This is a genomic window from Colwellia sp. 75C3 (assembly GCF_002836255.1).
Taxonomy (GTDB): domain Bacteria; phylum Pseudomonadota; class Gammaproteobacteria; order Enterobacterales; family Alteromonadaceae; genus Colwellia.
Window position 1 is genome coordinate 1 of the sequence record NZ_PJAU01000057.1, and the last position, 179932, is coordinate 179932.

Here is a 179932-nt window from a genome sequence, read left to right on the forward strand (position 1 = left end):
TTCGAGTCCCGTCCACTCCGCCAATTTTGTTAAAATCATCATAATTGATGCGGGTTTGTAAGTCCTGCTAAAATTTACAGCAGAAAAAGGTCATAATTATTAATTTATTTGTGACTGGTAAGCAAAGATCGCGGAGTGGTAGTTCAGTTGGTTAGAATACCGGCCTGTCACGCCGGGGGTCGCGGGTTCGAGTCCCGTCCACTCCGCCAACTTTGTATAATTTGTACTGATAATCGTTATTAGCACAAAGGTTTGAATATCCTCATTAAATACTTATCAAAATATAGTTTAAATATATCAATTTAATATTTCTGTAAACTGCCATGTCACACGCTATTGCCAATTACTATTTTTCACAGTTCCTTTCCTGTAGCATTTAAAACTCATTGATAAAATACTCTAAATATCCATTAACATCATTGCTTTCAATCTCAATAGCCCGTGCTTTCCGAATCAATACTTTGCCTTTAAGCCTGCTATTCTTGCGAAGTGTTCAATTAATTAATGTAGTTGCTATTAAACCTTAATGAGCATTGCTGACTGGCTATTTAAGTCCTTTTAATTTATTGCGAAATGTTCAAATACTTAAATCTCTTGCGTAATCGACCGTCTTGCCTTGTTTTATTTTTCCTATGCACAACAAGACTACCAATTTAATGAAACGGATATCACATATCACCTTCATATTATATTTTAAACTTGGTAATAGCCGACTATTTTTATAATAAATTTTTAATAGATTCAACTATTTGAATAAAATAATAAAAAACAACTTGTAATAGTGGTACGACCAGTGGTTTAATCTAGTTATATAATTATAAATAGAACACTAAAGTTGTCGGAGAAGCGTAATGCTAAGTTATAAAGCACCAGTAGCAGACATTAAATTTTTGATTGAAGATGTATTCAATTATTATGACCATTATAAAAAGTATGAAGAATTTGAAGAAGCTAGCCCTGATTTAGTAGACGCAATCCTTCAAGAGTGTGCAAAGTTTAGTGAAAATGTATTATTGCCTTTGTACCAAAGTGGCGATAAAGAAGGATGTCAGTTTGATAATGGCAAAGTAATCACTCCTAAAGGCTTTAAAGAAGCTTATCAGCAATATGTTGATGGTGGTTGGTCTTCATTACCGCACCCTATAGAACATGGCGGCCAAGGTTTACCGCCTTCATTAGGTCTGGTGCAATCAGAAATGACAGGTACTGCTAACTGGTCCTGGGCAATGTATCCAGGTCTTAGTCATGGTGCAATGAATACTATCAATACTCATGGTAACGATAAGCAAAAAGAGCTGTACTTAACCCGTTTAATTCAAGGTACTTGGACAGGTACTATGTGTTTAACTGAGCCGCAATGTGGAACAGATTTGGGGCAAGTGACTACCAAAGCAGAGCCAAATGGCGATGGTACCTACAATATTACCGGTACGAAGATATTTATATCTGCGGGTGAGCATGATTTAACAGATAATATTATCCATATTGTATTAGCAAGACTACCCGATGCGCCAAAAGGTACTCGTGGTATTTCATTATTTATCGTACCCAAAGTAAAATCTGATCAAGAAGGCACGTTAGGTGATACAAACCGTGTTACCTGTGGATCAATAGAAGATAAAATGGGTATTAAAGCTTCTGCGACAGCGGTACTTAACTTTGATAATGCCGTCGGTGAGCTTATAGGCCCGGAAAATAAAGGTTTAGAATGTATGTTCACCTTTATGAATACCGCACGAATAGGTACTGCATTACAAGGGGTGTGTTCATCTGAGTTGGCGTTTCAAAACTCATTGATTTATGCGAAGGAGCGTTTATCTATGCGTTCTTTAACAGGTAAAAAACATCCTGAAAAAGTTGCTGACCCAATTATTGTTCATCCTGATGTACGTAAAATGCTGATGACACAGAAAGCCATTTCAGAAGGCGGCAGGGCAATGATTTATTATACCGCCAAAATTCTTGATGATATATCAATGGCAAAATCAGAAGCGGAGCGTAAAGCAGCAGATGACCGTTTAGGTTTTATAACACCGATATTAAAAGCTTTTCTAACTGAGCTTGGCTCAGAAAGTGCTAATCATGGTTTACAAATATTTGGTGGTCATGGTTACATAAAAGAGTGGGGCATGGAGCAAATAGTGCGTGATGCACGAATCGCAACACTTTATGAAGGTACTACGGGTATACAAGCGCTCGATTTATTAGGTCGAAAGATATTAATGACCCGTGGTAAGTCATTAAATAATTTCTCAAAAGAAGTACTTAGTTTTTGTAAAAATAATAGCTTAATTTCAAGTAATCCACATAAACGTCAAATGAACAGATTCATTTGGCCGTTAAGTAAGTCTATTGCTAACTGGCAACAGTATTCTGTTCGTTTAGGACTTAAAGCTAAGTCGGATAGAGACGTTGTTGGCTCAGCATCAGTAGATTTCCTAATGTATTCAGGTTATGTCGTTATGGCGTATTTCTGGGCGCAAATGGCACAATCTGCGTATGAGAAGTTAGCGGGCGATGTTGAGAATCGTGACTTCTATCGTGCGAAGATTAAAACGGCAGAGTTTTATTTTGAACGTATGTTGCCACGAACAAAATCATTAGCAAAAACTATGATGGCTGATCCAAAGACCTTAATGCAGCTAGATCAAGAGTTAATGTCTTTTCTGTAAAATTTAATGAAAAGTACTAGGCTTTACTCATAAAAATGCACGGTCTTGACCGTGCATTTTTGTTTTAATAAGTACAATTGTTATAAGAGAGAGGGTACTGTTTTTTGTGGTATGGTCTATTTATTTTAGTGACATGATCCAAGCAATAATTCTACGCGTTGTTTGTGAAATTAACTCGTTATCTATATTTACTTGTTTTGCCAGCTGACTATATTGAAGTTGAGAGAAAACGGTATATAATATTTTGGCATCAAGCTCAGGATTAACTTTGTTGAAGAAGCGACATAGCTGCTCGTAAGGTACAAGCTGCGCTAACTCATGCTCTTGTACAAGTAAACGCAACTCAGGCGTTACTTGAATCTCGGTCAACATCAATTGTTCTACAGCAAGTGAGATAGCCTGATGTTTGATATTATCAACTAAGTGTTCAGAGGTCATATCACTCAATTGTTGACACAAAACTTCTTTCACAACCGTTTTTCTTAACTCTTTTTTTTCTATTTTAGTAATAGCGGTAAATGTTGCCTCTAAAATAGTATCTGCACGAGATAAAATACGATCGGAATTCAACCTAAAGGCTTGATGGATGAGCTCTTGGATGTCTTTAAAGTAATAAGTAGTTAATGAAAGTTGTAATTGTGCATGACTAGCAATAGCACGGTGTGTGGTACCTTTTATTCCATTAAGTGCCAAAATTTCAATTGCAGCAACTAGAATTTTTTCGCGTGTTTTTTCTCCTTTAGAACGACGTTTAATAGGCATTTTTTTATGCTGTTCAGTTAGTTCTGGAGTTATGATATCTTTTACGGGCATCTTTAGCTCTGTTATTGTTTTAGCAGTCCATTTACTTTATTTTAACATTGTTTTGAGCTATTGATAATATTAAAAGACATTTAATATAGACTTATTACAAATGTAACGAAATTGTAATAAGTCTATTGCTGTTTAGAGTATTAAATTGAAGGGCTAGTTGCCGTTAATTCTTCACTATCAAAATCATCAACGGCTATCACCCATTGACGTCCAAGCTCAGTAGTCGTTAATAATTCTGCTTCCGCTTTTGAAATGATGGTATTGCTAAGACCGATCTCCGCTATTTCATTTAGTGGATAAAAGGGTAATTTTTTATCCAATGCTCGACAGATTTTTTCATGAATTGCTTCACAATGGATTATATCTTCAAGTATTTGTTCTAAACGGCCAAAAATATTACAACCATCTCGGGTTAAGTATTGTCCTTGGCCTAAGCGAGTACGCGAGGCGCAAGGCGTTTGTAATAATAGTGCTACTTTATGCGAAAGTTCGTCACTTGGCTTATTTAACCAGGTACCGAGAGGAAAAATAATAACGCGTAAAATCTTCGATATTATTTTGTTGGGAAAGTTACTAATCAGTTCATCAATGGCATGTTGGATGTCATACAGACAGTCTTCAACAGCATATTGAACAAAAGGCAGATCCGCCGTTTTTCTTCTTTCATCGTTATAACGCTTTAATGTGGCGCTAGCTAAATACAAGTTACTTAGAATATCACCAAGTCGGGCTGAGATACGTTCTTTTCTTTTTAGATCGGCCCCCAATGACAACATAGCAATATCTGAAAGCATAGCTAAGTTTGCGCTATAGCGTGTGAGTAATTGATAATATCGGCGCGTCTCATCTTCATATGGACTGCTTAATAAGCGAGACCCGGTTAAAGAGCACCATAAACTACGGCCTATATTGCTAATACTAAAACCGATATGACCAAAAAGTGCATGGTCAAAATCATTGAGCGCTTGTTCATTATCACTGTTATTTGCTGCTTCGAGCTCGGCTAATACGTATGGATGACAACGAATGGCGCCTTGACCATAAATAATCATACTTCGGGTAAGGATATTGGCACCTTCAACGGTTACTGCTATAGGTGCCCCTTGATAACCTCGCGCTAGATAATTGTTCGGTCCCATGCAAATACCTTTACCGCCATGGATATCCATGGCATCTATCATGGACGATCGCATTTTTTCTGTTAGGTGGTATTTGGCGATGGCAGAAATAACTGAGGGTTTTTCACCCAAATCGATCGCACCGGTTGACATCGTTGTAACTGCATCCATTAAGTAAGCATTTGCGCCTATACGCGCCAATGGCTCTTCAATACCTTCCATTTTACCTATTGGCATTTTAAATTGGCGTCTTATACGGCTATATGCACCAGTCGCTAGGGCGGCTGCTTTGACTCCTCCTGCGCTGTTTGATGGCAAGGTTATTGCTCTACCAACAGAAAGGCATTCAACTAACATACGCCATCCCTGACCTGCCATATTGGAGCCGCCAATAATAAAATCTAACGGTACAAAAACTGCATCACCTTGGGTTGGACCATTTTGAAAAGGAATATTGAGCGGGAAATGCCTTCTTCCAATAGTTATGCCAGATAAATTTGTTGGGATAAGCGCACAAGTAATACCTAAGTCTTGTTGTTCTGAAAGAAGTTGGTCGGGATCTTGTAATTTAAAGGCTAATCCTAAAACGGTAGCAATAGGCGCCAGGGTGATATAGCGTTTATCCCAAGTAAGTTTCATACCTAAAACATCTTTGCCTTCAAATTGACCATGACAAATAATACCGTAGTCAGGAATAGAACCGGCATCAGAGCCTGCCTCTGGGCTCGTAAGGGCAAAGCAAGGGATCTCTTCACCTGAAGCTAAGCGTGGTAAATAATGGTCTTGTTGAGCTTTAGTACCATATTCTTGCAGTAATTCTCCTGGTCCTAAAGAGTTAGGAACTCCAACGGTACTGGCAAGAACAGAGCTCACGCCTGTCAACTTTTGTAAAACACGAGATTGGGCATAAGCGGAGAACTCCAATCCACCATATTGTTTTTTAATGATGAGGGCAAAAAATTTATTTTCTTTTATGAACTGCCAGATTTCTGGAGGAAGATCAGCAATTTCATGGGTAATATGCCAATCATTTACCATGGAACAGACTTGCTCAACAGGACCATCTAAAAACTCTTGCTCTTGAGTGCTCAAACGAGGGCGAGGGTAATTGTGAAGTTTTTTCCAGTCAGGATCACCACGAAATAAATCAGCATCGAACCATGTGGTACCCGCATCAATTGCTTCTTGTTCTGTCGACGACATCTGTGGCATTATTTTTTTAAACAGTGCTAATAACGGCATGCTAATAAACTGTCGGCGAATAGTATCTATATTCAACGGCAGGGCTATGACGGCAAAAAGCAGCCAAGAAACGATACCTATGATGTTAAATAACGAGCCAAATGCCATCAGCGCGGCAAAGGTTAGGCTATAACTTGATAATGATGCTCTTGTATAGCTCATAAACCAAGTTAACGATATTGCAGCAAATAGCCAAAGAATAATATCCACAGGATTCCCTTTTAGTGTTGTTTTTTTGTAAAGCTAATAAAGAAAAAGTATTTGAATTTAAAATAATTTTTAGTAAATGATATACTCTATTTATAGAATAAATTGTTGATTTAGCCAAGCTCATTTTACTTTAAAGTGCTTGGATGTTTAAAGAGGTTAAAAAATGTGTGAATTGTTAGCGATGAGTGCCAATGTCCCAACGGATATCTGCTTTAGTTTTAGTGGCTTAATGCAACGTGGCGGTAATACTGGACCACACAGTGATGGTTGGGGCGTAACTTTTTATGAAGGTAAGGGGTGTCGTAGCTTTAAAGACCCTATGCCTAGTGCTCACTCACCAATTGCGGAGCTTGTTACTAAGTACCCAATGAAAAGTGAAGCGGTTGTTTGTCATATTCGTCAAGCAAATTCGGGTGAAGTTTGTCTTGAAAATACCCATCCATTTGTTAGACAAATGTGGGGAAGAAACTGGACCTATGCTCATAATGGTCAATTAAAAGACTTTAACAGTGAGCTACCGATTGAATTTCATTTGCCTATTGGAACAACCGATAGTGAACATGCTTTTTGCTGGATACTTGATCAGTTGCATATTGAGTTTGGTGCTAAGCAAGTTGAGGCCAAGCTATTGTTTGGCTTTATAGCCTCACTCGCCGTTAAATTAGATGACCTAGGTGTTGCCAATATTATCATCACAGATGGTGAATACTTGTTCGCCTATTGCTCTAATAATTTACATTGGCTTACGCGTAGAGCCCCTTTTGGACAAGCAAGTCTTATTGATGCTGAGATGGCAGTCGACTTTCAAAAAGAAACCACCAGTAATGATGTGGTTACCGTGATTGCGACAAAGCCGCTGACGGATAATGAGACCTGGCATAAAATGACGGCCGGACAATGGCAGTTATTTTGCCTAGGAGAACTTGTTGCAGGTGATCTGGCTCATATATAAAATATAATGCTTAATTAACATCATAAAAGCTCCAAGCGATAAAGCGACTAATTTTTTGCCCTTGAGCCATATTAATGACTTTCACTTGTTTTGCGTTAGATTTCTTTAAGCTGAGTTTTAGCTTGGACAAATGATCTTTTTTTGATACTAAGCAGGTAAACCAAAGTACTTGCTTATGATACACCTTACTTTCTTTTATCATCTTTCCAATAAAGGCCAATTCCCCACCGGGGCACCAAAGTTCCGCTTTTTGACCGCCAAAGTTAAGTGTCTTTTCCTGACTTTTAGCTAGAGGGCTCGCTTTATTCAAATTTCTTATTTTTCGTGTAGTGCCTTGAGCTGCTTCAGCCAAAGAGCCATGAAAGGGGGGATTACATAGTGTTAAATGGTAAAACTCACCTTCAGCAATTACACCATTAAATATATGGTTACTATCAGGCTGTAGACGGCATTTGATGTTTTTGTTTAATAATTTGTCAGCTGATATGATCTGATTGGCAACTTTTATTGAGACAGGATCAACATCTGAGGCAACAAAATGCCAACCATATACTTTTTGCCCCAAAATAGGATAAATACAACTTGCCCCAGTACCTACATCTAATACTTTAACCGGCGTATTATTCGGTATTAATACTTTTGGTGTTGTTGCCAATAAATCATGAAGGTGGTGGATATAGTCAACTCTGCCAGGAATAGCTGGGCATAGGTAACCTTCAGGTATGTCCCAAAAAGCAACATGATATTCGCTTTTTAATAAGGAAAAGTTAAGCGATTTCACTGCTAATGGGTTAGAGAAATCTATAGTATCTTGATTATTATATTTATTTTTTATAATAAAACGTGACAATTCTGGCTGAGCTTTAACCAAAGCCGTAAAATTATAACCCTGTTTGTGACGATTGTTTTTATGCAAAGTAGGACCGTTGTAATAATAGGATGATTTGAATAGAAGGTTGTTTAGTTACTACTTGGCTTTAAGCCAATTTTAAAATTACCATTACTGGTAAATTGAACTGCTTGTTGGCGTTTCTTACCTAATAAAATAGGACCATCGTCCATAAATAAAAAGTTTTTCCAACACTTTTGGAATGTTAGCCAGTTTGTTTCTATTACATTATCGCGTGAACTGCAATAGTAAACCACGGTATTTTGATCCCAATCTAGATGGCTTTCAATTAATTCAGGTAATGCTTCCTCGCTGCTATCCCAAAGACCTTCCCACTTTCCTTGCTCTGACCAGTTATTGTTATCTGACGGCCAATCGCCTTTTTTGAAAAAATCAGGGTGGTCTACTTGACGTGAAATAAAAGTGTCCCAGACTATATTTGCTCGTTCAACACTCATGGGTTTTATTTTGGCTATGTCTTTATCTGCAATGGGTAAACTTTTATGCTTAAAAATCCAAGCATTCTTTAAACTTTCTAACGGAAGGTAATTCATTCATATTGCTCAAAAAGGGAAACACGTTAATTATACCCAGCAATAGCCAAATAAAAAAGCGCTACATAAGCTAATAGCTAGTTAGGTGTCAGTATAAGAGTGAAAAGTGCGTTGATAGCTTTGCGGCTAACTTATTTATTAATATTAATCAGTGATATCTATAACGTTTTTATTCGCAATTCTATAAGCATCAAATGCGGCAATACCCCAAATAAATAGAAACAAATAGCCAATCGTAGCAAAGTTGGGATTATCTAGTGCTCCCTGATCAATTAATGCTTGGCGTATTGCTGCTACTTCGATAGGGATTTCACCTTTGATGATGCTATCAATCACTTGTTGAGTTTTTTCATGTATTTCTTTAATAAACCCTAATAGGAGATAAGCCGAACTAGCAATGAATGCTATGGCTATAAGATATTTTTTTAACACTAAATGGCCAACGCCAGGGAATACTAGTAATGATAATAAGGTAACTTTTATTGTTTGTTTCATGTTTGTATCGCAGATAAGACTATCGAAGTAGGCGCATCTTATCCTGATAAGACAACTTAGGCTAATAGATATATAACCTCAAACCATTCAATAGGCGCTTTCACAGTGATTGAGAAATTTCAATGCAAGCAACAACGGTGGGTTTTAAGGGGAGGATTTTAGTTGCAAGGATCCTTTAAAGATCCTTTGAGGGATAGTAATCAAACGATTGTTTAACTTGTAATATAATGTATACTCGATTCTTATAGAGTTGTTAATATTAGACTTTTAAATTACTGCAATAAACTCAACAGCTTGCAATAATAATTAAAGTCATGATTACAGGGCGCCTTAGCACGATAATGAATGGGATTTGGTTTAATAATATAGATGTTAAATCAAAGTAACATTAAATTAACGCTTGTGTAATTTATGGTCAAATGGTATTTTCTAAGAAAATAAGAATAAAATAAAATAAAAAAAATAAATAAAGGAGCGGTTATGCCACAAGCAGCAATTCGCGAGTATGATGAGGAAGATGAACATTTGCATACAGCAGAAGTTGATCAACAAGAAATATCAGAAGCGCAATCTGAAGACGCAATAGCAAGTGTCGATTCTCCAACCGCTGAAAACGATCAAGAAGAACCCTATTATCATTATACAGTGGATACTAAGGATCCGGATCCTTGGTTGGTTTTGCATAAAACCAAAATAATTTTGTTAGTTCTCCTCGCTGTTGTTGGTGTGGCAGGCAGTGTCTTTTATAATGACCAAAAATTAAATGAAGAAACGAATGCTATAATTGCGGCCCCGCAATTGAATGACTTTTACTATGTTGATTTTCGTGTAATTAAAGAAAACCTTCGTCCAGCTGAAAAGTTTCGTATGGCGAAAGTTCAAGATATTACTGGTGATGTAGTTACCATTAATTTTAGTAGCTATTTTTATCTACAAGAGCATGAATTAAATGAAGCTATTCGTTATGCACAACTAAGGTATGAAAAGTTTTTCCAAGAAAAACGTCACAACTATACGATTACTGAATTACAAACCATGGTTGATTCTGGTGCTATTGTATTAGCGCGACGACCTGAAGGTAATATGCTTGATGGCAATGTTGTTGTTCCAGACTCTCATTTTGAATCAAGTTCTATATTTATCCCAGGTAAAAAAGAAAACTTTGCTGGCTTAGAGTATTTAAAGTTTACTCAAGATGGTGATAAAGCAGAATCAGCGTTAGAGAAATTTGAAGAATCGGCTGATTTAGGTTTTGCACCAGGACAAGTAAACCTAGCTCAAATGTACCTTAACGGTAATGCAGTTGAAAAAGATTTACATGAATCACTTGTTTGGCTTAAAGAAGCAGCGTTACAAGCTTATGAGCCAGCAATACTAAAATATGCGATTGTTTGTCAACAAGTTGAAAGCTGTATGGTTACAGACTTTTATCAAGAACTTGTTAATACAGGGGTAAATATTGAATTTACCAAACAAGCAGATGTCATGGCAACAACAAAAGCTTTTGCTAAAACATTAGCTGATGCGGCAGAATCTAAAAAGAAAAATTAAAAAAGTAGTGTGAAAAATGATTAAGGCTTAAAATTTATTTTAAGCCTTTTTTATGTCCGAAGAATAAAGATTAACCGCAATTCAGCTTAATAAAATTGGTAGATAAGATATTATACCAATTCCGTTAAATTATTGACCACTTGTACTGGCTAAAATTCTCCATGACGGCGTTGCTTTCAATCCCAATAGCCAGCTATTGGTCAATCAAGCGCCTTGCCCTGAAATATTTTCACTTCGTACAACAAGATCAGAAACTTATCGGAATTGGTATTACTTACCCTTTAAAGAACACCCGTTCAGGCAAAGAGACATTTCTATTTGTTGCTAAGCAGCAAATAGAACAAGGCTGCTTTAATCACTATAGCCAAACCTGAATGGTCTACAGCCTTGAAAAAGATATACGGTTTGGTTACGGTTAATACACAAACACTTTAATTTTCAGCGGGTAAAGAAGCACAATTTAGTAATGAATACAGAAGAGGATTACAGCGTAGCTACTTTTCAAAAACTCGCCTGAAAGGCGGAAGAGAGTCCAGTAATTGCTTGCCATAACGTTTAGTCACTACACGTTTATCTAACAAAGTAATCACACCTTCGTCCATTTCATTTCGCAATAATCGACCACAAGCTTGTACCAACTTTTTTGATGTATCTGGAACGGACAAGGTCATAAATGGATTGCCACCTTTTGCTGTGACATATTCTGCTTGTGCTTGTTCCACCGGAGAGGTAGGCACTGAAAATGGCAGTTTGGTTATGATTAAGTTGTTGAGATAGGCTCCAGGTAAATCTAACCCCTCGGAGAAGCTCTGTGTACCAAAAATAATACTCACTTTATTATCATCACAGCGTTTTTTATGTTGTTCAATAATTTTTTGGCGCGACAATTCGCCTTGAACCATAATTTCAATATTGCTGTTATCTCTTAATGCCTCGGCAACTTTATTCATTTGCCAATAGGAAGAGAACAGCACTAAGCTAGCACTGCCTTGTGCCAGATAACGCGGTAATTTAGTTATCACTTCATCAGTAAATGCTGGAGCACTGGCTTCATTATCCATATTTGCTATGACTAATTGTGCATTGTTTTGATAATCAAAAGGGGAATCTACTTGTTGATATTGACTACCATCATTATTTTTTAAACCGACTTGAAAACGAAAGTGATCAAAAGAGTTTAATGCACGTAAAGTTGCTGAGCACAATACCGCTCCTTCACATTGACTCCAAAGCATATTTTCTAAGGTAAAGCCCACTTCAATAGGCGAGGCGCTTAATAAGTAATCCAAACGTTTACTGGTTACTCTCTCTAACCAACGTGCCATTGGTGCACCTTTATCGCTATCGGTTTTGGCATACATAAACCAAAGAGACTGTAAATTCTCCAATCGCTGGATCATAAAACCAGCTTCCGCCAGTAATGGTTCAGCTAAATACATCTGAGTATCGCCATCTTTTACCGCTTCAATAAGTCCGCTATAGAGCTTAGTTAAATTGGTTAATGATTTTTTACTGAGGCTTTGTAGATCTTCAGCCCAGTTTTTTAATGTTGGTGGAATAACGCCATTTTCAAATCGATATACTTGAGAATCACTTTGAGATTTTTTCGCAAAAGTTGACCCTTGAGTAGATTCTTCTTCGAGAAAATAAACATTGGCATTCGCTTCAACAAACTTGAGGACTTTCTGCATTTCTAATAATAAATCTTGGCAATCATCGCCCAACTTTAATGCTGGAGAAATAGCATTTCGAGACTTAATCAATTTAGCCATTTTATCGCCCGTCTCTCTGAGCTTAGTGAGCCAATCAATTGAGCCTTTTAAGGTGATACTTGCACTAGAAAAGTCACGTGCTACCTTGGGTAGATGGTGTGCCTCGTCAATAATATAAATGGTATCCTCAGGTGAGGAGAGTATTCTTCCGCCGCCTAGCTCCAGATCCGCCAATAACAAGCTGTGGTTGATCACTAATACATGGGCTTGGTCCATCGTTTCACGCGCTTTGTGAAACGGGCAATGAGTATGTTCAGATAAGTTTTTTAAACAGCTATGTTTATCACTTTGTACTTGTTGCCAAATATGATGAGGTAAATGCGTTTCCCATGAGTCTATATCGCCTAACCAACTACCATCAAGTAAGGCTTTATGCATGGAATTTAAGGTACGTACATCTTTAGCATCAGGCTTTTCAGCAAAAGTAAAACCAACTTGTGCCGGTTCACTACCAGAGCCTGTTGTTACCGCTTGTGTTAATTTTTGACGACATACATAACGTTGTCGACCTTTGACTAAAGTGAAGTCAAAATTTAATCCAGCGTATTTTTTTAAAAAAGGTAAGTCTTTATCAACTAATTGCTCTTGCAACGCGACGGTGGCCGTTGAAATACACACCTTTTTATCACGAGAAAGAGCAAGAGGGATGGCCCCTAAACAATAGGCAAGTGATTTTCCTGTACCGGTTCCAGCTTCGATAGTAATTATTTTTCTATCTTTGTCGTATTCACCCGCTAAAGTTTTAGCTATTTCGGCAATCAATAGGGTTTGTTGTTTACGGGGATTAAAATGTGTTAAGTTCTCGCCGATGGCTTTATATGCTTGGCGAATAGCTTGCTTTAACTTATCTGATAACATTGTTACTAGTTTCCAAAAAACAGGAGATCGGTTACACTGCTGTATATATTAACAGGATTAAACGTGTTGCACGAAAAATTTAACGATAAAATGACAAATTTTAAGACAACTGATATTAATCGTGGTTTTTTACTGACACGACAAGTACAAGACACCGCGAAGGGCTTGCAAATAACGTTATGGTTAAAAAGTAATTCAGGTCCAACTAAGTTGCAAATAAATAATGAGTTGGCTGTTTTTTTTGTCGAACATCATCATTTGGCTGCCGCGCAACGTATACTGATTGACCAACGAATTCCCCTTGAAAAATCACAACAGTTATCCTTAAAGACTTTTACTCAGCAAAAAGTTGCTGCACTTTATTTTTCTTCGATGCGAAGTTTTTACCGTGCGAGAGATGCCTTAAAAGCTCAACAAATAAAGTGTTACGAAGATGATATTCGTGCAGACGACCGATTTCTTATGGAGCGTCATATCACCGCTGATGTTGCCTATGTGGGGCAGTCTATTGATAGCTTTAGAAGTAATCAGATTACTGAACACGATAAAGCCATTCAGGGCTATCAATTAGTCACGCAAGCTCAATGTAAACGCACTGAAAAACAAGATGATATCAGCTTAACAATGCTATCCATTGATATAGAGTGCTCGATGCAAGGAGAGCTCTACTCGATAGGCTTATATGCTAATAATACTAACTCTTTAGGGATTAAAGAAAACTTTCAACGAGTGCTGATGATTGGCGAGCCGCAATTAAATAGTGAAACTTATATTCAATGGCAAGTTGATGAAAGACAGTTATTGTTACAGTTTATTAATGAAGTAAACTTATTTGATGCGGACATTTTTATTGGCTGGAATGTTATTAATTTTGACTTTTCGTTATTACAACAACGCTGTGATTTATATGGAATTAAGTTTGCTATCGGTCGCGACGGCAGTAAACCTTATTGGCGAACTAATGCCAATAACAGTGATCAACATTTTATTGAAATAGCTGGGCGTGTGGTGCTTGATGGTATCGATTTACTGAAAACTGCGACCTATAACTTTACCAGTTTCTCACTCGATAATGTTGCGCACACTCTACTTGGACGGGGTAAAAAAGTCGTTGATGTTGAAAATAGAATGCAAGAGATAATAGATAACTTTAACCATGATAAGTCGGCTTTGGCGGCATATAATCTTGAAGATTGTCGCTTGGTTTGGCTAATTTTTGAAAAAACGCAATTACTCGCTTTTGCCCAATTAAGATCACAACTGACCGGGCTTGCCATCGATAGAGTCGGGGGCTCAGTTGCTGCATTTACTAATCTTTATTTACCTAAATTGCATCGCAGTGGTTATATAGCACCGAATATGGGTGATGGTGTCTCGGGGTTGGTCTCTCCTGGCGGTTATGTCATGGATTCTATACCAGGCTTATATGACAATGTATTGGTGTTAGATTTTAAATCGTTATATCCCAGTTTGATTCGTACCTTCAAAATTGATCCTATGGGTTTAATTGAAGGTTTAGCACAAGTCAGTGTTCATAATTCAGTTGCAGAGAACCCAGCTGATGAAAGCGCGGCTCATCAAGAAGAAGATATTCGTGATCTAGTTATCAGTGGTTTTGATGGTGCCTATTTCTCGAGAACTAAGCACTTTTTACCCGATATTATTGAGTCTCTTTGGTCTGAGCGTGATAAAGCAAAAGAACAAAAAAATGCCGCTTTGTCACAAGCGATAAAAATCATAATGAATAGTTTTTATGGTGTTCTGGGCTCAACGGGTTGCCGTTTTTTTGATCCCCGGTTATCGGGCTCTATTACCAAGCGAAGTCATGAGATTTTAAAGAAAACCAGTGTTTGGATTGAAAAGCTAGGCCATCAAGTTATCTACGGTGATACCGACTCAATTTTTGTTTCCATTGGTTCAGATAAATCAAAGCAACAGGCAAGTCAGTTAGGTATTGAACTACAAAACTTTATTAACGATAAATGGCAACTTACCTTACAGCAAGATTTTAAAATCAGCAGTCAATTAGACATCGAATATGAAACACATTTTACTAAATTTCTAATGCCAAAAATACGCGGTCTTAATCACATCAAAGATCAAAAGGCTATTGGTACCAAAAAGCGCTATGCAGGATTGTCTAATGGCGTGATTATCTTTAAGGGTTTGGAAACTGTTCGAAGTGATTGGACCGATTTAAGTAAAGACTTCCAGCAAGAGTTATATAGATTAGTTTTTAATGATGAGCCTATCGAGGCGTACATTAAAAAGATAGTGGATGAACTAAAGCAAGGAGCGCATGACGATAAATTAATCTATCAGAAAAAAATACGACGTAAGCTAAGTGATTACGTTAATACTCCACCCCATATTAAAGCCGCATTGATTGCCAATACCAAGCTAGAGGCCCAAGGTCTAAAACAAAAATATAAGCATAGAAGTACTATTCGATATGTCATTACTTTGGATGGTGTACAACCTTTAGAATTTAAGAATAGTAAACTTGATTATGACTTTTATGTAGAGAAACAACTTAAACCGATAGCTGATGATATCTTACCCTTTATCGGTAAAGATTTTGAGTCTATTACGGGTGCTCAAATGGGACTTTTTTAATGACGTTAACATCGCAGCTATCGATATAATTATTCGGTATATGTATTTACAATTTTTTGTTAACTAACTCTAGCCAGTTAAGTCTATTCAGGTTATAAATACGGTATATAAGTTTTAGATGGCTAGATAGCTGAAATAAAAGCTAATGTCCCTAGTTCAAAATCCCTTTGATGGAGGTCAATATGAAACAAGATACCAAGATAGTAAATGCTGGTCGTAGTGCTAAATGGACCAATGGCGTGGTTAATCCACCAGTGACACGTGCATCGACAGTAGTTTTTAATACCGTTGCTGAAATGAATAATGCTGTTGCTAATCGACATAACCAAACGATGGTCTATGGTCGACGTGGTACTAATACGTCGTTTGCTTTTAGTGATGCAATGACTGAGTTAGAAGGTGGCGCAGGTTGTGCTTTATATCCATCAGGTACAGCAGCGATCACTAATGCTATTTTAGCCTTTGTTAAGCAGGGCGACCATATCTTAATGGTTGATAGTGCTTATGAACCTACCCGTGATTACTGCGATAAAATATTAACTAAAATGGGTGTTAGCACAACCTACTACGATCCTATGCTTGGTGCTGATATTGAAGCCTTGATTCAAGATAATACCTGTCTTATTTTCTTAGAATCACCAGGTTCTATTACTATGGAAGTACAAGACGTACCTGCTATTAGTGCCGTTGCTCATAAACATGATTGTATTGTGATGCTTGATAATACTTGGGGGGCTGGTATTAACTTCAAACCATTCGATTATGGCGTTGATGTGAGTGTACAAGCGGCAACAAAATATATTGTTGGTCATTCAGATGTCATGCTAGGTACGGCAACAGCGGTAGAGAAATATTGGCCGCAACTTCGTGATTACAGTTATTTGATGGGGCAGTGTACTTCGCCGGATGATTTATATTTAGCGCTTCGCGGAATTCGCACCCTTGGGGTTAGATTAAAACAGCATCAACAAAGTGCAATGAAAGTCGCTAATTGGTTACAAACTCGACCTGAAGTGGCTAAAATTTTACATCCAGCTTTTGATTCATGTCCGGGACATGAGTTTTTCAAACGTGATTTTGAAGGCTCTAACGGCTTATTCTCATTTGTCCTTAATTGCGGTAACAAAGTGGCACTAACAGCGTTTCTAGATGGCTTGCACCATTTTAAAATGGGTTATTCTTGGGGCGGTTTTGAAAGTTTAATCTTAGGTATCACTAATGTTAATGCTATTCGTAGTGCGACAACCTTTGATTGTGAGTTTCCGTTAATTCGCCTTCATATAGGCTTAGAAGATGTTGACGACTTGCTTGAAGATTTATCGAAAGGTTTTGACCGTTTTAATGAAGTGCTCTCCAACGCATAAATCTACTTCCGTATTTTAAACTAACTAAGCGCGACACTGTCGCGCTTAGTTAGATATTGCATATATTGTGTTATTTAACACGATACTTTCCTACCAATACCAATACCAATACCAATACCAATATATTACCCTTAGTCGCTATTAAATATCGGTTGAAGCCAGTTTTACCACATAAAACAAACAATCATTTATAGCAGTACTCTTATTAGTGGTCGCTTTAAATAGACGTAAATTATGTCGGCAAACTAACTGGTTATCCCTTGCATAGAAGTATTCATCAAGTACGTCTTTACCACTCTTATCTATAAGCTGTAAGTTATCAAGACCATTGCCATCAATCCAACCTAACATTTCATCTTGGTGGGCACTGCCAAAATTAAAACACTCTATATTGTCTTTTAAGGTGACGCCACTATAGCCCTCATCATGCTGAGCGTAAGACAGTTTAGTTTGATGCTTTAATTGCAACCTAAGGGGACGATAAATGACTTCTACTTGTTTTTCTTGTTCTATATAACCAATACTTTCACATTTGGCCACTTGTGAAATCCCTGAAAATGCAATTTCATGGGCTTGTTCATCTTGGCATCCACCACATTCAATGGTGATAAATGGACAATTGAAATTTTGCTCCATAATTGATCCAATATTTAAATCAGACAATATTAGCGTCTGGCAAAATAACGAGGCAAGCGAGAGAACTTCTGTTGTTACCATTGAGCTGACTGAAAATGTAGGACCTGAGCTTGATGAGTTATGAAGGTCGATCACCATTTCAGGGTTAACTTCCCTGATTGCTTGTTCAACTAATGATGCTCGTTGACAATAACCTCTTTGCCCATCACGACATTCAAAAGAGCAATCCTTACCAAAACAACGATTAATGTCCATGCCACCATTAACAAAACGTCTGCTAAATAATGGTTTAGCTGTGGCTGCTTCTACCGAACAGATGATAAACCGTAAATTCGTGGTAGGCTTATCTTGAGGTAACACTTCTGTTAAGTAGCGATGCATAGCTATTAAACCAGAAGGTTCGTTACCGTGCAGTAGTGTAGTAAACACTCTATATTTATCTGGATCAGTACCTGATACATCAATAACGGTTGGTCCTGTCATAGATAAAAGAAATTGTTCGTAATCCGCATGTAAATCTTGCCATGTAGGATCTTTTAAAAAATTAATTTCGCTAAAATCTATATCCATAGTGCTGCCTAAGTTGTGTTCTGTTGATGTATAAATCCTTTTAAAAGACAAGGATGTCACACTTGCAACAACTAGCATGTTGATTAAGGTCAATAAAAAGTAGTAAAGGGGTGATTTATATTTTTATGGCGGTAAACTACTAATATATTCAAACCGATTCCCGTTAACTATATAGAGATACCGCTATGAGTGAAGAAACTATTTTTTCTAAAATTATCCGTCAAGAAATTCCTACACCATTATTATATCAAGATGAATTAGTTACCGCCTTTCGAGATATTTCCCCACGTGTTGATAGTCATATATTAATTGTTCCCAATAAGCACATTGCCACTATTAATGATGTCACCAGTGATGATGAATTAACGCTAGGGCGTATGATCACGGTTGCTAAAAGACTGGCTAAAGAAGAGGGCATTGATGAGAATGGCTACCGCTTAATTATTAATTGTAATAGTGATGGCGGACAAGAGGTGTACCATATTCATATGCACTTATTAGGTGGCCAACCATTAGGCTCAATGTTGTCGTTGTAGAAAAATAATCCGTTAATTAACACCGTAAGTATGCGATGAGTCGCTAGATTGCTACGGTCAAAGACAATGAAATCATCTAATTATTAGCGCATACTTATTTATAGCATCCATTAAATGGTTATTTTTGTGAATTGGAAAGAATTACTAGAAAATAGAAATCGTTTGTTTTGGCTTGCCCATACAGTGGGCTGGTTTGGCTTTGCTTTTGTGCATTATCTTGGCTCATTGCAACATGACTTACGTGATATCTTCGTTATAATCATTTTTCTTAATGCTTACGCTGGTTGGTTGTTTACAGTACCGCTGCGTTACATTTATCGTAAAGCGTGGAATTTTCCGCCAATTAAGATTGCTTTAGTCGTTATTCTTTCCTCTTATTTTACCGGTGTGTTGTGGCAAATAGTTAAAAACATAAATCACTGGGAAATCTATAAGCATGGCTATGAGCCAAAGTTTTGGTATATGTATACCCAAAATACCTTAGGCTCTTTTTATATAATTTTAAGTTGGAGTGGCCTCTACTTTGGTAGTAAATATTATCAAATGTTACAGGTAGCGAAACAAAATGTCTTAAAAGCTAACGCAGTTGCTCATCAAGCACAGCTAAAAATGTTGCGTTATCAACTAAACCCACATTTTTTGTTTAATACCCTTAATGCCATTTCAACGCTTATTTTGATAGAAGAAAATAAAACGGCAAACTCTATGGTCACTAAGCTAAGTGAATTCTTACGTTATTCACTTGATAAAGATCCTATGAAAAAAGTCACCTTGGAATCTGAAATACAAGCATTGCAGCTTTACCTTGCTATCGAGAAAGTACGCTTTGAAGATAGGTTACACCTTGAGTTTCAAATAAATGATAATTGTCAGCAAGCTTTAGTACCAAGCATGATTTTACAGCCACTAGCAGAAAATTCGATCAAACATGCTATCGCTGTACAAGAGCAGGGCGGTAGAATTACTATTTCAGTTAATCGCTTCGCGGATGATTTATTGATAGAAGTTGCAGATAACGGGCCCGGTGCAGATATAGTTAATGGAAACTTACACCGAGAGAGTGGTGTTGGTTTAGTAAATACGCGTGAACGCTTACAGGCATTGTATAATGAAAAATTTTCGTTAGTTGTTTCCCATAATCAACCCTCAGGTGTTAAAGTAAATATTCGTATGCCATTTCAACTAAGCTAATATAGTCAAATAATTTAGCTTTATATGAATACACCGCCACCGTTTGTGTGAAACCATTACTTAGGAATTTTTTATGTCGCTATCAACTATTATCGTTGATGATGAACCGCTGGCTCGTAAAGGTTTAGCAATACGTTTAAAAGCGTTTGATAATATAAACGTTATTGAGCAGTGCTGTAACGGCAGAGAGGCATTAGAAGCGGTACGCGCTTACCAAGTCGACCTTATGTTTCTTGATATTCAAATGCCAGGCCTTAATGGCTTTCAGGTATTAGAAAGTATTATCGATCAAGGCCTAGCTATGCCTGTTGTTGTCTTTGTGACTGCATTTGATCAATACGCTTTAAAAGCGTTTGAAGTACATGCGCTAGATTATTTATTAAAGCCGGCAGATGAAGAACGCTTATCGCAAACAATTGATAAAATAAAACATTACTTTAAAAGTAATGCCGATAGCGCTCATAAATCAAAACTCGTGCGTTTAGTGAGTGATGTTACGGGTAATGACTATCAACAAATTTTGTCAGAATTGGACAATGATCAAGAGTTAACGTTATCCAGCTATTCTGATGTATTGGCAATTAAGGATGCGGGAGAAGTTAATCGTGTACCGGTAAAAGATATTCTTTGGATTGATGCGGCGGGTGATTATATGTGTGTTCATACCTTGTCAGATAAACAAAATGGTATTAATGAAAATACTTACATCTTACGAAAAACCATGAAAGAACTTGAGGTTTGTTTAGACCCGAAACAATTTATTCGTAACCATAGATCAACGATAGTGAATAAAGATGTTATTGATAAGTTTTGTAGTCAAGTAAACGGTGAGTACTTTTTAGTCTTGAAAAATGGTAAAGAATTAAAAGTAAGTCGTAGTTATAAAGACAAAGTAAAACAGGCAGTTAACAGTTAACTTTCTTTAATAGTAGCTTTATAAGTTGAAACTACCTTCAACTAACAAATCAAAAAAACACAAAAAAGGCCATATGTCGATAACATATGGCCTTTTTTAGCACTAACTCTGGTTTTTTTACTAAGGTATTACTAATAAGTACTTCAAAGAGTTAGTTATCTACTAAATAATACGTAGATTACTTAAGGTGCTTTTTAGTAACCGTTAACACTTTCAATGTATTTGAAGCGCCAACAGTTTCCATCATATCACCATGGGTTAAAATCAGTTTATCACCAACAACTAAATCAATTTGACCACTGACTACTTTTAACATTTCATCAGATAAGTTGTCATTGTTTACGTGAGTTGAATCAAATTCAATTGGGTAAACACCACGATATATTGCTGTTTTATTTAATGTTTTTGGATGGCGTGATAACGAGAATATAGGTAAGCCTGAAGTAATGCGTGACATTAACTTACTTGTTTGACCTGATTCAGTTAAAGAGATTATCGCTTTAACACCTTCTAAATGGTTTGCCGCGTACATAGCTGAAAGTGCAATTGTTTCTGATACTTCACTAAAAGTCAGCTCAATTCTGTGGTTTGAAATGTTAACTGAACGATGTTGCTCAGCACCAACACAAACATTAGCCATTGCAGTAACTGTTTCAACAGGATATTTACCTGCAGCAGTTTCCGCTGATAACATCACAGCATCAGTACCATCTAATACGGCATTTGCTACATCCATAACTTCAGCACGCGTTGGCATAGGCTGCTCAATCATGGTTTCCATCATCTGCGTTGCAGTGATAACAACACGATTTAACTGGCGAGAGCGAGTTATAATATGCTTTTGTTTACCAACTAATGCTGCATCACCAATTTCAACACCTAAATCACCACGGGCTACCATAACAACATCTGAGGCTAAGATAATACCATCAAGAATCTTGTCATCATTAACCGCTTCAGCACGTTCAATTTTAGAAACTAAACGAGCATCACAGCCAGCTTCTTGTGCGAGTAAACGTGCTTCACGCATGTCAGCTGCATCACGAGGAAATGAAACAGCTAAGAAATCAACATCAATCTTTGCCGCTAATTTGATGTCTTCTTTATCTTTAGCTGTTAAGGCTGGAGCAGTTAAACCACCGCCTTGACGATTAATACCTTTGTTATTTGATAGCGGGCCGCCAACAGTAACTATGGTAAATACTGAATTTTCAGAAGTAGATAATACCTTTAATTGTACACGACCATCATCGAGTAATAATATGTCGTCAGTATTAACGTCTTGTACTAATTTTTTATAATCAATACCTACTTTTTCTTGACAGCCTTGGCCTTTCTCTAGTGTCGCATCTAATTCAAACTTATCGCCAATGGCTAATTTAATTGGGCCATCTTTGAACGTAGAAATACGGATTTTAGGACCTTGTAAATCACCTAATATACCAACATAGACACCAAGCTCTTTTGCTATTGCTCTGACATTGTTAGCTCTATCAATATGATCTTGTGGAATACCGTGAGAAAAGTTCAGTCTAACTACGTTTACACCAGCAGCTAATACATTTTTTAAAATCTCTCTATCGTCAGTTGCAGGACCTAAGGTAGCAACAATTTTCGTTCTTCTAGGCATTGGAATCCTCTTACGTTTTTAATAACGTTCTAAATTATGTTTTAAATTAGTGTATGGTTTGTATCAATAATTTACGATTAGTCTTTTCTCTCGAAGCGCGAACTTCTTAAACTATCTTTTACTTTTTTCAGGTTGTCTCTAAATTTACTACCACGACGTAAAGTAAATCCTGTCGCTAAAACATCAATTAAAGCTAACTGAGCGATACGTGACGACATTGGCATATAAAGGTCAGTGTCTTCACTCACATCAACGCTAAGTACGATGTTACATTCTTTGGCAAGTGGTGTACCTGTGGTCGTAATACCAATTACTGTGGCATCGTTTTCTTTAGCTAAACTTGCCACTTCAACAAGTGACTTAGTACGACCGGTATGCGAGATAACAACAACGACATCACCTTGGCGACTATTTATAGCACTCATACGTTGCATTAATATGTCATCAAAATAAACAACTGGCACATTGAAGCGGAAAAATTTGTTTTGTGCATCATGAGCAACAATGGCAGAAGCGCCTAGACCAAAAAATGAGATTTTATTGGCTTGTGTTAACAAATCTACAGAGCGATTGATATCATTTGCATCTAAACTTTTACGTGCTAATTCAAGACTAGCCATTGTTGATTCAAATATTTTGGAGGTATATTCATCAGCGGTATCATTTTCATCAACATGACGATTAACGTAGGGCGTACCGTTAGCTAAACTTTGCGCAAGATGCAATTTAAAATCAGGGTAACCTTTAGTATCTAAGCGACGACAAAAACGGTTAACGGTTGGTTCACTAATATTGGCTTGTTTGGCGAGTGCAGCAATACTTGAGTGAATAACAGTACCAGGTGACGCTAATATAACTTCAGCTACTTTTCGTTCTGATTTACTGAGCATGTCTAGTTCGTTAGTGATCTTTTCTAATATATTCATTATGGTCTGATCCTAGATCTTCTTTATATAACGTCTCAATAATAGAGTTTTGAACGTTATTTCAATGATAGCGTGCAACAAATAATAGGCTATTTCGTCTATACTGTAATTTATTTTCTGCCTAAGGAACAGAAATAATGAAATTTTATTTCATAATTTAGAATGAATATAAGAAAATAGCAGTGTCTTTTGATAATGTTTACTATTTAAACAAGGCTGTAGTTCTTACCCCTCCTGATAATATGCCTTTAATCACAGCTATAATGTTCTTTGAAGCATAATAACAGGGTGAAGGTTATTTTATGTAGTAAAATTACAAAAAGTTCTTTACTGTCGACTAAACAAGCGCTAAATTAGGTGTATATGTAGTTTAGTTACAACTAATTATTTTACTCTAGCGCATTAGATTTGATGCTTGAGTAAAGATATAAGCAAAATTAAAGCAATAAAATTTTATATAAGAGAAATTCTATGAGTAATTTAGATTGTCAATCAGCGAGTGAAATCGTTATCTTTGGAGCTTTAGGTGACTTATCACGCCGCAAGCTGCTACCAGCATTATATCAACTAGAAGTGTGTGGTTTAATCAATAAAGATAGCCGTATTGTTGGTGCTGCAAGACAAGAGCATAGTCTTGAAGAATTCAGAAGTGTGGTTTTAGAAAACTTAAATAATTTTGTTAAAGAGACAATAGATGAAGAAGTGCTTGCGCGTTTTATTAATCGATTGGTTTATCAACAGCTAGAATTTAAAGAGAACAGCTCATTCAATAAACTAGCTGAAACGCTAGCCAGTGGTAATAGTACCCGTGTTTATTACTTTTCAACGCCTCCGGCTATATATGGTGATATTTGTAAGGGGTTAGCTCACGCTAACTTAATTACTGATGCTGACCGTGTTGTTATGGAAAAGCCAATAGGGCACTCACTTGAGTCTTCAATTGAAATCAATAATCAAGTGTCTGAATATTTCAAAGAAAATCAAACTTACCGTATAGATCACTATTTAGGTAAAGAAACAGTATTAAACCTATTGGTATTACGTTTCGCCAACTCACTCTTTACCAATAACTGGGACCGTAACAGCATCGACCATGTACAAATTACTGTAGCCGAAAGTGTTGGTATTGAAGGTCGCTGGGGCTTTTATGATGAAGCCGGACAAATGCGTGATATGGTTCAAAATCACTTGTTACAAATACTATCTCTTTTGGCGATGGAGCCACCGGCAGATTTAAGTGCGGAAAGTGTTCGTGCTGAAAAACTTAAAGTCGTTAAAGCATTAAGAGCGATAAATCGAGATAACATTAAAGATAAAGCGGTTCGTGGCCAATACAGTGATGGTTTCTTAGAAGGCGCGCCGGTACCTGGCTATTTAAATGAAGAAGGTGCCAACGCTAATAGTAATACTGAAACATTTGTCGCGATAAAAGCAGAAATAGATAACTGGCGTTGGAAAGGCGTGCCATTTTACCTTCGTACAGGTAAGCGTATGCCGAAGAAACACAGTGAAATTGTCGTACATTTCAAGCAACAACCACACAATATTTTTAAAGACAGTTACAGCGATTTACCCGCTAATAAATTAACCATACGTTTGCAACCTGATGAAGGGGTTGAATTACAAATGATGAATAAAATACCAGGTATAGCATCACAAATGCGTATTCAAGAAAACAAGTTAGATTTAAGTTTTTCTGATACGTATAACGATGAACGTGTTGTTGATGCCTATGAACGCTTGATGTTAGAAGTATTGAATGGCAATCAATCATTATTTGTTAGTCGTGATGAGGTTGAAGCCGCTTGGACTTGGGCGGACAGCATTATTGAAGCGTGGAAAACAACGAATGAGAAGCCGAAGCCATACGCAGCAGGCTCGTGGGGACCAGTATCTTCTATATCTTTAATAGCGCGTGATGATCGCCAGTGGGTAGAATAATTATGCATAAAATAACAGAATTTCCAGCACGTAGCGATTTAGATACTGAACTAGCAAGCACCGTAAGTACCATTTTAGCTAAAGCGATTAAAGAGACCGGTAAAGCAAGCATTGCTGTATCAGGTGGCTCTACGCCGAAAGGTTTTTTTAGCGTGTTATCACAAAGCGATATTGACTGGTCAAAGGTGACTATTACCTTAGCAGATGAACGCTGGGTTCCAATCGATAGCGACGCCAGCAATACTCGTTTAGTACATGAAAACTTACTGCAAAATAAAGCAGAGAAAGCTAAGTTTTTTCACCTTAAACAAGGTGATGAGTTAACAGATGAAACACTAGCTGATTTAAACGTGGCAGCAAATAAAACGTTGTTACCATTAGATGTTTTGATTTTAGGCATGGGTGAAGACGGCCACACGGCTTCATTATTCCCCTGTAGCGACGAAATCAAAGCTGGTCTTGATGAGGCTAATGATGCTGTTCTATTGAAAGTTCAACCTAAAACGGCGCCGCATCAGCGCATAAGCTTTACTTTTGCTAGTTTAATCACCAGCAAAAACACTTTCCTTCACTCATGCGGAGAAGGAAAGAAGACGGTATTAACACAAGCGTTAAATGGTGATGATCCGTTTGAAATGCCTATAAGGGCATTTTTACAACACCCTAGCTTAAACACTCAAATTTTTTGGGCACCATAACTTACTTGGAAAAATAAGTTTAAGTTGATACCCGTTCCACTTGAAGATGCAGGATTCAGCTGGAATTATAAACGCCTTTAGGCAAGGCATTGATTGAAGAGAATAGTTATTCTATTGTCGAAATCAATAACGCAGCATAAAGCGTTTATAAACCAGCCCTTTGGGGAAAACTGAGCAAAACATACTCGTCGTTACATTTGTTTTTAAGGGAATAACCATTAACAAAAAAACGTGCCTTGATTATGATTTGCTCAGGTTTCCTGAAACGAGCATCTTCAGGTGGATCGGGTATATATATAAATTAAAAGTATATAAGTTGAGAGATTAAATGAAACAGCAAATAGTAGATATTACCGACAGAATCATCAAACGTAGTGCTAAAACACGTGCTGAATATTTAGCCAAAATTGATGCCGCCAAATCAGACACAGTACATCGTGCCGGCTTATCATGTGGTAACTTAGCACATGGCTTTGCAGCTTGTGGTAAAGAAGATAAAGCCTCGTTACGCGGTATACAACACTCAGATATCGCTATTGTTACCTCTTACAACGATATGCTTAGTGCACATCAACCGTATCAAACGTATCCTGATATTATCAAAGCTGCTGTTAAAGACGCCGGTGGTGTTGCACAAGTTGCTGCTGGTGTTCCTGCTATGTGTGATGGTGTGACTCAAGGTCAACCGGGCATGGATTTAAGCCTGATGAGCCGTGATGTCATCGCTATGTCAACAGCTGTTGGCCTATCTCATAACATGTTTGATGGCGCATTAATGTTAGGTATCTGTGACAAAATCGTACCGGGATTGCTGATCGCGAGTATGACATTTGGTCACTTACCAACCGTATTTATTCCTGCAGGTCCAATGCCTTCAGGTCTGCCAAATAAAGAAAAAGCACGAGTACGTCAGCAGCATGCTAAAGGTGAAGTTGATGAAGAAGCCTTACTTGAAGCCGAATCTGCGTCATATCACTCTGCAGGTACCTGTACTTTCTTCGGTACAGCAAACTCTAACCAGTTAGTGGTTGAAGTGATGGGCTTACATTTACCTGGCGCTTCCTTTATTGCACCTAATACACAACTTCGTGAAGAATTAACAAAAGCTGCTGCTCGTCAAGCAACTCGATTAACACAGCAATCTGGCAGTTACATGCCGATTGGTAAAATGGTTGATGAACGCTCAGTGGTAAACGCTATTGTTGCGTTACTGGCAACAGGTGGTTCAACTAACCTAACCATGCATATTATTGCTTTTGCTAAAGCGGCTGGCATTATTATTAACTTCCAAGATTTTAATGACCTTTCTGAAGAGGTTCCATTATTAACACGCATATACCCTAATGGGCATGCAGACATTAACCAATTCCAAGAAGCAGGTGGTATGGCGTTATTGTTCCGTGAGCTTATCGAAGGTGGACTAGTGTATGAAGATGTGGAAACTATTTGTGGACGCGGTTTAACTCGATACACTAAAAAACCAGTATTAGAGAACGGTGAACTAAAGTGGGTTGATTGCGTTGAAAAGTCACTCGATGATGCAATTATCGCTACGGTAGCTAAGCCATTCAGTGCTCATGGCGGTTTACGTGTGATGAAGGGTAATTTGGGCGTTTCTGTTATTAAAACGTCGTCACTTCGAGAAGGTAGCTTTGTCATTAAAGCACCTGCTGTTGTATTTGAAGATCAACATGAATTACAAACTGCATTTGATGCTGGCGAGCTAGAAAAAGATTTTGTTGCTGTCGTTCGCTTCCAAGGTCCTAAAGCGCGTGGCATGCCTGAATTACATAAATTAACGCCATTGTTAGGCGTACTGCAAGACAAAGGTTTCAAAGTTGCTCTTGTTACTGACGGACGTATGTCTGGCGCTTCAGGTAAGGTACCTGCAGCCATTCATTTATGCCCGGAAGCACTTGATGGTGGTTTGATTGCTAAGGTACAGACAGGCGATATGATTAACCTTGATGGTGAAACGGGCGAATTAACATTACTCGTAGATGAACAAGCTTTAGCAAATCGCGAAACTGCACTATTTCAAGTTAATGGCCATCATGAAGGTATGGGCCGTGAGTTATTTGGTTTTATGCGTCGCAACTTGAGTTCAGCTGAAACAGGTGCGTGTTCGTTATTCGACTCTTAATCACAAATCACAAATAAGGAGTCACACATTGACTCCTTATTATAATTAATAATATAAAGAATTCAGTGCCTATTTTACCTTTGGGTGAAGTACCACCAAGAAAATAAAGAGGAATTATGACCGTATCAAAAAATTGGCAAATCATGCCAAAGGACATTTTCAACATGGGACCTATTGTTCCTGTACTAGTAATTAATAACGTTGCAGATGCGTTACCCATTGCTGAGGCCCTGTTAACTGCGGGCGTTAAAGTATTAGAAGTAACCTTACGTACGCCGGCCGCACTTGATGTTATCAGTGCTATCGCAAGAGAGTTACCAGAAGCGATAATTGGCTCAGGTACAGTAACTAATCGTCAGCAGTTACAACAGTCTTATGATGCAGGCGCTAAATTTGCTATTAGCCCAGGTTTAACAAAAGACTTATTACAAGCGGGTAATGAAGGTAATATAGCGTTAATTCCTGGTATATCCTCTATTTCAGAGCTTATGGATGGCGCTGATTATGGTTATGATCATTTGAAGTTTTTTCCTGCTGAAGCATCAGGCGGCGTTAATGCTATTAAATCCATTGGTGGCCCTTTCCCTGACATTCGTTTTTGTCCTACTGGCGGCATAAACTTAAATAATGTGCGTGATTATTTAGCCTTACCTAATGTGGTTTGTTGTGGCGGCTCATGGTTAGTATCAAGTGAAATCGTAGAGAATAACAATTGGTCTGAAATCACTCGGCTAGCCAACCAAGTATTAGCGCATGTAAAATAGAGCACTCTCGTTACTTTTTGAATAGTAACGGGTCTAAACATAAAAAAGCCAGTCATTGTTAATAATGACTGGCTTTTTTTATGCTGCTTTATCAACTAATCATTGCGAAAGCAGTAACGTTTTTATTGGTTGTTTTGTGCCATTTTCAAACGTTGAGCCATTGATAATGGCTCTTCTTTACCTTTTTTGACTTCAACCTTCTTAACTTCTTCTTTGACTTCAACTTTTTCTACTTTACTGTCGCCTTTAAATACAGACTTCATCATGTTTTTCATGCCATTGAAGCTGTCTTTAGTTGAATGATTTGCTTCAACAGCGTCGTATAAAGGCGATTGTGATGCTGTTTTTTCTGCATCTTTAGTTTGCGCTTTTGCAGCTTCTTTTTTCTCCACAGCAGCTTCTTCAGCTTTTGTTTCAGCAGAGTCAGCACGGCTATGAGGAGTAGCTAATTTTTCTTGAGCAAGTTTGGCTCTGCTTACTTGAGCACTGTCTTGTAACATTGCTATGCTTTGGTTACAAGAAGGCATGAATATATCGTTAGAGCTCATTCTACGGTCAAAGTCTTCGACAACTTCAGTCATTTCTGATTCAGCGATATTAACAGCATCTTGAACTTGAGATAGTTTACGTCTTAGACTGTTGTATTTTTTCTCAATATTATCGATAGCACCTTTCACATCATCATTTAAGTTCTGAGTGAGATCTTTATACTCTTCAATTTGTTTATCAAACTTGTTAAGAGAAGATTGACTGTGATTAATGCTATCGTCAATTGATGTCAATTTTGACTCTAAGCGTTGTTTTTTAGCTAAGAATTTGTCAGATATTTCTTTTGGAATTAAAGGCGCCTGTACTGTCGGCGGAAGTACATCGACAAATTCACTAATACAATTGACAGGCTTCCACTGGGTAAAGGAAGGGTGCCAACCATAAACATTTGGGTTACTAGCTAAATATTCTTTCGCTGCGTCTAAGTCTAATGGGGCAGTTACTTCACCATTATTTGAAAAAAACCATTTTTTCATCGTAAATACTCTTATCTGTTAACGTTAGTTTTATAATTAATTTGATGTACTACAAAATTGGTATATAACCAATGAGTAGTATTAATAATCAGTTTTAATTACGTTAGCTAGGTTTTTCTGTAGAGAGGCATACTGCTCTTCAATTTGCTTGACCACTATTCTAACTTGCTCTGTTAAGTCACGAGCAGTTTTTCCATAATTATCAAGGTCAGTATCAATTTCATACAAAGAATCAGACGTGATTTTAATCGTTTTATCAATACGGTCTAATGTTGTTATTAATTCTTTCTCTTCCCCAATTAAGTCATCAATAAGACCACTTGGGATCTCTATTGGAGCGGGAGGAGGGGTAATTGACGTTACAAATTCATCAATACAACTAACCGGAACCCAATGAGTATAAGAAGGATGCCAAGCATATAAGTCGGGATTTTTTGAAATAAATTCATTTGACTCTTTTAAGCCTAAAGGACCAGTTACTTCACCATTGTTAGAAAAAAACCATTTTTTCATAATAATTATTACTCTCTTTAATATTCGTTACCTTATTATTGAATTAGGTAACAATAACGACCTATCTAATTTATTAATAACGGGTCTTCTACTATTCACCATTTAACGTTAGCTTAAGCCAACAGTCAAGCTATTTTGTTAAGGCTAAGTTATAGCCTGATATAACATTTTCTTCGGCTTATCCTAACGTACATGTAAATGGTATGTTATATGAATGTACTACGATAACGTTATAATTAATATACTTTTATTATCTTATATTCAGGTATAAGTACATAACTGAGTTACAAATGGCAGTGGTCATTTAATTTGCTAAAATTTAGACAAAAAAAAGCCAGTTATAATATTTATAACTGGCTTTTACATTTATAGAACGCGTTGGTCTATGGCTTAGTAGCCACTGCGCTACTACGGCTTGCTACATCAGCAAGAATAGCCGTCTTACCTGATGACTGATGAACGTGTCGTTCACTATCAGCCATAAAGTTTGTTGGGATATCTTTAATTGCAGTGATTGTTTCCGTTTTTGTCATTGGAGCCGTTGCATGACCAGAAAGACTATTTGCTTTCTTAATTTGTCTTGCTAACTTCTTATCCTTTGGTGCTGTTTTCTTAGCAGGAGCAGATTTCTTGACTTTTTTAACTGGAACATCAACGTTAACAACTTCTTCTTTTTGTTCTAACGGTAACTCTTGTTGAACTTCTGTCACATGGTTAGTTACCACTGGAGCAGCTTCAACTGGAGCAGTTACCACTGGAGCAGCTTCAACTGGAGCAGTTACCACTGGAGCAGTTACCACTGGAGCAGTTACCACTGGAGCAGCTTCAACTGGAGCAGCTTCAACTGGAGCAGCTTCAACTGGAGCAGCTTCAACTGGAGCAGTTACCACTGGGGCAGTTACCACTGGGGCAGTTACCACTGGAGCAGCTTCAACTGGAGCAGTTACCACTGGAGCAGTTACCACTGGAGCAGTTACCACTGGGGCAGTTACCACTGGAGCAGCTTCAACTGGAGCAGTTACCACTGGAGCAGTTACCACTGGAGCAGTTACCACTGGAGCAGTTACCACTGGAGCAGTTACCACTGGAGCAGTTACCACTGGAGCAGCTTCAACTGAAGCGGTTACTACTGGTGCAGTAGCTGGATAACGAGCTTCTACTGATTCATCGATAGTTGCCTCTTCACCAGTTAATGCTTGCTCTTGTTGTGAGCCTTCAGCAGTATTGTTATTACGACGACGTCTTTGACCATTTGCTCTTAGGTGTCTAGGAGAACGTCTATTACGTGGTTTATCATCATTTTGAGCTACGCCTTCTACAACAGGGGTATTAACTTGTTCATTATCAGTAGTGTTAACTGCTGTTAATGCTTCTGTTGTTTCAATCGCTTTATTTGTTGGTTCTATACGTATCTTCTTACGATTAGTCCTACGTTGGCGACGCTCACCGGTTTTTACTTCTTTAACAACATCGTCTTTATCTATGTTGTCATTTTTACGTGGTTGTCTTTTCGGTTTATTTACCTCTTCATCACGAGCTGGACGAGCATTTCTTGGTTCAGTCGGTTTCTGAGTAGGACGACTAGTAGAATCTTCGCTGTTACGCTCGGTACGGTCGTTACGATTAGCACCACGATTATTACGTCGTTTAGCTTGCTGATTTCTTTGTCTGTCTTGAGGACGTCTAGGCTTTTGACTAGTACTTGTCTCTTTCTTTTCTTCAACAACAACTTCTTCTGCTACAAATAGACTCTTCAACCAAGAAAAGAAGCCAGCAGGTTTAGTTTGCTTTGATACCGCAGGAACAGCGGCTTTCACAACTTTCTCAGTAGGTATAGGAGCAGATGTCGGTGCAGACATGCCTTGAATCAATGGTTCATCAGGTTTTGACGTCACTTTATCAAATTTCGGCATTTTAGCTTCTTCAAGTTCAGCTTGTTTTACCGGTAATTCATAACTTGCTTCGACAACAGTTTCATCAGTCTTAACGCGTAACACTTCGTATTGCGGCGTATCCATATGTGGATTAGGAATGATTAACACTCTAACATTATGATGTTTTTCAACATGCATAACTGAACGGCGTTTTTCATTTAACAAGTAAGTCGCAACAGGCACTGGAACTTGTGCTTGTACGTGTAAGGTATTATCTTTTATCGCTTCTTCTTCCATTAAACGCAAGATAGATAAAGCTAATGACTCAACACCACGGACATGACCAGTACCACTACAACGCGGACATACACCTTGGCTTGTTTCACCAATAGAAGGACGTAAACGTTGACGAGACATTTCTAACAAACCAAATCGAGATATTTTACCTAGTTGAATACGTGCTCTATCTTGGTGAACTGAATCACGCATTCTGTTTTCTACTTCACGTTGATGACGAACGGGTGTCATATCGATGAAATCAATGACAACTAAGCCACCTAAATCACGTAAGCGTAGTTGACGCGCAATTTCTTCTGCTGCTTCTAAGTTAGTATTAAATGCTGTTTCTTCAATGTCACTACCTTTAGTTGCACGGGCAGAGTTAACATCAATAGAAGTCATTGCTTCAGTTGGGTCAATAACAATTGAACCGCCAGAAGGTAGACGGACTTCACGTTGAAACGCTGTTTCTATTTGCGTTTCAATTTGATAGTGCGTAAATAAAGGTACGTCACTGGTATAAAGTTTAATCTTACTTAAGAAGTCAGGACGCACAACTTCAATGTGTTTTTTAACACTTTCAAAGGTTTTAGGGCGATCAATTAATACTTCACCAATATCACGACGTAAATAGTCACGAATAGCGCGTAAAATTAGGTTTGTTTCTTGATGAATTAGGAAAGGAGCAGGGCGACTTTTTCCTGCGTCACTGATTGCTTGCCAGTGATGTAAAAGAACACTGAGGTCCCATTTTAATTCGTCGTAATCTTTACCAACACCAGCGGTTCTTACAATTAAGCCCATACCTTTAGGTAAATCTAGTTTACTTAACGATGATTTTAATTCAGTACGTTCATCACCTTCGATGCGACGTGAAATACCACCAGCACGCGGGTTGTTTGGCATTAATACTAAGTAACTACCGGCTAAACTTATAAAGGTAGTAAGGGCAGCGCCTTTTTGACCACGTTCTTCTTTATCTATCTGAACGATAACTTCTTGGCCTTCGTGTAATACTTCCTTAATGTTAGGTCGGCCTTGGAATGTATAGCCTTTAGGGAAGTATTCACGTGCGATTTCTTTCATTGGTAAGAAACCGTGACGATCAGCACCGTAATCAACAAATGCAGCTTCTAAAGAAGGCTCTATACGGGTGATTTTTGCTTTGTAAATATTAGATTTTTTTTGTTCATGACCAGGACTTTCAATATCTAAATCGTAAAGTTTTTGACCATCTACTAGTGCTACGCGCAATTCTTCTGATTGGGTAGCGTTAATTAACATACGTTTCATAGTTTGTCGGACTCATTTAAGTCACAACACACCATTTGCTTAGGACACAAAGCAATCTGTTTTTCTGGTAACAGCATATTGTCAACCTCACGGTTGTCACGGTTAACCTGTCATAGAACCAAGTTAAGCTATTATAAATTCTGATTGTTTTTTATATCATCGCCCTTTATTTAAGTGGCAATGCTAATTTATTTCTTCATGTGCTCAGCTTGTGTGCTGTGCAAAATACCAGTGCATTCTCGCTCAGGTATTATTTTTTATAATAATTGCTTTATGGTGCTGGGCTAATAACATTTCAACATCAAAATGATAAAACTGTTTATGCTTTTTTGACAATCTACAACGGATAATTCATCAAGACTGATGAATTATTGTGTCAATTAATACAATAGGCCGTACTATCAATATGTCGTCTTCTACATTTTTAACGCTACATAGGGGCAGTTAATAAAATAAAATTCGCATAAAAATGTGGCCGCAGTTTGCCTCTTACGTCTCTCTTTAAAGCTTCTAGGGTTAAATTTGTTACGTCGACTAGCCTTGTATGAATCTTTAATATGGCTGCTTAATGCTTCTCAATGCATTGTTGTTTAATGCACTGTTGCGTTAAATATCAACTAATAACCCTTATATTATCCCATTATCTTTGTTGTTTAGCCAACAATAAAGGGAGTTAATTGCATTATTAGCTAAAAAAAGTGTGTTAAACTACCGCCATGAAAGAAATTAAGACCAAAAAAGCCAAACACGTGCCTAAAATTAAATTAAAGACAAAACATCATTCAGTTGTAAAAAAGATCCAGCACAAAAAAGTTACACCTGAAAAACCCATTCAAGAAAAGGTCGCTGTTGAGCCTGAAAAGCCAAAAGTGCGCTTTATTACTATAGATAGTGAGGACGCTGGCCAACGAATCGACAATTTTTTATTAAGAACACTAAAAGGTGTGCCTAAAAGTCATCTATATCGTTTATTGCGTAAAGGCGAGATAAGGGTTAATAAAAAACGTATTAAACCAGTCTATAAATTATTGTTAAATGATGAGGTTCGTATTGCACCCATCAGAGTGTCAGAAGAGAAAGATGCGGTTTCTACGGGATTAAATGTTGTCGCCAACTTAGAAAAGCAAATACTTTTTGAAGATGATCGGTTAATTGTTATCAACAAACCATCGGGTATGGCTGTACATGGCGGAAGCGGGTTAAGCTTTGGCTTAATTGAAGCACTTCGTGCGTTAAGACCCGATGCGAGAATGTTAGAACTCGTTCATCGGTTAGATAGAGATACGTCAGGTTGTTTACTGGTTGCCAAAAAACGCTCTACTTTACGACATCTACATGAACAGTTTCGTGAAAAAAATGTACAAAAATTCTATCACGCTTTAGTTAAAGGTCATTGGCCGACTAAACTAACCCGTGTTACTGAAGCGCTGAAGAAAAACGACTTGAAATCAGGTGAACGCGTTGTCGTTGTTGATAATATAGACGGCAAAGAGTCTGAAACACGCTTTAGAGTATTAGAACGCTATCGTGGTGCTACGTTAGTAAGGGCTTTTCCTGTAACGGGCAGAACACATCAAATACGCGTACATTGTCAAACAAGTGGTCACTCTATTGCTATGGATGCAAAATATGGTCATGAAGAGTTTGATGAACAGATGAAGAGTAAAGGCTTAAAAAGATTGTTCTTACATGCCGCTAGTATTGAGTTTACGCATCCAAGTACAGAAGAACGCTTAAAAATTGAAGCGCCGATGGAGGCTAGCTTAGAGAAATTATTAACTAAGTTGGTTAAAGAATAGTTTAAGTGACTGAGTACAAATTAGTTATTTTCGATTGGGATGGTACTTTGATGGACTCAATTGCGCGTATTGTTTCATCAATGCAAGCAGCCGCTCATCATTGTCAATTAACTATACCGACAGACAATAGCGTAAAAGATACTATCGGCTTAAGTTTACCCAAGGTACTTGATGTTTTATTCCCTGGGGCTTCTCAAACTGATATAGCCGCTTTGCTTGAGCAGTACAAATTTCAATATGTCGAAGGGAATAGTACACCGGCCCCTTTATTTGAACATGCGCTGTTGTTATTAAAAGCACTTATCGATAACGATAAGCTGTTAGCTGTAGCAACGGGTAAAGGGCGAGAAGGTTTACAACGTGTATTTTCTGCGAGTCAAACTGAACATTTCTTTCATGCATCACGCTGTGCAGATGAGGCTCGGTCTAAGCCTGATCCTCAAATGCTATTAAGCTTGTTAGAAGAATTAAACATTACACCAGAACAAGCCGTTATGATTGGTGATACTAGCTATGATATGCAAATGGCACAAGCTGCGGGTATAGATAGGATAGGTGTTACCCTAGGCGTGCATGATAGAGCTATATTAAACAACTTCCAGCCAATAGCTATTGTTGACTCCCTTGCTGAGTTGCAACAATTACTATTGCCTTTAATAACGCACAGATGATTATGTAGCGTGCTTTAATATAACGATACTCTTGAAGTAAGTAGCATAAAAAAATGTGCTACTTACCTTTTTTATTTTCTTAAATCGCAACTTATACCAATTGCACTAATTAAGTGATCATTTTCAAATGGCCTAAATATCCAATAACGTCGTTGCTTTCAATCCCAATAGCCAGCTATTGCTCAATCAAGCGCCTTGCTCTTGAATTATTATTCTCATTGAATTCTGTAACCTTAATTAATCCAAATGGTATTATCAATCAGTCACTTTATTTTGCTCAGCTAATACATCGATACCCTGTTGCTTTAATAATTCCACCAGCTTAATTAACGGTAACCCGATTAATGTATTGGGATCATCACCTTCAAGTTTGCTAAACAAGCAAATACCTAAACCTTCACTTTTAAAACTACCGGCACAATTATAAGGTTGCTCTGCATGTAGATAATTTTTTATTTCTACTTGACTGAGTTCATTGAAATGAACGGTAAAGGGCTCAACTAAAGCGATTGCGTTATCATTCTCACTGTCATAAACGCATAGACCTGTATAGAAAATAATGCTTTTACCACTAAATTTACTTAACTGAACAACAGCATTGTCAAAGTTATGAGGTTTACCTAATATTTCCCCTTCACATACGGCTACTTGATCTGAGCCTATAATCAAAGCTCTTGGGTATTGTGAGACAACCGCTTTGGCCTTTTCTATAGCAAGGCGTTCAACTAACGCTTGAGGTGTTTCATCCTGGTGTGCTGTCTCATCGATATCTGGCTTTGCACATTGAAAAGGCAGCTGGAGTTTTTCTAAAATAGTTTTACGAAATGGAGAAGTAGAGCCGAGTACTAAGGTTTTCATATTTACCCTCTTAATATAGATTCTTTTAAAGTAGTCCGTTTGCTATAATACCATTGGTATAAAGAAGTGAGCACTTTCTTATACTTAATGGTATTAGCTAGCTATAGTGAACAAGATTGTTTATTTAAATAGCGGTTGTTGTCAAAATAAACAATTATTATACAATAATTGTGAATATTGAGGCTATCTTGAACTTTTAAACAAAATAGTGCAATTTTCTTTTGACACTTGCCTGTAGGGACTATAATATGCGCGCCTTATGCAGAATCTTAAACTTCCAGTAACAATAAATCCATCCCGTAGCTCACAACGCAGACTTGTGTGCGAAGGTGTGTTTAAATTGTCTGATATGACTAGACTGCTTGGTGAATGCGAAAGCAGAAGCGAGCATGTTAAAGTTAGTGTTAAGTTTGATGTTGATGAACGTGGTTTGACAGTAATGTCAGGTACGAGCTCAACATTAGTTGCATTAACTTGTCAGCGGTGTAACGAAAATTTTGACCAGGAACTTAAAGTAGATTTTACTTTCAGTCCTGCCAAGAATGAGGAAGCCGCTGAGAAAATCCCGTCATATTATGACGTAGTAGAATTAGATGAAAATGGCGAAGTAAACTTACGTGAATTAGTGGAAGAAGAGTTTATGCTCGCTATCCCATTAATTCCACGGCATGAAGTTCAAGACTGTCCAGCGGATGCTGATTCAGTTTGGGGTGAATTACCAGAAGAGCTTGAGAAGCCAAATCCATTTGATTTATTAAAACAATTCAAATAGTTAATAAGCATAAAGCCTTTTAACTTATAACCTGTTCAGGAGTAACTCATGGCAGTACAAAAAAGTAAAAAATCTCGTTCAAGACGTGGCATGCGCCGTTCACATGATGCATTAGCAATCGAAAACTTATCAGTAGATCCAGTATCAGGTGAAACGCATCGTCGTCACCATATCACTGCTGATGGTTTTTACAAAGGCGTTAAAGTAATCGCTAGATAGCGATTACATTTTAGGCTTACTTTAGTTTGAGCTTAAATAGTGATCTAACCATAGCGTTAGATGTTATGGGGGGCGACCAAGGCCCCTTTATAACAATTTCTTCAGCAATAATGGCAATTAATCAACAGCCTAACTTGCACCTTATTCTTTGTGGTGATGAACCCATCATTACAGAAAACCTTGCCCATTTTAATATTTCCAAAGAAAATTTAGCTACTCATAAGCAGTTAAGTATTTTCCCGACCTCTCAAATTGTTTTAATGTCGGATAAGCCCATTGTTGCCCTGCGAACCAAAAAAGACTCATCAATGCGTAAAGCGCTTGATCTGGTTCATGAAGGAAAAGCACAAGCTTGTGTAAGCGCAGGCAATACCGGCGCATTATTTTCGATGGCACATTTTGTGTTAAAAAGTATTCCGGGGGTAGAGCGCCCAGCACTTATCTCATCCTTACCCACTCATGATAAAGACAAACATGTTTTTATGCTTGATCTAGGCGCTAATGTTTTTTGTGACTCCCATGTTCTATACCAATTCGGTGTAATGGGCTCAATAATGGCTGAGCAAGTAGATTGCATCAGTAAACCACGCGTTGCTTTACTTAATATGGGTGAAGAAGCTATTAAAGGCAGCGATCATATAAAGCTTGCTGCACTTGAATTAAGTGAAAATAAAGATATTAACTATGTCGGCTTTATTGAAGGTAGCGATATTTTTTCCAATAAAGCCGATGTTATTGTTTGTGATGGATTTGTTGGGAATGTCGCGCTTAAAACCTGTGAAGGTGTCGCACGGCTCGTTTATCAAAAGTCTAAAGCAGCATTTAGTGCTAGCTTATTAGCCAAGTTATTTGGATCATTACTTAAACCAAGCTTCAAAAAACTGTTCAAAACCATGAACCCCGACCAGTACAATGGCGCAAGTTTGATAGGATTACGCGGTATAGTGGTTAAAAGTCATGGTAATGCCAATTCAAGTGCTTTTTTATCTGCAATAGAAGAAGCAGTAAAAGAAGTTGAAAGGCAAGTTCCGGAGAAAATTAAAACCTCATTCGAAGATGGCTTTGCTGGTCGATAACTCCTATTACGTAATAAAAAATATACTCATTGTATGTTTTTTATTAAGCTAACTTTTTCTTAAGTAAAAAGTATTAAAATAAACGTATTTACTAACAAGAACTTAAATAGAGTATTAATATGCAAAATAAATTAGCATTCGTATTTCCAGGGCAGGGCTCACAAACTGTTGCCATGCTCAGTGACTTTGCAGAAAATAGTATCGTACAAGCAACCTTTGCTGAAGCATCAAAAGCATTAGGTTATGACTTATGGCAATTAGTTGCACAAGGTCCAGCAGAAAAGCTTAATCAAACAAATTTTACTCAACCTGCGTTATTAACTGCGAGTGTTGCCTTGTGGAAAGTTTGGCAAGCAGAATCGGAAGTGACTCCAGATGTCATGGCGGGCCATAGTTTAGGTGAATATTCAGCGTTAGTTTGCGCCGGTGTATTCTCCCTAAGTGACGCGGTAGTCTTAGTTGAAAAACGTGGCGAGTTCATGCAAGCTTGTGTTCCTGCAGGTGTGGGCGCTATGGCTGCGGTTATTGGTTTAGCCGATGATGAAATTATCAAAGCTTGCGAAAACGCGAAAGAAAGTCAGGTGGTATCAGCGGTTAATTTTAATTCGCCAGGTCAGGTTGTTATTGCTGGCCATAAGGAAGCAGTTGAGCGTGCAGGTGAGCTTTGCAAAGCCGCAGGCGCTAAACGTGTTTTGCCATTGCCTGTTAGTGTGCCATCACATTGTGCTTTAATGACCGATGCTGCAGATAAACTAGCTATGGAGCTAGATTGCATCACTTTTAACCAGCCGAAAATAGCCGTTGTAAATAATGTTGATGTCTCTGAAGAGATTTCAGGTGAAGCAATAAAAGCCGCATTAGTGAAACAATTATATTCGCCAGTACGCTGGAGCGAAACTATGAGTCTACTCGCAAGTGATGGTATCGAAAAAGTTGTTGAAGTTGGACCGGGTAAGGTTTTACAAGGTTTAAATAAGCGTATAAACAAATCACTACGCAGTGTTAGTTTCAATACGACAGACTCGTTACAACAAGCAAAAGATTTAATTAATAGCTGAATTTAATTATTATTTAGTAATTTATTAAAATCAACATAAATGATGCGCTTTCTTGACTATCAAGGCAGTGTTATAAAATAAAAATAGTAGGAAAAAATATGTTTTCTTTAGAAGGTAAAATCGCTTTAGTTACCGGTGCAAGCCGTGGTATTGGTAAAGCAATTGCAACACAACTACAGTCACTTGGTGCAACGGTTATTGGTACTGCTACATCAGCAAATGGTGCCAATAATATAACTGAGTACTTAACTGCAGACAACGGAAGTGGTATGGGTCTAGTACTTAACGTAACGAGTGATGAATCTATTGCTGAAATGTTTGCCGCTATTAAAGAAGCGCACGGTTCTATTGATATTCTTGTTAATAATGCGGGCATAACACGTGATAACTTATTTATGCGCATGAAAGATGATGAGTGGTCAGATATTATTGAAACTAACTTAACGTCTGTGTTTAAAGTAAGTAAAGCGGCTATTCGTCCTATGATGAAAAAACGTACTGGCCGTATCATTAATATTGGCTCTGTAGTTGGTACCATGGGTAATGCTGGTCAAGTAAACTATGCAACAGCTAAAGCAGGTTTACTTGGTTTTACTAAAGCTTTGGCCCGTGAAGTTGCTTCTCGTGGTATAACGGTTAATACCGTTTCACCAGGTTTTATTGATACAGATATGACACAAAGCCTAACTGATGAGCAAAAAGAAGGTATCTTCTCTCAAGTTCCAGCTAATCGTTTAGGTAAGCCAGAAGAAATAGCGAGTACAGTAGCGTTTTTAGCATCCGATGCGGCTGCTTATGTTACCGGTGAAACTATTCATGTGAATGGCGGTATGTACATGGTGTAAGCCTTTATTTTTACGGCTTACATTGTTTTTTAATAATATTTTTCAATAGTTCAACAGGTTAGACCAGTTTAAAAAAGTGAATTAGATGCTTGCATGGCAAGCTGTTGACGAATACACTACACGCAATTTGAAAAACTGCACTTTCAGTAAAGGAAATAAAATGAGTAATATCGAAGAACGCGTAAAAAAAATCACAGTTGAACAGCTAGGTGTTAGTGAAGCAGAAGTTAAAATTGATTCATCATTTGTTGATGACTTAGGTGCTGACTCATTAGACACTGTTGAATTAGTTATGGCGTTAGAAGAAGAATTTGATACTGAAATTCCTGACGAAGAAGCTGAAAAGATTACAACAGTTCAAGCAGCGATTGATTACGTTACTGCTAACCAGTAATTGTTAATAAGTTCGATATTATCGATCTTAGTAAAATAATAAAAGCGGTATACTTAATTTCAAGTGGCCGCTTTTTTTTTATCTTTAAGATGACGATAATACTCAATAGAAGATTAAGACCAAACGGATTAATTTAACTACATTGGGTAATACTTTTAATTTTTCGGAGGCCGCTCTGTTATGAGACGTGTAGTAGTTACTGGTATGGGCATGCTTAGCCCTTTAGCCAACACCGCAGAAGAAACATGGCAAAACCTACTGCTTGGTAAAAGTGGTATAGGTAATATTGATCATTTTGATACCACAGATTATCCCACTAAATTTGCTGGCTTAGTAAAAGACTTTGATGCCCAAAATTATATGGAACGAAAAGAAGCCAAGAAAATGGATCTTTTTATTCAATATGGTATTGCAGCGGGTGTACAAGCTTTTAAAGATTCAGGTCTTGAAGTTACTGAGCAAAATGCACCGCGTATTGGTGTTGCTATTGGCTCTGGTATTGGCGGTTTAGGCTTAATTGAGCAAAACCATAATAAGCTGATAAAAGCCGAAGGTAATCCACGTAAGTTATCGCCATTTTTTGTGCCATCAACCATCATTAATATGATTGCTGGTCACTTATCAATTATGTTTGGTCTGCAAGGTCCTAATATCGCGATTACCACAGCGTGTACTAGTGGCGTTCATAACATTGGGCATGCTGCCCGTATGATAGCTTACGGTGATGCAGACGCAGTTGTTGCCGGTGGTGCTGAAAAAGCTTCCACTACCTTAGGTATGGGCGGTTTTGGTGCTGCTCGCGCTTTATCACGTCGTAATGACAACCCTGAAGCAGCTTCTCGTCCTTGGGACAAAGACCGTGATGGTTTTGTTTTGGGTGATGGCGCTGGTGTTATCGTTGTTGAAGAATATGAACATGCTAAAGCCCGTGGCGCAAAAATTTATGCTGAGCTTGTCGGCTTTGGTATGAGTGGTGATGCTTATCACATGACTTCACCTCCTGAAAACGGTGATGGTGCCGCACGTGCTATGCAAAATGCCATTAATGATGCAAAAGTTGATATTAGCCGAATTGGTTACATCAATGCTCATGGTACTTCTACCCAAGCGGGTGACATGGCAGAAACTAATGCGGTTAAAACTGTCTTTGGGGCTGGTGCAAAGAATGTAATGATGGGCTCCACTAAGTCAATGACAGGGCATTTGTTAGGGGCTGCAGGCGCTGTTGAAGCTATTTTCAGCATCCAAGCACTAATGAATAACCAAGTCCCACCGACAATTAATTTAGATAATCCTGATGTAGGTTGTGATCTCGATTATATTGCCGGTGCAGCACGTGATGTTGAATTAGAATATGTACTGTGTAACTCATTTGGTTTTGGTGGCACAAACGGCTCATTGATCTTTAAGAAAATTTAATTTTCTTAAAGTTTTTAAGTTTCGTTGTTAGCAAAGCGTTTAAACTGCTTGAAAAATAATGAGTAAGCCTGAATACTAACCTCTAACTTGAGGAAGTCTTCAGGCTTTTTTATGTCAAAAATTTATATTATTAAGAATGTAGCGACACCCAATGAAATATTGCTCGGTAAATGGTCAACAGCAAACAGATATAACGATTACCGACAGAGGTCTAGCCTACGGTGATGGAATATTCACTACGGCTAAAATTGTTAAGGGTAAAGTAATATTACTAGACAAGCATATTGAGCGATTAGTCTATGGCTGCCAACGATTAAAAATCCAAGCACCATCTCGTCAGCGTTTAATGGAGCAATTGCAATCGGCTGCTAAAGACTTTCCGCTAGCCGTAGTAAAAGTGATGATTACGGCAGGCAGTGGTGGTAGAGGTTACTCTAGGGTAGGGCTAAGCGATAATGCCACTAACCTAATTATCATGGTGTCTGACTTTCCAAATCATTACCAAGTACTTGCTCATCGTGGAATTAACCTCGGAGACAGTAAGCAACAAATTGCGACAAGTTCAATGTTAGGCGGAATTAAACATCTTAATAGGCTTGAACAAGTTTTACTAAGAGCTGAGCTGGATGAGCGAATTGAAGATGATCTAATTGTTACTAATTGCCAAGGAAATGTTATAGAAGCGACCAGTTCAAATTTATTTTATTGGTTTAATGAGCAGTTATGTACCCCTGACGTATCAACATCAGGCGTTGATGGTATTATTAGACAGACAATAATAGCTAAAAGTCCGCAAGTCAAAGTATGCAAAACTAAGCTTGGCGATCTCAAACAGGCACAAGCCATGTTTATCTGTAATTCTTTGATGGGCATCATGCCAGTAAAAAAGTACAATAACCGCATACTTGCTGTAGATAATGTTCACCAGCTTCAAAGCCAAATGCAAGGACTTATCTAAAAATTTTTATCGTTGGTTAGTCATTACTTATTAAGGAAAATTCGTGTTCAGAAAACTTATTATTATTACTTTATTAGTATTGCTTGGCACTTTAGGCGCCTTAGTTTATCAATTTGATCACTCATTGAAAGCGCCTTTAGCAATTGAACAAGATAGTTTGTTAACAATAAAACCGGGTAGCTCTATTAGCTCTTTTGCTAAAGAATTAGAGCAGATGCAATGGATACCTATGCGTTTTTGGCTGAGAAACTATGGCCGGATATTTCCGAATAAAGCAAATATTAAAGCCGGTACTTATCTAATAGCTAAAGATTCAACGTTAGCGCAATTATTAGCACAACTGGTTGAAGGTAAAGAGCACCAGTTTTCGGTAACTTTTATTGAAGGAACGAGATTTAAAGATGCCTTAACGATACTCGCAGCGCATCCTCATATTAAACACAGCATTCAAGGTGTCGAGATTAGCAAGGTAGCAACAACATTAGGTATTGAGGCTAAAAACCCTGAAGGGTGGTTATTTCCTGATACTTATGCTTTTACTGCAGATACTCAAGATATAACATTATTAAAACGTGCTTACTCAAATATGCAGGCTCAATTAGATAAACAATGGCAAAACAGAGCGGATAATCTGCCTTACCGAACACCTTATGAGGCGTTAATTATGGCCTCAATTATTGAAAAAGAAACAAGCTATGTGGCAGAGCAGCCCCTTATATCATCTGTTTTTGTAAATCGATTAAGAAAGCGAATGCGTTTACAAACTGATCCTACTATTATCTATGGCCTAGGGGACCGTTATAAAGGTGATATTACCTACGCACATAAACGAGAAAAGACAGCTTATAATACCTATAGAATAAATGGTCTACCGCCTACACCTATCGCAATGGCTGGTTTATCAGCACTTAAAGCAACGTTGCACCCAGCCGAGAGTGATTATTTTTATTTTGTAAGCGGTGGTAATGGTAAGCATGTTTTCAGCAGAACCTTAGCTGAACACAATGCCGCCGTGCGAAGTTACTTAAAAATACAGAAGCAAAAACAAAAATAAATTGGCTCGAAGTATTTAGGGCAGATATAAATTAAACAAATGAAAATAAGGTCAAAGCGTAAATATGTCAACAGGAAAATTTATTGTAATTGAAGGTATGGAAGGAGCTGGTAAGTCTTCGGCTATCGCTGTTATTGAAAGTATCCTAAATGAACAGGGTATTGACTATATTAATACCAGAGAGCCTGGAGGCACACCTCTAGCAGAGTCATTACGCGACATGGTTAAATCAGTAGACAATCAAGAAACGCTTACTGTTGAAACCGAGCTATTACTTATGTATGCCAGCCGTAGTCAATTACTTGCTAACAAAATACTTCCCGCTTTAGCTGCAGGCAAGTGGGTTATTGGTGATCGACATGACCTAAGCTCTCGTGCATACCAGGGGGGTGGACGAGGATTTGACGAAAGTATCATGAATACTATTAGTGATATAACCCTAAAAGGCTTTAGACCTGATATTACACTGTACTTAGATATAGACCCCCATATTGGTTTATCTCGTGCGAAAGCTCGGGGAGATTTAGATCGTATAGAATTAGAGAAAATGGACTTTTTTATTCGTGTTCATAATAAGTATAGAGAGATTGCCGAGCAAGATGAGTCTATTGTTACGGTTGATGCAGCACAAGAAATGTTAAAAGTGCATCAGGATATAGAGAAATCTGTTATCGCCTTTATCGCTAAAACAGCCTTGGTTTAGAGAGCAAAAATGTTACCTATTTGCCGCGAAAAACAACGTCAATTAAGCCGACAATACCAGCAACAAACCTTAGCACATGCCATTCTTATTCAAGGTATCGAAGGTTGTGGTAAAGATGCATTAGCACAATGGTTAATTGAGTTACTAATATGTCAAAAACCGTTGTTAGCACATAGCACAACAGAGCTTGAATCGATTGTTTCTGCCTGCGGGCAATGCAAAGCCTGCTTGTTAAGAAAAAGTGATAGCTATCCTGATCACTTATTGTTGAAAAGCGAGAATAAAACCTTAGGTGTTGACGATATTCGCCGTGGTAATGCATTTCTCGAGAAAACTGCACATTTAGGTAAGGTGAAAACAATATTCATTCCACAAGCCCAGATCATGACGGTTGCTGCAGCTAACGCATTATTGAAAACCTTAGAAGAGCCAAGTGCGAACAGCTATATTGTTTTAATCACAGACGATCTTGATAGCTTATTACCGACAATAATAAGCCGATGTGCAGTGTATGCCATTAGACCAATGGTGGGTGAAGCACTGTTGGCGCAACTTAAGTCATCGAGTCATGGTGAGGTTAAGTTATCAAGTGATGTTTCCTTGCATGAAAGATTAAATGAGAGTGCTTTTGTTAATTTATCCCAATTAGCCGAATTAACCGACGATGCTATTTTTCAAGAGTATCAGACTTTTAATCAATGCTATTTAGATTTTTTATATTTGGGACAAAGTGAAAGTGAAGTTCTCAGTCAACTAGTTGATAATAAACATAGTTTACGTTGGTTAGAAAAAATAACTTGCAATCTAGTCAGGCAATATTATTTAGTCAAAGAAGCCGAGAAAGCAGCATTGGTTGCTAAGCAGGAAATTTCAGCACAGGTGCTTAATCAAATATATCAAGCTATCATCAGTAGTAATAAACTGATAAAGTCTTATACTCAAGCTAACCGACAATTCGTCGGTGAACAGCTTCTTATGACGATAAACAATATCGTTAGACCATCGACATAGGAGACCAACTTGGTCCCATTAAACGTAGAATTTCATTCAGAACGTGATTTATACCTTGCCTTTATGCCCTTTCTTATAGAAGGCGGTCTTTTTGTGCGTACTCCACGCCAATATGATTTAGGCGATGAAGTTGAATTAAATATATTGCTACCCGATGCGTTAGAAGAATCGATCGTTCATGGTGAAGTTAGCTGGTTAACCCCTGTTGGTGCGCAAAATGGTACTCCACCTGGTGTCGGTGTCACTTTTGTTAAAGATCCTGAGAAGATTCGCCATCAAATTGAACAAATAATCTCTCGACATTTAAACTCTTCAGAGCCAACACTCACTATGTAGTTTGGTTTTCTAGTCACTACGACATATCCTTTAGCATTCAAGTGTACGTTGAAACGAGTATCTTGATTGGTAGCGGCTATAAGTGGCAAACATTCTTTTAATAAACCTTTTAAGCACAGGAGCTCCTCGTTGTTTATAGATTCTCATTGCCATTTAGACCGTCTTAACTTATCACTGCATGATAATAATCTCGATAATGTTATTCAGGCTGCAAAAGCGGCTAAAGTAGATAAATTGTTGTGTGTCAGTGTAACGTTAGCTGACTTTCCTGAAATGGCCGCAAAAACAGCTCATTATGATAATGTTCTGCTGACTTGTGGGGCTCACCCTTTAAATCAAGAATATGAAATTATACCAGAGCATTTATTGGCCTTAAGTCAAAATGACCGTGTTATCGCTATTGGTGAAACAGGCCTGGATTATCATTACGCCCCTGAGACTAAAGACCTGCAACTTGATTCATTCAAAAAACATATTCATGTTGCCAAGCAATTAAATAAACCGCTTATTATTCATACTCGCGCAGCACAAGAGGATACCTTGTCGTTATTGCGCAGCGAAGGGGCAGAGCAGGTAGGTGGTATTCTTCATTGCTTTACTGAAAGCTGGGATATGGCTGAACAAGCAATAGCGTTAGGTTTTTATATTTCCTTTTCGGGTATTGTCACCTTTAAAAATGCTACAGCCCTTAGAGAAGTGGCAGCATTAGTACCTGATGATAAATTCTTGATCGAAACTGATGCACCTTATCTAGCACCTGTTCCTCATCGCGGAAAAGAAAATCAGCCGGCCTATGTAGTTGAAGTAGCCAAACACTTGGCAAGTATTCGTGGACAATCAGTTGAAGAAATAGCGAAGCTATCGAGTGATAACTTTAATCGTCTCTTTAACCTATAAATAATTTTGATAGCGTAACCGTTATTTTCATGATTTTTAGTCAAAAAAAAACCCAAACATACGTTTGGGCTCAAGGGTTGGCTCAAGGGGTTTGAGCCGTGCGCTAATTAACCATTATCTGGTAATTAAGATAAAAACATAAACAAAAACAAAACAAAAATAAACTAGGGTTGTAATCCAATTTACTACACCTTAACAGTAATAAACTTACTTCCTGCTAAGCTTGTGATATTAAGTGTAGTGTATGTTTTTTAAATAGCTAATGTTTTTTTATTTATTTATTTACTGCTTAAAATACAAAGGCTTGATGGTTATTTCACACTGTTTATCTATGTTTTAATCTAAGATTACTCACAGTTACAGCACTGCTTTTTCACACGTTTTCCACAGGATTTACACAGCGTCAGCTATAGCTGAGCTTTGGTTTTTTTTTGGGCGTTTATCTGCCTATCTAAGCGAAATCAACCACAGTAAATTTTGTGGTTATTGCACCCGCCATTTTATGTTTTAGGCAATAATGCCAAACTTTCCTCAGCAAAACCGACACCAGCTTCAGTGTAAAAGTTAAATACTTTGTCAATACCGAATTCTTCTAGTTGTAAACGTTCATCATCATAGCGTGCGACAGCGGCAATTTTCCCCTGATAATTTGCAGCATTCAACTGTGTGGTAATACTTATCGCATCTTGTACTGAAGGCAGCGCAAGCAATACTAGCTCAAGTCGTGAAAGATCCATGCTTTCCCAAAAGTGGATATCTTCAGCGTCCCCATAGTAGGCTTCTATACCTTTGTTTGTTAGCCAGGTTATTTTTTCTTTATCGGCATCTAAGCCCCATGCAGGATTAGTGCTATGGCTATTAATGGCTTGATAAGCACCCATGCCGACTCTACCCATACCAATTATTACGATAGGGCGCTGAGATGGTTGACAAAAGTCGTCTTCTTCGAGTTTCGCTTGCCGCTCAAAAAGAGACAAAAAACTTCTGTGTTTAGCAAAGAGTGTATGGGCAAACCTATATAGGATATTGGTTAAAATAAACGAGATGGCCATGCTTAATGCAAGGATCACTAGCCAATCGTTACTAAGCCAGCCTGAACTTACGCTCAAGGCTCCTACAATTAAACCAAATTCACTAAAATTACTTAAAGATAAAGCGCTCAAGAAAGCACTGCGACAACGCATTTTTAATAGGCTGAAAATACCGTAAAACATTACAAACTTTATGGGAATTAATAATATTAATAAGGTTGCTAATCCTAACATCTCTAGTGTTGGTACCGCGGTAAATCCTATAGAGAGGAAGAAGCCTATTAAAAATATATCCTTAAACCCCATCAAAGCTTTACTAATTTCTGTCGCTTTAAGGTGAGAAGCTAAGAACATACCAACAAGTAATGCCCCTAAGTCGCCCTTAATATTAACCAATTCAAATAATTCATAACTACCTAGCGCTAAAAAGAAGCCCATTAATGGAATTAACTCACCATGACCAACATGATTGATCACTCTATTAATAAGGGGCTTTATTAGGAATAAGGCTAATAGTGAAAAGGCCCAAACGGATGGCATTTTTCCGGTAGCGGCAACTAAAAAAGCAACGGCAATAATATCTTGAATGACAAGGATACTAACCGCTAACTTTCCGTGTCGAGTACGCATTTCGCCATTTTCTTCTAATAATTTGATGACACAAACCGTGCTGCTAAAACTCAAGGCAAAAGCAATCAATGCAGCGGTCATTAAGTCTAAATCACTGAAGTAACTCACTGACATCATGGCGAGTACCTTAACAAATGTTATCGTGACTACAATCCAAAGTAAGGTATGTAAAGAACAACCTAACCAAACTTCTGTTTTAAATAGGTTTTTTACATTGAGCTTTAGACCTATGGTAAATAACATGATGGTAATGCCAAGATCACTTAATAGACTTAAGCTTTCATCAGCTTGGTAGCCTGCGATATTTAGAATAAAGCCAGCAGCAAGGAAACCAATGGAAGGGGGCAGTGAGATCGTTTTTGCCCCTAGGCCACAGATAAAAGCGAAAAGTATCCAGATAAAGTCCATAGTATTGCTCTAGTTTATGTTGATTATTAAACAGAAAAGGTTTGATTTTTTGACAAATGAGACGAGATATATTTTAGCACTAACGATAAATTATGAAAAATATTTATCGGATAATATTTTATAATGTACTCACTCTACTTAAGGTAAGTTTACCTTAAAAACAAGCTCTTATACCAATTAAATCAGCTAATATAGCAAGGTTTGTTAAGTGTGAAATTTAATGAGAAAATCGCTTGAATGAGTCATAGCGGGTTATAGTGATTGATAACCTGCTATGTTAATGGAAATTTGATTTAGTTATATTGATTTAGCTACGTTAATTGTCATTTAACGAGCATGTTTTAATGGTTTTCTACGCTTAATCTGCGCACTACTCTTGTAGCCACTTAGTAATTTCCTTATCCATAAAATCACGGATTATTGGCTGTGCTTTTACATTAGGATGTAAATTATCGTTTAGCATTAGCGAAGTATCTATTGCAATGTTTTCCATAAAGAATGGCATCAGATAGGCGCCTGTTTTCTTGGCTACTTTATTATAACTACCAGTAAACATTTGCAGGTATCTGGGGCCTAAATTGGGTGGTATTTGAATTTCCATGAGAGCAACTTTTGCTCCATGTTGTTGGCTTTTAGTAACCAGCAGGCTTAAATGTTTTTGTAATAATTTAACAGGAAATCCTCTTATACCGTCATTACCACCGAGCTCAATTAAGACATGGCTAGGTTGGTGTGTCTTTAGCCAAGCATCTATTTTCAATAAAGCGTTATCGGTAGTTTGGCCACTGATGGCGGTATTAATAATAGTGATGGGTGTGTTATCGTCACTATATTTATTTTGTAACAAATGAACCCATGCTTGAGCTTGCTCAAGACCATAGCCAGCGCTTAAGCTGTCACCAATAAGTAAAATTCTATCATTGGCAACACTTGTAAATGATAGGTTTGTCAGAATTAATATAATAATAAATTTTAGGAAATAACGCGTCATGTCAGTACTTTCTCAGTTAAATGTTATTCAAGTGTCAGGGCTTACTAAGCGTGTAAGTACACTTGAAGGAAGCCTCACTATCCTTAGCGATATTAACTTCACTGTCAAGTCAGGAGAGTCAGTAGCCATTGTTGGCGCTTCCGGCTCTGGAAAATCTACATTACTAAGTTTATTAGCCGGATTAGATATAGCCAGTGAAGGCGATGTACATCTTGATGGTGAGGCCTTAAGTACCCTTGATGAAGAAGCACGTGCTCGGGTTAGAGCAGAGAAAATTGGTTTTGTTTTCCAATCATTTATGTTGGTGCAAAGTTTAACCGCACTTGAAAATGTCATGTTACCCGCAGAGCTTGCTGGCGATCATGATGCCAAAAAACAAGCAATTGAGTTATTAGAGAAAGTAGGGCTTTCACATCGACTTGAACATTATCCTTCACAATTGTCAGGAGGCGAGCAACAACGAGTCGCTATTGCTCGAGCCTTTATCGGCTCACCAAAAATATTGTTTGCCGATGAGCCATCAGCGAATCTTGACAGTAAAAATGGTCATTTGATTGAAACGTTATTATTTGATTTAAACAAACAAAACGGCACCACACTCGTGTTAGTTACTCATGATGAGCAATTAGCAAAGCAATGCCAACGCATCATACACATTGAAGGCGGGCAGCTTGAAAAGATCAGCGAAGGAGGAGCAGCCAATGTGGGTTAAGCTGGCTTTTAAACTCTTCTCACGAGAGTTTCGTCGTGGTGAATTAACCATTATCTTTGCTGCAATCGCGCTGGCGGTGCTCACTGTCTTTAGTTTATCGTCAATTACCGAAAGAATTGGCTTGAATATAGCGCAAAAAAGTAGTGATTTCATTGCAGCAGATCGCCGTTTGTCTAGTAATCACGCCTTTGATGCACAAGTACTAACACAAGCGAATGATTTCGGCCTTGAAACGGCCAAGATGCTCTACTTTGATTCAATGTTGTTTGCCAATGATGAGTTGGTTTTAGGCTCTGTAAAAGCGATAACTGAGACCTATCCTTTGCGCGGAAAAATAACAATCAAAGACAGCCTAACTAGTCCTGATTATGAAGTTGATACGGGTCCTAAGGCTGGTTCAGTCTGGTTGAGTGAAGGTTTATTTTATACCCTTGACTTAAAAATTGGTGATCAGATCGAATTAGGTGCAGGTGTTTTCAACGTCGGTAAAGTATTGGTGAAAGAGCCTGACGCACCATTTTTCTCTTTATCGGGTAATAAACGTGTCCTGTTAAGCTATGACGATATCCCGACAACTCAAGCAGTTCAAGCGGGTAGTCGAGTATTTCATCGTCTTCTTTTTTCAGGTAATGAACAACAACTCAGTGATTATTATACTTGGCTTAAACCAGAACTTAAAAGTAATCAAAATTGGGAAGGCATTAAAGATAGACAATCACCTTTGGGCAATAACTTAGACCGCGCGGAACGATTTTTATTACTCGCCGGTTTATTTGGTATTATGCTAGCAGCGGTTGCTATGGCCGTTTCAGCGAAACGTTATTGTGAACGTCAGTATGATCCCGTAGCTATGATGAAAACACTTGGTGGTAGTCGTAAAGTTATCCGTAATATTTTTCTTTTACACCTTAGCCTAGTAACAACTTTTTCTATTGCTGCTGGCTTAGCGATAGGTTTTATCTTACAAACCATTGGTGCGGATTATTTAGCGACATTTATGGGCACTGAATTACCACAAGCAGGTGTTAGACCTTGGTTATTGTCTAGCTTTATTGGTCTTATTTGCGCGATGATGTTTTCACTTAAACCTTTACTTGATTTATTCGATATTCCGCCACTGCGTGTCTTACGTCGTAATTTAGGCGATACCTTAGCCGTTAGTCGCCTTCACCTTGCGTTATCATTTATTACTATTTTTGTTTTAATGTGGATATTTAGTGGTGAGATTGTTACTACGCTAATTTTGTTTGCTTCTACTTTATTAGTCATTGCCATTTTATTCGGCATATCTCGATTATTATTTGCCGCTGGCCGGAGTTTAGGCCTTCGACCTGGCTCTAGTTGGTCTTTGGCGATAGCAACATTGCAAAAAAGAGCGAATGCGAATGCTATTCAACTGATCAGTTTTGCGTTGGCTATTAAGCTAATGTTATTTTTGGTGGTATTAAAAACCGATATCATAGCCGATTGGCAAATGCAGGTTCCAGCCGATGCGCCTAATATGTTTATCATCAATATTGCTGAAGACGAAGTTACTCCAATTGAACAATTCTTTACTGAAAACAATATTGCCCATGAAGCTTTTTATCCTGTTTTCAGTGGCAGAGTTGATGCGGTAAATGGTGAGAAATTTGCTCGAAGAGTATCAAAGCAAGAGGGTGAAGAAAAAGATGAAGACGCTAAAGAAGGCGTTCGTAGAGAGCCTAACTTAACTTGGTTAGAAACCCTACCTGAAGGTAATGAAATAACGGAAGGGCAATGGTTCTCTGATGAAGCTATGGCTGGTCATGAGATCGAAGTATCCGTTTTTGATGGCTGGAAAGAATCACTTGATCTAAAACTGGGCGATACCATTACACTGTTAGTGAATGAACAACCGATAGAAGCTAAAGTCACTAGTTTCAGAGAGGTTGATTGGGGTACGCTAAAACCTAACTTTGTCATGATTTTAAGTCCAAACATGGCAGGCATGGTACCGGTAACTTATTTCAGCGCAGCACAACTGCAAGATAAGCACACCAAGGATATTAGTCAGTTATTACAGCGTTATCCGACGATAAGTATGATTGATATCAAATCTCAAATTGAACAAGCCCAATCTATTATTGCGCAAGTTTCATTAGCGATTGGTTTTGTTTTATCTATTGTATTGGTCAGTGGTGCTTTAGTGCTTATTTCACAAGTACAAGCCAGTTTGGCTGAGCGTATGCAAGAAGTGGTGATATTACGAACATTAGGTGCTAAAGGTCGACTAATTAAGCTCGCCACGCTTTATGAATTCATGTTGTTGGGCGCTATTTCTGGCTTAGTTGCTGCCATCGTCAGTGACGTTGCTTTACTGGTAATTCAACAGCAACTCTTTAGTATCGAAGGTCGCCTGCATCCTTATATTTGGTTATTAGGACCATTTAGTGGCGCTTTTTTTGTTTCATCTATTGGTTACTTTATGGTTGCAAGAACCATGAGACAAAATACTCAAGGTTTACTAAGAAAGCTTGCTTAATATATATCAGCGCTCCCATACCTCAATTGGGAGCGCTAAATAACTATACCCGCTCGACTTGAAGATGCTCCTGCATTCTCTAATAACACCATCCAACTAGCGTTATTGTCGAAATCAATAACGTAATATACAGCGTTTATAAACCAGCCCTTTGGGGAAAACTGAACATCTGCAAGTGGAAAGGGTATAAATAACTCGTGTTGCGATTAAATCATTTTTAATTAGCAAAACTTAACACTGATAAATCAACAGTTCCTAGTGTAAATTTTATAATTGAGGTATATTGATGCGATAAAATATAAGGAAAATTTTTATGGTTTCAAGTTCAAATCAAAGTTCTATCGCTAAAGCTTTTGTCACTGTTGCTGCAATTTTTATCATTTTTGCGGGCATTAAAATTGCGGCGAGTATATTAGTACCTTTTTTACTCTCTATATTTATCGCAATCATCTGTAACCCATTAATTAATAAAGCCAGTGCATTGAAAATACCGAAAGCATTTTCTATCATCTCTGTTATTGCCGTTTTTGTCTCCATGGCTGTTTTTTTAACGGGCTTAGTGGGCAGTTCGTTGAATGAACTCTCTACGCATATACCTCTATACAGAGCACAACTCAAAGAGCAATTTGCTTGGTTAACAGACTTTCTTAGCAGCCACGATATTAAACTCTCTTCATCGATAGTAACTGAATATTTTGATCCTGCAGCAGCGATGGGATTAGCCGCTGAAATGTTATCAAGTTTTGGCTCAGTGATGACAAACCTATTTCTGATCATCTTAACCGTCGTCTTTGTATTGTTTGAATCGTCTTCTTTTTCTCATAAGTTACATTTAGCGCTAGATGACCCGCAAATGCGCTTGAAACAAATTGAGCGATTCCTTTCTTCAGTTAACGATTATATCGCCATTAAAACGTTAGTGAGTATTGCTACTGGCTGTATCGTTTCGCTGATGTTATGGGCTTTTGGTTTAGACTTCTATTTATTGTGGGGCGTGTTGGCCTTTTTACTTAATTATATTCCCAATATCGGTTCTATCATTGCTGCAGTACCACCAATGACATTAGCTATTTTACAACTGGGTATAGGAGAAGCTGGCTTAATAGGTTTAGGTTTTATTTCAATTAATATGATCATGGGCAATATTATTGAGCCTAGGTATCTTGGCAAAGGTCTCGGCTTATCTACGTTAGTGGTTTTTTTATCACTGATTTTTTGGGGCTGGTTGCTTGGCACTGTCGGTATGTTATTAAGTGTACCGCTGACGATGATATTAAAGATAGGTTTAGAGAGTTCACCAGAAGGTCGATGGTTAGCAGTGTTATTAAGCGATGAAGATGAGCTGGTTGATAAAACCGAGCAAGCTTTACTTGATTAGGTAACAGAAATGGCTCTAAACCAGTCTCAAGAGGACGTTTGAGTAGTCATCGCTCATTCGTCCTAAAACAACTTCAAATAGAGTAAATAACTAAGGAGTAGGATTAGTTGTTTTAATGTTACTGAGCGCGGTTATCCTGCTTTGACTTAACATCACGTAACACGTTTTATAGGCCAAATCTGCACCTCTTTCAGGGGATATTGCCAGATATTGCCAACGACAATCATTTTCCCTGTAAGTAATAAAATTACTTTGCGATCGCTTAAACATCTTTAATGCCGAGTAACGACCATTAACTAATGCTTTTTCTTCCAAATTAAAGGTATGTAAATTTACCCAGGTTTGTAATTCTCGATCAACAAAGGATATAACGCTGTCTAAACAACGAGACAGTGGCGCAAAGGATATTTTTTCAGCATTTTGTTGACGACACTCTTCAATGCTTTTTGTCGCATTAGCAGGTGATATCATCAATAAATGACAGAAAAGTGTGGCGACTAAAAAGGTTTTATTACGGATCATTTTACGGTTATATACTCTAGTTATTACAAAGAAAATTGTTCTTAACGCTAATTTTACCAGAGAACAGTAAATATTAGCGTTAAGTCTAGCTGATAATTAGCTTAATCTACGGTTTTTATTAGGCAGGTAATACTTTTTTATAAGGTTTTACCGTCACTTTTTTATAAACACCGGCACTGATGTACGGGTCTTGGTCTGCCCACGTTTGCGCGGCTGTTAAACTATCAAATTCGGCAACAATTAATGAACCGGTAAATCCAGCTTCACCAGGATCTTCACTATCGATGGCAGGGCATGGGCCTGCAATTAACAACTTGCCTTGATCTTGTAAGTCTTTTAATCGTTCAATGTGCTTATCGCGAACAGATAGGCGTAAGCTGAGTGAGTTTTCAACATCTTCACTGTAGATAACATAAAACATGACGTGTATTCCTTTAAATAATAAATAGGGTTAACAAATTGTAAACGGATAATTTAATTAGAAGTATTATTTTTCTCATCGATAATCGTGTTGCTTTCATTCTCATCTTCTTCAAGAGGCAAATACTTATATAGCAATAAAATAGACGTAATAGAAAAGATAAACATTAAGCCGGTTAAACCAAATACTTTAAAATTAACCCAAGTATCTAGATCATAATTAAAAGCAACGTAGTAATTTAAGCCTGCGCAAAAGAGAAAGAATAGAGCCCAAGCAGCGTTTAATCTTGACCAAATGTTTTCGGGTAAGGTTAACGACTCACCTAAAAATTCCTTAATGATATTCTTATTGAATAGGGTATTGCTCACTAATAATGCACCCGCGAAAAAGGCATTAATAATAGTCACTTTCCACTTAAGAAAAGCATCATTTTGCAAATAAATAGTCAGGCCGCCAAAAACAACTATCAAGCCGAAGATTATCCATTGTTTCGCCGGAATTTTCTTTTTCATAACCATGAAATAAATGATTTGTAAAAAGGCGGCGATAATTAAACTGCCTGTAGCCCAATAAATACCAGCGATTGAATTAACAATAAAAAAAATAACGAGGGGGAAGTACTCAAGGAATAACTGCATATAATACCATTGTTCAAAGTGAGCCTAAAAGTGACTATAAAAGTGAAGTTAAACGCTATTTTAACAATCACGATACGGGAATAAGGCAATTTTAACGAATGCGAGTTTAATAGCCAAGCTTATATTTACTAATTGGTGAACTATAAAAATTTTATTTCACCATTGTCATTGATCTTCATCAACGAACAGGCTTTACGTAATTGTACTTTGATAAGCAGCAAGGTACTTTAACGTCAAGTTCAATTACCATAGATAAATCACTCTCATGACAGCAGACAAGTTATTTTACCAAGAACAAAGCAATGAAGTATCATTGTTTACTTATGCTTTTGAACACCAACTTCCCGTATTGATAAAAGGGCCAACAGGTTGTGGTAAAACACGTTTTGTCGCCCATATGGCAGAAAAGCTGAATAAGCCTTTATACACAGTTGCGTGTCATGACGATTTAACCGCGGCAGACTTAGTCGGCAGACACTTAATTGGTCCTAACGGTACCTATTGGCAAGATGGCCCTTTAACTCGTGCAGTACGTGAAGGCGGCATTTGTTATTTAGATGAAGTGGTCGAAGCACGTAAAGATACTACCGTGGTTTTGCATCCACTTGCCGATGACCGCCGTATCCTGCCTTTAGAGCGAACAGGAGAGCTACTTGAAGCTGCACCAGGTTTTATGTTGGTTGTTTCTTATAATCCTGGTTATCAAAACTTACTTAAAGGTATGAAAGCCAGTACCAGACAACGTTTTGTTGCTTTACGGTTTGAATACCCTAGTGCAGAGCTTGAACAGCAAATTTTGATAAAAGAAGCTAAAGCTGAACCTCATTTAGCCTTTAAATTGGTTGAACTAGCAGGGGCTTTACGCCGATTAGAGCAAAATGATTTAGATGAAGTTGCCTCAACACGTTTACTTATTTACGCGGCCCGAATGATAAGTTCAGGTATGGACCCATTAGAAGTTTGCCGCTGTTGTTTAGCTGAACCCTTATCTGATGATCCTCAAACGGTACAAGCCTTGATGGATGTTGCCAGAATTTACTTCGATTAGTTGTCCTAGCCATTTTATGAACAGTTCATCAATTTCGACAGCACTTCCAAATAAAGCACGGTCAGATAAAAAATTACCAGGTGATTTAGCCATGTGGTTTTTTATCTTGGCTGAACTTACTGTCTTTGCCATTTTCTTTATTGGCTTTGCCGTAAATGAACAACTAAACGAAGTAATGTTTAGCCAAGGTAAAGCGCAATTGCATCAAACGTCAGGCTTAATTAATACTATTGCGTTAATAACCAGTAGTTACTTTGTCGCGTTGGCACTTTCGGCCATGCATAGAGCACAAGCTAAAAAATCGGTGCTGTTATTACTCACCGCTAAATTTTTTGCTGTCATTTATATTTGTGTCAAAGTTTGGGAATACACCTCGTTATTTGATCAAGGTATAACAATTGAAACGAATACATTTTTCACCTTATATTTTTTAATTACTGCTTTTCATTTAATGCACGTTTTATTAGGTATGGTGATTTTAGCGTTTATTGCGCACAGTGCTTGGACAAATAAATATCAACATAACGACCTCTCTGCTTTTGAAGCAGGAACGAGTTATTGGCATATGGTGGACTTATTGTGGATTATTCTATTTCCATTGATTTATGTTATTTAATCGAAGCTAGTTAATGAACAAGGTAATAAATAAGGATAAAGTAGTGCAAAACAATAGCATCGTTAATGCGGCAACAAAGAGTTGGCTAGTACTTATTGTCTTGAGTGTTATCGCTATTTCGTTATCTGAATTTATTGATAATAGAAGTTTATACATTATCAGCGCGTTAATTATTGTAGTTATAAAAGGTCAACAAATCGTTGATGTTTTTATGGAACTTAAGACCGCGCCCAAATTTTGGCGTGTGTTATTTTTAAGTTATATTGCGCTGCTACCATTAATTATAACCGTTATATATTTAAGCTAACTGTATTGTAGCGGGTATATATTACTCGTCATAAGTAATTAAACGAATCAAGGAGGAAAGCATGATTAATAGAAATCCCAGTCCTAGTGGAACCTTTGCCATTATTTGTCAGTCGTTATACTTAGCTAACTTACTCCTTTTACCTGGTATTTTCTTTTTAGTATTACTTTATTATTATCGTCAATACCAGCAGCAAAAAGCTCACAATGAAGGTATCGAAGACCACGCAGGTAATAATAAAATAAGAAGTCGAAATCTAGGTATAGGCAAGATTCACCTGATAAGAAGTATACAACTTTCAGTCATCGCGGGTATTTTACTTGTGGTAATACCGTTAGTTGTCATCTATTTCACCTCGCAACTACAAACATCAATCATGGTGGGATTAGTTTATTTTGTCACGTTACACGCTGGCTTTGTTCTTATTGGTATGTTGAATTTATCTCGTGCAATGGCAAAAAAGCTCCCTATGTTTTAATATCCTTTATTCACGTTTCACTCTATAGTTTAATTAACATGCTTTAAGGTCGATGAACTAAATGAATAGAATTGATGATTTCGATCGTATAGGAGGACGAGCTAGCTTGATCGCTATTAACAAGGTATTTTACGACAAGGTTTATCAACACCCGTGGTTGAAACAGTACTTTCTCAATATTCCTCAGCAGCATATTGAAGATCAGCAAATTGATTTTATGCAAAAGGTCTTAGGTGGAGAAAATCTATATATTGGTAAAGCACCACCAATAGCACATAGTCATATGTTTATTCCCGATGAGTTATTTGATGTAAGAAAACAGCTACTTATCGAGACCTTTAGTGAAACTAATACCCATCCTGATCTAATTGATAAATGGTTAAACCTTGATGAATCTTTTAGACGGATATTAGTAAAAAAATCTTCCGCTGAATGTAAACCCCGCTTTACCACCGATCCTATTCTAAATTTTGATAAACCTAAATAATATCAATTAAATTATGACCTACTTGTGCGGGCAAAAATATAACAAGGCTGCATTACTCTTAATCCCAATAGCACGCTACTCTTTAATTGAGCGCCTACCTTAATTTAATTTAATTTATTTTATTTTCTTTTCGCATAACCAGATCACAAACTAAATGAAGCTGGTATAACCTTCTATTGACCCACATCACAGCAATCGATAATTTTATTGATACAATCTTACTACTATCTATTTAAATGAATGAAGTACGGCTATGGAAGAGTGGGTTGGTGGACTTTGGCATAAATATATTACTCGTAAAGCAAACCCCGAGTTTGATGAGGCACGGGTAAATTTTGATCAAGTAAGTAAATCCGTCGCGATGGTTTTTAGAGCCTTAGGTGGTGATGTTGTTAAACGCGTTGAAGCGGCAACAGGACGCGAATATTTAACACGTAAAACCTTCTTGCAAAAAATATCAGGAGATAATCAACTCGTTAGTCTTGCTTGGCAAGATGAAGAAAGCTTACGCTTACCTGAATCATTAGCTGTTTTTAATGACAAAACGCTTAATTATGACCTTTACATTTGGCTCGCCGTTTTAGCTGCTCATCATAATGGCAGTTTTCGTCACTGGGCTAAAGACAATCAAACGTTAGTCGTCGATGTACTCGAGAAATTTCCTGCGCTGCACAACCGATACCGCCGCTTAGCCAAAGCATTCGTAGCGATGCGACCGCCATTAGATAAATTGCCCCCAATAGAAAGAACGATGGAGCAGTCTATTCAAAATGCCATCTTAACCCCTGGATCGGTTAATGAATTCCCTGTGGTAAATTTTGCTCCCCAAGCGGTCTGTTTATGGCTTTATCCGTCCGCCAATAGTGATGATGTTTTTGCGCCCGAGAGCGATGAAGATGAACTGTTAAATGATAGTGAAGATAAAGACGCAGAAAAAAAATCAACCAAAAAATCGACTAGTTCACGAAAAAAGGCTGAGCGCGTTGACTCGCCAGATAGTCGTGGAGGCATGATGATTTTTCGCCTAGAAAGCTTATTTTCATGGAGTGAGTTTTCTAAAATGGATCGTGGTACGGATGACAGTGATGAAGACGAGGAGGATTATCAAAGTACGATTGATGATCTTGATAAAATTACCTTGACCAAAAAACAAGAGCATCAAAAAAGCGGTCAAATAAAAATAGATTTAGATTTACCTTCGGCGTCTCAAGATGATATTCCACTAGGAGAAGGTATAAAGTTACCTGAGTGGAATTATAAAACGCAAACCTTACAAGAAGACCGTTGTTTATTACAACCAATGTTACCTCGTGATTCGACACCAGCTAAATTACCGATAAAATTACAAAAAACAGCAAAAATGATCCAGGCACAGTTTGAGCAGTTACGTAGTGTAAAGTATTGGATGAAAGCTCAACCGCAAGGGGAAGAGCTTGATCTCAATGCCTGGCTTGATTTTCATGTTGAGAGTAGGACGGCAGCTACGGCGGAAAAAGGCTTATTTCAATCATATAGAGGTAACAATCGTGATTTATCTTGTTTGTTATTAGCTGACTTATCAATGTCGACAGATTCTTACTTAGACAATGATAATCGTGTTATTGATGTAGTGCAGGAGAGTTTATTACTCTTTGGTGAAGCATTACAGGCGGTAGGTGATAATTTTGCCATGTATGGTTTTTCTTCAGTAAAACGCAGCAATGTTCGCTTTACTATGCTTAAAAACTTTAATGAGAAATATAATGATCATGTCAGAGGGCGTATACAGGCAATCACTCCTGGTTTTTATACACGTATGGGGGCGGCTATACGTCAAGCAACTAAGGTCATAAGTGAGCAAAAAACAGCGGATAAGTTATTGCTTATTTTAACTGATGGTAAACCTAATGATATCGATCACTATGAAGGTCGTTTTGGTATTGAAGATACTCATCAGGCAATTAATGAAGCAAAACGCCTAGGCATCAAACCTTTTTGTATATCGATAGATGTTGATGCACAAGAATATTTACCTTACTTATTTGGTAATGATGGTTTTACTCAAATATTAAGGCCGGCGCAATTACCTATACGTTTACCGCAATTGTACCATCAGTTGACTTCACATTAGCTGCTATTAAACGAATATGAATAAGGGAATAGTATGAGCCAAACGACTAAAACGTGTTTGTATTGTCAATCTGAAAACACTTGTGAAGGTGAAAATAAACAATGTCGACACTGTGGTATGGAATTACCTATAAAACACCCAAATGATAGAAATATTAAGGTAAGATTTTTTGTTAAAGCTTTTTGGCTGATAGCACTATTCTGCCTGGTTATGGTCTTTTATTTACCCCGTTAAAATATTTCATCTCTGCGTTATGGTAAAAGCAGCCAAAGCAGCCAATTTTGTAACACCTTAAAAAGTGTAAGGAAAAGTTATTTTTTCTTGCGCTTTTTTGCTTTTATTGCTACCAAAAAAAAGTGTTGTTTTTCAAATGACTTATCTTTTCACGACAAAAAATAACAATGTTTATCAGTGTATTACGTAATAGTTGTATTTATTTTTCTACTTTCTTGCATTACGGTAAATCTGTCATATGCTTTATGGCACAAGGTAAAATAATAATAAATACGGATATGCATCAAAATGATCAAATTTCCCAGTGACTTAACAATTGCTCAGGTAGACGAGTACCAAGCTCAAATTCTTCCACTAATAGATGACCAAGATGTGATAACCATTGATGACAGTGAGTTAGCGCGCATTGATACTATTGGTGTGCAATTTATCCTTGCAGTTGTTACCTATATTATTGCCCAAGGTAAAGAAATTAAGTGGCAATCCAAATCAAGCGTCCTAAAAGAAAGCATTCAACAACTTGGCATCAGTGATGCCATTTTATTGCAATACATCATGGATTAAAGTCTTTGTATTTATTATTAAAATATAAACATCCAGAACTTCGAAGTATTAACCTCTGAGGAAACCAGTATGACTAAAGTGTTAGTTGTTGATGACTCAAACTCAATAAGAGACATGGTCAGTTTTACCCTAAAAAGTGCCGGTTACCAAACCGTCGAAGCTAAAGATGGTCAAGATGGTTTAAGTAAAGCGCAAACCTGTGATTTTGACTTAGTTATTTCAGATGTAAATATGCCAAATATGGATGGTATTAGTTTATGTACTGAACTACGAAAGTTAGCTAACTTTAAATTCACTCCTATTTTGATGCTAACAACAGAAAGCTCTACCGATATGAAAATGCGTGGAAAAACGGCTGGCGCAACAGGGTGGTTAGTGAAACCGTTTAATCCCGAAAAATTATTAGCCACCATTAAACGTGTGGTTAAGTAACATTGTTGGCATCAATGTCTGTTCAATCGTTTTAGTACATCTATCGAACTTATCTTAAGTACCTATTATATAAGTACTTTGTTGTGGTAATTTCCCTGGTTTTGACAAGGAAAGAGTAGGTAATCTGTTATGAGTGTCGATTTATCACAATTTATTCCAAGTTTTTTAGAAGAAAGCTTTGAAGGACTCGAGTTGATGGAGTCCGGACTATTAGATTTAAAACCGGGTGACAATGAGACTATTCACTCAATTTTTAGAGCTGCTCATTCGATCAAAGGCGGTGCTGGTACCTTTGGTTTTGATAGTGTTACCGAATTTACTCATTTAGTCGAAACCTTACTCGATGAAATGCGAGATAACCGTCGAGAAGTAACCAGTAAAGATACCGAAATATTACTGGACTCGGTCGATTGTATGCGTTTGTTGATTGAAGCCGCTCGCGATGATGAAGATTACGATCATGACAAGGTATCGAAAACCTCGGCAAGATTATCTGAAACCTTAGGTGAACAACAATCAACCGAAGGTGACAGTGAAATTGAACATGATGATAGTAAAAATGGTGGCAGTGGTTACCACATCAAATTTATTCCTGAGCATAGCTTAGCTAAAACGGGTAATGATCCCATCTTCCTTTTTAGTGCGTTAGCTGAGCTGGGCGAGTTAACCATTTGTGCTAACACCGAAGAATTACCTGCATTGATGGATATTGATGCACAAGAGCTCTACTTAAGCTGGCAATTAACGCTTATCACAGAAGCAGAAGAAGCTGAAATAATAGAGATTTTTGAATGGGTTGAAGATGAATGTTTATTGGAATTAGAGCCGATAACAGATATATCTGATGAAGAGACTAGTCAAAACTTAGCAGAGGATGTTAATTCAGACGTTAATCAATCAGCCGGCGCTCCCCAATCAAACAATGTCGCCAATCAAGAGCCTCTTGATAGTAATGAAGTAGCTGCAGTCGTTGAAAATAAAAATAAAGAAACTAAAGGTAAAGCAAAAGCCGACTTAGGCTCAATTAGGGTTGGTGTCGATAAAGTTGATAGTTTAATTAACTTAGTCGGCGAGCTAGTTATCACTCAATCTATGTTGTCCGAATTAGGCAATGATTTTGACATGAGTAAAGTTGAACGCCTGACCAGTGGTCTTGAACAACTTTTACAAAATACCAAAGAATTACAAGAAAGTGTCATGCGTATCCGTATGCTGCCTATCAGTTTTGCTTTTAATCGCTTCCCTCGACTTGTACACGACTTAGCCATAAAGACGGGTAAGGAAATGGAGTTAGTGATTAGTGGTGAACAAACCGAGCTAGATAAAACGGTAATGGAACAAATTGGTGATCCATTAGTACATCTAGTAAGAAATGCTGCCGACCATGGCATTGAATCTAAAGAAGTTAGACTTGCGAGTGGTAAGCCAGAGAAAGGCACCATTTCATTAGATGCTTATCATCAAGGTGGCAATATTGTTATTGAAATTAAGGATGATGGCGCAGGTATCAATACAAAAACAGTGTTAGATAAAGCCATTGATAAAGGCCTTATAGACGCCAATGCTACCTTAACGGATAGTCAGGTTTATGATTTATTATTTGAGCCTGGATTTTCTACGGCGGCTGAAGTTACTGATATATCGGGCCGTGGTGTGGGTATGGATGTCGTAAAACGTAACATTCAATCATTAGGAGGCAGAATTCAAGTTGAATCTGCTTTAGGTAAGGGCAGCACTTTCAAAGTAAACCTACCTTTAACACTGGCAATATTAGACGGCCAGTTAGTCAAAGTGGGCACTGAAACATACATTATTCCACTTATTTCAATTGTTGAATCACTACAAATTGATAATACCCTCATTAACCGAGTTTCAGGCGATATGGTTCTTTATCGATTACGTGATGACAATGTTCCTGTTTTACCGGTATATAAGATGTTTCATTTAGAGACAGAATGCACAGAAATTGATAAAGCATTACTGGTTGTAGTTGAAGCTGATGGGCAAAAAATTGGTTTGATGGTGGATGATTTGTTGGCTCAGCAACAAGTGGTAATAAAAAGCTTAAATGATAATTATCAGCAGGTTGCAGGGATATCCGGCGCTACAATTCTCGGTGATGGCTCTGTCGCAATGATACTAGATATACCAGGAATGATAATGATGGCATTAGAGCAAGCTCAAAAAGCCCAACGGCTAAGAACTGATGGAACTAGCCATATCGCTGAGGAGGTCTGTTTATGAATATACAAGCTATGGCACAAGATGTTCCTGTGGAAGGGGAGCACTCAGTCGAAGGTATTGACTTTATTACCAGCGGTGATCAATACCTAACTTTTCTCTTAGCAGAAGAACAATATGCGGTCGATATTTTGTGTGTTGAAGAAATAAGAAGTTGGGAGCAGCCAACAAAAATTCCTAATGCACCAAGTTATATAAAAGGTGTCATTAATATGAGAGGAATAATTGTTCCCATCGTCGACTTACGACTTAAGTTTAGCATTGGTCACGCTAATTATTTAGAAACCACGGTAGTGATAGTGCTTACTTATCAAAGCGAAGACAGATCACGCACTATTGGTTTTGTTGTTGATGCTGTTTCCGATGTGCTCAATGTTGAACAAGCTGATATTAAACCAGCACCAGCATTTGGCGGCTGTGTAGGTCAGCAATATATTGATGGCTTAATTAATAGTGAGAATAAGGTGGTAACAGTTCTTAATGTTGCTCATTTACAACAAGTAGAAAAGCATAGATTGCAAAGTTAATGTTTATTCTCAGTTACTAGTCATTTGATGAGTAATAACGAAACTATTTTGTTTAAAGGAAAGATCATGGCAGATATAGAACAAGAGTATCTTACTTTCATTCTTCAAGGAGAAGAGTATGGCGTTGACATACTCTGTGTACAAGAAATTCGGGTTTGGAGCTCTGTCACTGAATTGCCTAATAAACCTGACTATATCAAAGGGGTAATTAATCTTCGAGGTGTCATTATACCTATCATTGATCTACGCCTACGGTTTGGTCAGCCACCACTTGATTATAACGAGCAGACCGTCACCATTATATTACGGCAGCAATCTACCAGTATGGTTGTTGGTATTGTGGTTGATGCTGTGTCAGAAGTTTACAAATTTACCACTCAATCTATACGTAAAGCCCCCGCTTTTGGCAGTAGTATTGATGGCTGTTTTCTAAAGGGATTAGTATCAGTCGAAGAAAAGCTGATTATCTTACTTGATAGTGACTCACTGTTAAACGAGGACGACTTATATCGCACTGTCCAACGTAATGAAGCAAGTACAGTTCAGCAGCAAGCTAAAACCGATAGTAACTCTACACTAAGTAGAGACGCACCCTCCTTGTCTAGTGCTTAATTAAAGACCTCTAGTTAAGTACATCCGAACACTAAGCTAAATATACAGAATCCATTGATTAACAATAACAACACAGGAAAATAACTTATGACCCCAAATCAAATAAGTTTAGTGCAAAAAAGTTGGAAAAAAGTATTACCCATCGCGCCTCAAGCCGCAGAGATATTTTATACCACTTTGTTTGAAATGGATCCTTCATTAAAAACATTATTTTCTAGTGATATTGCCGAGCAAGGCAAAAAATTAATGGCGATGCTCGACACCGCAGTAAAGTTACTTGATAACCCTGATAAGTTAATTCCGGCAGTGCAAAACTTAGGTGCTAAGCACCTTAAATATGGGGCCCAGTCAGAACATTACGACACGGTTGGCGCAGCGTTACTGAAAACGTTGGCACAAGGTCTCGGTGCAGACTTTACTGCCCCGACAAAAAAGGCTTGGACAGCGGTATACCAAACTTTAGCAACTACTATGATTGCTGCAGCTAATGATGCCGCATCAACCCAATCAGCAAAAGGACCTACTATGAAAAAGAATACTGTCGAACAAAAGCAGAACAATGATTTAAACGCAAAATTTCAGGGTGCACTTGATCAATCTGCTACGGCATTTATGATGATAGATAGAGATTTTAATGTAACTTATGCCAACCAAGCGACGTTGTCATTATTAAAGCTACATGAAAAAACCTTTGCAGATAATTGGCCTGGTTTTGATGCAAGTAGCGAAGCCATTCTTTCTGCTAACATAGACAGTTTTCATAAACAACCTAGTCACCAAAGAGAATTATTATCAGACCCAAGTAACCTGCCATACAAAACAGATATTAGTATTAAACATTTAACTTTTGAATTAAACGTTAGTGCCATCATGGATGATGCCGGCGAATATATTGGTAATGCGCTTGAATGGCAAGATGTTACTTTAACAAGACAACAACAAAATAAAGCGGTACAGCTACAAGGTGCGATTGATCAATCAGCTACTGCCAATATGATGATCGATAGAGATTTTAATATCACCTATGCTAATGCCGCGACCCTCGCGCTATTGAAAGAACATGAAAAAACCTTTGCCGATAATTGGCCTGGGTTTAAAGCGGATGCTGAATCGGTGATGGGTACCAACATTGATACTTTTCATAAAGATCCAAGCCATCAACGTAAATTACTAGCGGACCCAAATAACCTACCTTACACAACTGATATTCAAATAAAGCATTTAACGTTTGAACTGAACGTTTCCGCTATTATGGATGCTAATGGTGAATATATTGGTAATGCATTAGAGTGGTCAGATGTAACCGCAATGAGGGAACAAGAAAATAAAGCAGTGCAACTACAGGGCGCCATTGATCAATCTGCTACCGCCAGTATTATGATAGATAGAGATTTTAATATCACCTATGCTAATGCAGCAACCCTCGCGCTATTAAAAGAGCATGAAGCAACCTTTGCCGATAATTGGCCTGGTTTTACCGCAGATCCAGAAGTGATTATCGGTACTAACATTGATAGCTTCCATAGAAATCCAAGTCATCAACGCAAGTTATTATCAGATCCAAATAATTTACCGTACACAACCGACATTCAAATTAAACATTTAAGTTTTCAACTTAATGTTACCGCAATTCTAGACGCTTCAGGGGACTATATTGGTAATGCTCTGGAGTGGCAGGATGTCACCGCTGCTCGTGCTAAGTCGGTCGAAGTTGGTCGATTAACATCTACTATTGAAGGCATGACAACCAATGTAATGATGGCTGATACTAAAGGCAATATAGTGTATGCCAACCCATCAGTTGCCACCATGTTACGTCGCCGAGAAGCGCAACTTCGTACTGTATTACCATCGTTTAGTGTTGATACCATGGTAGGTACTAATTTTGATACCTTCCATAAAAATCCAGCTCATCAGCAAAACTTATTAGGAAATCCTGATAATTTGCCGTACACCACTGAAATATCAGTTGTTGGTCTAACTTTCCAACTTATAGCCATTGCATTAAGAGATGAAGAAGGAAATCATGTTGGCACGGCTGTTCAATGGGTCGATTTAACCGAAGAAAAAGATGCGCAGGGTCAAATAGATAGCTTAATTACCGATGCTATAGCGGGTAAGTTAGATAGCCGCATTGAAACTGCTGAATATCAAGGCTTTATGAAGGAGTTAGGTGATAATATTAATAACTTGATGAATTCAATTGTTGAACCGATTAATGATGCCATTAATATTGCTCAAGCACTTGCTGATGGTGATTTAACTAAAACAATGCGTAATGATTATGGTGGTGAGTTCTTAGCACTTGCTAATGCCATGAACGGCTCCATTGAAAACTTAAGCAATATGGTTGATGAAATACGTGATGCTTCTACCAATGTCTTTGATTCAGCTCGTGAAATAGCATCTGGTAACAATGAGCTTAGTCATCGTACTGAATCACAAGCTTCAAGTTTAGAAGAAACAGCTTCTGCCATGGAAGAATTAACCAGTACCGTGCAGCAAAATGCTGAGAATACCACTGAGGCAAGTAAGTTATCTGTATCAGTAATGGATAAGGCCAGTAACGGTGGTGCAGTGGTTCGAAATGCTATTACTGCGATGAGTGATATTAATAAATCGAGTAAAAAGATTGCTGACATTATCAGTGTTATTGATGAAATTGCTTTCCAAACCAATTTACTTGCTTTAAACGCTGCGGTAGAGGCGGCAAGAGCAGGCGAACAAGGACGAGGGTTTGCGGTAGTTGCCGCTGAGGTAAGAAACTTAGCACAACGCTCTGCCGGCGCAGCTAAAGAAATTAAAGGGTTGATTAACGACAGTGTCGAAGCGGTAGGTCAAGGCACTAAGCTAGTTGATGAAACAGGGCAAACATTTAGTGAACTTGTCACTGCGATTGAAGATGTAAGTAAAATGATTGCCGATATTGACAATGCAGGTAAAGAGCAGTCTGCAGGCATTGGCGAAGTAAGCGCTGCAGTGGGCCAAATGGATGAAATGACTCAACAAAATGCTGCACTAGTTGAAGAGGCCGCCGCTTCGAGTAAATCGATGGAAGAGCAGTCTCAGTCACTATTAGACCAAGTATCATTTTTCAATAATGGTGAAACAGCGCAACAACCGGTAGCTGAACAACGTCAAAGTAGAGCTAAACCTAGAGCACCAGCAGCTCCAGCCGCTAGGCAGTCGAATACCAAAGCGCCTAGGCCAGTACGAGCAGCTAAACGCCCAAGTACAGCGGGTGATCAAGAGTGGGAGGAGTTTTAACCTAAACTAAAGGCAACTAATTACGTAGCGTAGAAACATACTATAAAGGAGAAAGATTAGGATGACTGAGCTAAGAGGAAATATGAGTAACAGGCAAGGTCATCCAAAAGATCGTGGTCTTAATAGAGACCAAGCTATGCAACTTTCAGATGATGATTTTAAATTCATCTGTCAGTTTGTTTACGAAAACACGGGTATAGTTCTCAATGATAGTAAAAGAGAGATGTTATACAGACGATTAACGCGCATTGTTAGAGATCGAAAACTCAACTCATTTTCTGAATATAGTCAGTTGTTAAGAGACCAAGGAGATAAAGAAAAAGATTTTTTTATTAATGCAATAACAACCAATTTAACCAGTTTTTTTAGAGAAAACCATCACTTCGAATATTTAACAAAAGAAGAAATACCCGCTTTATTAAAAAGTAAGACTGCAGGATCCGATGGTAAAAAGCGTTTACGAATTTGGTCTTCAGCAAGTTCAACGGGTGAAGAGCCATACAGCATTGCCATAACGCTACTTGAAGCAATGAAAAAGGACTTACCTCACTGGGATATAAAAATTCTGGCAACAGATATTGATAGTGAAGTGTTAGCTAAAGGAAAAGCAGGCGTTTATGATGTTAACCGTATTGAAGACATTCCACAAAAAATTAAGCAGGGCTATTTTTTTCAAGGACGTGGGAAAAGCAGTCAAAGTGTCAAAGTACATGACAAGCTCCAAAGCATTATCACATTCAAACAACTAAATCTATTACATGAATGGCCGATTAAAGGACCATTTGATGCCATATTTTGTCGAAATGTCATCATTTATTTTGATAAAAAAACTCAACACGAATTGTTTGCCCGTTATTTTGAGTTGCTAGCCCCCGGAGGTTTACTTTTTCTAGGGCATAGTGAGAACTTAGGTAACTATCAACAATATTTTAGTAATGTTGGCAGAACCATTTTCAGGAAACCGTATTAGGTTTATGTTTACCCGTTACATTTGAATAGGCATGATTCAGCAGGAATTAGAAACGCCTTTAGCCAAGGCATTGATTGAAGAGAATGGTTACTCAGGAGAATGTGCTCCTGCATTCTCTAGGAAGCTACATCCATGTAGCGTCTTTTTAAAAATCAATAACGAAGCATAAAGCGTTTCTAAACCAGCATCTTCAAGTGGATCGGGTATCAACCATTAAGTCGAGGATATTTTGTGCAAAGACATGATCACCCACAGTTATCTGAATATATGGATCAGTGCTTACCTGAATTTAAGCAAGTTAACCATTATTGGGATAGGCAAAGGGATATGGTGGTTGCTAAAATTTTACCCGGTGAATTTTATATGACCACGGAGAATGTCGCGATCGCCACTACGTTGGGCTCATGTATTTCTGCCTGTATATGGGATGAACGTAGTCGAATCGGTGGTATGAATCATTTTATGTTACCGATCACCAATAAAGAAGCGCATGAAGTAAATTGGGGCCAAAGAGAAAAAACAGGTGATGCAACCCGTTATGGAAATTTTGCCATGGAACATCTAATTAATATTATTTTAAGATCAGGTGGTAGAAGGGGAAATTTACGCGCTAAGGTGTTTGGTGGAGCTAAGGTGCTTAATCAAATGTCTGATGTAGGGCAAAAGAATATTGATTTTGCCTTAGCTTATTTAGATCAAGAAGAAATTTTTATTGAAAGTAGTGATATTGGCGATGTATTTCCAAGAAAAGTGATTTTTGAACCGCGTAGTGGCCGTGCTTTTATTAAGCGACTCGATAACCTGCATAATGACACTATTATCCGACGTGAAAATGACTATAGCAGTCAAATTTATAAAAAAGAGGTGAGTGGCGATGTTGAGCTTTTTTAATCATCTCAGTGAAGGAGTCAAATACCATGGATATAATTAAAGTACTTATCGTTGATGATTCTACGGTAATTCGAAACATAATCAGAGAATCTCTTAGCCATAGCCCACATATAAAAGTGGTTGGCGAGGCTGAAGATCCTTTGGTTGCTCGTGACCTTATCAAAAAGTTAAATCCTGATGTATTAACCTTAGATGTAGAAATGCCAAAAATGGATGGTATTACTTTTCTAATTAATCTTATGCGTTTACGTCCTATGCCAGTGATTATGCTTTCGACTCTCACCACTAAAGGAGCTGATATAACGTTGCAGGCTTTGGAAATTGGCGCCTTAGATTTTATTGCTAAGCCAACAGTACAAGAGTTAATGGCAACTCAAGACAGCTTTAAGGAAGTATTGATAGAAAAAATTACTCAGGCTGTAAAGGTTGATCAAAAGAATTTTAAATTATCAGATACCTTAGCAAATAATACTGCAAGTAATAAAACAACCAAAAATATTGGTAATGTTTTATCCTTTGTCGGTGTTAAACGCGCTAATCACCTCGTTGCCCTTGGTGCTTCAACAGGTGGTACGGAAGCGATAAAAAAACTATTGATAACGCTACCAAGTAATTCGCCAGCTATTGTTATCACTCAACATATTCCAAAAACATTCAGTTTACGGTTTGCCCAACGCTTGAACGAAACTTGTCAGGTTGAGGTACATGAGGCTAGTCACGGTCAAAAAATAAAAACTGGACATGTTTATATTGCTCCGGGAGATAAACACCTAGAAGTGGTTCATAAAAACGGGGCATTGTTTTGTACTTTAAGTGATGGCGATGAAGTTAATCGTCATAAACCGGCAGTAGATGTGTTATTTGATTCTGTCAGTAGTTTAGCTGATAACGTACAAGCTGTTCTGTTAACTGGCATGGGTCAAGATGGTGCTCAAGGAATGTTAAGGTTAAAAAACCTCGGCGCTAGAACCGTAATACAAGATAAAAACTCCAGCCTTATTTGGGGAATGCCAGGCAGGGCGCATGCCATTGCTGCTCATACTATGGAGGCACCTTTAACTGATATTGCCAAGCATATACTTGATTATGCTTCTTTAAATCGAATACAGATGCAGGACGTCTTAGCAAAAAGTAGTGTTGGAAAAGCTCTATGAGTTATATAAAAAAAGGATTGTATTTATCGTGCGTACTCACGTTATTGATATGGGTAAATCATTTTTTTGTTCATGAAGAAACTATATTTGTGCTTTTACTTTCTGTTCTATTTATTTTATTGATAGTGTTAGCTACCCAAATACATAAACTTATCTCTGGAAAAGGTGATGCAAAAAATAGTGAAACAATGCCGGTGGTTGACGATGAATTAATCCATAGTGTTATTTACGAGTTACAGCAATTTATTCATCAAGAAATAAAAATCGTTGAAAAAGAATTAGAACGTACAAAAATGTTGGTTGCAGATGCAGTGACAGGAATATCAGAAAGCTTTAAAGAGTTACAGAACTTGAGTGATGATCAGCAACAAATGATTCAGTTATTGATTTCTCATTCAGGCAATATGGAAGATGGCCAAGGAGGCTCATTAGAAAGCTTTGTCACTGATTCCAATAAAACCCTTGATGATTTTGTTGGTGTTATTATTAATACCAGTAAACAAAGTCTTGAAACGATGACCTATACTGATGATATGGTTGCACAATTTGATAGTATCTTTAAATTATTATCACAAGTTGAGGGCTTGGCGAGCCAAACTAATTTGTTAGCACTTAATGCGGCAATAGAAGCGGCAAGAGCGGGAGAAGCGGGTCGTGGTTTTGCTGTTGTTGCTAATGAAGTGCGTAGTTTATCTGTTGGTTCAACAAAACTTAATGAAGATATCCGTACTGAAATTAATAGTGCCAAAGAAATCATTGCTAAATTACGTGGCTCAGTTGAAACAATGGCCTCGGCAGATATGACCTCGACGTTAGAGGCAAAAGACAAAATGACCGTGATGATGAGCCATGTTGAAGATGTTAATAACCAAACAACGCAGAGTGTTGAAGAGTTGGCTATCATTGCACCTAAGATTACCGAAGCAGTCAATATTGGCGTACGTTCGTTACAGTTTGAGGATTTAACGCGACAATCACTAGAATCATTACAGATGAATGTCAGTAGCCTCCATGAAATAAGTGATGCATTAGCAACCTTTGTTAAAAATCCCAATGTAGCTGTTCATCAACAATTAATTTCACTTAAAACGACCTGTCAACAAGTCTATCAGGTGACTCAGCAAGCAGAAGATTCACGTAGTGTTAAGCAACTAAATATGGATGAAGGTGAGATAGACTTATTCTAAGCTTTCGAAATTTAATAAATATATAAGGAATATACTCATGACTATTAACAATAAACTTTCAGCAGATGGTAAACAGCTTGTCATTTCAATTGATGAGCGTTTTGATTTCTCTCTACATCAACAATTTCGTGACTCATACAACAGTTTAACGACTCAAGAGCTAACCTATATTTTAGATTTAAGCCAAACTGAATATATGGATAGCTCGGCACTTGGTATGATTTTATTGTTAAAAGACCACGTACAACTTCATGCGGGACACCTTATTATCTCTAAGCCGAGTGATACCGTAAGAAAAATATTAGAAATAGCGCAATTTCAGCGTTTAATGACGATTGAATAGCATTTTTTATTATCGGGTTAAAATTTAGGCCTAACCTGTAGATTGTAAGGACGTGATATGTCTCCAAGCCAAAAACTTGCACTTGTTGTTGATGATTCTAAAATGCAATGTAAATTGCTGTCTGTATTGCTGGAAGAAGAAAATTATCGCGTAGTGGTTGCAAATGATGGCGCAAGTGGTGTGCAAATGTACATTGATCACCAACCTGATCTTGTCTTAATGGATATCAATATGCCCATTATGGACGGTTTTGAAGCGACGAGAAGAATCAAAAAGTTTTCGGGGGTAGGTAATCTAGCACCCATTATTTTCATCACTAGTATGGACAGTGAACAAGCTTTTATTAAGAGTGTTGATGCGGGAGGGGATAGTATTTTAGTACGGCCTTTTACCCCTAACGTGTTTAAAGCTAAAATAAAATCGATGCAAAGAATAAGTGATTTAGTAGAACAGGTGAAAGGCCTACAACAAGAGCAGCAGAATGATGCCGAACTTGCTGAAAAAATGATGTCGAATGTGATTGAAGCAAGAAATTTTGCGCTAGACAAAATTGGCGTGATTAAAAAGCCCGCCACCATTTTTAGTGGCGATATCCAATTAAGTGCTTTGTGTCCTAATGGTGATCTCCATGTGCTACTTGGCGACTTTACCGGCCATGGTTTACGTTCTTCTATTGGTGCAATTCCTGTAACTGAAACGTTTAGAGCGATGACTAAAAAAGGTTTCTCTATTTTAGAGATTATCGCTCAAATCAACCGACAAATGCATACTTTACTCCCCGGTGATTTATTCTTTGCAGCAAGTTTTGCGAGTATTTCAGAACATGAAAAGTCAGCATATATTTTTAATGCAGGCTTACCCGATGGTTACCTATTTAATGAAGGTGCAAAAATTATACAGCAGTTTGCCTCAACACATCCCCCGTTAGGAATTTTACCGCAACTATTGCCCGATGCTCAACTCGAAGTGATTCAAGTCAAAAGTAATGATCGAATAGTATTTATCACTGATGGAATTGTCGAAGCAAGAAACCCACCAGGAGAACTTTTTGGCTTTCCTCGGTTTGAAAAAGCAGCGATAGAGGGCATAGAAAATAAAGATTTAATTAGCTGTGTGCTAAGAGAGCTTGATGACTTTTGTCAACATTGTGAGCAAGAAGACGATATCTCTTTAGTCGATATTCCCTGTAGTGGCTGGAAAAAAATTAAAATCACCAATAAGGTCGCGATACCTGAAGGATTTTCCGAAGAAGACAATTATTTTGGAATACCACAAGGCGCCTTACCAACGTGGTCTTATCATTTACACTTAACAGGAAAATTATTAAAGACAGTGAATCCTATTCCTTTAGTGATGAGTCAAATTAATGATCTGGAAGGTGCTGGCGAACACTGGCAGAGCTTATATACTATATTAACCGAACTTTTTATTAATGCCTTGGACCATGGGGTCTTAGAATTAAATTCATCGTTAAAAGACTCAGCGGAAGGTTTTAGTCAGTATTTTAATGAGCGGGCAAAACGTTTAGATAAACTCGCTGGAAATGTTATTAATGCACCTAATGATTTTGTCAGAATTTCATTGAAATACTTCCCACTTTCGCACGGTGGGAAAATGGTTATTAACATTAAAGATAGTGGTCAAGGATTTGAAGTATTAGATGTTATAAAAGATAACAGCATTGCAATGAATGACGGTCTAAAATTAAGTGGCCGAGGAGTCGAATTAGTCAACCAACTCTGTGATACCTTGGAATATCAAGAAAAAGGTACTTTAGTGACTGCAAGTTATATTTGGCATGTTTAAATGTCGTTAAGGTTGCACAAAAAGGAATTGTAAGATGATAAAACACAATTTATTAATTATTGATGATGACATTGACTACTTAAACTTATTAGCAGAAAGTTTAGAGGACACCTTCGAGGTGAAATGTGCAAGTAACTTAGCCGCTGCAAAGGATTTACTGCGCGAAAATATACAATTCGATATCGCCTTAGTTGATGAACATATTGGCAATGAAAAAGGCTCTGTCTGGATAAAGGAGCAGCAGAGCAACAATAATTCACCGACGTCATTTATCTTGTATTCAGGCATGGCAACCGAAGAAGCACTACTTAAAGGTTTGGAGTGTGGTGCAGATGACTTTTTAGCAAAACCATTTTCTTTATTAACCCTTCACTCCAAGCTTGATAAACTTATTGTTTACCAGGATAAAATCCATGATTTTGAAGATGAAATTCAATCAAAAAATAATGTAATCAACGTTTCAATGGCACAAGCTTCAAAGTATGGAAGCTGCATGCAATTGACTTCAAAACTTAATCATTGCTTTACCTACGAAAAAATTCGCGATGAAGTTTTTTCTTATTTTCACAGTATGGATTTACACGGCTGCATTGCATTTTACCCTATCAATGACAAACCTAGCTTCTATAGTGCTCAAAAAGGTGTGTGCTCTCCCGTAGAAATTGAAGTAATGGAGCTATTAAAGGTAAAACCTCGTCTTTATCGTTTTGGTTCAAGAACTATTTTTAACCATGCCTTAGTCTCTTTATTTATTCTAAACCTAGAAGAAGGCACTATTGACACTGATATATATATTGATGCCTTAGCGTCAGTTATTGAATGTATTGGCGCTAGAATGGCGTTTATAACCTATAAAAATTCTTTGGTGGATGTTCAAGAGCAAATAAAGCGAGCGGTGAGCACCACTAAAAAAATGGTTGAAATTTCCAAGCATCATCAACAAGAAGTGATGAATGAAATAGTGCAAAAAATGGGTACTAGTTTTCATATTTTAGATATGTCACAAGAGCAAGAAGATTTCCTCACCGAAATGGTACATGGAGCACTTAAAAAACATAGTCAAGATGATATAAATTTTTTAGAAGTCACCCAATTGCTTGACCAAGCGCTTAACAGTGTAGATCAGCTTCAACAGTTAAACACTGAAAATGACGAAGATGATAATGATATTGATGATGAGGATGAATTATTTTGAACTCACAATCACTAGACTTAACACACAAAGTACTAACTGGCATTGATGAGGCCTACTGGCAATGGGACCTAGTCAATGAACATATCTTTTATTCAGCCCAATTAACGAAAATACTTGGCTATGCCGATGAAGAGAAAATTGGTGAAAGTATTTTATGGGAGAAACACCTCGATAGTCATAACCTCAATGCTGTGCATCAGCAAATACAGCAACATCTTAAAGGCTACATTGATCGTATTGATGTCACTATCCCAATAGTCAATAATCAAGAACAAGAACTATGGCTACATGCAGTTGGTAAGGTGGTTGAACGTATTGATGGTCGAGCGAGTTTAATGTTTGGTACAGTGAAAGACGTTACTGCTACTAAAAATATGATAGTGAAGTTAAAAAAACAAAATGATTGGTTAATGTTAGCGGAACGCATCAGTAATTCAGGTCACTGGCGCTTTGATATCCAGTCAGCAACACTTGACTGGTCAGCCGAGATATTTCGTATACATGGATTGAATAATAAGTCGAAAATACCTGACTTTGAAAGTGCGGTTGATGCCTTGCGGGAAAAAGATAGATCTAAATTTCGTACTAGTTTTCATAATGCTATTCATCAGCAACAGCCATTTCACCTTAAAACACAGCTAATACAGCCAACGGGTAAGAAAGTTAAAGTAGAGATTATCGCTGAAGTTGAACGAGATAGTAAGGGTGTAGCTCTAGCGGTATTTGGTGTTTACAAAGATATCACACGTAGTGAAGATCTTTTTGAAAAATTAAAATTATTGGCAATGGTTAATTTTACTATAAAAGTGCCAATATTTTTTATTGATGATAATGATAATGTCGTTTACCAAGACATATCCCCTCATCATGATGGTGCGAGTGCGGTACTTTTTAATTATATTAATTTCAGTATTACTGAATATATGGAATATAAAAAGCAGGCGAAAGAACAAGGTCAAATTAAAGAAAATAATGTCAGTTTTGATAAATACACTTCAGTATTTGACCTATCTGTTACCTATGAAGCAGATGAAGGTATCTATATTTGGATAGTTGAAAATGTAACCGACAAATTCCGTACAGAGCAACAGCAAGTAATTTCCAATCGCCTAGCGTTATTAGGAAATACGTTTGGTAATGTCTCCCATGATATTAATAATGTATTAGGTGTTGCTCTTGGTGCCATTGAAATGTTGGAAATAAAATTTTCTCGTGGCGAACAAGATATTTCGTCATACATAGATAGAGTAAAAAATGCCATAGACAAAGGTAAGGATGTTACTGAGCGGTTATTAGCCTTTACTCGCAAACCCACGGTGAAAGTTGTTAGTTTCGACCCTATTCAAGATATTTATGATAATCAATATCTGTTCAAGCAGTTGTTGTTAAGTACGATTAACGTTACCTTTAAATTTGAGCCTATGCACTGTTTGATAAATTTCCCTCAAGGGGAATTCATTAATATTTTGTTGAATTTAGTACTTAATGCTCAAGATGCTATACAAGAAAAAGGGCTAAGTGGTCACATAGAGATTTCAGCTAATTTACTTGAAAGCAATCGTTTAGAAATTCATGTTAAAGATAGTGGTGTAGGCATTGCCAAAGAAAACCTAACGAAAATATTCGATCCATTTTACAGTTCGAAATCAGTAAATAAAGGCAATGGTATTGGCTTGGCTAATGTTTACAGTACTATGTATAAACATAATGGTCTGATTCAAGTTGAAGGCGTCAGTGACATTGGTGGAGCGCACTTTACCCTTGTTTTTAAATGCAAAGTATTAAAAGAAAAATATTTAGCTAAAGAATCAAAAACATCATCTTTAAGTTATAAAAATACAAATATTTTAGTGCTAGATGATGAAATAAGTATTGCTGAATTTGTCGCGCTGTTTTTAGATAGCAAGGGGGCAAATGTTGTTGTTGCGAATAATAAAGAGCAACTAATCGAAAAAATTAATGGCGACATTGTCTTTGATATATTCATTACCGATATGATTTTACCTGATTTATCCGGTAAAGAGGCCGTGGGAATGGTGTTAGAGAAATTTCCAGATATAAATATATTCTCAATTAGTGGTTATATTGCCATTGAAGATAGGAGTTGGGAATACCCTGTACTTAGGAAGCCATTCAATTCTAAAGAGTTAGCTGAATTTTTAGCTATATAAAAGTAATAATAATGATCTTTGTAGGTATAATAATGCATAGATTAATAATTTGTTTGTAGTCTGGTGATTGCTAAATGATATTAGATAAAGAATATAGAATACTGGTTGTTGATGATGCTAAAGATACTCAGATGTTATTGGAGTTTGATCTTAGCGCAGCGGGATACCAGGTCACATGTTGTGATAGTGGCGGAGATGGACTCGCTTCATTGGAAACACAAGAGATTGACCTCATTTTACTGGACATGTATATGCCCGGACTTTCAGGGTTAGAAACGTTAGCTCAAATAAAAGCACAAACTATTAGTGCACAAATCCCCGTTATTATGTTATCAGCTTCAACAGATGAAGATGAGGTTGTTGCTGCCTTAGAGTTAGGGGCCGGTGATTATGTAACTAAACCTTATGTTGCAAAAGTACTACTTGCTCGAATGAGAACAGCGATCAGATTAAAAGAAAAAACAGCTCAACTTGAATATTTAGCGAAAACCGACTTCCTGACAGGTATTAATAATCGTGGAAGTTTTTTTGAATTAAGTAATAACGCTATCAGTTTAGCAAATAGAGCCGGGCAACCATTAGTGGTAGCAATGTTTGATATTGATTTTTTCAAACTAGTAAATGATAACTATGGACATGACGCGGGCGACCAAGTCTTGCGTGTTTTTAGTCAAGGTATGGCTGAAGTCTTTCGGGGTTATGACATTATTGGTCGCGTTGGCGGTGAAGAGTTTGCTGTTTGTTTACCTAATACCAACAGAGAAAGTGCTAATATTGCCTGTGAAAGATTCCGTTATTATATGGAGCAACTCAGTGTTGGTATTATTACTGATAATAATGATGAAAAAAATATTAATATTACCGTCAGTATCGGACTTGTGTTAGCTCCCAATGACTCATTAACCATTGACGAATTATTAAAGCAAGCAGACAGCGCACTTTATTATGCGAAAGAGCATGGCCGTAACCAAGTAGTTGATGCTAGAATTATTAGCACCCCAGATGAAAGTGATAAAATGCTCGTTAGTTTAATGAATACTGACGATATAGAAAAAAATAACCCTTTGCAGGAAGGTATAATCATGGCTAATTATGATGGTATTGATTTTGATGTTGGCGTTAGTAATGTATTAGGGGACGAAGCATTGTTTAAAGAGATATTAGTGATGTTTTATCAAGACCATCACCTCGACGGAGACAAATTGGAAAGTGCTATACAGCAGCAAGATATAGATTCAGTAAAACATCTAGCGCATACCTTAAAAGGAGTTGCCTGCTCTGTTGGTGCTATGGACTTATTTGAAGCCACTAAAGCACTGGACATAGCAGTTAATGATGATAAGCCGGAAGATTTTGATAGCTTATTTTCACAACTATCACCGCAAATTAACCGAGTGATGAAAGGAATAGAATTACAGTTGGATGTGAGCTAATCGGCACACTATATAACGTATAGCGAGGCTATTCGTCAATCAGTAAGCTAATGTCTGTAACAGGCACGCAGCAGCAAGGCAAGATTTCATTGTCGCCGACATAAGCTAGCGGCTCACCTAAAGGGTAGTTAATTTCACCTGCTACGAGTGTGACTCTACATGCACCACAAAACCCATCACGACAATGATAATGAACTTCTACATTAGCAGACTCTAAACAATCGAGTAATGTCTGTTCATTATTTTCATAAGGAACAACTTTCCCCTGAACGTGAATTTTTGGTATTAATTTAATAATGTCTTTCAAGTTTTTAGGTGCATGTATTGCTTTCATACTTATTAACAAGCCTTAATTAAGGCCAATGCGATTTTCATTTTTACAAGTCGAAATCGTCAAAGTCATCTGCAGCTACTGAAGAGTCAACCTGCCCAACTAGGTAGCTTGATATCTCAGTTTCTTGTGGAGCAACTTGCACATTATCGCTGACAAGATAAGAATTCATCCAAGGTAGAGGATTGCTTTTAATGTCAAAAGGGGCATCAAAACCGATAGCGCTTAAACGTTGATTAGAAATATACTCAATATATTGATTCAAAATTTCGGCATTAAGCCCGATCATTGAGCCATCTTTAAATAAATATTGAGCCCATTCTTTTTCTTGCTCAACAACATCTAAGAAAATTTGTAATCCTTCATCACGAAGCTCTTCACTAATAACCTTCATTTCAGGGTCATCTTTACCTGATCTCCAATTATTAAGAATATGTTGAGTCCCCGTTAAATGAAGTGCTTCATCGCGCGCAATTAACTTTATAATTTTTGCATTGCCTTCTAGTAACTCACGTTCTGCAAAAGCAAATGAGCAAGCAAAACTTACGTAAAAACGGATTGCCTCTAGTGCGTTAACAGAGCAAACTGCAAGATATAAACGTTCTTTAAGTTTTCTGGTACTAACTTCAACCGTTCTTTTTTCAGAATTAGCACCTTCGACCTCATAAGTACCTTCGCCCTGAGATTGTAATAATTGTGTAGTAAGAATTACATCGTCAAAAAACTTAGCGATACTAGTAGCACGTTTTAAAATAGCAGGGTTAACGATGATATCATCGAATATTTCACCAGGATCCGTAAATAAATTACGTAAAATATGCGTGTAAGAGCGAGAGTGAATAGTTTCGCTAAAGGCCCAGGTTTCTACCCATGTTTCTACTTCGGGTAAAGAGACTAAAGGAAGTAATACAGCATTAACAGAGCGTGCAGCCATTGAGTCTAAAAGTGTTTGATACTTTAAGTTGGAGATGAAAATATGCTTTTCAGAGTCTGTTAGGCTCTGCCAATCAGCTCTATCTTTAGATACATCAACTTCTTCTGGACGCCAAAAAAACGATAATTGTTTTTCTATTAATTTTTCAAAAGCAATATAACGTTGTTGATCATAGCGAGAAACGTTAACGCTATTACCTAAAAACATTGGTTCTAAAAGTGCGTTGTTAGGTATTTGATTAAACGTGGTATACGTCATGTTTTTATTCCTTTGGGACTACACAGCTGTAGTAGCAAAAGCCTAGTACTTTGCTAGGCTTTTTATTTATATATTAACTTTGGGTACATTTAATAAGGGGGATTAAGTAAAATGATTAAATTTTACAAGCACCACCAGCACATCCATCGTCTTCAATTTCAATGTCATCGCTGGCACCATCACGGGTGTTATGGTAATAAAGTGTTTTAACACCTAATTTATAAGCCGTTAATATATCTTTCAAGATTTGTTTAACGGGTACTTTTCCGCCTTCAAATTTATTCGGATCATAATTAGTATTTGCCGATATAGCTTGATCAACAAACTTTTGCATGATGCCAACCAGTTCTAAATAGCCTTGATTATCTGGAATATTCCAAAGTAATTCATAGTTGCCTTTAAGTTTTTCATATTCAGGAACAACTTGCTTTAATACACCATCTTTACTGGCTTTAATGCTTATTAAACCACGAGGTGGCTCAATACCATTCGTTGCATTAGATATTTGCGACGATGTTTCTGATGGCATTAACGCTGATACAGTGGAGTTTCTTACGCCGTACTTTTTAATGCTTTCACGTAAGCTTTCCCAATCAAGATGAAGCGGTTCGCCTGTGATGTCATCGATTGCCTTTTTATAAGTATCAATCGGTAAAATCCCTTGTGCTAAGCGAGTTTCATCAAATTTAGGACAAGCACCTTGCTCTTTTGCTAATTGGTTCGTCGCTTTCAATAAATAAAACTGAATCGCTTCAAAAGTACGATGCGTTAAGTTATTTGCACTACCATTGGAGTAGTAAAGACCATTTTTAGCAAGATAGTACGCATAGTTAATAACACCTATACCTAATGTACGTCTCGCCATACTAGCACTTTGTGCTGCTGCAATAGGGTAATCTTGATAATCTAATAAGCAATCTAAAGCGCGCACTGCTAAGTCAGCTAGACCTTCTATTTCATCTAAAGAATCAATCGCACCTAAGTTAAATGCAGATAAGGTACAAAGGGCAATTTCGCCGTTTTCATCATTAATGTCATTCATTGGTTTAGTAGGTAACGCTATTTCTAAACACAAGTTACTCTGACGAATAGCCGCTTTAGTCGGTTCAAATGGACTATGGGTATTACAGTGATCAACATTTTGTAGATATATACGACCTGTACTTGCACGTTCTTGCGCAAACAAGGTAAATAATTCAATCGCTTTTATACGTTTTTTACGAATAGAATCATCGTTTTCATATTGTACATATAAACGTTCAAATTTTTCTTGGTCTTCAAAGAAAGCATCATATAACCCTGGTACATCACTAGGACTAAATAAGGTAATAGAGCCGCCTTTAATTAAGCGTTGGTACATCAGCTTGTTAAATTGCACGCCATAATCTAAATGACGGACACGGTTTTCTTCAACACCACGGTTATTTTTAAGAACCAGTAAGCTTTCAACTTCAAGATGCCACAATGGATAAAATAGTGTAGCAGCACCACCGCGAACTCCACCTTGAGAACAGCTTTTAACAGCTGTTTGGAAATGTTTAAAGAATGGAATACAGCCAGTGTGAAATGCTTCGCCATTTCTTATGGTACTACCCAATGCACGAATACGACCCGCATTGACACCAATACCGGCACGTTGAGAAACATACTTAACGATAGCGCTGGATGTTGCATTAATTGAATCTAAACTATCGCCACACTCAATCAATACACAAGATGAAAATTGACGTGTCGGTGTGCGAACACCAGCCATAATAGGTGTTGGTAAGGATATTTTAAAGCGAGAGATAGCGTGATAAAAATTTTCTACATACGTTAAGCGAGTATCAGCAGGGTATTTAGCAAATAAACATGCCGCGACTAAAATATAAAGAAATTGAGCACTTTCGTAAATTTCACCTGTTACTCTGTTTTGTACTAGATACTTACCTTCAAGCTGTTTCATTGCAGCATAACTGAAGTTTAGATCACGGCTGTGATCCATGAAGCTGGCCATATGCTCGAACTCAGCTTTAGTATAATCTGCTAATAAGTGCTGATCATATTTACCAGCTTCAACTAATTTTACCACATGGTCATAAAGTGCCGGTGGTTCAAATTGTCCATAGGCTTTTTTACGTAAGTGAAAAACAGCTAGTCGTGCGGCTAAATATTGGTAATCAGGTGTCTCTTCAGAAATCAAATCAGCGGCCGATTTAATGATTGTTTCATGAATATCTTCAGTTTTGATACCGTCATAAAACTGAATGTGAGATTTTAATTCGACCTGAGACACTGATACTTGTTCTAAGCCTTCAGCAGCCCAAGCAATGACACGATGAATTTTTTCTAAATCAATGGTTTCTTTTTTACCATTTCGTTTAGTTACAGAAAGGTTGTTATTCATGAAATACCTGCAAAGCGATTATTGTTATTGTTTATTATTCCTAATGAAAGGATCTAAAACGTCCCTAATAAAAAATCCCACATACGTATTAGAAATAAGTGTTCAAATACGTAGTATTAAAAATAACAACTGGGCATCAAATGCACAATATCTAGGGTTTTTTATAATTCTAGACACAAGATAGTGAGGTTTGACCTGTTTTGCAAGTGATAAAATATGTTGATCTTTGTGATTATTTTTATCGTTTTTTCAGGGTTAGTGATGACTAACCTAGCAAGACTTTTTCATTTTGGAATTTACTAAAAGCAACGATTATTTTATTTTTTTTAACGCTGATTATTTTGATAAATTATTTTTGTTAAATAATGATACTCACGGTAGTGAATTAATCTAAATGAAATAAAGTACTTATTTAACAGTGCCTTGTATGTAGATGGCAAGTGTAGATTAATGTTTAAACAACTTGATTGTTTATACAACAATAATTCTACACTCAACTGAAGCAATAGAGTTAGTACTAACTTAGCAATAATTTCGCTATTTATAGCAGCATTAATAGTGGGTTTTTAAAGCTTGCGACAACACAATATATAATTGACATCAAGAGAGTCAGTTAACTTATGATTTCCTGTCATTGGATTGTAATGAATGCCACTAGCATCAATACACTTCAAGCCGTGCGCTTCAGCCCAGCCAATAAGTTGTGAAGGGCGAATAAACTTATCATGGTCATGAGTCCCATCAGGAACTATTTTTAGAAGCTTTTCTGCGGCGACTATGGCAAGTAAATAAGATTTAATACTTTTATTCAAGGTTGAAAAAAATATCAAGCCGCCGGGTTTAACTAAAGTAGAACATGCTTGAATCACTGATTCAGGATCTGGTACATGCTCTAACATTTCCATACAGGTTACTACATCAAATGCCTCAGGATTTTGTAATGCTTTTTCTTCTGCGGTGATTTTTTGATAATTGATTGTTACGCCTTTTTCAAGTGCATGTAATTTTGCAACATTGAGTGGCTCTGTACCCATATCAATACCAGTTACCTTTGAACCGAGTTTTGCAAGTGACTCAGATAATATTCCACCACCGCAACCCACATCAATAATTTCTTTATCATAAAAGCCGTTATTTGATTCAATGTCATTAACCTGAAGGGCAATGTGTTGACTTATAAATTGCACTCTTAAAGGGTTAATTTGATGTAAAGGTTTAAAATCACCGGTTAAATCCCACCATTGGCTAGCGACTTGTTCGAACTTTGCAATTTCATCTTCATTTACGTTAAGCGGTTTGGTTGACATACATTCACTACTTTAAATTAACTTTCAATATTTCGATTCTAAACGAAAGTCATTTTTAAGCAAAGGGGATAGATCAAATCTACGCTTATTCGGTGCTTTTTTAAGCTGTTCATAACCCCCGTAAAAACCATTAAATAAAGCAGTATGGCATCAAACATTTTTATGCTAGTATGCTGCGTTGATTACTATTATTAGTGTCTGTTACATAGCTGTATAACAGTAAATATATAACAATAAAATCTTTAAAATACTGCTTATTCAATACTAAATTAGCTTCGCTAAATAACTAGTATTGTTAGGCAAAAGAAATTAGTTAAGGGATACCATCGATTTATGTCCGATCTGGCCAAACAAATAGTTCCAGTTAATATTGAAGATGAACTAAAAACCTCCTATTTAGATTATGCTATGAGCGTAATAGTTGGGCGAGCATTGCCTGACGTTCGTGATGGCTTAAAACCTGTACATCGTCGCGTGTTATTCGCTATGGATGTATTAGGTAATGATTGGAACAAAGCCTATAAGAAATCAGCCCGTGTGGTTGGTGATGTAATAGGTAAGTATCACCCTCATGGTGATACTGCAGTTTACGATACAATAGTTCGTATGGCACAGCCATTCTCCTTACGTTACATGCTTGTCGATGGACAAGGTAACTTCGGCTCTGTTGATGGTGATAGCGCAGCAGCAATGCGTTATACCGAAATTAGAATGTCTAAAATTGCCCATTCTATTCTTGCCGACTTAGATAAAGAAACCGTTGATTTTGTACCTAACTATGATGGTACAGAACATATTCCAGCGGTTATGCCAACCCGAGTACCTAACTTACTAGTCAATGGTACGTCAGGTATTGCTGTTGGTATGGCAACCAATATTCCTCCACATAATTTAACTGAAGTTATCAACGCTTGTTTAGCGCTTATTGAAAACAGTGAATTAACGTTTGAAGAAATATTAGAATATATCCCAGGACCTGATTTTCCAACAGCAGGTATTATCAGTGGTCGTGCCGGTATTGAAGAAGCGTACCGAACGGGTCGCGGTAAAATAAAAATTCGTGCGCGTGCAAGTATTGATGTACATGAAACCACGGGTAAAGAAACAATAATAGTTCACGAACTGCCTTATCAAGTAAACAAAGCACGCTTAATTGAAAAAATGGCTGAGCTTGTTAAAGATAAACGTCTTGAAGGTATTTCTGCTTTACGTGATGAGTCTGATAAAGATGGCATGCGTATGGTTATTGAAATCAAGCGTGGTGAAGTGGGTGAAGTTGTTTTAAATAACTTATACAAGCTTACTCAAATGCAAGTTTCTTTTGGTTTAAATATGGTGGCATTAACCAACGGCCAACCAAAAATATTTAATATTAAAGAAATGTTAGAAGCGTTTGTTTTACATCGCCGTGAAGTTGTTACTCGTCGTACTATTTTCGAATTAAGAAAAGCGCGTGACCGTGCTCATATCTTAGAAGGTTTATCTATTGCATTAGCAAATATAGACCCAATCATAGAAATGATTAAAAATTCTAATAACAGAAAAGAATCTGAAGAAAAGCTTATTTCTCAAGGCTGGGAATTAGGTAATGTTGCTAACATGCTTAGCGAGGCTGGTAATGATGCAGCGCGTCCTGAGTGGTTAGAACCTGAATACGGCATTCGTGATGGTTTATATTACTTAACTGCCGAGCAAGCAAAAGCAATCGTCGACCTACAGTTATACAAATTATCGGGTATGGAACACGATAAAATTCTAAGCGAGTACAAAGCGTTATTAGACCTTATTGCAGAATTAATGCATATTTTGGCTACACCTGCTCGTTTGATGGAAGTTATTTGTGAAGAGCTTGTTGCTATTCGTGATGAGTTTGGTGATGAGCGTAGAACTGAAATTACTAATGCTTCACATGATTTGTCTTTAGAAGACTTAATCACTGAAGAAGATGTTGTAGTGACACTATCACATGAAGGCTATGTTAAATATCAAGTCCTAAGTGATTACGAAGCTCAGCGTCGTGGTGGTAAAGGTAAAGCAGCGACTAAGATGAAAGAAGAAGATTTCATCGAACGTTTATTAGTGGCTAATACCCATGACACTATTTTATGTTTCTCAGATCGCGGCAAATTATATTGGTTGAAAGTGTTCCAATTACCATTAGCAAGTCGTACAGCGCGTGGACGCCCAATTGTAAACATCTTACCATTGGAAAGTGATGAACGTATCACCGCTATATTACCAGTACGTGAATATGCAGATGATAAATATATCGTGATGGCGACGGCTTCTGGAACAGTTAAGAAAACACGTTTAGATGCTTACTCAAATCAACGTGCTAACGGTATTATTGCCTTAAACCTACGTGATGATGATACCTTAATTGGTGTTGATATTACCGATGGTAACAACGATATTATGTTGTTCTCTGATGCAGGTAAAGTTGTGCGCTTTAACGAAAAAGTGCGTGATAGCGAAACAGGTGAAATAAAGCTTGATCCAGAAACTGGTGAACAACGTTGGGCGTTAAAACCTATCGGTCGAACTGGGACTGGTGTTCGCGGTATGAAGCTTGAAGGTGATCAAAAAGTTGTATCACTTATCGTACCTAAAAATGATGGACCTATCTTAACCATTACAGAAAATGGTTTTGGTAAGCGTACTGACTTAGCTGAATATCCAGCTAAAAGTAGAGCAACGAAAGGTGTTGTTTCTATTAAAGTGAGTGAGCGTAATGGTAAAGTCGTTGGTGCAGTTCAAGTTGAAGACCTTGATGAGATCATGTTAATTACTGACAGTGGTACATTAGTACGTACTCGCGTTAATGAAGTGAGTGTTATAGGTCGTAATACTCAAGGAGTACGTTTAATACGTACTGCTGATGATGAGCATGTGGTTGCATTACAACGTATTGATGAAATTGAAGAGCCAGAACAACTTGAAGAAGTTGTTGAAGGTGATGAAGTTATTGAAACGAGTGCAGAGCACAATCCAGAGCATAGCGCTCAACAGGATGATGTTGAAAGTACAGAAGACAATAACGAAGAGTAGTCGTTATAGTAACATTGAAAAGGGCGGCTAATAACCGCCTTTTTTATTGTAATTTTATTAGTGAAATAATATTTCTAATAGCAGTTAATAAAGTAGGAATGATAATGTCAGAAGTTTTTAATTTTTGTGCTGGCCCAGCCATGTTACCAACAGCTGTAATGGCAAAAGCACAACAAGAGTTTGTTAATTGGCAAGGTACTGGTAGTTCTGTAATGGAATTAAGTCATCGTAGCGGTATATACATGGCTATGGCTGCTCAAGCGGAAGCAGATTTACGTGAGCTGATGTCTATACCTGATAATTATAAAGTTTTGTTTTGTCATGGTGGCGGACGTGGACAATTTTCTGCTGTTCCATTGAATTTATTACCTGCAGGAAAAACTGCTGATTACATTGTTGACGGCTCATGGTCTAAAGCAGCAGCAACCGAAGCACAAAACTTTGGTGATATTAATGTTATTAACATCACCAAAGAAGATAATGGCAATATTAGTGTCCTTAACCCAACAGAATGGCCTATAAGTCCCAACGCGGCTTATGTTCATTATTGTCCAAATGAAACGGTTAACGGTATCGAAATTAATGAAATACCAGAAACTAATGGTGTGCCTTTAGTTGCAGATATGTCTTCAACTATTTTATCTCACGAAGTTGACGTCAGTAAGTTTGGCTTAATCTATGCGGGTGCACAAAAAAATATCGGCCCATCGGGATTAACAATTGTTATTGTTCGTGAAGATTTATTGGGTCATGCTCAAATAGCAACGCCATGTATTATGAATTACAAATTAGCTGCAGATAATGACTCAATGTATAATACTCCACCAACTTATGCTTGGTATCTTGCGGGTTTAGTCTTCCAGTGGCTTAAAGATTTAGGTGGTGTAAAAGCTATTGCTAAAGTAAATAAAGCAAAAGCTGAGTTACTTTATCAAGCAATTGATAACAGTGAATTATACCTTAATCACATAGAATCTCAGTATCGTAGCAAGATGAATATTCCTTTTTGGCTAAAAGATGAAACTTTAAATGATAAGTTTTTAATCGAGTCAGAGGCAGCAGGTTTAACTGCACTTAAAGGCCATAGAATTGTTGGTGGCATGCGTGCAAGTATCTATAACGCAATGCCACTTGAAGGTGTACAGGCACTTGTAGAATTTATGCAACAGTTTGAAAAGAGGAATAGATAAAGTGGAGCAGTTAACATTAAACCCAATAGATAAAATTAATGGTGAGATATTTTTACCAGGTTCAAAAAGTTTATCTAATCGTGCATTGCTAATTGCAGCGTTAGCGAATGGCGTAACAAAAATTACTAATTTATTAGTTAGTGATGACATTAACCATATGTTAGATGCGTTAAAAATTCTTGGTATTGAATATACCTTAAGTGATTGTGGCACAGAGTGTACAGTCATCGGCAATAATGGCTTTTTTAATGCTAAAGAGCCATTGGAATTGTACTTAGGTAATGCAGGTACCGCTATGCGTCCATTATGCGCTGCACTTGCAGCGAGTGAAGGCGAATTTATCTTAACTGGCGAACCACGAATGAAAGAGCGACCTATTGGACATTTGGTTGATGCTTTAGGTCAGCTTGGTAGCGATATAGAATACTTGGAAAATAAAGATTACCCACCGGTAAAAATTAAAGGTAAAGCGTTAACTGGTAATACAGTGTCCATTGATGGGTCTATCTCAAGTCAATTTTTAACTGCTATTTTGATGATTGCACCTTTATTAGAAACTGATACCACAATAGTAATTGAGGGTGAATTAGTTTCCAAGCCTTACATTGATATTACACTCGATATTATGTCTAGATTTGGTGTCAATGTTCAAAACAATGATTATAAGTCTTTCAGTGTTAGTGGCAATCAGTCATATCAAGCACAAGACAAATATATGGTGGAAGGTGATGCATCTTCTGCGTCATATTTCTTAGCGGCTGCCGCAATTAAAGGTGGTCAAGTTACTGTGCATGGTGTTGGTAAACTCAGTGTTCAGGGAGATAAGCATTTTGCCGATGTGCTTGAGAAAATGGGCGCAGAAGTTCATTGGAATGATGAGTCAATCACCGTTATAGGTAAGCCGTTAACTGCAGTAGATATGGATATGAATCATATTCCGGATGCGGCCATGACTATTGCTACCACAGCACTTTTCGCAACGGGCACAACAACGATTAGAAACATATATAACTGGCGTGTTAAAGAAACAGACCGATTAAATGCGATGGCTACGGAATTAAGAAAAGTTGGCGCAGAGGTTGTTGAAGGTGAAGATTATATTTCAATCACCCCACCAAAATCCCTTATACATGCTGAAATTGATACCTATAACGACCACAGAGTCGCTATGTGTTTCTCTCTTGTTGCTTTGGGCAATACACAGGTAACGATTAATGATCCTAAGTGTACGGCCAAAACTTTTCCTGACTATTTTGATAAGTTAGCGCAAGTATCTTGCTAATTATGTTACAGAATAATATTTTTACGCGATTTCATATCAAACGGATTAATTTATTAGTCAGCTTAGAGCTACATTAGCGAGCTTAAAACAAGTAAAATGAGTTAAACATAGTTAGTCTATCTTTCATTCATTTTGTGATGTTATCAGTTTGCTAATGAGCTCCCAAAGGGTGAGTTTAAAAGGCTTACATGCGACGTTATTGATTTTGAGAAGGGAGTAACCATTCTCTTCAATCAATGCCTTGCCTCTAAGCCTTTTAATTCTCGCTAAGTGATAAATAAATTAGTCCGATTGGTATTACGATATAAATCCCGTATAATTGCGCCGATTTTCGATGTTAGGAGAAAGATTTATGCAGGAAAGCAATCCGGTTATCACCATTGACGGCCCTAGTGGCGCAGGTAAAGGGACAGTTGCTAGAATAGTTGCAGACCAATTGGGTTGGCAACTTCTCGATAGTGGCGCTATTTATCGTGTCTTAGCCGTAGCAATTCAGCATCATCAACTTGCTTTAGATGATGAAGAAGCTCTTATCCCTATGGCTGCTCATCTTGATGTTCAATTTGAAATTAATAGCCAAGGCGAAAGTAAAGTTATTTTAGAAGGCGAGAATGTTACCGATATTATCCGCACTGAAGAAGTGGGTGAGTTAGCATCAAAAGTAGCTGCATTCCCGCGTGTTAGAGAAGCACTACTACGAAGACAGCGCGCTTTTAGTGTTAGTCCCGGCTTAGTTGCTGATGGACGTGATATGGGCACGGTCGTTTTCACACAAGCACCCGTTAAAGTATTTTTGACTGCTAGTGCAGATGAACGGGCACAAAGAAGATTTAATCAGTTGAAAGAGAAGGGGATTGATGTTAAAATCGGTCGCCTTTTGGACGACATACGTCAACGAGATGAGCGTGATCAAAACCGCAAGGTTGCTCCACTTATCCCGGCAGAAGGAGCGTTAATTATTGATTCCACTGACATTTCTATTACAGAAGTCGTTAATGAAATCCTTACTTTTGCCAATGGCAAATTAACGTAAAACTAACAGCTTTATGCTAGCGAAATCATTAATACCAGCTAGTATTAAAGAACTTTTAATAGAAAGCCTACTGTACGGACACACTGGGCATACTTAATAACCCCATGAAACAATGACGTTGACTGGATTAATAGCTGAGTTTATAACAAGTTATGGAAAATTTTGCGCAACTTTTTGAAGAAAGTTTAAAAGAAATCGAAACACGTCCGGGTTCAATCATCCGCGGAACAATCGTAGCCGTTAACAAAGACAATGTAATTGTTGATGCTGGCTTAAAATCTGAGAGTGTTATCTCAATTGATCAGTTTAAAAACGCTGCTGGTGAAGTTGAAGTAGTTGTTGGTGATGAAATTGACGTAGCCTTAGATGCAACAGATGATGGTTTCGGTGAAACTATTCTATCTCGTGAAAAAGCTAAACGTCACGAAGCATGGCAAGTGCTTGAAAAAGCATACGAAGAAAAAGAAACTGTTATCGGTGTTATCAACGGTAAAGTTAAAGGCGGTTTCACTGTTGAAGTTAGCGATATCCGTGCTTTCTTACCAGGTTCTTTAGTAGATGTTCGTCCAGTACGTGACACTGCTCACCTTGAAGGCAAGCCTCTAGAATTTAAAGTTATTAAGCTTGATCAAAAGCGTAATAACGTAGTAGTTTCTCGTCGTGCTGTAATTGAAGCTGAAGGCAGCGCAGAACGTGATGAATTACTTGAGTCATTAGCAGAAGGCCAAGAAGTTAAAGGTATAGTTAAGAACCTTACTGACTACGGCGCATTTGTTGACTTAGGCGGCATTGATGGTTTATTACATATCACAGATATGGCTTGGAAACGCGTTAAGCACCCAAGTGAAATCGTAAATGTTGGCGATGAAATACAAGTTAAAGTATTGAAATTCGATCGTGAGCGCACTCGTGTGTCTCTAGGTATGAAGCAGTTAGGCGAAGATCCATGGGTAGCAATTGCTAACCGTTACCCAGAAGGTTCTAAACTTTCTGGTCGCGTAACTAACTTAACTGACTACGGTTGTTTCGTTGAAATCCAAGAAGGCGTTGAAGGTTTAGTTCACGTTTCTGAAATGGATTGGACTAACAAAAACATCCACCCATCTAAAGTTGTTAACTTAGGTGACACAGTTGAAGTACTAGTATTAGAAATTGACGAAGAACGTCGTCGTATTTCTCTAGGTCTTAAACAGTGTATTGCTAACCCTTGGGAAGAGTTTGCTAAAAACTTCAACAAAGGCGACAAAGTATCTGGTAAAATCAAGTCAATCACTGACTTTGGTATCTTTATCGGTCTTGACGGCGGCATTGATGGTTTAGTTCACTTATCTGATATTTCATGGGCTGGCGGTGAAGAAGCTGTTCGTGATTATAAGAAAGGCGATGAAATCGACGCTATCGTTCTTCAAGTTGACCCAGAACGTGAGCGTATCTCGTTAGGCGTTAAACAAGCTGAAGACGACCCGTTCAATATGTATCTTGCAGATAAGAAAAAAGGTGCTATTGTTAACGGTAAGGTAACTGAAGTTGATGCTAAAGGCGCAACTATCTTGTTAGCTGAAAGTGTTGAAGGTTACCTTCGTGTTAGCGACATTTCTGTAGAACGTATCGAAGATGCATCTACAGTATTAAAAGTTGGTGACGACGTTGAAGCTAGATTTATGGGTGTGGATCGTAAGAACCGTACTATCAGTCTATCTATCAAAGCAAAAGATCAAGCTGATGAACGTGAAGCAATGGATAACCTAAACCAAGTTGAAGAAACTGGTTTAAGTGCTATGGCTGCAGCGTTTAAAAACGCTAAAAACTAATATTCCTTAACCGGAAATAGTTTTACTTTGCAATGGTGCTGTAATTAATACAGCAGGTGAAAAGAGTATTTATCACTATAGTGGTGATACTCTTTTCTTATTTTTAACGCCATTGGCGGAGCCAATTTTTACTATTATTTTTATATTAATTAGTAAAGTTGCGCGGTGCTAGGTAAATACTGAGAGGTCAAAATGACTAAGTCAGAACTTATTGAGAAATTAGCAGATAAATTAAGTCATTTATCCGCTAAAGAAGTGGAAAAATCTATAAAAGAAATTTTGGAATTAATGGCGCAATCCTTGTCAAAAGGAGAGCGTATTGAAATTCGAGGTTTTGGTAGTTTTTCATTGCATTATCGCGCTCCACGAGTTGGTAGAAATCCAAAAACTGGTGAATCGGTTGAGTTAAGCGGTAAATACGTTCCTCACTTTAAGCCGGGTAAAGAGTTACGTGAAAGAGTTAATCTTTCTGTAGCATAAATTGCAAAGCTAACTAAAAAATTAGATAATAAACGGCATGTTAACCATGCCGTTTTTTTTTGGCATAATTTTATAAAGGCCGATGATAGTGCGATTATATTTAACACTCTTTTTTATTTTAGTTTTACTGGCGGTAGCATTTATTTTTGGTAGCCAAAATGACCAATTACTCACTTTAAACTATTTAGTAGCGCGCACAGAAATAACAGTGGCTGCTGCCGTGAGTTTATTTACCGGCTTGGGTTTCCTTTTAGGCTTATTAGTCACTATTCTTTGGCGTATAGTACGAAAAAGTAAAAAGGCACTCGCGAAAAACAAATCCCAGGAAAAATAGTTTCAACGCTACTTTTCTACTTAACATATAACTTGTCTCAAGAGCTCTAATGATTGAATTACTCTTTTTATTATTACCCGTTGCCATGGCTTATGGCTGGTTTATGGGTCGTAATAGCATTAAACAAAACCAACAAATTGCTAAGCAAGATTTATCAATAAAATACTCGACGGGCTTAAATTACTTATTATCTAATCAACAAGATAAAGCCATCGACTCATTGCTTGATGCTTTGAAAGTAGAAGACGATAGTGTAGAAGCACATTTCGCAATGGCTAATTTATTCCGCAAACGTGGCGAATTAGACCGCGCATTAAAAGTCCATGAACACCTTGTTAGACTTAACCATTTGCCAACTAAAGATAAACAGCAAGCTGTCTTTGAGTTAGGAAAAGATTTCCTTAGCGCGGGGTTGTATGACCGTGCTGAAACAATGTTTACAAAATTATTAAAATCAAAAGACTATGGTCTAAAATCTATAACTTACCTATTGAAAATTTTTCAATCCACAAAAGATTGGCAGCAGGGCATAGATAGACAAAAGCTGATTGTTAAATATGACGATAAACGCTCATTGCACACACTAGCGAACTTTTATTGTGAATTAGCAACAACGGCTTTTGAAAAAGATCAATTTATAGAAGTAATTGAACTACTAGAACAAGCACTGATACTCGATCCCAATTCATGTCGTGCTAATTGGCTGATGGCAAAAATTTATGAAAACCACCAGCAATGTGAATTAGCGGCTAAGTGTTATCAAGCTATTTATCATCAAGATAATGAGTTCTTTCCAGATGTGATTGAACCCATGTTAGCTTGTTATACACGATTAGATGAACTGGATGAATTCTATGCCTTTATTAAAAAGGTTTATGATGAAACAGCTAGTTCGAGCGCCTTAATTTGTTATCTAAGTCATGTCGAACAAAAGCATGGTAAGAAAAAAGCGATAGAGTTTATGTTGTCAGCATTAAAACGCAGACCAACTATTCGAGGCTTTGAACACTTCGTTAATATGCAAATCAACCAAGTACAAGTTGATGTCAATGATGATAGCTTAGACTTAATTAAAGAATTAATTGGTGAATATTTGAAAGTTAAACACAGGTATGATTGCCGTAGTTGTGGTTTTAATAGCCAAATACATTACTGGTCTTGTCCGTCCTGTCATGAATGGGAACAGCTTAAGCCTATTCGAGGTCTAGAAGGGGAATAATAATCCCTTTCGTTGTTGTAAAACACAAGAGCTACATCGAAAGTACTCACTGACTATCGTCAGCTCCGTGCTTTCTCTTTGCTCTTGCACTTTACAACGTTGAAACGAATCATTATTAGTTTCAAGAGCTACCAATAGCAAACTTATTATACTTCTCGATATTTAATTCGGGAATTAACTTATTGTCATTCCCGAACTTCCCATGTGAACTCTCTACATGGAAAGGTCGGAAACTATTGTATTAAAAAACAGGAAATCCCATGAACGATCCAAAAGTAGTAGTCGCGCTAGACTTTGATAACAAAAATGATGCCTTATCCTTTGTTGATAAGATTGAGCCAACTGATGCTCGTTTAAAAGTTGGCAAAGAGATGTTCACTTATTTTGGTCCTGAATTTGTTAAGCAACTAACTGGTAAAGGTTTTGATGTTTTTCTTGATCTAAAATTTCATGACATTCCTAATACGGTAGCAAAGGCAGTTACCGCTGCTGCGGACTTAGGTGTTTGGATGGTGAATGTCCATGCCAGTGGTGGTATGCAAATGATGAGTAAAGCTAAGCAGGCACTTGATGGTTACGGGCAAGATGCACCACTGTTAATTGCTGTCACCGTGTTAACTAGCATGAATGAAGCCGATTTACGTGGTTTAGGTATTAATAAAACACCAGCCGAGCAAGTGGACTTCTTAGCGAGTTTAACCAAGCGAAGCGGTTTAGATGGTGTGGTTTGCTCTGCGTGGGAAGCTGAACAATTAAAGAGAGATTTAGGGAAAGAATTTAAACTGATAACCCCAGGTATAAGACCAGCTGGCTCTGCGCTAGATGACCAACACCGTATTATGACACCTAAAGAAGCTATGGATGTTGGTGTTGACTATTTGGTGATCGGACGTCCAATTACTAAAGCTGTTGACCCTCAACTTGTATTGCAACAAATTAATGCTTCAATTAGTTAATTCATAGGCTATAGGTAGTAGTGAGTTAGTTAAAAAAAAGACAAAAAAAAGCTAGATTTAAATCTAGCTTTTTTGTTTCTATAGCGTTCTATTTTTCATAATTACTGATAAAAGCAACAAGGTCTAATACCTTGTTTGAATAGCCAATTTCATTATCATACCAAGAAACGACTTTAACGAAAGTATCAGTTAAGGCAATACCCGCTGTAGCATCAAATACTGAAGTACAAGTCTCACCAACGAAGTCATTAGAAACAACAGCATCTTCAGTGTAACCTAAAATACCATTCAACTCGCCTTCAGCGGCAGCGCTCATTGCTTGACAAATTTCAGCGTAAGTTGCTGGTTTTTTCAAGTTAACGGTTAAATCAACTACTGAAACATCAGGCGTTGGCACACGAAATGCCATACCGGTTAACTTACCGTTTAACTCTGGAATAACTTTACCTACGGCTTTAGCTGCGCCAGTTGATGAAGGTATTATATTCTGACCTGCACCACGACCACCGCGCCAATCTTTAGCTGAAGGACTATCAACCGTTTTCTGAGTAGCTGTCATAGCATGTACTGTAGTCATCAAGCCATCTTGGATGCCCCAATTGTCATTCAATACTTTAGCAATAGGCGCTAAACAGTTAGTAGTACATGACGCATTTGAAACGATGTCCTGGCCTTTATATTCAGTTAAGTTAACACCACAAACAAACATAGGGGTATCATCTTTTGAAGGTGCACTTAACACAACTTGCTTAGCACCGGCAGTAATATGTTTACGTGCAGTTTCATCAGTTAGGAACAAGCCAGTAGACTCAACAACTACATCTACGTCGATATCGTTCCACTTTAGATCTTCTGGATTACGTTCAGCAGTAACACGTACAGTATTGCCATTCACTACTAATTGACCATCTACTACATCAACAGTGCCATTAAATCGACCATGTGTTGAATCATACTTCAACATATAAGCCATGTATTCAATGTCCATTAAATCGTTGATACCAACAATTTCAATGTCATTACGTTCAGCAGCAGCTCTAAATACAAAACGACCAATACGGCCAAAACCATTTATACCAATTCTAATTTTCATGGTGAACCTCTTAAATTCATTATGTAGTAAAATTACACCATTTTGAGATTAATACAAGCTAAAGATGGCTTTTATGACTAAAAAGTTTCAGTTTTATTGTGTTATGTTGACTTAATTACTAAAGTTTCCACCTGTAGATTAATTATTTTTGCATTTTGTATAATACTTCTTAAATAGCATGGTAGAATGCGCGAAATTTTGAATAATAGTCAACAGACTTAGACTATTGACCTTATCTGACATAGGATAAATATTTATGACACAAGATAAAATATTGTGTGACATCGGCTTTATTGGCCTAGGTGTTATGGGTAAAAACCTGGTGCTTAATTTAGCTGATAATGGCTATAATATTGCAGCTTTCGATTTAAGTGATGAAAAAGTTCAAGCAGTTATTGCACAAGATGAGGTAGAAAACTCTACTGATATACCACGTGTTTATGGCTGTTCATCTTACACTGAATTGTTATCGCAACTTAAAGCACCACACCTCATTGTATTAAGTGTTCCTGCGGGAGCCCCTGTTGACCAAGTTTGTGAAAATCTTATTGGTGCAGGTATTCAGCCAGATGATATTATAATTGATACAGGTAATAGCCTGTGGGTTGATACAGTCGCTAGAGAGAAGAAGTATAAAAGTAACTTCTTATTATTTTCTTCTGCCGTTTCAGGTGGAGAAGTTGGCGCACGTTTTGGCCCTTCACTAATGCCAAGTGGCTCTCCTTATGCCTGGGCTCGAGTTAAACCTATTTGGGAAGCTATTGCCGCTAAAGTTGATACTGCTACGGGTAAGCCAATAGAGCGTACTCAGCCAGGACAAGTTATCACTGATGGTGAACCTTGTGCTGCATATATTGGTCCAGCCGGAGCTGGCCATTATGTTAAAATGGTTCACAACGGTATTGAATATGCGGATATGCAAATTATCTGTGAAGCCTATCATGTGTTGAAATCAGGTCTTAACTTAACCTGTGATGAAATAGCAGACATTTTTTCTCAATGGAATAATGGCCCGTTAGATAGTTACTTGATGGAAATATCAGTCGAAGTACTACGTCATAAATCAGCTGATACCAATACACCACTGGTTGAGTTGATTTTAGATAAAGCAGGGCAAAAAGGTACTGGTCTTTGGACTGCTATGAGTAGCTTAGAAGTGGGTTGTCCAGCACCGACTATTGCTCAAGCGGTTTATGCTCGTTCTATCTCTTCATTTAAATCGCTTAGAACTGAGGCTTCATCATTACTTGGTGGACCACAGCAATCACCTTTGTCGTCAGAAGAGCAGCAGCAAGTTATTGAGCAATTACATGATGCAATGTACTGCGCTAAAATTTGTGCTTACGCGCAAGGTTTCCAGTTAATGAAACTTGCGGCTAAAGAACATGGTTGGACATTAGATTTTGCAAGCATTGCTAAAATTTGGCGCGCAGGTTGTATCATTCGAGCTGCCTTTTTGCAGTCAATAGCTAACGCTTACGAACGTAATGAAGATTTAGATAACCTATTGCTTGATGACTTTTTTGTTAAAGAACTAAACAGTCGTCAACAAAACTGGCGCAAGGCTATTTGTCATGCAACAATGCAAGGTGTACCTATAGGCGCGTTGTCTTCTTCACTTGCTTATTATGACTCAATACGCAGCGAAACATTACCGGCTAATTTATTGCAAGGTCAACGAGATTATTTTGGTGCTCATACCTTTGAACGCATAGATAAAGCTTCAGGTAAAAAATACCATGTAGAATGGTCAACAGATGAAAGAAAAACCATTCTAGTTGATGGTTAAAGGCTAAAAATTTATGAAAAATGATGATCATTATAAAGACAAATTAACCGATGCAGCTTTCAAAGTATGTCGGTTAGCGGCAACTGAACAACCTTTTAGCGGTATTTATAATGATCATTGGCAGCAGGGCACTTATCATTGTGCCTGCTGTGAACAGCCTTTATTCAATAGTGAGAGTAAATTTAATGCGGGCTGTGGCTGGCCAAGTTTTTCTTCGGCTGTTGAAACTAAAGTTGCTTACAAATCAGATGATTCACATCTAATGCAACGTGTAGAAATTCAATGTGCAGCTTGCGATTCTCATCTTGGTCATGTCTTTGATGACGGTCCACAACCTACCGGTAAACGCTATTGTGTGAATTCACTTAGCTTGAAATTCCAAGCAGAATAAACTCACCTCATTTAGTAAAGAATAGCGAATAGTGCCTATTCTTTACTTTCATTCGTTTTATAGTGATCAGTAATTAGGGCTACTAAATTGGCCTGATTCAATTTTAGCTAGGGTAGTGCTAGCGACTTTATCTAGAAATTCTGCGTCCAATGTTTTTGCTTGTTGATAGCTATTGAGGCTAGTCTCGATCATTTCATCGGGTTCATCTTGTAATAGCTGATAAGTGCGTAACCAAATATATGCCTGCTTATATTGTTTTTTCTTAGCAAAGATTGTTACTAGTGATTGTAATATTTCAGGGGAGAGTTCACTTCCCGGTTGATGTAGTTCAAGCGCGTGGTATAACAACCCCAATGTCTTTTTACTGTTTCGCTTTATGTAATATGTCGCTAAATGAAACTGTGCGGTTGAGTTTTCGAGAACGGGATCCCCTTCTAATTGGAGGAAATTTTCTAAAGCCAAGTCGTTAGACTCTCTTGACCAATGATAATAAAGAAGGTGGGGGTGCTTAGAGTTAGCGCTTTGCTCAGTCAACTGTGATAACTGAGCTTTAGCCTTCAACAAATTATCTTTTCTAAGCGTTGTTTTTTCTTTTAATTTTTTGTGTTGGATTTGAGAAGCCAATGACATACATTTTATATAACCTTCATAAGCAATAAGTAATTTATACTTATCTGCATCAAAATTGTTGTTTTTGACTTTTATTCGATTCGTTGCAACGTCTATCCGTTGAACTTTACACCAACTATCTTTGCCGAATTCATTACATATCTCTGCATTTTCACTGCAAAGTTGCTTTAAATTAACATTGTTATCGCAACCATTGAGAATAAGTACACATAATACTGCTCCAAACTTAACGGTATAGGAGGATTTAAGCTGTTTTATTTTTCTAAAATTAATCATAAAAAATACCAAAAAGTTTTTTGTAACCTATAGAGAAATCTTTCATACTCAATTACAATACGCCAGTAAATGTACTCTCAACTAGCTATTATTGTATTTAGTACCCTATGATAATAGCCTAATGTTTAATTGACTGAAATAAAAGGTTTAAGTAATGACTTCTCATCTTGAGGAAACGTATCAAGCAAGCTGGCAAGAACGTCAAACGTTCGCTGAAAACATGCAACCAATTATTGGACAGCTTTTTCGCAACAAAGGCATTGAAATTTTAGTGTACGGTCGTCCACTATTAAATGCATCTTCTATTGATATTATTAAAGCACATAAATCTGTTGCTCTCCATGAAGAAAGTAAATTGCGTTTACGTGAAAGTTTCCCTTTTGTCGAAGCAATCAACAAAATGGATTTAGCACCTGCACGCATCGATGTAGGTAAGTTAGCGTATAACTATTTATACCTAGGTCAAGCCAATGACCTTTCTATTGAACAATATTTAGATAAAGAATTATCAGCAGAAAGCCGTGAAAACTCAGATCAAAAAAGCCAAGATGTTGTTCTTTATGGTTTTGGTCGTATAGGTCGTCTTTTAGCGCGTTTATTAATAGAACGTGCTGGTCCAAATGCTAAATTAAATCTACGTGCTATCGTTTTACGTCCAAGTAAAGGTGGCGATGATTTAGAGAAACGCGCAAGTTTATTACGTCGTGATTCCGTACATGGTGCTTTTAACGGTAGTATTACTATCGATAAAGAAAATAACGTAATTAAAGCTAACGGTGCTTTTATTAAAGTTATCTATGCAAAATCACCTGCGGAAGTTGATTACACAGAGCATGGTATCACTAACGCATTAGTTGTTGATAATACCGGTATCTGGACTGACGAAGATGGTTTAGGTCAGCATTTACAATCAAAAGGTGTTGCTAAAGTTTTACTTACAGCACCTGCTAAAGGTGATATCAAAAACATCGTTTATGGTGTTAACCACGATATGATTTTAGCCTCAGATAAAATAATCTCTGCAGCGAGTTGTACTACTAATGCTATTACACCGGTATTAAAAGCGCTTAATGATGAATATGGTATTCGCAATGGCCATGTTGAAACTATCCATTCATATACTAACGATCAAAACTTAATTGATAACTACCATCCTGCACCACGTCGTGGTCGCAGTGCTCCTTTAAATATGGTTATCAGTACTACCGGTGCTGCAAAAGCAGTAGCTAAAGCATTACCTGAGCTTAAAGGCTTATTAACAGGTAACGCAATTCGTGTTCCAACGCCTAATGTTTCAATGGCTATCATGAACTTGAATTTAAAGAAAGCGACTGATAAAGCAGCGTTGAATGATTACCTACGTAATATTTCATTAAACTCACCGTTACAAAATCAAATTGATTACACGGCTTCAAACGAAATCGTTTCTACTGATTTAGTGGGTTCACGTTATGCAGGTGTTGTTGATTCACAAGCAACTATTGTTGATGGTGATCGCGCAGTATTATACGTTTGGTATGACAACGAGTTTGGTTACAGCTGTCAAGTTGTACAAGTAATGCTAGAGATGTCTGGAATTACAGTACCTTCTTTACCGTTAAAGTAATAATTACCTAAGCTAGCATGCTAGCTTATTAAAAAGGGCACATATTAATTTAATATGTGCCCTTTTTTATAATGTTGCTATTTATACCAATTCCATTAATTTAGTTCCCATTAATTTAGTTCCCACTAAGAGCTTACCAGCGGTTTTAAAATAAAGTGAATTTTCACTCGATATGAAAGAAATTATGTGCAGTTATCGAACCACTGGAAAACGTACGACAGGATTAAGAAATAGAGTCTGCTAAAAGCTACTCGATGATGAGGTACTACCTAAATATATTGCAAATGATGTTCTGGATATCAAGTATCTATTTTATTTGGGTGGTATCGAGCATAAATTCATCCTACGCTTATATATTGAATACTAGATATTAAAATTACTTAAGTTAGGGTAAATAAATGAAATATACAATTGCTATATTCATTATTATTTTGTTTATCAGCCAGGCTGCTCAAGCCTGCACTTTAACTAAGGGTTACCGATCGACTGCAAGACTCCCAAATATTCAAGCTAACAATGACTCAGGTTTATATTATGACTTGTATCATAAAGCCGCCTTTAATATAGGGTGTCAATTGAATATAATACGGTCAAGTAAAAAGCGAATTATGAGACAAATAAAAAATGGTACTATTGATTTTTATCCTGGTCTGACTTTCACACCTGCACGTGCCGAATTTGTTTTATTTATTCCTAATGGCCTGCCTTCATTAGATATAGGATTAACTCGAATAGATGTCGAAGAGATCAAAGGCCCTGAAGATTTCGCGGGAAAAATACTGTTGTCAACCTTCGGCTCAACAGAACTTATTCGTCATCAACATGCATTAGTTGTGAAACGTCCATCTGAGCTGAGCCACTCGATAGCAATAAACCACATTTTGGCTGGCCGAGCAGATGTTTATGTCGATGAACTTTCTACTATCGCGTATCTATTGAAAGACAATTTAAGAAAAAAAGAGCTTAAATATCATTTAAATTGTTGTGGTGGTTTAACTGATTTAACGATGGGATTTTCAAGAAAATCTATTCATTATAGTGAAGTTGAAAATACTTTGTATAATCCAGAAAAACCACTGAGTTTTGATAACTATCCTATGATGCTTGGTTCTAATAGTATTGCATACCGTTTTTACCAGTCGTTATTATTATTAAAAGCAAATAGCTATACCGATAAGTTATATTTACAATATTTTGGCTTTGATGTGCATAGTATTCAAACCTATAACGAAGATACCGAGGAGAAAATTAAGGACTAAAATGTTAGGAGCCTGCTAAATATCGATCCTTCAACCTTGAAAGAGTAAATAAAATTACCTATTACTAGATATAATCCTAAACTTTGGTTGAAGGCAGGTCTCAAGAATATGAACTGCAATCGTCTATTATTAACATTTAACATGCTTTGCTGTATTGGAGATATTAACGCCAACACCGACGATATTGATTCAGGTGTCACCGATCAAATTTCATTGGTTGCCAATTTCTAGACAGGGAACTTTTTCTATTCAGGCAAACAGTCCTGTTGATACTGCAAATAAAGGTGCATATTACTTGATAATATACGCTTACATTTCGTAAATTAAATATCATAAAAGAGCAGTAATTAAATTGTTATTTAACTCAAGTTTTTAATTGCTCGGTCGATAACAAAGTATTGATCATTATTATAAGTTGGGTTTATGTCTATCAGTGTAGGTCAAAATAGTTCAGCCGCAGCGCAAAATACTTCTGGTGCGGAGTTGCTCACAGCAGCGTTATCTAAAAGACAACAAGAAGTTGAAGGAAAAATGGTATTACAGCTAATTCAATCAGCAAGTGTTAGTAATTTACCTGCGCCATCGGGCAATAGTGGTTTTAATGTTAACATCAAAGTGTAAATAACCTTTGGTTATCACTCCTGTGTGTTCAATTAATGTTTAAATACAGCGAGCAGGTTTTGGTAATCCCGCGTATTTAGTGGCCTGTTTGGCGGGACCTTCAGGAAATAACTTATACAAATATCGGCTGCTTGCCTTCTCTTCACCAAACTCACTCTTCATTGCTTTAGTTAATGCACGGATAGCCGGAGAGGTGTTATAGGTTAAATAAAACTGTCTAACAAAATTGATAACTTCCCAGTGGGCATCAGTTAGTTCAAATTCATCATGTTTTGCCATAACAAGTGCTAACTCTTTTTTCCACAATAAATGGTCAAGTAAATAACCTTGTTTGTCTGTTGTAATGATATTGCCTTCAAAATTTAATGTTACTGCCATGTGATCACTTTTTTATGGTTAAAGGTTAATTCTACAACATCAGCCATGTCTATATGGTTAATGGTTGCTATCGTTTCAATAGCTCTTGCCTGAGCATGCGTTGTAATAACATTGATGTTAATCGTGCCGTCTACTCGCTTGAGTAAGCTATCCATCAATGAGTGTTTAAGGTTATAACAACCATCATCCATCAATACGATAGAATCTTGATGATCCAATACGCTTAAACACTGTGCGAAATCATTGGTGGCAAAAGCTGATTGCCTAACTAAATGTAAAGTGCTCATGGTGTTCCTTAAAACCGTAGTACATGTTGATGGCGATTCAGTGCTTTACCAAACTCAATACTTGTTAATACTTGCACATCATTAATATGAAATGTTTCATTAAGCTGACGATTAACTAAGGACTGTTGGCAAGCATAGATGTCTTCAATATCGTAGAATTCAAAAGCTGAAAATGTTTTCAAATAATCTTTAATTGAGACTAAACGACCATCTTGATTAGCAATTAACTGATAAACGCCATCACCTTGAAAAAATAACGAAACCTTTTGCTCAAATGAACCAAAAATCAATGCAACATCAAGAGCATCTTTACCGTGATTACTGCTAAAAGGTGCTTTACTATTGATAATGGCTAAACCGGATTCTTTAGGTAAAATAGCGGGCGTTTGTTGCTCTATTATTGTCATTAAAACTGTACCAAGCGAGAAGCTTTTGTCGTTAACTCAACCAGTTCGCCTAAACCCGATACGGTAAAGGCTTTGTTTACTTGTTCATTGTCTATTGAGTCACAGGCTATACCGCGCTTTTCAGCCGCAGTAATACATATATGTAATGGTAATTGATATTGTTGCTGTAATCGTTGCCAGTGCGCTATTGCCTGGTATTCATCACTGGCAATGCTAGTGTTTTTGTTCGCATGCATTGCACCATCTTGATAAAAGAATACACCAATAACATTGATGCCAGCGACTAAAGCGGCCTCAACATACGTTAATGCTGTAATTGTTAAGTGGCTATAAGGGGGAGTAGTTACTACTACAGCAAGAGTTTTCACAACACATCCAAACTATAAAGAAAATAAAGAGTAAAACAGCTCAAAAAAAAGCCCCGCAATTGCGAGGCTTTTTATTATAAAACATTATAAATGATTATTATGTTTTTTAACGAAACTTTTTAGATTTAACTAATCGTCGTTGCCAAGTACACCTAATAAACTCAATAAATGTACAAAGATATTGTAGATGTTTAAGTATAAAGAAACAGTGGCACGAATGTAGTTACGTTCACCACCATTAATTATACGGCTTGTATCATACAAAATTAAACCAGACATAATCATGATAACTGCAGCACTAATCGCTAGTGAAAGGGCAGGGATGGCGAAGAAGATGTTAGCTAAACTTGCTACCACTACTACAATCAAACCAACCATCAAAAAGCCACCCATAAACGAGAAGTCTTTTTTACTGGTTAACGCATAACCTGAAAGTGCGAAAAATATTAATGCAGTTCCGCCAAGCGCTTGCATTATCATCGCAGGTCCGCCGGGCATTGCAGCGTATGCACTAAGCATAGGGCCTAATGAAGCTCCCATTAAACCGGTAAAAGCAAAAATCCAATAAACACCACTAGCAGAATCAGCTTTTTTGTTCACAACAAACATTAAACCGAACGCGACTAACATCATAATAAGCGCAGCACCGTGTGGTAGGTTCATTGCCATTGAAATGCCAGCTGTAACGGCACTAAATGCAAGTGTCATTGATAACAACATGTAAGTATTTTTCAATACTTTATTAATTTCTATCGCCGAACTTTTACTCGCCGTTTGAAAACTCATATTAGATTGCATAAAACTTCCTTAAGAATTTAATTCTATTTACTTGTTATAAGCTAAGATAAGGTCATTTTAGATAAGTTCAAGTTTTTATTATTTAAATAACCAAAGAACTGACTTACGCTAACTTAGTGCCTTATGACATATTATGGCATGGTGATTTTTAAAATACTACGCTTTGCTTTGTTTAAAAGTGGCAATAATTTGTTTTATTTTGTAACCATTAATTAAAAAAACACCGGCTATTCAACATAGAAAGTGATGTTAGTTAACATTGAACCCACTCTAATCCTAAGGATTGGTAGCTGTTAATAACAGCTTGTTTTCTTTTACAGCTATTACTATGATCGTTAATCAAACCCGATGCTTGCAGATAAGCATATACAGTGGTTGAGCCAAGAAACTTAAAACCTCTTGTCTTTAAGTCTTTACTTAACACATCTGAAATAGGGGATGTGGCCACGTAATCAGCCAATTCGTTTATATCACTGACTTGCACTTTGTTATCAACGAATGCCCAAACATACTTAATAAAGCTACCAAACTCCTCTTGTATCGCCATAAAGCACTTAGCATTGTTAACTGTTGCGGCAATTTTACCTTTATGACGGATAATACTAGCGTCGAGGACCAAACGCTCCTCATCAGCTAAAGTATATTGCGCTACTTTAGCTACATCAAAATTTGAAAACGCTTTTCTATAGCCATCACGCCTTTTTAATATGGTATACCAACTTAAACCCGCTTGCGCTGACTCAAGAACTAAGTACTCAAACATTTTATTATCTTCGAGAACGGGCACACCCCACTCATCATCATGGTATTTGACATAGTCTAACTTAGTAGTGTCTAACCAAGGGCAACGGCAGGTAATGTCTGCTGTCATGGTGTAATCCTTCTTTAATTCATTTAAATTGCTTTAAAAAAAAGCAAGCTGACTGTTTTTTTAGCAAACAAACCTAAAATAGGCATAAATACTAAAATAGTGCTTTACAACGTACTAGAGAGACTTTAATATCCGCCTCGTTCTCAAGCAAGCATTGTTTTACAAGCTTATTTGTTAACTTCAGGTGAGATGGCTGAGTGGTCGAAAGCACTGGTCTTGAAAACCAGCAAGGATTTGTAGTCCTTCTAGAGTTCAAATCTCTATCTCACCGCCACATTAAAAAGAATGGCTAATAAATCATTAGCGGTTTTTGTTTTAAAGTATAAAGAAAGTGAACCAACTTTATACTCGTTAGTTTCAGGTGAGATGGCTGAGTGGTCGAAAGCACCGGTCTTGAAAACCGGCAAGGGTTTGTAGCCCTTCTAGAGTTCAAATCTCTATCTCACCGCCACATTCAAAGGGCCGCCGTAAGGCGGCCCTTTCTCGTTTTTAGGCTAAAAAGTATCGAGGGTAACTGAAAGGTAACTCAAAAAGGTAACTCAATTGCTAATTTCGACTTTTGACAGTGGGAACAATGTGAGTTTTTCTGTCGTAATCAGCCGTTTGTTTTGTAGTTGTATGGCCAGCAGCGTTTCTTTTTTCTTCTAAACTGCCTTCAAAATCGCTTATCCCTTTGGCTTTTAGATCGTGAAAAGTGAAATCCATTAAATAACCAGTTGATTTTCTTGCGCGTTCCATCGTTGATACCCAACGATCACGAAAACCATTAGTACCATAACCTGAACCGTTAAACTGATGAATGACATACATTGAACTAATTGATGGGTTCACTTTGTTTGCGTGAGAAATAGCTTTTTTGAGACGTGGAGACCATTCTTTTATTTGTTTCTTGCCAGTTTTACCTTGTTTGATATAAATACCGTCAGCAATAAGTTGTTCTTTTCGTAATCTCTCAACGTCACCACGCCTAGCCATACAAAGGTAAGATATTTCAGCAGCGGCATAGATGACGGGACAAGCGTGATCTAGCAACGCTTGATATTCAACATCTGTGACGTAACGGTCACGCGCTTTTTCGGTAAACTTCCTTACACCGACACAAGGATTCACCTTTATTTTTCCGCGTTCATACGCCCATGAAAATATGGCTTGTAATGCAGATTTGTGACGGTTTGCTTGACTAATCCCAGACTTAACAGCTTTCTTATCCATGAACATGCGTACATGCTTAGGTTCAACCTTGTTGATGTCCATCTTGCCAAAAGCTATCAACAAATCCTTTTTGTAACCTAGATAATCCTTTTGAGTACGGGGTGCTTTGTCGATGAATGATGCGCTGAGAAAGAACTTTTCAAACAAACTAGCAACCGAATTGAAATTATCCAATGCTGCACATTCTTTTTCGTATAACATCCAAACAAGCGACTTAGCAACGTCCAATCCACACAAACGAATTTTCCCGCCAGATTTTGGTTGAAATACATATGCCACTTTTGTTTTATAAACCCGAGGTGGCATCCATTGATCTTCAGCTTTGCGTTGTTGAGTCACAGTCTACACCTTAAAAATCTAGGTCAAATCCGTCATCTTTAGCTATTCGGTTCTGTCCTGCTTGCTCTATCCATTTGTTAGTTGTACGTACTTGGCCGTCCTTACCCTCAATATAGTAAATTTTATGCTTTCTGAGACATTTTGCGACATCCGCAGGCTGAACATAACCAGTCAATTGCCTAAGATCTTCTTTATCCAATATTGACAACATCAGTGATGTCTCCTTTTATCAATTGGTTCAAACAACGATATTTATGACTATAGGTTTGCGTTAAGTTAAGATCTAATGTTTGATGGCTCATATTCAATACCTTTAGTTAGTTGGTTTAATAACTTCCATTGAGGTTCAATACTCAATCCGTAATAGCAGAGTGCTAATTTCTATTACGATTAGTTACTCGATTTAAAGTAAATATAATGTATTAGAATGCAGCTTACAAGGTCTTGAATTCCTAGGGTCTTTATTTTTAAAGGGCTGCGCACCATTAACGCCTGCGGCGCAGTACTTTGGGATTTGTGAAAAAACTTTAAGTTTTTTTGATTGGTAGCATTTGAGGAATGTTTTTCTTTAAAATTGTTGTCGCTAAGTTAAGTTGCCCATAATTACCTAGGCTTTGAACGGATGATTATTTAGGCTTACATTATCTAGTGATTTTTAGGTTAGCATTTGCGTAACTAATGGCAGCAGATCCGACACATTGCAGATGTTAGGAATTTGGTGAGACTTACGACAACTGCTAAACAATTGCGGACATTAAGCCTTTGCAAATTCAGTAGCATATTTAGGGCAATATTAGGTAAGATTTTCTGATCATTTGTGGGGCTGGTTTAAGCTTGTAGCTGCCTGTGGTGTTTCATCTCAGAACGCCAACTGATGAATAAGACAGTCCTTGTGTAGCAGACTGTCTTTATAACCTGATTAATATGATCTTACTTTGAAAGCTCTACTGCTGTATCAACAAATATTCCTTGGATATCTTTAGCTTCTCTTTCTGTTTGACCACCGTGCTTTAGAAACGCAGCAATAATCCTTTGCGTTTTTTCTTCTTTAGCGCGTTCAAGAAAATATCGCAACTCTAGTTCACTACCCACGTCTTCATCTTTAATAGAAGCAGCAATGATTTCCTTATACATTACGATATCACGAACTTCCCATGCACTTACTAACGACAATAACTGTTCAATATAAGCGTCTAACTCTACTTTAGGCACAAACTGAGTAATGATGTTTAACGCCTCCGCTTGCTGAGCAGTGAAGTCTGCACCAGTTAGTAATGCTTGCAGTGCTTTACCTTTACCAAGGCGGCGTGCAAACTGAACAGCACCTTGACCTCCCGTTGGAATATTGATGTACAACTCTGGCTGAGCAAAAGCCGAATTTTCAGTACCGTAGGCTAGATCACATGCCATAACAAATTCATTGCCACCACCGCGTGCTACGCCATCGACTATTGCAATTGAAAGTTGTTTCATTGCTTTTATATTGCCAATCATATGGTTAAATTCAATTGAAGCTGCTTGCCCTCCTTGACTACCATTAATTACATTTAAATCCAAATGAGCAATAAAAAATGTATCATGAAATGATTTAAAAATAACGACTTTAGTTTCCCTGTCATCTTTTAGTGATAATACAAAAGCGTTAATCTCATTGATTAAATCTATAGTTAAAATATTCACAGGAGGGTTTTTAATTAATATGGTAGCTACGCCAGCTTCTTTAGATATCATTAATTTAGTCATCATTATTTCCTATTCAGTTAGATAGTAGAATGACACTATTTGTGTCACTTCGAATTCATGTAGCTACTTTAAAACTATATTAAGACTCAATAAACAGACTAATTTGAACTATAATGATTCCAAAAAGGCACCAATGGAGTCGTTATGGATCTCGCAAGCCGATTATTACTATTATTAGAAGTTGCTGAATTAGGCAGTTTTGCAAAAGTTTCCGAGCACAGGAACGTCAATAGATCTGCTATATCGAAACAAATAAGCAAGCTTGAAGAAGAGCTTGGCATTCACCTATTGAATAGAACAACGCGTTCATTGTCATTAACTGCGGCAGGGAAGGAAATGACTAATCAGGCAAAGCATTTAAGAGAATTGCTCAATAACTCAAAACGCCTTGCACAGAATTACCATAATGAACCACGAGGCGAACTTAAAATATCTAGCTCAACGTTATTTGGTCGTCAATACGTCCAACAAGCTATTCTTAAGTTTCAACAACTGTATCCTGATATCCGTATTGAATTATTATTAGAAGACCGTGTAGTGGACATTGTAGGAGAAGGCTTTGATATTGGGTTTCGTATCGGTGAGCCTAAAGCGTCAAATTTAATTTCTAAACAAATAGCGAGGAATAGGTTATTAATTGTTGCCGCACCGAGCTTTATTGAAAAATATGGCTTGCCAACTACTGTGCCAAAGTTAGAAGCCTTACCAGCGGTTGTGTATTCAACTCAAGGGTTGATAATTGATAAAATAAAATACCAAGATATTAACAGGGAAGAAGCTTTTATCCAGCTCAATATCGCTTACAAAGTAAATGAAGTTGAGATGCTAATTAATACTGCATTGGCAGGAAACATGCTAACGGTTACAACAGCTCAGATGATCGAAAATGAAATTTTGGAAGGCAAGCTTACTCCTATAATGACCCATATCGACTTAACTGATTATGGGACGTTTTACGCCGTATATCCACATCGTGATTCACCATTAAAAACTAGGCTTTTCATGGATGTATTAAAGGACATTGTTGGTGATAAAACACCTATTTGGGAGTCACGTATTCCTGGATTTGAAAAGATGTATGGTAACTCAAAATAAAGCAGACCTGTTTGTAATAATCTCTAGTGTTTTCTTTGCGACAGTACTTAGCATTACCAAATCTGTTATAGATGTTTCCTTCTAACGGTAAGTTAATCTTAAGAGCAAGCAGGCGCTAACCTCTTTTTAGCTCATTTTTGAAGTCATGCGAATGCGACTTCCTGACTGGCAGCAATGGTGGGATTTTTGCCAGTCAGGCCATTCGACTCATTGGAAAAATTTATGGTCAAACAATACATATTTATATCTGTGGGGAACGTCCGCTAACGTATCAAAGTGATCATTAGAGTAGGTGATTTTGACCTATAAAATAGGTCTTCAATGTGGAAAGTGATAGTTAGTTTCTATCTCACTGTGGGGTACATAGCGCCATAGATTTTTAACTTTAATCTCCCCTTATGCATCCCCCAATTGGCTGTCATTTACTTATATTATTAGCGACTGGGAAGATAATTGTTAGGTAAAAGCCTAAATGTTGGTGGTCAGTTTAACTTAGTCACTACATATATCTTTATGGTAGGTTGACCAAAATATTGATAAGGCTCTAACCTGATTATAAATTAGGTTAACTTGAATAGTAATGCTTGTTGACAACGTTATCAGCTTGTTGCAATATGTTTGTAGTCAAAGTTAACAGTTGGAATAATATGAAAGTACAAATTAAGAGCATAACTCAATGGAGTGGGGTGCTTTTACTGAGCTTTGCCTCATGTTATGTCAATGCAAATAAGCTCATTAAGCCGAATATACTTTTTATTGCGGTTGATGATTTAAAGCCGCTTATTCGTGATTATGGAACAGCTAAAGTTCTTACACCCAATATTGATAAATTGGCGAGCCAAAGTACTGTCTTTACCAGTGCTTATTCTCAATATCCGGTATGCGGGCCTTCTCGCATGAGCATTCTTACAGGGTTGCGACCAGAATCAAATGGCATTATGAATTTGAAAGATAAGATTCGTGATGTTAACCCAAGCGTTATAACATTACCTCAGTTTTTTAAAAATAAGGGTTATGAAACAGCGGCAGCAGGGAAGATTTTCGATCCAAGGAACACGACGAGTCGCAGCAAAGAAGAAGTTTTATCTTGGTCAATTCCCTATCAAAGGCCTACACACGGACTAAAGGGTAAAACCCGTTTAGCGGTTGAGTCTATTGATGCCCCTGATGAAAAATTTGTCGATGGCGGTATTCTTAAACGTGGTAAAAAATTACTTAAAAAAATGGCAAATAAAAACAAACCTTTCTTTTTAGCTGTTGGTTTTAAGAAGCCTCACTTACCATTTGTAGCACCAAAAAAATATTATGATTTATATAACAGAGAAAGTTTTGATTTAGCAAGTTACCAAAGTGCTCCAGAAGATGCTAATACAACTTATTTATTTCATAAAAACCAAGAATTGAGAGGGTATAAACCAACGCCTATTAAGGGTGAAGAGATAAAGCATTATCCAAAAGGTAAACTATCTTCTGCCCACCAAAAAGAGTTATTACATGGCTATTTTGCCTCGGTAAGCTTTATTGATAGCCTTGTTGGTGAATTACTCGAAGAGCTTGAAAAAACAGGAAAATCTGAAAATACGATAATTGTTTTTTGGGGGGATCACGGTTTTCATTTAGGTGACCATGGCTTATGGGGCAAGCATACTACTATGGAGCAGGCTAACCATGTTCCATTAATTATTAAAATCCCAGGTAGTAAAGCTAATCGTTACACTAAGCCTGTTGAATTACTTGATGTTTTTCCTTCACTAAGCGAAGCCGCAGGACTTTCAATACCCAATAACTTGCAAGGAAAAAGCTTAGTTTCTCTTGTAACAGGAAAGCTGAAATCAATTAATAAAGTCGCTATTAGCCAGTACAAGCGAAAAGGAGCGTATGGCTATTCAATGCGTACAGAGCAATATCGATATACCCAGTGGGTTACACCAAGTGGTAAAGTTGTTTATCGTGATTTGTATGATCTTATTAACGACCCCCTAGAAACCAAAAATATCATCAATACACCAGAAGGAAAATTGTTAGAGGTTGGGTTGAACAAGCAACTTCATACCAACAGTGCAGGTTTAAAAAGATTGAAATTATAGGGACTGGAATAAATTAGCGTGAAGATAAAAAGCCATTATCTATTTTATAGATAATGGCTTTTATTTGTTTCAATTACATATTATAGATAATTGATTTGATAACGATATTTTAAGTGTTAACTTCACGTTGACTTATTTATAGCTCTCTATTGATGTGATAACTGATTAATGAGCTAGCTCTAGGCCGAAATATAGTTAATGTGTTCGAGGTGTAAACGCTCAGTTTAAACGTCACCTTCATTAATCCTATCAGAGAAACCCCTTAATTAAGTGCTTGTTATCAGGTCTTTATGTTTTCTGTGTAGGTTTTTGTCTGCTGTTTAATTGACATTGTTTTCATTGTTTTTATATCTAATATTTAATCATAAAAATATTTTTATGATTATTGTAAATGTAATTAAAGTGTATTAAATTGTATTGACAACGATATCAACTGGTGTATTGTTAAGCTATCTAATAATAAAAATAATATTGCACAAAGTAATTATTATGAATATAACTATGTCACTAAGAGAAAGGGTTTAATGATGAAACGAACTTTTAATAAAACACTACTAAGTGTAAGTATTCTCGCTATTCTTAGCGGAGCCACTATCGTTCAAGCGGCTGAAACTAGCACAACAGCTGAAGTTGAAAAGAAAGCGAGTGCTAAAAATGCTAAAAATAAAGATGACAAAGGAATTGAAGTCATTGAAGTTGTCGGTACCCGTGGCAGCTTAAAACGTTCTATGAATGCAAAACGTTTTTCTGATCAAGTAATGGATGGTGTTTCTGCTGAAGATATCGGTAAGCTACCTGATAATAATATTGCCGAAGCACTTTCTCGAGTTGTTGGTGTATCAATGTCTCGTGCTGATGGTGAAGGTGAGTTTGTCAGTATTCGTGGTATGGCGCCAGGGCTAAGCCAAGTGACTTTAAATGGTCAATCAATGGCGAATAGTAACAGTAAATCTATTACCAGTAATGGTGCATCAAGTCGTAGTTTTAATCTAAATAACATAGCCAGTGAAATGGTTGCCGGAATAGAAGTCTTTAAAAGCCCAATTGCAAGTATGGTGGAAGGCTCTGTTGGTGGTACGGTTAATTTGAAAAGCCGTAGCCCTATTGATGCCGGTAATAAAGCAACCATCACAGCTCGTGCTGATTATAATGAAAATGCCGATGCGGCAGGTGGCGGCTTAAATTTATTCTTAAATAGCGTCAATGATGCTGAAACTTTTGGTACTTCTGTTGCTATAAGTTATTTTGACAGAACTACGCAACGTAATAGTTTTGAAAGTCGCGGTTGGGCGCTGCAAAAAAAAGCGCCTTATGTAAACGAATATAACGAAGATGGTACGCTAAATAAAGCTGGTGTTAGTGATACACCTGTCTATCGTATTGAAGATATTCGTGCCAACTTTAGACACGATGAGCGAGAACGTATCAATGTTAATGCTAAAGCACAATGGCTAATTTCAGATGAGTTAGATTTTAGTGTTGATGCGCTTTATAGCCGTCAGCAACGTAATTTTATTTCAACCAACTGGGATGTTGATTTTAGAGATAATGATAAACTGATTGTTGACATGGACAGTATTGTAATTGATGGCGAAAATGTTGTATCACAAATTGCCAGCGCCAATGACAAGGCAGGTAAAAACTATAATCATGAACAAACAGGTTTTGATCGTGCTTATGATGATGAAACCATTGCGGTAAACTTTACACTTGATTACATGCTAAATGACAATTGGACCATAACACCTAAAATTGGCTATAGCCAAGCGACAGGTTTACGTGATGATATTAACCCTTTATTCAGTACCAAAGTTCAAAATTTAGGATACAGTTTACCTAATGGTAGTTACATGCCAGAAATTATTTACCCAACTGACCCTGATGAATTAGCGGCAATGAACCCTGAAAATCTTCAACTCGATGTGATGAACTATAAAAGTTTTGAAGTAGAAGATCAGCAAGGTTACGCACAATTAGATTTATCTACTGATTTAGACAATGAATATATCAGCTCAATTGAATTTGGTGCTCGTTATAATGAAATTCAAAAAACTAACCAAGTATTTCAAGATAAAATTCAAGCTGATATTTTAGAGGCAAATGGTGGCACACAAATTATTTTATCGGATTATTCAAATTATACAGTAACGGATGGCATGTTAGACAACGCGCCTGTAGATGCTTGGTATGTGCCTGACTTTGACAAAATCGATCAAGAGTTTGGCCACCTTGTTGAAAAGCTGGAAGTCCAAAGAGAAAATTATGAAATAACTGAAAGTGTCACTGCTGCTTATGTTCAAGCCAATATTGATACAGAATTCTTGACTATTCCTGTACGCGGTAATCTTGGGGTTAGGTATGTAGACACAAAGATAGAGTCAACCGCTTATAAATTCTTAGCAGGTGAAGATCCAGCTTTAACTGAATCAGACAAAGATTATCAAGATGTACTGCCAAGTATTAATTTAGCCTTTAACCTTAAAGATGACTTAATTTTACGTACTGCTGCCGCTAAAGTAATGGCGCGCCCTAACCATGCTGACATTGCACCAGTATTTCGAGAAATACGATCATGGGATGCAGAGGATGGCGGTAAGTATATCATCGGAAATCCAGACTTAGACCCGTACCGTGCAAATCAGTTTGATTTAAGTGCTGAATGGTATTTTGACAGTGAAGGTTTACTTTCTACAGGTATCTTTTATAAAGACATAGAATCCTTCATTACCACTAGAACTGAATCAACAACATTGCCAGGTATTGGTGATGATACACCATATGAAGTCACTCAACCTATTAATGGTGAAGGTGGTGTTGTACAAGGTTTTGAAGTTAGCTTTCAACAAGCTTTCTATATGTTACCAGAGCCGTTTGATGGCTTAGGTACCGCAATAAACTATACCTATAATGACAGCCAAACGGAATTGATTAACAACGTTACCGGTGAGTTTATGAGCTTACCTGGCTTATCACAAGATACAGCTAACTTTATGGTTTATTATGAAAAATATGGCTTTAGTACTCGTTTGGCATGGAACTATCGTAGCGAATACTTTAATCAGTTCTCTTGGTCTGAAGAGGCGCTGTATATAGAAGCTTATGATCAGTTAGATTTCCAATTGGGTTATGACTTTACTAAGAAAATGTCTATTAACTTTGAAGCGAAAAACATTACTGATGAGCAAGTATATGAGTATGTTGGTAACCCGTCTCGTGCTTATGCGGTTCGTGATAACGGCAGAACATTTAGCTTAAGCTTTAAGTATGCACTATAAGCTCTGATTTTAAGTCATATTGACGTGAATCAGCATAAAGGCTCTTCTTATGTAATAAGAGCCTTTTAAAACTAGAATTTTAGGAGAATAGTGATGAATAAACTAAATTTAATTCCCTTTGCTTTGTTGTTAGTCGTTAGCTTTAACAGTCAAGCAGGTAAACAAGAATATTTTAATAAAATAGATATTGATCAAAACCAGGTGTTAGATAAAGCTGAATTTAGCAAACATATGAAGAAATACTTTGCTAAACAATCTATTACGGATGAATCGATACAAAAGAAAAAAGTTAATAACGGCTTTAAACGTAAAGATAGTAACAGTGATGGTCAACTAAATTTTGATGAATTTTCAAGTCAAAAATAATATTATTTTGTCCCGTCCTAAAGTAAGGTGGCGGTTTTAATCGAAGGCCAGTAGCTTTGCTCCTGGCCTTTTTTGTGCTCTTGGATTGGTCGTTTTATAGGGAAACTACCAATACGGCCTAATTTTATTGTTTTTTTAGCCTGAAATGTGCTTTCAATAGTAAACCTATGACATGGTCTAATTGATACTCCTACCCAGTTAAGACATAATTGACTTAACTGGGTATACAAATTAAAAACCGTAAAACATATTCAAAAGAATTCAAATTAGATGTAACTGTACTCGTTAGAAAGCATAAAACGCTATAGCAGAAGCCACTAGAAATTTAGATGTTAGTGCTTAAGTGCTTGGTCGAAGGATAAAATAAGCTAAAAATAATGATGGCCATGCTTTTAGAGGAAGTGGATAGCTAACACCAGAGCAAGATGAAATCCGTAAACTTAAAGCTCAAGTAAAGCGCCTAGAAATGGACATTGAGATATTAAAAAATCAGCCTACCTTATGACTCAGCCCCCATCAAAATAGGAACACGAGAATTATCCTAAACTTTATTTTAATCTGGAAAGTACTCGTTTACCTTTTGGCGATTTTATATCAATTAAAAAATATGACTAAGGAGGATCAGCGGACCCTATATTGGCGCTAGTAATCGATCTTTACTCTCGTAAAATTGTCGGTTGGTGCATGGGAGCAAGAATTAAAGCTCAGCTTGTGATGCGCTGACAATGGCAATGTGGCAACGGAAACCCAAGGCTGGATTGATAGTTCATTCAGGTCAAAGTGTTCAATATGCGAGTATTTAGGTTACATAGCTTTGTTGGTAATATGAGTAAGAAAGGTTACTGCTGGGATAATGCGGTAGCTGAGAGCTTCTTTGGTACCCTAAAATTAGGGTTACAGAGTCTAAATTGCCTATTGCATAATACGAATGTTTAGCTGTTCTTTACCAAAGCTAATAATGAATAGTTGAATATCAATGTGTGCTTTTAATAAGGTTAGTATTGTTAGCATTACTATTTTATAAATAAACAATAACGACCAGTATATAAATTACTTATGGTTCAATAACCTTCAGTACTCTATTAACATTTCCTTAGTACTACTATCTCAATACATCTATATACGGTGACTCTGATTAACCCTTCTAATTTTATCGTTATTTGTTTTAGTCATGTTAACCATCACTTAAACAAATAATCATAAAGGCTATTAAATGACTTTTTATATATAAATAAGTGCCTATTAACATAAGTTAATAGGCACTTATTTATTAACGTTTACTTACTAAGCTTATTCACCAGTAATAATTACATTATCAATATATGCATTTTCACTATTTTTGTTAGCCTTTAGCACCAATTTAATAACTAAATTATCAAGTCCTAACGCATCACTAGGTAAAGTAAATGAATAATCTTCCCATGCACTTACCGATGTTTCACCCAAGGTAATAAACAAGCTACCACCATCAATAGAGTATTCTGCTTTCAATGATTCACCTGAATCTAAACCATTAGTTTTAACACTAAATGATAACGTTGCTGCAGAATAGGCTGCAGTAGAAATAGTGGTTTTCATTCGACTGGCATTAGTAAGTTTTGCACCATAAGAGCCTTCAAAAGCAGATGATAAGGTAGCATCACCCGAAACACCTGATACAGCCCAATCACTCAGCGTTCCACTTTCAAAATCATCACTAAATATAACCTGTTCAACAATATCAGCAGGAACTAATGCAATTATTGCATCCGCAACGGGTTCTAATGTAGTCCATTCATTGATTGATACATCATAGAATTTTTTAGTAGCATTTACTGCATGAGGAATATTCCTATCATTTAGTACACCAACAAAATCTTTAACAAAAGCAATTTGACGGGCATTATCATAATCATCACCTTTGTTATAATTACCTGCCATCCAAGCACCTTCCCAAATAGGGATACCTGTATCTACACTCCAAGCTACAGCCGCATCAGCTCTCTCAGTCATTAACGTAATTTCAGCTGCACCACCATCCCAATAATAATGAGGGTTAGTTGGATCTGTACTTGGACCTGAAGCATAACCTTCGTGGAATTCGCCAATTAAATAGTCATTGCCAGCGGTTGGAATATCAAGTTGGTTCATACGGGTTGGATCTGAACGTTTATGAGCACTAAAGATCACGATACGTTCATCATTTTTACCGCCAGTACCACGTATCGCGGTAACTGCTTGTTCATAGGCTTCATTTAATTGGTTAATAGGCTCATCTGAAAGCGGACTACTCGCCGCAATTTCAACAATCAAATCAAACATTAATTCATAAGGGTAATCTTTATAATGAACAGCGATATCTTCCCACCACTGTACCCAAGCGGCTTGAGTTGACTCGGTGGGGTTATCTTCAAAGGTATGTGATTGGTTGGCGATAATTGGAATCATCCCATTATCTAATGCATCTTGAATTTGTTCATCTAAAAATGTAAATACAGCTGTTGGTGAATCATTAGCAATACGCAAACGAATATGCTTGAAGCCTTTATCAGCAAACTCAACGGTAGCAACGGCAGTATAATCCTCTATCTTATTGGGCACTTCTGACCAAGTTGAATCTACCCCGGCTTTCATTAATTTCACCATATCTTGTGGTGTAATAGGTGTTTGTGAATTAAGCACTTCCCCGTGGCTTAACGTGCCATAACTTGCTAATAATACGAATGAAATTGCTTTTGTTGTTAAAGATAGTTTTTTAGTGAATCTGCTTTTTAGTACGTTAGTCATAATCATACCTCTTTTGTTATTATTATAATTTGTATAGAGATATATCTAAAACTTTGTCCTAGCGATAAATATTCTCACTATAAAAAGTATCATAATTGATATCGTTGTCAACTTTATTGTAACGATAAATATAGCAAAACTTACAAGTTGTTCAGTTTTAATTAGTTTTAATTAAATTTATTATTTAATTTTTACCCGTTTATAATTCTAATGGTAGCAAATACCACTTTAATGACTTGCCTAAGCTAAACGCTGACGGCATCAATGGTGCCAAAGAACAGTTACTTGTATTCAATTAACTTATATTGGCTATCTAGCAATATTGTAGACAACACTTTTAGGTAATAGGATACTTTTGTGTTACAGCTGAAGAGTTAACGAAAAAGGTGATTACGGAATATTTAGCCCATCATTTTGGTAAATAAAGTGACAGCTTAGAAGTGTAATAATTGTTTTAGCGGAAATGAGAGGTTTTAAATATAAATTCTAACTCGTTGTTTTTAGACTGTTTTTGTTTTTTTGATTTGGTTTAATTTAATTAATTATGTTTGATGATAAATCTATCCATAACTCTTTACGCATTAATGGCGTGCTTGCCGGCACTAAAGGGTTATCCAAAGAAAATACTTTTCGATTTTGTTTTTTTACTTTGTTAATAAGATGTCCATAATAAGTCGTAAATAATTTGTTGAAGCTGCCATCTATTAATGCTTTTTCTAAGCCAGATTTTATATCTGAAGCTAAGTCATTATTGCCCTTTTTAACATAGAAATAATAAGCTGTAGGGTAATGAATCATGCTACTTTTTTCTATCATGATATTAAGTGTAGGGTAGTTTTTTATTTCGTTAAACACTTGCAAAATGGAACGTGGAAAATAATCAAATCGGTTTTTATCTAGCATTAACCATAGTCCGTTAAAACTGCTACCTGTTTCTACGTATATGTTATTTCTTTGCATTATTTCGGTATCACTCCAAAGGTGAAATAAACCAGGCGTTAATTTTTTAAAGTCGTCTAGCGTTGTTAAAGACTTAAAAATATCTTTATTTTTTGTATTTACCATCGGAATGCGCCAACCGTTAAGTCCTTTGAGTAAAGGAAATTCTATCGCTAAATGATTTTCTAAACGGTATGTTGTTGCACCAGCAAAAATAACATCAAACAATTCATCTTGCTCCATGTATGCAAAAGCACGATCTTTAGGGATTTTTTCAGTAAAAGGCACTAGTTGATAATTTTTTTTTGAATTATAACTAAGTACATGTTGTAAGAGTTCAACGCTGTATTTGTTTTTACTACCAAAGTAATGAATGTCTTTAATTGGTTCCTTAGCGGTAGCAGAAATTGAAAATATGAGTAATACGTAGATAAAACACCGTATTTTTGAAGTCCTTTTCATATTACTCTCTTTATATATTGTGCCAATAAAAGTTAAATTGCTTTTACTGGCACGTTAGTTATAAGGTTATTTCTAATAACAACTTAATGCGATTTAGATTTTTTCTTACTTTTTTTATTTTTCTTTTTTACAGTATGGGCGTCAATATCGTCTTTCCAATTAGTGAGTTTAGCAAGCATTTCAGCTGTTTTTTCTGGCATTAATTTGGCTAAGTTGTTCGCCTCACTTTTATCATCTTTTAAGTTATATAATTCAACTTTTCCTGTAGACCAAAAATCTAACAGCTTCCATTCGCCTTCAATTATTGCAGAGCTATTGGTATCACCTGTTTTACTGGGGCGAGCTGCAGGAGAGTGCCAAAACATAGCTTTTCTAGGTGTTTCATCACTGTTTAAAGCGGCTAAGTAGCTTACACCATCTTGATGATCTTTTGGTGCAAGTGATAAGCCAGCCATTTGTAATATAGTCGGGTAATGATCTGTTCCGGTAACTTGTACTTGGCTAATTGAACCTGCTTTTACTTTTTCAGGCCATTTAACAATAAGTGGTACACGAGTGCCTCCATCATAAATCCAGCCTTTACCGTGGCGGTAGGGATTGTTGCTAGTAGCAAGCACACGGTTAGATTTTAAACCTCGGCTTGATAATCCACCGTGATCTGAAGTTAAAATAATAATAGTATTATCTTCAAGTCCTAATTTTTTTAACTGCTGTTCAATACGCCCGACACTAATATCAACACTTTCAACCATCGCAGCGTAATCTGGATTGTTTTGAATGGTTTTATGATAGCCAGTGCTATCTTTAATTAAATCGGCATCACTCTTAGGACCCGCATTGGCAATGCCTAGCTTTTTCATTTTAGTTTTATATTTTTTAACTAAAGCAGGCTTACCTTCAATAGGTGTATGAACAGCATAATGCGCTAAAACTAATAAAAATGGCTGATCTTTTTTCTGTTCAATAAACGTTAACGCTTCATCGGTTAGGCGATCCGTTAAGTATTCTTCTTCGGAGCCTTCTACTTTAGCAAAACCTTTATTTTTTCCTGATTTACTCATTTTAGTGTAAGGAAAATAATAACTCGGTGGCGCGCCCCAATGACCAGCCATAATACTGCTATCAAAACCTTGCTTGGTTGGATCTCCGCCTTCTTTACCTAAATGCCATTTACCGATATAACCCGTTTGATAACCAGCCTCTTTTAGATGTTCACCAAAAGTAACTGCAGATAAAGGTAAGTGATGTTTACCGACACGTTCACCTTGCGGTACACCATAGCGCGTAGGGTAACTACCACTAAATATTGCAACGCGAGAAGGCACACAGCGAGGGTGTGCGGCATAAGCGTTATCAAACTTCATGCCATCTGCGGCCAGCTGGTCTATGTTAGGTGTTTCGTAGAAGTTGCTACCGTAGGTGCTTAAATCTTGACGACCAAAATCATCAACCAATAACATCACTACATTAGGTTTACTCGTGCTTTTATCAGGAGTAGCAACAGCTTGGCTACAGGTAAATAAACTCAGTCCTGAAAATAATAAAAATAATGAATTTTTCATAACATCTTCCAATTTATATTGATAAATAATAGTTAAATTAATGGCTAGTGAGCATTAAACTGATATTTATATGCTACAGCCACTTTTATTGGGCGTTAACTTGGTTAATTTTACCCCTGAATTCAAGGCGTTTCGCGCCTATCATTGCGTCAGGGCTAAAGAATCTTTCTTTACTGTTGCCCATAAATCAAAGTCTATGCATCATTTTTAGGCAGTAATGAACTGTATGGTTCATATTTGGCTTGAGGCCGTTATTAACCTTTGGCAACTAAGTAAAATTTGGCTCAATCAAATGTTGCTAGAAAGAGCCAAATAGGTTGGGACTGGTAACTAAAATCAAAGGCTAAAATTGATAATGAAAGTTTATTTTTTCACTGCCAATAGCAAGGGTAAACTCACCCTCTTCAACAATACGCTTTAGTTTAGGGTTAACAAAAGTTAAATCACCTTTACTGATACTAAAGTTAACTTGTTTGCTTTGTCCTGCTTTTAAATTGATTTTTTTGAAGGCTTTTAAACGTTTAACTGCAGGACTAACAGAGGCGAATAAATCGCTAACATAAAGCTCTACGGATTCTTTTCCTTCAAACTTTCCTGTGTTGGTAACCTTTACCGAAATATTAAGTTTATTGTCACCTTTAAGTGTTTTACTGCTCAGTTTAATATTTGAATAAGCAAAAGTGGTATAACTTAAACCATGCCCGAATGGCCATTGTGGTTTGTAACCGTTATAACTCATGTCACCAGGAGTTAATTGTTGAATATCATTTAAATAAACACGGTCGTAATTAGCAAAATCACCAGTACATTGTGGGTAACTGTAAGGTAATTTACCGTTAGGATTGTAATCACCAAAAATAACATCGCTAATAGCTTGTGCGCCCTGGCTACCCGGTATATACGCTTGAACTATTGCTTTTGTTGCGCCAACAATGTCTTTGATAATGCGTGGGCGTCCTTCGGCTAAAACAACAATGACGGGTTTACCCGTTGATAATGCCGCTTGTGCTAAAGCCATCTGATTGTTTGCTAGGTTTAGGTCATCAAGGGCACCCGGCGATTCAGCATAGGCATTTTCACCTAAGGCAAGTACTATATAATCTGCTTTTTTTGCTTTTGTAATTAAACCTTCAACGTCATAATTTTTCTCGTTATTAAAACCTGCGTAGGTGTGAGTGATTAAGTTCTTTTTACCAACTGCTCTATGAAAAGCATCTAAAATTGTTTTTTCATTTTCAGGGTAGTTAGCCTCAACATCACCCTGCCATGAATATGACCAGCTACCATTTAATGGCGCATGAGAATGGCCTGTAGGACCTGCTAATAATATTTTAGCGTTTTTAGGCAAAGGCAAAATATCGTTGTCATTTTTTAATAACGTAATGGATTCACGAGCCGCTTTTAGTGCTAAGTTTTTATACTCAGCTTTACCAAAGTTTTTGGCTGCCTCAGCTTCGTGGTAGGCGTTATCAAATAAACCTAATTGATATTTAAGCTTTAAAATAATACCTACAGACTTATCAATACGTGCTTCTGAGATATCGCCAGATTTTACTAAATCGACTAATAATTCATAGAATGAAAAATCTTTTGGCACCATACTCATATCAATACCTGCATCAACAGCTTGTTTAACTGCTTCGCGTGGTGATTCAGCGACCATATGACGAGTATGCAAACGAATAACATCTTCCCAGTCTGTAACCACCAATCCTTTAAAGCCAAGTTCGCCTCTGAGAAGATCTGTTAATAGACGTTTGCTGCCGTGAACAGGAATACCATTTACTGAGGCTGAATTGATCATTATTGATGATGAGCCAGCATCAACAGCGGCTTTAAATTGTGGTAAATACTTTTCCCATAATACAATATCAGGAATATAAGCAGGCGTTCTATCCTTGCCATTAGCGGGATCAGAATAACCAATAAAGTGTTTCATGGTAGAAGCTACAGCGGTGGTATTTTCAAGTCCATCTTCTTCATATGCCTGAATTACACCAACACCCATTTGAGTCGTTAGGTAAGTATCTTCACCATAGGTCTCTGAAAAACGTGACCAAATTGGGTTAACACCTAAATCAAGTACCGGATCAAAATTCCAACGAACGCCTGTGGCACGTAGTTCTTTACCTGTCGCTTTAGCGGTAGCTTTAGCCAGTTTAAGATTACGAGTAGCGGCTAGCCCAATGTTATGAGGATAAAGGGTTGAGCCTTTAGTGTAAGTAACACCGTGAATTGCATCAACGCCATAAATTACGGGTAATTTATTAGGTGTTTGCAGTGCCTCATCTTGAATTTCTTTAATCAATCGATTCCATTGCTTTACCGTTAATGCCGTGGCTGTTGAGTTTAAAATTGATCCTACTTTGTAGGTATGAATGGCTTTTTTCAGTTTTTCTTTATCAATAACTAAACCGTCACCTGTTTCACGGCTACCCTTATCTAAAATTACCGCTAAAGTAATTTGGGTCATTTGACCTACTTTTTCTTCAATGGTCATTTTCGAAAGCAAGTGGGTGACTTCCTTGTCGATATCCTGCTCGGAACGTTTTATGGGGGTTGCTAGTAGACTTTGACTAATTAGCGTAAGTGAAGCTAGCAATAAAAATGTCTTTTTAAGCATTTCTATACTCCGGTATAGGTTGATTAAAATAATATGATTGTTATAAGCATACACCGACTGATAACGATGTCAATTAAGTGTTTGTCGCTAATTGTCGCAAAATACATCAAGTGTACTTTTCACTTTGATTAGCAGTTAACGATTAAAGAGAGTGATTAACTTATCAGCAAACAACTTAGCGCCTTCAACACCTAAATGCACAGGATCAGCCAGCTTGTCAGTGCGAAGATTATCAACTGAGCTGATAGTATCACCATGAATTATATGTAGTTTGTTTCTACCTGATTGTTGCTTTTCTTTAACTAAATTAATGATGACGTCGCGGTAGGCTTGAATGGGTAATTTGCTATGTTTGGCTTTATCACGACGAGTAAACAGTGGTGTAATGCAATACAAGTCGGCTTTTGGATGTAAATTTAACGCTGTATCGATGACCTTACTGTATCTTTCTTTAAAAGTGGCTAAATCGGCATTAGGTGCATTCCAGTCATTGTAGCCAATTAACAGACTCATTAATTTTACGTTATTAAAATCAGCTAACATCTGTGCCGTAGGTATTGATATTTGTGCACCGCCAACGGCTAAGTTGAATAGCTCTAAATCAAGTGCTTGAGCAACTTGGTAAGGGTAGGTGAGATAACTTGCCGAGCCTTGACCAACACCATGACTGATGGAGTCACCCATTACTATGTATTTAGCTTTACGTGGAGTGAAAAGCGTTGTTAACTCACTGTCATAATCAAGGTCTAGTGCAATTAAAGCAAGGTTCGCTAAGCTGGGTAGTAATACTTTATATTCCGATAATTGATTAATGTTTTTTGATTGAAAAGTAACGTTAAAATTTTCTTTTTTAGGCGAAAACTTTACCGTTTTAATTAATTGCTCACCCTGACTTGTTACTTGATAAACAGCAATGTCTGAGCCGCGATTAATTTTTGGCAGCGCTTTAAAAGTTAACACAACATTATTACTAGAGGTTGCAAAGTTAATAGCAATGCTAGCATTCGTTTGTGCTTTGTCACTGTTAAAGTTAGTGTCTTTTTTAGGTAGGGCAAGTACCGATTTTGCATGTCGAGTAAAACTTACCTGTGGCTTGTTATCAATGTTGGTTTTATAGACGTACGATGTACCTAAATATCGGATTTTATCACTATGTACATCAATACGTTTAATTTGACTCTCAGTAGCATAACTTCCTAGCGTGACAGTACTTAATAACAGTAACAATACTCTTAACTGTTTAAGTTTTGTCATGGCGCTTTTCATGGCGTTTATCATAATATTTCTCGCTAAAAGCTTCTGATAGTTTTTTCACTGGTTTTATAACCATAACGAACGGCCTTTGAAATAATTTTCATACCTTTCTTAATCGCAAACGGTTGATTATAAACGCGCATTTTACTCGTTATCCATTTACCTTTTTTGTTTAAGTAACTCGTTTGGTAGCCAATAGATGAGCCTTGAGTATTGCCTTTAATGGCGATAAAGCCACTCTCATCTAAATAAATACTAGGTTTAGCTGTGATAGGCTGTTGACCGTTCGGCCAAAAATCATTAGCAAGTTCTATTTCTGGTCGATCACTTAAATCATCTACATGAGATTGCCATTCTTTCAAAGCAGATTGCATCTTCTTAAGTTGCTTTTTATAGGCTGGATTACTTGCTAAGTTATTCACTTCCTCTGGATCTTTAATGATGTTGTATAACTCTTCAGCAGGTCGGTTGTTAAACCAGAAAGCTTGTTGCTTATTCATTCTACCCGCTTCAAATTCACGCCATAAATCTTGCATTAATATCATTTGATCACGATAGGCTAAATGGGTAGCACCTGGTTTATTCGGTGCGTAGTTTTTAATGTATTTAAATTGGTTGCTGCGTACCGCTCTTTCTCGAAAAGGAAACTCATCAAGTCTGTCTTTTGAGGCATATATATATTTACGTTTAGCTATCTTGTTTGTGGCATTATTATTTGGAATGCGTGCTTTACCTTGGATGTAGGTAGGGATATTAATATTTGCCATGGCTAAAATTGATGGAGCAATATCAACAAAACTTAATAGTTGGCTATCAATGCTGCCATTTATTGCTTTATTTGGACGATATTTTTCTGGCCAGTGAATGATCATAGGCACTTTTAAACCACTGTCATAAACTTCACGTTTACCACGAGGAAGAGAGTCGCCATGATCGGTTGTCCAAATAACGATGGTATTATCGCTTAAACCATCTTTTTTTAATTGTGTTAATAACTCACCCACTTGGGTATCCATAGCATGAATATTATTATAATGCAGTGCTATACCTTCACGAATAAGTTGCGTATCAGGGTAATAAGCGGGAACCACAACCTGTTCAGGTTTAATCCAATTTTTAACTAAACCACTTTTTTTATTCTTCGTTGATTTTTTGGGAAACAACTGACTTTCGTGAGTTATATCTAAATGATACATACCAAAGAAGGGTTGGTCTTTTTCTCGGCCTCGCCATGTCGGTTTTTTACCTTCATAATCCCATACGGTAAATGGGCCGCTGTGTGCAGAGGTATTGCTAAATTGATAATCTAGTTTTGATGAAACGTAGGTGTAGTAGCCATTTTTTCGTAATAACTCTGGAAAAGCTTTAACTTCGGGTGCGGGTACTGCTCTATAATTTGATGCTTCAAATGAACGGGTACGCATGTGTTGGCCACCGACGGATATTTGATGAACCCCAGTAATGAGCGATGTTCTACTGGGGGCACAAACACCCGCGGTAGTGAAGGTGTTAGGGTAACGGACACTTGTTTTAGCTAGCTCATCTAATACAGGCGTTTGAGCTACAGGGTCACCAAATGCACCTACTTTTGCGCTCATATCTTCTGCGACAACTAAGAGTATGTTGGGACGTTGTTCTTTTGCAAAACTTGTTACAGAGCTTATAGCGAGTGCTAAACCTAAAGCAATTTTTATAGAGTTAAACTGTTTCATCATTTATCCTAATATTTGTCACAATCAAAAAGACCAACAATAATTGTTGGTCTTTATAATTTAATACCAACATTAATTATTAATGTTTAGCTGATTTTTTCTTGTCATCTTTTTTATCTTTAATAGGCTTTATTCGTAAGAACGTTCTTAAACCATCATCACCCTCTTTTTTCAACCAGTTATCTGGAAAGTCAGCTGTTTCGCCACGGTCACGTTCACGGTAAACCGCACCAGGAGTATACTTTTCAGTGTAAGGGATAACATTATCACCTTTTTTATTCACTAAAAGGTTGAATAAATCATGACGCATTTGCGCTATAAGTGGTTGATGTTTAGGTGTATTGATTAAGTTGTTCATTTCTTTAGGATCATTTTTTAAGTCATAAAGCTCTTCAGTGTCCCAAACACCGTGATATTGAATTAGTTTGTAGTTGTCAGTACGCAAAGCAAAAGTAGTTGGGGTAGAAGGGTAGTTAAATTCCCAATAATATTCATATAAAAAGTTCTCACGCCATTGATTTACTTCTTTGTTTTTAGCAAGAGGTAACCAACTGTCGCCATCAAAGTGAGCTGGTTTTTTAGCGCCTGCAATTTCTAATATTGTAGGGGCTATGTCTAGGTTAGCAACCATTTCGTCTACTACGGTGCCGGGTTTGAAATAACCGGGAGCATAAGCAAGTAACGGTACACGCATAGACTCTTCATAAGCATTACGCTTGTCAATTAAACCGTGTTCGCCAAACATAAAGCCGTTATCGCCCATTAACATCACAATAGTATCATTTTCTAAGTTATTATCTTTTAGCCACTTTAATACACGACCTAAACTATCATCCACGGCAGATAGTGCTCTATGGTATTGACGCTTATATTCTTGAACGTCCATTTCACTATGGTATGGAAAGTCGACCCCATGCCAGCTATTACGTTGATTCTTGACCCACATAGGCTTGCCTGCATAGTTTTCTGGAGTATCGGCTTGGCTTTCAGGGACTTCAATTGCTACATCGCTATATTGATCTTTATGGCGTGGAGCAGGATCAAAATTAGAATGTACCGCTTTATGAGATAAATACATAAAAAATGGTTTGTCTGAATCACGTTTGTCTAACCAATCCACCGCGTAATCAGTCAACTCATCGGTAATATAGCCCTTTTGGTCAACTCTTTCGCCATTGATATTAATTTTGTTTGTTCGACCTTTTTTATCTTTTTTGGGATAGTAATGTCCTTGACCCGCAAAACTTAACCAATGATCAAACCCCGGTTGAGGAGAGTCACCGTGACCACCCATATGCCATTTGCCGAAGAAACTTGTTTCATAACCCACCTCTTGTAGGTAAGAAGGGAAATAAACTGAGCTTTCCTTCGCTGGGTTATTGTTATCAACTACACCATGATTATGCATGTATTGACCGGTTAATATCGTTGCACGACTAGGAGAGCAAAGGGCGGTAGTAACAAAAGCATTTTTGAAATAAACACCGCCAGCGGCAAGTTTATCCATATTGGGTGTATCAATACGTGGGTTTAAAAAGCCTACTTCATCGTAGCGTTGGTCATCAGTTAAAATGTAGATGACATTTTTCTTTTGTTTTACTGTTTTGTTTACGGTTGCTGATAACGATGATACCGAAAAGCATAAACTTAAACTTAGCACTGTTATTTTTAACGCATCTATTTTTGAAGACATGTTATCCCCTTTACTTGCATGTTTGGATATGTGTTTAAAGATATAAATTAGCAGTAATTGATATCGTTATCAACAGAGATGTAAATTTAAAATGTTTAAAGTTGTTTAAAGTTTTGTACTTCGCATGCTTCTTAAGGAGGTATTTTCATTTCAGCTAAATGATAGTGGTAGCATGAGTTCAATCAATTCAATGACTTATGGTGCCTTTGTTGTGGTTTATAGAAACTGTTAGTTTAGATATCTTTTATAATTTCAATTGACAACGTTATCAATCGATTGTAGCTTCAGCTTGAATATAACTCTAATAAAGAATGGTAACTAATAATGAAAAACTATAAATGTACCTTTGCACTTATGCTTATTTTCTCTTTGGGAGTACAAGGTTGTGGCTCTGAAGAACAAGTAATAGAAGAACTACCAATACTTGAAACTCCTGATGTGGAAGTTCCAGCAGAGGAAGTTCCAGTTGAGGAAGTTCCAGTTGAGGAAGTTCCAGTTGAGGAAGTTCCAGTTGAGGAAGTTCCAGTTGAGGAAGTTCCAGTTGAGGAAGTTCCAGTTGAGGAAGTTCCAGTTGAGGAAGTTCCTGTTGAAGAAGTTCCTGTTGAGGAAGTTCCAGTTGAGGAAGTTCCAGTTGAGGAAGTTCCAGTTGAGGAAGTTCCAGTTGAGGAAGTTCCTGTTGAGGAAGTTCCAGTTGAGGAAGTTCCAGTTGAGGAAGACGTTGAACTTTCTGCTTTTGAATTAGCGATGACAAAATGTAATAACCCTTGGAATGAGCTAGGTGTAGCGTTAAATGATAATAGTGAGTTGCTAAATGACCCATTATTATCGACATGTTATCGTGTGTCAGGGGTTGTTGATGGCTTAATTGATGACAATATTGACTTGTCAATTAATGGTGCTGAAACGCTAGCGGTGGCAAGTGAGGGGCAATTTGAATTTGTTACTCCTTTTATCAGTGATGAAACGTTTATATTGAGCGTAAAAACTGCAGCAACAAAACATCAATGTAATTTGATTAATAACAGCGGCACAATTAATGATGAGCAAGCCAATAACCTTATTGTTCATTGTATAGCTACTACCAGCCAATGTGATAAAACCACAGAAAATATTACTGATGATAAAAACTTCTCAGGTAATAATATTGAAGGAATTGAGAGTCTTGTTAGTGATATTGAATGTGGTGTAGAACCATGGCGAGAAGCAGCTAACGAACGTATCAATAACATTCGTAAAACGTCAGGTACTATTACTATTGTTGATAAAAATGGTGAGCCAGTAACTAACGCTAAAGTGAACTTAACCCTTAACCGTCATAACTTTAAGTTTGGGGGAATTGCTCAGGCAAAATTATGGCATGGTGAAGCCGATGATGTTGCAGATCTATATAAAGCGGCTTATTTAGATTTTGGTTTTAATAAAGGTGGTTTTCAAAACGCTTTAAAATATAAATTAAGAGCAGGTTTAGAGCCTTTAGTACCGGCTATGCTTACTTGGTTTAAAGCGCATGATATCCCTGTGCGTGGGCATGCGTTGATCTGGCCAAAATGGACGAATATGGAAACAACAGTATCAGCACAAGATGCATTAGATATGGGCATTACCCAAGGAGATGTTGCGAACCTTCCCAGTGATGAACTGAAAATTTATGTTGATACCACGATTAGAAATTGGGCGAGTAAGTGGGATGTTGTTGAGTGGGATGTTGCTAACGAATTACGAGGTCACTACGATGTGCAAGATATTCTAGGCTATCAAGAAGAAGCACATTGGTACAAATTAGCTAAGGCTAATGTTCAAAATTCGGCGACATTATTTATTAATGATAATCGAATTATATCAGATAGCAGTGAAACTGTGGTTTCAGATAAAGTTGCAGGCTATAAAAGTAATGTTGAAAGTATTCTTGCAGACGATACGTTAAATGAAGGTCATGTTGAAGCGCTTGGATTTCAAAGTCGCTTTGGTTCGATGTTATCTGCGGATACTATTTATCAACGTTTATCCTATTTTGATGACTTAAATCTGCCAATTTCAGCGACGGAATTTGAGATTAAAGATGACTTGATAACCACAGAGATTGACCGCGCTGTTTTAACTGAACGAGTGATGACTGTTTACTTTAGTAAAGAAAGTGTCAGTGATATTTTAGTCTGGACATTTTTTGAAAGCTCTAGCCGAAGTGATGCTCGCCATTTAGTCGACTTAGAAGGCAATGCTAATTTACGAGGAAAAACGTGGTTGTATTTAGTTAAGAAACATTGGAATACCGATGTTACCACTTGGTTAGATAGGCAGGGGGAAACACAGCTAAACGGCTTTAAAGGTGAATATACTGCAACGGTATCTTTTACAAATTACCCTGATGAGCAGGTTGACTTCTCTTGGATTGATGGCACAAAGGGTAAAACAATTCAGTTACTTAATTACGCCAATGGTAGCGACAGTGCAACACCTGCTAGTTTCAGTATTGATAGTTTTGAAAATACTGAAGTAGAGGAAGGCGTTATGTTTACTAGTACAGTACCGACCCTGTCAGGTGATGATAATATTGGCGCTATTACTTGGACTGTAACCGGTGATGATGCCAACTTATTTAACCTTAACTCTATAACTGGCGTTTTAAGCCTTACAGCACAAGACTTTGAATCACCAGCTGATACTGATATTGATAATAACTATGCGGTTATTTTAACTGCGACGGATGCTGTTGGTAATTTTGCAGAATTAGCTTTAGAGCTCGTTGTAACTGATAATCTTACCGATAACCAAGTACTAGTAAACTTCACTATTGATGAATTCATTACCACAACAATTGCTGAAAATGTAATTTATAGCAGTGAGCTGCCAAACCTTTCTGGTGATGAAGCAGTTGGTAGTGTTATTTGGACTGTTGAAGGCGATGATGCTAATTTATTTGTTGTCGATTCATCGACAGGTGCATTAACTTTAGCGGCTCAAGATTTTGAAAATGCTAATGATTTAGCTGGAGATAATGACTATCTAGTAACACTTGTCGCGACTGATTCAGAAGATAATTTCGCCCAACTAGCATTAGTTATTTCAGTAACCAATGTTGATGAAGTTGTTGTTTATTCACCACCTGAGATTAGTGGTGACAATGGTGATATTTCGAGTGTTATCAATGCTGGTGATTTAGTTTTTACTCGTCCAGCCCTGGCGACGGAAACGACACTTGATGGTGGCGCTGCCACAGTTGAAGGTAATAAATGGAAGTTATTCAATTGGAGTGAAGCCGAAGCTTACTGTAGTGATATTGGTGCAAGATTACCAACTAAAACAGAGTTATCAGATAACTTATTAACGTTAGTTAATGATGCAGACAAGGTTAGCAATGGCAGTTTCTCCGCTACCGAGCATTGGCCTGTAAATAAAGGTTACTGGGCTGGTACTTTTCCTGCTGATGGTAAACATCACTTAATGAAAACAAGCATAGATCCGGCAAAAATGTCAGCTTTAGGTGATACCAACCGTCAATATGTGACTTGTGTTCGTTAACCCTGTTGTTGGTCAGTTAAGCTAGTTCAATTGGATTAGATAAATTAAAGCCGTATCAAGTTGATACGGCTTTTTTAGTTTGGTAAATAACAATGCTCATGGATACTAAAAGGAAAGGGCAATCTCGTTAGTGTTTTTATCAATGTTAATCGTATGCTCAATACTACTGTTACCTTGGCTTATTGTAACTTGATACTTGCCATGAAAAGCACTGACATCAAATTTTCCAGCGCTATTAGTTTGTTTAGTTTCATTTGTTTGCCAGTGGTTATTGATAAGGTATAGCCAAATTTTACCATTAAGTGGCAAGCTCATATCCCAGTTTAATAGTCCTCTGGTTTCTTTTTCATTGGTAGTTGACTTGTCATTAGCTGAAGAGCGACTTGTTAAATTATTTAATACTGTCCAAGCAACGATGCCATCGACATTAGGGTGTGAGAAAAGCACTTGCATGTACTCTTCGGTCATTTGAGCACGCCTTAAGTGTGTTGGCTTGAAGTTGTAGCGTGGTGTATTTACTATTTCAAACTCAGTAGCAACGATAGGGAGGTTGAATTCATTAAATTGCTCAAGGCGCTGATAGACCATTTCAGGGGTAATGGAGTCAACTCTAAATCGTGCTTGTACACCAATAGCTTCAATAGGACCGCCGTCAGAAATTATTTCTTTAATAATTTTTTTGTATTCTACAATCCTATCAATATTGGCTGGTGGGGCTGAAATAATTCTATTTTCATTAATAAATAAACGAGCATCTTTATTTCTAACGTGTTTTTGGGCTTGCTTGAACCAATCAGCCATAATACCTCGACCTAAAAGGTTAGCAATTTCAAGATTGTCTAACGGTTCATTCATTACATCCCATTCGACAACATCCCAACGCTTTGCATAGTCATATAGTTGAGCTTCTATAAAGTTTTTTAACTGCTCAGGATTGTTCTTTAATTTTTTGGCGTCTTTGTGCATAAACTGCCAGCCAGGGTAAACAAGCACATGACCGCGAGCGCTGATATCGTGCTGTTTTGCCCAATCTATTATTGGTTCTACAGTATCCGCTAATCTTTCTTTATGTTTGTATTTTAGCCCGTTGTTGAAGCCAATTTGATTAATGAAGTTTGGTAATACCTCTGCTTGTTTCGCAAATTTCTTAGTAGAGATTACTCCACCGAAATTGAATTTATGGTTAAGCTGTTTTAGCTCGACTTTAGCATTAGGTATAGGAGTGCCATTCTTGTCTTTTACCTCAACAGTAAGTTGAGATTTACGGTGTTTATTAATTCGCTGCTGAGCGTCAATGCGCCATTGTTGTTCACTGGTTCCATTTTTTTGTAATTTTATTTCGGCTATTATTTTCTCTATGCCGGTAATGTTAGTTCCGTCATAAATCTCTGTAGAGTTAGTTTGAGCGTGTAATGATAGTGATAATAAGCAAAAAGCAGCAGGTACAGTTATCATAGGCAATGTTTTTAGTAGGTAGTTCATAGTACATTTACTTATTAAGTTTGGTATATGAAATTAAAATAACACTGAAGAAGAAGTGAGGTAAGGAAAACCTTGTTTAAAAGTGTTTAAAATTATAAAGCGTAGGCTGTTTCAGAGAGGGAAAAAGCCTAATACTTTATTGAAAATCGTAATTTATGAGCAGGGGCTGGTAGAGTTTCTAATAATTAATTCACAGTCGAACTCAGTATCAAACTCTTCAAAAGGCTGTTTTTTAATTCTTTTAATTAGTTTTTTTACTACGGTATTGGCCATCTGATTTATTGGTTGTTTAACTGTGGTGATAGATGGCCATATTTGTTGAGACACAGGAGCGTCATCATAGCCAACCACAGACAAATCGGCTGGAATGTTAATTTTCATTTGCGCCGCTACTTTAAGAATTGCCGCTGCCATATAATCATTACTGGCAAAAATAGCCGTAGGTCTACTTTCTTGATTAAGTAGTTGTCTTGCGCAGCTTTCACCGGTTTCAAAAGTAAACATGCCTTGTTTTACATAATCTTCATCAAGTGTTAATCCCATGTTTTCAAGTGCTCTTTGGTAGCCCTTATAACGTTTATGGGTGGCACCAAAGTCAGGGTGGCCTTTGATAAAACCAATTTTAGTATGACCAAGGGATATTAGATATTTGGTCATTTCAAAAGCAGCCTCTTCGTCATTACTCATAACATATGGAGAATCATGCTCACGTACAAAAGGGGAAATACGAGCAAATGGTATGTTTTTTTCATCAAGCAGAGCGATAAGCTCTTTATTATCACAAAGTGGATGAGTAAGAATAAAACCATCTTGAGTTGAGTATTGGGTTATCGACTCGACACTTTTAATTAAATCAGCGCTGTTGTGATCACAAGGGTGAATTTGTAAGTTATAACCTTGTTCAATACATTGAGATAAGGCACCGTTTTGTAATTCAAGTATATAGCCCGGATTAGGGTTGGAGTAGAGTAGGGTGATAATAAAAGATTGTTGACCTCTAAGACCTCTTGCTAAAGGGTTACGCTTAAAATCTAATGCTTTAACTGCTGCATGTACCTTGTCTTGTAATACAGGTCTGACATTAGGTTCATCATTAAGTACCCTTGAAACTGTTTTAACCGAAACTTCGGCAACACGAGCAACATCTTTAATAGTAGCTTTAGCCAAGGTATTCCTTTAATTGTTATCAGCTATAATTTATTAAAATCATAGCATTAACCTTGAAGCCCCGCAATCTAAAGAAAACTGTTTTAGACACCGTTATCAATTTGATGTTACTATTATTCATGATAACGTTATCAATTACATTTATATCGTTGATAAATTAATTGTGAGGTATCAAATGAATCATAAACAAGAAAAACGAAGGGCAGCTATTAAAAAAATAGCTTGTGTTGTTGGTGGGATGGCTATTGCACCAACACTAATATCTCAATCATTAGCAAAACCTTTTTTAGCCAGTAATTCCATTTTGCCCTTTCAAATATCTTTATCTCAATGGGCGTTTGAAAGTGAAATTTTTGGTAAAGGACGTGATAACTACAAATGGTTTAAAAAAATGCTAGAGCAGGATCCTCAGGCTGTTTTGCAAGGCTCTATGGATACCACTGACATTGTTGTTAAAGCACAGCAGCTTGATTTACATGGCGTTGATTTAGTCACCTCGATGATTTATGGACATAGAAATAGTGCTAAGTGGTTACGTAGCTTTAAGGAAAAAGGCAAAGACCATGATGTGTCATTTGTTTGTTTAATGGCTGATACCGCTACCAAAATTGGGGCAAGTGATTTATTAGCGCGCAAGAAAGCTGTAGATGATCACAAGCATTGGATAGAAGCGGCTGTAGAGTTAGGGTGTGAGCACATCAGAGTAAACCCTTTTGGTGATGGCACCTATTTACAGCAAATGAACCAATGTTCAGAGTCTTTATATGAATTGAGTGAGTTTGCTAGCAATGTTGGCATGCAAGTTACCGTTGAAAATCATGGTCACCCATCAAGCAATGGCGCATGGTTGAACATGTTAATAGAATTAACTAATCATAGTAATTTAGGTCTTTTTTTAGACTTTGGTAATTTTTTTATGGGTGGTTTTAATGCTAAACCTAGACGCTGGTATGATTTAAAACAAGGTGTAATCGACTTAACTCCATTTACGGTTGGGATAAGTGGTAAAGCACGAAGTTTCCTACCTAACGGTGATATTGAAATGATTGATTATGATTGGAATATGGAGCAGATATTGGCATCAGGCTTTAATGGCTGGGTTAGCGCTGAATATGCTGGAAAAGAGTATTCAAATACTCAAGGAGCCCAAATTATTATTGATAAATTGAGAAAGATTCAAGACAAATACAAACAAAGCCCAACTAATTTAATAACTTAGGACTTAATTTTAATTTATATTGATAACGTTGTCAAAAGTGTTCTATTATTTAAGTAGATTGTTAACCAAGATAAGGCTAGCAACTAAAAATCATCTTTGAAGTAGGAATGAGAGAGTAAACAATGAAAAATAAAATAATGAAGTTTGTTCAAAGTAGTATTCTATTATTATCAATAATATTTTCTTATCAGGCGTCAGCCGGATTAATAATGCGCGATGAAGGAATGGTATATGATGATGTATTAAACATCACTTGGCTGCTTGATGCTAACTATGCCAAAACCAGTGGCGCAATTGACGCTGATTCAAGTGGTAAAATGACTTGGGCAAATGCCAATATTTGGGTCGACTCAATAAATGTGGGTGGTTTTTCCGATTGGCGCTTAGCTACAGTAGATACTGTTAATAGCGATAAATCAGAATTAGGCCATATGTTTATGGTTAATTTAACTAATACCGATAGCTTAATAAATAAAAGCTTCTCTGATGTAAATACCGGCGAAAACTATAGTTTTAGTAACCTTTTTGGCAGTAGATATTGGACTGACACATCGGCTAATGACACTAAAGCATGGTCTTTTAGTTTTAGTAATGGCAGTGAAAATGGTAATAAATTAAAATCTGACACTTTTAAAGCATGGGCAGTTAGAGAGGGTGATGTAACGTCAGTTTCTGTGCCTGAGCCGACGAACATAGCAATGTTTCTTTTAGCTGTTATGGGTTTATTTCATTTTAGGCGTATTAGTAAAAAAAGACCTTAAAGGTGTATTGATAAGGTCATTTTATTTCTTTAATAGTGATAACGTTATCAATGATGTGAGGTGGACTTTTTAATCATTACAAGGATTTTTGATTAAAAAGTATTTAATAAAATGCAGAAAATAAGCATTAATAAAAATAGAGCAAGAATCATGATTAAAACGAATAAGCTCATAAATCAATATATGAAAATTGCAATAGCACTCTCATCAGTACTTATAGCAACTGTTTCAAATATGAGCTACGCCGAGGTACTTAACTCAAAAATAGCTATTACGCCGCAAGATATGGTGAAAAAAATGGGTTCAGGGGTCGACTCTACTTGGTCTGAAGTGCCTAATAAGATAGCCGAATATACTACTGATGCGAGTATTGCTTTTGCTACCAAGGGCTTTAAGCATATACGTTTACGTCTTGCTCAAGATCCCGCTGCTGATACATGGATGTATTTAGATGAACAAATTCAAGATGCTTTAGATAATGGCATGATCCCTATTATCGCTAACCAATCTCATGCCTTTGAAGATAACCCTACAGCGCAAACTCAAGCTGACTGGGTACGGTGGTGGCAAGATATGGCAGTACATTATAAGGATTACCCATACGAACTAATGTTTGATTTGATTGTTGAAATTGCGGCAAGTAGTCCGTTATCAAATGAGCCTATTGATCAATTAAATGAAGCTTACGAACAAGCGGTTACCGCTATACGTAATGCAGGCGGCTACAATGATAAACGTATCGTAATTTTTAGTGCACACAAGCGATCTGATGCAACAAGAATGAATCAGCTTGATATTCCAACGCAAGGTAATAACTTTCTAATTGGCGAGTTTCATGAAGGTTATGCATCAGGCCCAAGTGCAGACTCAACTAATCCTCATTATTATTGGGATGGCGGCGTGGGTGAAATTCAGTTAATGACTGTTCGCGCTGATGCTGCAGTGGCTTGGAGTGAATCAACAGGTATTCCTATTTGGGAAGGTGCGTGGATGCCGGGGAACTATAACAAAGGTAATGATTATGATATTGCTAGACAAGTTAGCTTTGTAGAAGATTTTGTTAAAGTGCTTAACGATAGAAAAATTCCACACGCGGTCAATGCGACCAAGAAATTTTATGATGTTGCTACTAATCAATGGAATGAGTTAGAAGAAGTCGTTGATGCTATTATGGCGCTTCGTCTTGAAGTTGACGCGGAAGATCCTGCTGTTGATAATCAAGCGCCTGTATGGACAAATACTACTTTTACTTTAGCTGATGCTGAACAAGGTGAACTTTACAGTTATGACCTTTCAGTTGACGTAAGTGGACCTGAAGATGTAGCGCTTATTTTTGCTAAAGTATCGGGCTCTGATTGGTTAAATGTTAGTGAATTAGGAGTGATTACTGGAACTCCTTTATCTACCGATACGGGTGAACATATTTTTATTATGAGTACCTCTGATGGGATAAACAACTCAGCCGGTGCTGTTAATGCTAGTTTTATTATTGATGTTATTCCAACACTTGAGCCAGAGCCAACACCCGAGCTAGAGCCAACACCTGAGCTAGAGCCAGCACCTGAGCTAGAGCCAGTACCTGAGCTAGAGCCAGTACCTGAGCTAGAGCCAGTACCTGAGCTAGAGCCAGTACCTGAGCTAGAGCCAGTACCTGAGCTAGAGCCAGTACCTGAGCTAGAGCCAGTACCTGAGCTAGAGCCAATACCTGAGCTAGAGCCAGTACCTGAGCTAGAGCCAGTACCTGAGCTAGAGCCAGTACCTGAGCTAGAGCCTGAACCAGAAAAGCTTGAATCTTCATCAGCAGGTAGTACAGGTATATCTTTATTTTTAATACTTTTTTGTTTATTTATTAAAAAGTATTATTACAAAACAAACATATAGGAAAAATTCATTGTGAAAAAACTATCATTAGTCGCAACTAGCCTTTTAGCCGCTTTTATAACAGGTGCTTGTACAGCCGATACAAATATCCAAGCAAAGCCAGCTGTTAGCCAGGGCACAGCAAAAAAACTCGTTAAACCTAACGTATTATTTATCGCAGTCGATGATTTGCGGGTGCAATATGGACCATATGATTTTGACAAAGCTATAACTCCTAATATTGACCGCTTGGTTAATCAAGGGGTTGCCTTTACTCAGGCCTATAGCAATGTGCCTGTGTGTGGTGCCTCGCGCGCTTCGATGTTAACAGGTGTTCGTCCAACTATTAATCGCTTTGTTGCTTTTGAAAGCGCTGATAAAGTGGCTCCTTGGGCACCTTCTATTGCCAAAGTTTTTTCCGATAATGGTTATACAACCTATAGTTTAGGCAAGATATTTAATAACTTAACTGATCATGCAAATGATTGGAGTGAATTTCCTTGGCGTCCTGAAGGGGCTAAAAATGAAGATTCAACTAGTGGTAATAAAAAACAAGCAAGCTTGTTATCACGGCACGATTATGTAACGTCAGATGGTCTTGCAATGGCTGAAAAAGGTATTAAAAATCATCCTGCTTTTGAAAAAGCGGATGTCGTGGATGATGTTTATAAAAATGGCAAGATAGCAAAACGTGCTATTAGTGATTTAAAACGATTGAAAAAAGCAGGTAAACCCTTCTTTTTAGCCGTAGGTTTGAAAAAACCACATCTACCTTTTAATGCGCCAAGTAAATATTGGGACTTGTATGATGAAAGCACAATTGAACTTACTAAAACACCTTTAAAAGCTAAGAACTCTCCAAGTCAATCCGATCATAATTGGAATGAGTTAAGAAACTATGGCCATGATGGGGCTATGCCAAAAAAGGGCAAAATGCCTGATGAGATGGCACGAAAACTTATCCATGGTTATCATGCCGCTACCAGCTATAGTGATGCATTAATTGGTAACATTTTAACTGAGCTGGAAAGTTTAGGCTTAGAAGAAAATACTATTGTCGTTTTATGGGGCGATCATGGCTGGAGCTTAGGTGAACATACTCATTGGGCAAAACACTCTTCTTATGATGTTACTAATCATATTCCATTAATTATCAAAGTGCCTGGCATGACTAATGGGGAATTCGCCAAAGGTTTAGTTGAGTCAGTTGATATATTTCCCACCTTAACCCAGTTGGCTGGCTTACCTGCGCCAAGTTCATTGCAAGGTGACTCCCTTGTTCCCATGTTGAAAAATCCACAGGCTACAGTCAATGACGCTGTTTTTCCTCGATGGAAAAATGCTGACAGTATTCGAACCCAAAATTATATGTATACCGAATGGCGCAATAAGAAAAATAACAAAGTGATAGCAAGAATGTTATTCGATCACCGTGTTGATCCTAGAGAGACAATTAACGTCGCTGAAGATTTTAAATACGCTCAAGTGGTTGTTGATTTACATAATCAGTTAGTTGCCCATATCGCACAAATTGAAAAATAATAAATATTTCTAAGGGTGATTTGATGACAAAAATAACAATCAAAGATGTTGCACTAAGGGCTGGGGTTTCTGTTAAAACTGTGTCACGAGTGATAAATAATGAAGTTAACGTTCGTGCAGAGATGCAAGAGAAAGTTAAAAAAGCGGTTAATGAGTTAGGTTTTCGTAGAAACCCTTTAGCTAGGGCATTACGAAATCAACAGACCTCTATTTTAAGCTTACTTTATTCAAATCCCAACCCTGGTTATATTCTAGAAGTGCAAAATGGTATTCAAGCGCAATGTGATCTTGATAATTATAATTTGCAAATATTGCCTTGTGATCATAACGATGAACATTTTTTTGAAAAAATAGAATCGTTATTACAACGTTCATCGACCGATGGGGTATTATTGATCGAGCCACTTTGTGATATGCCAGAGGTCATTGATTTATTAGATAAATATAAATTACCTTATGCACTGATATCACCGACAACTTCAGAGCCTAAAGCACCTTTTGCTCGCTCTAACGATGAGCAAGCCTCATATCAAATGACAGAATACTTGATATCTCAAGGCCATAAAGATATTGCTTTTATTATGGGTGACCCAAGCCATGGTGATAGTCATCAGCGGTTAAAAGGTTACCAAAATGCCTTAGCTGAAAATAATATTGCAGTAGATGATACATTTTTTGAGCAAGGCTATTTTACTTTTGAATCAGGTGAAATATCGGCTAGACGATTACTGTCACTTAAAAATAGGCCTTCGGCCATTTTTGCTAGTAATGATTATATGGCTGCAGCGGTATTAAAAGTTGCCGCACAAAAGCAGATTAAAGTACCACAAGAGCTCTCTATTGTTGGTTATGATGACACCCCTGTATCAAAACAAATATGGCCTGCACTAACAACGGTTAGACAACCAATACGAGATATAGCTTCACACGCGACAAAAAAACTCATTGCTCAACTTAATAAATGCTCATTTGATGAGGTAAAAACCTTGTTCGAATGTCAGTTAGTTGTACGAGAATCAACCAGTATTTGGGCAAGTGATTAATGCACGTCTTTAAATGCTGTACATGTTCTCTGATATTTTTAAAGAGTCTGTAACTATTGCCAATTACTTGAATTCATAAATTTAAAAGAAGTCATATCATGAAATCGTTAAATTCAATAAAGTCACTATCAATTTTTACGGCGCTAATTTTATTAGGGTGTTCCACGCCGAATGAGCCTGTTAACTCCTATTATAGCCCCTATGTAAATACCTATGTATACACAGAGAAACCTACCGGTCGTCGATTAAAAGATATCGTTGCCGATAAGTATCCAAGCAATGTTTATATTGGCGGAACTATTCAATACCGAGAATTGAATAGTGCTAAAGGCGAGTTATTGAATAATGAGTTTAGCTATATAACGCCTGCAAATACTTACAAACAATCACACATTCACCCAACACCGAATAAGTGGAAATGGCAAGCGCCAGATGATTGGATCCAACGAGCTAAAAAAAATAATCAGTTAGTACGACTGCATGCTCCTATTAGTCCTCAAAGCTCAAAGTGGGTTAGAGATGATGCTAGAACAGCACAAGAGTTGGAGCTGATGTTAGTGGAGTTTATGACCGCTTTGGCAAAACGTTATAACAATGAACCTCAGGTAAAATGGCTTGATGTGGTTAATGAAACTATTACTGAACAAGGTACTTGGTTTGGTCCAAAACCAGGGGTGACTGCATGGGAAAACCCTTGGACTAAAATAGGCTTTATTACTGATATTCCAGATAAATTCCCTTTGCTTCAAAAGCTAGGTGTGCCGAAATATATTGTTCAGGCATTTGAAATTGCCAATGAGCATGCCCCTAATTTAACCTTGGTGCTTAATCAACACCGAATGACCTCTCCAAAATCTATAGCATTAATGAAAGAGTTAGTCATGTATTTACGAGATAGGAACCTACGTATTGATGCAATAGGCTGGCAAGCGCACCTTCGTGCAGAATATGTCGACTTTGCCAATATTGATAGCCAAGCAATTAAAAATCTGGATAACTTAATTAAATGGGCTCATCAGTATGATTTTGAGTTTCATGCCACAGAAAATAACATTCATATTAAAAATAACAAACCTTATCAAACAGATATAGTTGCCAAAGCTTTTGGGAATATCACTCAAACGTTACTTGATAATCATCAAACAGGTGTGGTGGCATGGAGTTTATGGACATTGGCTAATGCTCCTCATTTTAGAGCTAAAAATATAGAAGTCTTAGGTTTATGGGATGAGCAATTTAAGCCCCAAAAAGCTTATTATGAAATGCAAAGAGTATTGGAAAACGCTAATTGATAAGAGATATAACTTAACCAGAACTCTGGATAATGAGTTCTGGTTATTTAAAGTTATATAAGGTTACTTTATCATTTGAGTCTGAACATTGTTACAGCCTATTGTTAATTCAATAAGCTGTTTTCATTTATGATACCAAGTTGATTAAATTTCTTCCCAACTCAGAGCTATGCTCAATAATAAGGCAAATTTGTTTCGGTTTAGTCATTCTAAATCAAATAAATTTAACGACGTGAGTGGGTATCGAGCAAGCACCCAAAGGGCGAGTTTAAAAGGCTTACATGCGGCGTTATTGATTTTGACAAGGGAATAACCATTATCTTCAATCAATGCCTTACCTCTAAGCCTTTTAATTCTCGCTGAGTGGGAAATAACTTAATCAATTTGGTATTACTGTTGATACTGCTTCATGTAAAACTGTACTTTTTTCATGTTTCCTAACTTTTGATAGTAACTGATCAAAGATGATATAAGTTGTTGATTATTAGGGTTAACCCTTAGTGAGTTTTCTAAAACAACCACAGCCTTCTCTGTTTCATTGTTGGTATCTAAGGCAACCGCATAAACATAATGATAATAGGGTAGGTTAGGGGATAACGCAGCCGCTATCTGCAGGTGCTTTATTGCCACAATCATATTTTTTTGCCTAACTTGTTGTAGGCCTAACGCAAATTGTGCCATCGCATTTTCGGGCATAACTTTTACCGCATTAAATAACAATGCAGTGGCCTGGCCATCTTTACCTATTTGACGATATAAGTCAGCTAAGTTCACCATGGCAGGTACAAATTGAGTATTTATGGATAATGCCTTCTTATAAAGCTGCTCAGCCTTGGCAATTTTCCCTTGTTTAGCATAAAACAGCGCTAAATTTTGGTGGCTATTAGCGGTATCATTATTAACAAGTTGACTGACGATATAATCGTTTTGAGCATTAGCTAATTGCTGCGCTTGTACTTTGGGCAGTTGATTTAAAGGCACTGCAGCTAAAACTCTGGCTACTTCCATTCTAATGGCTTTATTGCTATATGAATTACTAACATCAAGCAATGGCGCTAAATGTTGATATGCTTGTTCTGCTGGTAGCATTTCTATCATACCAAGAGCTGAACGCTGTATTTTGCTGTCAGTATTTTTTAATGAAGCAATTGCAGTGTTAAGGGTTTCTTGAGTAGGGTATTGCGTTAATAAACTTAGCGCGCTTGCCTTAACAATGCTCGCCTGTGTCGTATCATGTGCTAATTTATTTAATAAATCATGACCGGTCGCCCACTGTTTTCTGCCGGCATAGAGTGTTTTAGCAAAATGGGTCATGCGTTTTTGACTTGTTGGATACCAACTCTCGACTTGTTTTACCGCCCAATCGATTGATTGCTCTTGATGACAAGTATTACACGCATTAGGTAAGCCAAGTTTTTTTGATAAATCAGGGCGAGGAATACGTAAACTATGATCTCGTCTTGGATCCACGCCCATGTAAGTCGTTTCTGGCATGTGACAATTAACACATTGCGCGCCTGTATTAGTCATATCATGCTGGTGATGTTTAGGAGTATCAAATACTTCACGTTTATGGCATTGAGTACAAACCGCATTGTCAGGGGCTCGTAGCTTCAAGCTATGTGGTTCATGGCAATTACTGCAGACTACGCCTTCGTGATACATTTTGCTTTGAATAAAAGATCCGTATACATAGTCTTCATCTTGAATTTGACCATCACTATGATAAATATTTTCATCGAGTAATTGTAGGTGGTGGCTTTCATCAAACTTTTTACCTAAATAGTTTTCTGTCAGTGTACTGCGTCTGCTGTGGCAGTGTGCACAGGTATCGAGTTGTAAACTCTTCTTATGGTTTTTGTTAGGTGTGAATTTTGCGGTATTTCTGTCGGGTATTATTTGCCATAACCCTTTAGGTGCTAGGTTAATTAAACCATTATTTTGTTTTATACTAGCACCATTTTTTGCCCACGTTTGGTGGTCTTTACCAGCACCATGACAAGACTCACAAGCAACATCAATATCGGTCCAAGTGCTGTTGTAAATTAACTTTTCATCATCAAAGTTTTTTTCAAAGCCTGTGGAGTGGCATTCAGCGCAACGGCTGTTCCAATTAAAATAACTACCTGTCCAATGTAACATATCGTCAAAGGGGATCTCTCCTTGGTCGGCTTGTAGGTGATACCAACGTTGGCCACCTTCAGTTTTTGGGCGGCTATCCCAAGCGATTGATAGAGCCTGTAATTTTCCTTGGCCAAAGTCTACTAGGTACTGCTGTAACGGAGTAAAACCAAAGGTATATAAAATTTTATATTCAGTTAGTACACCTTTTTCATTTTGTGTTTTGACAAAGTACTGTTCATTTTTGCGATAAAATTCAGCGGTGGTGCTGTGAAATGAAAACTTTGCCTGATTAAAATCACCCAGTACGGTGTCTTTATTCACTGGCTGCATAGCCAAATCATGGTGAGAGTTTTGCCAATCGTTAAACTGCTGTTGATGGCAATTTGCACAGGAAGCTTTGCCAATAAACTTTTCAGTGGGGACTGGATCGTTGTTCGCAAAAGCGTGAGGGGTGAATGAACTCAAAAATAACAATATAGCGATTGAAAACAGCGGCATAACACTCTCAAGGTAAGTGTAAAATAAAAAAGACAGTGATAGCACTATAACACTGTCTTTGCATGATCAATAAGATTGTATTGTGTCTTCTTATTGATAAGAAAAACTAGCTCTCGCTTTAATATCATTTACCGAGCTGCCGATATGTACCGAGAATTGACCTTGCTCTGCTAGCCAGTTTTTAGTGTTTACATCCCAAAAAGATAAATCGCGTTGGGTTAAAGTAAGCATGACTGTTTTACTTTCACCAGGTTGTAAAAATACTTTTTCAAAACCTTTTAGCTCTTTTGTTGGGCGAGGAACACTTGATTGTTCATCATGTAGATATAATTGAACAACTTCTGCTCCTGCCACTTTACCGGTATTGGTTATTTTTACGCTTGCTGTAATGGTATCACCGGCAGAAATGACATCCTTGTTAAGGGAGATGTCACCAAATGAAAAACGGGTATAACTTAGGCCATGGCCAAAAGGAAACAATGGTTCGATGTTTTGCTGTTCAAACCAACGATAACCAATAAATACACCTTCAGGATATGTAGAGGTTTTTTCATTGTAGTCATTAAGCACGATTGGTGCTGTATCGGCTAATTTTTTTGGTAATGTTATTGGCATTTTTCCTGATGGATTAACATCGCCAAACAAGATGTCAGCATAACTATGTCCAGCTTCCATACCACCATACCAACCCCAAACAATAGCATTGGCTTGTTCAACCCATGGCATTTCAACCGCTGAGCCACCAATAAAAAATACCACTGTTTTTGAGTTTTCCGCAATTAAATCACTGATAATATCATCTTGGTTATTCGGTAATACCATATTTGATCTATCTTTCGATTCACGATCATCAGCATGACTTAAACCAGCATAGTAGATCACCGCATCGGCTTTTTTTGCTGCAGCTAAATATTCATCTTTAGTGCTAAATGGACTGCCAGGGGCATTCCAACCTAGAACAACGTTATCTGCACCATCATAACCAAGCGTAAAAACATACTTCTTTCCTTGTTTTAACGTTAACTTGTGTTGATAAGTCTTATCACCGTTTAAGGTGGTATTGAGCACTTCTTTACCATTAATGACTAAGTTCACATTGCCTTTGCCACCTAACTGCAGTACATGTTCACCACTGGCTAGCGGCATAATGTCAGCTTTTAAATTAATGTGTTGAATAACATCACCTAGCGGCGAGTTATAATTAGATTCAGGTAACCAACCATAATGCTCAGCTTTTTTACTGCGATCAGCGGTTTTATATTCAATTAATCGCCAAGCGGGTGTACCTGTGCCACGGTTATTGGTTTTAACAAAGTCTTCAGCAATAGGTTGCACACCACTTTGACTGCGGGCGCGCATAAATTGTAGTTCAACATTATCACCGAGCTTATCTTTAAGACCTTGTAGAGGTGTTATTTCCCAAAGGGATTTTACTTGCGATGAACCACCACCACTGCCATGTTTCTTATCAGCATTAGGACCTAATACTAAGATGTTTTTTATTTTATTTTTATCTAAAGGTAATACCGCGCTTGTCTGATCAGAGTTATTTGCGCTAGTAACACTTTCATTTTTAAGTAGCACCACACCCTGTGTTGCTATTTGACGAGCGAAATCTCTGTGCTCTTGGGTATTACGTTGGCCAGAAAAACGTTGTTTGTCCATCATGCCAATGCTTAATTGTACACGTAAGATACGGCGCACTTTATCGTCAAGTACTGCTACGGGCACTTTGCCTGATTGGATCATCTTTAATAAAGGTTTAGCTAAAAAGTAATCATCATAACTCTTAGCGCGGGTGCCCATCTCTAAATCAAGGCCATTCATGGCGGCATCATAGGTATTAATATCAACATCCCAGTCAGTCATTAACAAACCTTGGTAGCCCCATTCACCTTTTAGGATATCCATAATTAAATGTTTATTTTGATTGGCATTAGTACCATAAACATTATTGTATGACCCCATCATAGCGTAGGTATTACCTTCCTTTACTGCCGCTTCAAATGCTGGCAAGTAAACTTCACGTAAGGTACGTTCATCGGGCGTTGCATCAACACCATGACGATTTAGCTCTTGGGTATTAAGTGCGAAATGTTTTACTGTTGCTGCGACATCATTCGCTTGTATTGCAATAATTTCAGGCACCACTAATTTAGCGGCAAGAAAAGGGTCTTCACCTAAGTACTCAAAATTTCTACCATATAAAGGCAGACGAGCAAGGTTAACGCCAGGGCCTAAAATAACATCTTTATTTCGATGACGTGCTTCACTACCTAAAACATTACCATGCAGAGTCGCCATTTTTGGATCCCAACTGGCGGCCACTGCGGTCAAGGGAGGAAGATAAGTCGCTTGGTCGTCATCCCAACCTGCAGGTTTCCAACTGTCTCGAGATATCTGTCGGCGAACACCGTGAGGTCCATCACTCATTTCCATGCTATGAATGCCTAGACGCTCAACCGCAGCATTAGCGAACTTAGTATTAGCATGTACGAGTGATATCTTTTCTTCTAAGGTCAGTTGAGCTAATAAATTCTCAACATCTTGCTCTTTATTTTTGTGACGAAGGGCTTTTGAGTCCAGATTTTCACTCAATGTTTTAGAGGTTAAGTTGACTTCAACGTCTTGCTGAACACAGCTTACATTGGTTACTGATATTGCAAGTAAAGAAAAGTAAATAGGAATACTTTTAAGTTGAGAATAATTCATTTTATGGACCCTTAATGCTTTGTTATCTTTATATTGCTTTATCATCAAATAAAATGATATCGTTGTCAATGATGTTTGTAATGATTAATAGTTAAATTGTAATAAGTTGTCGCAGAGGAGAAGTATGCGACAGTTTTGTTACTCTCATTGGTTATTTTATTTATGATAAATATAAAGGCATGCTAGAGTTTTTGAAAATCGAAAAAGGGTCAGCTAATGTGTCTGGTTGGCTATAAGGCAAGGGATTTAGTAGGATTGTTTATTCTTGTAGCAAAATATACTTAAGCTACAGAAGAACTGTTAAGTTGGTTTTAAAATGAAAAGTTATCTTATGAAAAAAATGAAATACAGTGGAATAATTTCCATGCACTTTGTACTGGCTTTCGTTGTCAATCCTATCAGTGCAGCACAATTAAATATAAGTAGTACACAATCGATGAATGTACTCTTTATCACCATTGATGATTTAAATAACGATTTAGGCGCTTATGGTCATCATTTGGTAAAAAGCCCAAATATTGATGCTTTAGCAAAAAAAGGCATTCGCTTTGATAAAGCCTATAGCCAATCACCAATGTGCACGCCAAGTCGCTCTAGTTTTATGACAGGTTTGTATCCTGACCAAACGGGTATTATTGCCCATGGTTCACATACTCAAATGACCGCTCACTTTCGTGATCATATTCCCAAAGTAACCACTTTACCGCAGTTATTTAAAGATAATGGCTATTTTTCTGGCCGGGTAGGTAAAATTTATCACCAAGGGGTGCCGAATCAAATAGGCACTGCGGGGGCTGATGATGCTGCTTCTTGGCACGAAACCATCAACCCTATTGGTTTGGATAAAGACGTTGAAGATAAGATTATAGCTTTTAATGAAAAAGCACTAAAACGCCAATCATTTGGTGGAGTATTAAGTTTTTTAGCTATTGGGAATGATGACAAAGCGCATACCGATGGTAAAGTTGCCACAGAAACGATTAACATGATAAAAGACCATCATCCAGATAAAACGGGTAAACCTTTTTTTATTGGTGCGGGATTTTATCGTCCACATACTCCCTTTGTTGCACCGAAAAAATACTTTGATTTATACCCACTAGATAAAATAAAACCCTATATAGCGCCGAAAAATGACCGTAAAGATATTCCAGCTATAGCTCTTCAAGATAGAGAAGGACAGTTAGCTCTAACTCTGAACCAACGCAAACAAATTATCCAAGGTTACTATGCCGCGGTTTCTTACGTTGATGCCCAAGTTGGGCGAGTGCTTGATGCTTTAAAGCAACAAAGTTTAAGTGATAATACTATTGTTGTTTTTCTATCGGATCATGGATATGAACTAGGTCAACACGGTTTATGGCAAAAGGGTAGTTTATTTGAGGGCTCAGCTCGCGCTCCGTTAATTATTTACGCGCCAAATGCTAAGGGCAATGGTAGCGTGGTAACATCTCCTGTTGAGTTAGTTGATATTTATCCAACATTAGCAAAGCTTGCCGGATTAGTAGCTCCGGAGTATTTGGCGGGAAAAGATTTAACACCGGCGCTTAATAATGTTGATTTTCAAGTGAGAAAGGGGGCTTATTCCGCTATTTTAAATCGTAACAAAGGGGATAATAACCAATTTGCCTTTACAAAAATACGAGGACACTCCATTAGGACTAATCGATATCGTTATACCGAGTGGGGGGAAGGGCACTTTGGCGCAGAGCTTTATGATCATCAAAATGATCCTCAAGAGCTTAAAAATTTAGCTGATAAGGTATCATTAGAAGGTATCAGAATAAAAATGAAATGGCTGCTTGATGCTGCTATTGAAAAGGCACAAACAAGAATTAAAGCTATTGAATAAGTAAATTTAGTGAGTAGTAATCATTGTCCCGTCCTAAAATAAGTTGACGGTTTTAATAAAAAGCCAGCTCTTTATATCGCTGGCTTTTTTAATCACTTAAAATTGATCTTATTTATTATACCAATTCCGTTAAATTATTGAACTATTCCACTGGCTAAAATTCTTCAGGTTAATAAAAACCTTAGTGAATGTAAGTATTTTTCATTCGTTTATAAAATAACCTTATAGAACACAGTAACAATAAACATAGACTCATTGGTCCGCCAGGAGTTGGCTCAGGCTCAGGAATTGGCTCAGGCTCGGGAGTTGGCTCAGGCTCAGGAGTTGGCTCAGGCTCCGGGGTTGGTTCAGGTTCTACTTTAGCGTTGACCATGATAGTGAGGGTATTATTAATGACTTGTGCTGAATGGTTTGTGCCATCGGTAACACTCACTATAAATTTATTTTCACCAATATCTGAATTTGTTGGTGTACCTGTTATTTCGCCAACATCAGAAAGAGAGAACCAGTCAGGACCTGATACTTTGGCAAAAATTAAAGCATCGTTATCTGCATCGATTGCCAAGGCTGAGATATTACTGTTATAACTGATGTTTTCTGTTGCTTGTTGCAGTATGTTTTGAATGTTATTCCAAACAGGGGCTGCATTAGTAGGTGCATCACTAATAACGTTAATGGTTAGGTTTAATTCTGTTGTTGCACTTGCTTGTCCGGTGTTATCACTCACTTTTATCGTAAAAGTATTTTCACCAATATCATCGGCTGTCGGTGTACCCTCAACTTTTCCGTTTGACCATAACATTAACCAAGATGGTCCTGATGTTTTGTAAAATGAAAGCTCATCATTATCACCATCACTAACGGCATCGGCTAGGCTGTTTCTATAGTATTGTAAGATATTAGCATCATCTTTGGTGATATTCGTATCAGCCACATTAATGACTGCATTACTGGTGGTCATTATTAATTCAGGTGCTTTATTACCTTCTTTAGAACTGAATTTATTTAATGACGTTAAACTATTTGTTAATGCAAATGACAGTAACGAGTCGCTTTTTAATAGGCTAGCCGTGACATCTATTTCTAACCAAGCATTTTTAACGGCACTTGCACTATTAATGAATTCTCCTAAGGTAGGCATAGTATTCCATGTTAATTCATACTCATCCCATTCATTGCTTATTTTATGGACGCTAACTGTGCCGGTAACTGATTCTGAATAAACCTTTAAAGTAGCTGACTCGATACTGCCTTTTACTTGATTGGTGTTAAATTTAATATGAGGTCTTGATTGGTCTCCCTCACTATTATTTATATTTATTTGACTGGCTGTTGGTTGTCCTTTGCCATTAGGGTTTGCTTCTTTAGCGAAGTGATCATCAGTTGCCGTTAATGTTAACGTTTGTTGATAATTACTGGGTTGTTCAACAGCAGTTTCACCAATTACCGTGATGCTGTAAGCAGGAAGCTTAAGCAATGTAGGTAAGCTATTGACCATACCACCGGAAAGCACCTCTTCTGAGTGAATAAACGTTTGTGGACTTGCCCAATATTGGCGAACGGATTTATTGCTTGTTGTTAAGTTTTCAGTGTTAACTGTGTAGCTTACTGACGAGGTATTTATTAACAAATAACGCTGCTCATCATTAGCGCTATTATTACCTTGCCAACCGTAAATAGCATCATAGTCAGCATAACCTGTTGGTGAAACGCTTGGAGTATCTGATAAGTTTATTTTGGCGATGGTATCCATACCTTTTAGCACGCTGCCAAATGCTCTCATGGCAATGCCACCCGCAGATAAACTGTATTTTTGTGAAGATAAGTCGCCTTGACCATGATCTATGGTTAAGCCACTAAAAGTATTTCCTAAGTAATGAGAGCCTGATTTTGCACCTGTTATGAGATTATGTAATAAAGCAATCTCTACTCGTCCGTCGGTTAAAAAACTTTGTACTTGATTAGCATTAAAAAGTGCATGGGCCCAAGTGTTTCGAGTAGGGCCTGTAGCATCTTTCATATTAAACTCGGTGATCCAAATCTTTTTGTCACTAGATAAATTATTTAAAGAGGTATAACCATGCCATGCTTCAAAAGGCTGAGCTAGCATAATATCAACACCACTATTGGTGATAAATTGTTGCCATTGTTGGCTTTGCTCTTCACTGGTACCGAAGTAACTAGTGCTTTTGTCTGCGGGTAATACCGGGTTTAGCTCACTTCGAGTATAGGTGTGAATGATGATGGCATCGCACTTTGAGCATTGCGATATTTTTTCATTCCACTCTAATGAACGTGGATCTTTTTTCATGGTACTGACATAAGCAATTTCGACATCAGGATAAATTGCTTTAATGGCATCGGTCCAGATATCTGCTTTGCTGACATAGTCTTGACCACTTGGAAACATATCTACGTAGGCTTCATCTTTTAAAAAGAATTCATTGCCTAATTCTATACGGTTTATTGGTAGACCTTTGGCAGTAACATCGGCAAGACCGTCAAGGGTATGCTGTAGATCTCTTGTTAATAGATTCACAACAAAAATTGGTTCAAACCCTGCATTTTGATATCCAGTGTTAAAATTACTAATTTTGTAGTCATAACTTCCTAAGCTTTCTTCACCTGACGCATTGATTTTAATTTGATTGCCCGTAGGCCAATCAAAGTTATTAGCAATGGTGCCGCCGGGGTAACGTATTATGGAAGTGCCAGTATTTTTGAAAAGTTGTGTTAGTTCTGTGCGATCCCACGGATTTGTGCTCATCGCTGACATCATGTTGGCATTGTAACCGGTAAAGTCTGTCTTTAAAGCACTTGGTTCAGCAATGGTTAATTCAATAACTTCTGCCGCATTGGTTATTGGTGTGAATGTTAATGCTGTGCAAAGGAGCAAAAATATATTATTAGATAGTTTTGTAATGGCTAATTTATTTTTCATAACATCAGTACTTAATAGGGTTTATTGTTTCATATGATGGAAATCAAAAAGGGCGCGGTATAAATACAAGCGCCCTTTGTTTTTGGTATTTAGGATGAAGTTATTATTTTTTAGTTAATTGTTTCTTAGTTAATAATCTTCGAGTAAATAGACTTACCATCAGGAATAAACCAGCAAATGAGAAACTACCGCCTTTACTTTCAACTTCTTCGATAACCACTTCTGGTGCGGTTACTGTCAAATTTTGTGTTATTTCACTGCTGTTACCGGCAGAGTTGGTGGCTTTCCAAGTAATAGTGTAAGTTTTACCTGGCTGGTAAACTGCATCTTTAAATCCTGTAGTTGCGGTAATAGCACCATCTTTTTCATCAATGGCAACAGGAGCATCGGTTAAGTCACTAAGTACAATAACAGCATCAACACTGGCTTTATGGAAGGTTAAGTCAGGTAAATCACCTGAGAAAACAGGCACAGCATTACTAGCTACAATTACTTTTCTTGTTACTTCTTCAGCATTATTTCCCGCAGCATCACTAACATTGTAAGTTACGGTATAAGAGCCAGCTGTTGAAATATCAACACTGCCAGTCACAACAATGTTTGCGCTTATATCTCCATCTTTTTCATCTTCTGCTAACGCGCCAGTATCGGTATATTCTTCACCCTCAACTACTACGGTATTGCTCTCACCTACTAAGGTGATAACAGGTGCGGTCACATCAGTGCTTCCTACGATAACATTTCTAGTTAGCGTCGCAATATTCCCGGCAGCATCGCTAACAGTGTAAGTGATAACATAAGTACCGATGATTGCAGTATCGACAGCTCCTGTGGAGGTAATATTTGTAGTGATGTCACCATCAGTCTCATCTAGTGCGGTGGCTCCAGCATCTGTGTAGCTTCCTCCTTCAAAAACGCTAATAGAGGCGTCACCAATTAAAGTAATAATCGGTGCTGAAGTGTCTATAATTTCTTCACTGATTATACTAACAACTCGTGTCACCGTAATAGCGGCGTTTTCTTCAGCATCCATAACATCATAGCTTATGGTATGGTCACCCAAAGTTGAAGTATCAACGCTACCGGTAACAATGATATTTGCAGTAATATCTCCATCAGTGTCATCGAATGCCGTTGCACCTAATTCATTATATTTCCCACCTATCTGAATACTGATGTTACTACCAGATAAAGTTAATACAGGTGCAGTTCTATCTTCAAAATAATCTAAAATACCATCGGTATCAGCATCAGCTGTATCTGCAACACCATCGTGATCAATATCAGGTGCATCAAAGCTACCAATAGCATTTAATGGCTCCAAATCTTCACCATCAAGCAAGCCATCATTATCGTCATCGTTATCATTAAAGTCAGGAATACCATCCATGTCTGAATCTCTGCCTGCGGCTAATAATGCATCCACATTTTGGTCAGCGAATAAAGTGATACCATCAATCCAAAGATTGCCTAGGTTTTCAATGGTAGGCTTTAAGAGGATAACTTCTACTTCACTGGCTGTTTGAGTGTCACTAAGGTTTTTATCTAGTTGGAAGTACTGCCACTCGGTAGATAAATCAGTATCTGTAAGTGGTAAATTAACAAATACATCTGAGTCATCTGCATTTGCTTTAATCAACCTGGCTTTTACAAGGAACGCATCGCCAGTAGCAGCAAAACCTGCTGCATCGGTTTTAGCCCAAAAACCTAATGAAACCTGGTCTGTTGCATCAATAGTTACAATATTGGCTTTACTGGTTGCAGCATTGTTTACTTTGTAAGAAGTCTCACCAATTTTTGCATCCTTTGAGGAAACAAATTTAACCACACTCCAGTTGTCTTGTTCAGCATCAAGTAGTTCTAGCGTAGTTGTTGATGAGGCTAACGCATTGGTTAGAGGGGCTGTAGTATCGTCATAACCATCGTTATTTAAATCAGTTGCTGGCGTTGTACTATACGGATGAATATCAGCACTATTGATAATACCATCACCGTCAAAGTCATCATTCGGCTTAGATTCAGTGAAATATGCTTGTGTTGGATGGGCATCAGCATCGTTCATTAAACCATCGTCATCAGTATCGGTAATAGCATTTAATTGCATTGCGGCTTTGTCGGTATCACTATACAAACTAATATTATCAATTAAAATAACATCTCCAGCTTTGGCAGGTTGAATTTGTAATCTAATAATATCATTGTATTTTCCATCGGTTAAAGCTATGCGAGTGCCGGCAATTGAACCACCTAAGGCAATCGCTTCATCGGCTTCAGCTTGTATGTCGGCAAAAACAAAGGTACGAGAGATAGGAGTCCACTCGCTTGCATTGATGATGGTCACATCATCTGCTAAATCAGGGTCATCTTGGTTATCGACGAGCACAGGAGCAAGGTATTTATCAGAAGTAGGCTTACCTTTACCGTTTACACTACCGTCTTCAGCTTTTAAGGTCAGTTTTATTTTAACTGGGGTAGTATGGTCAGATACGGTAACCGCTTTTGCCCAGAATCTCAGTGTGATTGAAGAGAAGCCATCCCCAGTCATGTCTGGAGCACTTAAGCCTTTGTTATTTTTTGTTGTTGTCATTTCAATGGCTTTTGAACCATCAAAACTATTATCTACTGATGTATATGAAGCATCAGCTGAAACTTTAGCCCAGAAGTTAGCGCCAGCCTCAAAATCACTGTTAATGACTCTGTTGATGGTGATTTGTTGTAAGTCAGTATCACAAGGAGCACCATCTTGTAGATTCGTTACGCCATCGTTATCAAAATCATCACCGGCAGTGTAATCACAGGCGGCATAAGCACCTGAGCTTAATGATAACATTACCGCTGCAGCGACTGTTTTTAATGTATGGCTTTGAATACTATTGATATTGCTGCTTCTACTTTTCAGATATGACATAACTTAACCCCATAAAACTATTGTTTGAATTATAATACTGAAACAAAGCTTATTTAAGTATAAATCGTAAATAAACTTTATTTCATTTTTAAAGTAATACAATTTTTAACACTTATTGACAACGATATCAATTATTTTATCTTAGTATTGATGGCTTTTTTAGTGTTATTTCATAACTCATTGTTTTATGGAGTTAAATATTTTAAAGGTGTTAGTTGTGTAGTTTTATTAAGCTTTGATATCGTTGTACTCGCTTGTTATTAGGTATAAACAAGGTAGCACTAATAAACAAATAAAGGTTGTGAATAAAATGCCAAAGCCAAGTGATACAGCCATAGGTACAATAAATTGAGCTTGGCGTGATGTTTCAAAAACCATGGGGGCTAAACCGCCAAAAGTGGTCAGTGTGGTTAGTAGTATTGGACGAAAGCGACGCATACCTGCATTAATAATTGCTTGTTTAGGTTTGTGCCCTTGTTCTATTTGTTTGTTGGCGTACTCGATTAATATAAGGCTGTCATTAATAACCACGCCAGCAAGGGCAAGCATACCCATTAAACTCACAATACTTAAGCCAAAACCTAAAACTATATGCCCTAAAATAGCACCCACAGCGCCAAAAGGAATAATGGCCATAATGAGTAAAGGTTGCAGGTAACTTTTAAAAGCAATGGCTAATAATATATAAATACCAGTAAGCGCAAAAAGGGTACCTAACTCAAGTTTAGACACACTTTGCGCTATCTCTTTTTGATCACCACTCATTGAAACTTTTAATCCAGCAAACTGGCGAGTAAGTCTAAGAGTGAGTTGCTGATGAATAAAATCATTAACTTGTGGGATTTTAGTTTCGTCTTCTACTTCAATATAAAGCTGTTCTATACGTTGATTTTTATAGCGTTTAATTGTGGCCGGGCTGTAAGTTTTACTGATGTTTGCTATTTCATTTAAGGGGACAAAGCCGCCATCGCCCGTACTAATCAGTAGGTTTTCAATATCACCAGAACTTTGCCTTTCTCTTAATGGTAGCCGTACTAATACAGTGACTTCGTTTTGTCCTCTGTGCTGGCGGGTAACTCGTGCACCATACAGTGAAGAACGTAATTGTTTAGCAACATCACCTCCATTAAACCCTAAGCTTTGACCATTTTCATTTAAGGTTAATGACCATTGTGGGTTACCTTGCTCCATTGAGTTGGTAATACTGGTAATGTATTGTCCACTTTGCTGGTCACTTTGAAAGTAGTTTTGCGCTGCGATAGCTGCATTACTTAATACGTTAGTATCATTGTGTCTAAGCTCAAGAGTGATAGAAGCTTCAATTTGGCTGTTACTATTTTTTCGGGCACTTCCAAAACGCAGCTTGCCTAAATTGTTTAAAGATTGCTTGCCTAATAATTTTGATTGCTCTCGCCATAGGCTTTTTATATCTACTGAGCTAATTTCACGCTCTTCACTGTCAACGAGTAATAAACCTACTTCTAAGGTGTTTTCAAAAATTTCACTTCTAATACTAATAACTGCCTGCTCAATTCCGTTTTTTGAGAGCATCTCTTTAGCATTACTTTCAAGCTTGTCTTTTACTTTATTCATTTGCATTAAAGTAAAATCTTCAGGTAATACTATACTCGCTTTTACCCAACGGCCCTCCATTTTTGGCATTAAACTAAAGCCCATTTTTCCACTAAAGGCATAACCTAAAACCCATAATAAAATGAGCGAAGCAATAGATAATGTTAGAGCCGGCCATGAGAGGCATTTTTTCAATACCGACAAATACGGGTGTTGAATAAAGCTCTCTAAGGCTTTGTCAAAATTTTGTTGAGCCTTTTGCATGGCAAAACTAAAATAAGAGGCTGATTTACTGAGTATATTATTACCTGGGATTTTAGTTGTTTTTTGGTTAATTCTTGCCAAGTGTGCAGGTAATATAAATAAGGCTTCAAGCCATGAAATAACAAAGCATAGAATAACAACCACAGGTATTGCACCAAACATCAACTTCATAAAACCGGGTAAAAAGAGCAGAGGGATAAATGCTATAATGTTGGTTAATATTGCAAAGGTTAACGGTTTGGCAACTTCTTGTGCGCCAAGCTGCGCTGCACTTGAAAATGGCATGCCTTCTTGCATGTGCGTATAAATATTTTCCCCTGCAATAATGGCATCATCAACCACAATACCAAGAGCAATAATAAAGCCAAACATAGACACCATATTGATGGAAATACCAAAGCTTGGTAAAAAAAGAATAGCGCCTAAGAAAGCACTTGGAATACCGGCAACTACCCAAAAAGCTAAACGATAATCAAGAAATAAACTCATAAAAAATAATACGAGCAGTAAGCCAAAAAATGCATTTTTTAGTAATAAACTAAGTCGTTTTTGGTAGTTTTTTGCATCGTCATCAATAATAGTTAGCCCTGCTGTAGGGGGCAATAAGGCTTCTAACTCTGGCCACATTGCTTCTATTGCTTTACCTATTTTGTCGGGAGATTGCTCACCTACTCGGTAGATGCGTAAACTTGCGGCCAACTGGCCATCAAAGGTGATCATTGATTTAGTATCAGCAAAGCCCTCTGTTACCTTAGCGACATCCTTTAGTTGTAATGCTCCACCATTTTTGTCAGACATTATGCTTAGTTGAGAAAATTCATCAGCCCAAAGCAGGCGCTCATCTACTTTAACTAATATGTTTCCGCGATTAGATTTAATCGTACCTGAGGATTGTTCTTTGGTTAACAAACTGATTTTTCTCGCTATTGTCACTAAATCAGTTTGTAAGCTGTTGAGCATATGTTGAGAAATATCAATATGTATTTCTTCTTTTGCAGTACCATGTAAAGTGACTTTAGAGATATCAACAGACTGTAAAATACGATCGCGTATTTCTTCACTGAGTCGCTTTATACCTATTGCATCTAAATCACCATGCACGACTATTTCCATTACATCTCTGACTTTACTGGCAAGAAATATTCTGGGTTTATCCATTTCAGTCGGGAATGTGTTAATACGGGTGATTGCTTGTTGAACATCTTGAAATATCTTTTGGGCATTATCTGAGCCCTCTAGTTCAGCACGTATGAATAAACGGCCTGTTCGGATAATTGTTTTTACTTCTTTAATGCCCTCTAATGGTGTGATAATTGCTTCAATGGGCAGGGCAATTGCTGATTCTATTTCATCTGGAGAGGCTCCGGGATAATTTATAACAATACCTACTCGGTCTAGGGTGACGTCAGGCATATATTCTTTGCGTATTATAAACGACATTACTAAGCCGCCGACAATAAGCAATAACATGAGTAAATTTGGCGCAATGCCGTGGTTAATCATCCATGCAATTGAATTGTATTTTTGAGCTGCTTTTTTATCGCTAGCTGACTCTTTAGTGATAGATTTAAACATTGTCTTTATCCTTTAGAGATAAACTCTTTAAAGAACGTTTTTTCACCTTCATACCACTGACCGCGATCGACAGCTTATCGGTAAGTGCATGATCACCTTCGAAGAAATTCCCTCTGACAAATAAGTACTTTTTACCCTGAAATACCACCTCAACTTTACGTTGTTGCAAGGTGTTTTTTTGATCAACCACCCAAATGTAGTCATTAGCTATTAACCAATGAGGTTTGATTTGTACTGTGTTTTCTAAGGGTTTGCCGTGAAGCGATAAAAACAAAAAATCATTGATGAAAATAAGGTTAGGTGAATTGTTTGATGTTGCTTGTGTTTCAGTCCCAAGTGTCGCCTTTATAAGTCCCCTTTTGTTTAGCAATAAAGGGTCATCAATACTAACCAGCAGTTGTATTTGTCTATCACGACTATCTAGTGACGTTAAGCTAGTCAGAATGTTACCTAAGCGAGTATGTTTTATATTTCTGTTTTGTTGATGCGTTAACAAAACGGGTTGTTTCTTGTCTAAAATAGTGAAAAATTGACGTGGTATTTTTACTTCTAGCCAAAACTGTTCAATATTTAAAATCTGATAAAGTGAGCTGTTGGCGTTGATGCTTGCGCCTAAGCTTATATTTCGTTTCTGAATTTTTCCGGTGAAAGGCATGGTTATTTCTGTTTTTGCTAAATCAGCTTTTGCTTTATCAACACTTGCTTGATTACTCATCACTTTTGCTATGGCACTAGCAATTTGGGGTTCTCTTAATACAAGAGATTTTTCCTGTTCCGTTTGCATGTCGTCAGGCATAAAGGCAAACGCTTCTAGGGCAAGAACTTGGTTTCCCTTTTCAATGCTAAGCGTTGATTGCGCTTGTATTAAGGCCGATTTTTTATTAATAAGTGCATATTGGAAGTTTTCACTATTGAGTGTTAAAAGTGTTTCTCCTTGGTGAATTAATGCCCCTGGAATAGCATCAGGGTTTACTTTATTGATAACACCAGCAACTTCAGCTTTAAGATTTAATGTTTGAGCCGGTTTTACCACGCCCGTTGTTTGCCATAATGGGATATGTGTTTTGACCGTTATTAATTGAGTATTTACAATGCGTATTTTTTTTTGATTTTTTGATTTTGTTACATCATTTAGTTTTTTTGTCTCACTAACCTTAGTACTTAATAATAAATTTGATTTTCCTGAATGATAAATAAAATAGCTGCCAAGCACAGCAATAATTAAAATAATAATCGGTAAGGTACTTTTCATTAAGGAGCGTTGCTTTAGTAGGTCTAGTTGACTTGAGGTGTTTTTGTTATTTGTGCGGCTAAATTTAGTCATGATGACTACTTCCTTCTTTTTGCTCTAGTGATATAAAATCACCATGACTAATTGCGCTATACAAGGATAAGCGAGATTCAAGCTGTGCATGCTTACTATCAATAAGCTGGCGCTCAAGTTTTAGTGTACTGTCCTGTGCTTGTAGTAACTGTAGGTATTGTGCTTGCCCATTAAGGTAATATCTCTTTTTAAGTTGTTGAATTTTTTTAGCAAGTTCAAGCTGCAAAGCCAAGCTAATGGTTATCTGCTGATATTCATTAGCGATAATTAATGCTTCTTCAACCTCAAAAATTGCTTGTTGCCATTTTTGTAAATAGTCATATTGCAAAGCTTTAAGGTTATACTTCTTTTGTTTTACGGTTTGTTTTCGTTGTCCATAATCAATAATGGGCATGATTAAACCTGCACTAAAGTCACCAAGCCAATCGCTAAATATATTTTTTGCGCTTTGATTAGTTGAAGAGTAAGAGGCTCTTAAGGTTAATTGTGGGAACTGCTCAGCAACGGCAATGGCAACTTCGGCATCAGCTGCTTGTAATTTTGCATAAGACTTCTGAATGTCGGGTCGGTATTTTAATGCTTTTAGTTCAATACCTGATACAGGAATGGACAGTAGTATGGGGAATTTCCCTTGAGGACTTTGTGGTAACTGATTAGCTAAAGTACCTGACCACAAAGCGAGTTTTTGTTTTTGTAAAGCTGACTTTGCTAATGCTTTATTTGTTAGCGTTGTTAATGACTCTAATAAACCTTGTTGTTGCCAAGCATCACTTCTCCCGGTTTTTCCAAGCGCGACGCGACGCTGTATTATCTTTAAACCCTGCTCTGTACGTTTTCTCTGCTGTGTTAACAGTTTTATTTTTTCAGTTTCTACCATCCAACCAACCCAAGCACTGCTTACATTAGCGGCAATTAAGTTTGCTTTAATACTAATATCGTTTTTGCTCGCTGAATTCTCCCATAATGCTTTATCTTCACCCGCATTAAGTTTTCCCCATAAGTCTATTTCCCAACTAGCATTTAATCCCACCACTTGATAGTTATCATTTTGAGTAGTGTTTAAATTTTTATTGCGCTTTACTTTCGATGATAGTGATAAATTTAGATCTGGATTATTACTCGCTTTGACAATATTTAATTTTGCTTGTGTTTGATTTAGTCTACTAAAAGTTGCTTGTAAACTAGGGTTGTTTTTAAAGCTTGTTTCAACCCAATAAGTTAGTTGAGGTTCGTTAAAATTTGTCCACCAATCTTTATTCCGCGGGGATTTTATTACTGTGTTTGGTGTTGCGTCTTCAACGTTATTTGATAGTTTTTCTACTGGGTGCTCTGTAAGTTCTGCTCCTTGATACACAGCACAGCTTGGTAGGGATAAACTCAGGAGTAAAAAGAGGCTTTTTATGGGAAAGCTTATTCTTGTTAAGTGAAGCATCAGCGTATCGGCTATTATTGTTTAGAGCAGGTAAGATTATTTAAACAAATATTTTTAACTACGTTGGAATATGTGTTATCAAGTTGTCTCAGGTTTGGGGTTTGCGACAACTTGATACAATTTTTTTTAAAAATCTTATAAACTAATCGATATAGTGCTAGTTAAGTATCGTTTAAATAGCGTTTAGTTTTAAAAGAGGTAGTTATGACACATATTTTAATTGTTGATGATAATCCTGATATTAGGCAGCCTTTGGCTCGTTATTTAGGTGACCATGGCATGAGAGTGACCAGCGTTGATGGCGGTAAAGCAATGCGTGAAACATTGAAAAACAGTGTTATCGATCTAATTTTGCTTGATATTATGATGCCAGGTGAAGATGGATTATCTTTGTGTCGTTTTGTTCAAAGTAATTTAAAAATTCCGGTGATTTTACTTACAGCATTAACGGAAGATACCGACAGAGTGGTTGGACTAGAAATGGGCGCAGATGATTATGTTGCAAAACCTTTTAATCCAAGAGTATTACTTGCCAAAATTAAAGCGGTATTACGTCGTAGTCAAAGTTTCCCCGTACAAGTTGAGCAGGTTAAATCAGACATCCTTATTTTTGACGATTGGCGTTTAGACATTAATCAACGTGAGCTGATAAATAAAAGTGACGTTACTATAGCCCTAAGTGCCGCTGAATATCGCTTACTTAAAGCTTTTTTATTACGTCCACAAGCGGTATTAACACGAGATCAATTGCTTGACCTTACTCATGGTAGGGAAGCTAAAGCTTTTGATCGAAGTATCGATAATTTGATTAGCCGCCTAAGACGTAAAGTTGAAGTAGATCCAAGTTCACCAAAGTTAATTAAAACTGTATGGGGTGGTGGTTATTCGTTGTCTGTTCCAGTGGTGCATCAATAAAATGTTAACCATTGTTAAATCATGGTTACCTAAAAGGCTCACCGGACAGCTGATTTTATTATTGCTTTCAACACTCACTTTTTCTCAATTATTTACCTTGTTTTTCTTCCTGTCTGAGTCTGATTATATTGCGGAACAAATTGAAACAAAGCAATTAATACGTAGAGCAGCACAAGCGGTAAATGTATTAGCAACCGTGCCTGAGAAACATCATAAAGCGATGTTAAAAGCAATGAGTGTGCACCGGGTTAAATTTTATATCAGTCAATCAGCAGAAACCGATAATACAGTGTCTTTTAATGAAAAGTCATTTTTAGCTGAGCGGCTATTATTAAGGAAAATGCTAAATAAAGAATATGGCAAAGTATATGTATATCAAGACTTAGCCAGTAGTAGTCGCATTGCTACTTTACTTGAATACCTTTATCAAAAACTCAAAGAGCCTACTAAAGCTGGTAATAGAAAACCTAAACGATTAAAACTTTTTACAACAGCTATCGAGTTAAAAGATAAGCAGTGGCTGATGATGAGTGTGTATAGCCGAGATCCTTTTCCTCTTTGGGCGAAAACAACACTGATATCACTGTTAATAATGTCCTTAGTGTTAATTGTTATCGTAGTATTTTCTGTTAAGCGAATTATTAGGCCATTAAATGAGTTGGCCGATAATGCAAAAAAACTTGGCTTAGGGGAAAGTATTCAACCGATAAAGGAGCAAGGTCCTGAAGATGTTCAACACGCGGTAAAAGCTTTTAATCAAATGCTGTTACGCTTAAATAAAATGGTGACACATAGAGCGAGATCCTTAGCTGCTATGTCTCATGATTTAAGAACACCCTTAACGTCTATGCGCTTGCATGCAGAATTTATTAGCGATGAAGTTACTCAAGATAAAATTATTGAAAAACTTGATGAAATGGAGCACATCACTAAGGCAACGATTTCGTTTGCTAAACAAGACTCATGGCTTGAAAAATCACGTAAGGTGGATATATGCGCTCTAATAGAGAGTTTATGCTTAGATCTATCTGATATTGGTTTAAATGTGACTTGTGATATCACTGATAAAATTAATTACTCTTGTCGGCCCGTTGCGCTAAAACGAGCTTTTAGTAACTTAATTGAAAACGGTGTTAAGTACGGGAAATGTGTACATGTATCGATTTTTGAAAACAATAAATCTATCAATATAATCATTGCCGATCAAGGGCAGGGGATCCCTGAAGCTGAACAACAGCGTATGTTTGAAGCATTTGAACGTTTGGATGACTCTAGAAACCAAAAGTCTGGTGGCATGGGATTAGGTATGACTATCGCCTTAACAGCAATACAAGATCATGGCGGTGAAATTAAGCTGAAAAATAGAGTAGAAAAAGGTTTAGACGTGATTGTTAAGCTGCCGCTGAATTAAAAAGTTGGTTATTTGGAGGGGGTTTTCAAATATAAAGACATTGCTTTTGTTTTGTCTTGACATCGATGTCAGTAAGTTTTATCTTCAATAACATATTATCAATAAAACATAGCGAATATTCCTATTAAGAGTTAATCCTTATTATAGGTATTTGTTAAATTTACATATCAAACTATTAAAAATATAATAGATTAAGGGGAATAAAGATGGCGGTTAGTGGTTCGGCAGACTTGTCACAGTTTAAAGCGCAAAGTGACTCAGGGCAGAGTTATAATTTCACATTAGTCGTGTTGACATCGTTATTTTTCATGTGGGGGTTTATTGCCTGTTTGAATGATATATTGATCCCACATTTAAAAAATGTCTTCTCATTGAACTATACCCAAGCAATGTTAATTCAGTTTTGCTTTTTTAGCGCATATTTTATTGTTTCAATGCCAGCCGCTGCCTTGATCAAGAAGGTGGGTTACAAATTTGGTATTGTTTCAGGATTATCTATTGCAGGAATTGGCTGCGTATTATTTTATCCAGCGGCAGGAGCTCAGTCATACCCTTTGTTTTTGTTTGCTTTGTTTGTACTTGCTTCGGGTATTACTTGCCTGCAAGTGTCAGCAAACCCTTATGTTGCTAGCCTTGGTCGTGCCGAAACTGCATCGAGTCGTTTAAATTTAACTCAAGCTTTTAATTCGTTAGGTACAACGGTAGCGCCATTTTTTGGTGGGTTATTTATATTATCTGCTGTTTCTTTAGGTGCGGAACAAATTGCACAACTTTCTGTAGCAGAGCAAGCCGCTGCAAAATTACAAGAAGCACAAGCAGTACAAATACCCTATTTAGTCTTAGCTGGTATTTTATTTGGTCTTGCGGCTATCTTTACTTTCTTAAAATTACCAAAAATAGAATCTATTGAAACGGATGATAACTGTGCTGATGCGGTTAGCTTGAAGGAACAGCCTTCTGCGTGGAAAACACCACACCTTATGTTGGGCGCTTTAGGGATATTTGTTTATGTAGGAGCCGAAGTTTCTATTGGTAGCTTTTTGATCTCATTTTTAGGTGAAGATAATATTGCGGGTTTAGCTGAAGCACAAGCAGCTAATTATATTGCTTATTATTGGGGAGGGGCTATGGTAGGGCGCTTTATTGGTGCAGCCTTAATGCGTTTTGTTGCTGCTAATAAAATTCTAACTGTCAATGCTATTAGTGCAGTAATTCTTCTTATTGTGGCAATAACATCATCAGGTCAAGTCGCTATGTGGGCAATTTTATCGGTGGGTTTATGTAACTCTATTATGTTTCCTACTATTTTTACCCTAGCGGTAAATAAGTTAGGTAAAGCTACAGGGCAAGGCTCTGGTATTTTATGTTTATCTATTGCTGGTGGCGCTTTAATTCCACTACTTCAAGGTGTATTAGCTGATGCTATTGGTATTCAAATGGCATTTGTTCTTCCTGTTATGTGTTACTTATACATCATGTTTTATGGTGTAAAGGGTTCTCGGATTGGTTTGCAATAAAGCTTTACAATTTCGGCAATAAATTGTTTAGGGGGATCCCCCTAAACATCAGCCAAGCGTAGGTTTACCCGCTAAATGGCTTAACTCGTTTTATTTCTCGGACAAATTATGAATAACCTTAATAAAAATGGCATCAACTTGGTTGCTGATATCGGTGGCACAAACATTCGATTAGCCATTGCTTCACCTTCGGATGTCATTACGGATATAGCTACTTATCAATGTGCGAAGTTTGCTAATTTAATTGATGTCATCCGGCTGTATATAATGGAAAAGCAACTTGAGGGTAAAACTATCAATGCTTGTTTAGCCATTGCCTGTCCGGTAGATGATGATTACATTTCCATGACCAATTTACCTTGGCAGTTCTCTCAAAAAGATTTAAAAGAACAATTAAAATTAAATACCTTAACCTTGATAAACGATTACACCGCCATTGCTCTGGCTATTCCTTATCTTAGCGATTCTCAAAAAGTGAAAATAGGGGCTGGTGAGGCGGTTAGTAATAAAGCTATCTCTGTATGCGGTCCTGGAACTGGCTTAGGTGTAGCTACTTTAGTGCCATTAGATAATAAATGGCACTGTATTAGTGGTGAAGGAGGACATGTCGATTTTGCCCCTGTTGATGAGTTGGAAGTAAAAGTTTTTTCTTATATTTATGCTTATAAAAAACGGGTTTCTTATGAACAATTATTATCTGGTTATGGCTTAGAACAGATATATCAAGCGCTTGTTAAGATAACTAATGAAGGCAAAAGTAATAATTTTGTGGCCGGTGACCTTTCGGCTGAAATTATAAGTACTAATGCGATTAATGGTGACTGTATTTTATGCAAACAAGCATTAGAATTTTTTTGTAAAGTATTAGGAAGTTTTGCTGGTAATTTAGCACTAACGGCTAATAGTTTAGGTGGCGTATATATTGCTGGTGGTATTGTGCCTAGGTTTATCGACTTTATTGAAAAGAGTGGCTTTAGAGAACGTTTTGAAACAAAAGGGCGGTTATCCTCATTAACCCAACAAACGCCAACTTATGTGATAACTGAAACTCAACCTGGCCTTTTAGGAGCCGCAGCATATTTGAACCAACTTTAGTGTAAAGAAGGGTAAATCAACTTGTACTTAAAATAGCTTTTCATCATGATAAGTGTCGAAGGTTTGAAGAAACACAACGGCTAATAAGGTAATGAAAATGGCTACTACTAGTATGATCGCGGTTAATAGGTTTGGTTATGGTGCCAAACCGAATGAATTAATTTTAGTGGCCCAGTCGCCAAAAGAATGGTTGATTAAACAACTATCTCAATCTCCTCCAGTAGCATTTAATTATTCCTTACCAAGCTCTAGTGATATTTTCATCCAATTACATGCTTATCGTAAAAACAAGAAAGTAGCTAAAAAAATAGCCCAAGAACTTGCTGGGAAGGATTTTGATAAACAAATGTCCATGGAAGGTGTTGTTACTAAGAAAGCTAGAAATCCAGCTCATAAATTGTTAAACCAACTCTCATCAGATGCAATCGACCAAGCTATTCGATCTGATCATAGCCTTAATTGGCGTTTGCTCGATTTTTTCTCTAACCATTTTAGTGTCAGCGCTTCAGGTCCTGTAATGACAGCTATTGCACCAACATTAGAACGAGAAGCTATTGCGCCGAACTTACTGGGTAACTTTGAAGATTTGTTGCTAAGTGTATGCCAACATCCAGCCATGTTAATTTATTTGAATAATGAAAGATCGTTTGGTACCAACTCTCAAATTAATAAAAATGGCAGAGGCAAGAAAAAGGTAGGTCTTAATGAAAATTTAGCCCGTGAAATTCTTGAACTCCACACATTAGGTGTTAATGGTGGTTATCAGCAACAAGATGTTACTGCCCTAGCAAAGGGTATTACCGGTTGGAGTGTTGCTAGAATCGGGCGTGATGAAGGTAGCGGTTTTTTATATCGAGCTAATGGTCATGAACCAGGAAGTCTTACCTTGCTTGGTAAAAGCTATAAAAAGAGCAGGAAAAACGCGAAACAAGGTGAAATGATGTTACGAGATTTAGCTAATCATCCAGCCACTGCTCGACATATTAGTTTTAAATTAGCGTATCATTTCATTTCTGAACAACCTCCAGAATCATTAATTAATAAAATGGTCAAACGTTGGCTTGCAACAAAAGGCAATATTAGGGAGGTAATGATTACGTTAATTAATGCTGAAGAGTCATGGCATGCCGATAGTCAAAAATTTAAAACCCCAAGAGAGTTTGTTATCTCATCGCTAAGATCCATAGGGGATAATAAAAAGTTGAATCTACGTCAGTTGATGAAATCGTTATCAGCATTAGGACAAAAACCCTTTAGTGCAGGATCTCCCGCAGGTTTTAGTGACAGTGGTAATGATTGGAATGGTGGCAGTGCCATAATGGCTAGAATTAATTGGTCAGCAGCACTATCTTCCAAATTATCTTTTAAACACACAGTAAATGTTGAGACTATAATGAGCAATTCTTTTGGTAAAAACATCAGCGAATTGTCGTATAACACAATATTGCGTGCAGAAAGTAAAGAGCAAGCAATGACCTTGCTTTTGATGAGCCCAGAGTTTCAAAGGAGATAGTCATGCAACGTCGTCAATTTATCAAATCTATGGCTGCCACTTTAGTTCTATTTAAAACACCAAATGCTGTTGCTAAGGCATTATCTGCTTCTTCACCGAAATCAGGGAATAAAAAAATTATTTGGGTTGTATTAAGGGGGGCGATGGATTCATTACATACCCTAGTGCCCACTTTTGATACTGAATTATCGGTATTAAGACCCAAATTGCTCGCGAGTATTAAAGATGATTTATTGATGTTAGATAATGGTTTTGCGCTACATCCAAGTTTAAGTAACCTGCACCAGTGGTATAAAAAGGGTGAGTTACTGCCGATTACCGCGGTTTCTTCGGGGTATGCCAAGCGCTCTCATTTTGATGGACAAGATTATTTAGAATCAGGCTTGGCTAATATTGACCATGATACTGGCTGGTTAGGCCGAGCCGTTAATATGAAGGATAAGCAAGCGTTGGCTATAGCTAATTCAACGCCAATTAGCTTGAGAAGCAGCGAAGCGAGTACTTGGTATCCGTCTCAGTTAAAAGAGGCGGATGAGGATGTGTATCAAGCCTTAATGAAAATGTACCAAAATGATGAGTTATTAATTAATAGGCTTGAAGATGGTTTAGCAGTAAAAGAGATGGCCGATACCATGGTAGGTGACAGAACACTTAACATTAAGAAAAAAGGACAATTCATTGAGTTATCCAAATCCTGTGCAAATTTAATGATGGGCAATAATGGTGTAGATTGTGCGATGTTAGAATTGGGTGGCTGGGATACACATAATAACCAAGCAACCCGTTTGTCTCGGCAACTTAAAGCGCTTGATCAAGGATTAAAAGCTTTAAAAGACGGATTAAAAGATCAGTGGAAAGATACCGTTGTTGTTGTTGCGACAGAATTTGGCAGAACAGTAAAAGAAAATGGAACAGGTGGAACGGATCACGGGACAGCAAGCGCTATGTTTATTGCTGGTGGGTCAGTTAATGGTGGTAAAGTCTTGGGAGATTGGCCTGGACTGAAAAATAATCAACTATTTGAGCAACGTGATTTAATGCCAACCAGTAATACCTTTTCTTGGCTAGCAACTGTTTTGTCACAACAATGGTCGTTGAGTGACAATCAGTTAAAAGCAGTATTCCCTCAAGTTGACAAAAGAACTGTTAAGTTGTTTTTGGGCTGAGGCACACTGTAGTGGTTAAATAATTTTGGCCACTAATTTATTGTTACTAACTCGCTCAGGGGGCGATAGCGCCATAGAATTAATACTCTAAATTTGTTTGGTACTTGAATGATTTCAATGTCCGATCTTGGGATTTGAGGCCTAACTGCACGCAAAAAAAGCAGACAAAATTCAGCTGTAAATGGATGTGAGTATTTAATTCAAAACGGCAGCTAAAGGCTCCAAGTGGCCCTTTCGCATAATCTATCTAATGACTGCTTTATGGAATATTTGTCATTTGTTAAGTGGCAACGCTATATGTAATTGAATGGGCATAGTCGATGCTATTGGGTGGCACAGTCACACGTTATTTTCCAAGCGCTTACTCAATTCAATTTCTAATAATTCCATAGCAATCACCTTATTAGTGTATTGGGACTTTTTCTTGAGGGACGAAACCGTTATGCCTGTTGCTCTATGTGTGATTTTAACACCAGTTTCAACACTTCCAATATGCGAGTATTCACCTTTACAAATGCTAATATCTAAATCACTATCATCCATACAGCACCTCTTAAATGTCCGTCAAAACACAATCGAATTAACTTAGGTTTACGCTCATACATAAGCATTGTTCCTCTAATTAATTCTAGCTTAATAGATGGCTCAGAGCTGTATCGCATAGTTGAATTTATGGCTGAAAAAGACTTGTGTTATGCCTTGTTCGAACATATTAACCTGTATTTTTTGGCTTTATTTTGCCAATAGTTTCTAGTATTGATGAAGCGTCACTAGGGTCTAATGAAAGACAGCCGGCTTTTCCTAACATTACTGTACTGTGCTATATTTGGTAACGATGAAAACTGCCATGCTATCGTTGAACTGGTTAACAAATCGGTCTTTCATATTTTTTGGTTCTTCATTATCTAAATTCATCTGGTGCTCAAAAAGCCTTAATCCAATGTAAACAAATTTGGATTATTAGTAGGCCTGTAGCGTTCATTATTTACGCTGGCATTAATAAATTTAATTCCACGACTGACTATTTGTCCGTACCCCTCATGAATATGTCCGCAAACATGAACTTTAGGCTTTAGTTCTTCAATCTTACTTAATAGGTTTTCACAACCTGTATTTTCACCATTGATATTTCTATCTAAGATACCGAAAGCCGGTCCATGAGTAATTAGAACATCAATATCATTACTAATTAGATCCCACTTTGCTTGTATTTCTTGACCCCGTTGTAAATTAAAAGCCCAGCTTAGAAACCATGGTTGCCATGGTGAACCGTAAAACTTATACCCTTCTACTTCTATAGATTGATCTTCTAAATAAACAGCAGTTATTATTTTTATGCTTGCTTCTTTTTGACGCTCAAAACACCAATCATGGTTTCCTGCGATAATAATTTTATGTTTATGAGGTTGTTCACCTAGCCAATCATTGAAATCGTTGAGTTCTGATAGTTGTCCTCGCATGGTGATATCCCCAGCATGGATTAGAACATCTCCATCAGGTATTTTGATATCTCTATACATGCCATGAGTATCTGCAATAGTGACGCATTTTAGTTTTTTATTCATTTCTCTGAACCGTACACCTTGTGCTTTTATCTGATAAATTTAATCGAAAAACACCGCAGGACTGATCCCAAAACGTTTTGAAAGCTTATTAATATGTTTAGTTGTTAACTGGCGCTTGCCATTGGCAATTAATGAAACTGAGATTTCACTACCAATTTCTTCAGCGAAGTGGGTAGTGTTTAGAATATGATGATCCATTAAAATACGCAGTACAGTTTGCCCCATGTTCATGGCATCAATTTTAGCATTAAATTTTTTGAACTCAGGCGCAGTTGCTTCATACCGTTCGATAATAGGGAATAAATAGTTTATAAGCAGGTCGTTTCTCTCTGCGTCACCGACAAGTACGTCAATCATTTTGATAGCCTCGCTATACTGGTCTCTTGTCTGAATACCATTGCTAAAAGGCATAATCTCTTGTAGTTCTTGGCCTAAACTTATTAGTTTTTGAGTAATCATTTTTACCTCCCTATGTCACAAAAAACAGTGCAAATTTGTGCGTCAACTATAATCACCAGCATCAACATTAGGTGTATTTTCAACGGAGTCTCTTTGTCGAAATAATGAATGTTTTATCAAACATAGCAGTATTGGTAAATGGAGTCCAACGTCAATGAAAACGGGGTGTTTGGCGTTGTACAACTCTGCAGGTACTGATACAGGAGGGCTGTAAAATTGAGACGAAAATGAAATGGGTAAATAATTTTCATTTATTTTAATAAATTATTGATAAGTTGATTTTTGAGGTGACAACAAGTGTTATTTACTTTTCTTAGGGCAATGTATATGTACTATAGGGTAATTTATTTTTAGTTTTAAATTGTCATATTTCCACACGAGCGCAAATATCTTTCAGTTTAATAAAAAAAGCACAGAACAACCATTTTATTGGTGACTATAAGTGGCCGTAATAACAAATTTAGCTATCGATTTAGGCGTAAAAGACTGCGGCGCAGGTCATTAATATCCTGTTGTGACCTTTTTTATGGTGTTCCTTTGATTTTCTAAAGCTTTAGTTCACGTAAAACAGTGCGTTGCAGTGCTTTACGTGATTTAAATTTCGTGCGGTTTTTATAAGTTTACGTATGCGAATCACTGGTTAGAAGCGAAGATGAAGTTATAGTGTAAAATCTCTAGTATCAGTGCGACCTAATTGCATTCACCATTTGAACTCAAGTGCCATTAGCTACTTCGTCAGCTATAAAAAACTCCCCTAAGGACGATTTTGTACTATTAACAGGCAATAACCCGACCTTGTATCAAAATCAATGTAAGTGCCACTTATTAGACTTCTTGTTTTTTGAACAATGTATATCGTTGTCCTAGGTTATGAGCCATTACTTTAGGTAAATTATCTCCGATAGGAACACCTTCATATTGAAAGTATTCCGTATTCCTTAATGATAATGAAGTGTGAACTACACCATTTTCATCAACACCAATCAGATTCAAATCGAAAAGAGTGTGAATATCTCCCCGGAGCAACAGGCCGTTGGTAACTGTATAATTTGTTTCTTCAGTATGTGGAATTATATGAGCAGCTTCTAATACCGCTAATACTTCACTGTTTGAAATACAACAAGTTCCATTAAAAGTTGATAACAGAGCCTGTCTGAACTTAGCTTGACCCCTTCTGCTTTCAATCAATCTATATGTATTCTCATCTATAGGGTTTTCTTCAAAGCTACTTTCAAGTTCATTGAATACACTTGATTCAGCTTTAAAAGAATAAGATTGAGTTGCTACTTGGTCACTATGTAGCATTCTCTGAATCCATTCATTAACATCACTTTCTGATACATTGTATCCTCTTGTTTCCCCATCAAGGCTTTTATTGCACTCATCTATTCCATCTTTTTCAATGTGAATAGTTTGGTCTCCAATTTTAAGCCTATTTTTCTTTTCCCAATGGTTAATGGCACTATCACTGTTAGCAAGCAAAAAATAAAGCAGATTACGATCCATCGCTCTACCGTCAATTTCCGATTCATTTTGAGCAACCCTAAATGCAGCAATCGTCATTGCCCTCGCATCTTTATTACCACTTGGGTAAGCTGTTGCTGCATAAATAGTTGCTTGTTGGTTGGGTTTATAAACTTGAGACATACTATTTTCCTTAAAAACATTCAAATGTTCGCGTAACCATGACACTGGACTAGGTATATATCAGATCGACCTACACATTTTTATAAGCTATTAATGCGTAATCCATACAGCCACTAGCCTCTTGTTCGTTAGGATTTTAGCTATTACATTAATGACTTCCACTTTATGATTAATCATACTTTCTTATATCACCAGGTCAGCTATTAGATACTAAAGTGACCTTAATATTTTCAAGAGATTACGTCAATGATGCGCACAAAGTGAACATATTTGTTAGTGGTAAACCTAATGTTATTCAGTGATCAAAGTAAATGTTATTAGATGATAATGACTGGCAGTTCTGATGCAATTAGGTGGTACAAATGATGTCATTGTCCATATCTTATTAACACGCATTCAACGCCTTTTTATATACCCAAAAAGCTATTGAGATTTTATTTGTGGCTGCTGCCATTTTATCAGAGATAGTTACGAAGTAACTCTTTCCCTTATTTAATAATCGTGTTGTATCGTTAAACCGAGGTCAAAAAACACACTTGTATTTCCTGAGCAAAAAAATTGATAAAAAATCAATGCGAGAAGCATATGTTTCATGATGATGATAACTACTCTGGCAGAGTCGTTATCAGTATTATTCTTACTAACAAAAGGTCTGGAGCCCGCGAATAAGCCCATATGTAAGGTCTTGACAGGTTGCGCTCTGGTCCGCTTTAATTAGGTGGTGTGATGGTGGTGTTAGTAAGATCGCCCCTTGTTTTTTAGTGAGGTGTTCGGAATGTGATAGGTAAGCCTAACTGTCTTTCCTGCTCTGGCGCAACGGTTTTGAAGGTCAAAAATGTTAGTAACGAAATGTTAGTAAAATTAATGGCCATATTAAGGATGGGAATATGAATAACATTGAATTTGAAAACTTTGTAGTTACTCGATTAGATGAGCTGATGGCAGAGCGGAAAGTTGAAATATTGGAAGAAAAAGCCAAAGGGGTTATCAAACCAAAGGGAACTTCTGCCTTTTCTAAGGCAAAAAGTAATTTCAAGAAATCAATATTGATGGTTCGTGAGCTCCCAGCACCAAGTTTGATGGAAACATTTACTAACCAGCAGTATTTTCTTCAATACGGTAAATCCTATCTAGCTGCGATGATTGAGGTTGAGAAAAAGCGAGCAGCCAAGGAGAATCGCCAGCTAAATACTGCAACAGCTAGAACTAACAAGGGATCGTTGAAACTGATTTTTGTTAGCATAGGTAGTGAGCTGGCTACAAAATTAGCAGGCAAAAAACGAGCCACCGCCGAGGGTTATAATGTAAAAGATTTAGGTTTAGATTTAGACGGTTTAGATTTTTCTGAAACGCTTTGTTTCTTGAGTACAAGAGCTTTTCCTGAGTCCACAGATCTTAAAAGCACGGCAAAACTTTTAAGACAAGAATGTGAAAAAGTTACAGTAGGTATTTACTATAAATGGCTACGGGGTAAGCGATCCCCTGTAAATACGAATCTTGAAATAACTAAAGTAAATATAGAGGTAGCTAAGCATTTTGAGTTGTTCTTTGGCGTACCAGAAGGTGTTTTGACTAGGTTCTTACCTAGTGGTATTGGACTTGTAAGTCTCAGAGGAATGCAAAGCGCAAAGGAGTGGCCTGTGATAACTTATGCGCCATATCCTTACTCAGCTAAAGTATCAGCACAGCTAAAGAATCTTGAGAACCACATGAAAGGGGTGGGTAACACGTTCAAGCTACAGGTAGTGTTTCCGGAATATAGAGATACTAGTGATCTTCGGCCAGCAAAAAGAATTTGGACTGAAAATGGAGTTGATGAATGTGTAACAGCAGCAAGTGCTAATGCCTCGTTTGATACTTACCGTCATTGGTTGATGAAAAAAGGGTATATTTCTGACCCTAAAGACTTTAAAAGCGAGGTGGGTTTTGAAGAGTACTTTGAGTCATGGGTTGTTGGTAATGAAGTCCAAATAAAAAGAGCAAAGAAGAAAAAGGGAATTGGAGATTATGCTGAACTACAGGGGGATAAATTCAAGGTCAAGGCACTTAATGATCCAGATGTTGAGGCGCAAGCACTTGTTTCTCTTGTAAAGGAAAAGGGTCTTGAGCTGTTCACTAGGTTAGATGGTTTTGTTGATTTTGATCTGTCAGATTTACTTGTTGTTGAACGTATTGCTGACTTTTGTATATCTCGTCGGGAGCATGGTGTTACTACAGCTTTAGGGAGGTTTGTCGCGGTTCTTAAAGCACTAGTCGGAGTCGTTGGGGGTGAAGTTAGTTACTTGTCTCTGGTACATGCACCTGTTAAACACTACCTCTTAAATGAAGATGAAAAGGAAAGTTTTAAGTGTTGGGAAAAGACTGAGAGAGCACTCGTAAAATACCTTACGCAAGAGGCTAGGAGACTAAAAAACGAGGCTAAAGTAAATAGTGATGACGCTGATGTAGCTGTAGGTAAACGTAATATAGCCCACTTAATTCAATCTGACTTCAGGGCTGCAAATGGTTTATCTGGTGGTATTCAAGAGGGGTATGATGAATACATGATGATTGCTGATCTGCTAGAAACGGAATCTAAGCTATATGGAAATAAACTCTGTTCCGTTGGTTACCAAGCATGTCAGGCAGCATTGTTTATGAATATGATGTTTGAGCAGCCCATGAGGGCAGGTAATTGGAGTCAGTTGAAGATTATTGCACCAGAACAAGCTGAAAAAGCAACGTACCCTTGTATTTGGAAGCCGAGAGGGGAGCGTACTTATCATTTAAGAGTACCCCCTCGTTTTGTTAAGAACAGTCGTTTGTTGAAAACTGTTTTTAGTTGTGATGTATCAGCAAAGATCGATAATTATCTAGAAGTAAGGGCTGAGAGGTTAGAGGCGAAAGGTGCAGCTAGTGATTCGTTTTTAGTTGGTTACAGAGGAGGTGCGTTTACAGGTTTGAGGATCAATACCTATACCTACAGAGCGCAAAAAATCTTGTGGCCTGAACGTGAGTTTATTACATGGGGATTTAACCCACACGCATTGCGCCACTTTGTACCATCGGTATTTATGGCTGACAACCCTAATGATATTTACCGCTGTGCCGAACTGATCCAAGATACAATGCAAACGGTCAAGGAAAATTACATCGAGAAAGATGTAAAAGGGATCTCTGAGCATAATATTTCTTGGGCTGAGAGGCGTAGGAAAGATGCAGATAAGCGTAGGAAAACAGCAGTATTCAAAAATAGTTAAGTAAAACACTATCATTAGAAAGCACAGAAATTTCTACAGCATGGCTGACCTAGGGTAAGGGTATGGTGAAAGTCTAGAACACTTGCTGCTTTAGAATATCAAGCAGGGTTAGACGCCTTTCTCCATACAGTTACTGAGTAAAATTACTGCACTGCAGTTTATTAGGCACACTAACAAATAGTTTTCCAACCTGCACAAGTTGGTTACAAGCTTACGGTTGATACAAGTTACTATGCCAAGCTTTGTATTTTAGTTATATTTTTAGTTCACTGTATTACGGGTTCGATTTGACGATGCTGTGTTGTTTTCTTGTAATCATAATTTACTTAAAAAATTTTCAAAGAGACTCTAGTGCAGGCGAAAGTGATATTTTAATAGGGCTCTCGAGAGGAGATTATTATTTGCTGCTGGGCAAATAGTAGATATTTA

138 protein-coding genes, 3 tRNA genes and 1 pseudogene are annotated in these 179932 nt (G+C 37.3%); 89 read left to right on the forward strand and 53 right to left on the reverse strand.

Annotated features, from left to right (window positions below; all coding sequences use genetic code 11):
- Positions 1–132: 132 nt before the first annotated feature.
- Positions 133–209, forward strand: a tRNA-Asp gene (locus CXF85_RS16165).
- Positions 210–851: 642 nt separating this feature from the next.
- A complete protein-coding gene (locus CXF85_RS16170; RefSeq protein ID WP_101229680.1) occupies positions 852–2672 on the forward strand; it encodes an acyl-CoA dehydrogenase C-terminal domain-containing protein in 1821 nt (606 codons plus the stop codon).
- A gap of 120 nt (positions 2673–2792) precedes the next feature.
- Here CXF85_RS16170 and CXF85_RS16175 read toward each other — a convergent pair whose 3' ends face one another.
- On the reverse strand, positions 2793–3485 hold the full coding sequence (locus CXF85_RS16175; protein WP_101229681.1) for a TetR/AcrR family transcriptional regulator: 693 nt from the start codon (positions 3483–3485) through the stop codon (positions 2793–2795).
- Positions 3486–3625: 140 nt separating this feature from the next.
- Positions 3626–6055 carry an acyl-CoA dehydrogenase FadE gene (gene fadE / locus CXF85_RS16180; RefSeq protein ID WP_101229682.1) on the reverse strand — a complete coding sequence of 810 codons (2430 nt, stop codon included), beginning with the start codon at positions 6053–6055 and terminating at the stop codon, positions 3626–3628.
- 163 nt (positions 6056–6218) lie between these two features.
- Here fadE and CXF85_RS16185 point away from each other — a divergent pair, with 163 nt between their 5' ends.
- Positions 6219–7007: a class II glutamine amidotransferase gene (locus CXF85_RS16185; RefSeq protein WP_101229683.1), complete on the forward strand. Its 789-nt coding sequence runs from the start codon at positions 6219–6221 to the stop codon at positions 7005–7007.
- Between the two features lie 10 nt (positions 7008–7017).
- Here the strand turns inward: CXF85_RS16185 and rlmF are convergent, their stop codons facing one another.
- The 3 genes from rlmF to CXF85_RS16200 form a co-directional block, all read right to left on the reverse strand.
- The gene (rlmF, locus tag CXF85_RS16190; protein ID WP_101229684.1) at positions 7018–7923 is read right to left on the reverse strand and encodes a 23S rRNA (adenine(1618)-N(6))-methyltransferase RlmF; all 906 of its coding nucleotides are present in this window, start codon (positions 7921–7923) and stop codon (positions 7018–7020) included.
- A gap of 44 nt (positions 7924–7967) precedes the next feature.
- Complete coding sequence (locus CXF85_RS16195; protein ID WP_101229685.1) at positions 7968–8450, reverse strand: DUF2947 domain-containing protein; 483 nt, start codon at positions 8448–8450, stop codon at positions 7968–7970.
- Positions 8451–8594: 144 nt separating this feature from the next.
- Positions 8595–8945 (reverse strand): hypothetical protein, encoded by a 351-nt coding sequence (locus CXF85_RS16200; RefSeq protein ID WP_101229686.1) that lies wholly within the window; start codon positions 8943–8945, stop codon positions 8595–8597.
- A 480-nt stretch (positions 8946–9425) separates the two neighbouring features.
- Between CXF85_RS16200 and CXF85_RS16205 the strand changes: the two genes are divergently transcribed.
- Entirely contained in the window at positions 9426–10496 is a 1071-nt protein-coding gene (locus tag CXF85_RS16205; RefSeq protein ID WP_101229687.1) for a tetratricopeptide repeat protein, read from the forward strand.
- A gap of 494 nt (positions 10497–10990) precedes the next feature.
- Here the strand turns inward: CXF85_RS16205 and dinG are convergent, their stop codons facing one another.
- Positions 10991–13126: an ATP-dependent DNA helicase DinG gene (gene dinG / locus CXF85_RS16215; protein WP_101229689.1), complete on the reverse strand. Its 2136-nt coding sequence runs from the start codon at positions 13124–13126 to the stop codon at positions 10991–10993.
- 90 nt (positions 13127–13216) lie between these two features.
- Between dinG and CXF85_RS16220 the strand changes: the two genes are divergently transcribed.
- Complete coding sequence (locus tag CXF85_RS16220) at positions 13217–15742, forward strand: DNA polymerase II (protein WP_101229808.1); 2526 nt, start codon at positions 13217–13219, stop codon at positions 15740–15742.
- A gap of 182 nt (positions 15743–15924) precedes the next feature.
- Positions 15925–17106, forward strand: coding sequence for a cystathionine beta-lyase (locus CXF85_RS16225; protein ID WP_101229690.1), 1182 nt, complete (start codon positions 15925–15927; stop codon positions 17104–17106).
- Positions 17107–17247: 141 nt separating this feature from the next.
- Here CXF85_RS16225 and CXF85_RS16230 read toward each other — a convergent pair whose 3' ends face one another.
- Entirely contained in the window at positions 17248–18312 is a 1065-nt protein-coding gene (locus CXF85_RS16230; protein WP_101229691.1) for a succinylglutamate desuccinylase/aspartoacylase domain-containing protein, read from the reverse strand.
- Between the two features lie 185 nt (positions 18313–18497).
- On the opposite strand from CXF85_RS16230, the gene CXF85_RS16235 reads away from it, so the two are divergent.
- The 3 genes from CXF85_RS16235 to CXF85_RS16245 all read left to right on the forward strand — a co-directional run bounded on the left by CXF85_RS16235 (position 18498) and on the right by CXF85_RS16245 (position 20955).
- Positions 18498–18848 carry an HIT domain-containing protein gene (locus CXF85_RS16235; RefSeq protein ID WP_101229692.1) on the forward strand — a complete coding sequence of 117 codons (351 nt, stop codon included), beginning with the start codon at positions 18498–18500 and terminating at the stop codon, positions 18846–18848.
- A gap of 114 nt (positions 18849–18962) precedes the next feature.
- Positions 18963–20039, forward strand: coding sequence for a sensor histidine kinase (locus CXF85_RS16240; protein ID WP_101229693.1), 1077 nt, complete (start codon positions 18963–18965; stop codon positions 20037–20039).
- A gap of 73 nt (positions 20040–20112) precedes the next feature.
- Positions 20113–20955 (forward strand): LytR/AlgR family response regulator transcription factor, encoded by an 843-nt coding sequence (locus CXF85_RS16245; RefSeq protein ID WP_101229694.1) that lies wholly within the window; start codon positions 20113–20115, stop codon positions 20953–20955.
- A gap of 178 nt (positions 20956–21133) precedes the next feature.
- On the opposite strand, the gene pyk is transcribed toward CXF85_RS16245, so the two are convergent.
- Together pyk and CXF85_RS16255 are read right to left on the reverse strand one after the other, a co-directional pair.
- Positions 21134–22585 (reverse strand): pyruvate kinase, encoded by a 1452-nt coding sequence (pyk, locus tag CXF85_RS16250; protein ID WP_101229695.1) that lies wholly within the window; start codon positions 22583–22585, stop codon positions 21134–21136.
- 77 nt (positions 22586–22662) lie between these two features.
- Positions 22663–23511, reverse strand: a complete 849-nt coding sequence (locus CXF85_RS16255; protein ID WP_101229696.1) for a MurR/RpiR family transcriptional regulator — start codon at positions 23509–23511, stop codon at positions 22663–22665.
- A gap of 471 nt (positions 23512–23982) precedes the next feature.
- On the opposite strand from CXF85_RS16255, the gene zwf reads away from it, so the two are divergent.
- From zwf to CXF85_RS16275, 4 genes are all read left to right on the forward strand, one after another.
- The gene (zwf, locus tag CXF85_RS16260; RefSeq protein WP_101229697.1) at positions 23983–25452 is read left to right on the forward strand and encodes a glucose-6-phosphate dehydrogenase; all 1470 of its coding nucleotides are present in this window, start codon (positions 23983–23985) and stop codon (positions 25450–25452) included.
- A gap of 2 nt (positions 25453–25454) precedes the next feature.
- Positions 25455–26150 (forward strand): 6-phosphogluconolactonase, encoded by a 696-nt coding sequence (pgl, locus tag CXF85_RS16265; protein ID WP_101229698.1) that lies wholly within the window; start codon positions 25455–25457, stop codon positions 26148–26150.
- A gap of 328 nt (positions 26151–26478) precedes the next feature.
- Positions 26479–28293 (forward strand): phosphogluconate dehydratase, encoded by a 1815-nt coding sequence (gene edd / locus CXF85_RS16270; RefSeq protein ID WP_101229699.1) that lies wholly within the window; start codon positions 26479–26481, stop codon positions 28291–28293.
- Between the two features lie 116 nt (positions 28294–28409).
- Positions 28410–29057 carry a bifunctional 4-hydroxy-2-oxoglutarate aldolase/2-dehydro-3-deoxy-phosphogluconate aldolase gene (locus CXF85_RS16275; protein WP_101229700.1) on the forward strand — a complete coding sequence of 216 codons (648 nt, stop codon included), beginning with the start codon at positions 28410–28412 and terminating at the stop codon, positions 29055–29057.
- Positions 29058–29179: 122 nt separating this feature from the next.
- Here the strand turns inward: CXF85_RS16275 and CXF85_RS16280 are convergent, their stop codons facing one another.
- The 3 genes from CXF85_RS16280 to rne form a co-directional block, all read right to left on the reverse strand.
- Entirely contained in the window at positions 29180–30082 is a 903-nt protein-coding gene (locus CXF85_RS16280; RefSeq protein ID WP_101229701.1) for a DUF4339 domain-containing protein, read from the reverse strand.
- 81 nt (positions 30083–30163) lie between these two features.
- Positions 30164–30595: a DUF4339 domain-containing protein gene (locus CXF85_RS16285; RefSeq protein ID WP_101229702.1), complete on the reverse strand. Its 432-nt coding sequence runs from the start codon at positions 30593–30595 to the stop codon at positions 30164–30166.
- A gap of 383 nt (positions 30596–30978) precedes the next feature.
- Positions 30979–34041 carry a ribonuclease E gene (rne, locus tag CXF85_RS16290; RefSeq protein ID WP_101229703.1) on the reverse strand — a complete coding sequence of 1021 codons (3063 nt, stop codon included), beginning with the start codon at positions 34039–34041 and terminating at the stop codon, positions 30979–30981.
- A 716-nt stretch (positions 34042–34757) separates the two neighbouring features.
- Between rne and rluC the strand changes: the two genes are divergently transcribed.
- Both rluC and CXF85_RS16300 read left to right on the forward strand, forming a co-directional pair.
- Positions 34758–35840 (forward strand): 23S rRNA pseudouridine(955/2504/2580) synthase RluC, encoded by a 1083-nt coding sequence (gene rluC, locus CXF85_RS16295; RefSeq protein ID WP_232771239.1) that lies wholly within the window; start codon positions 34758–34760, stop codon positions 35838–35840.
- A 5-nt stretch (positions 35841–35845) separates the two neighbouring features.
- Positions 35846–36511: an HAD-IA family hydrolase gene (locus CXF85_RS16300; RefSeq protein ID WP_101229704.1), complete on the forward strand. Its 666-nt coding sequence runs from the start codon at positions 35846–35848 to the stop codon at positions 36509–36511.
- A gap of 255 nt (positions 36512–36766) precedes the next feature.
- On the opposite strand, the gene CXF85_RS16305 is transcribed toward CXF85_RS16300, so the two are convergent.
- Entirely contained in the window at positions 36767–37369 is a 603-nt protein-coding gene (locus tag CXF85_RS16305) for a Maf family protein (RefSeq protein ID WP_101229705.1), read from the reverse strand.
- Between the two features lie 259 nt (positions 37370–37628).
- Between CXF85_RS16305 and yceD the strand changes: the two genes are divergently transcribed.
- The 13 genes from yceD (at position 37629) to CXF85_RS16370 (ending at position 48111) form a co-directional block, all read left to right on the forward strand.
- Entirely contained in the window at positions 37629–38141 is a 513-nt protein-coding gene (gene yceD, locus CXF85_RS16310) for a 23S rRNA accumulation protein YceD (protein WP_101229706.1), read from the forward strand.
- Positions 38142–38189: 48 nt separating this feature from the next.
- Positions 38190–38360 (forward strand): 50S ribosomal protein L32, encoded by a 171-nt coding sequence (gene rpmF / locus CXF85_RS16315; protein ID WP_101229707.1) that lies wholly within the window; start codon positions 38190–38192, stop codon positions 38358–38360.
- A 26-nt stretch (positions 38361–38386) separates the two neighbouring features.
- On the forward strand, positions 38387–39436 hold the full coding sequence (gene plsX, locus CXF85_RS16320; protein WP_101229708.1) for a phosphate acyltransferase PlsX: 1050 nt from the start codon (positions 38387–38389) through the stop codon (positions 39434–39436).
- Positions 39437–39555: 119 nt separating this feature from the next.
- Entirely contained in the window at positions 39556–40494 is a 939-nt protein-coding gene (gene fabD, locus CXF85_RS16325) for an ACP S-malonyltransferase (protein WP_101229709.1), read from the forward strand.
- 98 nt (positions 40495–40592) lie between these two features.
- Positions 40593–41339 carry a 3-oxoacyl-ACP reductase FabG gene (gene fabG / locus CXF85_RS16330; RefSeq protein ID WP_101229710.1) on the forward strand — a complete coding sequence of 249 codons (747 nt, stop codon included), beginning with the start codon at positions 40593–40595 and terminating at the stop codon, positions 41337–41339.
- A gap of 160 nt (positions 41340–41499) precedes the next feature.
- Positions 41500–41733, forward strand: coding sequence for an acyl carrier protein (gene acpP, locus CXF85_RS16335; protein WP_011043112.1), 234 nt, complete (start codon positions 41500–41502; stop codon positions 41731–41733).
- A gap of 180 nt (positions 41734–41913) precedes the next feature.
- On the forward strand, positions 41914–43152 hold the full coding sequence (fabF, locus tag CXF85_RS16340; protein ID WP_101229711.1) for a beta-ketoacyl-ACP synthase II: 1239 nt from the start codon (positions 41914–41916) through the stop codon (positions 43150–43152).
- 151 nt (positions 43153–43303) lie between these two features.
- A complete protein-coding gene (gene pabC, locus CXF85_RS16345; protein WP_101229712.1) occupies positions 43304–44110 on the forward strand; it encodes an aminodeoxychorismate lyase in 807 nt (268 codons plus the stop codon).
- Positions 44111–44153: 43 nt separating this feature from the next.
- Positions 44154–45164 carry an endolytic transglycosylase MltG gene (gene mltG, locus CXF85_RS16350; protein ID WP_101229713.1) on the forward strand — a complete coding sequence of 337 codons (1011 nt, stop codon included), beginning with the start codon at positions 44154–44156 and terminating at the stop codon, positions 45162–45164.
- Between the two features lie 64 nt (positions 45165–45228).
- Positions 45229–45867 (forward strand): dTMP kinase, encoded by a 639-nt coding sequence (gene tmk / locus CXF85_RS16355; protein ID WP_101229714.1) that lies wholly within the window; start codon positions 45229–45231, stop codon positions 45865–45867.
- Between the two features lie 9 nt (positions 45868–45876).
- Positions 45877–46878 (forward strand): DNA polymerase III subunit delta', encoded by a 1002-nt coding sequence (locus CXF85_RS16360; RefSeq protein ID WP_101229715.1) that lies wholly within the window; start codon positions 45877–45879, stop codon positions 46876–46878.
- Between the two features lie 9 nt (positions 46879–46887).
- Positions 46888–47214, forward strand: coding sequence for a PilZ domain-containing protein (locus CXF85_RS16365; RefSeq protein WP_101229716.1), 327 nt, complete (start codon positions 46888–46890; stop codon positions 47212–47214).
- 129 nt (positions 47215–47343) lie between these two features.
- Positions 47344–48111, forward strand: a complete 768-nt coding sequence (locus CXF85_RS16370; RefSeq protein WP_101229717.1) for a TatD family hydrolase — start codon at positions 47344–47346, stop codon at positions 48109–48111.
- Positions 48112–48611: 500 nt separating this feature from the next.
- Here CXF85_RS16370 and CXF85_RS16375 read toward each other — a convergent pair whose 3' ends face one another.
- Together CXF85_RS16375 and CXF85_RS16380 are read right to left on the reverse strand one after the other, a co-directional pair.
- Positions 48612–50180, reverse strand: coding sequence for a cation:proton antiporter family protein (locus CXF85_RS16375; protein WP_101229718.1), 1569 nt, complete (start codon positions 50178–50180; stop codon positions 48612–48614).
- A 370-nt stretch (positions 50181–50550) separates the two neighbouring features.
- Entirely contained in the window at positions 50551–51171 is a 621-nt protein-coding gene (locus CXF85_RS16380) for an arylesterase (RefSeq protein ID WP_101229719.1), read from the reverse strand.
- Between CXF85_RS16380 and CXF85_RS16385 the strand changes: the two genes are divergently transcribed.
- The 3 genes from CXF85_RS16385 to CXF85_RS16395 all read left to right on the forward strand — a co-directional run bounded on the left by CXF85_RS16385 (position 51170) and on the right by CXF85_RS16395 (position 55764).
- Positions 51170–51883, forward strand: coding sequence for an ABC transporter ATP-binding protein (locus tag CXF85_RS16385; RefSeq protein WP_101229720.1), 714 nt, complete (start codon positions 51170–51172; stop codon positions 51881–51883). The two genes, CXF85_RS16380 and CXF85_RS16385, sit on opposite strands and share 2 nt — an antisense overlap.
- Positions 51873–54386: an ABC transporter permease gene (locus tag CXF85_RS16390; RefSeq protein WP_101229721.1), complete on the forward strand. Its 2514-nt coding sequence runs from the start codon at positions 51873–51875 to the stop codon at positions 54384–54386. The genes CXF85_RS16385 and CXF85_RS16390 overlap by 11 nt, the downstream gene beginning before the upstream one ends.
- Before the next feature lie 313 nt (positions 54387–54699).
- Complete coding sequence (locus CXF85_RS16395) at positions 54700–55764, forward strand: AI-2E family transporter (protein ID WP_101229722.1); 1065 nt, start codon at positions 54700–54702, stop codon at positions 55762–55764.
- A 90-nt stretch (positions 55765–55854) separates the two neighbouring features.
- Here CXF85_RS16395 and CXF85_RS16400 read toward each other — a convergent pair whose 3' ends face one another.
- From CXF85_RS16400 to CXF85_RS16410, 3 genes are all read right to left on the reverse strand, one after another.
- Complete coding sequence (locus CXF85_RS16400) at positions 55855–56286, reverse strand: lysozyme inhibitor LprI family protein (RefSeq protein WP_101229723.1); 432 nt, start codon at positions 56284–56286, stop codon at positions 55855–55857.
- Between the two features lie 118 nt (positions 56287–56404).
- Positions 56405–56707 carry a YciI family protein gene (locus CXF85_RS16405; RefSeq protein ID WP_101229724.1) on the reverse strand — a complete coding sequence of 101 codons (303 nt, stop codon included), beginning with the start codon at positions 56705–56707 and terminating at the stop codon, positions 56405–56407.
- A 53-nt stretch (positions 56708–56760) separates the two neighbouring features.
- On the reverse strand, positions 56761–57345 hold the full coding sequence (locus CXF85_RS16410; protein ID WP_101229725.1) for a septation protein A: 585 nt from the start codon (positions 57343–57345) through the stop codon (positions 56761–56763).
- Between the two features lie 265 nt (positions 57346–57610).
- Between CXF85_RS16410 and CXF85_RS16415 the strand changes: the two genes are divergently transcribed.
- From CXF85_RS16415 to CXF85_RS16520, 22 genes are all read left to right on the forward strand, one after another.
- On the forward strand, positions 57611–58393 hold the full coding sequence (locus tag CXF85_RS16415) for a CbbQ/NirQ/NorQ/GpvN family protein (RefSeq protein ID WP_101229726.1): 783 nt from the start codon (positions 57611–57613) through the stop codon (positions 58391–58393).
- Positions 58394–58409: 16 nt separating this feature from the next.
- Positions 58410–59009 carry a cytochrome c oxidase subunit 3 family protein gene (locus tag CXF85_RS16420; protein ID WP_232771240.1) on the forward strand — a complete coding sequence of 200 codons (600 nt, stop codon included), beginning with the start codon at positions 58410–58412 and terminating at the stop codon, positions 59007–59009.
- 43 nt (positions 59010–59052) lie between these two features.
- Complete coding sequence (locus CXF85_RS16425) at positions 59053–59316, forward strand: cytochrome C oxidase subunit IV family protein (protein WP_157829123.1); 264 nt, start codon at positions 59053–59055, stop codon at positions 59314–59316.
- Between the two features lie 61 nt (positions 59317–59377).
- Positions 59378–59794 carry a hypothetical protein gene (locus CXF85_RS16430; RefSeq protein ID WP_101229728.1) on the forward strand — a complete coding sequence of 139 codons (417 nt, stop codon included), beginning with the start codon at positions 59378–59380 and terminating at the stop codon, positions 59792–59794.
- A 61-nt stretch (positions 59795–59855) separates the two neighbouring features.
- The gene (locus tag CXF85_RS16435) at positions 59856–60281 is read left to right on the forward strand and encodes a group I truncated hemoglobin (RefSeq protein WP_101229729.1); all 426 of its coding nucleotides are present in this window, start codon (positions 59856–59858) and stop codon (positions 60279–60281) included.
- Between the two features lie 253 nt (positions 60282–60534).
- The gene (locus CXF85_RS16440) at positions 60535–62391 is read left to right on the forward strand and encodes a nitric oxide reductase activation protein NorD (RefSeq protein ID WP_101229730.1); all 1857 of its coding nucleotides are present in this window, start codon (positions 60535–60537) and stop codon (positions 62389–62391) included.
- Positions 62392–62424: 33 nt separating this feature from the next.
- The gene (locus tag CXF85_RS16445; RefSeq protein ID WP_101229731.1) at positions 62425–62625 is read left to right on the forward strand and encodes a DnrP protein; all 201 of its coding nucleotides are present in this window, start codon (positions 62425–62427) and stop codon (positions 62623–62625) included.
- A 288-nt stretch (positions 62626–62913) separates the two neighbouring features.
- A complete protein-coding gene (locus CXF85_RS16450; protein ID WP_101229732.1) occupies positions 62914–63189 on the forward strand; it encodes an STAS domain-containing protein in 276 nt (91 codons plus the stop codon).
- A gap of 69 nt (positions 63190–63258) precedes the next feature.
- Positions 63259–63621, forward strand: coding sequence for a response regulator (locus CXF85_RS16455; RefSeq protein WP_101229733.1), 363 nt, complete (start codon positions 63259–63261; stop codon positions 63619–63621).
- Positions 63622–63750: 129 nt separating this feature from the next.
- Positions 63751–65865 (forward strand): chemotaxis protein CheA, encoded by a 2115-nt coding sequence (locus CXF85_RS16460; protein ID WP_101229734.1) that lies wholly within the window; start codon positions 63751–63753, stop codon positions 65863–65865.
- Entirely contained in the window at positions 65862–66389 is a 528-nt protein-coding gene (locus CXF85_RS16465; RefSeq protein ID WP_101229735.1) for a chemotaxis protein CheW, read from the forward strand. Before CXF85_RS16460 ends, CXF85_RS16465 begins: the two co-directional genes overlap by 4 nt.
- A 66-nt stretch (positions 66390–66455) precedes the next feature.
- Entirely contained in the window at positions 66456–67001 is a 546-nt protein-coding gene (locus tag CXF85_RS16470; protein WP_198555660.1) for a chemotaxis protein CheW, read from the forward strand.
- 87 nt (positions 67002–67088) lie between these two features.
- On the forward strand, positions 67089–70268 hold the full coding sequence (locus CXF85_RS16475) for a methyl-accepting chemotaxis protein (protein ID WP_101229737.1): 3180 nt from the start codon (positions 67089–67091) through the stop codon (positions 70266–70268).
- A gap of 82 nt (positions 70269–70350) precedes the next feature.
- The gene (locus CXF85_RS16480; RefSeq protein WP_232771241.1) at positions 70351–71238 is read left to right on the forward strand and encodes a CheR family methyltransferase; all 888 of its coding nucleotides are present in this window, start codon (positions 70351–70353) and stop codon (positions 71236–71238) included.
- A 267-nt stretch (positions 71239–71505) separates the two neighbouring features.
- Positions 71506–72129: a chemoreceptor glutamine deamidase CheD gene (cheD, locus tag CXF85_RS16485; protein ID WP_101229812.1), complete on the forward strand. Its 624-nt coding sequence runs from the start codon at positions 71506–71508 to the stop codon at positions 72127–72129.
- A 32-nt stretch (positions 72130–72161) separates the two neighbouring features.
- Positions 72162–73283: a protein-glutamate methylesterase/protein-glutamine glutaminase gene (locus tag CXF85_RS16490; protein ID WP_442871879.1), complete on the forward strand. Its 1122-nt coding sequence runs from the start codon at positions 72162–72164 to the stop codon at positions 73281–73283.
- Positions 73280–74470: a methyl-accepting chemotaxis protein gene (locus CXF85_RS16495; RefSeq protein ID WP_101229739.1), complete on the forward strand. Its 1191-nt coding sequence runs from the start codon at positions 73280–73282 to the stop codon at positions 74468–74470. The genes CXF85_RS16490 and CXF85_RS16495 overlap by 4 nt, the downstream gene beginning before the upstream one ends.
- A 37-nt stretch (positions 74471–74507) precedes the next feature.
- Entirely contained in the window at positions 74508–74813 is a 306-nt protein-coding gene (locus tag CXF85_RS16500) for an STAS domain-containing protein (protein ID WP_101229740.1), read from the forward strand.
- A 57-nt stretch (positions 74814–74870) separates the two neighbouring features.
- Positions 74871–76619: an ATP-binding SpoIIE family protein phosphatase gene (locus tag CXF85_RS16505; RefSeq protein ID WP_101229741.1), complete on the forward strand. Its 1749-nt coding sequence runs from the start codon at positions 74871–74873 to the stop codon at positions 76617–76619.
- A 34-nt stretch (positions 76620–76653) separates the two neighbouring features.
- Entirely contained in the window at positions 76654–77814 is a 1161-nt protein-coding gene (locus CXF85_RS16510; RefSeq protein WP_101229742.1) for a response regulator, read from the forward strand.
- A complete protein-coding gene (locus CXF85_RS16515) occupies positions 77811–79985 on the forward strand; it encodes an ATP-binding protein (protein WP_101229743.1) in 2175 nt (724 codons plus the stop codon). Before CXF85_RS16510 ends, CXF85_RS16515 begins: the two co-directional genes overlap by 4 nt.
- A 74-nt stretch (positions 79986–80059) precedes the next feature.
- Positions 80060–81418, forward strand: a complete 1359-nt coding sequence (locus CXF85_RS16520) for a diguanylate cyclase (RefSeq protein WP_101229744.1) — start codon at positions 80060–80062, stop codon at positions 81416–81418.
- Between the two features lie 28 nt (positions 81419–81446).
- On the opposite strand, the gene yfaE is transcribed toward CXF85_RS16520, so the two are convergent.
- The 4 genes from yfaE to ubiG all read right to left on the reverse strand — a co-directional run bounded on the left by yfaE (position 81447) and on the right by ubiG (position 86634).
- Positions 81447–81752, reverse strand: a complete 306-nt coding sequence (gene yfaE, locus CXF85_RS16525) for a class I ribonucleotide reductase maintenance protein YfaE (RefSeq protein WP_101229745.1) — start codon at positions 81750–81752, stop codon at positions 81447–81449.
- Positions 81753–81795: 43 nt separating this feature from the next.
- Complete coding sequence (gene nrdB / locus CXF85_RS16530) at positions 81796–82941, reverse strand: class Ia ribonucleoside-diphosphate reductase subunit beta (protein ID WP_101229746.1); 1146 nt, start codon at positions 82939–82941, stop codon at positions 81796–81798.
- A 115-nt stretch (positions 82942–83056) separates the two neighbouring features.
- On the reverse strand, positions 83057–85327 hold the full coding sequence (nrdA, locus tag CXF85_RS16535; RefSeq protein WP_101229747.1) for a class 1a ribonucleoside-diphosphate reductase subunit alpha: 2271 nt from the start codon (positions 85325–85327) through the stop codon (positions 83057–83059).
- 566 nt (positions 85328–85893) lie between these two features.
- Positions 85894–86634, reverse strand: coding sequence for a bifunctional 2-polyprenyl-6-hydroxyphenol methylase/3-demethylubiquinol 3-O-methyltransferase UbiG (gene ubiG / locus CXF85_RS16545; protein WP_101229749.1), 741 nt, complete (start codon positions 86632–86634; stop codon positions 85894–85896).
- A 333-nt stretch (positions 86635–86967) separates the two neighbouring features.
- Here ubiG and gyrA point away from each other — a divergent pair, with 333 nt between their 5' ends.
- The 9 genes from gyrA (at position 86968) to pyrF (ending at position 97987) form a co-directional block, all read left to right on the forward strand.
- On the forward strand, positions 86968–89682 hold the full coding sequence (gene gyrA / locus CXF85_RS16550; protein WP_101229750.1) for a DNA topoisomerase (ATP-hydrolyzing) subunit A: 2715 nt from the start codon (positions 86968–86970) through the stop codon (positions 89680–89682).
- 104 nt (positions 89683–89786) lie between these two features.
- Positions 89787–90872, forward strand: a complete 1086-nt coding sequence (gene serC / locus CXF85_RS16555; RefSeq protein ID WP_101229751.1) for a 3-phosphoserine/phosphohydroxythreonine transaminase — start codon at positions 89787–89789, stop codon at positions 90870–90872.
- 1 nt (position 90873) lies between these two features.
- Positions 90874–92154: a 3-phosphoshikimate 1-carboxyvinyltransferase gene (aroA, locus tag CXF85_RS16560; protein ID WP_101229752.1), complete on the forward strand. Its 1281-nt coding sequence runs from the start codon at positions 90874–90876 to the stop codon at positions 92152–92154.
- A 352-nt stretch (positions 92155–92506) separates the two neighbouring features.
- Positions 92507–93187 carry a (d)CMP kinase gene (cmk, locus tag CXF85_RS16565; protein WP_101229753.1) on the forward strand — a complete coding sequence of 227 codons (681 nt, stop codon included), beginning with the start codon at positions 92507–92509 and terminating at the stop codon, positions 93185–93187.
- Between the two features lie 152 nt (positions 93188–93339).
- On the forward strand, positions 93340–94998 hold the full coding sequence (gene rpsA, locus CXF85_RS16570) for a 30S ribosomal protein S1 (protein WP_101229754.1): 1659 nt from the start codon (positions 93340–93342) through the stop codon (positions 94996–94998).
- Between the two features lie 192 nt (positions 94999–95190).
- Positions 95191–95478, forward strand: coding sequence for an integration host factor subunit beta (gene ihfB / locus CXF85_RS16575; RefSeq protein WP_011043150.1), 288 nt, complete (start codon positions 95191–95193; stop codon positions 95476–95478).
- Positions 95479–95560: 82 nt separating this feature from the next.
- Positions 95561–95812 (forward strand): lipopolysaccharide assembly protein LapA domain-containing protein, encoded by a 252-nt coding sequence (locus CXF85_RS16580; protein ID WP_101229755.1) that lies wholly within the window; start codon positions 95561–95563, stop codon positions 95810–95812.
- A 49-nt stretch (positions 95813–95861) separates the two neighbouring features.
- On the forward strand, positions 95862–97031 hold the full coding sequence (lapB, locus tag CXF85_RS16585) for a lipopolysaccharide assembly protein LapB (RefSeq protein WP_101229756.1): 1170 nt from the start codon (positions 95862–95864) through the stop codon (positions 97029–97031).
- Between the two features lie 260 nt (positions 97032–97291).
- Complete coding sequence (pyrF, locus tag CXF85_RS16590; RefSeq protein WP_101229757.1) at positions 97292–97987, forward strand: orotidine-5'-phosphate decarboxylase; 696 nt, start codon at positions 97292–97294, stop codon at positions 97985–97987.
- Positions 97988–98075: 88 nt separating this feature from the next.
- Here pyrF and gap read toward each other — a convergent pair whose 3' ends face one another.
- On the reverse strand, positions 98076–99080 hold the full coding sequence (gene gap, locus CXF85_RS16595) for a type I glyceraldehyde-3-phosphate dehydrogenase (protein ID WP_101229758.1): 1005 nt from the start codon (positions 99078–99080) through the stop codon (positions 98076–98078).
- Positions 99081–99336: 256 nt separating this feature from the next.
- Here gap and gndA point away from each other — a divergent pair, with 256 nt between their 5' ends.
- Positions 99337–100869, forward strand: a complete 1533-nt coding sequence (gene gndA / locus CXF85_RS16600; RefSeq protein ID WP_101229759.1) for an NADP-dependent phosphogluconate dehydrogenase — start codon at positions 99337–99339, stop codon at positions 100867–100869.
- Between the two features lie 13 nt (positions 100870–100882).
- Positions 100883–101260 (forward strand): peptide-methionine (R)-S-oxide reductase MsrB, encoded by a 378-nt coding sequence (gene msrB, locus CXF85_RS16605; RefSeq protein WP_101229760.1) that lies wholly within the window; start codon positions 100883–100885, stop codon positions 101258–101260.
- A gap of 66 nt (positions 101261–101326) precedes the next feature.
- Here msrB and CXF85_RS16610 read toward each other — a convergent pair whose 3' ends face one another.
- The gene (locus CXF85_RS16610) at positions 101327–102166 is read right to left on the reverse strand and encodes a DUF2989 domain-containing protein (protein WP_101229761.1); all 840 of its coding nucleotides are present in this window, start codon (positions 102164–102166) and stop codon (positions 101327–101329) included.
- Positions 102167–102320: 154 nt separating this feature from the next.
- Between CXF85_RS16610 and CXF85_RS16615 the strand changes: the two genes are divergently transcribed.
- The 3 genes from CXF85_RS16615 (at position 102321) to CXF85_RS16625 (ending at position 105652) form a co-directional block, all read left to right on the forward strand.
- On the forward strand, positions 102321–103772 hold the full coding sequence (locus tag CXF85_RS16615; RefSeq protein ID WP_101229762.1) for a glyceraldehyde-3-phosphate dehydrogenase: 1452 nt from the start codon (positions 102321–102323) through the stop codon (positions 103770–103772).
- Between the two features lie 608 nt (positions 103773–104380).
- The gene (locus CXF85_RS16620; RefSeq protein WP_442871878.1) at positions 104381–105031 is read left to right on the forward strand and encodes a substrate-binding periplasmic protein; all 651 of its coding nucleotides are present in this window, start codon (positions 104381–104383) and stop codon (positions 105029–105031) included.
- A gap of 423 nt (positions 105032–105454) precedes the next feature.
- The gene (locus CXF85_RS16625) at positions 105455–105652 is read left to right on the forward strand and encodes a hypothetical protein (RefSeq protein ID WP_101229764.1); all 198 of its coding nucleotides are present in this window, start codon (positions 105455–105457) and stop codon (positions 105650–105652) included.
- A gap of 39 nt (positions 105653–105691) precedes the next feature.
- On the opposite strand, the gene CXF85_RS16630 is transcribed toward CXF85_RS16625, so the two are convergent.
- The 6 genes from CXF85_RS16630 to CXF85_RS16655 form a co-directional block, all read right to left on the reverse strand.
- Positions 105692–106030: a TusE/DsrC/DsvC family sulfur relay protein gene (locus tag CXF85_RS16630; protein WP_101229765.1), complete on the reverse strand. Its 339-nt coding sequence runs from the start codon at positions 106028–106030 to the stop codon at positions 105692–105694.
- Positions 106021–106317: a sulfurtransferase complex subunit TusB gene (tusB, locus tag CXF85_RS16635; RefSeq protein WP_101229766.1), complete on the reverse strand. Its 297-nt coding sequence runs from the start codon at positions 106315–106317 to the stop codon at positions 106021–106023. Before tusB ends, CXF85_RS16630 begins: the two co-directional genes overlap by 10 nt.
- Positions 106318–106325: 8 nt before the next feature.
- A complete protein-coding gene (tusC, locus tag CXF85_RS16640; RefSeq protein WP_101229767.1) occupies positions 106326–106724 on the reverse strand; it encodes a sulfurtransferase complex subunit TusC in 399 nt (132 codons plus the stop codon).
- The gene (gene tusD, locus CXF85_RS16645; RefSeq protein WP_101229768.1) at positions 106724–107092 is read right to left on the reverse strand and encodes a sulfurtransferase complex subunit TusD; all 369 of its coding nucleotides are present in this window, start codon (positions 107090–107092) and stop codon (positions 106724–106726) included. The genes tusC and tusD overlap by 1 nt, the downstream gene beginning before the upstream one ends.
- A gap of 129 nt (positions 107093–107221) precedes the next feature.
- Positions 107222–107890, reverse strand: a complete 669-nt coding sequence (locus CXF85_RS16650) for a Bax inhibitor-1/YccA family protein (RefSeq protein WP_198555662.1) — start codon at positions 107888–107890, stop codon at positions 107222–107224.
- Positions 107891–108143: 253 nt separating this feature from the next.
- Positions 108144–108761 carry a DNA-3-methyladenine glycosylase I gene (locus tag CXF85_RS16655; RefSeq protein ID WP_101229769.1) on the reverse strand — a complete coding sequence of 206 codons (618 nt, stop codon included), beginning with the start codon at positions 108759–108761 and terminating at the stop codon, positions 108144–108146.
- Positions 108762–108944: 183 nt separating this feature from the next.
- Between CXF85_RS16655 and CXF85_RS16660 the strand changes: the two genes are divergently transcribed.
- Together CXF85_RS16660 and CXF85_RS16665 are read left to right on the forward strand one after the other, a co-directional pair.
- A tRNA-Ser gene (locus tag CXF85_RS16660) sits at positions 108945–109035 on the forward strand.
- Positions 109036–109121: 86 nt separating this feature from the next.
- A tRNA-Ser gene (locus CXF85_RS16665) sits at positions 109122–109212 on the forward strand.
- A 95-nt stretch (positions 109213–109307) separates the two neighbouring features.
- Here CXF85_RS16665 and CXF85_RS16670 read toward each other — a convergent pair.
- The 3 genes from CXF85_RS16670 to CXF85_RS16680 all read right to left on the reverse strand — a co-directional run bounded on the left by CXF85_RS16670 (position 109308) and on the right by CXF85_RS16680 (position 112055).
- Positions 109308–110312 (reverse strand): phage integrase N-terminal SAM-like domain-containing protein, encoded by a 1005-nt coding sequence (locus CXF85_RS16670; protein ID WP_101229770.1) that lies wholly within the window; start codon positions 110310–110312, stop codon positions 109308–109310.
- Positions 110313–110322: 10 nt separating this feature from the next.
- Positions 110323–110523 carry a DUF4224 domain-containing protein gene (locus tag CXF85_RS16675; protein WP_101229771.1) on the reverse strand — a complete coding sequence of 67 codons (201 nt, stop codon included), beginning with the start codon at positions 110521–110523 and terminating at the stop codon, positions 110323–110325.
- A 719-nt stretch (positions 110524–111242) separates the two neighbouring features.
- Positions 111243–112055 carry an enoyl-CoA hydratase/isomerase family protein gene (locus tag CXF85_RS16680; protein WP_101229772.1) on the reverse strand — a complete coding sequence of 271 codons (813 nt, stop codon included), beginning with the start codon at positions 112053–112055 and terminating at the stop codon, positions 111243–111245.
- 144 nt (positions 112056–112199) lie between these two features.
- Between CXF85_RS16680 and CXF85_RS16685 the strand changes: the two genes are divergently transcribed.
- The 5 genes and pseudogenes from CXF85_RS16685 to CXF85_RS16705 all read left to right on the forward strand — a co-directional run.
- On the forward strand, positions 112200–113150 hold the full coding sequence (locus tag CXF85_RS16685) for a LysR family transcriptional regulator (protein WP_101229773.1): 951 nt from the start codon (positions 112200–112202) through the stop codon (positions 113148–113150).
- Between the two features lie 647 nt (positions 113151–113797).
- On the forward strand, positions 113798–115237 hold the full coding sequence (locus CXF85_RS16690) for a sulfatase (protein WP_198555665.1): 1440 nt from the start codon (positions 113798–113800) through the stop codon (positions 115235–115237).
- Positions 115238–115764: 527 nt separating this feature from the next.
- On the forward strand, positions 115765–118512 hold the full coding sequence (locus tag CXF85_RS16695) for a TonB-dependent receptor (protein WP_232771243.1): 2748 nt from the start codon (positions 115765–115767) through the stop codon (positions 118510–118512).
- A gap of 93 nt (positions 118513–118605) precedes the next feature.
- On the forward strand, positions 118606–118878 hold the full coding sequence (locus CXF85_RS16700) for a hypothetical protein (RefSeq protein WP_101229776.1): 273 nt from the start codon (positions 118606–118608) through the stop codon (positions 118876–118878).
- Positions 118879–119514: 636 nt separating this feature from the next.
- Positions 119515–119766, forward strand: a pseudogene (locus tag CXF85_RS16705) (transposase); the annotation flags it as partial.
- A 402-nt stretch (positions 119767–120168) separates the two neighbouring features.
- Here the strand turns inward: CXF85_RS16705 and CXF85_RS16710 are convergent.
- From CXF85_RS16710 to CXF85_RS16740, 7 genes are all read right to left on the reverse strand, one after another.
- Positions 120169–121644, reverse strand: a complete 1476-nt coding sequence (locus CXF85_RS16710; RefSeq protein ID WP_157829124.1) for a cellulase family glycosylhydrolase — start codon at positions 121642–121644, stop codon at positions 120169–120171.
- Between the two features lie 534 nt (positions 121645–122178).
- Positions 122179–123045 carry a substrate-binding periplasmic protein gene (locus CXF85_RS16715; protein ID WP_101229778.1) on the reverse strand — a complete coding sequence of 289 codons (867 nt, stop codon included), beginning with the start codon at positions 123043–123045 and terminating at the stop codon, positions 122179–122181.
- 83 nt (positions 123046–123128) lie between these two features.
- Positions 123129–124607: a sulfatase gene (locus CXF85_RS16720; RefSeq protein WP_101229779.1), complete on the reverse strand. Its 1479-nt coding sequence runs from the start codon at positions 124605–124607 to the stop codon at positions 123129–123131.
- A gap of 343 nt (positions 124608–124950) precedes the next feature.
- Positions 124951–127230, reverse strand: a complete 2280-nt coding sequence (locus CXF85_RS16725) for a glycoside hydrolase family 3 N-terminal domain-containing protein (RefSeq protein WP_101229780.1) — start codon at positions 127228–127230, stop codon at positions 124951–124953.
- Between the two features lie 135 nt (positions 127231–127365).
- Positions 127366–128484 carry an SGNH/GDSL hydrolase family protein gene (locus tag CXF85_RS16730; RefSeq protein ID WP_157829125.1) on the reverse strand — a complete coding sequence of 373 codons (1119 nt, stop codon included), beginning with the start codon at positions 128482–128484 and terminating at the stop codon, positions 127366–127368.
- Between the two features lie 35 nt (positions 128485–128519).
- A complete protein-coding gene (locus CXF85_RS16735; RefSeq protein ID WP_101229782.1) occupies positions 128520–130196 on the reverse strand; it encodes a sulfatase family protein in 1677 nt (558 codons plus the stop codon).
- Between the two features lie 79 nt (positions 130197–130275).
- On the reverse strand, positions 130276–131889 hold the full coding sequence (locus CXF85_RS16740; RefSeq protein WP_011043180.1) for a sulfatase family protein: 1614 nt from the start codon (positions 131887–131889) through the stop codon (positions 130276–130278).
- A 324-nt stretch (positions 131890–132213) separates the two neighbouring features.
- On the opposite strand from CXF85_RS16740, the gene CXF85_RS16745 reads away from it, so the two are divergent.
- Positions 132214–135408 carry an endo-1,4-beta-xylanase gene (locus CXF85_RS16745; RefSeq protein ID WP_101229783.1) on the forward strand — a complete coding sequence of 1065 codons (3195 nt, stop codon included), beginning with the start codon at positions 132214–132216 and terminating at the stop codon, positions 135406–135408.
- Positions 135409–135513: 105 nt separating this feature from the next.
- Here CXF85_RS16745 and CXF85_RS16750 read toward each other — a convergent pair whose 3' ends face one another.
- Positions 135514–136890, reverse strand: a complete 1377-nt coding sequence (locus CXF85_RS16750; protein WP_101229784.1) for an endo-1,4-beta-xylanase — start codon at positions 136888–136890, stop codon at positions 135514–135516.
- A gap of 153 nt (positions 136891–137043) precedes the next feature.
- Positions 137044–138057, reverse strand: a complete 1014-nt coding sequence (locus tag CXF85_RS16755; protein WP_101229785.1) for a LacI family DNA-binding transcriptional regulator — start codon at positions 138055–138057, stop codon at positions 137044–137046.
- Positions 138058–138232: 175 nt separating this feature from the next.
- Here CXF85_RS16755 and CXF85_RS16760 point away from each other — a divergent pair, with 175 nt between their 5' ends.
- The 6 genes from CXF85_RS16760 (at position 138233) to CXF85_RS16785 (ending at position 145774) form a co-directional block, all read left to right on the forward strand.
- Complete coding sequence (locus CXF85_RS16760; protein ID WP_101229786.1) at positions 138233–139276, forward strand: sugar phosphate isomerase/epimerase family protein; 1044 nt, start codon at positions 138233–138235, stop codon at positions 139274–139276.
- Between the two features lie 122 nt (positions 139277–139398).
- The gene (locus CXF85_RS16765) at positions 139399–140037 is read left to right on the forward strand and encodes an Lcl C-terminal domain-containing protein (RefSeq protein ID WP_101229787.1); all 639 of its coding nucleotides are present in this window, start codon (positions 139399–139401) and stop codon (positions 140035–140037) included.
- Between the two features lie 150 nt (positions 140038–140187).
- Entirely contained in the window at positions 140188–141918 is a 1731-nt protein-coding gene (locus CXF85_RS16770) for a glycoside hydrolase family 5 protein (protein WP_198555666.1), read from the forward strand.
- Between the two features lie 12 nt (positions 141919–141930).
- Positions 141931–143439, forward strand: a complete 1509-nt coding sequence (locus CXF85_RS16775) for a sulfatase (protein WP_157829126.1) — start codon at positions 141931–141933, stop codon at positions 143437–143439.
- Between the two features lie 23 nt (positions 143440–143462).
- The gene (locus CXF85_RS16780) at positions 143463–144482 is read left to right on the forward strand and encodes a LacI family DNA-binding transcriptional regulator (protein ID WP_101229790.1); all 1020 of its coding nucleotides are present in this window, start codon (positions 143463–143465) and stop codon (positions 144480–144482) included.
- Between the two features lie 98 nt (positions 144483–144580).
- Positions 144581–145774 (forward strand): endo-1,4-beta-xylanase, encoded by a 1194-nt coding sequence (locus tag CXF85_RS16785; protein ID WP_101229791.1) that lies wholly within the window; start codon positions 144581–144583, stop codon positions 145772–145774.
- Positions 145775–146164: 390 nt separating this feature from the next.
- On the opposite strand, the gene CXF85_RS16790 is transcribed toward CXF85_RS16785, so the two are convergent.
- Both CXF85_RS16790 and CXF85_RS16795 read right to left on the reverse strand, forming a co-directional pair.
- Entirely contained in the window at positions 146165–148396 is a 2232-nt protein-coding gene (locus tag CXF85_RS16790; protein WP_101229792.1) for a cytochrome c3 family protein, read from the reverse strand.
- A gap of 90 nt (positions 148397–148486) precedes the next feature.
- Complete coding sequence (locus CXF85_RS16795) at positions 148487–151108, reverse strand: glycoside hydrolase family 3 C-terminal domain-containing protein (RefSeq protein WP_101229793.1); 2622 nt, start codon at positions 151106–151108, stop codon at positions 148487–148489.
- 331 nt (positions 151109–151439) lie between these two features.
- Between CXF85_RS16795 and CXF85_RS16800 the strand changes: the two genes are divergently transcribed.
- A complete protein-coding gene (locus CXF85_RS16800) occupies positions 151440–152960 on the forward strand; it encodes a sulfatase (protein WP_157829127.1) in 1521 nt (506 codons plus the stop codon).
- Between the two features lie 181 nt (positions 152961–153141).
- Here the strand turns inward: CXF85_RS16800 and CXF85_RS22825 are convergent, their stop codons facing one another.
- The 5 genes from CXF85_RS22825 to CXF85_RS16825 all read right to left on the reverse strand — a co-directional run bounded on the left by CXF85_RS22825 (position 153142) and on the right by CXF85_RS16825 (position 164898).
- A complete protein-coding gene (locus CXF85_RS22825) occupies positions 153142–155901 on the reverse strand; it encodes a CBM96 family carbohydrate-binding protein (protein WP_157829128.1) in 2760 nt (919 codons plus the stop codon).
- 103 nt (positions 155902–156004) lie between these two features.
- Positions 156005–158809: a DUF5011 domain-containing protein gene (locus tag CXF85_RS16810; protein ID WP_101229795.1), complete on the reverse strand. Its 2805-nt coding sequence runs from the start codon at positions 158807–158809 to the stop codon at positions 156005–156007.
- 228 nt (positions 158810–159037) lie between these two features.
- Entirely contained in the window at positions 159038–162220 is a 3183-nt protein-coding gene (locus CXF85_RS16815; protein ID WP_101229796.1) for an efflux RND transporter permease subunit, read from the reverse strand.
- Positions 162213–163544: an efflux RND transporter periplasmic adaptor subunit gene (locus CXF85_RS16820; protein WP_101229797.1), complete on the reverse strand. Its 1332-nt coding sequence runs from the start codon at positions 163542–163544 to the stop codon at positions 162213–162215. The genes CXF85_RS16815 and CXF85_RS16820 overlap by 8 nt, the downstream gene beginning before the upstream one ends.
- Positions 163537–164898: a TolC family protein gene (locus CXF85_RS16825; RefSeq protein ID WP_198555668.1), complete on the reverse strand. Its 1362-nt coding sequence runs from the start codon at positions 164896–164898 to the stop codon at positions 163537–163539. The genes CXF85_RS16820 and CXF85_RS16825 overlap by 8 nt, the downstream gene beginning before the upstream one ends.
- Positions 164899–165180: 282 nt before the next feature.
- On the opposite strand from CXF85_RS16825, the gene CXF85_RS16830 reads away from it, so the two are divergent.
- From CXF85_RS16830 to CXF85_RS16855, 6 genes are all read left to right on the forward strand, one after another.
- Complete coding sequence (locus CXF85_RS16830) at positions 165181–165891, forward strand: response regulator (protein ID WP_011043199.1); 711 nt, start codon at positions 165181–165183, stop codon at positions 165889–165891.
- A 1-nt stretch (position 165892) separates the two neighbouring features.
- On the forward strand, positions 165893–167302 hold the full coding sequence (locus CXF85_RS16835) for an ATP-binding protein (protein WP_101229799.1): 1410 nt from the start codon (positions 165893–165895) through the stop codon (positions 167300–167302).
- Between the two features lie 206 nt (positions 167303–167508).
- Positions 167509–168819 (forward strand): L-fucose:H+ symporter permease, encoded by a 1311-nt coding sequence (gene fucP / locus CXF85_RS16840; protein WP_101229800.1) that lies wholly within the window; start codon positions 167509–167511, stop codon positions 168817–168819.
- 108 nt (positions 168820–168927) lie between these two features.
- The gene (locus tag CXF85_RS16845; RefSeq protein WP_041736905.1) at positions 168928–169914 is read left to right on the forward strand and encodes a glucokinase; all 987 of its coding nucleotides are present in this window, start codon (positions 168928–168930) and stop codon (positions 169912–169914) included.
- Between the two features lie 97 nt (positions 169915–170011).
- Positions 170012–171427, forward strand: coding sequence for a DUF1800 domain-containing protein (locus CXF85_RS16850; RefSeq protein ID WP_101229801.1), 1416 nt, complete (start codon positions 170012–170014; stop codon positions 171425–171427).
- Positions 171428–171429: 2 nt separating this feature from the next.
- Positions 171430–172593, forward strand: a complete 1164-nt coding sequence (locus CXF85_RS16855; RefSeq protein WP_101229802.1) for a DUF1501 domain-containing protein — start codon at positions 171430–171432, stop codon at positions 172591–172593.
- A gap of 339 nt (positions 172594–172932) precedes the next feature.
- On the opposite strand, the gene CXF85_RS16860 is transcribed toward CXF85_RS16855, so the two are convergent.
- The 4 genes from CXF85_RS16860 to CXF85_RS16875 form a co-directional block, all read right to left on the reverse strand.
- Positions 172933–173136, reverse strand: a complete 204-nt coding sequence (locus CXF85_RS16860) for a peptide chain release factor family protein (protein ID WP_101229803.1) — start codon at positions 173134–173136, stop codon at positions 172933–172935.
- A 389-nt stretch (positions 173137–173525) separates the two neighbouring features.
- Positions 173526–174158 (reverse strand): metallophosphatase domain-containing protein, encoded by a 633-nt coding sequence (locus tag CXF85_RS16865; RefSeq protein WP_101229804.1) that lies wholly within the window; start codon positions 174156–174158, stop codon positions 173526–173528.
- 39 nt (positions 174159–174197) lie between these two features.
- Entirely contained in the window at positions 174198–174617 is a 420-nt protein-coding gene (locus tag CXF85_RS16870) for a helix-turn-helix domain-containing protein (protein ID WP_101229805.1), read from the reverse strand.
- An 825-nt stretch (positions 174618–175442) separates the two neighbouring features.
- The gene (locus tag CXF85_RS16875; protein ID WP_101229806.1) at positions 175443–176264 is read right to left on the reverse strand and encodes an HNH endonuclease; all 822 of its coding nucleotides are present in this window, start codon (positions 176262–176264) and stop codon (positions 175443–175445) included.
- Between the two features lie 887 nt (positions 176265–177151).
- Between CXF85_RS16875 and CXF85_RS16880 the strand changes: the two genes are divergently transcribed.
- Positions 177152–179503 carry a hypothetical protein gene (locus CXF85_RS16880; RefSeq protein ID WP_101229807.1) on the forward strand — a complete coding sequence of 784 codons (2352 nt, stop codon included), beginning with the start codon at positions 177152–177154 and terminating at the stop codon, positions 179501–179503.
- The last annotated feature ends 429 nt before the right edge of the window (positions 179504–179932 follow it).

Excerpts from the sequence above, each read along its gene's own strand:
- CXF85_RS16170 (WP_101229680.1), top strand. The coding sequence starts at position 852 with ATGCTAAGTTATAAAGCACCAGTAGCAGACATTAAATTTTTGATTGAA.
- CXF85_RS16175 (WP_101229681.1), bottom strand. The coding sequence starts at position 3,485 with ATGCCCGTAAAAGATATCATAACTCCAGAACTAACTGAACAGCATAAA.
- CXF85_RS16185 (WP_101229683.1), top strand. The coding sequence starts at position 6,219 with ATGTGTGAATTGTTAGCGATGAGTGCCAATGTCCCAACGGATATCTGC.
- CXF85_RS16195 (WP_101229685.1), bottom strand. The coding sequence starts at position 8,450 with ATGAATTACCTTCCGTTAGAAAGTTTAAAGAATGCTTGGATTTTTAAG.
- CXF85_RS16200 (WP_101229686.1), bottom strand. The coding sequence starts at position 8,945 with ATGAAACAAACAATAAAAGTTACCTTATTATCATTACTAGTATTCCCT.
- CXF85_RS16205 (WP_101229687.1), top strand. The coding sequence starts at position 9,426 with ATGCCACAAGCAGCAATTCGCGAGTATGATGAGGAAGATGAACATTTG.
- dinG (WP_101229689.1), bottom strand. The coding sequence starts at position 13,126 with ATGTTATCAGATAAGTTAAAGCAAGCTATTCGCCAAGCATATAAAGCC.
- CXF85_RS16220 (WP_101229808.1), top strand. The coding sequence starts at position 13,217 with ATGACAAATTTTAAGACAACTGATATTAATCGTGGTTTTTTACTGACA.
- CXF85_RS16225 (WP_101229690.1), top strand. The coding sequence starts at position 15,925 with ATGAAACAAGATACCAAGATAGTAAATGCTGGTCGTAGTGCTAAATGG.
- CXF85_RS16230 (WP_101229691.1), bottom strand. The coding sequence starts at position 18,312 with ATGGATATAGATTTTAGCGAAATTAATTTTTTAAAAGATCCTACATGG.
- CXF85_RS16235 (WP_101229692.1), top strand. The coding sequence starts at position 18,498 with ATGAGTGAAGAAACTATTTTTTCTAAAATTATCCGTCAAGAAATTCCT.
- CXF85_RS16240 (WP_101229693.1), top strand. The coding sequence starts at position 18,963 with ATGGTTATTTTTGTGAATTGGAAAGAATTACTAGAAAATAGAAATCGT.
- CXF85_RS16245 (WP_101229694.1), top strand. The coding sequence starts at position 20,113 with ATGTCGCTATCAACTATTATCGTTGATGATGAACCGCTGGCTCGTAAA.
- pyk (WP_101229695.1), bottom strand. The coding sequence starts at position 22,585 with ATGCCTAGAAGAACGAAAATTGTTGCTACCTTAGGTCCTGCAACTGAC.
- CXF85_RS16255 (WP_101229696.1), bottom strand. The coding sequence starts at position 23,511 with ATGAATATATTAGAAAAGATCACTAACGAACTAGACATGCTCAGTAAA.
- zwf (WP_101229697.1), top strand. The coding sequence starts at position 23,983 with ATGAGTAATTTAGATTGTCAATCAGCGAGTGAAATCGTTATCTTTGGA.
- pgl (WP_101229698.1), top strand. The coding sequence starts at position 25,455 with ATGCATAAAATAACAGAATTTCCAGCACGTAGCGATTTAGATACTGAA.
- edd (WP_101229699.1), top strand. The coding sequence starts at position 26,479 with ATGAAACAGCAAATAGTAGATATTACCGACAGAATCATCAAACGTAGT.
- CXF85_RS16275 (WP_101229700.1), top strand. The coding sequence starts at position 28,410 with ATGACCGTATCAAAAAATTGGCAAATCATGCCAAAGGACATTTTCAAC.
- CXF85_RS16280 (WP_101229701.1), bottom strand. The coding sequence starts at position 30,082 with ATGAAAAAATGGTTTTTTTCAAATAATGGTGAAGTAACTGCCCCATTA.
- CXF85_RS16285 (WP_101229702.1), bottom strand. The coding sequence starts at position 30,595 with ATGAAAAAATGGTTTTTTTCTAACAATGGTGAAGTAACTGGTCCTTTA.
- rne (WP_101229703.1), bottom strand. The coding sequence starts at position 34,041 with ATGAAACGTATGTTAATTAACGCTACCCAATCAGAAGAATTGCGCGTA.
- rluC (WP_232771239.1), top strand. The coding sequence starts at position 34,758 with ATGAAAGAAATTAAGACCAAAAAAGCCAAACACGTGCCTAAAATTAAA.
- CXF85_RS16305 (WP_101229705.1), bottom strand. The coding sequence starts at position 37,369 with ATGAAAACCTTAGTACTCGGCTCTACTTCTCCATTTCGTAAAACTATT.
- yceD (WP_101229706.1), top strand. The coding sequence starts at position 37,629 with ATGCAGAATCTTAAACTTCCAGTAACAATAAATCCATCCCGTAGCTCA.
- rpmF (WP_101229707.1), top strand. The coding sequence starts at position 38,190 with ATGGCAGTACAAAAAAGTAAAAAATCTCGTTCAAGACGTGGCATGCGC.
- fabD (WP_101229709.1), top strand. The coding sequence starts at position 39,556 with ATGCAAAATAAATTAGCATTCGTATTTCCAGGGCAGGGCTCACAAACT.
- fabG (WP_101229710.1), top strand. The coding sequence starts at position 40,593 with ATGTTTTCTTTAGAAGGTAAAATCGCTTTAGTTACCGGTGCAAGCCGT.
- acpP (WP_011043112.1), top strand. The coding sequence starts at position 41,500 with ATGAGTAATATCGAAGAACGCGTAAAAAAAATCACAGTTGAACAGCTA.
- fabF (WP_101229711.1), top strand. The coding sequence starts at position 41,914 with ATGAGACGTGTAGTAGTTACTGGTATGGGCATGCTTAGCCCTTTAGCC.
- pabC (WP_101229712.1), top strand. The coding sequence starts at position 43,304 with ATGAAATATTGCTCGGTAAATGGTCAACAGCAAACAGATATAACGATT.
- tmk (WP_101229714.1), top strand. The coding sequence starts at position 45,229 with ATGTCAACAGGAAAATTTATTGTAATTGAAGGTATGGAAGGAGCTGGT.
- CXF85_RS16360 (WP_101229715.1), top strand. The coding sequence starts at position 45,877 with ATGTTACCTATTTGCCGCGAAAAACAACGTCAATTAAGCCGACAATAC.
- CXF85_RS16375 (WP_101229718.1), bottom strand. The coding sequence starts at position 50,180 with ATGGACTTTATCTGGATACTTTTCGCTTTTATCTGTGGCCTAGGGGCA.
- CXF85_RS16385 (WP_101229720.1), top strand. The coding sequence starts at position 51,170 with ATGTCAGTACTTTCTCAGTTAAATGTTATTCAAGTGTCAGGGCTTACT.
- CXF85_RS16380 (WP_101229719.1), bottom strand. The coding sequence starts at position 51,171 with ATGACGCGTTATTTCCTAAAATTTATTATTATATTAATTCTGACAAAC.
- CXF85_RS16390 (WP_101229721.1), top strand. The coding sequence starts at position 51,873 with ATGTGGGTTAAGCTGGCTTTTAAACTCTTCTCACGAGAGTTTCGTCGT.
- CXF85_RS16395 (WP_101229722.1), top strand. The coding sequence starts at position 54,700 with ATGGTTTCAAGTTCAAATCAAAGTTCTATCGCTAAAGCTTTTGTCACT.
- CXF85_RS16400 (WP_101229723.1), bottom strand. The coding sequence starts at position 56,286 with ATGATCCGTAATAAAACCTTTTTAGTCGCCACACTTTTCTGTCATTTA.
- CXF85_RS16405 (WP_101229724.1), bottom strand. The coding sequence starts at position 56,707 with ATGTTTTATGTTATCTACAGTGAAGATGTTGAAAACTCACTCAGCTTA.
- CXF85_RS16410 (WP_101229725.1), bottom strand. The coding sequence starts at position 57,345 with ATGCAGTTATTCCTTGAGTACTTCCCCCTCGTTATTTTTTTTATTGTT.
- CXF85_RS16415 (WP_101229726.1), top strand. The coding sequence starts at position 57,611 with ATGACAGCAGACAAGTTATTTTACCAAGAACAAAGCAATGAAGTATCA.
- CXF85_RS16420 (WP_232771240.1), top strand. The coding sequence starts at position 58,410 with ATGAACAGTTCATCAATTTCGACAGCACTTCCAAATAAAGCACGGTCA.
- CXF85_RS16430 (WP_101229728.1), top strand. The coding sequence starts at position 59,378 with ATGATTAATAGAAATCCCAGTCCTAGTGGAACCTTTGCCATTATTTGT.
- CXF85_RS16435 (WP_101229729.1), top strand. The coding sequence starts at position 59,856 with ATGAATAGAATTGATGATTTCGATCGTATAGGAGGACGAGCTAGCTTG.
- CXF85_RS16440 (WP_101229730.1), top strand. The coding sequence starts at position 60,535 with ATGGAAGAGTGGGTTGGTGGACTTTGGCATAAATATATTACTCGTAAA.
- CXF85_RS16445 (WP_101229731.1), top strand. The coding sequence starts at position 62,425 with ATGAGCCAAACGACTAAAACGTGTTTGTATTGTCAATCTGAAAACACT.
- CXF85_RS16450 (WP_101229732.1), top strand. The coding sequence starts at position 62,914 with ATGATCAAATTTCCCAGTGACTTAACAATTGCTCAGGTAGACGAGTAC.
- CXF85_RS16455 (WP_101229733.1), top strand. The coding sequence starts at position 63,259 with ATGACTAAAGTGTTAGTTGTTGATGACTCAAACTCAATAAGAGACATG.
- CXF85_RS16460 (WP_101229734.1), top strand. The coding sequence starts at position 63,751 with ATGAGTGTCGATTTATCACAATTTATTCCAAGTTTTTTAGAAGAAAGC.
- CXF85_RS16465 (WP_101229735.1), top strand. The coding sequence starts at position 65,862 with ATGAATATACAAGCTATGGCACAAGATGTTCCTGTGGAAGGGGAGCAC.
- CXF85_RS16470 (WP_198555660.1), top strand. The coding sequence starts at position 66,456 with ATGGCAGATATAGAACAAGAGTATCTTACTTTCATTCTTCAAGGAGAA.
- CXF85_RS16475 (WP_101229737.1), top strand. The coding sequence starts at position 67,089 with ATGACCCCAAATCAAATAAGTTTAGTGCAAAAAAGTTGGAAAAAAGTA.
- CXF85_RS16480 (WP_232771241.1), top strand. The coding sequence starts at position 70,351 with ATGAGTAACAGGCAAGGTCATCCAAAAGATCGTGGTCTTAATAGAGAC.
- cheD (WP_101229812.1), top strand. The coding sequence starts at position 71,506 with ATGGATCAGTGCTTACCTGAATTTAAGCAAGTTAACCATTATTGGGAT.
- CXF85_RS16495 (WP_101229739.1), top strand. The coding sequence starts at position 73,280 with ATGAGTTATATAAAAAAAGGATTGTATTTATCGTGCGTACTCACGTTA.
- CXF85_RS16500 (WP_101229740.1), top strand. The coding sequence starts at position 74,508 with ATGACTATTAACAATAAACTTTCAGCAGATGGTAAACAGCTTGTCATT.
- CXF85_RS16505 (WP_101229741.1), top strand. The coding sequence starts at position 74,871 with ATGTCTCCAAGCCAAAAACTTGCACTTGTTGTTGATGATTCTAAAATG.
- CXF85_RS16510 (WP_101229742.1), top strand. The coding sequence starts at position 76,654 with ATGATAAAACACAATTTATTAATTATTGATGATGACATTGACTACTTA.
- CXF85_RS16520 (WP_101229744.1), top strand. The coding sequence starts at position 80,060 with ATGATATTAGATAAAGAATATAGAATACTGGTTGTTGATGATGCTAAA.
- yfaE (WP_101229745.1), bottom strand. The coding sequence starts at position 81,752 with ATGAAAGCAATACATGCACCTAAAAACTTGAAAGACATTATTAAATTA.
- nrdB (WP_101229746.1), bottom strand. The coding sequence starts at position 82,941 with ATGACGTATACCACGTTTAATCAAATACCTAACAACGCACTTTTAGAA.
- nrdA (WP_101229747.1), bottom strand. The coding sequence starts at position 85,327 with ATGAATAACAACCTTTCTGTAACTAAACGAAATGGTAAAAAAGAAACC.
- ubiG (WP_101229749.1), bottom strand. The coding sequence starts at position 86,634 with ATGTCAACCAAACCGCTTAACGTAAATGAAGATGAAATTGCAAAGTTC.
- gyrA (WP_101229750.1), top strand. The coding sequence starts at position 86,968 with ATGTCCGATCTGGCCAAACAAATAGTTCCAGTTAATATTGAAGATGAA.
- serC (WP_101229751.1), top strand. The coding sequence starts at position 89,787 with ATGTCAGAAGTTTTTAATTTTTGTGCTGGCCCAGCCATGTTACCAACA.
- cmk (WP_101229753.1), top strand. The coding sequence starts at position 92,507 with ATGCAGGAAAGCAATCCGGTTATCACCATTGACGGCCCTAGTGGCGCA.
- rpsA (WP_101229754.1), top strand. The coding sequence starts at position 93,340 with ATGGAAAATTTTGCGCAACTTTTTGAAGAAAGTTTAAAAGAAATCGAA.
- ihfB (WP_011043150.1), top strand. The coding sequence starts at position 95,191 with ATGACTAAGTCAGAACTTATTGAGAAATTAGCAGATAAATTAAGTCAT.
- CXF85_RS16580 (WP_101229755.1), top strand. The coding sequence starts at position 95,561 with ATGATAGTGCGATTATATTTAACACTCTTTTTTATTTTAGTTTTACTG.
- lapB (WP_101229756.1), top strand. The coding sequence starts at position 95,862 with ATGATTGAATTACTCTTTTTATTATTACCCGTTGCCATGGCTTATGGC.
- pyrF (WP_101229757.1), top strand. The coding sequence starts at position 97,292 with ATGAACGATCCAAAAGTAGTAGTCGCGCTAGACTTTGATAACAAAAAT.
- gap (WP_101229758.1), bottom strand. The coding sequence starts at position 99,080 with ATGAAAATTAGAATTGGTATAAATGGTTTTGGCCGTATTGGTCGTTTT.
- gndA (WP_101229759.1), top strand. The coding sequence starts at position 99,337 with ATGACACAAGATAAAATATTGTGTGACATCGGCTTTATTGGCCTAGGT.
- msrB (WP_101229760.1), top strand. The coding sequence starts at position 100,883 with ATGAAAAATGATGATCATTATAAAGACAAATTAACCGATGCAGCTTTC.
- CXF85_RS16610 (WP_101229761.1), bottom strand. The coding sequence starts at position 102,166 with ATGATTAATTTTAGAAAAATAAAACAGCTTAAATCCTCCTATACCGTT.
- CXF85_RS16615 (WP_101229762.1), top strand. The coding sequence starts at position 102,321 with ATGACTTCTCATCTTGAGGAAACGTATCAAGCAAGCTGGCAAGAACGT.
- CXF85_RS16620 (WP_442871878.1), top strand. The coding sequence starts at position 104,381 with ATGAGACAAATAAAAAATGGTACTATTGATTTTTATCCTGGTCTGACT.
- CXF85_RS16625 (WP_101229764.1), top strand. The coding sequence starts at position 105,455 with ATGTCTATCAGTGTAGGTCAAAATAGTTCAGCCGCAGCGCAAAATACT.
- CXF85_RS16630 (WP_101229765.1), bottom strand. The coding sequence starts at position 106,030 with ATGGCAGTAACATTAAATTTTGAAGGCAATATCATTACAACAGACAAA.
- tusB (WP_101229766.1), bottom strand. The coding sequence starts at position 106,317 with ATGAGCACTTTACATTTAGTTAGGCAATCAGCTTTTGCCACCAATGAT.
- tusC (WP_101229767.1), bottom strand. The coding sequence starts at position 106,724 with ATGACAATAATAGAGCAACAAACGCCCGCTATTTTACCTAAAGAATCC.
- CXF85_RS16650 (WP_198555662.1), bottom strand. The coding sequence starts at position 107,890 with ATGCAATCTAATATGAGTTTTCAAACGGCGAGTAAAAGTTCGGCGATA.
- CXF85_RS16655 (WP_101229769.1), bottom strand. The coding sequence starts at position 108,761 with ATGACAGCAGACATTACCTGCCGTTGCCCTTGGTTAGACACTACTAAG.
- CXF85_RS16675 (WP_101229771.1), bottom strand. The coding sequence starts at position 110,523 with ATGTTGTCAATATTGGATAAAGAAGATCTTAGGCAATTGACTGGTTAT.
- CXF85_RS16680 (WP_101229772.1), bottom strand. The coding sequence starts at position 112,055 with ATGACTAAATTAATGATATCTAAAGAAGCTGGCGTAGCTACCATATTA.
- CXF85_RS16685 (WP_101229773.1), top strand. The coding sequence starts at position 112,200 with ATGGATCTCGCAAGCCGATTATTACTATTATTAGAAGTTGCTGAATTA.
- CXF85_RS16690 (WP_198555665.1), top strand. The coding sequence starts at position 113,798 with ATGAAAGTACAAATTAAGAGCATAACTCAATGGAGTGGGGTGCTTTTA.
- CXF85_RS16695 (WP_232771243.1), top strand. The coding sequence starts at position 115,765 with ATGAAACGAACTTTTAATAAAACACTACTAAGTGTAAGTATTCTCGCT.
- CXF85_RS16700 (WP_101229776.1), top strand. The coding sequence starts at position 118,606 with ATGAATAAACTAAATTTAATTCCCTTTGCTTTGTTGTTAGTCGTTAGC.
- CXF85_RS16710 (WP_157829124.1), bottom strand. The coding sequence starts at position 121,644 with ATGACTAACGTACTAAAAAGCAGATTCACTAAAAAACTATCTTTAACA.
- CXF85_RS16715 (WP_101229778.1), bottom strand. The coding sequence starts at position 123,045 with ATGAAAAGGACTTCAAAAATACGGTGTTTTATCTACGTATTACTCATA.
- CXF85_RS16720 (WP_101229779.1), bottom strand. The coding sequence starts at position 124,607 with ATGAAAAATTCATTATTTTTATTATTTTCAGGACTGAGTTTATTTACC.
- CXF85_RS16725 (WP_101229780.1), bottom strand. The coding sequence starts at position 127,230 with ATGCTTAAAAAGACATTTTTATTGCTAGCTTCACTTACGCTAATTAGT.
- CXF85_RS16730 (WP_157829125.1), bottom strand. The coding sequence starts at position 128,484 with ATGACAAAACTTAAACAGTTAAGAGTATTGTTACTGTTATTAAGTACT.
- CXF85_RS16735 (WP_101229782.1), bottom strand. The coding sequence starts at position 130,196 with ATGAAACAGTTTAACTCTATAAAAATTGCTTTAGGTTTAGCACTCGCT.
- CXF85_RS16740 (WP_011043180.1), bottom strand. The coding sequence starts at position 131,889 with ATGTCTTCAAAAATAGATGCGTTAAAAATAACAGTGCTAAGTTTAAGT.
- CXF85_RS16745 (WP_101229783.1), top strand. The coding sequence starts at position 132,214 with ATGAAAAACTATAAATGTACCTTTGCACTTATGCTTATTTTCTCTTTG.
- CXF85_RS16750 (WP_101229784.1), bottom strand. The coding sequence starts at position 136,890 with ATGAACTACCTACTAAAAACATTGCCTATGATAACTGTACCTGCTGCT.
- CXF85_RS16760 (WP_101229786.1), top strand. The coding sequence starts at position 138,233 with ATGAATCATAAACAAGAAAAACGAAGGGCAGCTATTAAAAAAATAGCT.
- CXF85_RS16765 (WP_101229787.1), top strand. The coding sequence starts at position 139,399 with ATGAAAAATAAAATAATGAAGTTTGTTCAAAGTAGTATTCTATTATTA.
- CXF85_RS16770 (WP_198555666.1), top strand. The coding sequence starts at position 140,188 with ATGATTAAAACGAATAAGCTCATAAATCAATATATGAAAATTGCAATA.
- CXF85_RS16780 (WP_101229790.1), top strand. The coding sequence starts at position 143,463 with ATGACAAAAATAACAATCAAAGATGTTGCACTAAGGGCTGGGGTTTCT.
- CXF85_RS16785 (WP_101229791.1), top strand. The coding sequence starts at position 144,581 with ATGAAATCGTTAAATTCAATAAAGTCACTATCAATTTTTACGGCGCTA.
- CXF85_RS16790 (WP_101229792.1), bottom strand. The coding sequence starts at position 148,396 with ATGCCGCTGTTTTCAATCGCTATATTGTTATTTTTGAGTTCATTCACC.
- CXF85_RS16795 (WP_101229793.1), bottom strand. The coding sequence starts at position 151,108 with ATGAATTATTCTCAACTTAAAAGTATTCCTATTTACTTTTCTTTACTT.
- CXF85_RS16800 (WP_157829127.1), top strand. The coding sequence starts at position 151,440 with ATGAAAAAAATGAAATACAGTGGAATAATTTCCATGCACTTTGTACTG.
- CXF85_RS22825 (WP_157829128.1), bottom strand. The coding sequence starts at position 155,901 with ATGAAAAATAAATTAGCCATTACAAAACTATCTAATAATATATTTTTG.
- CXF85_RS16810 (WP_101229795.1), bottom strand. The coding sequence starts at position 158,809 with ATGTCATATCTGAAAAGTAGAAGCAGCAATATCAATAGTATTCAAAGC.
- CXF85_RS16815 (WP_101229796.1), bottom strand. The coding sequence starts at position 162,220 with ATGTTTAAATCTATCACTAAAGAGTCAGCTAGCGATAAAAAAGCAGCT.
- CXF85_RS16820 (WP_101229797.1), bottom strand. The coding sequence starts at position 163,544 with ATGACTAAATTTAGCCGCACAAATAACAAAAACACCTCAAGTCAACTA.
- CXF85_RS16830 (WP_011043199.1), top strand. The coding sequence starts at position 165,181 with ATGACACATATTTTAATTGTTGATGATAATCCTGATATTAGGCAGCCT.
- CXF85_RS16835 (WP_101229799.1), top strand. The coding sequence starts at position 165,893 with ATGTTAACCATTGTTAAATCATGGTTACCTAAAAGGCTCACCGGACAG.
- fucP (WP_101229800.1), top strand. The coding sequence starts at position 167,509 with ATGGCGGTTAGTGGTTCGGCAGACTTGTCACAGTTTAAAGCGCAAAGT.
- CXF85_RS16845 (WP_041736905.1), top strand. The coding sequence starts at position 168,928 with ATGAATAACCTTAATAAAAATGGCATCAACTTGGTTGCTGATATCGGT.
- CXF85_RS16850 (WP_101229801.1), top strand. The coding sequence starts at position 170,012 with ATGGCTACTACTAGTATGATCGCGGTTAATAGGTTTGGTTATGGTGCC.
- CXF85_RS16855 (WP_101229802.1), top strand. The coding sequence starts at position 171,430 with ATGCAACGTCGTCAATTTATCAAATCTATGGCTGCCACTTTAGTTCTA.
- CXF85_RS16860 (WP_101229803.1), bottom strand. The coding sequence starts at position 173,136 with ATGGATGATAGTGATTTAGATATTAGCATTTGTAAAGGTGAATACTCG.
- CXF85_RS16865 (WP_101229804.1), bottom strand. The coding sequence starts at position 174,158 with ATGAATAAAAAACTAAAATGCGTCACTATTGCAGATACTCATGGCATG.
- CXF85_RS16870 (WP_101229805.1), bottom strand. The coding sequence starts at position 174,617 with ATGATTACTCAAAAACTAATAAGTTTAGGCCAAGAACTACAAGAGATT.
- CXF85_RS16875 (WP_101229806.1), bottom strand. The coding sequence starts at position 176,264 with ATGTCTCAAGTTTATAAACCCAACCAACAAGCAACTATTTATGCAGCA.
- CXF85_RS16880 (WP_101229807.1), top strand. The coding sequence starts at position 177,152 with ATGAATAACATTGAATTTGAAAACTTTGTAGTTACTCGATTAGATGAG.